Origin of the sequence: Streptomyces alfalfae (assembly GCF_004127445.1) — a bacterium.
In the GTDB taxonomy this organism is placed as follows: Bacteria; Actinomycetota; Actinomycetes; order Streptomycetales; family Streptomycetaceae; genus Streptomyces; species Streptomyces alfalfae.
Genome location: NZ_QEXM01000025.1, coordinates 115,344 through 342,550, shown reverse-complemented (window position 1 = coordinate 342,550; position 227,207 = coordinate 115,344). Strand labels below are relative to the sequence as shown.

At 71.7% G+C, this 227,207-nt stretch carries 203 protein-coding genes, 4 tRNA genes and 1 pseudogene (2 of these 208 cut by a window edge); 116 read left to right on the top strand and 92 right to left on the bottom strand.

Going from position 1 to position 227,207, the window contains the following annotated elements; all coding sequences use genetic code 11:
• The 6 genes from murJ (DCW30_RS11080) to trxA all read left to right on the top strand — a co-directional run.
• On the top strand, positions 1-1,969 hold the 3' portion of the coding sequence (gene murJ / locus DCW30_RS11080) for a murein biosynthesis integral membrane protein MurJ (RefSeq protein WP_076685340.1). Its footprint begins 467 nt before the window's first position; the window shows 1,969 of its 2,436 coding nt (coding positions 468-2,436); the start codon falls outside the window, past its left edge; the stop codon is at positions 1,967-1,969.
• 118 nt (positions 1,970-2,087) lie between these two features.
• Positions 2,088-3,803, top strand: a complete 1,716-nt coding sequence (locus DCW30_RS11075; protein ID WP_076685339.1) for a protein kinase family protein — start codon at positions 2,088-2,090, stop codon at positions 3,801-3,803.
• Between the two features lie 44 nt (positions 3,804-3,847).
• A complete protein-coding gene (gene sigM / locus DCW30_RS11070) occupies positions 3,848-4,582 on the top strand; it encodes an RNA polymerase sigma factor SigM (protein WP_076685338.1) in 735 nt (244 codons plus the stop codon).
• Positions 4,579-5,541 carry an anti-sigma factor family protein gene (locus tag DCW30_RS11065; RefSeq protein ID WP_076685337.1) on the top strand — a complete coding sequence of 321 codons (963 nt, stop codon included), beginning with the start codon at positions 4,579-4,581 and terminating at the stop codon, positions 5,539-5,541. The genes sigM and DCW30_RS11065 overlap by 4 nt, the downstream gene beginning before the upstream one ends.
• Positions 5,542-5,756: 215 nt before the next feature.
• A complete protein-coding gene (gene trxB / locus DCW30_RS11060; protein ID WP_062771423.1) occupies positions 5,757-6,719 on the top strand; it encodes a thioredoxin-disulfide reductase in 963 nt (320 codons plus the stop codon).
• Positions 6,720-6,756: 37 nt separating this feature from the next.
• Complete coding sequence (trxA, locus tag DCW30_RS11055) at positions 6,757-7,089, top strand: thioredoxin (protein ID WP_062771426.1); 333 nt, start codon at positions 6,757-6,759, stop codon at positions 7,087-7,089.
• Positions 7,090-7,178: 89 nt separating this feature from the next.
• Here trxA and DCW30_RS11050 read toward each other — a convergent pair whose 3' ends face one another.
• The 9 genes from DCW30_RS11050 to rpmH all read right to left on the bottom strand — a co-directional run bounded on the left by DCW30_RS11050 (position 7,179) and on the right by rpmH (position 14,119).
• Entirely contained in the window at positions 7,179-7,796 is a 618-nt protein-coding gene (locus DCW30_RS11050; protein WP_062771428.1) for a GNAT family N-acetyltransferase, read from the bottom strand.
• A 307-nt stretch (positions 7,797-8,103) separates the two neighbouring features.
• Complete coding sequence (locus tag DCW30_RS11045) at positions 8,104-9,219, bottom strand: ParB/RepB/Spo0J family partition protein (RefSeq protein ID WP_076685336.1); 1,116 nt, start codon at positions 9,217-9,219, stop codon at positions 8,104-8,106.
• The gene (locus tag DCW30_RS11040) at positions 9,216-10,295 is read right to left on the bottom strand and encodes a ParA family protein (protein WP_076689083.1); all 1,080 of its coding nucleotides are present in this window, start codon (positions 10,293-10,295) and stop codon (positions 9,216-9,218) included. The genes DCW30_RS11045 and DCW30_RS11040 overlap by 4 nt, the downstream gene beginning before the upstream one ends.
• Positions 10,296-10,584: 289 nt before the next feature.
• A complete protein-coding gene (gene rsmG / locus DCW30_RS11035) occupies positions 10,585-11,301 on the bottom strand; it encodes a 16S rRNA (guanine(527)-N(7))-methyltransferase RsmG (protein WP_076685335.1) in 717 nt (238 codons plus the stop codon).
• A gap of 102 nt (positions 11,302-11,403) precedes the next feature.
• Positions 11,404-11,919, bottom strand: a complete 516-nt coding sequence (locus DCW30_RS11030; RefSeq protein WP_076685334.1) for a Jag family protein — start codon at positions 11,917-11,919, stop codon at positions 11,404-11,406.
• A gap of 14 nt (positions 11,920-11,933) precedes the next feature.
• On the bottom strand, positions 11,934-13,235 hold the full coding sequence (yidC, locus tag DCW30_RS11025) for a membrane protein insertase YidC (protein WP_076685333.1): 1,302 nt from the start codon (positions 13,233-13,235) through the stop codon (positions 11,934-11,936).
• A gap of 3 nt (positions 13,236-13,238) precedes the next feature.
• Positions 13,239-13,595 (bottom strand): membrane protein insertion efficiency factor YidD, encoded by a 357-nt coding sequence (yidD, locus tag DCW30_RS11020; RefSeq protein ID WP_062771441.1) that lies wholly within the window; start codon positions 13,593-13,595, stop codon positions 13,239-13,241.
• Positions 13,592-13,960 carry a ribonuclease P protein component gene (rnpA, locus tag DCW30_RS11015; RefSeq protein WP_076685332.1) on the bottom strand — a complete coding sequence of 123 codons (369 nt, stop codon included), beginning with the start codon at positions 13,958-13,960 and terminating at the stop codon, positions 13,592-13,594. Before rnpA ends, yidD begins: the two co-directional genes overlap by 4 nt.
• Before the next feature lie 21 nt (positions 13,961-13,981).
• Positions 13,982-14,119 carry a 50S ribosomal protein L34 gene (gene rpmH, locus DCW30_RS11010; protein ID WP_006381191.1) on the bottom strand — a complete coding sequence of 46 codons (138 nt, stop codon included), beginning with the start codon at positions 14,117-14,119 and terminating at the stop codon, positions 13,982-13,984.
• A gap of 366 nt (positions 14,120-14,485) precedes the next feature.
• Between rpmH and dnaA the strand changes: the two genes are divergently transcribed.
• The 9 genes from dnaA to DCW30_RS10960 all read left to right on the top strand — a co-directional run bounded on the left by dnaA (position 14,486) and on the right by DCW30_RS10960 (position 27,226).
• The gene (gene dnaA, locus DCW30_RS11005) at positions 14,486-16,366 is read left to right on the top strand and encodes a chromosomal replication initiator protein DnaA (RefSeq protein ID WP_076685331.1); all 1,881 of its coding nucleotides are present in this window, start codon (positions 14,486-14,488) and stop codon (positions 16,364-16,366) included.
• Positions 16,367-17,411: 1,045 nt separating this feature from the next.
• The gene (dnaN, locus tag DCW30_RS10995) at positions 17,412-18,542 is read left to right on the top strand and encodes a DNA polymerase III subunit beta (RefSeq protein ID WP_062771445.1); all 1,131 of its coding nucleotides are present in this window, start codon (positions 17,412-17,414) and stop codon (positions 18,540-18,542) included.
• A gap of 90 nt (positions 18,543-18,632) precedes the next feature.
• Complete coding sequence (gene gnd, locus DCW30_RS10990; RefSeq protein WP_076685329.1) at positions 18,633-19,517, top strand: phosphogluconate dehydrogenase (NAD(+)-dependent, decarboxylating); 885 nt, start codon at positions 18,633-18,635, stop codon at positions 19,515-19,517.
• An 82-nt stretch (positions 19,518-19,599) separates the two neighbouring features.
• Positions 19,600-20,721, top strand: coding sequence for a DNA replication/repair protein RecF (gene recF, locus DCW30_RS10985; RefSeq protein ID WP_076685328.1), 1,122 nt, complete (start codon positions 19,600-19,602; stop codon positions 20,719-20,721).
• Positions 20,718-21,275, top strand: coding sequence for a DciA family protein (locus tag DCW30_RS10980; protein ID WP_062771452.1), 558 nt, complete (start codon positions 20,718-20,720; stop codon positions 21,273-21,275). The genes recF and DCW30_RS10980 overlap by 4 nt, the downstream gene beginning before the upstream one ends.
• 265 nt (positions 21,276-21,540) lie before the next feature.
• On the top strand, positions 21,541-23,610 hold the full coding sequence (gene gyrB, locus DCW30_RS10975) for a DNA topoisomerase (ATP-hydrolyzing) subunit B (RefSeq protein ID WP_076685327.1): 2,070 nt from the start codon (positions 21,541-21,543) through the stop codon (positions 23,608-23,610).
• A gap of 43 nt (positions 23,611-23,653) precedes the next feature.
• Entirely contained in the window at positions 23,654-26,257 is a 2,604-nt protein-coding gene (gene gyrA / locus DCW30_RS10970; protein ID WP_062771456.1) for a DNA gyrase subunit A, read from the top strand.
• 18 nt (positions 26,258-26,275) lie between these two features.
• The gene (locus tag DCW30_RS10965) at positions 26,276-26,938 is read left to right on the top strand and encodes a DUF3566 domain-containing protein (RefSeq protein ID WP_076685326.1); all 663 of its coding nucleotides are present in this window, start codon (positions 26,276-26,278) and stop codon (positions 26,936-26,938) included.
• Positions 26,939-27,152: 214 nt separating this feature from the next.
• Positions 27,153-27,226: transfer RNA gene (locus tag DCW30_RS10960), tRNA-Ile, on the top strand.
• A 258-nt stretch (positions 27,227-27,484) separates the two neighbouring features.
• Here the strand turns inward: DCW30_RS10960 and DCW30_RS10955 are convergent.
• Complete coding sequence (locus tag DCW30_RS10955) at positions 27,485-27,817, bottom strand: DUF6344 domain-containing protein (RefSeq protein WP_062771460.1); 333 nt, start codon at positions 27,815-27,817, stop codon at positions 27,485-27,487.
• 314 nt (positions 27,818-28,131) lie between these two features.
• Here DCW30_RS10955 and DCW30_RS37420 point away from each other — a divergent pair, with 314 nt between their 5' ends.
• Positions 28,132-28,260: a DLW-39 family protein gene (locus DCW30_RS37420; RefSeq protein ID WP_003999697.1), complete on the top strand. Its 129-nt coding sequence runs from the start codon at positions 28,132-28,134 to the stop codon at positions 28,258-28,260.
• 411 nt (positions 28,261-28,671) lie between these two features.
• The gene (locus tag DCW30_RS10945; RefSeq protein ID WP_205576603.1) at positions 28,672-30,000 is read left to right on the top strand and encodes a hypothetical protein; all 1,329 of its coding nucleotides are present in this window, start codon (positions 28,672-28,674) and stop codon (positions 29,998-30,000) included.
• On the opposite strand, the gene DCW30_RS10940 is transcribed toward DCW30_RS10945, so the two are convergent.
• Together DCW30_RS10940 and DCW30_RS10935 are read right to left on the bottom strand one after the other, a co-directional pair.
• On the bottom strand, positions 29,966-31,333 hold the full coding sequence (locus DCW30_RS10940; RefSeq protein ID WP_076685323.1) for a serine/threonine-protein kinase: 1,368 nt from the start codon (positions 31,331-31,333) through the stop codon (positions 29,966-29,968). The genes DCW30_RS10945 and DCW30_RS10940 overlap by 35 nt on opposite strands.
• A 49-nt stretch (positions 31,334-31,382) precedes the next feature.
• The gene (locus DCW30_RS10935; protein ID WP_062774381.1) at positions 31,383-31,931 is read right to left on the bottom strand and encodes a helix-turn-helix domain-containing protein; all 549 of its coding nucleotides are present in this window, start codon (positions 31,929-31,931) and stop codon (positions 31,383-31,385) included.
• A 181-nt stretch (positions 31,932-32,112) separates the two neighbouring features.
• On the opposite strand from DCW30_RS10935, the gene DCW30_RS10930 reads away from it, so the two are divergent.
• A tRNA-Ala gene (locus tag DCW30_RS10930) sits at positions 32,113-32,185 on the top strand.
• A 174-nt stretch (positions 32,186-32,359) separates the two neighbouring features.
• Here the strand turns inward: DCW30_RS10930 and DCW30_RS10925 are convergent.
• Positions 32,360-33,070 carry a DUF5324 family protein gene (locus DCW30_RS10925; protein ID WP_076685322.1) on the bottom strand — a complete coding sequence of 237 codons (711 nt, stop codon included), beginning with the start codon at positions 33,068-33,070 and terminating at the stop codon, positions 32,360-32,362.
• A 300-nt stretch (positions 33,071-33,370) separates the two neighbouring features.
• On the opposite strand from DCW30_RS10925, the gene DCW30_RS10920 reads away from it, so the two are divergent.
• Both DCW30_RS10920 and DCW30_RS10915 read left to right on the top strand, forming a co-directional pair.
• Positions 33,371-33,904, top strand: coding sequence for a peptidylprolyl isomerase (locus DCW30_RS10920; RefSeq protein WP_062774386.1), 534 nt, complete (start codon positions 33,371-33,373; stop codon positions 33,902-33,904).
• Between the two features lie 136 nt (positions 33,905-34,040).
• On the top strand, positions 34,041-34,937 hold the full coding sequence (locus tag DCW30_RS10915; RefSeq protein WP_076685321.1) for a rhomboid family intramembrane serine protease: 897 nt from the start codon (positions 34,041-34,043) through the stop codon (positions 34,935-34,937).
• A 261-nt stretch (positions 34,938-35,198) separates the two neighbouring features.
• Here the strand turns inward: DCW30_RS10915 and crgA are convergent, their stop codons facing one another.
• On the bottom strand, positions 35,199-35,456 hold the full coding sequence (crgA, locus tag DCW30_RS10910) for a cell division protein CrgA (RefSeq protein WP_062774390.1): 258 nt from the start codon (positions 35,454-35,456) through the stop codon (positions 35,199-35,201).
• Positions 35,457-35,599: 143 nt separating this feature from the next.
• Between crgA and DCW30_RS10905 the strand changes: the two genes are divergently transcribed.
• From DCW30_RS10905 to DCW30_RS10880, 5 genes are all read left to right on the top strand, one after another.
• Entirely contained in the window at positions 35,600-36,370 is a 771-nt protein-coding gene (locus DCW30_RS10905) for a DUF881 domain-containing protein (protein ID WP_062774393.1), read from the top strand.
• A gap of 24 nt (positions 36,371-36,394) precedes the next feature.
• On the top strand, positions 36,395-37,075 hold the full coding sequence (locus DCW30_RS10900; RefSeq protein WP_076689082.1) for a class E sortase: 681 nt from the start codon (positions 36,395-36,397) through the stop codon (positions 37,073-37,075).
• A gap of 212 nt (positions 37,076-37,287) precedes the next feature.
• Positions 37,288-37,944, top strand: coding sequence for an aminodeoxychorismate/anthranilate synthase component II (locus DCW30_RS10890; RefSeq protein ID WP_076685320.1), 657 nt, complete (start codon positions 37,288-37,290; stop codon positions 37,942-37,944).
• A gap of 212 nt (positions 37,945-38,156) precedes the next feature.
• A complete protein-coding gene (locus DCW30_RS10885; protein WP_237283558.1) occupies positions 38,157-39,392 on the top strand; it encodes a class E sortase in 1,236 nt (411 codons plus the stop codon).
• Positions 39,393-39,416: 24 nt separating this feature from the next.
• Positions 39,417-40,238: a class E sortase gene (locus DCW30_RS10880; protein ID WP_076685318.1), complete on the top strand. Its 822-nt coding sequence runs from the start codon at positions 39,417-39,419 to the stop codon at positions 40,236-40,238.
• Positions 40,239-40,433: 195 nt separating this feature from the next.
• On the opposite strand, the gene pknB is transcribed toward DCW30_RS10880, so the two are convergent.
• The 6 genes from pknB to DCW30_RS10845 form a co-directional block, all read right to left on the bottom strand.
• Positions 40,434-42,479: a Stk1 family PASTA domain-containing Ser/Thr kinase gene (gene pknB, locus DCW30_RS10875; protein WP_062774401.1), complete on the bottom strand. Its 2,046-nt coding sequence runs from the start codon at positions 42,477-42,479 to the stop codon at positions 40,434-40,436.
• Positions 42,480-42,647: 168 nt separating this feature from the next.
• The gene (locus DCW30_RS10865; RefSeq protein WP_076685317.1) at positions 42,648-44,111 is read right to left on the bottom strand and encodes a peptidoglycan D,D-transpeptidase FtsI family protein; all 1,464 of its coding nucleotides are present in this window, start codon (positions 44,109-44,111) and stop codon (positions 42,648-42,650) included.
• Positions 44,108-45,526, bottom strand: coding sequence for an FtsW/RodA/SpoVE family cell cycle protein (locus tag DCW30_RS10860; RefSeq protein ID WP_076685316.1), 1,419 nt, complete (start codon positions 45,524-45,526; stop codon positions 44,108-44,110). The genes DCW30_RS10865 and DCW30_RS10860 overlap by 4 nt, the downstream gene beginning before the upstream one ends.
• Before the next feature lie 26 nt (positions 45,527-45,552).
• Positions 45,553-47,100 (bottom strand): Stp1/IreP family PP2C-type Ser/Thr phosphatase, encoded by a 1,548-nt coding sequence (locus DCW30_RS10855; protein WP_232626764.1) that lies wholly within the window; start codon positions 47,098-47,100, stop codon positions 45,553-45,555.
• 123 nt (positions 47,101-47,223) lie between these two features.
• Entirely contained in the window at positions 47,224-47,742 is a 519-nt protein-coding gene (locus DCW30_RS10850; protein WP_062774409.1) for an FHA domain-containing protein FhaB/FipA, read from the bottom strand.
• A 10-nt stretch (positions 47,743-47,752) separates the two neighbouring features.
• Complete coding sequence (locus DCW30_RS10845) at positions 47,753-48,658, bottom strand: FhaA domain-containing protein (protein ID WP_076685315.1); 906 nt, start codon at positions 48,656-48,658, stop codon at positions 47,753-47,755.
• Positions 48,659-49,368: 710 nt separating this feature from the next.
• Here DCW30_RS10845 and DCW30_RS10840 point away from each other — a divergent pair.
• The 4 genes from DCW30_RS10840 (at position 49,369) to DCW30_RS10825 (ending at position 52,714) form a co-directional block, all read left to right on the top strand.
• Positions 49,369-49,455 (top strand) — tRNA-Leu (locus DCW30_RS10840).
• A gap of 370 nt (positions 49,456-49,825) precedes the next feature.
• A complete protein-coding gene (locus tag DCW30_RS10835) occupies positions 49,826-51,280 on the top strand; it encodes a DUF2252 domain-containing protein (protein WP_076689080.1) in 1,455 nt (484 codons plus the stop codon).
• Between the two features lie 42 nt (positions 51,281-51,322).
• Positions 51,323-52,267, top strand: coding sequence for a hypothetical protein (locus DCW30_RS10830; RefSeq protein ID WP_076685314.1), 945 nt, complete (start codon positions 51,323-51,325; stop codon positions 52,265-52,267).
• A 99-nt stretch (positions 52,268-52,366) separates the two neighbouring features.
• The gene (locus DCW30_RS10825; RefSeq protein ID WP_076685313.1) at positions 52,367-52,714 is read left to right on the top strand and encodes a rhodanese-like domain-containing protein; all 348 of its coding nucleotides are present in this window, start codon (positions 52,367-52,369) and stop codon (positions 52,712-52,714) included.
• Positions 52,715-52,758: 44 nt separating this feature from the next.
• Here DCW30_RS10825 and DCW30_RS10820 read toward each other — a convergent pair whose 3' ends face one another.
• From DCW30_RS10820 to paaA, 6 genes are all read right to left on the bottom strand, one after another.
• The gene (locus DCW30_RS10820) at positions 52,759-53,892 is read right to left on the bottom strand and encodes an acyl-CoA dehydrogenase family protein (protein ID WP_076685312.1); all 1,134 of its coding nucleotides are present in this window, start codon (positions 53,890-53,892) and stop codon (positions 52,759-52,761) included.
• A 156-nt stretch (positions 53,893-54,048) separates the two neighbouring features.
• A complete protein-coding gene (locus DCW30_RS10815) occupies positions 54,049-55,128 on the bottom strand; it encodes a 2Fe-2S iron-sulfur cluster-binding protein (RefSeq protein WP_076685311.1) in 1,080 nt (359 codons plus the stop codon).
• Positions 55,128-55,628, bottom strand: coding sequence for a 1,2-phenylacetyl-CoA epoxidase subunit PaaD (gene paaD / locus DCW30_RS10810; protein WP_076685310.1), 501 nt, complete (start codon positions 55,626-55,628; stop codon positions 55,128-55,130). The genes DCW30_RS10815 and paaD overlap by 1 nt, the downstream gene beginning before the upstream one ends.
• Positions 55,622-56,356, bottom strand: a complete 735-nt coding sequence (gene paaC, locus DCW30_RS10805) for a 1,2-phenylacetyl-CoA epoxidase subunit PaaC (RefSeq protein WP_076685309.1) — start codon at positions 56,354-56,356, stop codon at positions 55,622-55,624. Before paaC ends, paaD begins: the two co-directional genes overlap by 7 nt.
• Complete coding sequence (paaB, locus tag DCW30_RS10800) at positions 56,353-56,643, bottom strand: 1,2-phenylacetyl-CoA epoxidase subunit PaaB (RefSeq protein WP_076685308.1); 291 nt, start codon at positions 56,641-56,643, stop codon at positions 56,353-56,355. Before paaB ends, paaC begins: the two co-directional genes overlap by 4 nt.
• Positions 56,640-57,677: a 1,2-phenylacetyl-CoA epoxidase subunit PaaA gene (paaA, locus tag DCW30_RS10795; RefSeq protein ID WP_076685307.1), complete on the bottom strand. Its 1,038-nt coding sequence runs from the start codon at positions 57,675-57,677 to the stop codon at positions 56,640-56,642. The genes paaB and paaA overlap by 4 nt, the downstream gene beginning before the upstream one ends.
• A gap of 183 nt (positions 57,678-57,860) precedes the next feature.
• Here paaA and DCW30_RS10790 point away from each other — a divergent pair, with 183 nt between their 5' ends.
• Genes DCW30_RS10790 through DCW30_RS10780 form a run of 3 tightly spaced genes read left to right on the top strand, consistent with a single transcriptional unit; the run spans position 57,861 to position 60,717 of the window.
• The gene (locus DCW30_RS10790; RefSeq protein WP_076685306.1) at positions 57,861-58,652 is read left to right on the top strand and encodes a DUF5819 family protein; all 792 of its coding nucleotides are present in this window, start codon (positions 57,861-57,863) and stop codon (positions 58,650-58,652) included.
• Complete coding sequence (locus tag DCW30_RS10785; RefSeq protein ID WP_076689078.1) at positions 58,652-59,923, top strand: HTTM domain-containing protein; 1,272 nt, start codon at positions 58,652-58,654, stop codon at positions 59,921-59,923. The genes DCW30_RS10790 and DCW30_RS10785 overlap by 1 nt, the downstream gene beginning before the upstream one ends.
• A complete protein-coding gene (locus DCW30_RS10780; RefSeq protein WP_062774431.1) occupies positions 59,920-60,717 on the top strand; it encodes a TrmH family RNA methyltransferase in 798 nt (265 codons plus the stop codon). Before DCW30_RS10785 ends, DCW30_RS10780 begins: the two co-directional genes overlap by 4 nt.
• A gap of 64 nt (positions 60,718-60,781) precedes the next feature.
• On the opposite strand, the gene paaN is transcribed toward DCW30_RS10780, so the two are convergent.
• Positions 60,782-62,473, bottom strand: a complete 1,692-nt coding sequence (paaN, locus tag DCW30_RS10775) for a phenylacetic acid degradation protein PaaN (RefSeq protein ID WP_076685305.1) — start codon at positions 62,471-62,473, stop codon at positions 60,782-60,784.
• Between the two features lie 195 nt (positions 62,474-62,668).
• Between paaN and DCW30_RS10770 the strand changes: the two genes are divergently transcribed.
• Positions 62,669-64,180, top strand: coding sequence for a 3-hydroxyacyl-CoA dehydrogenase (locus DCW30_RS10770; protein ID WP_076685304.1), 1,512 nt, complete (start codon positions 62,669-62,671; stop codon positions 64,178-64,180).
• Positions 64,177-64,770, top strand: coding sequence for a TetR/AcrR family transcriptional regulator (locus tag DCW30_RS10765; RefSeq protein ID WP_076685303.1), 594 nt, complete (start codon positions 64,177-64,179; stop codon positions 64,768-64,770). Before DCW30_RS10770 ends, DCW30_RS10765 begins: the two co-directional genes overlap by 4 nt.
• Before the next feature lie 102 nt (positions 64,771-64,872).
• Here DCW30_RS10765 and DCW30_RS10760 read toward each other — a convergent pair whose 3' ends face one another.
• Positions 64,873-65,382 (bottom strand): Lrp/AsnC family transcriptional regulator, encoded by a 510-nt coding sequence (locus DCW30_RS10760; RefSeq protein ID WP_373568993.1) that lies wholly within the window; start codon positions 65,380-65,382, stop codon positions 64,873-64,875.
• 190 nt (positions 65,383-65,572) lie between these two features.
• Between DCW30_RS10760 and pdhA (DCW30_RS10755) the strand changes: the two genes are divergently transcribed.
• The 9 genes from pdhA (DCW30_RS10755) (at position 65,573) to DCW30_RS10715 (ending at position 75,539) form a co-directional block, all read left to right on the top strand.
• A complete protein-coding gene (pdhA, locus tag DCW30_RS10755) occupies positions 65,573-66,718 on the top strand; it encodes a pyruvate dehydrogenase (acetyl-transferring) E1 component subunit alpha (RefSeq protein WP_076685302.1) in 1,146 nt (381 codons plus the stop codon).
• Positions 66,715-67,731, top strand: coding sequence for an alpha-ketoacid dehydrogenase subunit beta (locus DCW30_RS10750; protein ID WP_062774443.1), 1,017 nt, complete (start codon positions 66,715-66,717; stop codon positions 67,729-67,731). The genes pdhA (DCW30_RS10755) and DCW30_RS10750 overlap by 4 nt, the downstream gene beginning before the upstream one ends.
• Positions 67,731-69,290, top strand: a complete 1,560-nt coding sequence (locus DCW30_RS10745; protein WP_079250054.1) for a dihydrolipoamide acetyltransferase family protein — start codon at positions 67,731-67,733, stop codon at positions 69,288-69,290. Before DCW30_RS10750 ends, DCW30_RS10745 begins: the two co-directional genes overlap by 1 nt.
• 83 nt (positions 69,291-69,373) lie before the next feature.
• A complete protein-coding gene (locus DCW30_RS10740; protein WP_237283404.1) occupies positions 69,374-70,654 on the top strand; it encodes an NTP transferase domain-containing protein in 1,281 nt (426 codons plus the stop codon).
• Positions 70,651-72,114: a molybdopterin molybdotransferase MoeA gene (locus DCW30_RS10735; protein ID WP_076685300.1), complete on the top strand. Its 1,464-nt coding sequence runs from the start codon at positions 70,651-70,653 to the stop codon at positions 72,112-72,114. Before DCW30_RS10740 ends, DCW30_RS10735 begins: the two co-directional genes overlap by 4 nt.
• Entirely contained in the window at positions 72,102-73,208 is a 1,107-nt protein-coding gene (locus DCW30_RS10730; protein ID WP_205576672.1) for a potassium channel family protein, read from the top strand. Before DCW30_RS10735 ends, DCW30_RS10730 begins: the two co-directional genes overlap by 13 nt.
• Before the next feature lie 180 nt (positions 73,209-73,388).
• Positions 73,389-74,366 carry an NAD(P)H-quinone oxidoreductase gene (locus tag DCW30_RS10725; RefSeq protein ID WP_076685298.1) on the top strand — a complete coding sequence of 326 codons (978 nt, stop codon included), beginning with the start codon at positions 73,389-73,391 and terminating at the stop codon, positions 74,364-74,366.
• 151 nt (positions 74,367-74,517) lie between these two features.
• The gene (locus DCW30_RS10720; protein ID WP_076685297.1) at positions 74,518-74,931 is read left to right on the top strand and encodes a hypothetical protein; all 414 of its coding nucleotides are present in this window, start codon (positions 74,518-74,520) and stop codon (positions 74,929-74,931) included.
• Positions 74,932-74,996: 65 nt separating this feature from the next.
• On the top strand, positions 74,997-75,539 hold the full coding sequence (locus tag DCW30_RS10715; RefSeq protein ID WP_076685296.1) for a bacterial proteasome activator family protein: 543 nt from the start codon (positions 74,997-74,999) through the stop codon (positions 75,537-75,539).
• 65 nt (positions 75,540-75,604) lie between these two features.
• Here DCW30_RS10715 and DCW30_RS10710 read toward each other — a convergent pair whose 3' ends face one another.
• Positions 75,605-77,251 carry a protein kinase domain-containing protein gene (locus tag DCW30_RS10710; RefSeq protein ID WP_076685295.1) on the bottom strand — a complete coding sequence of 549 codons (1,647 nt, stop codon included), beginning with the start codon at positions 77,249-77,251 and terminating at the stop codon, positions 75,605-75,607.
• 306 nt (positions 77,252-77,557) lie between these two features.
• On the opposite strand from DCW30_RS10710, the gene DCW30_RS10705 reads away from it, so the two are divergent.
• The gene (locus DCW30_RS10705; RefSeq protein ID WP_129299890.1) at positions 77,558-79,114 is read left to right on the top strand and encodes a protein kinase domain-containing protein; all 1,557 of its coding nucleotides are present in this window, start codon (positions 77,558-77,560) and stop codon (positions 79,112-79,114) included.
• Positions 79,115-79,302: 188 nt separating this feature from the next.
• Here DCW30_RS10705 and DCW30_RS10700 read toward each other — a convergent pair whose 3' ends face one another.
• The gene (locus DCW30_RS10700; RefSeq protein ID WP_076685293.1) at positions 79,303-79,725 is read right to left on the bottom strand and encodes a pyridoxamine 5'-phosphate oxidase family protein; all 423 of its coding nucleotides are present in this window, start codon (positions 79,723-79,725) and stop codon (positions 79,303-79,305) included.
• Between the two features lie 73 nt (positions 79,726-79,798).
• On the bottom strand, positions 79,799-80,458 hold the full coding sequence (locus DCW30_RS10695) for a response regulator (protein ID WP_062774461.1): 660 nt from the start codon (positions 80,456-80,458) through the stop codon (positions 79,799-79,801).
• Between the two features lie 393 nt (positions 80,459-80,851).
• On the opposite strand from DCW30_RS10695, the gene pdhA (DCW30_RS10690) reads away from it, so the two are divergent.
• From pdhA (DCW30_RS10690) to DCW30_RS10680, 3 genes are read left to right on the top strand one after another with little or no spacing between them, the layout of a single operon-like run.
• Positions 80,852-82,051 (top strand): pyruvate dehydrogenase (acetyl-transferring) E1 component subunit alpha, encoded by a 1,200-nt coding sequence (pdhA, locus tag DCW30_RS10690; protein ID WP_062774463.1) that lies wholly within the window; start codon positions 80,852-80,854, stop codon positions 82,049-82,051.
• Between the two features lie 2 nt (positions 82,052-82,053).
• A complete protein-coding gene (locus DCW30_RS10685; RefSeq protein WP_076685292.1) occupies positions 82,054-83,073 on the top strand; it encodes an alpha-ketoacid dehydrogenase subunit beta in 1,020 nt (339 codons plus the stop codon).
• Positions 83,074-83,084: 11 nt separating this feature from the next.
• On the top strand, positions 83,085-84,587 hold the full coding sequence (locus DCW30_RS10680) for a dihydrolipoamide acetyltransferase family protein (RefSeq protein WP_076685291.1): 1,503 nt from the start codon (positions 83,085-83,087) through the stop codon (positions 84,585-84,587).
• Positions 84,588-84,662: 75 nt separating this feature from the next.
• Here DCW30_RS10680 and DCW30_RS10675 read toward each other — a convergent pair whose 3' ends face one another.
• Complete coding sequence (locus DCW30_RS10675; RefSeq protein ID WP_076685290.1) at positions 84,663-85,499, bottom strand: D-alanyl-D-alanine carboxypeptidase family protein; 837 nt, start codon at positions 85,497-85,499, stop codon at positions 84,663-84,665.
• 265 nt (positions 85,500-85,764) lie between these two features.
• Here DCW30_RS10675 and DCW30_RS10670 point away from each other — a divergent pair, with 265 nt between their 5' ends.
• On the top strand, positions 85,765-86,484 hold the full coding sequence (locus DCW30_RS10670; protein ID WP_237283403.1) for a GntR family transcriptional regulator: 720 nt from the start codon (positions 85,765-85,767) through the stop codon (positions 86,482-86,484).
• A complete protein-coding gene (locus tag DCW30_RS10665) occupies positions 86,481-87,815 on the top strand; it encodes an MFS transporter (protein WP_079250053.1) in 1,335 nt (444 codons plus the stop codon). Before DCW30_RS10670 ends, DCW30_RS10665 begins: the two co-directional genes overlap by 4 nt.
• Positions 87,816-87,858: 43 nt before the next feature.
• Here the strand turns inward: DCW30_RS10665 and DCW30_RS10660 are convergent, their stop codons facing one another.
• Positions 87,859-88,683 carry a maleylpyruvate isomerase family mycothiol-dependent enzyme gene (locus tag DCW30_RS10660; protein WP_076685288.1) on the bottom strand — a complete coding sequence of 275 codons (825 nt, stop codon included), beginning with the start codon at positions 88,681-88,683 and terminating at the stop codon, positions 87,859-87,861.
• Between the two features lie 179 nt (positions 88,684-88,862).
• Between DCW30_RS10660 and DCW30_RS10655 the strand changes: the two genes are divergently transcribed.
• Complete coding sequence (locus DCW30_RS10655; RefSeq protein WP_076685287.1) at positions 88,863-89,666, top strand: carbon-nitrogen family hydrolase; 804 nt, start codon at positions 88,863-88,865, stop codon at positions 89,664-89,666.
• A gap of 19 nt (positions 89,667-89,685) precedes the next feature.
• Here DCW30_RS10655 and DCW30_RS10650 read toward each other — a convergent pair whose 3' ends face one another.
• The 4 genes from DCW30_RS10650 to DCW30_RS10635 all read right to left on the bottom strand — a co-directional run bounded on the left by DCW30_RS10650 (position 89,686) and on the right by DCW30_RS10635 (position 93,973).
• The gene (locus DCW30_RS10650; RefSeq protein WP_062774477.1) at positions 89,686-89,916 is read right to left on the bottom strand and encodes a hypothetical protein; all 231 of its coding nucleotides are present in this window, start codon (positions 89,914-89,916) and stop codon (positions 89,686-89,688) included.
• Between the two features lie 144 nt (positions 89,917-90,060).
• Positions 90,061-91,359, bottom strand: coding sequence for a M18 family aminopeptidase (locus DCW30_RS10645; protein WP_076685286.1), 1,299 nt, complete (start codon positions 91,357-91,359; stop codon positions 90,061-90,063).
• Positions 91,360-91,401: 42 nt separating this feature from the next.
• The gene (locus DCW30_RS10640; RefSeq protein WP_232626770.1) at positions 91,402-92,013 is read right to left on the bottom strand and encodes a Uma2 family endonuclease; all 612 of its coding nucleotides are present in this window, start codon (positions 92,011-92,013) and stop codon (positions 91,402-91,404) included.
• A gap of 133 nt (positions 92,014-92,146) precedes the next feature.
• Complete coding sequence (locus tag DCW30_RS10635) at positions 92,147-93,973, bottom strand: acyl-CoA dehydrogenase (RefSeq protein ID WP_076685284.1); 1,827 nt, start codon at positions 93,971-93,973, stop codon at positions 92,147-92,149.
• Positions 93,974-94,092: 119 nt separating this feature from the next.
• Here DCW30_RS10635 and DCW30_RS10630 point away from each other — a divergent pair, with 119 nt between their 5' ends.
• The 3 genes from DCW30_RS10630 (at position 94,093) to DCW30_RS10620 (ending at position 96,918) form a co-directional block, all read left to right on the top strand.
• Complete coding sequence (locus DCW30_RS10630) at positions 94,093-94,581, top strand: SseB family protein (RefSeq protein WP_062774485.1); 489 nt, start codon at positions 94,093-94,095, stop codon at positions 94,579-94,581.
• A 192-nt stretch (positions 94,582-94,773) separates the two neighbouring features.
• A complete protein-coding gene (locus tag DCW30_RS10625; protein WP_076685283.1) occupies positions 94,774-95,730 on the top strand; it encodes a pirin family protein in 957 nt (318 codons plus the stop codon).
• A gap of 72 nt (positions 95,731-95,802) precedes the next feature.
• Positions 95,803-96,918: an AI-2E family transporter gene (locus tag DCW30_RS10620; protein WP_076685282.1), complete on the top strand. Its 1,116-nt coding sequence runs from the start codon at positions 95,803-95,805 to the stop codon at positions 96,916-96,918.
• Here the strand turns inward: DCW30_RS10620 and DCW30_RS10615 are convergent.
• Complete coding sequence (locus DCW30_RS10615; RefSeq protein WP_076685281.1) at positions 96,822-99,068, bottom strand: ATP-binding SpoIIE family protein phosphatase; 2,247 nt, start codon at positions 99,066-99,068, stop codon at positions 96,822-96,824. The genes DCW30_RS10620 and DCW30_RS10615 overlap by 97 nt on opposite strands.
• Before the next feature lie 197 nt (positions 99,069-99,265).
• On the opposite strand from DCW30_RS10615, the gene aspS reads away from it, so the two are divergent.
• The gene (gene aspS / locus DCW30_RS10610; protein WP_062774493.1) at positions 99,266-101,029 is read left to right on the top strand and encodes an aspartate--tRNA ligase; all 1,764 of its coding nucleotides are present in this window, start codon (positions 99,266-99,268) and stop codon (positions 101,027-101,029) included.
• A 154-nt stretch (positions 101,030-101,183) separates the two neighbouring features.
• Here aspS and DCW30_RS10605 read toward each other — a convergent pair whose 3' ends face one another.
• Positions 101,184-101,396: a hypothetical protein gene (locus DCW30_RS10605; protein WP_076685280.1), complete on the bottom strand. Its 213-nt coding sequence runs from the start codon at positions 101,394-101,396 to the stop codon at positions 101,184-101,186.
• A 282-nt stretch (positions 101,397-101,678) separates the two neighbouring features.
• A complete protein-coding gene (locus DCW30_RS10600; protein ID WP_076685279.1) occupies positions 101,679-102,551 on the bottom strand; it encodes an NAD(P)-dependent oxidoreductase in 873 nt (290 codons plus the stop codon).
• 115 nt (positions 102,552-102,666) lie between these two features.
• Here DCW30_RS10600 and DCW30_RS10595 point away from each other — a divergent pair, with 115 nt between their 5' ends.
• Positions 102,667-103,272 (top strand): TetR/AcrR family transcriptional regulator, encoded by a 606-nt coding sequence (locus tag DCW30_RS10595; protein WP_076685278.1) that lies wholly within the window; start codon positions 102,667-102,669, stop codon positions 103,270-103,272.
• A gap of 150 nt (positions 103,273-103,422) precedes the next feature.
• Here the strand turns inward: DCW30_RS10595 and metG are convergent, their stop codons facing one another.
• Together metG and DCW30_RS10585 are read right to left on the bottom strand one after the other, a co-directional pair.
• On the bottom strand, positions 103,423-105,051 hold the full coding sequence (gene metG / locus DCW30_RS10590; RefSeq protein ID WP_076685277.1) for a methionine--tRNA ligase: 1,629 nt from the start codon (positions 105,049-105,051) through the stop codon (positions 103,423-103,425).
• 149 nt (positions 105,052-105,200) lie between these two features.
• Positions 105,201-106,868, bottom strand: coding sequence for a VWA domain-containing protein (locus tag DCW30_RS10585; protein WP_119271257.1), 1,668 nt, complete (start codon positions 106,866-106,868; stop codon positions 105,201-105,203).
• A 267-nt stretch (positions 106,869-107,135) separates the two neighbouring features.
• Between DCW30_RS10585 and DCW30_RS10580 the strand changes: the two genes are divergently transcribed.
• Positions 107,136-109,229: a PhoX family protein gene (locus DCW30_RS10580; RefSeq protein ID WP_076685275.1), complete on the top strand. Its 2,094-nt coding sequence runs from the start codon at positions 107,136-107,138 to the stop codon at positions 109,227-109,229.
• 32 nt (positions 109,230-109,261) lie between these two features.
• On the opposite strand, the gene DCW30_RS10575 is transcribed toward DCW30_RS10580, so the two are convergent.
• Positions 109,262-110,236: a LysR family transcriptional regulator gene (locus DCW30_RS10575; protein WP_062774507.1), complete on the bottom strand. Its 975-nt coding sequence runs from the start codon at positions 110,234-110,236 to the stop codon at positions 109,262-109,264.
• Positions 110,237-110,454: 218 nt separating this feature from the next.
• On the opposite strand from DCW30_RS10575, the gene snpA reads away from it, so the two are divergent.
• Positions 110,455-111,123 (top strand): snapalysin, encoded by a 669-nt coding sequence (gene snpA / locus DCW30_RS10570; RefSeq protein WP_076685274.1) that lies wholly within the window; start codon positions 110,455-110,457, stop codon positions 111,121-111,123.
• 64 nt (positions 111,124-111,187) lie between these two features.
• Here the strand turns inward: snpA and DCW30_RS10565 are convergent, their stop codons facing one another.
• The 3 genes from DCW30_RS10565 to DCW30_RS10555 all read right to left on the bottom strand — a co-directional run bounded on the left by DCW30_RS10565 (position 111,188) and on the right by DCW30_RS10555 (position 115,418).
• Positions 111,188-113,212, bottom strand: coding sequence for an FUSC family protein (locus DCW30_RS10565; protein WP_079250052.1), 2,025 nt, complete (start codon positions 113,210-113,212; stop codon positions 111,188-111,190).
• A gap of 34 nt (positions 113,213-113,246) precedes the next feature.
• Complete coding sequence (locus DCW30_RS10560) at positions 113,247-114,272, bottom strand: endonuclease/exonuclease/phosphatase family protein (protein ID WP_076685273.1); 1,026 nt, start codon at positions 114,270-114,272, stop codon at positions 113,247-113,249.
• 285 nt (positions 114,273-114,557) lie between these two features.
• Positions 114,558-115,418 carry a hypothetical protein gene (locus DCW30_RS10555; protein WP_076685272.1) on the bottom strand — a complete coding sequence of 287 codons (861 nt, stop codon included), beginning with the start codon at positions 115,416-115,418 and terminating at the stop codon, positions 114,558-114,560.
• Positions 115,419-115,591: 173 nt separating this feature from the next.
• Between DCW30_RS10555 and DCW30_RS10550 the strand changes: the two genes are divergently transcribed.
• Both DCW30_RS10550 and DCW30_RS10545 read left to right on the top strand, forming a co-directional pair.
• Positions 115,592-116,005: an SH3 domain-containing protein gene (locus DCW30_RS10550; protein WP_076685271.1), complete on the top strand. Its 414-nt coding sequence runs from the start codon at positions 115,592-115,594 to the stop codon at positions 116,003-116,005.
• A 371-nt stretch (positions 116,006-116,376) separates the two neighbouring features.
• On the top strand, positions 116,377-116,766 hold the full coding sequence (locus DCW30_RS10545; RefSeq protein WP_076685270.1) for a hypothetical protein: 390 nt from the start codon (positions 116,377-116,379) through the stop codon (positions 116,764-116,766).
• 31 nt (positions 116,767-116,797) lie between these two features.
• Here DCW30_RS10545 and DCW30_RS10540 read toward each other — a convergent pair whose 3' ends face one another.
• Positions 116,798-118,066 carry an SGNH/GDSL hydrolase family protein gene (locus DCW30_RS10540; protein ID WP_076685269.1) on the bottom strand — a complete coding sequence of 423 codons (1,269 nt, stop codon included), beginning with the start codon at positions 118,064-118,066 and terminating at the stop codon, positions 116,798-116,800.
• Between the two features lie 153 nt (positions 118,067-118,219).
• Between DCW30_RS10540 and DCW30_RS10535 the strand changes: the two genes are divergently transcribed.
• The gene (locus DCW30_RS10535; protein ID WP_232626771.1) at positions 118,220-119,131 is read left to right on the top strand and encodes a LysR family transcriptional regulator; all 912 of its coding nucleotides are present in this window, start codon (positions 118,220-118,222) and stop codon (positions 119,129-119,131) included.
• 188 nt (positions 119,132-119,319) lie between these two features.
• Here the strand turns inward: DCW30_RS10535 and DCW30_RS10525 are convergent, their stop codons facing one another.
• Positions 119,320-119,778, bottom strand: a complete 459-nt coding sequence (locus DCW30_RS10525) for a DUF7144 family membrane protein (RefSeq protein ID WP_076685268.1) — start codon at positions 119,776-119,778, stop codon at positions 119,320-119,322.
• A gap of 202 nt (positions 119,779-119,980) precedes the next feature.
• Here DCW30_RS10525 and DCW30_RS10520 point away from each other — a divergent pair, with 202 nt between their 5' ends.
• Complete coding sequence (locus DCW30_RS10520) at positions 119,981-120,241, top strand: hypothetical protein (RefSeq protein ID WP_076685267.1); 261 nt, start codon at positions 119,981-119,983, stop codon at positions 120,239-120,241.
• 37 nt (positions 120,242-120,278) lie between these two features.
• On the opposite strand, the gene DCW30_RS10515 is transcribed toward DCW30_RS10520, so the two are convergent.
• On the bottom strand, positions 120,279-121,229 hold the full coding sequence (locus DCW30_RS10515) for an SGNH/GDSL hydrolase family protein (protein WP_076685266.1): 951 nt from the start codon (positions 121,227-121,229) through the stop codon (positions 120,279-120,281).
• 163 nt (positions 121,230-121,392) lie between these two features.
• Positions 121,393-121,758: a PH domain-containing protein gene (locus DCW30_RS10510; protein WP_076685265.1), complete on the bottom strand. Its 366-nt coding sequence runs from the start codon at positions 121,756-121,758 to the stop codon at positions 121,393-121,395.
• 191 nt (positions 121,759-121,949) lie between these two features.
• Here DCW30_RS10510 and DCW30_RS10505 point away from each other — a divergent pair, with 191 nt between their 5' ends.
• The gene (locus DCW30_RS10505) at positions 121,950-122,165 is read left to right on the top strand and encodes a hypothetical protein (protein ID WP_234381531.1); all 216 of its coding nucleotides are present in this window, start codon (positions 121,950-121,952) and stop codon (positions 122,163-122,165) included.
• Positions 122,166-122,334: 169 nt separating this feature from the next.
• Here DCW30_RS10505 and DCW30_RS10500 read toward each other — a convergent pair whose 3' ends face one another.
• Positions 122,335-123,018 (bottom strand): DUF4232 domain-containing protein, encoded by a 684-nt coding sequence (locus DCW30_RS10500; protein WP_076685264.1) that lies wholly within the window; start codon positions 123,016-123,018, stop codon positions 122,335-122,337.
• A gap of 206 nt (positions 123,019-123,224) precedes the next feature.
• Positions 123,225-123,797: a TetR/AcrR family transcriptional regulator gene (locus DCW30_RS10495; protein ID WP_062774530.1), complete on the bottom strand. Its 573-nt coding sequence runs from the start codon at positions 123,795-123,797 to the stop codon at positions 123,225-123,227.
• A gap of 97 nt (positions 123,798-123,894) precedes the next feature.
• Here DCW30_RS10495 and DCW30_RS10490 point away from each other — a divergent pair, with 97 nt between their 5' ends.
• Complete coding sequence (locus DCW30_RS10490) at positions 123,895-125,463, top strand: carboxylesterase/lipase family protein (RefSeq protein ID WP_076685263.1); 1,569 nt, start codon at positions 123,895-123,897, stop codon at positions 125,461-125,463.
• 117 nt (positions 125,464-125,580) lie between these two features.
• On the opposite strand, the gene DCW30_RS10485 is transcribed toward DCW30_RS10490, so the two are convergent.
• Complete coding sequence (locus DCW30_RS10485) at positions 125,581-126,132, bottom strand: DUF5707 domain-containing protein (protein ID WP_335755780.1); 552 nt, start codon at positions 126,130-126,132, stop codon at positions 125,581-125,583.
• A 278-nt stretch (positions 126,133-126,410) separates the two neighbouring features.
• On the opposite strand from DCW30_RS10485, the gene DCW30_RS10480 reads away from it, so the two are divergent.
• The 4 genes from DCW30_RS10480 (at position 126,411) to DCW30_RS10465 (ending at position 131,967) form a co-directional block, all read left to right on the top strand.
• On the top strand, positions 126,411-128,714 hold the full coding sequence (locus tag DCW30_RS10480; RefSeq protein ID WP_076685262.1) for a sensor histidine kinase: 2,304 nt from the start codon (positions 126,411-126,413) through the stop codon (positions 128,712-128,714).
• Positions 128,711-129,394: a response regulator gene (locus DCW30_RS10475; RefSeq protein ID WP_076685261.1), complete on the top strand. Its 684-nt coding sequence runs from the start codon at positions 128,711-128,713 to the stop codon at positions 129,392-129,394. The genes DCW30_RS10480 and DCW30_RS10475 overlap by 4 nt, the downstream gene beginning before the upstream one ends.
• A 32-nt stretch (positions 129,395-129,426) precedes the next feature.
• Entirely contained in the window at positions 129,427-129,732 is a 306-nt protein-coding gene (locus DCW30_RS10470; protein WP_076685260.1) for an SCO4225 family membrane protein, read from the top strand.
• A gap of 162 nt (positions 129,733-129,894) precedes the next feature.
• The gene (locus DCW30_RS10465; RefSeq protein ID WP_076685259.1) at positions 129,895-131,967 is read left to right on the top strand and encodes a TerD family protein; all 2,073 of its coding nucleotides are present in this window, start codon (positions 129,895-129,897) and stop codon (positions 131,965-131,967) included.
• A 138-nt stretch (positions 131,968-132,105) separates the two neighbouring features.
• On the opposite strand, the gene DCW30_RS10460 is transcribed toward DCW30_RS10465, so the two are convergent.
• From DCW30_RS10460 to DCW30_RS10440, 5 genes and pseudogenes are all read right to left on the bottom strand, one after another.
• Positions 132,106-132,837 carry a hypothetical protein gene (locus DCW30_RS10460; protein ID WP_237283402.1) on the bottom strand — a complete coding sequence of 244 codons (732 nt, stop codon included), beginning with the start codon at positions 132,835-132,837 and terminating at the stop codon, positions 132,106-132,108.
• A 56-nt stretch (positions 132,838-132,893) separates the two neighbouring features.
• Complete coding sequence (locus tag DCW30_RS10455) at positions 132,894-134,273, bottom strand: PE-PGRS family protein (RefSeq protein WP_076685258.1); 1,380 nt, start codon at positions 134,271-134,273, stop codon at positions 132,894-132,896.
• Positions 134,274-134,719: 446 nt separating this feature from the next.
• Entirely contained in the window at positions 134,720-135,082 is a 363-nt protein-coding gene (locus DCW30_RS10450; RefSeq protein ID WP_123985607.1) for a hypothetical protein, read from the bottom strand.
• Positions 135,079-135,450 carry a hypothetical protein gene (locus DCW30_RS10445; RefSeq protein WP_123985606.1) on the bottom strand — a complete coding sequence of 124 codons (372 nt, stop codon included), beginning with the start codon at positions 135,448-135,450 and terminating at the stop codon, positions 135,079-135,081. Before DCW30_RS10445 ends, DCW30_RS10450 begins: the two co-directional genes overlap by 4 nt.
• A gap of 533 nt (positions 135,451-135,983) precedes the next feature.
• Positions 135,984-136,202 (bottom strand): annotated as a pseudogene (locus tag DCW30_RS10440) (DNA-binding protein); the annotation flags it as partial.
• Between the two features lie 18 nt (positions 136,203-136,220).
• Here DCW30_RS10440 and DCW30_RS10435 point away from each other — a divergent pair.
• Positions 136,221-136,433 carry a hypothetical protein gene (locus tag DCW30_RS10435; protein ID WP_198505337.1) on the top strand — a complete coding sequence of 71 codons (213 nt, stop codon included), beginning with the start codon at positions 136,221-136,223 and terminating at the stop codon, positions 136,431-136,433.
• Between the two features lie 126 nt (positions 136,434-136,559).
• Here the strand turns inward: DCW30_RS10435 and DCW30_RS10430 are convergent.
• Positions 136,560-136,630: transfer RNA gene (locus DCW30_RS10430), tRNA-Gly, on the bottom strand.
• Positions 136,631-137,382: 752 nt separating this feature from the next.
• On the opposite strand from DCW30_RS10430, the gene dcd reads away from it, so the two are divergent.
• The gene (dcd, locus tag DCW30_RS10425) at positions 137,383-137,958 is read left to right on the top strand and encodes a dCTP deaminase (RefSeq protein WP_062774546.1); all 576 of its coding nucleotides are present in this window, start codon (positions 137,383-137,385) and stop codon (positions 137,956-137,958) included.
• A gap of 8 nt (positions 137,959-137,966) precedes the next feature.
• Positions 137,967-138,476 (top strand): phosphoribosyltransferase, encoded by a 510-nt coding sequence (locus DCW30_RS10420; protein ID WP_076685255.1) that lies wholly within the window; start codon positions 137,967-137,969, stop codon positions 138,474-138,476.
• A 1,020-nt stretch (positions 138,477-139,496) separates the two neighbouring features.
• On the opposite strand, the gene DCW30_RS10415 is transcribed toward DCW30_RS10420, so the two are convergent.
• The 6 genes from DCW30_RS10415 to DCW30_RS10390 all read right to left on the bottom strand — a co-directional run bounded on the left by DCW30_RS10415 (position 139,497) and on the right by DCW30_RS10390 (position 148,799).
• A complete protein-coding gene (locus DCW30_RS10415; RefSeq protein WP_076685254.1) occupies positions 139,497-140,930 on the bottom strand; it encodes a recombinase family protein in 1,434 nt (477 codons plus the stop codon).
• A 247-nt stretch (positions 140,931-141,177) separates the two neighbouring features.
• The gene (locus DCW30_RS10410; RefSeq protein WP_076685253.1) at positions 141,178-142,152 is read right to left on the bottom strand and encodes a Yip1 family protein; all 975 of its coding nucleotides are present in this window, start codon (positions 142,150-142,152) and stop codon (positions 141,178-141,180) included.
• Positions 142,153-142,303: 151 nt separating this feature from the next.
• Positions 142,304-143,755, bottom strand: coding sequence for an FG-GAP and VCBS repeat-containing protein (locus tag DCW30_RS10405; protein WP_076685252.1), 1,452 nt, complete (start codon positions 143,753-143,755; stop codon positions 142,304-142,306).
• A gap of 238 nt (positions 143,756-143,993) precedes the next feature.
• Entirely contained in the window at positions 143,994-145,472 is a 1,479-nt protein-coding gene (locus DCW30_RS10400; RefSeq protein WP_079250051.1) for an FG-GAP and VCBS repeat-containing protein, read from the bottom strand.
• Between the two features lie 278 nt (positions 145,473-145,750).
• Positions 145,751-147,145, bottom strand: a complete 1,395-nt coding sequence (locus tag DCW30_RS10395) for an FG-GAP-like repeat-containing protein (protein WP_076689067.1) — start codon at positions 147,143-147,145, stop codon at positions 145,751-145,753.
• Between the two features lie 298 nt (positions 147,146-147,443).
• Positions 147,444-148,799, bottom strand: coding sequence for an FG-GAP repeat domain-containing protein (locus DCW30_RS10390; protein WP_237283401.1), 1,356 nt, complete (start codon positions 148,797-148,799; stop codon positions 147,444-147,446).
• A gap of 480 nt (positions 148,800-149,279) precedes the next feature.
• On the opposite strand from DCW30_RS10390, the gene DCW30_RS10385 reads away from it, so the two are divergent.
• Positions 149,280-150,722 (top strand): VCBS repeat-containing protein, encoded by a 1,443-nt coding sequence (locus DCW30_RS10385; RefSeq protein ID WP_076685250.1) that lies wholly within the window; start codon positions 149,280-149,282, stop codon positions 150,720-150,722.
• Between the two features lie 100 nt (positions 150,723-150,822).
• On the opposite strand, the gene DCW30_RS10380 is transcribed toward DCW30_RS10385, so the two are convergent.
• Entirely contained in the window at positions 150,823-153,105 is a 2,283-nt protein-coding gene (locus DCW30_RS10380; protein WP_076685249.1) for a (Fe-S)-binding protein, read from the bottom strand.
• A 369-nt stretch (positions 153,106-153,474) separates the two neighbouring features.
• On the opposite strand from DCW30_RS10380, the gene dnaK reads away from it, so the two are divergent.
• The 5 genes from dnaK to DCW30_RS10355 all read left to right on the top strand — a co-directional run bounded on the left by dnaK (position 153,475) and on the right by DCW30_RS10355 (position 158,377).
• A complete protein-coding gene (gene dnaK, locus DCW30_RS10375) occupies positions 153,475-155,334 on the top strand; it encodes a molecular chaperone DnaK (protein ID WP_062774562.1) in 1,860 nt (619 codons plus the stop codon).
• Positions 155,334-156,041: a nucleotide exchange factor GrpE gene (gene grpE, locus DCW30_RS10370; protein ID WP_062774565.1), complete on the top strand. Its 708-nt coding sequence runs from the start codon at positions 155,334-155,336 to the stop codon at positions 156,039-156,041. The genes dnaK and grpE overlap by 1 nt, the downstream gene beginning before the upstream one ends.
• 33 nt (positions 156,042-156,074) lie before the next feature.
• Positions 156,075-157,271 (top strand): molecular chaperone DnaJ, encoded by a 1,197-nt coding sequence (gene dnaJ / locus DCW30_RS10365; RefSeq protein WP_076685248.1) that lies wholly within the window; start codon positions 156,075-156,077, stop codon positions 157,269-157,271.
• 1 nt (position 157,272) lies between these two features.
• Entirely contained in the window at positions 157,273-157,734 is a 462-nt protein-coding gene (locus tag DCW30_RS10360) for a heat shock protein transcriptional repressor HspR (protein WP_062774569.1), read from the top strand.
• 139 nt (positions 157,735-157,873) lie between these two features.
• Complete coding sequence (locus DCW30_RS10355) at positions 157,874-158,377, top strand: hypothetical protein (protein ID WP_076685247.1); 504 nt, start codon at positions 157,874-157,876, stop codon at positions 158,375-158,377.
• A gap of 7 nt (positions 158,378-158,384) precedes the next feature.
• Here DCW30_RS10355 and DCW30_RS10350 read toward each other — a convergent pair whose 3' ends face one another.
• Positions 158,385-159,374: a helix-turn-helix transcriptional regulator gene (locus DCW30_RS10350; RefSeq protein ID WP_076685246.1), complete on the bottom strand. Its 990-nt coding sequence runs from the start codon at positions 159,372-159,374 to the stop codon at positions 158,385-158,387.
• 131 nt (positions 159,375-159,505) lie between these two features.
• Here DCW30_RS10350 and DCW30_RS36655 point away from each other — a divergent pair, with 131 nt between their 5' ends.
• Positions 159,506-159,682: a hypothetical protein gene (locus DCW30_RS36655; protein ID WP_162933571.1), complete on the top strand. Its 177-nt coding sequence runs from the start codon at positions 159,506-159,508 to the stop codon at positions 159,680-159,682.
• Positions 159,679-160,026: a Rieske (2Fe-2S) protein gene (locus tag DCW30_RS10345; protein WP_062774579.1), complete on the top strand. Its 348-nt coding sequence runs from the start codon at positions 159,679-159,681 to the stop codon at positions 160,024-160,026. The genes DCW30_RS36655 and DCW30_RS10345 overlap by 4 nt, the downstream gene beginning before the upstream one ends.
• A gap of 124 nt (positions 160,027-160,150) precedes the next feature.
• On the opposite strand, the gene DCW30_RS10340 is transcribed toward DCW30_RS10345, so the two are convergent.
• Positions 160,151-160,588: a pyridoxamine 5'-phosphate oxidase family protein gene (locus DCW30_RS10340; protein ID WP_076689065.1), complete on the bottom strand. Its 438-nt coding sequence runs from the start codon at positions 160,586-160,588 to the stop codon at positions 160,151-160,153.
• A 149-nt stretch (positions 160,589-160,737) separates the two neighbouring features.
• On the opposite strand from DCW30_RS10340, the gene clpB reads away from it, so the two are divergent.
• The gene (clpB, locus tag DCW30_RS10335; protein ID WP_076685245.1) at positions 160,738-163,380 is read left to right on the top strand and encodes an ATP-dependent chaperone ClpB; all 2,643 of its coding nucleotides are present in this window, start codon (positions 160,738-160,740) and stop codon (positions 163,378-163,380) included.
• Positions 163,381-163,455: 75 nt separating this feature from the next.
• Entirely contained in the window at positions 163,456-163,995 is a 540-nt protein-coding gene (locus DCW30_RS10330) for a type III secretion system chaperone family protein (protein ID WP_062774584.1), read from the top strand.
• A gap of 81 nt (positions 163,996-164,076) precedes the next feature.
• Here DCW30_RS10330 and DCW30_RS10325 read toward each other — a convergent pair whose 3' ends face one another.
• The gene (locus DCW30_RS10325) at positions 164,077-165,276 is read right to left on the bottom strand and encodes a pyridoxal phosphate-dependent aminotransferase (protein WP_373569058.1); all 1,200 of its coding nucleotides are present in this window, start codon (positions 165,274-165,276) and stop codon (positions 164,077-164,079) included.
• 794 nt (positions 165,277-166,070) lie between these two features.
• Between DCW30_RS10325 and DCW30_RS10315 the strand changes: the two genes are divergently transcribed.
• From DCW30_RS10315 to DCW30_RS10290, 6 genes are all read left to right on the top strand, one after another.
• The gene (locus tag DCW30_RS10315) at positions 166,071-166,595 is read left to right on the top strand and encodes a DUF2617 family protein (protein ID WP_076685242.1); all 525 of its coding nucleotides are present in this window, start codon (positions 166,071-166,073) and stop codon (positions 166,593-166,595) included.
• Positions 166,596-166,877: 282 nt separating this feature from the next.
• Positions 166,878-167,738: an SRPBCC family protein gene (locus tag DCW30_RS10310; protein WP_079250380.1), complete on the top strand. Its 861-nt coding sequence runs from the start codon at positions 166,878-166,880 to the stop codon at positions 167,736-167,738.
• A 25-nt stretch (positions 167,739-167,763) separates the two neighbouring features.
• Complete coding sequence (locus tag DCW30_RS10305) at positions 167,764-168,558, top strand: aldose epimerase family protein (protein WP_076685240.1); 795 nt, start codon at positions 167,764-167,766, stop codon at positions 168,556-168,558.
• A gap of 10 nt (positions 168,559-168,568) precedes the next feature.
• Complete coding sequence (gene pyrE, locus DCW30_RS10300) at positions 168,569-169,117, top strand: orotate phosphoribosyltransferase (protein WP_062774598.1); 549 nt, start codon at positions 168,569-168,571, stop codon at positions 169,115-169,117.
• Between the two features lie 114 nt (positions 169,118-169,231).
• Positions 169,232-170,254 (top strand): class II fructose-bisphosphate aldolase, encoded by a 1,023-nt coding sequence (gene fbaA / locus DCW30_RS10295; RefSeq protein WP_062774600.1) that lies wholly within the window; start codon positions 169,232-169,234, stop codon positions 170,252-170,254.
• 80 nt (positions 170,255-170,334) lie between these two features.
• Positions 170,335-170,748 (top strand): DUF3151 domain-containing protein, encoded by a 414-nt coding sequence (locus tag DCW30_RS10290; RefSeq protein WP_062774602.1) that lies wholly within the window; start codon positions 170,335-170,337, stop codon positions 170,746-170,748.
• A 57-nt stretch (positions 170,749-170,805) separates the two neighbouring features.
• Here DCW30_RS10290 and DCW30_RS10285 read toward each other — a convergent pair whose 3' ends face one another.
• Positions 170,806-171,945, bottom strand: coding sequence for an NADH:flavin oxidoreductase (locus DCW30_RS10285; protein WP_076689063.1), 1,140 nt, complete (start codon positions 171,943-171,945; stop codon positions 170,806-170,808).
• A gap of 133 nt (positions 171,946-172,078) precedes the next feature.
• Between DCW30_RS10285 and DCW30_RS10280 the strand changes: the two genes are divergently transcribed.
• The 8 genes from DCW30_RS10280 to DCW30_RS10245 all read left to right on the top strand — a co-directional run bounded on the left by DCW30_RS10280 (position 172,079) and on the right by DCW30_RS10245 (position 179,731).
• On the top strand, positions 172,079-172,675 hold the full coding sequence (locus DCW30_RS10280) for a CGNR zinc finger domain-containing protein (RefSeq protein ID WP_076689061.1): 597 nt from the start codon (positions 172,079-172,081) through the stop codon (positions 172,673-172,675).
• A 168-nt stretch (positions 172,676-172,843) separates the two neighbouring features.
• Entirely contained in the window at positions 172,844-173,779 is a 936-nt protein-coding gene (locus DCW30_RS10275) for a tryptophan 2,3-dioxygenase family protein (RefSeq protein WP_079250050.1), read from the top strand.
• Positions 173,772-175,031: a kynureninase gene (gene kynU / locus DCW30_RS10270; RefSeq protein WP_076685239.1), complete on the top strand. Its 1,260-nt coding sequence runs from the start codon at positions 173,772-173,774 to the stop codon at positions 175,029-175,031. The genes DCW30_RS10275 and kynU overlap by 8 nt, the downstream gene beginning before the upstream one ends.
• Before the next feature lie 129 nt (positions 175,032-175,160).
• Entirely contained in the window at positions 175,161-176,039 is an 879-nt protein-coding gene (locus DCW30_RS10265; RefSeq protein WP_076685238.1) for an alpha/beta hydrolase, read from the top strand.
• Complete coding sequence (locus DCW30_RS38215) at positions 175,997-176,278, top strand: LuxR C-terminal-related transcriptional regulator (protein ID WP_107419630.1); 282 nt, start codon at positions 175,997-175,999, stop codon at positions 176,276-176,278. The genes DCW30_RS10265 and DCW30_RS38215 overlap by 43 nt, the downstream gene beginning before the upstream one ends.
• Positions 176,279-176,397: 119 nt before the next feature.
• Positions 176,398-177,726, top strand: a complete 1,329-nt coding sequence (locus DCW30_RS10255; RefSeq protein ID WP_076689057.1) for a sensor histidine kinase — start codon at positions 176,398-176,400, stop codon at positions 177,724-177,726.
• Entirely contained in the window at positions 177,723-178,391 is a 669-nt protein-coding gene (locus tag DCW30_RS10250; RefSeq protein ID WP_076685237.1) for a response regulator, read from the top strand. Before DCW30_RS10255 ends, DCW30_RS10250 begins: the two co-directional genes overlap by 4 nt.
• Positions 178,392-178,483: 92 nt before the next feature.
• Entirely contained in the window at positions 178,484-179,731 is a 1,248-nt protein-coding gene (locus DCW30_RS10245; protein ID WP_076685236.1) for a cytochrome P450, read from the top strand.
• Between the two features lie 10 nt (positions 179,732-179,741).
• Here the strand turns inward: DCW30_RS10245 and DCW30_RS10240 are convergent, their stop codons facing one another.
• Positions 179,742-181,364 carry an ABC transporter permease gene (locus DCW30_RS10240; protein ID WP_076685235.1) on the bottom strand — a complete coding sequence of 541 codons (1,623 nt, stop codon included), beginning with the start codon at positions 181,362-181,364 and terminating at the stop codon, positions 179,742-179,744.
• On the bottom strand, positions 181,361-182,350 hold the full coding sequence (locus DCW30_RS10235) for an ABC transporter ATP-binding protein (RefSeq protein ID WP_076685234.1): 990 nt from the start codon (positions 182,348-182,350) through the stop codon (positions 181,361-181,363). The genes DCW30_RS10240 and DCW30_RS10235 overlap by 4 nt, the downstream gene beginning before the upstream one ends.
• Before the next feature lie 137 nt (positions 182,351-182,487).
• Between DCW30_RS10235 and DCW30_RS10230 the strand changes: the two genes are divergently transcribed.
• A complete protein-coding gene (locus DCW30_RS10230) occupies positions 182,488-183,084 on the top strand; it encodes a GbsR/MarR family transcriptional regulator (protein ID WP_162933570.1) in 597 nt (198 codons plus the stop codon).
• A 100-nt stretch (positions 183,085-183,184) separates the two neighbouring features.
• Here DCW30_RS10230 and DCW30_RS10225 read toward each other — a convergent pair whose 3' ends face one another.
• A complete protein-coding gene (locus DCW30_RS10225) occupies positions 183,185-184,066 on the bottom strand; it encodes a diacylglycerol kinase family protein (RefSeq protein WP_076685233.1) in 882 nt (293 codons plus the stop codon).
• A gap of 132 nt (positions 184,067-184,198) precedes the next feature.
• Between DCW30_RS10225 and DCW30_RS10220 the strand changes: the two genes are divergently transcribed.
• The gene (locus DCW30_RS10220; protein ID WP_062774629.1) at positions 184,199-185,482 is read left to right on the top strand and encodes an adenylosuccinate synthase; all 1,284 of its coding nucleotides are present in this window, start codon (positions 184,199-184,201) and stop codon (positions 185,480-185,482) included.
• A gap of 98 nt (positions 185,483-185,580) precedes the next feature.
• Here DCW30_RS10220 and DCW30_RS10215 read toward each other — a convergent pair whose 3' ends face one another.
• From DCW30_RS10215 to DCW30_RS10200, 4 genes are all read right to left on the bottom strand, one after another.
• Positions 185,581-187,170, bottom strand: coding sequence for a substrate-binding domain-containing protein (locus DCW30_RS10215; RefSeq protein WP_076685232.1), 1,590 nt, complete (start codon positions 187,168-187,170; stop codon positions 185,581-185,583).
• A gap of 131 nt (positions 187,171-187,301) precedes the next feature.
• Positions 187,302-189,236, bottom strand: coding sequence for a serine/threonine-protein kinase (locus tag DCW30_RS10210; RefSeq protein ID WP_076685231.1), 1,935 nt, complete (start codon positions 189,234-189,236; stop codon positions 187,302-187,304).
• Positions 189,237-189,315: 79 nt separating this feature from the next.
• Positions 189,316-189,798: a MarR family winged helix-turn-helix transcriptional regulator gene (locus DCW30_RS10205; RefSeq protein WP_076685230.1), complete on the bottom strand. Its 483-nt coding sequence runs from the start codon at positions 189,796-189,798 to the stop codon at positions 189,316-189,318.
• 14 nt (positions 189,799-189,812) lie between these two features.
• Positions 189,813-190,409 (bottom strand): DJ-1/PfpI family protein, encoded by a 597-nt coding sequence (locus tag DCW30_RS10200; protein WP_076689053.1) that lies wholly within the window; start codon positions 190,407-190,409, stop codon positions 189,813-189,815.
• Between the two features lie 172 nt (positions 190,410-190,581).
• On the opposite strand from DCW30_RS10200, the gene DCW30_RS10195 reads away from it, so the two are divergent.
• Entirely contained in the window at positions 190,582-191,262 is a 681-nt protein-coding gene (locus DCW30_RS10195; RefSeq protein ID WP_076685229.1) for a DUF4956 domain-containing protein, read from the top strand.
• Positions 191,259-192,071, top strand: a complete 813-nt coding sequence (locus DCW30_RS10190; protein ID WP_076685228.1) for a VTC domain-containing protein — start codon at positions 191,259-191,261, stop codon at positions 192,069-192,071. Before DCW30_RS10195 ends, DCW30_RS10190 begins: the two co-directional genes overlap by 4 nt.
• Here DCW30_RS10190 and DCW30_RS10185 read toward each other — a convergent pair.
• Both DCW30_RS10185 and DCW30_RS10180 read right to left on the bottom strand, forming a co-directional pair.
• A complete protein-coding gene (locus DCW30_RS10185) occupies positions 192,004-193,341 on the bottom strand; it encodes a sensor histidine kinase (protein WP_076685227.1) in 1,338 nt (445 codons plus the stop codon). The genes DCW30_RS10190 and DCW30_RS10185 overlap by 68 nt on opposite strands.
• Positions 193,341-194,132 (bottom strand): response regulator transcription factor, encoded by a 792-nt coding sequence (locus tag DCW30_RS10180; RefSeq protein ID WP_079250049.1) that lies wholly within the window; start codon positions 194,130-194,132, stop codon positions 193,341-193,343. Before DCW30_RS10180 ends, DCW30_RS10185 begins: the two co-directional genes overlap by 1 nt.
• 81 nt (positions 194,133-194,213) lie before the next feature.
• Here DCW30_RS10180 and DCW30_RS10175 point away from each other — a divergent pair, with 81 nt between their 5' ends.
• From DCW30_RS10175 to DCW30_RS10155, 5 genes are all read left to right on the top strand, one after another.
• A complete protein-coding gene (locus DCW30_RS10175) occupies positions 194,214-194,792 on the top strand; it encodes a hypothetical protein (RefSeq protein WP_123985605.1) in 579 nt (192 codons plus the stop codon).
• Between the two features lie 108 nt (positions 194,793-194,900).
• Positions 194,901-196,259, top strand: a complete 1,359-nt coding sequence (locus DCW30_RS10170) for an aspartate aminotransferase family protein (RefSeq protein WP_076685224.1) — start codon at positions 194,901-194,903, stop codon at positions 196,257-196,259.
• A 176-nt stretch (positions 196,260-196,435) separates the two neighbouring features.
• On the top strand, positions 196,436-197,134 hold the full coding sequence (locus DCW30_RS10165; RefSeq protein ID WP_076685223.1) for a GntR family transcriptional regulator: 699 nt from the start codon (positions 196,436-196,438) through the stop codon (positions 197,132-197,134).
• A complete protein-coding gene (locus DCW30_RS10160) occupies positions 197,131-199,536 on the top strand; it encodes a dolichyl-phosphate beta-glucosyltransferase (RefSeq protein WP_076685222.1) in 2,406 nt (801 codons plus the stop codon). Before DCW30_RS10165 ends, DCW30_RS10160 begins: the two co-directional genes overlap by 4 nt.
• Positions 199,537-199,652: 116 nt before the next feature.
• Positions 199,653-200,303, top strand: a complete 651-nt coding sequence (locus tag DCW30_RS10155; RefSeq protein ID WP_062774658.1) for a hypothetical protein — start codon at positions 199,653-199,655, stop codon at positions 200,301-200,303.
• A gap of 17 nt (positions 200,304-200,320) precedes the next feature.
• On the opposite strand, the gene DCW30_RS10150 is transcribed toward DCW30_RS10155, so the two are convergent.
• The gene (locus tag DCW30_RS10150) at positions 200,321-201,082 is read right to left on the bottom strand and encodes an SLATT domain-containing protein (protein ID WP_076685221.1); all 762 of its coding nucleotides are present in this window, start codon (positions 201,080-201,082) and stop codon (positions 200,321-200,323) included.
• A 285-nt stretch (positions 201,083-201,367) separates the two neighbouring features.
• On the opposite strand from DCW30_RS10150, the gene DCW30_RS10145 reads away from it, so the two are divergent.
• The 7 genes from DCW30_RS10145 to DCW30_RS10115 all read left to right on the top strand — a co-directional run bounded on the left by DCW30_RS10145 (position 201,368) and on the right by DCW30_RS10115 (position 207,892).
• Positions 201,368-201,709 carry a YbaB/EbfC family nucleoid-associated protein gene (locus DCW30_RS10145; RefSeq protein WP_076685220.1) on the top strand — a complete coding sequence of 114 codons (342 nt, stop codon included), beginning with the start codon at positions 201,368-201,370 and terminating at the stop codon, positions 201,707-201,709.
• Positions 201,710-201,775: 66 nt separating this feature from the next.
• Positions 201,776-202,375, top strand: coding sequence for a recombination mediator RecR (recR, locus tag DCW30_RS10140; RefSeq protein ID WP_062774664.1), 600 nt, complete (start codon positions 201,776-201,778; stop codon positions 202,373-202,375).
• Positions 202,368-203,027: a DUF5063 domain-containing protein gene (locus DCW30_RS10135; protein ID WP_062774666.1), complete on the top strand. Its 660-nt coding sequence runs from the start codon at positions 202,368-202,370 to the stop codon at positions 203,025-203,027. Before recR ends, DCW30_RS10135 begins: the two co-directional genes overlap by 8 nt.
• 252 nt (positions 203,028-203,279) lie before the next feature.
• Entirely contained in the window at positions 203,280-204,551 is a 1,272-nt protein-coding gene (locus tag DCW30_RS10130; RefSeq protein ID WP_076685219.1) for an aspartate kinase, read from the top strand.
• Positions 204,548-205,603 carry an aspartate-semialdehyde dehydrogenase gene (locus tag DCW30_RS10125; RefSeq protein WP_076685218.1) on the top strand — a complete coding sequence of 352 codons (1,056 nt, stop codon included), beginning with the start codon at positions 204,548-204,550 and terminating at the stop codon, positions 205,601-205,603. The genes DCW30_RS10130 and DCW30_RS10125 overlap by 4 nt, the downstream gene beginning before the upstream one ends.
• A gap of 346 nt (positions 205,604-205,949) precedes the next feature.
• On the top strand, positions 205,950-206,612 hold the full coding sequence (locus DCW30_RS10120; RefSeq protein WP_198503251.1) for a SigE family RNA polymerase sigma factor: 663 nt from the start codon (positions 205,950-205,952) through the stop codon (positions 206,610-206,612).
• The gene (locus DCW30_RS10115; RefSeq protein WP_237283399.1) at positions 206,609-207,892 is read left to right on the top strand and encodes a hypothetical protein; all 1,284 of its coding nucleotides are present in this window, start codon (positions 206,609-206,611) and stop codon (positions 207,890-207,892) included. Before DCW30_RS10120 ends, DCW30_RS10115 begins: the two co-directional genes overlap by 4 nt.
• 61 nt (positions 207,893-207,953) lie before the next feature.
• Here DCW30_RS10115 and DCW30_RS10110 read toward each other — a convergent pair whose 3' ends face one another.
• Positions 207,954-208,730: an SURF1 family protein gene (locus tag DCW30_RS10110; protein WP_076685217.1), complete on the bottom strand. Its 777-nt coding sequence runs from the start codon at positions 208,728-208,730 to the stop codon at positions 207,954-207,956.
• 78 nt (positions 208,731-208,808) lie between these two features.
• Positions 208,809-210,641 (bottom strand): S9 family peptidase, encoded by a 1,833-nt coding sequence (locus DCW30_RS10105; protein WP_076689049.1) that lies wholly within the window; start codon positions 210,639-210,641, stop codon positions 208,809-208,811.
• A 71-nt stretch (positions 210,642-210,712) separates the two neighbouring features.
• On the opposite strand from DCW30_RS10105, the gene DCW30_RS10100 reads away from it, so the two are divergent.
• Positions 210,713-211,540 (top strand): class I SAM-dependent methyltransferase, encoded by an 828-nt coding sequence (locus DCW30_RS10100; RefSeq protein WP_076685216.1) that lies wholly within the window; start codon positions 210,713-210,715, stop codon positions 211,538-211,540.
• Here the strand turns inward: DCW30_RS10100 and DCW30_RS10095 are convergent.
• Positions 211,526-212,059 (bottom strand): hypothetical protein, encoded by a 534-nt coding sequence (locus DCW30_RS10095; RefSeq protein WP_062774680.1) that lies wholly within the window; start codon positions 212,057-212,059, stop codon positions 211,526-211,528. The genes DCW30_RS10100 and DCW30_RS10095 overlap by 15 nt on opposite strands.
• 216 nt (positions 212,060-212,275) lie before the next feature.
• Between DCW30_RS10095 and DCW30_RS10090 the strand changes: the two genes are divergently transcribed.
• The 4 genes from DCW30_RS10090 (at position 212,276) to DCW30_RS10075 (ending at position 214,892) form a co-directional block, all read left to right on the top strand.
• A complete protein-coding gene (locus tag DCW30_RS10090; RefSeq protein ID WP_103557449.1) occupies positions 212,276-212,476 on the top strand; it encodes a hypothetical protein in 201 nt (66 codons plus the stop codon).
• Between the two features lie 166 nt (positions 212,477-212,642).
• Positions 212,643-212,888, top strand: a complete 246-nt coding sequence (locus DCW30_RS10085) for a hypothetical protein (protein WP_076685215.1) — start codon at positions 212,643-212,645, stop codon at positions 212,886-212,888.
• A 212-nt stretch (positions 212,889-213,100) separates the two neighbouring features.
• Complete coding sequence (locus DCW30_RS10080) at positions 213,101-213,400, top strand: hypothetical protein (protein WP_062774685.1); 300 nt, start codon at positions 213,101-213,103, stop codon at positions 213,398-213,400.
• Positions 213,401-214,025: 625 nt separating this feature from the next.
• Entirely contained in the window at positions 214,026-214,892 is an 867-nt protein-coding gene (locus DCW30_RS10075; protein WP_237283398.1) for a chaplin, read from the top strand.
• A gap of 222 nt (positions 214,893-215,114) precedes the next feature.
• On the opposite strand, the gene DCW30_RS10070 is transcribed toward DCW30_RS10075, so the two are convergent.
• Together DCW30_RS10070 and DCW30_RS10065 are read right to left on the bottom strand one after the other, a co-directional pair.
• Entirely contained in the window at positions 215,115-216,377 is a 1,263-nt protein-coding gene (locus tag DCW30_RS10070; RefSeq protein ID WP_076689048.1) for an NAD(P)-binding domain-containing protein, read from the bottom strand.
• Between the two features lies 1 nt (position 216,378).
• A complete protein-coding gene (locus DCW30_RS10065) occupies positions 216,379-217,689 on the bottom strand; it encodes a carboxylate--amine ligase (protein ID WP_076685213.1) in 1,311 nt (436 codons plus the stop codon).
• Between the two features lie 130 nt (positions 217,690-217,819).
• Between DCW30_RS10065 and DCW30_RS10060 the strand changes: the two genes are divergently transcribed.
• Positions 217,820-219,133: a glycoside hydrolase family 26 protein gene (locus DCW30_RS10060; protein WP_076685212.1), complete on the top strand. Its 1,314-nt coding sequence runs from the start codon at positions 217,820-217,822 to the stop codon at positions 219,131-219,133.
• Here the strand turns inward: DCW30_RS10060 and DCW30_RS10055 are convergent.
• The 7 genes in view from DCW30_RS10055 to DCW30_RS10025 are tightly spaced (at most 5 nt apart) and all read right to left on the bottom strand, a layout consistent with a single transcriptional unit that may run on beyond the window.
• On the bottom strand, positions 219,127-220,230 hold the full coding sequence (locus DCW30_RS10055) for a GNAT family N-acetyltransferase (RefSeq protein WP_076685211.1): 1,104 nt from the start codon (positions 220,228-220,230) through the stop codon (positions 219,127-219,129). The genes DCW30_RS10060 and DCW30_RS10055 overlap by 7 nt on opposite strands.
• Entirely contained in the window at positions 220,227-220,898 is a 672-nt protein-coding gene (locus DCW30_RS10050; protein ID WP_076685210.1) for a YveK family protein, read from the bottom strand. The genes DCW30_RS10055 and DCW30_RS10050 overlap by 4 nt, the downstream gene beginning before the upstream one ends.
• Positions 220,895-222,046 (bottom strand): glycosyltransferase, encoded by a 1,152-nt coding sequence (locus DCW30_RS10045; RefSeq protein WP_103557447.1) that lies wholly within the window; start codon positions 222,044-222,046, stop codon positions 220,895-220,897. The genes DCW30_RS10050 and DCW30_RS10045 overlap by 4 nt, the downstream gene beginning before the upstream one ends.
• Positions 222,043-222,831: a polysaccharide deacetylase family protein gene (locus DCW30_RS10040; protein WP_079250048.1), complete on the bottom strand. Its 789-nt coding sequence runs from the start codon at positions 222,829-222,831 to the stop codon at positions 222,043-222,045. The genes DCW30_RS10045 and DCW30_RS10040 overlap by 4 nt, the downstream gene beginning before the upstream one ends.
• Positions 222,821-224,485, bottom strand: a complete 1,665-nt coding sequence (gene murJ, locus DCW30_RS10035; RefSeq protein WP_076685209.1) for a murein biosynthesis integral membrane protein MurJ — start codon at positions 224,483-224,485, stop codon at positions 222,821-222,823. Before murJ (DCW30_RS10035) ends, DCW30_RS10040 begins: the two co-directional genes overlap by 11 nt.
• Complete coding sequence (locus DCW30_RS10030; RefSeq protein ID WP_076685208.1) at positions 224,482-225,840, bottom strand: O-antigen ligase family protein; 1,359 nt, start codon at positions 225,838-225,840, stop codon at positions 224,482-224,484. Before DCW30_RS10030 ends, murJ (DCW30_RS10035) begins: the two co-directional genes overlap by 4 nt.
• 5 nt (positions 225,841-225,845) lie before the next feature.
• Positions 225,846-227,207 carry the 3' portion of an exopolysaccharide biosynthesis polyprenyl glycosylphosphotransferase gene (locus tag DCW30_RS10025; protein ID WP_076685207.1) on the bottom strand. The gene runs 132 nt beyond the window's last position, so 1,362 of the gene's 1,494 nt are visible here — the last part of the coding sequence; its start codon lies off the right edge, out of view; its stop codon occupies positions 225,846-225,848.

Sequence of the window (227,207 nt, the reverse complement as noted above, 5' to 3'; positions counted from 1 at the left end):
GGCCGGCGGATACGGCGGCCGGCAGGCCGAGTACCAGCAGGGCGTTCAGCAGGGCGGTTATCAACAGGACGGCTACCAGCAAGGCGGTTATCAGCAGGGCGGCGGCTACCCGCAGGGCCACGGGCACCCGCAGAACCAGGGCCAGGGCTCCCCCCAGGGGAGCGGTTACCCGCAGGGCGGCGGCTACCAGGGCCAGGGCTACCCCGAGGGCAACGGCTACCAGCAGCCCGTCGACGGCGGCTACGCACCCGCCGACCAGCCGATCGTCCCGGCCCCGGCCCCCGAACCGGCTCCGGCGCCCGCCTCCGCGCCGGCGCCCGCGGCGAAGTCGGGCGGCCGCGCCTCCAGCCTGCTGAAGTCGAGCGCCCTGATGGCGGCGGGCACGATCGTCTCCCGCCTCACCGGCTTCCTGCGCACGCTCGTCATGGCGGCCGCGATCGGCGTCGCCACGCTCAACGACTCGTACCAGGTCGCGAACACCCTGCCGACGATGATCTACGTCCTGGTCGGCGGCGGCGCCCTGAACGCGGTGTTCATCCCGCAGCTCGTGCGCGCCATGAAGAAGGACGAGGACGGCGGCGAGGGCTACGCCAACCGGCTCCTCACCCTGGTCATGGTGCTGCTCGCGGGCGTCACCGTGATCTGCGTGGTGGCGGCTCCGATGTTCGTGCGGCTGATGTCGCCGACGATCGCGAGCGACCCCGTCCGCATGGAGGTCACCGTCACCTTCGCGCGCTTCTGCATCCCGACCATGTTCTTCATGGGCGTGCACGTCGTGCTCGGGCAGATCCTCAACGCCCGCGGCCGTTTCGGCGCGATGATGTGGACCCCGGTCCTCAACAACATCGTGGTCATCGCCACCTTCGGCGCCTTCATCTGGGCCTTCGGAAGCTTCACCGACTCCGGTGTCGCCCCCGCCAACATCACGCCGGACGGCGTACGCCTGCTCGGCCTCGGCACGCTGCTCGGCCTCGTCGTGCAGTCGCTGGCCATGCTTCCGTACCTGCGCGAGGCCGGGTTCAAGATCCGCCTCCGCTTCGACTGGCGCGGACACGGTCTCGGCAAGGCCGCGCGGCTGGCGAAGTGGACCTTCTTCTTCGTCCTCGCCAACCAGCTCGGCATGGTCGTCGTCACCCAGCTGGCCACCAGCGCCGGTACGACGGCCTCCGGCCAGGGCCACTCCGGCACGGGCATCACCGCGTACAACTACGCGCTGCTCCTGTGGCAGATGCCGCAGGCCATCATCACGGTCTCCGTGATGACCGCGGTCCTGCCGCGCATCTCCCGGTCCGCGAACGACGACGACCCCGCCGCCGTCCGTGACGACATCTCGTACGGTCTGCGCACCTCGGCGGTGGCGATCGTGCCGTGCGCCTTCGCCTTCCTCGCCCTCGGCGTCCCGATGGCGACGCTGCTGTACGCGGGCTCCGGCTCGGGCGCGCAGAACATCGGCTACATCCTGATGGCCTTCGGGCTCGGCCTGATCCCGTACTCGGTCCAGTACGTCGTCCTGCGCGGGTTCTACGCCTACGAGGACACGCGCACGCCGTTCTACAACACCCTCATCGTGGCCGCGGTCAACGCGGCGGCCTCGGCGCTCTGCTTCTTCGTCCTGCCCGCCCGGTGGGCCGTCGTCGGCATGGGAGCCTCCTACGGCCTCGCGTACGCGGTCGGAGTGGGTGTGGCCTGGCGGCGCCTGCGCACGCGGCTGGGCGGCGATCTGGACGGCGCACAGGTGGCACGTACGTACACCCGGCTCTTCGGGGCGTCGATCCCGGCGGCCCTGGTGGGCGGCGCCGTCGGCTTCGCCATCCTGCGGGCCCTGGGCACGGGGGCGCTGCCCTCTCTGGTCGCGCTGGTCGCGGGTGGCGTCGCGCTCATCGCCGTGTTCTTCGTGGCCGCCCGAAAAATGCGGATCGCGGAGCTCAATTCGATGGTCGGCATGGTCCGCGGCCGTCTCGGACGCTGAGATGAGCGCTACCGCACAACCATCGTTCGCTACCGCGTGTCGTGCATAGCACCGGACTGTGGGCACAATTGGCTTTGGCGTCTGACGAAGCGCAACGGATGGGGAGGCAGGAACGACGGTGGCGGAACGGAGCACGGCTGCCGTCGACGTGGCAGACAACAGTGGTGACGAGCCGCTGACCGCCAAGGCGGAGAAGGCCACGGCCGACGGGGCGGCCCAGACCCGGGAGCGGGACACGGCAGCTGACGAAGACGGGGCGGAGACCGACAAGCCCGAGAGCCGAGGGACGACCTCACCCCCAGAGCTGCACAGCGGTCACAAGCTCGCCAGACGCTACCGCCTCGAAGAGTGCGTCACCCGTCTGGACGGCTTCAGCAGTTGGCGCGCGGTGGACGAGAAACTCCGCCGTGCCGTCGGCGTGCACCTGCTGCCCGCGGACCATCCGCGGGCCCGCTCGGTGCTGGCCGCGGCGCGTTCCTCGGCCCTTCTGGGAGACCCGCGTTTCGTGCAGGTCCTGGACGCCGTCGAGGAGAACGACCTCGTCTACGTCGTCCACGAGTGGCTTCCGGACGCCACGGAACTGACCGCGGTCCTCGCCGCGGGCCCGCTGGAGGCACACGAGGCGTATCAACTCGTCAGCCAGGTGTCCCAGGCCATGGCCGCCGCGCACCGGGAGGGCCTCGCCCACCTGCGGCTGACCCCGGGGGCCGTCCTGCGCACCTCCACCGGTCAGTACCGCATCCGCGGTCTCGCGGTGAACGCCGCGCTGCGCGGCATCGAGTCCGATACCCCGCAGCGCACGGACACCGAGGCGATCGGCGCCCTCCTGTACGCGGCCCTGACCCAGCGCTGGCCCTACGAGGACGACGCCTACGGCCTCTCGGGCCTGCCCAAGGACGTGGGCCTCATCGCCCCCGACCAGGTACGCGCCGGAGTCCACCGCGGCCTCTCCGAGCTGGCCATGCGGGCGCTCGTCAACGACGGGGCGACGGCCTCCCGCCAGGACCCGCCGTGCACGACGCCCGAGGAGCTGGTCAAGGCGATCGGCGAGATGCCCCGCATCCGTCCGCCGGAGCCCGCCTTCACCGCGCCCCCCGAGTACCAGCGCACCTCGTACCAGCAGGGCGCGTACAACCGCCCCGCGGCCCACCTCGGCGCCACCCAGCCCGTCGTGCCCCCGCCGCCCCCGCTGCAGAGCCGTACGGGCAGGGCCCTCAAGTGGGCCGTGTCCGCGCTGCTCATCGCCGCGCTCGGCCTCGGCAGCTGGCAGCTCGCGGATGCCCTGATGGACCGCGAGAATTCCGGGGACTCCGACGGCACGACGCAGACCAATGGCGGCGGCGACAAGAACCAGCCCAGGCCCAAGAAGCCGATCAGCATCGAGGACGCGCGGGAGTACGTCGTCAAGGGCCCCGCCCAGTCCCCGGAGAGCGTGGGGAACACCTACGACAAGGACAGCTCCTCGCTGTGGCGCACCAAGACGTTCAACGACGGCCCTGAGATCGCCCCGTACAAGCCCGGCGTCGGTATCGTCTACGACCTCGGATCGGCACAGGACGTCTCGGACGCGTCGATAGCGCTCAAATACGGCGGTTCTCACACCACGGCCACCCTGTATGTCGCGGACTCCTTGACGCCCTCGACAGGGATCGATTCGATGAAGAAGATCGGCGGCGTCACCACCTCGGACACCACCGCGAAGATCTCGGCCAAGAAGCCGGTGAAGTCGCGGTACGTGCTCCTCTGGCTGACGGCTCTGCCGAACTCCGGTCCCGACGGCTACTACCGGGCCGGTTACAAGCAGGCCATCACGGACGTGCGGTTCAAGGGCTGAGGAATCGGCTCGCCGAGGCTCACTGGGGGGGAGGGGGTTCGACGGTGGACGACACCGCGCGCGGCGACATCAGCGACAAGGACCTCCTCGCCCGCCACGTCGCCGGCGACAAGGACGCCTTCGGTGAGATCGTCCGGCGCCACCGCGACCGGCTGTGGGCCGTGGCCCTGCGGACCCTCGGGGACCGCGAGGAGGCGGCCGACGCGGTGCAGGACGCCCTCGTCTCCGCCTACCGCGCCGCCCACACCTTCCGGGGCCAGTCCGCCGTGACGACGTGGCTGCACCGCATCACCGTGAACGCCTGCCTCGACCGCGCCCGCAAGGCCGCCTCGCGCAAGACATCGCCGATCGACGACACCGAGCGCCTCGACCAGCTCCTGGAGCCCGAGGAGTCCGCGGCCGAGCCGGTCGAGCGCGGCGACCTCCACCGCGAGCTGGTGGAGGCCCTGGGCACCCTCCCGCACGATCAACGCGCCGCTCTCGTCCTGGTCGACATGCAGGGTTATCCGGTGGCGGAGGCGGCACGGGTGCTCGACGTGCCGAGCGGCACCGTCAAGAGCCGCTGCGCCCGGGGCAGAGCCAGACTTCTGCCGCTCCTCACCCACCTGCGTACGGGCACGAGTGCGCGGGGGACCAAGAGCGGCGACGCCGGGGGGAGCGAGAAGTCTGCCCCGGAAAGGAACCGGACGCAGGGGGCATCCGTCCCACCGGCAGCGGGACCACGAGACGCAGGACCAAGCGATTCAGCTGCCGTGAAGGGCGGAGGTGGGCGAGCGTGACAGCCACGACCGACTCGGCCGGGCACCCGGAGGTCACCGAGATCTCCGACCTGACCGAGGGTCTCCTCTCCCCGTCGCGCACCAGCGCCGTGCGGCGGCATCTGGACGGCTGTGAGCTCTGCGCCGACGTCTATGCCTCGCTCGAAGAGATCCGCGACACCCTCGGCACGCTGCCGGAGCCGCCCCGCATGCCCGCCGACATCGCGGGCCGCATCGACGCGGCGCTGGCCGCCGAGGCACTGCTGGACTCCCTCGCACCCGACGGCCATGCGCTGAGCAGTCCGGACACAGGGACCCTCGAACACGCCTCGGACGCCTCCGGAGCGCCCTCGGCCGTCGATGTTTCACGTGAAACATCGACGCCCTCCACCCCGGGCATACCCGCCGACCGCCCCGCCGGGCGTCCGCGCGCCGCCACCGGCCCCGGACGCGCAAAGCCGTCCCGGCGCCCGCGCCGTCGTACGGCCGTGCTCGGAGCCGTCTTCACCGCGGCCGCCATCGGCCTCGGTTCCCTGCTCATCCAGGCGGTCGGCGACGACGAAGGCACGACCCCCAGCGCCGGGCGGCATGACTCGGCGGAGTCCTTCTCCGGGGAGAGGCTCAAGGGACGGGTCGCCGATCTCCTCACCGAGAACGCCGGCAAGGAGTCGGGCCATGAGAAGTCCGAGGGCGGGAAGCAGTCCTTCGGCCCGCGCTCCAGCCCTGAGTCCCCGGAAGACGCCCCGATGCGCGCGACCGCGGCCCAAGTGCCGGAGTGCATCCAGCGCGGCATCGGTGACCGCACCCCCCTCGCCGCCGAAGAGGGGTCGTACGAAGGCAAGCGCGCCTATCTCGTCGTGGTGCCGCACGACTCCGATGCCGCCCAGGTGTCCGCGTACGTCGTCGACGCCGCCTGCGTGGGCAAGTCCTCGCCCCGGGCCGGCAAGGTCCTGCTGACGCACTCCTACCCCCAGGGCTGACGGACCGACGTCTTTTCACACCTTCTCTTCATGGGTACTCGCGTCCGCTGCCAGGGGTGTTGTGGCCGACCGCACTCTCCGGCCCCGACATGCTTCCGTACACGCGGACCCGACCGGGAATGCACGCCCCGTAGGATCCGTTGGGTGGGGTGAGAGCCCTGAGACAGGCCCCCACCAGCAGTACGCAGCAGTCCCCAGAGACGAGGAATCAAGCCGTGACCGACGTCCGTAACGTGATCATCATCGGCTCCGGGCCCGCCGGCTACACGGCGGCGCTCTACACCGCGCGCGCGTCGCTGAAGCCGCTGGTGTTCGAGGGCGCCGTCACCGCCGGCGGTGCGCTGATGAACACCACCGAGGTGGAGAACTTCCCCGGCTTCCAGGACGGGGTCATGGGTCCTGAGCTCATGGACAATATGCGCGCCCAGGCCGAGCGCTTCGGCGCCGAGCTCATCCCCGACGACGTCGTCGCCGTCGACCTCAGCGGTGAGATCAAGACCGTGACGGACACCGCGGGCACCGTGCACCGCGCCAAGGCCGTCATCGTCACGACCGGCTCCCAGCACCGCAAGCTCGGCCTGCCGAACGAGGACGCGCTCTCCGGACGCGGCGTCTCCTGGTGCGCGACCTGCGACGGCTTCTTCTTCAAGGACCAGGACATCGCCGTGATCGGCGGCGGTGACACCGCGATGGAGGAGGCCACCTTCCTCTCCCGCTTCGCCAAGTCCGTCACGATCGTGCACCGTCGCGACAGCCTGCGCGCCTCCAAGGCGATGCAGGAGCGTGCCTTCGCCGACCCAAAGATCAAGTTCATCTGGGACAGCGAGGTCGCCGAGATCAAGGGCGAGCAGAAGCTCTCCGGTCTGACGCTCCGCAACCTCAAGACCGGCGAGACGGCCGAGCTGCCGGTGACCGGCCTCTTCATCGCCATCGGCCACGACCCGCGCACCGAGCTCTTCAAGGGCCAGCTCGACCTGGACGACGAGGGCTACCTCCGGGTCGCGGCCCCCTCGACCCGGACGAACCTCACCGGTGTCTTCGGCGCCGGTGACGTCGTCGACCACACCTACCGCCAGGCGATCACGGCCGCCGGCACCGGCTGCTCCGCCGCCCTGGACGCCGAGCGCTACCTCGCTGCCCTCGCCGACAGCGAGTCGGCCACGGCCGCCACCGTCTGACCCCCTCTTTCCCCCGCAACAAGTTAAGGAGACTGCCGTGGCCGGCACCCTCAAGAACGTGACCGACGCCTCCTTCGAAGAGGACGTCCTCAAGAGCGACAAGCCCGTACTGGTGGACTTCTGGGCCGCCTGGTGCGGTCCGTGCCGCCAGATCGCCCCGTCGCTCGAGGCGATCGCGGCCGAGCACGGCGATAAGATCGAGATCGTGAAGCTCAACATCGACGAGAACCCCGGTACCGCTGCCAAGTACGGCGTCATGTCCATCCCGACGCTGAACGTGTACCAGGATGGCGAGGTCGCCAAGACCATCGTCGGCGCCAAGCCGAAGGCCGCGATCGTGCGTGACCTCGAAGCCTTCATCGCGGAGTAACTCAAGGGCTTAGTCACCGCGCCATCGGTGGCGATGTTTCACGTGAAACACGAATGGACCAGTCCCCCGGGGGCTGGTCCATTCGTCGTTCAGAGCGGCCGGAGCGCGGGTTCCTTCTGTACCGCGCCCAACAGCCGGTCCAGCGCCAGCTCGACGTCCTCTTTCCACGACAGTGTCGTCCGCAGCTCCAGCCGCAGCCGCGGATGGCTGGGGTGCGGGCGGACCGTCTTGAACCCCACCGCCAGCAGATGGTCCGCGGGCAGCATGCAGGCCGGCCCCTCCCACCGCGCGTCCCCGAAGGCCTCGATGGCCTTGAACCCCCGGCGCAGCAGATCCTTCGCCACCGTCTGGACGATCACCCGACCGAGCCCCTGGCCCTGGTAACCGGGCATGATCCAGGCCGTTATCAACTGCACGGCATCCGGGGAGACGGGGCTCGTGGGAAACGCGGTCGAGCGCGGGACGTACGCGGGAGGTGCGTAGAGCACGAACCCCACCGGGACGTCATCGACGTAGACGATGCGGCCGCAGGAGCCCCACTCCAACAGGACGGCGGAGATCCAGGACTCCTTCTCCAGCTCCGCGGTCCCGGCCTTTACCGCGGCCTGCCCGCTGACCGGGTCGAGCTCCCAGAAGACGCAGGTGCGGCAGCGCTGGGGGAGGTCCGGGAGGTTGTCCAGCGTGAGCGGTACGAGCCGACGCCCCATGAAGGCGAATCCTCACTTTCCTCGCCCGCTGCGCCGCGGGCGGCTGTCAGAGCACCGCGTTCCCTGAGCAGGCTGCCGACGAACCCGCCAACTGCTCCCAGCCCAAGGCCCGCGGTCATCAGTCCGGTGCGGCTCACCGATCGCATGGCCCCCGCCTCCCCAAAGAGGTGCCGTCAGGTGGATGTGCCATACCTGTACGCATCGTATCCACGATGAGATTGCATCTATACCGTAAGAAAGCAAAGAGCGGGCGGTGTTCCGGTACAGACCGGACACCGCCCGCTCTCGCGGTGACTACCCTGCTGGCTCAGTCCTTGTCGTCCTCGGACTGCTCCTCCGAGTCGTCGTCCGACCCGTTCTGCAGGACGGGGCCCTCGCCCGGGGCCAGCGTGCTCAGGATGCGCTCCAGATCCTCGAGAGAGGCGAAATCGACGACGATCTTGCCCTTCTTCTGGCCCAGGTCCACGCGCACCCGCGTCTCGAAGCGGTCGGAGAGGCGGTCTGCCAGCTTGCTGAGGGCGGGCGAGACGCGGGCGCCGGCCCGCGGCCCCTTGGCCTTCGGAGCGCTCTGCGGCCGTGAACCCATGAGGGTCACGATCTCCTCCACGGCACGGACCGAGAGCCCCTCGGCCACGATGCGGTGGGCGAGGCGGTCCTGTTCCTCCGAGTCCTCCACCGAGAGCAGCGCCCTGGCGTGGCCCGCGGAGAGAACACCGGCCGCCACCCTGCGCTGCACCGCCGGCGAGAGCTTCAGCAGCCGCAGCGTGTTGGACACCTGCGGGCGGGACCGGCCGATGCGGTCCGCCAGCTGATCATGCGTGCAGTTGAAGTCCTTGAGCAGCTGGTCGTACGCAGCGGCCTCTTCCAGCGGATTGAGCTGCGCCCGGTGCAGGTTCTCCAGGAGCGCGTCGAGAAGGAGCTTCTCATCGTCCGTGGCGCGCACGATCGCCGGGATGCGCTCCAGACCCGCCTCGCGGCAGGCCCGCCAGCGCCGCTCGCCCATGATCAGCTCGTAGCGCCCGGCGCCGAGCTGGCGCACGACGACCGGCTGGAGGAGCCCGACCTCCTTGATGGAGGTGACGAGCTCGGCGAGCGCGTCCTCGTCGAAGACCTCGCGCGGCTGGCGGGGGTTCGGCGAGATCAAGTCGAGCGGCAGCTCGGCGAAGTACGCGCCGGCGACGGGCTGCGTCTCCGGTGCGGGCTCCGGCACCTGCTGGTGCTGCTCCGGTGTTTCACGTGAAACAGGACTCTGCGGGAGCGCGGTCACCTTCGCGGCCGCCACACCGCGCTCGGCGGTGAGCACCGGAACGGCCGTGGGTGAGGCCGAGGCCCCCGTCGTGCTCTGCGGTACCTGCTTCTCCGTAGGGGCTGCGGGGATCAGGGCCCCCAGGCCCCGACCCAGTCCTCTCCGTCGATCGCTCACTGCATCCCCTCCGTCATGCTGTGCTGGTCGTTCTGAGCGCCCATCTGCGGGGCGTGCTGGACCTCGTAGCGAACCCCGACTCCGCGCAGTGCGATCTCGCGTGCCGCTTCGAAGTAGGAGAGGGCGCCACTCGATCCCGGATCGTAGGTGAGCACCGTTTGGCCGTAGCTCGGCGCCTCGGAGATACGGACCGACCGCGGAATGCTCGTCCTCAGAACCTCTTCGCCGAAGTGGCTCCGGACCTCCTCGGCCACCTGTGAGGCGAGGCGGGTCCTGCCGTCGTACATGGTCAGCAGGATCGTCGACACATGCAGATTCGGGTTGAGGTGTCCGCGCACCAGGTCGACGTTGCGCAGGAGCTGGCCGAGGCCCTCCAGCGCGTAATACTCGCACTGGATGGGGATGAGGACTTCCGCGCCCGCCACCAGAGCGTTGACGGTCAGGAGCCCCAGGGACGGCGGACAGTCGATGAGGATGTAGTCCAGCGGCTGCTCATACGCCTGGATCGCCCGCTGAAGCCGGCTCTCGCGGGCCACCAGCGACACCAGCTCGATCTCCGCACCGGCGAGATCGATGGTGGCCGGGGCGCAGAAGAGCCCTTCGACGTCCAGCACCGGCTGGACGATATCGGAGAGCGGCTTGCTCTCGACGAGCACGTCGTAGATGGAAGGCACCTCGGCGTGGTGATCGATGCCGAGAGCCGTGGAGGCGTTGCCCTGTGGGTCGAGGTCCACGACCAGGACGCGCGCGCCGTGCAGGGCGAGCGAGGCGGCGAGATTGACGGTCGTGGTGGTCTTGCCCACCCCGCCCTTCTGGTTGGCGACCACCATGATGCGGGTCTGCTCGGGACGCGGCAGGCCCTCGCCCGCGCGGCCGAGCGCTTCTACCGCCAGTTGGGCAGCACGACCGATGGGTGTGTCGTCCATCGGGGTCGGTGTTTCACGTGAAACATCCTCCCCCGCCGATTCGGTACGGGGGCCGGGGACCGGATCGGTCATCGGTCCCGCGATGTTGGCGTCGGACCGCAAGGATTCACTCTCCTCGACATCAGGCTCGCAATGAACAGAGCCTCCCATGCTTTCAGGGGCATGAACCAGCGAGGCCCGGTCTTCTGTGGACGAATCCACCTCTGTGGACAACTCCGTTCCCCTATCGAGGGAACCGAGTGGCCGACGGTCGCGAGGTTCCGCGGCGCGGCCGCGATTGATGATGCCATGCAGCAGTGAGCGACGTTTCACGTGAAACACGATGCACGGCAGCCGGGGTGCCGCTGGTGCGACACCCCGGTATGTGTACGTATGGCAGCTTGTGTGGCGTATGGCTCGTCGTCAGGACGGATCAGCGCCGCGGCGCCGACCGATGCCGTCAGCGGCGTCGCCGTGCGCGGCCCGCCCTGGCCGCCTTGGCGCGCTTCGCGGCGAAACGCACACCACCCGGGCTTTCCCCGACCTCGACGCGCACGACGGTGGACCGGGGGTCCACCACGCCGTCGCCGACGTGGAGGACCGAGGTGTCCACGGCCCCGAGCTTGCTCAGGGCGGCCCCTGCCGCCTTGACCTCCTCCTCGGCGGTGTCGCCCTTGAGGAGCAACATCTCGCCGTAGGGGCGCAGCAGGGGCACGCCCCAGGCCGCGAGGCGGTCCAGGGGAGCCACGGCCCGGGCCGTCACTACATGCACCGGAGGCAGCTTGCCGAGGACTTCCTCGGCGCGGCCCCGCACGACCGTGACGTGGTCCAGGCCGAGCAGCTCGACGACCTCGGTGAGGAAGTTCGTGCGCCGCAGCAGGGGCTCAAGGAGCGTGATCTTCAGGTCCGGGCGGACGAGGGCGAGCGGGATGCCGGGCAGTCCGGCACCGGAGCCCACGTCGCACACGGTCACCCCCTCGGGCACGACCTCCGACAGCACGGCGCAGTTGAGCAGGTGCCGCTCCCAGAGCCGGGGAACCTCGCGAGGGCCGATCAGGCCACGCTGCACCCCCGCTTCGGCGAGCAGCTCCGCATACCGGACCGCGTCCGAGAAGCGATCGCCGAATACCGTCCGGGCCTCTTCAGGCGCCGGGGGGAGCTCCGCTGCCTCCGTCACGGGGAACCATCCTTCCGTACCGCACTGGGGTGGCTGACTATCAGGCTGACAAAGACCGGCCCCGCCTGCGAACAGACGGGGCCGGAGGGTACGCGGTGCCGCTCAGGCGGGGAGCACGACGACGAAGCGCTGCGGCTCCTCGCCCTCGGACTCGCTGCGCAGGCCGGCGGCCTTGACCGCGTCATGCACGACCTTGCGCTCGAACGGCGTCATGGGCTTGAGCTTGACCGACTCACCGGAGCTCTTCACCTCGGCGGCGGCCTGGGCACCGAGCCCGGAGAGCTCCTCACGCTTCTTGGCGCGGTATCCCGCGATGTCCAGCATGAGGCGGCTGCGGTCACCGGTCTCGCGGTGCACGGCGAGCCGCGTGAGCTCCTGGAGCGCCTCCAGGACCTCGCCATCCCGGCCGACCAGCTTCTGCAGGTCGCGGCTGGCGGTGTCGCTGATGATCGAGACAGCGGCCCGGTCGGCCTCGACGTCCATGTCGATGTCGCCGTCCAGGTCGGCGATGTCGAGCAGACCCTCGAGGTAGTCCGCCGCGATCTCCCCCTCCTGCTCGAGGCGGGTGAGGGTGTCGCCGGCCTCGACTTCGGTGGAGGTGGTGGTGCCTTCCGTCACGGGAGGGGCTCCTTCTACTTCTTGGAGGACGGGTGCTTGGGCCGCTGCTGGCCCTTGCGCTGCTGTCCCGACTTGGCTTTGCTGCGGGTACCGGAGCCGGGCTTGTCGCCCGTCGTGCTACTGCCCGCGGGCTTCGCCTTCGGGGCGGCGTCCTCGGGCTGGTCCTGAGCCTTCTCCAGCGACGTCTTGGCTTCGGCCTCGTCGTCCACCTTGGCGGCCCCCTGCGTCACCGCGGACTGGCGCTTGGCCTTGCTCTGGCGCTTGGGCTGCTGGCGCTTGGGGGCTCCCGCGGGGGTGCCTTCCTCGCCGTCGGCGACGACCGTGTTCTCGCTCTCCACCACGGTGCCGTCGGCCTGGGCCGCGAGGCCCGCCTTGGTCAGACCGTTGATGAACTTCCGCTCGAACTCATTGCGGTCCCGGCCCTTGGCGACGATCGCCTTGATGACGTTCGTGTTGCCGCGCCCGCGCACCTTCTTGTTGTGCGTGACCTGCTTCTGCAGGCGCTCCAGGAAGGCGGCCTGGGCCTTGGAGCCCGGGGTGGGGTTCCTGCGGATGACGAACATCTGCTGGCCCATGGTCCACACGTTGGTGGTCAGCCAGTAGACGAGGACACCGACGGGGAAGTTGATGCCGAAGATGGCGAACATGATCGGGAAGACGTACATCAGCATCTTCTGCTGCTGCATGAACGGCGTCTTGACCGTGGTGTCGACGTTCTTCGTCATCAGCTGGCGCTGGGTGAAGAACTGCGAGGCCGACATCAGGATGATCATGAGGGCGGTGATCACGCGGACGTCGGTCAGCGAGGCGCCGAGCGAGGCGACCTTGTCGGCGCTGTCCATGAACTTCGCGGCCAGCGGAGCGCCGAAGATGTGCGCCTTACGCGCGCTCTCCAGGAGATCGCCGTCGATGACGCCGATCTCCTTGCCCGTCGCGATGCCGTTGAGCACGTGGTACAGGGCGAAGAAGAACGGCGACTGCGCCAGGATGGGAAGGCACGAGGAGAGCGGGTTGGTGCCCGACTCCTTGTACAGCTTCATCATCTCTTCGGACTGGCGCTGCTTGTCGCTCTTGTAGCGCTCCTGGATCTTCTTCATCTCGGGCTGCAGCGTCTGCATCGCCCGGGTCGCCTTGATCTGCTTCACGAAGAGCGGGATCAGACAGATGCGGATCAGGATCACCAGGGACACGATGGACAGGCCCCAGGCCCAGCCCGTGTCGGGACCGAAGATCTTCCCGTACACCGAGTGGAACTGGACGATGACCCACGAAACTGGTGTCGTGATAAAGCTGAAGAGACTGGCAATCGTGTCCACTAATCAGGCTCCTTGAGCATGGGACGGGGTCTCGGTCTCGGCGGCCGTCCCCGGGGGGATCTCCCCGGTCGGCGCGCCTGCGGCGGAGGTCCCGCCCTTGCGCCCGCGCCAGGAGGCGCGGAGCATCTCGTGCCACCGCGGGCGCTTGCGCGGCGGCACATGGTCGACACCACCGAGCGACCACGGGTTGCACCGCAGGATGCGCCAGGCGGTGAGCGCCGATCCCTTGATCGCACCGTGCCGGTCGATGGCCAGGTAGCCGTAGCGGGAACACGACGGGTAGTACTTGCACACCGGGCCGAGAAGAGGACTGATCGTCCACTGGTACAGCTTGATCAGGGCCAGCAGCGGGTACTTCATCGCGCGCCCCCTCCCAGCCGCCGCAAGGCGGTGTCCAGGTCTCGGGCCAGCTGTGCATGGTCGGCGTCGCCCGCTCCGGGCAGCGCTCGTACGACTACCAGGCTACCGGGGGGCACGGAGGCCAGCCGGTCGCGCATGAGATGGCGAAGCCTGCGCTTCACCGTGTTCCGTACGACCGCGTTGCCCACGGCCTTGCTGACGACGAAACCCGCACGCGTCGGGGGAAGGGTCTCCCCAGGCACGTGCGGGTCCGTTGCGCCGCTACTTAGATGGACGACGAGAAGCGGGCGTCCGGCCCGGCGTCCTCGGCGTACCGCGGTCGCGAAGTCTTCGCGCCGCCTCAGCCGATGCTCGGTAGGCAGCACGACGTCATGACCTGACTGAGATCAGGCGGAAAGGCTGGCGCGACCCTTGCCACGACGGTTCGCGAGAATCGCGCGGCCGGCACGGGTGCGCATCCGCAGGCGGAAGCCGTGGGTCTTGGCGCGACGACGGTTGTTCGGCTGGAAGGTGCGCTTGCTCACTCGGGGGCTCCAGAAATGATCGTGTGGTGGCGGGACATCGCCTGGCTGTCACCGTGCGCCCACGAGAAGCTCGCGAATACGCACCGAGTGCACCGCTTCACAATCACAGATCGTGATCTTTGCCCATCGGAGGCAGGCGGCAGCAGCCATCGACAACTCGACCTGGTCACGGTACGCGGGGCTACGCCATCCGGTCAAACCGGCCTCCAGGGGGAGACACTGTGCACAGCCTGTGGACAACAACTTGAACCGCAGCCGTCGCCCTGACTACCTTGGCTGAACTCCGATTCGTTCCCTTCCCCCTCCCCATCCCGATTTCCGTCCCAGGAACCACACCTTCGTGGGACCCGTGAGAGAGCGTGCCCTGTGGCTGACGTACCTGCCGATCTTGCCGCAGTGTGGCCACGAGTTCTGGAACATCTGCTGGGTGAGGGCCGCGGGCAGGGCGTCGAGGCGAAGGACGAGCGGTGGTTGCGCAGCTGCCAGCCGCTGGCCCTGGTCGCCGACACCGCCCTCCTGGCCGTCCCGAACGAATTCGCCAAGGGCGTACTCGAAGGCCGGCTCGCGCCCGTGGTCAGCGAGACCCTGACCCGCGAGTGCGGCCGTCCGATCCGCATCGCGATCACTGTCGACGACTCGGTCGGCGAACCGGCGGGCCCCTCGGCGCCCCCGATGCAGCAGCCCGGCCAGCACCAGCAGCCGCACCACCACCACCAGCAGCATTACGAGGAGCCCGAGCTCCCGTCCTCCGGCCAGGGCCGCGACGCGTACGACGGCTACGGGCGCCGGTCCTCGGACGAGCACCAGAACGGTTCCCGCTCCGACCAGCAGATGCCGACCGCCCGCCCCGCCTACCCGGACTACCAGCGTCCGGCCCCCGGAGCGTGGCCGCAGCACCAGCAGCAGAACGACTACGGCTGGCAGCAGCCCCGCCTCGGCTTCCCCGAGCGCGATCCGTACGCGAACCCGGTGCAGCAGCCGCAGCGCGACTACCGCGGCCAGCCGTCGCACGAGCGCTCCCCCTACGACCAGCAGCGCGAGCCGCAGGACCGGCGTGAGCGCCACGACATGTCCGATCCGTCCGGCGACCACCGCGGCGGCGGGCACGGCGGCCACGGCGTGCACAGGGGCGGCCCCGTCGGCCCCACCTCCTCCAGCGGCGCTCCCGGCCCGCTGGCCGCGCAGCCGGCGCCCGCGACGGGCCCCGGCGAGCCGACCGCGCGGCTGAACCCCAAGTACCTCTTCGACACCTTCGTCATCGGGGCGTCGAACCGTTTCGCGCACGCCGCCGCGGTGGCCGTCGCCGAGGCGCCCGCCAAGGCCTACAACCCCCTCTTCATCTACGGGGAGTCAGGGCTCGGCAAGACGCACCTGCTGCACGCCATCGGGCACTACGCCCGCAGCCTCTACCCCGGCACGCGCGTGCGCTACGTGAGCTCGGAGGAGTTCACCAACGAGTTCATCAACTCCATCCGCGACGGCAAGGGCGACAGCTTCCGCAAGCGCTACCGCGAGATGGACATCCTGCTCGTCGACGACATCCAGTTCCTCGCGGACAAGGAGTCGACGCAGGAGGAGTTCTTCCACACGTTCAACACGCTCCACAACGCGAACAAGCAGATCGTGCTCTCCAGCGACCGGCCGCCCAAGCAGCTGGTCACCCTGGAGGACCGGCTGCGCAACCGCTTCGAGTGGGGTCTGATCACCGACGTCCAGCCGCCCGAGCTGGAGACGCGTATCGCGATCCTCCGCAAGAAGGCGGTGCAGGAGCAGCTCAACGCGCCCCCGGAGGTGCTCGAGTTCATCGCGTCCCGGATCTCGCGGAACATCCGTGAGCTGGAGGGCGCGCTGATCCGCGTCACGGCGTTCGCCTCGCTCAACCGCCAGCCGGTGGACCTGGGGCTCACCGAGATCGTCCTCAAGGACCTGATCCCCGGCGGCGAGGACGCGGCCCCGGAGATCACGGCGACGGCCATCATGGCGGCGACCGCCGACTACTTCGGGCTGACGGTGGACGATCTGTGCGGCTCCTCGCGCAGCCGCGTCCTGGTGACGGCACGCCAGATCGCCATGTACCTGTGCCGGGAGCTGACCGACCTGTCCCTGCCGAAGATTGGCGCACAGTTCGGCGGCCGCGACCACACGACGGTCATGCACGCGGACCGCAAGATCCGCGCGCTGATGGCCGAGCGGCGCTCGATCTACAACCAGGTCACCGAGCTGACCAACCGCATCAAGAACGGCTGACGCACGCGGCGGCAGGCCGCGGAGCAGCGCCCCGGGACAACGGCTCCCGGGGCGCTTTTCGTTGCCCACGCACGCGTGGAGCCCGTTCTTCCCGCGGGCCGAGTTCTCTCAGGAGTTCTCTCAGGAGCCCCCGACGCTCCCCTGCGGCATCCCTCCGGTACCCCTCCGGGAGCCATCCGACGCCGCTCCGGAGACGTTGCGGAGCCGTTCCGGAGCGCTTCCGACCGCACAGCGCCCTCGCACGGACCGCTCTCGCTGTTCGATTTCCCCAGCTCAGGGCCGGGTTCTCCACAGATGTGCGAACTTTCTCGCTTCCACACCCTGGGGACTGAAAAGTTGTCCAGACGCTGTCCACAGGCAGCACGGCTGAGAGATCATCAGACCAGGTCAAGTGGTTGGGGATTCGTGGACAAAAGATCTCCACAGGCTGTGGATGAACTTTTCCTCCACAGGGTGTGCACGACGTTGTCCACCGGCGGCCCACAGGTTCTGGCCGGTTGTCCCCAGCTTTACCCGGCTTCTCCACACGGCTGTCCACTGTTCGGCAACGCGACGCGCCTCCTCACCGGGTCGAGTGAAAGGCGTCACACCAAGGTGCCGGGTTGGCCTGTGGGGAAGCGGGGTAAAGCTGGGGACGACGCTGGGGAGAAGTGGCCCTTCCCTGTGCACGGGGTGTGCAGAACTTTCGCCCGTCCACAGAAACACCCGGTTGTCCACGGGTGCCGCCCACAGGCGCGGTGGATAAAAAACCGGGTCTGACCAGCGATTTCGCGGTTATCCACGGTTTCCACAGCCCCTACTACTACTCCCGACTAGAGAGTCCGGGGAAATCGTTTGGAAGGGGGGCCTGTGCACAACTCGCGCTTCGGGGCCCCGACGCCGCTCGGTACGACTTGACCCCGACAGGCACCGACTGTCAGTGCGGTGCGTCAGACTGTTCCCCGGTGTCCTTCCCACGGCATGGCTGAGAGACACCGAGTCAGACGACGAGGGCCACAGGCCCAGCGGGCGAGAGCAGCCAGCAACAGCAGGAGGGCGGCTAACGGTGAAGATCCGGGTTGAACGCGACGTACTCGCGGAGGCGGTGGCCTGGGCGGCACGCAGCCTCCCGGCCCGGCCGCCAGCGCCTGTCCTCGCGGGCCTGCTGCTGAAGGCCGAGGAAGGCGCACTGAGCCTGTCGAGCTTCGACTACGAGGTCTCGGCGCGCGTCTCGGTGGACGCGGAGATCGACGAGGAGGGCACCGTTCTCGTCTCCGGCCGGCTGCTCGCGGATATCTGCCGCGCGCTCCCCAACCGCCCAGTGGAGATCTCCACGGACGGCGTGCGGGCGACGGTGGTCTGCGGCTCCTCGCGATTCACACTCCACACGCTTCCTGTGGAGGAGTACCCCGCGCTGCCGCAGATGCCGACCGCCACGGGCACCGTCCCCGGTGAGGTCTTCGCCTCCGCCGCCGCGCAGGTGGCCATCGCCGCGGGCCGCGACGACACGCTTCCGGTGCTGACCGGCGTACGCATCGAGATCGAGGGCGACACGGTCACCCTGGCCTCCACCGACCGCTACCGCTTCGCGGTCCGCGAGTTCCTGTGGAAGCCGGAGAACCCCGAGGCGTCCGCTGTGGCGCTCGTGCCCGCCAAGACGCTCCTGGACACCGCCAAGGCCCTCACGAGCGGTGACACGGTCACCCTGGCGCTCTCCGGGTCCGGCGCGGGCGAGGGCCTGATCGGCTTCGAGGGCGCGGGTCGGCGTACGACGACGCGTCTGCTCGAAGGCGATCTGCCGAAGTACCGCACGCTGTTCCCCACCGAGTTCAACTCCGTGGCCGTGATCGAGACCGCCCCCTTCGTGGAGGCCGTCAAGCGCGTGGCCCTGGTCGCCGAGCGGAACACCCCGGTGCGGCTCAGCTTCGAGCAGGGCGTGCTGATCCTGGAGGCGGGTTCCAGCGACGACGCACAGGCTGTGGAAAGGGTCGACGCCCAGCTCGACGGCGACGACATCTCCATCGCGTTCAACCCGACGTTCCTGCTCGACGGCCTGAGCGCGATCGACTCCCCGGTCGCCCAGCTGTCCTTCACGACCTCCACGAAGCCCGCGCTGCTCAGCGGCAGGCCGGCCGTGGACGCCGAGGCGGACGACGCCTACAAGTACCTGATCATGCCCGTACGTCTGAGCGGCTGAGCCCACAGGTGTGAGCGTGCGTCCGGGCGTAGGCTCGGACGCGGGTACGAAAGTGCCCGGAACGCCACGTCGCTAGTGAAGGAACCTCTGATGGAGCTCGGTCTCGTCGGCCTTGGCAAGATGGGCGGCAACATGCGCGAGCGCATCCGCCGCGCAGGTCACACCGTCATCGGATACGACCGCAATCCGGATCTCGCGGATGTCCACAGCCTGGAAGAGCTTGTGGGCGAACTGAAGGGCCCCCGAGTGGTGTGGGTGATGGTCCCGGCCGGGGCCGCGACCCAGGCCACCATCGACGAGCTCGCCGAGCTCCTGCAGCCCGGAGACGTCGTCGTGGACGGCGGCAACAGCCGCTGGACGGATGACGAGAAGCACGCCGAGGAGCTGAAGGCCAAGGGCATCGGCTTCGTCGACTGCGGCGTCTCCGGCGGCGTCTGGGGCCTGCAGAACGGCTACGCGCTGATGTACGGCGGTGACACCGAGGACATCACGAAGGTCCAGCCGATCTTCGACGCCCTCAAGCCCGAGGGCGACTTCGGCTCCGTGCATGCCGGCAAGGTCGGCGCGGGCCACTTCTCGAAGATGGTCCACAACGGCATCGAGTACGCCATGATGCAGGCCTACGCCGAGGGCTGGGAGCTGCTGGAGAAGGTCGACTCCGTCACGGACGTGCGCGAGGTCTTCCGCTCCTGGCAGGAGGGCACGGTCATCCGTTCCTGGCTGCTCGACCTCGCGGTCAACGCCCTGGACGACGACGAGCACCTGGAGAAGCTGCGCGGCTTCGCGCAGGACTCCGGTGAGGGCCGGTGGACGGTCGAGGCCGCGATCGACAACGCCGTGCCGCTGCCCGCGATCACGGCCTCGCTCTTCGCCCGTTTCGCCTCGCGCCAGGACGACTCCCCGCAGATGAAGATGATCGCCGCGCTGCGCAACCAGTTCGGCGGCCACGCGGTGGAGTCCAAGAGCGAGAACTGATCCACAGCCTGTGGGGAACCCCCGCGGTTTCCCACAGGCCTCGAAGCAAGCGAAGCAAGGCCGGGGGAGGTCGGCGAACACCATGCACGTCACGCATCTCTCGCTGGCCGACTTCCGCTCGTACGCCCGGGTCGAGGTCCCTCTCGATCCGGGCGTCACCGCGTTCGTGGGGCCCAACGGCCAGGGCAAGACCAACCTCGTCGAGGCCGTCGGCTATCTCGCCACCCTCGGCAGCCATCGCGTCTCCTCGGACGCCCCCCTGGTCCGCATGGGCGCGGAGCGGGCCGTCATCAGGGCCAACGTCCGCCAGGGCGAGCGGCAGCAGCTGATCGAGCTCGAACTGAACCCGGGCAAGGCCAACCGCGCCCGCGTCAACCGTTCCTCGCAGGTCAGACCGCGGGACGTGCTGGGGATCGTCCGTACGGTGCTGTTCGCGCCCGAGGACCTCGCGCTGATCAAGGGCGACCCCGGTGAGCGGCGGCGCTTCCTGGACGAGCTGATCACCGCGCGCTCCCCGCGCATGGCCGGCGTCCGCTCCGACTACGACCGGGTGCTCAAGCAGCGCAACACCCTCCTGAAGTCGGCCGCCCTCGCGCGACGCCACGGCGGGCGGTCCATGGACCTGTCCACGCTCGACGTCTGGGACCAGCACCTCGCACGCGCGGGCGCCGAGCTGCTCGCCCAGCGGCTCGACCTCATCTCCACGCTCCAGCCCCTCGCCGACAAGGCGTACGAGCAGCTCGCGCCCGGCGGCGGCCCCGTCTCCCTGGAGTACAAGCCGTCCGCGCCCGGTGACGGCCTCACCCGCGAGGCGCTGTACGAGCAGCTCATCGCCGCCTTCGAAGAGGTCCGCAAGCAGGAGATCGAGCGCGGCGTGACCCTGGCGGGCCCGCACCGCGACGACCTCCTGCTCAAACTGGGCCAGCTCCCCGCCAAGGGATACGCGAGCCACGGCGAGTCCTGGTCGTACGCCCTGGCGCTGCGCCTGGCCTCGTACGACCTGCTCAGGGCCGAGGGCAACGAACCGGTGCTCGTCCTCGACGACGTCTTCGCGGAGCTGGACTCCCGCCGCAGGGAGCGGCTCGCCGAGCTGGTGGCGCCGGGCGAGCAGGTCCTGGTCACCGCCGCCGTGGACGACGACGTCCCCGGCGTCCTCACCGGCACGCGGTACGCGGTGTCGGACGGCGCGGTGGACCGCGTATGAGCACCGAAGAGCCGGCCAAGGGCGACCCCGCGAACCCGGGGGCGCCCAAGCCGCCCGAGCCCTCCGGCGTCGACCTCGCCCGGGTCGCCCTGCGGGCGGCGAAGGAACAGGCGCGCGCGCGTGGGGACGCCGCCCAGCAGAAGAAGCAGGCGCGCCGCGGCGGGCTGCGCTCCGGGGCGCGCTCCGACGGACGTGACCCGCTGCCGCTCGGCTCCGCCATCAACCGGCTGATCACCGAGCGCGGCTGGGAGACCCCGGCCGCTGTCGGCGGGGTCATGGGCCGCTGGCCGCAGATCGTCGGCGACGACCTGGCCAAGCACTGCGTGCCCCAGAAGTACGACGAGGACGAGCGCGTCCTGACCGTGCAGTGCGACTCGACGGCCTGGGCGACGCAGCTCCGCCTCATGGCCCCGCAGCTCGTCGCGCGCCTGAACGAAGACCTGGGCCACGGCACCGTACGCCTCATCAAGGTGCTCGGTCCCCAGGGCCCCACCACCCGCTTCGGACCCTTGCGCGCACCGGGAAGCACGGGCCCCGGGGACACCTACGGCTGAGGCCGCCGGGGGCGATAGCTGGGGGTTGACGGCTCAAAGCGCTGAGTGCCGCTGTGAGCCCTTTGGAGCCCCGTTCCGCATATGGGGAGTCGGCCGAGTCCCGTTCAGGACGGCACATGCGGACTCAGGTACCGGCAAACCCCCATCACTGTCAGCGCTACCGGTAGACTGGGAGCTAATCCCGCCCCACTTGTGGGACGCACCGAGCAACGCTGACTATCGCTGAACGACGCAGCCGCTCCGGCCACCGCCGGGAGCTTGGCTTGTGCTGTGCCAGAAAGGGCGCTTCGTGGCCGATTCCGGCAACCCCAACGAGAACATCCCGTCCACCGCCGCCGGCGAGACCGTCGAGGCCCCACCCTCGTACGACGCCAGCGCGATCACCGTCCTCGAGGGTCTGGACGCGGTCCGCAAGCGACCCGGCATGTACATCGGCTCGACCGGTGAGCGCGGTCTGCACCACCTCGTGCAGGAAGTCGTCGACAACTCCGTGGACGAGGCGCTGGCCGGTCACGCGGACACGATCGACGTGACGATTCTCGCCGACGGCGGCGTCCGCGTGATCGACAACGGCCGTGGCATCCCGGTGGGCATCCACCCCGTCGAGAAGAAGCCGGCCGTCGAGGTCGTGCTCACCGTGCTGCACGCGGGCGGCAAGTTCGGCGGCGGCGGGTACGCCGTCTCCGGTGGTCTGCACGGCGTCGGTGTCTCCGTCGTGAACGCGCTGTCCACCAGGCTCTCCGTGGACATCAAGACGGACGGCTACCGCTGGACGCAGGACTACAAGACGGGTGCCCCGACCGCGCCCCTGGAGCGGCACGAGGCCACCGACGAGACCGGCACCACGGTCACCTTCTGGGCCGACCCGGACGTCTTCGAGACGACGGAGTACTCCTTCGAGACGCTCGCGCGGCGCTTCCAGGAGATGGCCTTCCTCAACAAGGGCCTGACGATCAAGCTCACCGACGAGCGCGAGTCCGCCAAGGCCACGGCGGGCGCCGACTCGGCGGAGGCGACCGACGACGAGGCCGCCGAGGCCCGCACGGTGACGTACCACTACGAAGGCGGCATCGTCGACTTCGTGAAGTACCTCAACTCCCGCAAGGGCGAGGTCGTCCACCCCACCGTCATCGACGTCGAGGCCGAGGACCCGGAGCGCCTGCTCTCGGCCGAGATCGCCATGCAGTGGAACTCCCAGTACACCGAGGGCGTCTACTCCTTCGCGAACACCATCCACACGCATGAGGGCGGCACGCACGAGGAGGGCTTCAGGGCCGCGCTGACGGGCCTGGTCAACCGCTACGCGCGCGAGAAGAAGCTGCTCCGCGAGAAGGACGACAACCTCACGGGCGAGGACATCCGCGAGGGTCTGACAGCGATCATCTCGGTGAAGCTGGGCGAGCCCCAGTTCGAGGGCCAGACGAAGACCAAGCTGGGCAACACCGAGGCGAAGACCTTCGTCCAGAAGGTCGTCCACGAGCACCTCACGGACTGGTTCGACCGCAATCCGAACGAGGCCGCGGACATCATCCGCAAGGGCATCCAGGCCGCCACTGCCCGCGTCGCCGCCCGCAAGGCGCGCGACCTGACCCGCCGCAAGGGCCTCCTGGAGACGGCGTCCCTGCCGGGCAAGCTGAGCGACTGCCAGTCGAACGACCCGACGAAGTGCGAGATCTTCATCGTCGAGGGTGACTCCGCCGGTGGTTCGGCGAAGTCCGGCCGCGACCCGATGTACCAGGCGATCCTGCCCATCCGAGGCAAGATCCTGAACGTCGAGAAGGCGCGCGTCGACAAGATCCTGCACAACCAGGAGGTCCAGGCGCTGATCTCGGCGTTCGGCACCGGTGTGCACGAGGACTTCGACATCGAGAAGCTCCGCTATCACAAGATCATCCTGATGGCGGACGCCGACGTCGACGGTCAGCACATCAACACGCTGCTCCTGACGTTCCTCTTCCGCTTCATGCGTCCCCTCGTCGAGGCCGGCCACGTCTACCTCTCGCGCCCGCCGCTGTACAAGATCAAGTGGTCGCGGGACGACTTCCAGTACGCGTACTCCGACCGCGAGCGCGACGCCCTGGTGGAGATCGGCCGCCAGGCCGGCAAGCGCATCAAGGACGACTCGGTCCAGCGGTTCAAGGGCCTCGGCGAGATGAACGCCGAGGAGCTCCGCATCACGACGATGGACCAGGAACACCGCGTGCTCGGCCAGGTCACCCTGGACGACGCGGCACAGGCCGACGACCTCTTCTCGGTGCTGATGGGAGAGGACGTCGAGGCACGGCGCTCGTTCATCCAGCGCAACGCCAAGGACGTCCGCTTCCTCGACATCTGAGTCGGCCCGTACGAGCCGCACCTCGAAAGGACTTTGACCAGTAATGGCCGACGAGAACACCCCTGTGACGCCCGAAGAGGAACCCGCCGTGCCCGGTGTGGGCATGCGCGTCGAGCCCGTCGGGCTCGAGACGGAGATGCAGCGTTCCTACCTCGACTACGCGATGTCCGTCATCGTGTCGCGCGCGCTGCCCGACGTGCGGGACGGCCTGAAGCCCGTGCACCGACGCGTCCTGTACGCGATGTACGACGGCGGCTACCGCCCCGAGAAGGGCTTCTACAAGTGCGCCCGCGTCGTCGGCGACGTCATGGGCACCTACCACCCGCACGGCGACTCCTCCATCTACGACGCCCTGGTGCGCCTCGCCCAGCCGTGGTCGATGCGGATGCCGCTGGTGGACTCCAACGGCAACTTCGGCTCCCCGGGCAACGACCCGGCGGCGGCCATGCGGTACACCGAGTGCAAGATGGCGCCGCTGGCCATGGAGATGGTCCGTGACATCGACGAGGAGACCGTCGATTTCACCGACAACTACGACGGCCGCAACCAGGAGCCGACGGTCCTGCCGGCGCGCTTCCCGAACCTGCTGATCAACGGCTCGGCGGGCATCGCGGTCGGCATGGCCACCAACATCCCGCCGCACAACCTCCGCGAGGTCGCGGCGGGCGCCCAGTGGGCCCTTGAGCACCCCGAGGCCTCGCACGAGGAGCTGCTCGACGCCCTGATCGAGCGCATCAAGGGCCCCGATTTCCCGACCGGCGCCCTGGTCGTGGGCCGCAAGGGCATCGAGGAGGCCTACCGCACGGGCCGCGGCTCCATCACGATGCGCGCGGTCGTCGCGGTCGAGGAGATCCAGAACCGCCAGTGCCTGGTCGTCACCGAACTGCCGTACCAGACCAACCCGGACAACCTCGCGCAGAAGATCGCCGACCTGGTCAAGGACGGCAAGGTCGGCGGCATCGCCGACGTCCGCGACGAGTCGTCCTCGCGCACCGGCCAGCGCCTCGTCATCGTCCTGAAGCGTGACGCGGTCGCCAAGGTCGTCCTGAACAACCTCTACAAGCACACCGACCTCCAGTCGAACTTCAGCGCCAACATGCTGGCCCTGGTCGACGGCGTGCCGCGCACCCTGTCGCTGGACGCGTTCATCCGGCACTGGGTCACGCACCAGGTCGAGGTCATCGTCCGGCGCACGAAGTACCGGCTGCGCAAGGCCGAGGAGCGGGCGCACATCCTGCGCGGCCTCCTCAAGGCCCTGGACGCCATCGACGAGGTCATCGCGCTCATCCGCGGCAGCCAGACCGTCGACATCGCGCGCGAGGGCCTGATGGGCCTGCTCTCGATCGACGAGATCCAGGCCAACGCCATCCTCGAGATGCAGCTGCGCCGGCTCGCCGCCCTGGAGCGCCAGAAGATCGTCGCCGAGCACGACGAGCTCCAGGCGAAGATCAACGAGTACAACTCGATCCTGGCGTCGCCCGAGAAGCAGCGCCGGATCATCAGCGAGGAGCTCGCGGCGATCGTCGACAAGTTCGGCGAGGACCGGCGCTCGGCGCTGGTGCCCTTCGACGGCGACATGTCCATGGAGGACCTGATCGCCGAAGAGGACATCGTCGTCACCATCACGCGCGGCGGCTACATCAAGCGCACCAAGACCGAGGACTACCGCTCGCAGAAGCGCGGCGGCAAGGGCGTGCGCGGCACGAAGCTGAAGCAGGACGACATCGTCGACCACTTCTTCGTGTCGACGACGCACAACTGGCTGCTGTTCTTCACCAACAAGGGCCGCGTTTACCGCGCCAAGGCGTACGAACTGCCCGACGCCGGCCGCGACGCGCGCGGCCAGCACGTGGCCAACCTCCTCGCCTTCCAGCCGGACGAGCAGATCGCCGAGATCCTCGCGATCCGTGACTACGAGGCGGTGCCCTACCTGGTGCTCGCCACCAAGGGCGGCCTCGTTAAGAAGACGCCGCTCAAGGACTACGACTCGCCCCGCTCGGGCGGCGTCATCGCCATCAACCTCCGGGAGACGGCGGACGGTTCGGACGACGAGCTGATCGGCGCCGAGCTGGTCTCCTCCGAGGACGACATTTTGCTCATCAGCAAGAAGGCGCAGTCGATCAGGTTCACCGCAACGGACGACGCGCTCCGCCCGATGGGCCGCGCCACTTCGGGCGTCAAGGGCATGAGTTTCCGCGACGGGGACGAACTGCTCTCGATGAATGTCGTTCGTCCAGGTACGTTCGTCTTCACCGCCACCGACGGCGGGTACGCGAAGCGGACCAACGTCGACGAGTACCGCGTCCAGGGTCGCGGTGGCCTCGGTATCAAGGCCGCCAAGATCGTGGAGGACCGCGGAGAGCTCGTGGGCGCCCTGGTGGTCGAGGAAACGGACGAGATCCTCGCCATCACGCTGGGCGGCGGTGTGATTCGTACGCGAGTCAACGAGGTCAGGGAGACGGGCCGTGACACCATGGGCGTCCAACTGATCAACCTGGGCAAGCGCGATGCCGTGGTCGGCATCGCTCGTAACGCCGAGGCCGGGCGCGAGGCCGAGGAAGTCGACGGGGACATCGTCGTCGACGAATCGGACGGCGGCGAGCCGGTTGCCGGTACGGACGAGGGCACGGATTCCTCGGCCGAGTAGCGCGAGGAGTGAGTCATCGTGAGTGGAGCCACGGGCGCCGGGGCGAAGAGAACCGGCAAAGCCGGCACAAAGGGTGCCCGTGGCTCCGCCACAGATGCACAAGGCTCCCATGAGTCTCATGGATCCCAGGGGGGAACTGTGACGGATACCCGAGGCTCTGCCAAGGGCGTGAAGGGCGGCGGGGGAACGCTGCCCGGGGAACGCCAGCCGCAGCAGGCCTCCCAGCCGTACCACCCGCCGCAGGCGTACCAGCAGGACGCCAAGGCCGGCGCGGTGCGCAAGCCGCGGACGGGGGCGCGGACGGTGCCCCGCACCCGCAAGGCGCGGCTGCGGGTGGCCAAGGCCGACCCTTGGTCGGTGATGAAGGTCAGCTTCCTGCTCTCCATCGCGCTCGGCATCTGCACGATCGTCGCTGCGGCCGTCCTGTGGATGGTCATGGACGCGATGGGCGTCTTCTCGACGGTGGGCGGCACGATCTCCGAGGCGACGGGCTCGAACGAGTCCAACGGCTTCGACCTGCAGTCCTTCCTGTCGCTGCCGCGCGTCCTGATGTTCACCTCGATCATCGCCGTCATCGACGTCATCCTCGCGACGGCCCTGGCGACGCTCGGCGCGTTCATCTACAACCTCTCCGCGGGCTTTGTCGGCGGCGTCGAACTGACGCTGGCCGAGGACGAGTAGCGCGGGGCCGACGCGTCGACGAGCCGCAGAGGACTCGTCACGTGACAGAGGCTCCGGAAAGGCCGTGCGCGGCGGTGGCGACCACCCCGCGCACGGCCTTTCCGTCTGTCCGGGCCCCCGGCGGCGCCCCCGCGCGGGTATCGATTTTGGGACTGGCCCGGACGTGCGCTAATCTTCAGAGGTCAGCGCGCGGGACACACACCGCAGGCGCGGCGGGGCTATAGCTCAGTTGGTTAGAGCGCATCCCTGATAAGGATGAGGCCACAGGTTCAAATCCTGTTAGCCCCACAGAACGAGAACCCCCGGCCTTTCGAGGCCGGGGGTTCTCGCGTTGCGCGTCCGCTCGGTCGGCTCGGGGGATCGGCTCGGGTGGGTACGGGGATGGGGGCCCGCGGGTTCGGTGAGTAGAGGTGGCGGCTTCCTGGGCCTGCGGGGACTGCCGCCGTAGGCCGCAGGGCGGGCGTGGATGCCGCACGGGAGCCGCAGAAGGCCCCCAGCCGGTGGCTGGGGGCCTTCTGGAGTCTTGTGGTGCCGCTTGCCGCGTGATTACGGCTCCGAGGCCAGTCGTGGCTCGTGTGCGGTGGAGTCAGCCTCGGCTTCCGTGTCCGTGGCGGGCAGGTGCCGGCAGCTGGGGGACGCGCCGTGCGCCTCGGCGCGGATGCGCTGCTTCATCGTCGGGGGCAGTGACCGTTCGTACGCCGCCTTCCAGATGGCGGCCATCGCCGGAGTGGGCGCACACACCGTCGCGTTGCGCTCGTTCGTGGTCTCCTGTGCCGGCGTCGCGGCCGTGGCCGTCGTGCCGAGCCCCAGCGCGGCGAAGAGCGCGAGGAAGGCGGTGACGATCGTGGTCCACAGCTTCATGGCCTTGTTTCCGGTCATGGCCCCTCATTTCGGGTTGGGCGATTTGCGTACTTTCCTCATGATGTGTATGTGGGGTCGACAACGGTGGACCGACGCTCGTGGCGCGTGGATGTTCCGATGAACACCACCCGTATGGCCCCAAAGGGCCCGAAAAGGGGCCAAGGGCGGCGAAGGTCGCGACGTGTGGGCCCTGTGCGGAGCCCGGAGGTCCACTTGGATCGCTGCCCGCGATGCGGAAGTTGGGGGCGGATCCAGGTCACCGATCGATATCGATCGGTGTGTATAGTCGGGCGGCAGAAGTCCCCTACGTCAAGGAAAGACGAGGTCGCGCGGTGAAGAAGCTTCTCCTGGTCGCACTGGCCGCCATCGGCGGGCTCCTCGTGTACCGCCAGATCCAGGCGGATCGCGCCGAGCAGGATCTGTGGACGGAGGCGACTGACTCCGTGCCCACGGGTTCTTGAGTCAGCAACAACCGTTACTTCACAAACCCCGGTCGCTGCCGCGGCCGGGGTTTTGTGTTGCCCATGGCCGTCTTGCGACTCCGGAACTCGTGCGGTATTCGGATCGCTGTGCGGTGCGTTCACCGATGCGAACAGTGCGGTTGCTTGAGCGAATGACCGGATGGCGCCGGACGCCGCACGGATGGCGCAGCCGCGGTGCCGAAGGGCCCGCGGGGGTGTCCGCGCCCGGTCGGACGGGCAGGACGGGACGGACGGGACGGCTGTTCTCGCGACGAGGGGTGACGCGTGATGGGGCGGGGCCGAGGGCCGGGCGGGGCACGGGGAGTGGCGGGACGGCCTCGGCGGCGGGCGGCGTCAGCCATGGCCGCGGCCGCCTTGGTGGGTACGGGGGCGATATGCCCGGGACAGGCCGTGGCCACGGGGGAGCCAGGTCCCTACGCCTTCGCGGAGGGGGCGGAGACGGTCGACGGCGCGAGGAGCAACGTCGAGGGGCACCGGTTGATTCCGGGCGAGACCTATAAAAGCTCCCTCCCGCGCGGGGGACGGCTCTACTACCGCCTGGACCTCAAGGCCAAGGAGAGCGCGTACGTCTCGGCGACCGCGGTGCCACGGCTCGGCACCCGCGTCTCGTACGCCGATGGCCTAGAAGTGTCCGTACAGGACGCCGACGGCAACAACTGCAGCCCCATGGAGGCGCAGGAGGCGCGTTTCGGGGCCTCGGAGAGCCCGCGGCCCATCACGGCCACCGCGGCGCGCCGGACAGGACCCGCCGAGCCGAGCTGCGCGGGCGCCGGCACGTACTACGTGCTCGTCGAGCGGACCAGCGATCCGGAGTCGTCCCGGGGGGCGTGGGCCCTGGAGCTGCGGGTCGCGTCGGAACCCGCGGTGCGGATGACGGGCGCGACGGAGCCGCCGCGGACCTGGGACTCCGCGACCCCCGCACCGCCGACCGGCGAGCGGAAGCGGCGCGCGGGCGGCACGAGTTACCACACGGCGCGTGCGCTGGGGAACGGAGTGTGGGGAGACAGCGTTACTCCGGGTGAGACCCGCTACTACCGCGTGCCGGTCGACTGGGGGCAGCAGCTCGCCGTCAGCGCGGAGCTGGGCACGTCGGACGGCCTCCGACGGGGCACGGCGGACCCCGCCACGCGCGGTACGGGGTACGTCTCGCCGGGCCTGGTCATGACGCTGGCCAACCCGGTGCGCGCCGAGGTCGAGGACGCGGACACGGCGTACAACGGCGAGCAGAAGTCGGCCGCCCTCGAGCCGCTGCCGCCGGTCGCCTACGAGAACCGGTTCGCCACGGCGGACGCGGTGTCCGCGATGCGGTTCGCCGGCTGGTACTACGTGTCGGTCCACCTCAATCCCGAGGTGGCCGAGAAGTTCGGCGAGGCCCCGCTGGAGCTCATGCTGCGTGTGGACGTCGACGGAGACCCGCTGCCGGGCCCTTCCTACGCCGGTTCGCCGCGGCCCGCCGAGGAGTTCGGCGTCACGGAGCGGGACGCGGAGGCCGCGCGGCGGGGGGAGTCGGCCGCGCGGGGTGAGGGGGGCTCGGACGACGATCCGGTGCTCGCGGCCGTCGCGGTCGGAGGGATCGGGACGGGCGTGTTGCTGCTCGGCATACTCGGCGTGTGGACGCTGACGGCCCGCCGCAGGGCCGCGGGGGCGTCGGCCGCGGCGTCGGCCCCCACGTCGGACGCGCCCGTCAGAGCCGCGTCAGGGCCCAGACACCGACGGTGAGGCACACCAGCGCGACGAGCAGCATCGGGACGGCGACCTTCGCCGGCGGCCCCGGTCGGTGTTGGGTCGTGACGGGGGCGAGGGGCGCGCTCGCGCGGGGGACCGGGAGGTGGGGGGCGGCTCCGGGGGCGTATACGTGTTCGAATTGGTCTGAAGCTCGGGGCGTGTATGTGGGGCCTGAGCCGTACGCGGGACCTGAGCCGTACGCGGGGCCGGGATCGTGAGTGGGTTCGCGTCCGTACGCGGCTCCGGGCGCCGGCACTGGCAGGGGCGCCGGCGCGGGTGCCGGGAGAGGCAGGGGCAGCGGGGTCGGCGGAGTGGCGGGCCGGGGTGGCTGCTGCTGCGGGGCCTGCGGAGGGCGTTGGAGCGGCGGAGGCAGCCGAAAGCTGCCTGTCTCGGAGCCGGGACCACGCCCCTGATCGGCGGCCGTGATGTCGCCCCGTGGCGGAGGAGCGAGCGGCCCGTCAGGGCCGAACCCCGTGGGCAGCGGTCCGAGCTGATCGAAGATCTCCACCAGTTCGTCGTCCGGGCCGGGCTCCGGCAGCATCTCGGCGGCCGATGCCAAGGCCTTGCGGGCCCCGGTGGCGGTGCGGAAGCGCGCCTGCGGGTCCGGCTGGAGCAGCGTGGCGAGAACCTGCCAGAGCGGCTCAGGAACGCCTTGCGGGGCACTCGGAGTGCCTTGCTCGGCAAAGCGTTCGATGAGCGTCTTGGCGTCGGGCTTGGCCCCCTCCAGGAGGTACAGGGCGACGAGGCCCACGGCGAAGAGGTCCGCCGTGAAGTCCGGCTCGGCGCCCAGCATTTGCTCGGGGGCGAAGTAGCCGGGCGTCCCCACGACGTAATCGGTCTCGGTCAGCCGGGGCTCACCCTTGCGCATGGATATGCCGAAGTCCGACAGGCGCAGATGAGGACGCCCGGTGCCGGTGGCTTCGAGCAGGATGTTGGCCGGCTTGATGTCGCGGTGCACGACCCCCTCGGCGTGGACGGCCGCGAGCCCCGAGAGGAGCTGGTCGAGCAGCGTGCAGGCGAAGCGGAGCGGCAGCGGGCCGTAGTCGCCGATGACGTGCGCCAGCGAACCGCCGGCGACCAGGTCCATGGTGAACAGGACCTGGTCGTCGTCGGCGGCCCAACTGGCGGGGGCGAGCACATGCGGATGGTCGATCCGCAGGGCCTGCTCCCGGACGAACCGCAACAGGGAGTGCGCGTCGCTCTGCCGGAGCACCTTGGCGGCCACATAGCGGTGGCGCCGGTGGTCCCAGGCACGCCAGACCGCTCCGACTCCCCCGTGCCCGATCGGATCGACCAGTTCGTACCGGCCGGCGAAGACCTCACCCATGGTCGCGTTCCGCTCCCCTTCCGGGCCGTGCGACGGCCCGGCCGACGGATCAGCTCTGGTGCGCCTCGTAGTGGGCGACCGCGTCCGCGGTGCGCCCGGCGCCGTACACCCGGAGGAACTCTGCCAGCTCCGGGTGGGTGGGGGCGAGGGAATCGGCGGCATCGATGATGTCGCCGGCGGCGGACACCGAGCGCAGCAGTGACTGGATCTCGCGCACCACCCGCTTCACCGTGGGCGCGCCCGAACTGGTCGCGGTCTGCGAGGTGTTGGTCAGCACGGAACCGCCCTGGGACTTCTTGATCTCGTCCATGCGGTCGGTGGCCTCGGCGGCGCTCACACTGCCGTCCGCGACCTGGCCCGCCAGCTCCTGGAGCAGCTGCACGCGCTGGACGACCGCGGGGTTGCCGATCTTCGCCCGCTGACCGCTCATCAGCTGCGACAGCATGGGTGCGGAGAGTCCGAGTACTCCGGCGAGACGCGCCTGGTTGAGGCCCAGATCATCGATGAGGCGACGGAAGAGCGCCCCCAGCGGCTCCCCGTACCAGTTCCGCTGGAGCTCCCGTGCTCTCGCGGTGGTGTCCTGCTGTGCGGCGTCCATTGCGTCTCCCCATCGCTTCCCCTAAGACCGTGCTTCGCTGCCGCGAACCACGTCGTGCATCTTACGGAGCGTGGTCGTCGACCGGGAGCCCCAATCCTTTTGCGGGATCAGGGGGGAGACCCGGTACTCTGGTCCCCGGTGCACGCCGGGAAGTGGTTCTTCCGGCGGCCGTGCCGTCAGCGGGGCCTTAGCTCAGTTGGTAGAGCGCTGTCTTTGCATGGCAGATGTCAGGGGTTCGACTCCCCTAGGCTCCACAGCGCAAAGCCCCTCTGAACTGCGGAAACGCAGTCCAGAGGGGCTTTTTCGTTGTCTGTGCCCTTACAGCGTGCCCTTACAGGGCGCCCTCACAGCGGCACGTCTGTCTGTGCTCTCACGTCGGCGCGCGGGCCGGGCCGCGATGTTTCACGTGAAACCGAGAGCCGAAACCGTCAGCCCCGCTTGTCGCGGTCCGCCGCCTCGGCCTCGGCTTCCGCCTGCTTGGCCTGGACCTCGGGGTCGAGGGCGGTCTGTGCGCTGCCGTCGACCGAGGTCAGCGGTGTGGTGGTGGCGGGGACCTCGGTGGCCTCCGGCGGCTCGACGAGCCAGTCGGGGTTGGCCTGCTTGTCCCACCACTTCCAGGCGGCGACGGCACCGCCCGCGAGCAGGCCGAACAGGACGAGCTTCTTGGCGACGCGTCCGTTCCTGGCCCGGCGCTCGTGCTTGCGGATGAGTCGCTGGACCTCCTTGGGCGAGACCTGTCCGCGCAGCGCGGCCAGGGCCGCACTGCTCCGGGCGGCGGCCTCTTCCCGTACGGGCTGGGCGACGGCCACCGCGTGCTCGATGCGGGGCTTCGAATAGTCCGCGGCCTGGCGCGCGGCCTTGCGGGTGCGGGCGGCGGCCTCCTGGGCGGCCTGGTCGACCTTCGGCGGCACGTGCGTGCGCGCCTGTTCGACGCGGGGGGCGACGTGGGCGCCGTACTGGACACGGGCCTGCTCGGCCGCTTGTGACACCTTGGGTGCGAGCCGTACGCGTGCCTCATGGGCGTACTGCGCGGCTCGGTCCTTGGCCGTGTCGGCGTATGGCGCCACCGCGTCCGCGGCGTGCCGCACGCTGTCCTTGGCCGAGCCGGTCGCGGCGCGCACGCTCTCGATGCGGGTCACGTGATCCTCCTCCTCGGTGGCGTATACGTATGTCACCTTTCCACCCTTTCAAGGATCATGCCTTCTGGAACGGCATCGGGCATGAGAGGGCGGGCATCCGGGTCATCACTGACTCCGGCCAATCGGTTTTCCCGGGTCAGCTGTGATCAATTCGCTCGAATGCTGCGTGATTCGGTGCAAGAAGAGCTCTTCGCCGACAATGCCACGGATCGCTGCGACGCGCGCCCACTCGGCGGCTACTCGTCCCAATCCGGTCCGTGGCAGGATCGGGGTGTCACAGAAGACAACGGAAGGCAGATCGTGGCTGAGCAGCTTTACGCCACCCTGAAGACCAACAACGGCGACATCGAGGTGCGGCTGCTGCCGAATCACGCGCCGAAGACGGTCAAGAACTTTGTGGAGCTCGCCCAGGGCGAGCGTGAGTGGACCCACCCGCAGACCGGTCAGAAGACCAAGGACCGTCTGTACGACGGCACGGTCTTCCACCGCGTCATCAGCGGCTTCATGATCCAGGGCGGCGACCCGCTGGGCAACGGCACGGGCGGTCCGGGCTACGAGTTCGAGGACGAGTTCCACCCGGACCTCGCCTTCGACAAGCCCTACCTCCTGGCCATGGCCAACGCCGGCCCGGGCACCAACGGCTCGCAGTTCTTCGTGACTGTGTCGCCGACCGCGTGGCTGACCCGCAAGCACACGATCTTCGGCGAGGTCACCGACGAGGCCAGCAAGAAGGTCGTGGACGCCATCGCGGCCACTCAGACCAACCCGCGCACCGACCGCCCGGTCAACGACGTGGTCATCGAGTCCGTGGTCATCGAGACCCGCGACGCCTGACCGACGCGTTCACGCGCGTCCCGCGCGCAGGTCCGCGAGGGAACCGAACCGCCCCGCCCATCCGTAAAGGAAGGGCGGGGCGGTGCGTTGCCACGTGTGCCGTCACAGTGCCTTCGTACGGAGAATGAGGGAACCCATGGACCAGGCGCCAGGCAGCCCGCAGGAGCCGCAGGGGGCGTCGGGCCTCCCCGGCTGCTACCGGCATCCCGATCGCGAGACCGGCATAACCTGCACTCGCTGCGAGCGGCCCATCTGCCCCGAGTGCATGATCAGTGCCTCGGTCGGCTTCCAGTGCCCGGACTGCGTCCGCGGCGGCTCGGGCACGGGCCACGCGCCGCAGGCCAACCAGCCGCGTACGGTCGCGGGCGGCACGATCGCCGCCGACCCCCGGCTGATCACCAAGATCCTGGTCGGTCTCAACCTCGCGCTGTTCCTGGTGCAGACGACGGTCGGGGACCGCTTCACCGATCGGTACGACCTGATCGGGCTGGCCTACGTACCGGATCTCGGCTCGATCGAGGGCGTGGCCGAGGGGCAGTGGTACCGCCTGGTCACCTCGATGTTCCTGCACAGCAGCGTCATGCACATCGCCTTCAACATGCTGAGCCTGTGGTGGATCGGCGGCCCGCTCGAAGCGGCGCTCGGCCGGGTCCGCTTTGTGGCGCTGTACCTGGCGTCGGGCCTCGCGGGCAGCGCGCTGACCTATCTGCTCGCCGCGCAGAACCAGCCCTCACTCGGGGCGTCCGGCGCCATCTTCGGTCTGTTCGGTGCCACCGCCATCCTGATGCGGCGGCTGAACTACGACATGCGGCCGGTCCTCGTCCTGCTGGCGATCAACCTGCTCATCACGGCCTTCTGGCCGAACATCGCCTGGCAGGCGCACGTGGGCGGACTCGTCGGCGGCCTGATCGTCGGCTACGCGATGGTGCACGCGCCGCGCGGGCGCCGGAACCTCGTGCAGTACGGGAGCTGTGCGCTGGTGCTGGTCGTGGCTGTGGTCATGGTCCTCGTCCGGACCGGTCAGCTCACCTGAAGTGACCCCGTTGTCCACAGCGGGTGGTGGATCCTGTGCAAGCTGTGGGGAACAACAGTGCCCCTTGTCGCTGACCTGGGTTTCCCCAGCAAGGACAAGGGGCGTGCGGCGGGGAGGGGAGCCGGTGGGCCAGTCACACCGGCGTCAACCGGCCGAGAGTTATCCACAGATCTTCAGACCTTTTCCCCATGTGGATAGCGCTGTGGATAACTAAGGCCATGCCTTGTGTGTGAGGCACCGACGTGCCTCACACCCGGCGGCCTACTTCCACTGCGTGGAGACGCCGAATCCCGCGGCGATGAAGCCGAAGCCGACCACGATGTTCCAGTTGCCGAGCGGATCGATCGGCAGCTTGCCGTCCGTGACATAGAAAACGACGATCCAGGCGAGGCCGATGAGGAACAGCGCCAGCATCACCGGAGCCACCCAGCTGCGATTCGTCAGCTTGATGTTCGTCGCCTGCTTCGCCGGCGGCGGCGTGTAGTCGTCTGCCTTCTTGCGGATACGTGACTTCGGCACGAGGGTCTCTCCTGTCGATGCGCTGCGTGGCCGCGCAGGTAACTGTCATGTGGCGCCGGGGCGGGGCTCCACGGGGAGCTGAGGCCTCCCCCAGGCGTCCGTTAGCGTAGTGCTTCCGCGGCGCTGAAGGAGATAAGGGTACGTTGAGCAATTCTGCCGACCCCCATGACGGTGCCGGTCGTCGCCCTCGGTGGCGCCCGGTTCGGGTGCTTACGGGTGCTGTTTTCGCCCTCGCCGGGCTGATCTTCTTCACCAGTTTCAACACGGCCAAGGGCACCAACATCCGTACCGACGCCTCCCTGCTGAAACTCTCCGACCTCATCCAGGAGCGCAGCCACAAGAACGGCGCCCTCGACGAGTCCAACGCCTCCCTGCGCGACGACGTCGAGGCCCTGGCCCAGCGCGACAACGGCGGCACCAAGGCCGACGACGCCCGGCTCAAGGCCCTGGAGGAGAACGCGGGCACCAAGAAGCTCAGCGGCCCGGCGGTCACCGTCACCCTCGCCGACGCCCCGCCCGACGCAGGCCCGAAACTGCCCGGCTACCCCGAGCCCCAGCCGAACGACCTGGTCATCCACCAGCAGGACCTGCAAGCCGTGGTCAACGCCCTGTGGCAGGGCGGCGCCAAGGGCATCAAGGTCATGGACCAGCGGCTGATCTCCACGAGCGCCGTGCGCTGCGTGGGCAACACGCTGATCCTCCAGGGCCGCGTCTACTCCCCGCCCTACAAGGTGACCGCGGTGGGCGACCCCGACAAGCTCAAGAGCGCCCTCACCGCCTCCCCCGAGATCCAGAACTACATGCTGTACGTCAACGCCTACGGGCTCGGCTGGAAAGTCGACGACGACGCGGCGGTGACTCTTCCCGGCTACTCGGGCACAGTGGATCTCCACTACGCGAAGCCCGTGGAGTAGCCGCCCCTGGGGGAGCCCGTGTCCGTGCGCGTGCTGGTCAGGACGTTCAGCGAACTGTGCATCACCGTCGGCGCCCTCATCGTGCTCTTCGTGGTCTACGTCCTCTACTGGACCGGCGTGCGGGCCGACAGCGCCATGGACGGCCAGCTCGACGAGCTGCGGGACCGCTGGGCGCGGGACTCCGTGGACGACGCCCCGACCACCGATGGCCCGCCCGATGAACCGCTCCCCTACAAGGACGGCAAGGCCTTCGCCGTCATGTACATCCCGCGGTTCGGTTTCACGTGGAACAAGCCCGTGCTCCAGGGCACCGGCACCGACGTGCTCAAGAAGGGCCTCGGCCACTACGCTTCCACCGCCCGGCTCGGGCAGAAGGGCAACTTCGCCGTGGCCGGCCACCGCCGCACCTACGGCGACCCCTTCAAGGACGTCCCTGAGCTGCGGCCGAACGACCCCGTCATCCTCACCGACGGCACGACGTGGTTCACGTACCGCGTCGACAGGAGGCCCTACAGGACGCTCCCCGACGACGTCGGGGTCATCGATCCCGTGCCGCGCGGATCGGGCTTCGACGGCCCGGGCCGCTACCTGACCCTCACGACCTGCGAACCGGAGTGGGGCCACAGCCACCGGCTGATCGTCTGGGCGCGGCTGGACGCCACCCAGCCCGTGGAGGCCGGGAAACCGGCGGCACTGCGCCGCTAGTCTGGTGCCGTACGGCAGGGGAGGACCGGCGCCGTACGCGACGGAAGGGACGGCATGTACGGCTGGATCTGGCGGCATCTGCCGGGAAACGCATGGGTGAGGGCAGTGATTTCACTGGTGCTCGTCTTGGCCGTGGTCTATGTGCTGTTCCAGTACGTCTTCCCGTGGGCCGAGCCGCTGCTGCCCTTCAACGACGTCACCGTGGACGGCCAGTGAGCGCCGCCGGCGGCGACCGCAGCCGCGTCCTGGTCGTCGACAACTACGACAGCTTCGTCTTCAACCTCGTCCAGTATCTGTACCAGCTCGGCGCCGAGTGCGAGGTCCGCCGCAACGACGAGGTCGTGCCGGAGCACGCGCAGGACGGCTTCGACGGCGTCCTGCTCTCGCCCGGCCCCGGCACCCCGGAGCAGGCGGGTGTCTGCGTGGAGATGGTGCGGCACTGCGCCGCCACCGGCGTGCCCGTCTTCGGCGTCTGCCTCGGCATGCAGTCGATGGCCGTGGCATACGGCGGCGTCGTCGGCCGCGCCCCCGAGCTGCTGCACGGCAAGACCTCGCTCGTACGCCACGAGGGCAAGGGCGTCTTCGCGGGCCTGCCGTCGCCGTTCACCGCGACCCGCTACCACTCGCTCGCCGCCGAGCCCGCCACCGTCCCGGCCGAGCTGGAGGTCACGGCCCGCACCGAGGACGGCATCATCATGGGCGTGCGCCACCGGGAACTCCCCGTCGAGGGCGTGCAGTTCCACCCGGAGTCCGTGCTGACCGAGCACGGCCACCTCATGCTGGCCAACTGGCTCGTGGAGTGCGGCGACACCGGCGCCGTCGGACGTTCGAGCGGGCTCGCCCCGGTGGTGGGCAGGGCCACGGCGTGACCGCCCTGCGCCCCGGGCGCGACCCTTCCGGAGCCCCGCACGACGCGAACGCCGCGTACGGGGACGCCGGGGGTGCGCGCGGGGGCGCCGGGAGCGCCGAGAGTGCCGGGGGCGTCGAGAGTGCTGGGGGTGCCGGGGGTGTCGACGGCGCCGGGGACGTCGCGCGGGGCGACGCGGAGCTCGAAGCCGCCGTCGACGACCTCACCGATCCGCTGACGGACCCGCTGCCGGGCCAGCACCCCTCGCCGTGGTTCCGCAGCGGCCCGGCCTCGGAGCCCCAGCCGAAGCCCCGGCCCGAGATCCGGACCGAGTCCCGGCCCGAGCCCCCGTCCGAGCCTCATCAGGGGCAGCGCCCGCGGGTGCCCCGGGCCTCCCGGGAACCGCAGGCCACGCCCGAACCCACGTATGAGCAGCTCTACGGCGCCTACTCCCCGCAGCAGGCGGCCGCTGCCGCCACCCCGCCCTCGCCCAGGTCCGCGACGCCGCCGTACGAACCGATACGCCGGGACGACGAGACGGTCGGTCTGCGCACCGTCGACACGCGCCGGGCGGCGGCCGGGCCGGAGAGCCACGGCCTCACGGAGACCACCCGCCCCCTCAAGCCCGTCCGTTCCACGGAGCCCGTCCGTCCCCCCGAGCCCGTCCGTCCCGCGGAAGGCCGGGCGGCGCGGCGCAAGGCCGCCAAGAAGGGCGGCAGACGCCCCGTACAGGCGAGTCCGGCCCTCGGCGCCCCTCTGTCCCGGGTGGAGGCCCGCCGCGCCGAGCGGGCCCGCAGGCCGTCGGCGGGCACGGTGATCAGCAGGGGGCTCGGCGAGGTCTTCATCACCCTGGGCGTGCTGATGCTGCTCTTCGTCACGTACCAGCTGTGGTGGACGAACATCAGGGCCCAGCAGCAGGCCGACGGCGCCGCGCACGACCTGCAGAGCGAGTGGGCCAAGGGCAAGGGCAAACCGGGCACGTTCGAACCGGGCCAGGGCTTCGCCCTGCTGCACATCCCGAAGCTGGACGTCGTCGTGCCGGTGGCCGAGGGCATCGACAAGCACAAGGTCCTCGACCGCGGCATGGTCGGCCACTACAACGAGGGCGTCACGAAGACGGCGATGCCGGACGCCGATCCGGGCAACTTCGCGGTGGCGGGCCACCGCAACACCCATGGCGAACCGTTCCGCTACATCAACCGTCTCGAACCGGGCGACCCCATCGTCGTCGAGACGCAGGACACGTACTTCGTCTACAAGATGGCGAACATCCTGCCGCAGACGAATCCGAGCAACACGAGTGTGATCGGTCCCGTGCCGCCCGGTTCGGGCTTCACGAAACCCGGCCGCTACATCACACTGACCACTTGCACCCCGGAGTTCACGAGTAAGTACCGGATGATCGTCTGGGGCAAGATGGCCGAGGAACGGCCGCGCAGCAAGGGCAAGCCGAGCGCGCTCGTCAACTAGAAGTGTGAGAACGGGGCAGAACCAGTGGCAGCCACGACCGACGACGACGAGCAGCAGGCCGAGGCGCCCGCAACGGACTCCACGCCCGATCCCACCCCGGATTCCTCGACGGCTTCCGGGACGGATTCCACGACGGGGCCCGCTCCGGATTCCGCGCCGGCCCCCGCGCCGCGGCGTCGGGGCCGTGGGCCCGTCGCCATGGCGGTCAGCGTCTTCGGTGAACTCCTCATCACCGCGGGCCTCGTCCTCGGTCTCTTCGTCGTCTACTCCCTGTGGTGGACCAACGTCATCGCCGACCGCGAGGCGAACAAGCAGGGCGACCGCGTCCGCGACCGCTGGGCGGGCGGGCCGGGGAACATCGACACCAAGGACGGCATCGGCTTCCTCCACGTGCCCGCGATGGGCGGCGGCGAGGTGCTGGTCAAGGAGGGCACCAGCCACAAGGTGCTCAACGACGGCGTCGCGGGCTACTACAAGGACCCGATCAAGTCGGCCCTCCCCGAGGACAAGGAAGGAAACTTCACGCTGGCCGCGCACCGCGACGGGCACGGCGCGAAGTTCCACAAGATCGACAAGATCAAGAAGGGCGACGCGATCATCTACGAGTCGCGTGACAAGTGGTACGTGTACAAGGTGTACGCGACGCTGCCCGAGACCTCGAAGTACAACGTGAAGGTCCTCAAGCCCATCCCGAAGGAATCGGGCGCGAAGAAGCCGGGCCGCTACATCACGCTGACGACGTGCACGCCGGTCTACACCTCCAACTACCGCTACGTCGTCTGGGGCGAGCTGGAGCGGATCGAGAAGGTCGACAACAAGCGCACGCCGCCGGCGGAGCTGCGGTGACCGACCGGCCGAGCCTCGCGTGCGACAGGCCGGTACGACCGACCTAGCGTACGACCGACCTCGCGTACGACAGACCCTCGCGTACGACAGACCCTCGCGTACGACAGACCCTCGCGTACGACAGGCCCCGCGTACGACGGAGCCCCGGTGACCGTTCCATGGTCACCGGGGCTCCGTCGTGCTCACGGGGCTCGGTCAGTCGTCGTCCCAGCCGTGCCCGTCGCGGTTGTCGCGGTGCGACATGCCGCCGATGAAGCCGCCGCCTCCGTCGTCTCCACCGCCGCCGTTGTCGCCGTTGTCGCCGCCGCTGCCGCCCGCGGTGGTCAGGTTGACCGCGGTGCCCGGCTCGACCTTCTCGCCCGCGTTGGGCTGCGGCAGGACCACGATGGCGTCGTCATCCTGCGGCCCGGTGATGTTGCCGACGGTCAGACCGGCGTCCTCGATGGCCTTCCGGGCGTCCTTGAGCTTCTGCCCGGCGAGGGAGGGGACAGTGGTCTCCTCCGGCTTCTTCGCGACCTGGACGGTCACGGTGGAGTCGGGGTCGACGGACGTGCCGGCCGCGGGCGTGGTCTGGATGACCTTGCCCTCCTCGACGTCGCCGCTGGCCACGTCCTGGCGGCTGGCCACCAGGTCGTTCGCCTCGATCTGCTGCTTGGCCTCTTCCCACGTCTTGCCGTTGACACTGGGAACGACGGACTGCTGCTTCTTCTTGGCGATCTCCAGGGTGATCGTGCTGCCCTTCTGCACCTCGGAGCCGGACGCCGGGTCCTGGTCGAGGACCTGGTTCGGCGTGACAGTGGACTCCACGGGCTTGGGCTTGACGACGAGCTGGTACTTGTCGGCCTCCAGCTTCTCCGTGGCCTCCTCGATGTCCAGGCCGATCACGTTCGGCACCGCCACCTTGGGCGCACCGGTCGACACCGTCACCGTGACGGTGTCGCCCTTCTCGACCTTCGCGTCCGCTCCCGGGTCCTGCTCGCAGATCTCGCCCTTCGGGTACTTCTCGCAGGGCTCGCGCTTGCCGACCTCGATCTCCAGACCGACGTTGTTCGCCGACTCCCGGGCTTCCTTCACCGTCTCACCGACGAAGTTGGGGGCCTCCAGCGAATCGTCACCCCCGCCGTTCCCCGTGAACGCCCACTTGCCGATCAGGATCGCGCCGACCAGGACGAGGATGCCCGCGATGATCAGCAGCCACGTCGACATGTTGGATTTCTTCTGGCGGCGGCCACGGCCGTTCTCGTCGTAGCCGTAACCTCCGTCGTCCGGGTTGACCGGCGGCAGCATGGACGTCGGGGCGCCGCCGCCCTGCGGGCGCAGCATCGCCGTCTGCTGGTCGGCCCCATAGCCGTCGGCCCCGCCGTAGCCGACCGCGCCCATGGCGGCGGTGGCCGCGACCGGCTGGCCGTCGAGGCAGGCCTCGATGTCGGCGCGCATCTCGTCGGCCGACTGGTAGCGGTAGTCGGGGTCCTTGGTGAGGGCCTTCAGCACGATGGCGTCCATCTCCGGAGTGATCTCTCCGTCGAAGACGCTGGGAGCCTGGGGCTCCTCACGCACGTGCTGGTAGGCGACCGCGACCGGGGAGTCCCCGACGAACGGCGGCCGGACGGTGAGCAGTTCGTAGAGCAGGCAGCCCGTGGAGTAGAGGTCGGAGCGGGCGTCGACCTGCTCGCCCTTGGCCTGCTCGGGCGAGAGGTACTGCGCCGTGCCGATGACCGCCGCCGTCTGCGTCATGGTCATGCCGGACTCGCCCATGGCGCGGGCGATGCCGAAGTCCATGACCTTGACCTGGCCGTTGCGCGTCAGCATGACGTTCGCCGGCTTGATGTCACGGTGGACGATGCCGCTGCGGTGGGAGTACTCCAGGGCCTGGAGGATGCCGATCGTCATCTCCATGGCCCGCTCGGGCAGCAGCTTGCGACCGGAGTGCAGCAGCTCACGCAGGGTCGAGCCGTCGACGTACTCCATCACGATGTACGGGATGGAGACCCCGTCCACGTAGTCCTCGCCGGTGTCGTAGACCGCGACGATGGCCGGGTGGTTGAGTGAGGCGGCAGACTGGGCCTCACGGCGGAACCGGGCCTGGAACGACGGGTCGCGGGCGAGGTCGACTCGCAGCGTCTTCACCGCCACGGTGCGACCGAGGCGGGTGTCGTGCGCGAGGTAGACCTCCGCCATCCCACCACGGCCGAGCACCTGGCCCAGCTCGTACCGGCCGCCGAGGCGACGCGGCTCTTCCATAGCTAATCCAGCCCTCTCCGTCGGTCCCGACCGCACCGTTGTGTGGTCCGGCGGTGTGCTGTCCGGGCATACGGTACCCGGCTCGACTTACGTGACCCGGACACCACCGTCAGCCGATACCGGACCGGTACCGCAACGTGCACCGATGGGGAGTCGCCGTGACAGGGGTCACTTCTTGCTGTTGATGACTGCCTTCATCACGTCTCTGGCGATGGGCGCGGCGAGGCCACCACCGGAGATGTCGTCACGGCTGGCCTTGCTGTCCTCGACCACTACGGCGACGGCGACCGGCGAACCGGAATCCGTCTTGGCGTACGAGATGAACCAGGCGTAGGGGTTCTTGCTGTTGGCGACGCCGTGCTGCGCCGTACCGGTCTTGCCTCCGACAGTGACGCCGGGGATCTTGGCGTTGGTTCCCGTGCCCTCTTCGACGACCGTCTCCATCATCTCCTGGAGCTTCTGGGCGTTCTCCTTCGACAGCGGCTCGCTCATCTCCTTGGGCGAGTGCTTCTCGACGGTGTCCAGGTTCCGAGCCTGCAGCTCGTCGACCATGTACGGCTCCATGAGCGTGCCGTCGTTGGCGATCGCGGAGGCGACCATGGCCATCTGCAGCGGCGTCGCGGCCGTCTCGAACTGGCCGATGGAGGACAGCGCCGTCTGCGGCTTGTCCATGTCCTCGGGGAAGTTCGACGCGTTGGAGCGGACCGGCACGAACTGCTCGGAGTTGAACCCGAACTTCTTCGCCGTCTCCAGCATCTTGTCCTTGCCGAGATCGGAACCGATCTTGCCGAAGACGGTGTTGCAGGACACCCGCAGCGCCTCACGCAGCGAGGCGTTCTTGCAGGGGATGTCGCCCTCGTTCTTCAGCGGGGTCGTGGTGTTCGGCATCGTCCAGGGCAGCGGCGAGTCCGTCTTGCCGTCGATGTCGTCGTACAGACCGTTCTCCAGGGCGGCCGCCGCCGTTACCACCTTGAAGGTGGAGCCGGGCGGGTAGGTCTCGCGCAGCGCGCGGTTGACCAGCGGCTTGTCCTTGTCCTTGTCGAGGTCGAGGAACTTCTGCGCCTCGTCATTGGTGTTGCCGGCGAAGTCCCCCGGGTCGTACGAGGGCGTGGAGGCCAGCGCCAGGATCGCGCCCGTGGACGGGTCGATCGCGGCGACGGCACCCTTGCCGCGGCCCTTCAGACCCTCGTACGCGGCCTTCTGCGCGGCGCCGTTGAGAGTGGTGACGACATTGCCGCCCTCCTTCTTCTCGCCGGTCAGCATGTCGAGGGTGCGACGGAAGAACAGCCGGTCGTCGTTGCCGGTGAGGATGCCGTCGTCGATGTACTCCAGCTGGTTGGCGCCGATGCGCTGCGAGGAGTACCCGGTGACGGGGGCCCACATGGGCCCGTTCTTCCAGGTGCGCTTGTACTTCAGGTCGCTGCCCGGGGTGGCCTTGGAGCCGGTGATGGGCTTGCCGTCGACGATGATGTCGCCGCGCGGCTGGGAGTAGCGCTCGATGGTGACGCGGCGGTTCTTCTCGTGCTTGGCCAGGCTGTCGGCCTGGACGTACTGGAGCCAGTTGTCCCGGGCGAGCAGGGCGAAGACGAGCAGCCCGCAGAAGATCGCGATCCGGCGCAGGGGCTTGTTCACGGTCGGACCACCTGGGTCATCTCAGCATCGGGGTTCGGGGCGGGGGACGGGGCGGGACGGCGCGCGGTGTCGCTGATCCGGATCAGGATGCCGATCAGGGCCCAGTTGGCGATCACGGAGGAACCGCCGTACGCCAGGAAGGGCATGGTCATACCGGTCAGCGGGATGAGGCCCATGACGCCGCCGGAGACGACGAAGACCTGGATGGCGAAGGCTCCGGAGAGGCCGATCGCGAGAAGCTTGCCGAACGGGTCGCGGGCGGCGAGCGCCGTGCGGACACCGCGCTCGACGATCAGCCCGTAGATCAGCAGGATCGCCATGACGCCGGCCAGACCCATCTCCTCGCCGAAGGTGGCGAGGATGAAGTCGGAGTTGGCGGCGAAGCCGATGAGGTCGGAGTTGCCCTGGCCGAGGCCGGTGCCGAGGACACCGCCGGAGCCGAAGGCCATGAGGGACTGGGCGATCTGGTCCGTCTGCTGGAGGGTCGCGTCGGAGAACGGGTTCAGCCAGGCGTCCACGCGCTGCTGTACGTGGGGCTCGAACGAGGCCACGCCGACGGCGCCGACGGCGGACATCAGCAGACCGAAGACGATCCAGCTCGTGCGCTCCGTGGCGACGTACAGCATCACGACGAACATGCCGAAGAACAGCAGCGACGTACCGAGGTCGGTCTCGAACACCAGGATGAGGATCGAGGTCGCCCAGACGACGATGATCGGGCCGAGGTCGCGGCCGCGTGGCAGGTACAGGCCCATGAAACGGCGGCTGGCGAGAGCGAGCGCGTCGCGTTTCACCATCAGGTATCCGGCGAAGAAGATCGCGATGACGATCTTCGCGAACTCACCGGGCTGGATGGTGAACCCGCCGACCCGGATCCAGATCTTCGCGCCGAAGATGTTCTCGCCGAGGCCCGGCACGAGCGGCAGCAGCAGCAGGACGATCGCGCCGACCATGGAGATGTACGTGTAGCGCTGAAGGACGCGGTGGTCCTTCAGGAAGATCAGCACGCCCACGAACAGCGCGATGCCGATCGCCGAGTACATGAGCTGGTTCGGCGCGGATGGGCTGAAGGCGCCGAACTGTGCTTCTGCGCGGGCCTGCAGCTTCTCCGACTGGTCGAGCCGCCAGATCACCACGAGGCCGAGACCGTTGAGCACGGTGGCCAACGGCAGCAGCAACGGGTCCGCATACGCGGCGAACTTGCGTACGACGATGTGGCCGACGCCTGCGAGCAGGCCGAGCCCCATCCCGTACCCGAGCATGCCGGTGGGTACCTCACCGGTGAGGGCGAGACCCACGTTCATGTAGGCGAACAGCGGGATGACGACCGCGAACGCGAGCAGCGCGAGCTCGGTGTTGCGCCGACTCGGCGCTCCGATCGCGCCGATCGTCGACGTGTGTGTAGTACTGCTCATGGCGTGCAGAGGCCCCCAACGGCTGCTTACTGCTTACCGCACAGCGGGACCAGCTTCTGCTCATCCTCGGAGAGGCTGGGGCCGGGTGTGGGAGTCGGTGCGGTCTTGGACTTGTTCTTGTCGGTCGTGCTGTTCTTGCCGTCCTCGGTGGTGCCGGACGGGTCGGTCGGGTCCGGGGTCGGCGCCGTGCGCAGCCCGGTCGAGCCGCCCGCCTCTCCCTCGCCGGTCTTGGCGTTGTTCTCGCGCTCGACCTCGCGGCGCTCGGCGTCCTTCTTGCACGCGGACGCCTGCAGGCCCAGCTCGTCGATCTTGCCCTGGGCCTCGCCCCGGTCGCCCCCGGGGATGGTGGCCTCGACCTGCTTGCGCTGGTAGGGCGGCAGGTACTTGAGTTCGATCTCGGGGTGGTCCTTCTCGACCTTCGACAGACTGACCCAGGCCAGGTCCTGGTCGATGCCCCGGTAGAGCGCGATGTGCTCGCCCTTCGTCCCCACGTAGTACTGCGTCTGCGTCCAGCGATAGCCGCCGTAGAGACCACCGCCGATGACGGCGAGGGCGAGCACCACATAGAACGATCTCTTGAGCCACTTGCGGCCGCCGCGCGGCTTCTCGAAGTCGTCGTCGTCATACGGGCCGAAGCTGCCCTCGGGCACATAGCCCACGGAGTCGCCGCTGCCGGGAGGCCCGAAGCCGCCCCCGCCGGAAGGCTGCGGCGGCACCGGGCGGCCGAGCCCCGACGCACGGCCGGCGGGCGTCTGCATGGCGCCGTCGTCCTGCGACTGGAGCTGGTTCTCGGCGACCGCGCCGACCACCACCGGGGTGTCGGAGAGCTGGCCCGCGAGGGTGTCGCCGCTGTCGATGTCCAGGACGTCGGCGACGATCACCGTGATGTTGTCGGGGCCGCCACCGCGCAGCGCGAGCTGGATCAGCTCCTGCACGGTCTCCTGCGGGCCCTGGTAGGACGCGAGGGTGTCTTCCATGGTCTGGTGCGAGACGACCCCGGAGAGGCCGTCCGAACAGATCAAATAGCGGTCACCGGCGCGGACTTCGCGGATCGACAGATCGGGCTCGACGTGATCACCACTGCCCAGCGCGCGCATCAGCAGGGAGCGCTGCGGATGGGTCGTGGCCTCTTCCTCGGTGATGCGGCCCTCGTCGACGAGCCGCTGCACCCAGGTGTGGTCCTGGGTGATCTGCGTGAGCACCCCGTCCCGCAGCAGGTACGCCCGCGAGTCACCGACGTGTACGAGGCCCAGGCGCTGCCCCGTCCACAGGAGGGCGGTCAGGGTCGTCCCCATGCCCTCCAGCTGGGGGTCCTCCTCGACCATCAGCCGCAGCTGGTCGTTGGCCCGCTGCACCGCGGTGCCGAGGGACGTCAGGATGTCCGAGCCCGGCACGTCGTCGTCGAGCGTGACGAGCGTCGAGATGACCTCGGAGCTCGCCACCTCACCCGCGGCCTGGCCCCCCATGCCGTCGGCGATGGCGAGGAGGCGCGGACCGGCGTAACCGGAGTCCTCGTTCCCCTCCCGGATCATGCCTTTGTGCGATCCGGCGGCGAAGCGCAAAGACAGACTCATGCGCACCTCGCCCGTCGGCTCCGGGTACATCCGCACGGTGCCCACCCTCCGGTCGGGAGCGCGCCGGCGTCCAGTGCCTGGACAGCCGCTTCGGCTCGCTCGCTCCGCTCGCTCATTGTCGTACTACTTCCGCAGCTCGATGACGGTCTTGCCGATGCGGATCGGCGCGCCCAGCGGAACGGGCGTCGGGGTGGTGAGTCGGGTCCGGTCCAGATACGTGCCGTTGGTGGACCCGAGATCCTCGACGATCCACTGGCCGTCACGGTCCGGGTAGATCCTGGCATGCCTGCTGGAGGCGTAGTCGTCGTCCAGCACGATCGTGGAATCGTGCGCACGGCCCAGCGTGATGGTCTGGCCCTGCAGTGCGACCGTCGTCCCGGCGAGGATGCCCTCGGAGACGACGAGCTTGCTGGGGGCGCCGCGGCGCTGACGTCCGCCACCGCCCTGCTGCTGGCGCTGCGGCGGTGGTGCCGCCTGCTGTTGTTGGCGGGCGGCCTGCTGCGGCCGCTCGCGGCGCGAACCGCGCTGCGTGACGCGCGTTCCGAACAGGTCGCTGCGGATGACCTGGACGGCCACGATCACGAACAGCCACAGAACGGCCAGGAAACCTAGCCGCATGACCGTCAGGGTCAGCTCTGACATTGCCCCCGCTTCACCCTTCGGCTTGCCGGTAAACGATGGTGGTTTGGCCCACGACGATCCGCGAGCCGTCGCGGAGCGTAGCGCGGGTGGTGTGCTGCCCGTCTACCACGATGCCGTTGGTAGACCCGAGATCCTGGATCGTCGAGGGCGTTCCGGTCCGGATCTCACAGTGCCGGCGCGATACGCCGGGGTCGTCGATCCGCACATCGGCGTCGGTGCTGCGTCCCAGCACCAGCGTCGGGCGGGAGATCTGATGGCGATTGCCGTTGATCTCGATCCAGCGCCGCACCTGGGCGCCCGGGAGTGGTCCGGCTCCGGGGCCCGCGGGCCTGCTCGGAACCGGGGGCTGGCCGCCGGGGCGGCCCCCGCCGGGCGGCGGCGCCGCCGGCATCGGAGGAGCACCGGCGCCGGGAGAACCAGGAGCGCCGGAGGCCGGCTGCGGATAGCCATAACCGCCGCCCGCGCCACCGCCGGCACCGCGACCGGGGGCCGCGGGGCCGCCGGGCACCGGGCCCGCGGGGCTCTCGGGACCCTGGGAGGTGCTGGAGGCGAGCGTCCGGCTCCGCACGCGGTACAGACCGGTGTCGAGGTCCTCGGCCTTCTCCAGGTGGACCTTGATGGGGCCCATGAAGCTGTAGCGCTGCTGCTTGGCGTAGTCGCGCACCATGCCGGAGAGCTCGTCGCCGAGCTGCCCGGAGTAGGGGCTGAGACGCTCGAAGTCGGGTGCGCTGAGCTCCACGATGAAATCATTCGGGACGACGGTCCGCTCGCGGTTCCAGATCGTGGCGTTGTTGTCGCACTCCCGCTGGAGGGCGCCGGCGATCTCGACAGGCTGGACCTCGGACTTGAACACCTTGGCGAAGGTGCCGTTGACCAGACCTTCAAGTCGCTGTTCGAACTTCTTCAGGACTCCCATGGGGCACCTCCTCCGTCGTAGTCATCCTGGTACTGCTTACTGATCGTATCCACGCGCCGGGAAATCGGCTGGTTCCCCCTGTCCGCACGGTCGGCGAGTGTCGCCTCTCACAAGAACTCCCAGCACCTGCCCGGAAGATCCTCCCAGGACCCTGACGAAACCCTGATCTTCGGCCCCGGAACCCTTCCGGGCAGCTGCTCGGTACGCCTGCTCGAGCTTTCTCTTACCCGGGATCGTAGAGGGGGCTCAGAGTCAGTGTCCCGCACCTGGCCGCGGAGCAGGTCCCGCGCCCTTCCGCGGGCCTCCGCTTGCGGGTTTCCGGAGGGCTTGGGGGCGGGGAGCGGAGTGGGGAGGGCGGGGGCGGTGCGTGTGTAGATGAGGGGCGGGAGCGGGAAGGCCCAGGGGGGGCAGGGGGCAGGCAGAGGGAGAGGGTGCTGCTGTGGCTGTGGCTGTGGCTGTGGCTGTGGCTGGGGCGTGGTCGTGGTCGTGGTCGGGCGGGCGGATCTCACGCTGATCTTTCGGCGGGCGTGGCGAGGACGGCGCGTGCCGCCGGGCGTGGTGCGAGCCGGATCTCCGCTGCGTGCCGGCCTGATCCTTGCCGCGGGTGCCCGCCCGGAACGGATGTGAATCCACCCGGATCAGCGTGCTAATCTTCTGGATGTCGGCAGGCGCTCGCAGCAAACGGCGAGAGACCCAAAGACAGCACCCATGCGCGGGTGGCGGAATAGGCAGACGCGCTGGATTCAGGTTCCAGTGCCCGAAAGGGCGTGGGGGTTCAACTCCCCCCTCGCGCACCATGAGGAAGCGGCCCTCCTCCGGATGAAGATCCGGAAGGGGGCCGCTTCTTTTTGTGCCCGCAGGTGGCATTCGACTGCCTTCCGCGCTGCCCCCTCTACGGTGCCGTGATGTATGTCACCCGAGTTATCCACAGGCTCTGACGGCCTTCCGCGCTCGGCGGTACCTTCGAGCCAGGTCGACGGACGATCGGCGGGGGCGGTTGGCATGGCGAAGCAGGGCGGGTCCGAGGGCAGGGCCGAGACGACGAGTAGGGGCGAGTCGGGCAGGCCGGAGTCGGGCCCCGAGGTGGGCGGGCCCGAGTCGGACCCCGGGTCGGGCAGGCCCGGGGCGAGCGGGAGCGCGGCGGTTGCGAACGCTCCGGGGAAGGCGATCCCTGGTCAGCGGGGTCAGCGGGGTCAGCGGGGCCGGCGGGTGGGGCGGTTGCCGAGCGTGCCGGGGTTCGCGGAGTGGCCCGTGCGGTCGGCGCCCGGAGCCCGGTCGCCCAAGGGCGAGGGCAAGGCGATACGAGGCCGGGTGCCTCGCGGCGCGCACGCGGAGTTCACCGTGCGCGACGGGCGGCCCGACCCGGTGACCGCCGTGCGGAAGACGAACCACGGCAGGCTTCCGGAGCTCACGCCGATCAGGACGGGCAGGATGGCGGCTTCTCCGTTCGCCTTCCTGCGCGGCTCGGCCGGACTCATGGCGTACGACCTGGCGGCCGGGCCGGTCACCGGCATAGGCGCGCAGATTTGCGGCGACGCTCACGCCGGGAACTTCGGGCTCTACGGAGACGCGCGCGGCGGCCTCATCATCGACCTGAACGACTTCGACGAGACGGCCCACGGCCCCTGGGAATGGGACGTCAAGCGCCTCGCCGCCTCCCTGGTGCTGGCGGGCCGGGAGGCCGGGGTGAGCGACGACGTCTGCGAGGCAGCCGCACGGGACGCCGTCGGCGCCTACCGCCGCACCATGCGCCTGCTGGCCAAGCTGCCGGCCCTGGACGCGTGGAACGCCATCGCCGACGAGGAGTTGGTCTCGCACACCGACGCTCGCGACCTCCTCGGCACCCTGGAGAAGGTCGCCGAGAAGGCCCGGCAGAACACGAGCGCCCGCTTCGCCGCCAAAGCGACCGAGCGGGTCGACGGCGCCGACGGCTCCGAGGGGCGGCGTTTCCTCGACGCCCCGCCGGTGCTGCGGCGCATACCGGACGCGGAGGCCGCCGCCGTGGCGGGCTCGCTGGGGGAGTATCTGCGCACGCTGACGGAGGACCGGCTTCCGCTGCTCGCGCGGTACGCGATACAGGACGTGGCGTTCCGCGTCGTGGGCACCGGCAGCGTCGGCCTGCGGTCCTATGTGGTGCTGCTGCTCGACCACCGGGGCGAGCCGCTGGTGCTCCAGGTCAAGGAGGCGAGGAGTTCCGCGCTGGCCCCGCATCTGCCCGAGGCCGGCTTCAAGGTGCCCGAGGTGGCACACGAGGGGCATCGCGTGGTGCTCGGCCAGAAGCGGATGCAGGTCGTCAGTGACTTCTTGCTCGGCTGGACGACGGTGGACGGACTGCCTTACCAGGTGCGGCAGTTCAGGAACCGCAAGGGCAGCGTGGATCCGGTGGCCCTGTCCGCCGACCAACTGGACGACTACGGCCGCATGACAGGCGCCCTGCTGGCCCGCGCGCACGCGCACAGCGCGGACCCCCGGCTCATCGCCGGCTACTGCGGCAAGAACGACGAGCTCGACGAGGCGATGACCCGCTTCGCGAAGGCCTACGCGGACCGCACGGAGCAGGACCACACGCTGCTCGTGCGGGCGATCAAGGAGGGGCGGGTGGCGGCCGAGACGGGGGTCTGAGGGTGTGAGGGGCCGGGTCGCCGCGTGGCCTAGGCTGGACGGGTGACGACGCCGGAAGCCGAGCCCACGCAGCCCGAGACGCCCGAGACCCCCGCTGGGGGCGCGCGGCAGCTGGGTGCCGACGGGCGGCTCAAGGACCAGCTCAAGGAACGGCTCAGGGCACGGTCCCAGGAGCGCGGGGAGCAGACCGGTGAGACTGCGCAGGAGCCGGTCGAGCGGCCCGAGGCGCGGCTTGAGCGGGCTGTGCACGCCGCTGAGCAGGCGTTGATCGAGTATGAGATCGCGTTGGAGACCTTCCGGGTGGAGGTCGAGAACTTCTCTCGTCTGCACCACCAGAAGCTCGGCCCGATGTACGCCCGTCTCGACGAGCTGGACGCACGGATCGCCGAGGCGACCGCCGAGCGCACCGGCGATCCCGAGGACGTGCGCAAGGCGGAGGAGGCCCGGGCGCGGGTGATGCCCATGCCGGGCGTCGAGGAGCTCTTCCACGGCTGGATGGACAGCGAGGGGCTCTACCCCGAGGCCGCCGCGATGCTCACCGACCAGTCAGTGCGGCCGCCGCAGCGCGTGCGCCCCGGCGAGGAGGCCCGCAAGCTCTACCGCGAGCTGGCCCGCAAGGCGCATCCCGACCTGGCGCAGGAGGAGAGCGAGCGGCAGCGGCGCGAGGAGTTCATCACCCGGGTCAACGCCGCGTACGCCCGAGGTGACGAGGCGTTGCTGCGGGAGCTGTCCGAGGAATGGGCGGCGGGGCCCGTTCCGGAGGAGCTGCGGCTCACGCGCAGCGAGGAGCTGTACGCGCGCCTCGAATGGCTCGCCCAGCGCAAGGAACTGCTCACGGTGCTCGCCAAGGAGCTGGAGGAGAGCGCGATCGGCGGGATGTTGCGGCTGGCTCCGGACGACCCGGACGCGCTGCTCGACGAGATCGCCGAACAGCTGCTCGCCCAGGTCGCCGAGCGCGAGGCCGAGCTGGAGCGGCTGACCGCGTAGCGCGTGGTGCCCGTGTGGGCCCCCTGTGCCCCTGTGCTCCCGTGTGTGCGTTCGGCCAGCGCTGTCCGATGCCCGGCGTCGGTCGGGTAGCGTCGGGGCATGGCTTTCGGATCACATGTGCCCACGGTCGGTGTCGACGACCTCGCGAGCGGCGACTTTCTGCTGGACGTCCGTGAGGACGACGAATGGCGTGCGGGCCACGCCGAGGGCGCGCTGCACATTCCGATGAGCGAGTTCGTGTCCCGTTACGGCGAGCTGACGGAGGCCGCGCCGCAGGATGGCCGGGTCAACGTGATCTGCCGTTCCGGTGGCCGCTCCGCCCAGGTCACGATGTACCTCGCGCAGCAGGGCATCGACGCCGCGAACGTCGCGGGCGGCATGGAGGCCTGGGCCGCCGCGGGCCGTCCGGTCGTCGACGCAAAGGGCGAGCCGGGCGCGGTCATCTGATTCGGCACCGTCCTCCGGGCACGCCCTGTCCGGCTCCCCCGCCCTCAGCTGAGTGCGTGGGCGGCGAGCAGGTCGCCCAGGGCCTCCTCGTGGGCCGCTGCGGGGCCGAGGGACAGCTCCAGCTGTTTGGCCCAGGCGTGGTAGCGGTGCAGGGGGTAGTCGGTGTCGGCGCCGAAGCCTCCGTGCAGGTGCTGCGCCGTCTGCACGACCCTTCGTACGCCCTCCGAGGCCCAGATCTTGGCGACCGCCACGTCCCCGGCGGTGGGCAGGGCGCTGTCCGCCGCTGTGCTGATGCGCCAGGCGGCCTGCCAGAGGGTGGCTTCCATGGCGCGTAGGTCGATGTAGCGGTCGGCGGTCTGTACCGCTACGGCCTGGAACGTGGCGATGGGGTGGCCGAACTGTTCGCGCTTGCTGGTGTAGGCGCTGGTCATGCCGAGCACGCCTTCGCCGAGGCCCAGGGCGAGCGCGCAGGTGCCGGTGGCGAGGAGGTCGCGGAGCCGGTCCCAGGCGCCTTGCGCCTCGATGACGTCGTCCGGGGTGAGGCGCACCGCCTCCAGACGGAGCTCAGCGAGGCGCTCGCCGCTGGTGGAGATCTGTTCGCCGAGGGTGAGGCCCTCGGTCCCGCGGGGGGCGACGGCGATGACGGTGCGGCCGTCGGGTGTGTGGGCCGGGACGAGGACGAGGTCTGCGTTGTGCGCCCAGGGGACGCCTGTCTGCACTCCGTCCAGGATCCAGTCGTCGCCGTCGCGCTGTGCGGTGACGGCGAGTTCGGCCGGATCGTGGCCGGTCCTGCCGTTGGCCGCGACGGTCAGGACGGTTTCTCCGCGGGCCGCCCGCGGCAGTGTCCGCTGCCGCAGTTCGGCGCCGCCGTGTGTCTGTATGGCCGCCGCGGCGGCGCTGCTCTCCAGGAGCGGAAGCCGTGCCAGTACCTTCGCCGACTCGCGCAGAACCAGGCACAGAGCGATGGCGTCGAGGCCCACGCCGCCGTGCTCCGAGCCGATGAGCAGGCCGAGCAGGTCGGCGTCGGCGAGTTTGGACCACAGGGCGCGGTCGAAGTCCTCGGCGACGGCGCCGGGGGTGAGTGCCGGGCTGGGCACCCCGTCCGGCGCGACGTCGGCGAAGATCGCTTCGGCCGCTTCGACCACGGCCTGCTGTTCCTCGGTGAAGGTGAAGTCCACAGCCTGTCCTCCGGTACGCCGACCGTTGCCCGGCGGGTCATCCGACGCGTCATCTGACGGCCCGTCAAGATAGAACAGGTTCTAGGAGAAGGGAACAAGAAGGGAACAGGGGAGAGAGCGGGAAAGCGAACGGAAACCGGCGCCGCCGCCGGACGTTCAGCGGTCGAAGTCCAGCTCCACGGTGTCCGTGGTCGGTCGGGACTGGCAGGCCAGGACATACCCCGCCTCCGTCTCCTCCGGTTCCAGCGCGTAGTTGTGGTCCATCCTGACCTCGCCCGAGACCCGGAAGGCGCGACAGGTTCCACAGACTCCGCCCTTGCAGGCGTAGGGCGCGTCGGCGCGGTTGCGCAGCACCGTCTCCAGCAGGGTCTCGCTGCCCTGGACGGGCCAGGTGCCCGAGCGTCCGTCGAGGGTCACGGTCACCGTGCTGTGCGCGGGTGCGGGCACCGACGACGTGGCGGGGGGCGTGGTGTCCACAGCGCCGTCCACGTGGAATATCTCCTCGTGGATGCGCCGACGGGCCACACCGAGGTCACGCAGGGCACGCTCCGCGCCCTGCACCAGGCCGAACGGCCCGCACAGGAACCAGCCGTCGACCTCTGCCACGGGCAGCAGCGCCGGCAGCAGCCGTGCGAGGCGCTGCTCGTCGAGCCGGCCGGAATCGAGGCCCGCCTGCTGTTCCTCCCGGGAGAGCACGGTCACCAGCTGGAACCGTCCCGGCCAGCGGTCCTTGAGGTCGGCCACCTCTTCCAGGAACATCGTCGACGCGGTGGTGCGGTCGCTGCGTAGGAGGCAGAACTGGGCCTGCGGCTCGCGCTCCAGGAGCGTCGTGACGATGGAGAGCACCGGTGTGATGCCGCTGCCGCCGACGATCGCCGCGTACCGGCCGGGTGCCGGGTCGAGGGTGAAGCGGCCCGCGGGGGTCATCACCTCCAGCTCGTCGCCGACGCAGAGCTCCTTGAAGGCGTACGTGGAGAAGGCGCCGTCCTCGACGAGCCGCACCCCCACCCTGAGCGTCTCGGGGCCGCCGGGGGCGTCGGCGTGGGGCGCGGGGGAGCAGATCGAGTACGTGCGCCGGATCTCGGCGCCGTCGGCGAAGCGGCGCAGCGCGAGGTGCTGGCCGGGGGTGAAGCGGAACTCCTCGCGCAGCGGCGGCGGTACGTCGAAGGTCAGCGTCACGGAGTCGTCGGTGAGCCGGTCGACGGCCGCTACCCGCAGCGGGTGGAAGCGGGCCATCACAGCTCCTTGAAGTGGTCGAAGGGTTCGCGGCAGGACGCGCAGCGGCGCAGCGCCTTGCAGGCGGTGGAGGAGAAGCGGCTGAGCAGCTCGGTGTCGGTGGAGCCGCAGTGCGGGCAGCGGATCGACAGACTGAGCGGCACGGGTCCGTCCACCGCGTGGGCGCGAGGGGGCGCTATGCCGAACTCGGTGAGTTTGCGGCGGCCTTCGGCGCTGATGTCGTCCGTCGACCAGGCGGGGGAGAGCACGGTGCGCACGGAGACCTCGGCCACGCCGTGTTCGTGCAGCACCTGCTCGATGTCGGCGGTCATGGCTTCTATGGCCGGGCAACCGGTGTACGTGGGGGTCAGTTCGACGTCGACCTTGCCGGGCGCGAGGACGCGTACTCCGCGGACCACGCCGAGGTCGGCGAGGGACAGCACGGGCAGCTCCGGGTCCGGTACTGATCCGGCGAGGGCCAGGAGTTCCGTCTCCAGGGCGGTGGGCGCGGTCGTCACCATGACGCCCCCGGGTGGCTGCGGTGCAGATGCTGCATCTCGGCGAGCATCCGCCCGAACGGTTCGGTGTGCAGGCCCTGGCGTCCGGCGCCGGCCGTCCATGCTCCGCTCTGCGGTCCGGAGGGCACGGTGAGCGTGGCGCGCTCGATGACCGCCGTCACCGAGGCCGTCCAGCTCTCCCGGAGCGCCGTACGGTCGATGTCCAGGCCGACCACGGGCTGGAACATCTCCCCCGTGAAGCGCCACAGGGCGTCGAGGCCGCGCTGTATCCGTGCGTGACTCTCGGCGGTGCCGTCGCCGAGGCGCAGGGTCCACTGCTCGGCGTGGTCCTGGTGGTAGGCGACCTCCTTGACGGCCTTCGCGGCCAGGGGGGCCAGCTCGCCGTCCGCGGCTGCCAACTGCCCGTACAGCAGGGTCTGGTAGGTGGAGAAGTAGAGCTGGCGGGCGATGGTGTGGGCGAAGTCGCCGTTCGGCTGCTCGACGAGCTGGAGGTTGCGGAAGGCGCGCTCCTCGCGGAGGTAGGCCAGTTCGTCCTCGTCGCCGACCGAGGAGAGCAGGACACGGGCCTGGCCCAGGAGGTCCAGGGCGATGTTCGCCAGGGCGACCTCTTCTTCGAGGACGGGGGCGTGCCCCGCCCACTCCCCCAGGCGGTGGGAGAGCACCAGGGCGTCGTCGCCGAGGGCGAGGGCGGCCTCGGTCCGGCTGTCCGGCGGAGTCGATGTGGTGGTCACAGGTGCTTCACTCCCTCCGGGATGTCGTAGAACGTCGGGTGGCGGTAGGGCTTGTCGCCCGCCGGCTCGAAGAAGGAGTCCTTCTCGTCGGGCGAGGAGGCGGTGATCGCGGCGGCCGGCACGACCCACAGCGAGACGCCTTCGCTCCTGCGTGTGTACAGGTCCCGCGCGTTGCGGAGGGCCATCTCGGCGTCCGGCGCGTGCAGGCTGCCCGCGTGGGTGTGGGAGAGCCCGCGGCGGGAGCGGACGAAGATCTCCCACAGCGGCCATTCGGTCGAGCTGCTCATGCTGTCGCCTCTCCGTGTGCGGTGGCCGCGGTGTCAGCTCGCGGGGCGCCGGCTTGCTTGGTGGCGTACGCCGCCGCGGCCTCCCTGACCCAGGCGCCCTCTTCGTGGGCCCGCCTGCGCTGGGTGATGCGCTGGTCGTTGCAGGGGCCGTTGCCCTTGAGGACGTCCCAGAACTCGGTCCAGTCGATGGGGCCGAAGTCGTGGTGGCCCCGCGCTTCGTTCCACTTCAGGTCCGGGTCGGGGAGGGTCAGGCCGAGCGACTCGGCCTGGGGGACGCAGATGTCCACGAAGCGCTGGCGCAACTCGTCGTTCGAATGGCGCTTGATCTTCCACGTCATCGACTGCTCGGAGTGCGACGACTCCTCGTCGGGCGGGCCGAACATCATCAGCGAGGGCCACCACCAGCGGTTCACCGCGTCCTGCGCCATCTCGTGCTGGGCCTGGGTGCCCCGGCTGAGGGCGAGCAGCGATTCGTAGCCCTGGCGCTGGTGGAAGGACTCCTCCTTGCAGACGCGGATCATCGCGCGTGCGTAGGGGCCGTACGAGCAGCGGCACAGGGGGACCTGGTTGGTGATCGCGGCGCCGTCCACGAGCCAGCCGATCGCGCCCACGTCCGCCCAGGTCAGCGTCGGGTAGTTGAAGATCGAGGAGTACTTCTGGCGGCCCGAGTGCAGTTTGTCGAGCAGCTCGTCGCGGCTGACGCCGAGGGTCTCGGCCGCGCTGTAGAGATACAGGCCGTGTCCGGCCTCGTCCTGCGCCTTGGCCATGAGGATCGCCTTGCGCCGCAGGGAGGGGGCGCGCGTGATCCAGTTCGCCTCGGGCTGCATGCCGATGATCTCCGAGTGCGCGTGCTGCGCGATCTGCCTGATCAGGGACGTGCGATAGGCATCGGGCATCCAGTCGCGCGGCTCGATGCGCTCGTCGGCGGCGACCGCCTCGTCGAAGGCGGCTTGCTGCTCCGCCGCGCGCGCGGCTGTCGACCCGGCGCCGCCGGGCTCCGTCTCCGCCGCCTTCTGTGCGGCTGCTGTGGCCATCTCGGTCCCCCTCGACCTGAGCGAACCGCCCGACCGATCGTTCGGTTCGTTGGATTCAATGGTGCGGCGCGTCGCCATAAGGTGTCAACCCTGTGGATAACTTCACGGACGCTGCGTGCGGTGGGCAGGCCTGAGTACCGTTCCGGCGGCAGGGTGTGGAGCGGATTCGGGGAACGGGGCGGAATGAGCGGGTACGACAAGGATTCCGGCGGTGGGTCAGCCGGGCCTGACGGGCCCGTTCCGACGCGGGCGCCGGAGCATGCCCCGCCGCCCATCGGCATCGCCGGCCTGAAGCTCGGTCACCAGATCGCCGCGGCCTGCGCCCTCGCCGTGATCGCCGTGGCCGCGTGCGCCCACGTGGCGATGCTCTTCTTCCACGTAGCCCCCTCGAACACGGCGACGAAGCAGCACGGCGACGTGATCGACGAGTGGATCTATCCGGAGTTCGAGCAGAACTGGAAGCTGTTCGCCCCCAACCCGCTCCAGCAGAACGTCGGCGTGCAGGCCAGGGCGGAGCTCGACACGGCGCAGGGGACGGTGCGGACCACCGACTGGTACGACCTGTCCGCGCAGGACGGCGCCCGCATCGACGGCAACCCGCTGCCCAGCCACACGCAGCAGAACGAGCTGCGCCGCGCCTGGGACTTCTACGTCGGCTCGCACGACAACAAGAACCGTCCCATAGGCCTGCGCGGGCAGCTCTCGGAGAACTACGTCCGCCGTATCGCGTACATGCGGCTCGACCGGGAGAGTCCGGGCGGCGAGGGGGACGAGATCGTGCGCATACAGGTGCGCTCCAGGACGACGAACGTGCGGCCTCCGAAGTGGAGCGAGGAGAAGGTCTCCACCAAGCCGGTCTACCGGCAGCTCCCGTGGTGGACGGTGACGCCGGACGACCTGCCGCTCACCGGAGGCGCAGCCGGCGACGACGCTGCCGACGGCGGGCGCGCGGGCGCGAAGGGAGCCGGCCGGTGATCCGTGTCGAACGCCCCCTCACGCGCGGACTGGGCAAGGTCACCGGCTTCGCCCTCGGCCCGTACCAGACGGCGATCATCCGCATCGGCTTCGCCGCCACCTGGCTCTTCTTCCTGCTGCGCGAACTCCCCCACCGCCATGAGATGTACGGGCCCGACAGCCCCTGGAACTGGGACATGGCGCAGCAGCTCATCGCGGGCAACGGCGCCTTCACCGCGCTGATGTGGTCGGACGGGCACGTCTGGTTCGAGATCGTCTACACCCTCGCGGTGCTGAGCAGCGCGCTGCTGATGCTCGGCTGGCACACGCGCGCCATGTCCGTGCTCTTCATGATCGGTGTGCTGTCGCTGCAGAACCGCAGCATCTTCATCGGCGACGGCGGCGACAACGTCATCCACCTCATGTCCACCTACCTGGTGCTGACCAGGTGCGGGCAGGTCTGGTCACTGGATGCCCGACGCCGGGCACGCGCGCGTGGAGGCGTCCGGGACGAGGCGGTCGGCGAAGCCGGGGCTCTGCGGCCGGACGCCGGAGAGCCGGTCGACCGGGTGGGGCCCGTCCTGTGGTGGGTGCTCGGCCTGACGCTGGCGGCCGTGACGTTCACGGGGGAGCTGAACCGCGGCTGGCTGGTGATCTTCTGGGGGCTCCTCGCGGTGCACGGCCTGTGGTGGGCCGTGGGGCGGCGCGCCCCGCACAGCGAGCTCCGCAAACTCCTCGACGTCGTCGCCAACCTCGTCCACAACGCGGGGCTGCTCATCATCATGGTCGAGGCCTGCCTCATCTACGCGACGGCCGGCTGGTACAAGGTCCAGGGCAGCCGCTGGCAGGACGGCACGGCCGTCTACTATCCGCTGAACCTCGACTACTTCTCCCCCTGGCCCGCCCTCTCCGAGCTGCTGGCCTCCCATGGCCTGGTGCTGCTCGCCGTCACGTACGGGACGGTCGTCATGCAGGTGGCCTTCCCCTTCACCCTCTTCAACCGCCGGGTCAAGAACGTCCTGCTCGCGGCGATGATGTGCGAACACGCCGTCATCGCGGTCGTCCTCGGACTGCCGTTCTTCTCGCTCGCGATGATCACCGCCGACGCGGTGTTCCTGCCGACGTCGTTCCTGCGGCGTCTGGGCGGCTGGGCGGCACGCGCGCGTGACGGGGCACGGGCCCGTGTCCTGTCCCGCCTTTCCCGCCGTGAGACCCTGCCCGAGCAGCGGGTCGGGAGCCGGTCGCAGGACGCGGAGGCCGCTGAGCACGCGCGCGTAGGCTTCACTCCATGAACAGCACTTCCGGGGCGGACCCGGCCGACGCCGTGCGTGTCTGGCGCGGCCTCGCGGACACCTGTGTGCTGCTCGACGGCTTCCACGCGATCAAGCACGCCCTGCGCTTCGGCGCGCGCGTCCCGGCCGCGCTGACCAGCGACAGGGCCGGTGTGCTGGCCCTCGCGGACGAGCTGGCTCCGGATGTGCGCCAAGCGCTGGAGGCCCTGCTGGCGCCGGTCGACGACGAGCGGCTGCGGGCTTTGGTGCCGCGTCTGCACCCCACGGCGGTCGCCGCGCTCGCCGAGCGTCCGTCGCGCGACGGCAATCTGGAGGCCCTGGGGCGCCTGCCGCGGGCCGCGCCGGTCATCGTGCTCGACGACCCCCGTAACCTCGGCAACGCGGGCGCCGTGATCCGGCTGGCCGCCGGGTTCGGGGCGACCGGTGTCGTCACCACCGGCACGCTGGACCCCTGGCACCCGACCGTCGTGCGCGGTGGCGCGGGCCTGCACTTCGCGACGGCCGTGGAGCGGATGGAGGTCGCCGCGCTGCCGCCGGGGCCGGTGTTCGCGCTGGACGCCGAGGGCGAGGACATCCGGGGGCTGAAGCTCCCCGACGACGCCGTGCTCGCCTTCGGATCCGAACGCAGCGGCCTGTCGGCGGCGCTGCGCGAGCGCGCGGACCACCTGGTGTCGCTGCCGATGCGTCCGCAGGTCTCCAGCTACAACCTGGCGACGAGCGTGGGCATGACGCTGTTCCACTGGTCGGCGGGCAGCCCTCCCGGCGCTGGCGGGCCTCCCGGCCCACAGGCCTGAACCCGCCCGCCACCGGGCCTCACGGAGTCCGGGGCCCCTCAAGGAGGCCCGGACCCCGCCGGCGTCACGCGTCCTTGCGGATCTCCACCACACGGAAGCGGTTGGCCACGAACGCGCCGTCGCACAGCGCGGCGTTCGCCGCCGGGTTGCCGCCCGAGCCGTGGAAGTCCGAGAACGCCGCTGTCTGGTTCACATAGACGCCGCCCGTGAGGTTCAGCGACAGCTGGGCGCACTCCTCCAGGCAGGTCTCCTCGACGGCCGCGGCGACCTCCTCCGACGTGGTGTACGCGCCCACGGTCATCGCTCCCTTGGCGCGCACCGTCCGGCCGAGCAGCCGCACCGCGTCCGCCGCCGAGTCGACGGCGACCGCGAAGGAGACCGGGCCGAAGCACTCGCTGAGATAGGCCGCCTCGGCGTCGGGCTTCGCGCCGTCCAGCTTGACGATCACCGGGGTGCGGACCACGGCGTCCGGGAAGTCGGGGTTGGTGATCTCCTTGGAGGAGAGGGCCACCTCGCCGAGTCCGGAGGCCGCATCGAGGCGGGCCTTCACGTCCGGGTTGACCAGGGCGCCCAGGATGCCGTTCGCCCGGGCGTCGTCGCCCAGCAGGCCGCTGACGGAGGCCGCCAGGTCGGAGACCACCTCGTCGTAGGACTTGGCCCCCGCGTCGGTCCGGATGCCGTCGCGCGGGATCAGGAGGTTCTGCGGGGTGGTGCACATCTGGCCGCTGTAGAGCGACAGGGAGAAGGCGAGGTTCGCCAGCATTCCCTTGTAGTCGTCGGTCGACTCGACGACGACCGTGTTGACCCCGGCCTTCTCGGTGTAGACCTGCGCCTGGCGGGCGTTGGCCTCCAGCCAGTCGCCGAACTCCGACGATCCGGTGTAGTCGATGATCTTGATCTCGGGGCGGGTGGCGAGCGTCTTGGCGATGCCCTCGTCCCGCCGCTCGGCGGCCAGGCACACGAGGTTCGCGTCGAAACCGGCCTCGGTGAGGACGTCGCGGGCGATCCGCACCGTCAGGGCGAGCGGCAGCACCGCGCGCGGGTGCGGCTTCACCAGGACGGGGTTGCCGGTCGCGAGCGAGGCGAAGAGGCCCGGATAGCCGTTCCACGTCGGGAAGGTGTTGCAGCCGATCAGGAGCGAGACGCCACGCCCCACGGGCGTGAACCGCTTGGTCATGGCGAGGGGGTCCCGCTTGCCCTGCGGCTTGTTCCAGTCGGCGGTGTCGGGTGTGCGGGTCTGCTCCGCGAACGCGTACGCGACCGCTTCGAGGCCTCGGTCCTGGGCGTGCGGGCCGCCCGCCTGGAAGGCCATCATGAAGGCCTGGCCGCTGGTGTGCATGACCGCGTGCGCGAACTCGTGGGTGCGGGCGCTGATCCGGGCCAGGATCTCCAGGCAGACCACCGCGCGCGTCTCCGCGCCCGCGTCCCGCCAGGCGCGCATTCCGGCGCGCATCGCCGGCAGCAGGGTGTCGATGTCCGGGTGGGGATAGGTGATGCCCAGCTCCGGTCCGTACGGCGAGACTTCGCCGCCCACCCAGTCGTCGGTGCCGGGCTGGTCGAGCTCGAAGCGCGTGCCCTGGAGGGCGTCGAAGGCGGCCTTGCCCTCGGGCAGGCTCAGGCTGCCGTCCTCGCCATAGGCCTTGGGGTGCTCGGGGTGCGGGGACCAGTACGCGCGCGTGCGGATGGTCTGAAGCGCCTGATCGAGCGTGGGCCGGTGCTTCGCGATCAGCTGTTGCGCGGTGACTTCGGCGGCCATGGCAGGACCAACTCCTCGTCGGTCAGCTCTCCATCGAGCTGGCGAGCTGGGCAGGAACAGTGGGCAGGGACTGTCTGACACAGCTAGAGTAACCGAACGATCGGTCGGGACAAGAGGGTCCGTCGAACCTGTGGACAACTTCTTCACGCCACCCCAGGACCGCCGGCCGGCGGACCGTGCGGGAGGATCGCGAGCATGACAGCACTCAGGCTCAGCAGCGCCGTTGCCGTGGTCGGCACCGGAACCATGGGGCAGGGCATCGCACAGGTCGCCCTGGTGGCGGGCCACCCCGTGCGGCTGTACGACGCCGCGCCCGGCCGCGCCCGGGCCGCCGCCGACGCGATCGGGGCCCGCCTCGACCGCCTCGTGGAGAAGGGCAGGCTCACGGCCGGGGACCGCGCCGCCGCGGGCGCCCGGCTCACCCCGGCCGACGACCTCTCGGAGCTCGCCGGCTGCGGCTTGGTCATCGAGGCGGTACTGGAGCGACTGGACGTCAAGCAGCAGCTGTTCCGGCAGCTCGAAGACATCGTCGCCGAGGACTGCCTGCTGGCCACCAACACCTCCTCCCTCTCCGTGACCGCCATCGCGGGCGCCCTGCGGGAGCCGGGCCGCTTCGTGGGACTGCACTTCTTCAACCCGGCGCCCCTGCTGCCCCTCGTCGAGGTCGTCAGCGGCTTCGCGACCGAGGAGCGGTCGGCCACGCGCGCGTACGCGACGGCGAAGGCCTGGGGCAAGACACCGGTGCGCAGCGCGGACACCCCCGGCTTCATCGTGAACCGCGTCGCCAGGCCCTTCTACGCCGAGGCCCTGCGCCTGTACGAGGAGCGGGTCGCGGACCCCGCCACGATCGACGCGGTCCTGCGCGAGTGCGGCGGCTTCACGATGGGCCCCTTCGAGCTCACCGACCTCATCGGCCAGGACGTCAACGAAGCCGTCACGCGGTCGGTGTGGGAGTCGTTCTTCCAGGACCCCAAGTTCACCCCCTCCCTCGCCCAGCGGCGGCTGGTCGAGTCACAACGCCTGGGACGCAAGTCGGGCCGGGGCTGGTACGCCTACGGGGACGACGTCCCGCGCCCGCAGCCGCACACCGCGGAGCCCGCCGACGCCCCGCGCTCTGTCACCCTGCACGGCGACCTCTTCCCCGCCGAGGCGCTGGTCGGCCTCATCCAGAAGGCGGATATCGAGATCCGGCACGCGCAGGGCGCGCCCAGCCACCCCGGCGGCATCGAGCTGCCCAGTGGCGCGTGGCTGGCCCTGACCGACGGTTCGGGCATGGCGGCGGCGGTGGAGCCGACCATCCACTTCGACCTCGCGCTCGACTACGGAGCAGCGACCCGTATCGCGCTCTCCCCGTCGAGCAGGGTGGATGAGAAGGGCCTGCGGGAGGCGATCGGCCTGTTCCAGGCGCTCGGCAAGAAGGTCAGCGTCATCGGGTCCGCCCCGGGGATGATCGTGGCGCGCACCGTATGGATGCTCGTGGACTTCGCCCTGGACGCCGTCGGGCGCGGGGTGGCGGACGCCGAGGACGTCGACACCGCCATGCGCCTCGGCGTGAACTACCCGCTCGGCCCGGTCGAATGGGGCCGCAGGCTGACCGCGTACCGCGTGGCCGAGTCGCTGGAGACGCTGCACGAGGAGTACCCCACGGGGCGCTACGCCCCGTCCCAGGCCCTGCGGCGCCAGGCCGTGCGAGAGGAACACTCATGACCACCGCCCGGCGGGACACCTACACCCCGGAGACGCTGCTGAGCGTGGCCGTCCGGGTCTTCAACGAGCGGGGCTACGACGGCACCTCCATGGAGCACCTCTCCAAGGCGGCCGGTATCTCCAAGTCCTCCATCTACCACCACGTGACGGGCAAGGAGGAGCTGCTGCGCCGCGCGGTGAGCCGGGCGATCGACGGCCTCTTCGGCATCCTCGCCGAGGAGCACGCGCGCGTGGGCAGTGCGGTCGAGCGCCTGGAGTACGTCACGCGCCGCACGGTGGAGGTCCTGGTCGCCGAACTGCCGTACGTGACGCTGCTGCTGCGGGTGCGCGGCAACACCGACACCGAGCGGTGGGCCCTGGAGCGGCGTCGGGAGTTCGACCAGCAGGTGGCCGAGCTGCTGAAGGAGGCCGTCGCGGACGGGGACCTGCGGTCCGACGTCGAGCTGCGCCTGGCCACCAGGCTGCTCTTCGGGATGATCAACTCCATCGTGGAGTGGTACCGGCCGGAGAGCCGGGGCGCGGCGAACGGCGAGCAGATCGCCGACGTCGTAGTGCAGCTGGCCTTCGCGGGCCTGCGCACCACGCGCTGACCACGCGCCGACCACACGGGCCGCTCGCCGGCGTCAGCTCGCCGGCTGCCCGTGCCTTCCGGATTCGGGTCGGCCGTCGGCTCTCCGGCCCTGGGCCGTCCGTCAGCTCTCCGGCTCCAGGTCGTCCTCCTCGAAGACCAGCAACGTACGCGTGCTGAGGACTTCGGGGATGGACTGCAGCCGGGTGAGCACCAGCTCCCGCAGCGCGCGGTTGTCCGGCGTGTGCACCAGGAGCAGTACGTCGAAATCGCCGCTGACCAGTGCGATGTGTGACGCGCCGGGGAGCGCGCGCAACTGTTCGCGGACCGTGCGCCAGGTGTTCTGGACGATCTTGAGCGTGATGTAGGCGGACGCCCCCTGCCCGGCGCGTTCGTGGTTGATGCGCGCCCCGAAACCCCTGATGACGCCGTCGTCGATGAGGCGGTTGATGCGCGCGTAGGCGTTGGCGCGGGAGACGTGGACGCGCTCGGCCACGGAACGTATCGACGCGCGACCGTCCGTGTGCAGGATCTGAAGGATGTCCCGGTCGATGGCGTCCAGGGGGCGGGGTTCGGGCGGCTGGGGCTCCGGACGATCACTCTCGGGCCGGTCGGCCATTCGTTCAGATGCCATGTCCCCCCGCCTCCCTACCATGGACGTACTGCGTTCATCCCAGGCTGTGGAGAACCGTTTGTCCACAGCCTGGAGGTGCCTGTAGCCAAAATGTGCTGGCGACCGAACAATCGGTAGGTGAGGCGCGTCACAGCTCTGCGCCTCCTTGCCGCTCCCACGAGGAGACCGCTTCCCTTCAGGAGGTGCCGTCATGACGGTCATGGAGCAGCGGGGCGCCTACCGGCCGACCCCGCCCCCAGCCTGGCAGCACAGGACCGACCCCGCGCCGCTGCTGCCGGACCCGGAGCCGTACCGCGTCCTGGGCACCGAGGCCGCCGCGAAGGCCGATCCCGGGCTGCTGCGCCGGCTGTACGCGGAACTGGTGCGCGGCCGTCGGTACAACACTCAGGCCACGGCCCTGACGAAGCAGGGCAGGCTCGCGGTCTACCCCTCCAGCACCGGTCAGGAGGCCTGCGAGGTGGCCGCCGCGCTGGCCCTTGAGGAGCGGGACTGGCTCTTTCCCAGCTACCGGGACACGCTCGCCGTGGTCGCCCGCGGCCTGGACCCGGCGCACGCCCTGACGCTGCTCCGAGGCGACTGGCACACCGGCTACGACCCGCGGGAACACCGCATAGCGCCGCTGAGCACGCCTCTCGCGACCCAGCTCCCGCACGCCGTGGGCCTCGCGCACGCCGCGCGCCTCAAGGGCGACGGCGTGGTGGCGCTGGCCATGGTCGGCGACGGCGGCACCAGCGAGGGCGACTTCCACGAGGCGCTGAATTTCGCCGCCGTGTGGCAGGCGCCCGTGGTCTTCCTCGTGCAGAACAACGGCTTCGCGATCTCCGTGCCGCTCGCCAAGCAGACCGCGGCCCCGTCCCTGGCCCACAAGGCCGTCGGCTACGGCATGCCGGGACGCCTCGTGGACGGGAACGACGCGGCGGCGATGCACGAGGTGCTGAGCGAAGCGGTGTCCCGCGCGCGGCGTGGCGGCGGCCCGACCCTCGTCGAGGCGGTCACCTACCGCATGGAGGCGCACACGAACGCCGACGACGCCACGCGCTACCGCCACGACGCGGAGGTCGACGCCTGGCGCGACCACGACCCGATCCTGCTCCTGGAGCGGGAGATGGCGGAGCGGGGGCTCCTGGACGACGACGAGAAGAGGCGGGTGGGCGAGGACGCGGAGGCCATGGCCGCCGACCTGCGCACCCGCATGAACCAGGACCCGGTGCTCGACCCCATGGACCTCTTCTCGCACGTGTACGCCGAGCAGACCACGCAACTGCGCGAGCAGGCGGCGCAGTTGCGGGCCGAGCTGGAAGCGGCCTCCGAAGAGGCCGGGGAGGAAGCCCGATGACCACGGTCGCGGCGAAGCCGGCCACCAAACCGGCCACCATGGCCCAGGCGCTGGGACGCGCCCTGCGCGACTCCATGGCCGAGGACCCCTCCGTCCACGTCCTGGGAGAGGACGTCGGCGCGCTCGGCGGGGTCTTCCGCGTCACCGACGGACTCACGGCGGAGTTCGGCGAGGACCGCTGTACGGACACGCCGCTGGCCGAGGCGGGCATCCTCGGGACGGCCGTGGGCATGGCGATGTACGGTCTGCGGCCCGTCGTCGAGATGCAGTTCGACGCGTTCGCCTACCCGGCCTTCGAGCAACTGCTCTCGCACGTGGCGAAGATGCGCAACCGCACCCGCGGCACCATGCCGTTGCCCATCACCGTCCGCGTGCCCTACGGCGGCGGGATCGGCGGCGTCGAGCACCACAGCGACTCCTCCGAGGCGTACTACATGGCGACCCCGGGACTGCACGTCGTCACACCGGCCACGGTCGCCGACGCCTACGGCCTGCTGCGCGCGTCCATCGCCTCCGACGACCCGGTCGTCTTCCTCGAACCGAAGCGGCTGTACTGGTCCAAGGCCGACTGGAACCCCGAAGCGCCCTCGCCCGTTGAACCGATAGGACGCGCCGTGGTGCGGCGCCCGGGACGCAGCGCCACGCTCATCACGTACGGCCCCTCCGTGCCCGTCTGCCTCGAAGCCGCCGAGGCGGCGCGTGCCGAGGGCTGGGACCTCGAAGTGGTCGACCTGCGCTCCCTGGTGCCTTTCGACGACGAGACGGTCGCCGCGTCCGTCCGCCGCACGGGCCGGGCGGTGGTCGTGCACGAGTCGAACGGCTTCGGCGGTCCCGGGGGAGAGATCGCCGCACGGGTCACCGAGCGGTGCTTCCACCATCTGGAGGCGCCGGTGCTGCGGGTCGCGGGCTTCGACATCCCGTATCCGCCGCCGATGCTGGAAAAGCACCACCTGCCGGGCGTCGACCGGATCCTCGACGCGGTGGCGCGGTTGCAGTGGGAGGCGGAGAGCTGATGGCGCAGGTCCTTGAGTTCAAGCTGCCCGACCTCGGTGAGGGGCTGACCGAGGCCGAGATCGTCCGCTGGCTCGTCCGGGTCGGGGACGTCGTGGCGGTGGACCAGCCGGTCGTCGAGGTCGAGACGGCCAAGGCGATGGTCGAGGTGCCCTGCCCGTACGGGGGCGTGGTGACCGCCCGGTTCGGCGAGGAGGGCAGCGAGATGCCCGTCGGGGCCCCGCTGCTGACCGTCGCCGTGGGCGCTCCCGCGACCGTGGGCGCGCCCGCCGAGGCGCCTGCCCCGCAGGAGCCCGCCGAGCGCGCGCTGCGGACGGCGGCGGAGGAATCCTCCGGCAACGTCCTGGTCGGGTACGGCACGGCAGCCGCCCCGGCCCGCCGCAGGAGGCTGCGGCCCACCCGGGCCGCCGTTCAGGGGCAGCAGCCGACTCCCCCGGCGTCCGCATCCTCCGCCGACATGGCACGGGCGACCGGCCACGTCCGCGAGGCCGCCGCCCCGGCCCGCGCGGACGGACCGGTTCCGGTGATCTCCCCGCTGGTGCGCAAGCTGGCGCGGGAGCACGGCGTGGAGCTGCGCGGACTTGTGGGCTCCGGGCCGGACGGGCTGATCACGCGGGCCGACGTGGAGTCCGCCATCGCGGCGGGGCCGGCACCCGTGGCGGGGAGCGGTCCGGTCACACACGAGATGGGCGCCGCGCCGCGCCGGACGAGCGATGCGGCGGCCGAGACGCGTGGGGCGTCTCCGCTCGGCGCCGCGCCGCTCGGTGCGGCGGCCCGCGAGGACGACGAGCTGATCCGCCTGGGGGCGGCCGAGGCGCGCCGCCAGGTGGCGGCCGGTCAGGAGCCGACGCGTGCGGGCATCGAGTCCCGGCATTCGCTGACCGGTATCCGGGGCCTCGTCGCGGACAAGATGTCCCGCAGCAGGCGCGAGATACCCGAGGCCACCTGCTGGGTCGACGCCGACGCCACCGAACTGCTCGCGGCGCGCACCGCCATGAACGCGGCGACGACGGAGCGCGACGGCCAGAAGGTGTCGCTGCTCGCGCTGTTCGCCCGCATCACGGCGGCGGCCCTCGCACGGTTCCCCGAGCTGAACTCCAGCGTGGACATGGAGAAGCGGGAGGTGCGGCGCTTCGCCGACATCCACATCGGGTTCGCCGCGCAGACCGACCGGGGGCTCGTCGTGCCCGTGGTGCGGCACGTGCAGGCGCGGACGACCGCCTCGATCAACGCCGAGCTGATACGGCTCACGGAACAGGCGCGCGCCGGGACGCTCACGCCCGGCGAGCTGACCGGGGGCACCTTCACGCTGAACAACTACGGGGTGTTCGGGGTCGACGGCTCCACGCCGATCATCAACCACCCCGAGGCCGCCATGCTCGGCGTGGGCCGGATCGTGCCCAAGCCATGGGTGCACCAGGGCGAGTTGGCGGTGCGGCACGTGGTCCAGCTGTCGCTCACCTTCGACCACCGGGTCTGCGACGGCGGCACGGCGGGCGGCTTCCTGCGCCACGTGGCGGACTGCGTCGAACAGCCGGCGGTGCTCCTGCGATCGGTGTGAAGAGTCGACCCGTGACGTAAGTCCCTGGTGCGAAGGACCCTCCGCGGGGTGGCAATGATCCCGAGTACGCCCATACTCGGGGGGTGACCGCGAACGAGGGTGCCGCGTACGACGTCGTCGTGCTCGCCGGGGGCGGTGCCGCGCGACTCGGCGGCGCCGACAAGCCCGGCGTGCGCGTGGGCGGGCGCGCGCTGCTCGACCGGGTCCTCGCCGCCTGTTCCGGCGCCGGGACCACGGTCGTGGTGGCCGAACCGAGACCGACCGCGCGGCCCGTGGTGTGGGCCCGCGAGGACCCGCCGGGAGGCGGGCCGCTGGCCGCGCTGGACGCGGGGCTGCGGTGTACGGCGGCGGAGCACGTGGTGGTGCTCTCCGCCGACCTGCCGTTCCTCGGAGAGCGGACGGTGCGTCAACTGCTGGCTGCCCTGCGGCAGAGCGCCACGGACGGAGCCGTGCTCGTCGACGCCGAGGGGCGCGAGCAGCCGCTGGTGGCGGCGTATCGAAGCGGGGTGCTGCGCCGGGAGATCGCGGCGCTCGCGGACGAGGGCGCCGGCGACGGTGGGGCCGGGCGCGGTCCTGGCGGGACGAATCCTGGGCCTGGTGGGCCTGGTGGGCCTGGTGGGCCTGGTGGGCCTGGTGGGCCCGGCGGGGCGGGTCATGGGTCCCGTGGTGCCGTTGTGGCAGGTGGAGGCGAGGGGCGTGGCCTCTTCGGGCTGCCGCTTCGGTCGCTCACCGCGCGGCTGGACCTGGCCAGGGTCGCGGACCCCGTCGCGGGCTTCGACTGCGACACCTGGGACGACATCGCCGCCGCTCGGGCGCGCATCAGGGAGCATGGGCACGTGTTGGATGAATGGATTTCCGCAGTCAAGGACGAACTGGGCATCGATCTCGACGTCGATACCGGCACCCTCCTCGACCTCGCTCGCGACGCCGCGCACGGCGTGGCCCGGCCCGCGGCACCGCTGACCACCTTCCTCGTCGGCTACGCGGCGGCGCAGGCGGCCACGCGGGGCGGGCCCGCCGCCGGTCCCGAAGCCGTGGCCGAGGCGGCGCGCAAGGCCGCGGCGCTCGCGGCCCGCTGGGCGGACGAGGACCGGCAGGACGCGACGCCGGGCTCCGCCACGCCGCAGACTCCCCGAGACCCTCAGCCGCAGGCCCCGCAGACGCCCCAGGCCCCCCTGGCACAGCGGGACCCTCAATCGCCACGGAGCCCCCAAGCGTCGCAGGGCGCCGAGGCGCCACAGAGCACCCGAGCGCCGCGGGACCCTGAAGCACCACCGGCCCCCCAGCCTTCCCAGGCACCGCGGGCCACCCACCAAGCTCCCCGGAGCCCCCAGTCCCCCCGAACCCCTTCGGATCCCCGATGACCGGCCCGTCGGCATCCGATGCCGAGGTCGATGAAGCCCTCGCCCTGGTGAACGAGGGGCGGAAGGGACGCGGGAGCATTCCGCACGCCACGGCGGCGGCCGGAACGGCGGCCGGGTGGATGGCCGGGACGGCGGCGGGTCCCACGACCAGCCCCGCGACAGGGCCCACGGCAGGTCACGCGGCAGGGCCCCTGTCGGCCCCGCAGGGAGCCGGGCCCAACGCCCCCGGCGAGAAGAGGCACAGGGACAGCACCCCCTGGGACGTGGCCCGCGCGCGGGCCACGCGAGCCGCGCGGACGCCCGAGGGGGCGACTGCCTCCGTGCCGCTCGCCCAGGCGCTCGGGAAGGTCCTCGCGGCCCCGCTCACCGCCCTCACCGATCTGCCCTCCTTCGACACCTCCGCCATGGACGGCTGGGCCGTCGCGGGCCCGGGCCCCTGGGACGTACGGGCCGAAGGGGTGCTCGCCGGGGACGGTGAGCCCGCGCCGCTCGGGGACGGCGAGGCGGTGCGCATCGCGACGGGTGCCGGTATCCCGAGGGACGCCACCGCGGTCCTGCGCAGCGAGCACGGCCGCACGGACGACAAGGGCAGGCTGTACGCGCTGCGCGACCTGGTGCAGGGCCAGGACGTCCGCCCGCGCGGCCAGGAGTGCCGTACCGGCGACCATCTGCTGCCGGCCGGTTCCCTGGTCACGCCCGCCGTGCTCGGCCTGGCGGCGGCCGCCGGGTACGACACGCTCGCCACCGTCCGCAGGCCCCGCGTCGACGTACTCGTACTCGGAGACGAGTTGCTGACCGAGGGGCTGCCGCGCGAGGGACTCATCCGTGACGCGCTCGGACCGATGCTGCCGTCGTGGCTGCGTGCGCTCGGCGCCGAGGTCACGAAGGTGCGGCGGCTCGGCGATGACGCCAAGGCGTTGCGCGAGGCGATCAGGAAGTCCTCGGCCGACGTCATCGTCACGACGGGCGGCACCGCGTCGGGACCCGTCGACCACGTCCACCCCACGCTGAGCCGGATCGGTGCCGAGCTGCTCGTGGACGGTGTCGCGGTACGCCCCGGGCACCCCATGCTGCTCGCCCGGGTCAAGGAGGACCAGCACCTCGTCGGGCTGCCGGGCAATCCGCTCGCCGCGGTCTCCGGCCTGCTCACCCTGGCCGAACCCCTGTTGCGTACGCTCTCCGGGCGCGCGTCGGGACAGGGCGGGCCCCCGATGTACACCGCGCCGGTGTGTGAAGCCGTGCACGGGCACCCGTACGACACCCGGCTCGTGCCCGTCACGCTGCGGGGCGAGGTCGCCGTACCGCTGCGTTTCCACGGTCCCGCCATGCTGCGCGGCATCGCGGCGGCCGACGGGCTCGCGGTCGTCCCCTCCGGCGGGGCGCGGCAGGGGCAGGAGCTGGAGATCCTGGATCTGCCGTGGGCGGTGTCCGGGGATCTCGGCGGGGAGTGTTTCACGTGAAACTTCCCGGACACGACGCCATCGCCCGCGACCCCGCGGAGCACCACACAACGCATCGGATCAAGCTGCCGCAGCGGGTGGTCGAGCGACCGTTGCGGCAGGTCACGCGGCGTCTGGCGATGGCTTTGCTGGTGCTCGCCCTGACGACGTTCATCGTGTGGGTCGACCGCAGCGGGTACCACGACAACTCGGACAGCCGTGTCGACTTCCTCGACGCGACGTACTACGCGACGGTCACGCTCTCGACCACGGGATACGGCGACATCGTCCCGTACAGCGACAGCGCGCGGCTCACCAACATCCTGCTGATCACGCCACTGCGCGTGCTCTTCCTGATCATCTTGGTCGGCACCACCCTCGAAGTGCTGACGGAACGGACGCGTGAGGAATGGCGTCTGTCCCGCTGGAGGTCCAACTTGCGTGAACACACTGTCGTCGTCGGCTTCGGCACGAAGGGCCGGTCGGCGATCCAGACGGTCCGCGCGACCGGCCTGAAGCCGGAGCAGATCGTGGTGGTCGACCCCAGCGCGAAGGTCATCGACGCGGCCACGGCGGAGGGATTCGCCGGGGTCGTCGGCGACGCGACGCGCAGCGATGTGCTGCTCCGGGCCGAGGTGCAGCGGGCCCGGCAGATCATCATCGCGACGCAGCGCGATGACACGGCGGTGCTCGTCGCGCTGACCGCGCGGCAGTTGAACCGCGGGGCGAAGATCGTGGCGGCGGTGCGCGAGGAGGAGAACGCGCCGCTTCTCCGGCAGAGCGGGGCCGACGCCGTCATCACCAGTGCGAGTGCGGCCGGGCGACTGCTCGGGCTCTCCGTGCTCAGCCCCAGTGCGGGCATGGTCATGGAGGACCTGATCCAGCAGGGCACGGGGCTCGACCTCGTCGAGCGGCCGGTCATAAAGGCCGAGGTCGGCCGGGGGGTCCGGGAGACGGACGACCTCGTGGTGAGTGTGGTGCGAGGGCATCGCGTACTGGGGTACGACGATCCGGCCGTCGGGAAGCTGCAGTTGACCGATCGGCTGATCACGATCGTCCGGGCGACGCCCACAGCCGTGGTCGCGCCCGACGTGAAGCCCCTGCGGAGAGACTGAGGGACGTCCGGCTCCGGCGCGGCAGGGCTCGGCCGTGTCCGGGCGGCGGCCCGGGGCCGTCCCTCCAGAGGGTCGCCCGGAGCCCTGGCCCGGTGTGCGGTTCCGCGCACCCTCGCCGGCGGCTTCGGGGGCCGTTTCTCGACACCGTCCGGCCGGGGGCGCCGGAGTAGCCTCGGAGTCATGTATGCGATCACGATTCCGGAACCCGGTGGGCCCGAAGCGCTGGTGTGGGCGGAGGTGCCCGATCCCGTGCCCGGTGAGGGCGAGGTGCTGGTCGAGGTGGTGGCCGGCGCCGTGAACCGCGCCGACCTGCTGCAGAGGCAGGGTTTCTACAACCCGCCACCCGGCGCGTCCCCCTACCCCGGCCTCGAATGCTCCGGCCGGATCACCGCGCTCGGCCCCGGTGTCTCCGGCTGGGCGGTGGGCGACGAGGTGTGCGCGCTGCTCTCCGGCGGCGGCTACGCCGAGCGGGTCGCCGTGCCGGCGGGCCAGTTGCTGCCGGTGCCCGAGGGTGTCGATCTCGTGACGGCGGCCGCGCTGCCCGAGGTCACGTCGACCGTATGGTCCAACGTCTTCATGATTTCCCACCTGCGGCCCGGCGAGACGCTGCTCGCGCACGGCGGCTCCAGCGGCATCGGCACCATGGCGATCCAGCTCGCCAAGGCCGTCGGCGCGAAGGTCGCCGTCACGGCGGGCAGCAAGGAGAAGCTGGACTTCTGCGGGGAACTGGGCGCCGACGTCCTGATCAACTACCGCGAGCAGGACTTCGTCGGGGAGATCGAGCGGGCCACGGACGGGGCGGGCGCGGACGTCATCCTCGACAACATGGGCGCCAAGTACCTGGACCGCAACGTGCAGGCCCTCGCCGTCAACGGCCGCCTCGCCATCATCGGCATGCAGGGCGGCGCCAAGGGCGAGCTGGACATCGGCGCGCTGCTCGGCAAGCGCGCCGCCGTCACCGCCACGTCCCTGCGCGCCCGCCCCACCGCCGAGAAGGCGTCGATCATCTCGGCGGTGCGGGAACACGTCTGGCCGCTGATCGCCGAGGGGCACGTGCGGCCGATCGTCGACCGTACGGTGCCGATGCGCGACGCGGCGGCGGCGCACCGGATCCTGGAGGAGAGCAGCCATATCGGCAAGGTGCTGCTCCAGCACTAGGGCCCGACGCACGCCCACTCCCCCTCCCGCCCGGCCCCGTATGGACGCATCGAGATGCCGGGTTTGTCCCGGCATGTGACGTTTGGTCGAGATACAGGTGTTCGGTGCGGTTGTCGGCCATGCGATCTGCCGGCGGGAGGGGGTCGGCCCGATGTGCCACGTCAGGGGATCGTCCGCGACGGCAGCCGTGCTGCTCGCCGTCCTCGTCTCCGCCGCGCCGCCGCCTCCGGTCGCGCACGCGGTCGCGCCCACGCCGATCGGCCCGCTCACCTTCGACGACGAGACGGCCCGCGCGGGCAGCCGCGCCGGTGAGGGCCGCGAACGGCCGGGCGGCGTGAACCCGCGGCTCCCGGACCCACCGCCACCACCCCCCGAGCCGTCCCCGTACGTGCCGGCGCACGAGATGCCGCCGGCCGCCGCGGCGCACCGGGACGCCGTCCCCGGCGCGGAACGGGAGCCCGCGGGGCCCGTACTGCCCGGTCTCCGCGTCCTGCCGCTCGGCGGCGGCCTGCTGCTCATCGGCCTAGGCCTCGGCTTCCTCGGGCTGCGGCTGCGGCGCGGCTGAGGGTGGATCACCTCCGGTTGGGGGCACCACCGGTAAGTGAGGGACGGGTACGAGAGAATGGCGGCATGGAGATGCCGAGGAGCGAACGGTCGTCGGAGAGCCCCCAGGTCCTGGTCGTGGGCCAGGACGGGATGGCGCTCGGTGGCGGCGGAGACGACGAATCCCGCGAGGTTCCGGTGACAGAGATGGTCGAACAGCCGGCCAAGGTCATGCGCATCGGAAGCATGATCAAGCAGCTTCTCGAGGAGGTGCGGGCGGCTCCTCTCGACGAGGCGAGCAGGGTCCGCCTGAAGGAGATCCACGCCAGCTCGGTGAAGGAGCTGGAGGACGGCCTCGCCCCCGAGCTCGTCGAGGAGCTGGAGCGGCTCTCGCTGCCCTTCACCGACGACTCGACGCCGAGCGACGCGGAGCTGCGCATCGCGCAGGCCCAGCTGGTCGGCTGGCTGGAGGGCCTCTTCCACGGAATCCAGACGACGCTGTTCGCCCAGCAGATGGCCGCGCGGGCCCAGCTGGAGTCGATGCGGCGGGCGCTGCCGCCCGGCGTGGGCGGCGGCGATGACGACGACGAGGGCGGCCTCGCGGGCCGCACGGGCGGGCCCTACCTGTAGGCCGTGGGCACGTGGAGGGGCCCGGCACGCGTCGCGCGTGCCGGGCCCCTGTGACGTCGGACGCCCTAGGCCGGGTTGCCCGTGGAGACGTCGAACTGGATGTCCAGACCCTTGGGGTCGACCTCCGTGCCTTCCTTCGGGGTCTGCCGCATCACGGTGTCCTTGCCGTAGGCGTTCTCGTCGATTTCGCGCTTGTCGTAGCTCCACCCGGCGACCTGCAGGCAGGACAGGACCGACTTCCAGTCCTTGAAGGTGAAGTCAGGGACCTTGATCTTGTTCTCGTCGTTGTAGCCCACCTCGGGCTCGGTGCACTTTTCCTTCTCGATGGTGTTGTTGCGGTCGGGGCCCTTGTAGCCCGCCACCGGCTGCTTCGACTTGTCGTCGGAGGCTTCTTTTCCGTCGTCGCCGCCGTTCAGGGAGATCGCCGTGATCAGGCCGCCGATCGCCAGGAGGGCGACGACGATCGAGCCGATGACCACCGGCATGTTCTTCTTGCCCGAGCCGGACGGGCCGGACGCGCCGCCCGAGGGGGACGCGGCCGTCGCCGGCTGGGGGGAGAGGTTGTACGGCGGCGGGGTGTGCGCGCCGTGCTGAGGGGCGTACGCGTTGGCCTGCGCCGGGGTCTGGTAGCCGCTCTGCTGCGGGTAGCCGTAGCCCGGCGTGGGCGCCGGAGCGGGGGTGGAGGGGCCGTACGGGTTCGGCTGGTACGGCGTCTGGACCGAGCCGGGCTGCTGCGGGAGCGAGGAGTCGACCGGCGGGAAGACCGCGGAGCCGACGCCCGCGCCGCTCGCCGTCGGCGCGCCGGGCACGATGCTGGGAGCCGCCGCCTGGAAGGACTGGGCGACCCGCAGGCACTCGTCGCGCATGGCCTCGGCGGTCGGGAAGCGCTCGTTCGGGTTCTTCTTCAGCGCGCGGGCGACGACGGCGTCGACGGCCGGCGGCAGCGAACGGTTGATCGAGGAGGGAGCGACCGGCTCCTCCTGGACGTGCGCGTACGCTATGGCCAGCGGCGAGTCCGCCTCGAACGGCAGCCGCCCGGTGACCAGTTGGAAGAGCATGATGCCGACCGAGTAGAGGTCGGAGCGCGCGTCGACACCGCGGCCGAGCGCCTGCTCGGGCGAGAGGTACTGCGGGGTGCCGACGACCATGCCGGTCTGCGTCATCGACGTGACGCCGGACTGCATGGCGCGGGCGATGCCGAAGTCCATGACCTTGACGACATTGCGCTTGGTCATCATGACGTTGCCGGGCTTGATGTCGCGGTGGACCAGGCCCATCTCGTGGCTGATCTCCAGCGCGGCGAGCACGTCGGCGGTGATCTTCAGCGCCTGGTCGGTCGGCATCGCGCCCTGCCGGCGCACCGCCGCGTCGAGCACGGAGCCGAGCGGCTGGCCCTCGACGTACTCCATGACGATGTACGGCATCGTCGCGCCGTCCAGCTCGTCCTCGCCGGTGTCGAAGACCGACACGATGTTCGTGTGAGTGAGCTTCGCCACCGACTGGGCCTCGCGGCGGAAGCGCTCACGGAAGGACTGTTCGCGGCCGAGTTCGGTGTGAAGTGTCTTGATCGCGACTTGGCGATCGAGGACCGCGTCGTACGCCAGGTGCACCGAGGCCATGCCGCCCTCGCCGAGCAGATCGCGCAGTTGGTAGCGGCCACCGGCCAGCGAACGCCCCGCGTACCGCCCCTGTGCGCCGTCCTGGCTGCTCATCTCGTGCGTCCCCCATCGTCGCGGGCGCCCGGACGGCTCCGCGGCTGGTGATCGATTACCGCTATTCCAGGCCAAGTCTGCCCGAGGGGGATGCCACGTCAAGCTCGGTGCCCGTTCCGTGACCGTACGCGCAAGAAGCGTCTCGGAAGCGTTACAAGTTTGCGCATGCGCCCCCGGGAAGGCTTTGATGTCCGGTCCACCTCGAACCAGGGGGTGGTGAGAAGGCTGTAGCGTGGCCGACGGAGTACCCCGTATCGCGATGTACCCGGTACCTAGTACCACGACCAGAAACGACGGCGAGGACTGATGGCACAGACGCAGCGCGCTCAGGGCCCGTCCGACCCCGAGGCGACTGGCGGCGGTATGTCTGACGCGCCCGAGTTGTGGGGCAATGGCGGGCTCGTCGGCGACGGCCGGTACCGGCTGACGCACCGCCTCGGCCGGGGCGGCATGGCGGAGGTGTTCGCGGCCGAGGACGTACGTCTGGGACGTACGGTCGCGGTCAAACTGCTCCGCTCCGACCTCGCCGAGGACCCGGTCTCCAAGGCCCGGTTCACGCGTGAGGCGCAGTCCGTCGCCGGTCTCAACCACCACGCCGTGGTCGCCGTGTACGACTCCGGTGAAGACGTCGTCGGGCCGAGCGTCGTCCCGTACATCGTCATGGAGATCGTCGAGGGCCGGACGATCCGCGACCTGCTGATCAACGCGGAGGCGCCGGGCCCCGAGCAGGCCCTGATCATCGTGTCGGGCGTGCTCGAAGCGCTCGCCTACTCGCACCAGCACGGCATCGTGCACCGCGACATCAAGCCGGCGAACGTCATCATCACGCACACCGGCGCGGTGAAGGTGATGGACTTCGGCATCGCGCGCGCCCTGCACGGCGCGCAGTCGACGATGACGCAGACCGGCATGGTCATGGGCACGCCCCAGTACCTCTCGCCCGAGCAGGCGCTCGGCAAGGCCGTCGACCACCGGTCCGACCTGTACGCGACCGGCTGTCTGCTCTACGAACTGCTGGCCCTGCGGCCGCCGTTCACCGGTGAGACGCCGCTCTCGGTGGTCTACCAGCACGTCCAGGACCAGGCGGTCCCGCCCTCCGAGGTCTCGGACGCGGCGCCGCCGGAGCTGGACGGGCTCGTCATGCGCTCCCTGGCCAAGGACCCGGACGACCGGTTCCAGACGGCCGAGGAGATGCGCGGCCTCGTCCAGTACGCGCTCCAGATGCTGCACGAGCAGGGCAGCCACACGGGCACCTGGAACACCGGGCCCGTCGACATGCACGAGCGCGGCAGCACTCCGGCGATGGGTGTCGCCGGGGCGGGCGCCATGGCGCACCCCGACTCGGGAACCGCCCAGATCCCCGGCCCCATGCTGCGTCCGCCGGGCGGCGACGACGGCGGCTTCGACGGCTCGCACCACGGGGGCAGGGGCGGTGGCCGCGGCAAGGTCTGGATCGTCGTCGCCCTCGCGGTCATCGCGATCGCCGTGGGTGTCGCGTTCGCGCTGAGCGCGGCCGACGACAAGGGCGGGAAGGACACGCCGACCACTCCCACGACCAAGCAGTCGCAGGAGAAGAAGCCCAGCAAGAGCGCGGACGACGAGACGACGGACGAGGAGACGGAGCCGGAGGAGGGGTCCGGGGAGCAGACGGACTATCCGCCGCGGACGAATCAGCCGACGGGGCCGTCGCGGCCCACGGTGAATCCGACGCAGCCGACTCAGCCGACTCAGGAGCCGACCGCCACCGATCCGACCGATGATCCGACCACCGAGCCGACGGATGATCCGCCGGACACCTCCGACCCCACGGGCGGCGGGGGCGAGGACCCCGTCGGCGGTGGCGGGGGCGAGCCCCAGGAGTGACCCCTGGCCCGGCTTCGGTGCCTTTCGGCCTTCGGCCGTGACCCGGCGTCCGCGCTGACGTAGGGGCGGAGGCGGCACCCGGCGGTATGCCGCTGTGCCCACCCGTGCCGCCCCAGCGGCACGAATGCCCACAGCGGGGGCCTAGGCGCGGCACGCTGCCCACCACGGGGCAGGGCCCCGCGGAGGTGTCAGCGGAGGTGTTGGAGGGGACGGGTCCGGGTGGGGCCGAATCTGTGGATCTTGGTCACCTGCGGCTCTATCCGCAGGTACACCGGGTCGAAGAGGTCGCCGTCGGCGCAGCCGGGCGGAGGGCCGAAGAGCTCCAGGGCGGCGTCGGCCGGCTCGACCGCCGTGCACAGGCCGATGAGCTGGACGGTCCACCGGCCGTCGCGCGCGGGGGCGGCGTTCAGGTTGTCGGCGCCGTACGCGACGACGCTGCCGGCGCACGCCTGGTGATAGCCGTGTCCGCGGTGCATCCGAAGGAGCAGCCTGCCGTCGGCGACGACGTGCCGGGCCGCCGCCATGAAGGGCAGCGCGCGCATGCTGGTCGCCACCCGGCCGTAGTCGGTGCGGCCGAGCAGGTCGAGGGCGAGCTGTTCGTCGGTGGGCATGGCACCACCTTCACGCACGCGAAGGCGGCCTCAAAAGGGGCTCCGGCCCTCTGACGAAGGGACGTAGGTCCCGTCAGCGCCGCTCCGCCTGCAGGCGGGCCACGTACGCCGCCGCCTGGGAGCGCCGCTCCATGCCCAGCTTCGACAGCAGGCTGGAGACGTAGTTCTTGATGGTCTTCTCGGCGAGGTGCAGCCGCTCGCCGATGACGCGGTTGGTCAGGCCCTCGCCGATCAGGTCGAGGATCTTCCGCTCCTGGTCGGTGAGGCTCGCGAGGCGGTCGTCGCCCTTCGTGCGGTTGCCGTCGCGCAGCCGCTCCAGGACGCGGGCGGTGGCGACGGGGTCCAGGAGGGACTTCCCCGCGGCGACGTCGCGTACGGCGGTCAGGAGTTCGTTGCCGCGGATCGCCTTGAGGACATAGCCGGACGCACCGGCCATGATCGCGTCGAAGAGGGCCTCGTCGTCGGCGAACGACGTGAGCATGAGGCACTTGATGTCCTCGTCCCGCGAGCGGATCTCGCGGCACACCTCGACACCGCTGCCGTCCGGCAGGCGCACATCGAGAACGGCCACGTCAGGGCGGGTCGCGGGGATCCTGACCAGGGCGTCCGCCGCGGTGCCCGCCTCGCCGACGACCTCGATGTCGGCTTCCACGGAGAGCAGCTCATGGACTCCACGGCGCACCACTTCATGGTCGTCGAGGAGAAAAACCGTAATTTTTCCGTCTTCGCGCACGGGCCCAGTCTCACACACGATCTCTTTCGGTGCCCGGGCCCAACCCTTCCCGTTCCCGGGGTGGGCGGGATAACGTGCCGGTGTTCCGGCCCCCTGCCAGGCTGTGATCAGTGCTGTGACCAGGCAGTGTTCCCCATTCTCTGCGTTTACTCGGAAATCCAAGCAGTCGGCCGGTGGTCATTTACTTGGAAATCCAAGCAAATTCGCAGGTCAGATGGGGTTTCACAGAATTGGTGAGCACTGGGTAACGTGCATTGTGCAGGGCGCTCGCCGGGGCACCTGTCACGCCTGTTCCCGGCCGAGTCGCACCCACCCCGTGCGCGGGCACGGAGCAGGCGAGCCCCACTGGCCTACCCGGTAACCCCCGGGGGCCGGACCGACGGAGGAGCACACGTGACCGTGGAGAGCACCGCCGCGCGCAAACCGCGCCGCAGCAGCACAGGCGGCAGCAAGCGCGCCGGCGCGAAGAAGGCCGCGCCGCAGAAGAGCACGGAACCCGAGCTCGTACAGCTGCTGACCCCCGAGGGCAAGCGGGTCAAGAGCGCGAAGACGGCCGAGTACGAGGCCTACGTCGCCGACATCACCGCCGAGGAGCTGCGCGGCCTGTACCGCGACATGGTCCTCACCCGCCGCTTCGACGCCGAGGCCACCGCCCTGCAGCGCCAGGGCGAGCTGGGCCTGTGGGCGTCGCTGCTCGGCCAGGAGGCCGCCCAGATCGGCTCGGGCCGGGCCACCCGCGACGACGACTACGTGTTCCCCACGTACCGCGAGCACGGCGTCGCCTGGTGCCGCGGGGTCGACCCGACGAACCTGCTCGGCATGTTCCGCGGCGTGAACAACGGCGGCTGGGACCCGAACTCCAACAACTTCCACCTGTACACGATCGTCATCGGCTCGCAGACGCTGCACGCCACGGGCTACGCCATGGGCGTCGCCAAGGACGGCGCCGACTCGGCCGTGATCGCGTACTTCGGCGACGGCGCCTCCAGCCAGGGTGACGTCGCCGAATCGTTCACCTTCTCCGCGGTCTACAACGCGCCGGTCGTGTTCTTCTGCCAGAACAACCAGTGGGCGATCTCCGAGCCCACCGAGAAGCAGACCCGCGTGCCGCTCTACCAGCGCGCGCAGGGCTACGGCTTCCCCGGCGTGCGGGTCGACGGCAACGACGTCCTCGCCGTCCTCGCGGTGACGAAGTGGGCCCTTGAGCGGGCCCGCGACGGCGAGGGCCCGGCGCTGATCGAGGCGTTCACGTACCGCATGGGCGCGCACACGACCTCCGACGACCCGAGCAAGTACCGCAGCGACGACGAGCGGGTCGCCTGGGAGGCCAAGGACCCGATCCTGCGGCTGCGGGCGTACCTGGAGTCCGAAGGTCACGCGAACGAGTCGTTCTTCTCGGAACTCGACGACGAGAGCGAAGCGTTGGGCAAGCGAGTGCGAGAGGTGGTGCGGGCGATGCCGGACCCTGACCTGATGGCGATCTTCGAGAACGCGTACGCCGACGGGCACGCCCTCGTCGACGAGGAGCGCGCCCAGTTCGCCGCCTACCAGGCGTCGTTCGCGGACGCCCCCGCGGCCGGGGAGGTCAAGTAACCATGGCTGTCCAGAAACTGCCCATCGCCCGCGCGATCAACGAATCGCTCCGCACGGCGCTGGAGAACGACCCCAAGGTCCTCATCATGGGCGAGGACGTCGGCAAGCTCGGCGGCGTCTTCCGCGTGACGGACGGGCTGCAGAAGGACTTCGGCGAGGACCGGGTCATCGACACCCCGCTCGCCGAGTCCGGCATCGTCGGCACCGCCATCGGCCTGGCCCTGCGGGGGTACCGCCCGGTGGTGGAGATCCAGTTCGACGGCTTCGTCTTCCCGGCGTACGACCAGATCGTCACCCAGCTCGCGAAGATGCACGCCCGCGCGCTCGGCAAGATCAAGATGCCGGTCGTCGTCCGCATTCCCTACGGCGGCGGCATCGGCGCCGTCGAGCACCACAGCGAGTCGCCCGAGGCGCTGTTCGCGCACGTCGCGGGCCTGAAGGTGGTCTCCCCCTCGAACTCCGCGGACGCCTACTGGATGATGCAGCAGGCCATCCAGAGCGACGACCCGGTGATCTTCTTCGAGCCGAAGAGGCGGTACTGGGACAAGGGCGAGGTCGACAAGGAAGCGTTCCCCGAGCTCTCGGCTTCGCTCGAGCAGGGGAGATCCCGATCGGCCCTCTTGCACAAGGCCGCCGTCGCCCGCGAGGGCAGCGATCTCACGCTCGTGGCGTACGGCCCGATGGTGAAGGTGTGCCTGGAGGCGGCAGCGGCGGCCGAGGAGGAGGGCAAGTCCCTGGAGGTCCTCGACCTGCGCTCCATGTCGCCGATCGACTTCGACGCCGTGCAGGCCTCGGTGGAGAAGACGGGCCGGCTCGTCGTCGTCCACGAGGCGCCGGTCTTCCTCGGCACGGGCGCGGAGATCGCGGCGCGGATCACGGAGCGGTGTTTCTACCACTTGGAGGCCCCGGTGCTCCGGGTCGGCGGCTATCACGCCCCGTACCCGCCGGCGCGCCTCGAAGAGGAGTACCTGCCGGGTCTCGACCGGGTGCTCGACGCCGTCGACCGCTCGCTGGCGTACTGAGGGAGAGGGTCGTGACGACGATGACAGACACCGCTCTTGCAGAGTTCAAGATGCCGGACGTGGGCGAGGGGCTCACCGAGGCGGAGATCCTCAAGTGGTACGTGGCACCCGGTGACACCGTCACCGACGGCCAGGTCGTGTGCGAGGTCGAGACGGCGAAGGCGGCCGTCGAGCTGCCCATCCCGTTCAACGGCGTGGTGCGTGAGCTGCGCTTCCCCGAGGGCACGACGGTCGACGTCGGCCAGGTGATCATCGCGGTGGACGTGTCGGGCGGGGTGACCGCTCCGGCCCCCGCCGCGGCGCCCGCCCCGGAGACCGCCGCCCCGGCCGAGGCGAGCGCCCCCGCCCAGGCCACCGCGCCCGCGGAGGAGGCCGCCCCCGAGGGACGGCAGCCCGTCCTCGTGGGGTACGGGGTGGCCGCGTCCTCGACCAAGCGGCGCGCCCGCAAGACCGACGCGACCGGGGTGAACGGCACGGCCGAGGCCGCGCCCGCCGCCCCCGCGGCGGAGCCCGCCCCCGCGCCGTCACCGGCGGCTCGGCCCGACCTGAACGGCCACGCCCCGCGTCCGCTCGCCAAGCCCCCGGTGCGCAAGCTCGCCAAGGACCTCGGCGTCGACCTCGCGACGGTCACGCCGTCCGGTCCCGACGGGATCATCACCCGGGAGGACGTCCACGCGGCGGTCGCCCCGGCGCGGCCCGAGGCCCCGGCCCCGCAGGCCGCACCCGCCGCCCCTGCCGCACCCGCGCAGGCCGCCCCGGCCCGGGAACCGGCCCCGGCGACGGGCACGGCGGTGGCCACGGACGCCCGGGAGACCCGTATCCCGGTCAAGGGCGTGCGCAAGGCCACCGCGCAGGCGATGGTCGACTCGGCGTTCAGCGCCCCGCACGTCACGGAGTTCGTGACGGTCGACGTGACGCGGACGATGAAGCTGATCGAGGAGATCAAGCGGGACCCCGCCGAGCACGGGTTCGAGGGCCTGCGGGTCAATCCGCTGCTGCTGATCTCCAAGGCCCTGCTGGTCGCGATCAAGCGGAACCCGGCGGTGAACGCCACATGGGACGAGGCCAACCAGGAGATCGTCCAGAAGCACTACGTGAACCTGGGCATCGCCGCGGCCACCCCGCGCGGTCTGATCGTGCCGAACATCAAGGACGCGCACGCCAAGACCCTGCCGGAGCTCGCCGAGTCCCTGGGTGAGCTGGTCACCACGGCCCGCGCGGGCAAGACCTCGCCCGGCGCCATGCAGGGCGGCACGGTCACGATCACGAACGTCGGCGTCTTCGGCGTCGACACGGGCACCCCGATCCTGAACCCGGGCGAGTCCGCGATCCTCGCGGTCGGCTCGATCAAGCTCCAGCCGTGGGTGCACAAGGGCAAGGTCAAGCCGCGCCAGGTGACCACCCTGGCGCTCTCCTTCGACCACCGCCTGGTGGACGGGGAGCTCGGTTCCAAGGTGCTCGCCGACGTGGCGGCCATCCTGGAGCAGCCGAAGCGGCTCATGACCTGGTCGTAGGCGCGAGAGAAGCAGAGGGCCCCGCCGCGTCGTCCGCGGCGGGGCCCTCTGCGCTGTGGGCGCTCTACGCGAGCGTCACGCCACCTTGAAGCCGTAGTCGAGCAGCTTCTTCGCGTCCGAGATGCGGGCGCTCGATGAGGAAGAGGTCAGGACCGTGCCGATGACCGTCTTGCCGTTGCGGGTCGCGGCGAAGACGAGGCAGTACTTCGCCTCCGGGCCGGAGCCCGTCTTCACGCCGATGGCGCCGCGGTAGGAGCCGAGGAGGTTGTTGGTGTTCTTCCACGACATGTAGCGGTAGCCGCCGGACTTCGTGGTGACCTTCTGCTTCGTCGACTTGGTCTTCACGATCGTGCGGAACGTGGAGTACTTCATCGCGCTGCGCGCGAGCTTCGTCAGGTCGCGCGGCGTCGAGTAGTTCTTGCCGTGGCCGATGCCGTCGAACGAGTCGAAGTGCGTGTTCTTCAGGTCCAGGTTCTTGGCCGTGGTGTTCATCTGGCCGATGAAGTTCTTCACGCGGGCCTTGCGCGTCGAGCCCTTGCCGAACTTGTCGGCGAGCGCGTACGCGGCGTCACAGCCCGAGGGCAGCATCAGCCCGTAGAGGAGCTGGCGGACCGTGACCTTGTCGCCGACGATCAGGCGGGCCGAGGAGGCGTAGTTGTTGTCGACGATGTAGTCGCCGTACGCCTTCTCCACCTTGACCTTGGAATCCAGGTTGAGGTTCCGCTGGCCGAGCACCACGCGCGCCGTCATGATCTTCGTCGTGGAGCCGGTGGAACGGCGGGTGTCGGCGGTCTTGGTGAAGAGCGTCTTGCCGTTGCCGCTGTTCATCACATAGCCGCCCTTGGCGACGATCGACGGCTTCGGGGGTGCGGCCGCGTGGGCCGGGACGGTGAGGGCGCCGCCGGCCAGCATCGCGCTCGCGGTGATGGTAACGGCCGATACGCGACGTACGCCCTTGATGCCGGTTTTCAAGATCTTCGCTCCAAATGCCCCTGGATTACGGCCACATGAGGGGGCCGCTCACCTCTAAGACGAGTGAGAGGGCGGAATGGATGTACGGAAATCGCCGCCAGTTGCCGGTGCTTCCGCGCTCCCGGATTCCGGTCACCGGGCCTCCCGGATTCCGGCATATGGACCGGGACTCCTCGCGTATACGTGTTGTATCTATGCTGTGCGCATGCCAGCCAGAGCCATGACGCCCCCCGCCACCAGCACCACCATCAGCACCGGAGGCCCCGCCGGCGCCGGCGCGCACCCCGCCAAGCAGCCGCCCGCCGCGGAACGCGTCTACGCCCACGTCAAGCGGGCCGTGCTGGACCGCCGCTACGAGGGCGGCACGCTCCTCACCGAGGGCGAGCTCGCCGAGGCCGTGGGCGTCTCCCGCACCCCGGTGCGCGAGGCGCTGCTGAAGCTGGAGGTCGAGGGGCTGCTGCGGCTCTACCCGAAGAAGGGCGCCCTCGTCCTGCCCGTCTCCGCCCAGGAGATCGCGGACGTCGTCGAGACCCGGCTGCTGGTGGAGAGGCACTCGGTGCGCAAGGCCGTGCCCGCGCCCGCCGCTCTCCTCGCCCGACTGCGGGAACTCCTCGACCAGCAGCGGGTGCAGGCCGCCGCAGGGGACTTCGCCGCCGCGGCCGTCACCGACCGCTGCTTCCACGCGGAGATCGTGCGCAGCGGCGGCAACGAGATCCTCTCCCGGCTCTACGACCAGCTGCGCGACCGGCAGCTCAGGATGGGCGTCGCCGTGATGCACTCCCACCCCGACCGGATCGCCAAGACGCTGGCGGAGCACGAGGAGATCCTCGCCGCCCTGGTGGCGGGCGACGCCGACGCGGCGGTCGCGGTCGTCACGCGGCACGTCGGCTGGTTCCGGGACCTGGCGCGGGGCGAGGTCCGATGAGCGCGACCCCCGCCCCCGCGCCCGGCGATCCTTCCCCCGGCTCCGAAGGGGCCGGGAAGGACCCCTTGGGCGGCGGGAAGGCCGTCCTCGTCTGGTCGATCGGCGTCGCCGTCTACTTCGTCGCCGTCATCTTCCGGACCTCGCTCGGCGTCGCCGGACTCGACGCCGCCGACCGCTTCCACGTCAACGCCTCGGCCCTGTCGACCTTCTCCATCCTCCAGCTCCTGGTCTACGCGGGCATGCAGATACCCGTCGGCCTGATGGTCGACCGGCTCGGCACCAAGAAGGTGCTGACCATCGGCGTGGTCCTGTTCACGGTGGGGCAGCTCGGCTTCGCGTTCTCGCCCTCGTACGGGATGGCGCTGGCCTCGCGCGCCCTGCTCGGCTGCGGTGACGCGCTGACCTTCATCAGCGTGCTGCGGCTCGGCACCCGCTGGTTCCCCGCCCGGCGCGGGCCGCTCGTCGCCCAGCTCGCGGGCCTCGTCGGCATGGCGGGCAACCTGGTCTCCACGCTGGTCCTCGCCCGGATGCTGCACTCCCTCGGCTGGACCACGGCCTTCGCGGGCAGCGCGCTCTGCGGCGTCGTCGTCCTCGTCCTGACCGTGCTGTTCCTCAAGGACCACCCCGAGGGCCACGCGCCGGAGCCGGTGTCCCACACCGGGGGCGCCTACGTCCGCCGCCAGATAGCCCTGTCCTGGCGCGAGCCCGGCACCCGGCTCGGCCTCTGGGTGCACTTCACCACGCAGTTCCCCGCGATGGTCTTCCTGCTGCTCTGGGGCCTGCCGTTCCTCGTCGAGGCGCAGGGCCTCTCCCGGGCGACCGCCGGCGAGCTGCTGACCCTCGTCGTCCTGTCCAACATGGTCATCGGCCTCGTCTACGGGCAGATCGTCGCCCGGAACCACGCGGCGCGGCTCGTGCTGGCGCTCGGCACCATCGGGGCCACGGCGACGGTCTGGGCGGCCACGCTGGCCTACCCCGGGGACCACGCCCCGATGTGGCTCCTGATCGTGCTGTGCGCCGTGCTCGGCGCCTGCGGGCCCGCCTCGATGATCGGCTTCGACTTCGCGCGGCCCGCGAATCCCCCGGAGCGGCAGGGCACGGCCTCCGGCATCACGAACATGGGCGGCTTCATCGCCTCCATGACGACGCTGCTCGCGATCGGCGTGCTGCTCGACGCCACCGGGGACGACTATCGCGTGGCGTTCTCCGCGGTGTTCGTCCTCGAGGCGGTGGGGCTGAGCCAGATCCTGCGGCTCCGGCGACGGGCGGTGCGCCGGGAGCGGGAGCAGCTGGTGGCCAGCCGCGTGGAGGCCGTGCACGTACCGGCGTGAGGCGCCGGGGCCGTGGAGCGGCGGGGCCGCGGGGGCGACGGGGCTACGGGGTCACCGCGAAGTTGCGCAGGATCGCCTCCGCGAGCTCCTGGTCGCCCTCGGCCTTGACCTGGTCGGCCACGGCCGCGTACGTCACGCGTCCGCAGGCGAGTCTGAAGTAGGTCTCCCAGTCGAGACCGATGGTGACGAGCGGGCCGAGGGAGGGCGAGCTGTCCACCGCGCCCTTGCCGTCGGCGTCCACGCGGACCGTGCGCAGGAACTCGACGGGGCCGCTCACGTCGAAGACCACCGCCGAGTTCGCGGGCGCGCCCGCCAGCTTGGCGACGACCTTCGGGAGGCCCTGGAGGAGGAGGTCCCGGGCGACGTAGGCGCCGGGGGAGTCGAGGTTGCCCGGCTGGCGCAGCGTCGTCCGCAGGTCCTGCTCGTGCACCCACACGTCGAACGCCCGCATCCGCATGGCCAGTTCGAGGGTCTGCTCGGAGCCGAGGGGGCCGCGGATCTTCGTCGAGGGGTCCCGGGACTCGTTCCGCAGCTGACGCGAGCGGCGGATGATCGTGTACTCCAGCTCGGAGGTCATCTCCGGCGCGGTGTGGTGACGCCGCACGTCGACCTGCATCTCCATGTACCGCTGGCCCTCGGTCTGCACGTGGTACAGGTCGCGGGGGAGGGTGTGGATGGGGCGCGGGTCGCCCAGCATCTCGCAGTCGAGGCCTATGACGTGGGAGACGATGTCCCGCACGGACCAGCCGGGGCAGGGCGTGGCCCAGTTCCACTCCCCCTCGGCGAGCGGCGACACCAGCTGGGATATCGCTTCCACGGAGTGGGTCCAGGCTTCGGCGTAGTTTTGCAGGCTGGGATGGAGACTCACGGGACCCCTCGGCGGTCGTACGCGGGCGGTGGGTGTCTGGGTGGCGTCGTGGGGGTCCGGGGGTTCCCCCGGAAATTCACAGTACGCTGCCCACAGGCACCCCGGCAGTGCTTTCGTGTGACGATCGTAGGCTGTGCTTGACGGTGATGACGGATCCCGAACGGCAGGACGGTGGTACTGTGCGCGCCTCTCTCATCCAGATCGCCGTAGACGAGGGCGAACCGGTCAATTCCCGCCGCGCGCGGGTCTCTTCACTGGTGCGCGAGGTCGCGGCGAGGGAGCGTCCGGATCTCGTGGTGCTCCCCGAGCTGTGGACCACCGGCGCCTTCGCCTACGAAGCCTTCGCGGCCGAGGCCGAGCCCCTGGAAGGGCCCACGTACGAAGCGATGGCGAAGGCGGCGAGCGATGCGGGCGTGTGGCTGCACGCCGGGTCCATCCCCGAGCGTGACCCAAAGGGGCCCCTCTACAACACGTCCCTGGTGTTCTCCCCCACCGGTGAGCCGGCCGCCGCGTACCGGAAGATCCACCGCTTCGGCTTCGACAAGGGCGAGGCGGTGCTGATGGGCGCGGGCTCGGAGCTGGTGACGGTACGGACGCCGGGCGCGACGCTCGGCCTCGCCACCTGCTACGACCTGCGCTTCCCCGAGCTGTTCCGGGGGCTCGTCGACGCCGGGGCCGAGATGTTCGTCGTCCCGGCCGGCTGGCCCGCGCGGCGGCGCGAGCACTGGACGCTGCTGGCCAGGGCGCGGGCGGTCGAGGACCAGGTGTACGTCCTGGCGTGCGGCACCGGCGGCACGCACGCGGGCGTGGACCAGGCCGGGCACAGCGTCGTGGTGGACCCGTGGGGTGAGGTGCTCGCGGAGGCGGGCGACGGCGAGGAGGTCCTGACCGTGGACCTGGACCCCGCCAGGGTCGCCGCCACCCGGGAGCAGTTCCCCGCGTTGAAGGACCGCGTCCTCGGCTCACCGGCGCCCCGCCGCTGAGCCGCCCCGCCGTCGCGGGTCAGTAGCCCCTGCGCTCCTGGTCGGGGTCGACGACCGTGGTCTGCGCGACCGGTGGCACGACCGCGCGCCTGCGCCGCGCGATGCTGGTGAACGCGGCGACGCCGATGATCCCGACCGCCATCATGACGAGACCGGCGACGGTGACGTTGAAGCCTTCCATCTTCCAGTCGGTCGCGAACGTGAGAATGGCGCCCACGGCGATGAGAATGATGCATCCGCCCAGGCCCATATGGACCGCCTCCCTGTGTCGTGGCTGCGCCGACCGTGTACCCGGCTGAGCCGACCCCACACGGAAAGCGGAGCCCCCGCCGTCGGGCAACGGCCGGGGCTCCGCCGCGAACAGACGACGCGTCAGGGTCCGCGCCGGCCCGTGTCAGCCCTCCAGGAACGCCACGAGCGCGTTGGCGAGCAGGTACGGGTCGTCCGCGCCGCACAGCTCGCGCACGCTGTGCATGGACAGGATCGCCACACCGATGTCGACGGTCTTGATGCCGTGCCGGGCCGCCGTGATGGGGCCGATCGTCGTGCCGCAGGGCATCGCGTTGTTCGAGACGAACGACTGGAACGGCACGCCCGCCTTCTCGCACGCGGCGGCGAACACCGAGCGCCCCGCGCCGTCCGTGGCGTAGCGGTTGTTGACGTTCACCTTGAGGATGGGGCCGCCGTTGGCGCGCGGGTGGTGCGTGGGGTCGTGCCGCTCGGCGTAGTTGGGGTGGACGGCGTGACCGGTGTCGGAGGAGAGGCAGACGGTCCCGGCGAAGGCCCGCGCCCGGTCCTCGTAGGTGCCGCCGCGCGCGAACACCGACCGTTCGAGGACCGATCCGAGGAGCGGGCCGTCGGCGCCGGTGTCGGACTGCGAGCCGTTCTCCTCGTGGTCGAAGGCGGCGAGCACGGGGATGTACGGCAGGGTCTCGGCGCTCGCGGCGGCGGCGAGGGCGGCCGTCGCGGCGTGCACGGACAGGAGGTTGTCCATGCGGGGGCCGGCGACGAGCTCGCGGTCACGGCCGAGGAAGGCGGGTGGCTCGACGGAGTACGTCATGAGGTCCCAGCCCGTGACGTCGCCCTCGCCGAGGCCGCTCTCGTCCTCCAGGAAGCGGATGAGGTCGCCCTCGTGGACGTCGTCGCCGAGGCCCCAGACGGGCTGCATGTGCCGCTGCTTGTCGAGCTTGAGGCCGTCGGTGTGGACGGAGCGGTCCATGTGGATGGCGAGCTGCGGCACGCGGAGCAACGGCCGGTCGATGTTCACGAGCCGGGTGGTTCCGTCGCGCAGCGAGAGGCGGCCGGCGAGGCCGAGGTCCCGGTCCAGCCAGGAGTTGAGCAGCGGCCCGCCGTAGATCTCCACGGCGACCTGGCGCCAGCCGTGGCCGCCCGCGTCGGGCCGCGGCTTCACGCGGAGGTTGGGGGAGTCGGTGTGGGCGCCGACGATGCGGAAGGGCGTGTGGGCCGCGACGCCCTCGGGGACGTACCAGGCGACGATGGCGCCGCCGCGGAGCACGTACTTGCCGCCGGTCGTACCGTCCCAGGCCTCGGTCTCCTCGACCTGCCGGAAACCGGCCTTCTCCAGGCGCTCGGCGGCGCTCGCCACCGCGTGGTACGGCGTGGGGCTCGCGGCGAGGAAGGTCATGAGGTCTTCGGTGTGGCCGCGGTCGAAGGGGCCGGAGGGTGTACGCATGGCTGTCAGCCTAATGGGGGCACCGCCCGTACGACGTGGAGCTCAGAGGCGGTCGATCTCGGTGAGGTCGATGTCGATGGTGAACGGCACCGCGAGCTTCAGCCGGTCGTGGTGGATGCCCGTGGGCGCGTAGCCGCCGGTGTGCGGGTCGAGTTCGAAGGTGTGGACGGCGGGCCGCTTGTTCTCGTCCATCCTGACCAGCCAGTAGTGCCGGATTCCGGCGGCCGCGTACTTGCGGGGCTTGGTGTCCTGGTCGCGCTCCTCGGAGTCGGGCGAGACGACCTCCACGGCGAGCAGGACGTCCTCCGCGCGGTATCGCGTCTGTGTCTGGTCGGCGTCGGCCTCCGCGGTCACGACCACGAGATCCGGCTCGGGCGCCTGCCTGCGGCCGAGGACGACGGCCATCTCGCGGCGGACCCGCAGGTGCTCGGGGACGGTGGTGCGCAGCCCCTGTTCGAAGAGGTACATGGCGAGCGTGTGGAACTTGCGCTGCGGACTCACGAAGATCAGGCTCCCGTCGATCAGCTCTGTGTGCGGCGGGAGGTCGAGGCTGAAGAATTCGTCCGTCGTGTAGCCGTCCTGGGGCGGCATCGGCCACGCCGAGCCGTCGGGCTGGAGTGCGTGCAGCGCTTCGGTGCGGGCTTCGGCGGTCATGGTTCCTCCCATGGACGGGATTCTCGGCCGTTGGTTCAGCCTACCCAGCGCGTACGACGATGCCGCCACCCGAAATGATCAGATGACGGCATCGTGCTGACGTGCGAGAGGAATCCGGTCGAACCAGGTCGAACTAGAACGCCGCCTCGTCCAGCTCCATGAGGCCCAGCTCCACGTTCTCGGCGAGCTTCCGCTCGGCAGTGACGCCCGGCAGGACGTTCGCGGCGAAGAACTTGGCCGCGGCGATCTTGCCCTCGTAGAAGGGCTTGTCCTTCGCGGAGGCCGTCTCCAGCTTCTCGGCCGCGACGGCGGCGCCGCGCAGCAGCAGGTAGCCGACGACGACGTCGCCCGAGGCCATCAGCAGGCGCGTGGTGTTCAGGCCCACCTTGTAGATGGACTTCACGTCCTGCTCGGTGGCCGCGAGGTCGGTCAGCATGACGCCGACGATGGCCTCCAGCTCGACGGCGGCCTTGGCCAGCTCCTCGCGGGCGCCGGCCAGCGTCTCGCCGCCGGTGCCGACCGCGAGGAACTTCTTGATCTCCTCGGCCAGGCCGTTGAGCGCCGCGCCCTGGTTGCGGACGATCTTCCGGAAGAAGAAGTCCTGGCCCTGGATCGCGGTGGTGCCCTCGTAGAGGGTGTCGATCTTGGCGTCCCGGATGTACTGCTCGATCGGGTACTCCTGGAGGTACCCGGAGCCGCCGAACGTCTGGAGCGACTGCGCCAGCTGCTCGTAGGACTTCTCCGAGCCGTAGCCCTTGACGATCGGCAGGAGCAGGTCGTTCAGGGCGTGCAGCGCGGAGGCGTCCTCGCCCGCGGCCTCCTTGACCTGGATCTCGTCCTGGACGGCCGCGGTGTGCAGCACCAGGGCGCGCATGCCCTCCGCGTACGCCTTCTGCGTCATGAGGGCGCGGCGCACGTCCGGGTGGTGCGTGATCGTCACCTTGGGCGCGGTCTTGTCCATGAACTGCGCGAGGTCGGGGCCCTGCACGCGCTCCTTGGCGTACTCCAGGGCGTTGAGGTAGCCCGTGGAGAGCGTCGCGATGGCCTTCGTGCCGACCATCATCCGGGCGAACTCGATGATGCGGAACATCTGGCGGATGCCGTCGTGCTTGTCGCCGATCAGCCAGCCCTTGGCGGGGTGGCGGTCGCCGAACGTCATCTCGCAGGTGTTGGAGGCCTTCAGGCCCATCTTGTGCTCGACGTTGGTGGCGTACACGCCGTTGCGCTCGCCCAGCTCGCCGGTCTCCCAGTCGAACTCGTACTTCGGCACGAGGAAGAGCGAGAGGCCCTTGGTGCCGGGGCCGTGGCCCTCGGGGCGGGCGAGGACGTAGTGGAGGATGTTCTCCGACATGTCGTGCTCACCGGACGTGATGAAGCGCTTCACGCCCTCGATGTGCCAGGAGCCGTCCTCCTGCTGCACGGCCTTCGTGCGGCCCGCGCCCACGTCCGAGCCCGCGTCGGGCTCGGTGAGGACCATCGTCGAGCCCCACTGCTTCTCGACGGCGATGGAGGCGACCTTCTTCTGCGCCTCGTTGCCCTCCTCGAAGAGGATGCCGGCGAAGGCGGGGCCCGAGGAGTACATCCACACGGCCGGGTTGGCGCCGAGCAGCAGCTCCGCGTAGGCCCAGATGAGGGAGCGGGGCGAGGTGGTGCCGCCGATCTCCTCGGGCAGGCCGAGGCGCCAGTACTCGGAGTCCATGAAGGCCTGGTAGCTCTTCTTGAAGGAGGCCGGGACGGGCGCGGTGTTGGTCTCCGGGTCGAAGACCGGCGGGTTGCGGTCGGCGTCGGTGAAGGACTCGGCCAGCTCGTTCTCGGCGAGGCGGCGCAGCTCGTCGAGGATGCTCTTGGCGGTGTCGACGTCCATCTCCGCGAACGGGCCGGCGCCGTACAGCTGGTCGCGGCCGAGCACCTCGAAGAGGTTGAACTCGATGTCGCGGAGATTCGACTTGTAGTGGCCCATGGCGAAGGCTCCGTAAGCAGGAAAGGGATGAATACCAGTAAGTAGCTACGATGATGCTACCCGTCGGTAATAAGAATCAACCCCTCACGGTCCATCTGTGACTCAGTACGCTTACGCGCATGTACGGCTACGACCAGAATCCCGGCGCCCAGCAGCAGTACGCCCCGCCGGGCGCGCAGCCGCCGCCGCAGCAGCAGGGCATGCCCGGCGGTGGCTACGGCCAGCAGCCTCCGCTCTACCCCGAGCCCTCGCCGCCCTCCCTCGCGGACGCGGTGCGCGCCTTCACCACGGGCTCGATGTCCGCCGAGGACTTCCAGCAGGCCTTCGCCACGTCGAAGGTCTACTGCCCGCGCGGTGACAACCCCGGCTTCCTCGCGCTGCACAACACCCAGCAGCCGGTCATCCCGATGTTCACCTCCCTCAAGGAGCTGCGGAGGTACGCGGGCAAGGACTCCAAGTACTTCGTGATCACCGGCGCGGAGGTCATCGACCTGCTGCCGACGGGGTACGGCTTCGTCCTCGACATGGAGGGGGAGCACCGCATGGTCTTCGACGCGAAGGCCGTGGAGCAGATGGTCGACTTCGCGATGCGCCGTATGTACGGCTGAGGGTCCGCCTCGGCCGCGGGTTCGCCGTGGTTCGTCGCGCGGGACCCCGCGCCCCTGGCGGGGCGCTCCTCGTGTCGTAGATCGTTTCCAGCCGCCCCGGAGCCCGGAGGGAATTCCCTCCGGGCTCCGTTCGTTCTGAGTGGCAGAAAGTTCTACGTTCAACTAAAGTGTGATCACGAGGAGGTACCGACCATGCCTGCAGTGACCGTCGAGAACCCGCTGACCCTGCCCCGAGTGGTGGCGCCCGCCGAGGCGAAGGCGCGGCCCGTGCTCGCCGTGACGACCGCTCCGAGCGGCTTCGAGGGCGAGGGGTTCCCGGTGCGCCGGGCCTTCGCGGGAATCAACTACAAGCACCTCGACCCGTTCATCATGATGGACCAGATGGGAGAGGTGGAGTACGAGGCCGGCGAGCCGAAAGGCACGCCCTGGCACCCCCACCGCGGCTTCGAGACGGTCACGTACCTGATCGACGGCAGCTTCATCCACCAGGACTCCAACGGCGGCGGCGGGACGATCCAGGACGGCGACACGCAGTGGATGACGGCGGGCTCCGGCCTGCTGCACATCGAGGCGCCGCCGGAGTCCCTCGTCATGTCCGGCGGCCTCTTCCACGGCCTCCAGCTGTGGGTGAACCTCCCCGCCAAGGACAAGATGATGAACCCCCGCTACCAGGACATCCGCGGCGGCCAGGTCCAGCTCCTCTCCACCCCCGACGGCGGCGCGCTGCTCCGCGTCATCGCCGGTGAGCTCGACGGCCACCAGGGCCCCGGCATCACGCACACGCCGATCACGATGATCCACGCGACCGTGCGCCCCGGCGCCGAGGTCACGCTGCCCTGGCGCGAGGACTTCAACGGCCTGGCGTACGTGCTCGCCGGGCACGGCGCCGTCGGGGCCGAGCGCCGCCCCGTGCGCCTGGGGCAGACCGCGGTCTTCGGCGCCGGGTCCTCGCTGACCGTCCGCGCGGACGAGAAGCAGGACGGCAACGCCCCCGACCTGGAGGTCGTGCTGCTCGGCGGACAGCCGATCAGGGAGCCCATGGCGCACTACGGCCCGTTCGTGATGAACAGCCGCGCCGAGCTCCAGCAGGCCTTCGAGGACTTCCAGAAGGGCCTGCTCGGCACCGTGCCCGCGGTGCACGGCATGTAGGCGCCGCCACGGCGCGCTGCGGGCAGGCGTACATAACGTGCGCGGCCCGGGGGAGCGTGCTCGGGTGGGAGGGTGCACACCCTTCTCCCCGAGCCCGCCCGCCGACTCGCCGCGTGGTGCGTGGTCGTCCTGCTCGTCGTCGGCGTGGCCGCCGTCGGCGTCTGGCTCTGCGTCCACCTGCGGACCGCCGTGACACCGGTCCTGCTCGCGCTCCTCGGCACCGCCCTGCTCGGGCCGCTCTACCGCCGCCTGCTCGCGATGAAGGTGCAGCGCTCGCTCGCCGCCGGCCTCACCTGCGCGGCCGTCGTCGCCGTCGTCGGCGGCGTCACGTACATCGTGGTCACCGCCCTGATCGACACGGGCGACCAGATCATCGCGTCCCTGAAGACCGCGGCGACCGACCTCTCGAAGCACTTCGGGGCCGCGGGCACCTCACTCGACGACATGGCGTCCAACGCCAAGGAACTGCTCGGCAAGTTCGGCGGCACCGCGGCGTCGGGCGTGCTCAGCGGGCTGAGCGTCGTCGGCGAGGTGGCCGCCATGGCCGTGCTCGCCCTGCTGCTCGTCTTCTTCTTCCTGCGCGACTCCGGCCGCGCGATGGCCGCCATGCGCTCCTTCTCGCCCGGCGGCTCCGCCGACGCCGTCGAGGCCATGGCGCGGCGGGCCTTCGGGGCCATCGAGGGCTTCATGCGGGGCACGACGATCATCGCGTTCATCGACGCCCTCTGCATCACCGTCGGGCTGCTGATCCTCCAGGTGCCCGGGGCGGTCGGCCTCGGCGCGCTCGTCTTCGTGGGCGCCTACATCCCGTACCTCGGCGCCTTCCTGTCCGGCGCCATCGCCGTCCTCGTCGCCCTCGCCGACCGCGGCTTCGTCATCGCCCTGTGGGTGCTCGGCGTGGTCCTCGCCGTGCAGCTCCTGGAGGGCCACATCCTCCAGCCGGTCATCCAGAGCCGCACGGTGCAGATGCACCCGGCGGTGGTCATGCTGGCGATCACCGCGGGGGCGTCCGTCGCGGGCATCATCGGGATGCTGCTCGCGGTGCCGCTGACCGCGGCGGCCTTCGGCGTCCTGGCCGAGCTGCGCGCCCGCTACTCCGAGGGGACGACGGGGCCCTCCGGTTCCTCACCCGGACCGCCCGGCGCCTCGCCCGGTCCGTCCGGCTCCGGGGAGCCCGCGTCCTCGTAGAGCTCGAACCAGATGCTCTTGCCGTCGCCGCGGGGGTCCACGCCCCACGCCCCGGCCAGCAGCTCCATCAGGACCAGGCCGCGCCCGGAGGAGGCCAGCTCCCCGGGACGCCGCTTGTGCGGCAGGTCGTCGCTCCCGTCCGCCACCTCGGCCCGCAGCCTGCGCCTGCCGGGCTCGCCGCTGACCTGCGCGACCAGGAGGGCGTCGCCGTCGGTGTGCACCAGGACGTTCGTGAGCATCTCGGAGACCATCAGGACCGCCGAGTCGACCTGGTCGTCGTCCGCCCAGTCGTGCAGCAGCTCCCGCAGATGGCGGCGGGCGCCGCCGATGCGCTCCGGCTCGGCCTGCGCGATGGTCAGGACGGTGCGCCGGGCGTCCACGTGCTGCTCGGGGCGGCTCGTACGGCTCAGGAGCAGTACCGCTATGTCGTCCTCGCGGCGGTCCGCGAGCGGTCCCGTCGTGTGGTGCGAGGAGGGGCCGTGCACGGCCTGCACGAGCCGGTCGGCGAGGAGTTCGAGGTTGTCCTGCTCGTCGTCGTCACCCAGGTACTCCTCCAGGGCCGCCCTGATCCGCGACCAGCCGGTCTCCAGGTCGTGGCCGCCGGTCTCGATGAGCCCGTCGGTGCAGATCAGCATGGTCTGGCCGGGTTCGAGGACCAGACGGGTGGTGGGGTAGTCCGCGTCCGGGTCGATGCCCAGGGGCAGACCGCCCGCGACGGGCCGCTGGAGCACCGTTCCGTCGGCCATCCGTATCGCCGGCTCCGGATGCCCCGCGCGGGCGATCTCCAGGACGCCCGTCGCCGGGTCGGCCTCGACGTACAGACACGTCGCGAAGCGCGGGTCGTACTCGGTCGCCTCGTCGGTGCCCGAGCCGCTCGACCCGTAGGTGGCGGACTCCGTGATCCCCGAGAGGAAGCGGGTCGCGCGTGAGAGCACCGCGTCGGGGCGGTGCCCCTCGGACGCGTACGCCCGCAGGGCGATGCGGAGCTGCCCCATCAGGCCCGCCGCGCGCACGTCGTGCCCCTGGACGTCGCCGATGGCGAAGGCGATGCGGCCGCTGGGCAGCGGGATCATGTCGTACCAGTCGCCGCCGACCTGGAGGCCGCCGCCGGTCGGCACATAGCGGGCGGCCACGCTCATCCCGTCGATCTTCGGGCCGAGCATCGGCAGCATCGAGCGCTGCAGGCCGTCCGTCAGCTCCCGCTCGGAGTCCGTGACCCCGGCCCGCGAGAGCGCCTGCGCCAGCATCCGCGCGACCGTCGTCAGGACCGAGCGCTCGTCGGGCGTGAACGTCACGGGATACGTGAAGGCCGCCATCCACGCGCCCATCGTGCGGCCCGCCACCGTCAGCGGCAGGAACGCCCACGACTGCCGCTCGAAGCGCCGCGCCAGCGGCCAGGCCGCCGGGTAGCGGCGGCGGTAGTCGTCCGGCGACGAGAGATAGACGGCGCGGCCGGTGCGGACCACCTCGGCCGCCGGGTAGTCGGTGTCCAGCTGCATCGCCGAGAAGGGGCCTTCGTCGCCCGGCTCGTGGCCGTGGTGCCCGATGATCGTCAGCCGGTCGCCCGCCACGCCGAAGACCGCGAGCCCGTCCGGCGAGAAACCCGGCATGGAGAGCCCCGCGGCGACCCGCAGGACCTCCTCCGTGGAGCGCGCCTCGGCGAGCGCGCGGCCCGCGTCCAGCAGGAACGCCTCGCGGGAGCGGCGCCAGTCGCCGGTGACCGGGGTGCGGGCGGCCGTGCCCGGCGGGGGCTCCGTGACCTCCTGGAGGGTGCCGATCAGCTCGTACGCCTCGGTGGAGTCGTGCGTCACCGGCTTGGAGCGGCTGCGCACGGTGCGCAGGACCCGCCGCCCCGTCTCGTCCATGATCCGCAGCCGGGCCTCGGCGAGGGTGCCCTCGGCGACGGCGAGCTGGACGATCCCGTAGATCTCGTTCCAGTCGACCGGGTGGAAACGGGAGCGCACGCCCGCCTCCGAGAGCGTCTGGGCGCGCTCGGGCAGCCCGAGGAGCCTGGCGGCCTCGGCGTCGAGGGTGACGGTCCCCGAGGCGTTGTCCCAGCGCCACAGCCCGGTGGCGATCGCGGCGAGGACGTCCCGCACGGGAGGCAGGGATTCGTCCCCCACCTGCGCGAGGGGATCGTCGGTGCGCATTGACCCACTTTAGGAATAGGTAGGGGCCCACCGCCACCGAACCTCTGCCCGCGAGGGGCACGGAAGTGGCCCTCGGGGCCCCTGTGACGCTCGTCGGAGTGGCCCGGCGGCGAATATCCGGAAAGCGATCTTCGCCCGGACGGTAGCCTGGGGAGCGTCTGCTCTCTCCCCTATTCGCGAAGACTGGATGAACGACGATGCATCGGTACAGGTCCCACACCTGCGGCGAGCTCCGCGCCTCTGACGTCGGCACCGACGTCCGGCTGAGCGGCTGGCTGCACAATCGCCGAGACCTGGGCGGCATTCTCTTCATCGATCTCCGCGATCACTACGGCATCACGCAGCTCGTGGCCCGCCCCGGCACCAAGGCCGCCGAGGTCCTGGACAAGCTGTCCAAGGAGACGGTCGTCCGCGTCGACGGCAAGGTCGTCTCGCGCGGCACGGACAACGTCAACCCGGAGCTGCCGACCGGCGAGGTCGAGATCGAGGCGAGCGAGGTCGAGGTGCTGGGCGCCGCCGCCCCCCTCCCCTTCACGATCAACGCCGAGGACGGCGTGAACGAGGAGCGCCGCCTGGAGTACCGCTTCCTGGACCTGCGCCGCGAGCGCATGCACCGGAACATCATGCTGCGCTCGGCCGTCATCGCCTCCATCCGCTCCAAGATGGTCGCGCTCGGCTTCAACGAGATGGCGACGCCGATCCTCACGGCGACCTCCCCCGAGGGCGCGCGCGACTTCGTCGTCCCCTCCCGCCTGAACCCCGGCAAGTTCTACGCCCTGCCGCAGGCCCCGCAGCAGTTCAAGCAGCTCCTGATGATCTCGGGCTTCGACCGCTACTTCCAGATCGCGCCCTGCTTCCGCGACGAGGACGCGCGCGCGGACCGCTCGCCGGGCGAGTTCTACCAGCTCGACGTCGAGATGAGCTTCGTGGAGCAGGAAGACGTCTTCCGCCCCATCGAGAAGCTGATGACGGAGATCTTCACGGAGTTCGGCAACGGCCGCGAGGTCACGTCGCCGTTCCCGCGCATCCCGTTCCGCGAGTCGATGCTGAAGTACGGCAACGACAAGCCCGACCTGCGCGCGAAGCTCGAACTGCACGACATCACGGACATCTTCGCGGACTCCGGGTTCAAGGCGTTCGCCGGCAAGCACGTCCGGGCCCTCCCCGTCCCCGACACGGCCTCGCAGTCCCGCAAGTTCTTCGACGGCCTCGGTGACTACGCCGTCGAGCAGGGCGCCAAGGGCCTGGCCTGGGTGCGCGTCGCCGAGGACGGCTCGCTGACGGGCCCGATCGCCAAGTTCCTCACCGAGGCGGACGTCGAGGAGCTCACGAAGCGCCTCGGCCTTGAGGCGGGCCACGCGGTCTTCTTCGGCGCGGGCGAGTTCGACGAGGTCTCGAAGATCATGTCCGCCGTCCGCGTCGAGGCCGCCAAGCGCGCCGGCCACTTCGAGGAGGGCGTCTTCCGCTTCTGCTGGATCGTCGACTTCCCGATGTACGAGAAGGACGAGGAGACGGGGAAGATCGACTTCTCCCACAACCCCTTCTCGATGCCGCAGGGCGGCATGAAGGACCTGGAGGAGAAGGACCCGCTCGACATCCTCGCCTGGCAGTACGACATCGTCTGCAACGGCATCGAGCTGTCCTCCGGCGCCATCCGGAACCACGAGCCCGAGGTCATGCTCAAGGCCTTCGAGATCGCGGGTTACGACGCGGAGACCGTCGAGCACGAGTTCGCGGGCATGCTGCGCGCGTTCCGCCTCGGCGCCCCGCCGCACGGCGGCATCGCGCCGGGCGTCGACCGCATGGTCATGCTCCTCGCGGACGAGCCGAACATCCGCGAGACCATCGCCTTCCCGCTGAACGGCAACGCGCAGGACCTGATGATGGGCGCCCCGACGGTCCTCGACGAGGCGCGGCTGCGGGAACTGAACATCTCGCTCCGCAAGCCCGCGGCGCAGTAGCGGTCGCCACGGCGCTGCCGTGGCCCCGGCCATGCGAAAGGCCCCCGGAACCAGTGGTTCCGGGGGCCTTCGGTTTTTCTCTCGTCGTCTTCGGGTGCGGTGCGGCTGATCGCGCGGTTCCTCGCGCCCCCGCGAGGAGGGGGCGCTTCATCGGTCAGGCGGCGTGGGTCGGCGAGGAGGAGTCGGCCGCGGCCTTGGTGTCGCGCTCGGCCTCTGCTTCGGCCTCCGCCCACTCGGTCACGAGCTGCTCGTACACGAGGCGCTCGTCGGGCCGGAGCCGGCCTCCCGCGCTCAGCCACAGCGCACGGATCTCCTGGTTGACCTCGTCGGCGCTGCGTCGCCGGTCGGGGGAGGGAGTCGTGGCCATGCGGTGAAGCTTACGTAGGGAGGTGTGAAGACGGCGTCAGAATAAGCCGACTTCGAACATGAGTTAGCTCACCGTGACCCACGACACACCATCCCAACGGCCCCCGGACCGGGGCGCCGTGGCCCGGCGGCCCTCGTCGGCGGACGGCCTTTGCGCGGAACTGGCGGCGCGGACACGGTCGAACCAGCGGTCGCGTGTTTGGCTGAAACGTTCCTGCGCCACTGGAGCCCCCGTGGCCACTCCTCTTCACTCCATTCGCCGGAGGTCCGGTCCCCAGGCGTGTCAGGAGCGCATCAGTTCCACCGCGCGGCTGTAGCTGTCCGCGCCGTGGCCCGCCTCCGCGAGGCGGCGGAAGATGTCGTGGACCGCCTCGGGGAACGCCGTGTCGACGCCCGCGTCAGCCGTCGTGTGGACGACGTGTTCCATGCTGGCCAGCCCCATCGACGTGCGGTCCACGTCGCCCGCGTGGTTGCCCGCGTCGATGCGGGTCGCGTAGAAGTCGATGAAGTGGCCCATGCCCGCGAAGTTCTCGGACGCGTACGGGGCGATCTCCGTGGCCTTGATGCCGTGGGCGGCGGCGAGGGCCACGGTGTGCCAGTACGCGGTGATCGCCGGCCAGAAGATCGCCATGTTCAGCTGGTACATCAGCGCGGCCAGCCCCGGGTCCTCCCCCCGGTAGTCCGTCCTGCCGGTGATCACTTCGAGCGCCGCCCGGTGCTCGTCGTACGCCTCGCGCGGTCCGCTGTAGAACGTCGACGCGTCGGCGGTGCCGATCAGCGGCGGCGGGCAGAGGACGCCGCCGGTCAGGTGTGTGCCGCCGAGCTCCGTCACCCAGCCGGCGCCGGCCCGCGCCTTCTCCGGGGTGTCGGAGCTGAGGTTCACCAGGGTGCGGCCGGCGACGGCGGCCTTGGCCGGCTCCAGGATCGCGTACATCGCGTCGTAGCCGGTGAGGCTGAGGACCACCAACTCGTTCGCCCGCAGCGCCTCCTCGGCGGTGGCCGCCAGGGTCGCGCCGCGCTCGACCAGGGCGTCGGCACGGGACGGGGTGCGGTTCCAGAGGGTGACGCGGTAGCCGCGGTCGAGGTAGGCGGCGGCCATGGCCTGGCCCATGGGGCCGAGGCCGATGACGGTGACGGACTGCGATGCGGAAGACATGCGTGACTCCACTCCGTGACGTGATGGCTAGAACGATCGCTCTATCCAGTGCTCGGAGAAAACGTAGCACGTCTCTAGAACGAACGCTCTACTCAATGGGAGATAGGCTGGGGCCATGGCCCAGAACAGCGCGGCCCCCGCCGCGGCCCCCAGCACCCGCGACCGGATCGTCGCCGTCTCCGCCCGCCTGATCCAGCGGCAGGGCTACGTGGGCACCGGCATCAAACAGATCGCCACAGAGGCGGAAGCCACCCTCGGCTCCGTCTACCACTTCTTCCCCGGCGGCAAGGAAGCCGTCGCGGTGGCCGCGCTCACGTACAGCGCCGAGGAGTTCGCGGACATGCTGCGCGAACTCCTCGGCCCGGCCGGGGCGGACGACCCGGCGGCGGCGATCGCGCACTGCGCCGACGAACTCGCCGTGGCGCTGCGGGAGTCCGGCTGGACCGACGGCTGTCCGGTCACGGCGGCGGCCCTGGAGACCCTCGGCTCGGATTCGGCGATCCAGCGGGTGTGCGCGGATGCGCTGCGCGGCTGGGAGCGGATCGTCGAGGAGCGGCTGCTGGGCGCCGGCTTCGACGCCGGGGACGCGCGTGAGGTGGCGACCACGGTGATCAGCACCCTGGAGGGCGCCGAGGTGACCGCCCAGGTGGCCCGGAGCGAGGAGCCGCTGCGGGCGGCGGGCCGGCAGCTGGCCCGCCTGGTGGCGTCGTACGGGCGGTGAGGCGGGCCCGCACCCGGCCGGGTGTGTCGTCGGATACGGGAAAGCCCCGGCGACACGCCGTGCTGCTTGGCGTGCCGCCGGGACTTCCCTGCGCTTCCCGTCGTCGTACCGGCGCGTGCGGCGTACCGCGTACGCGTGCCGGCCGGCACGTCACGCGGTCGGCTTCTCCTCCAGGCGGGGGAAGAGGACCGCGCCCTTGGTGATCGTCGTCCCCGCGGGCAGCCGGCCCCACGTCGACGCCGTCTGGACCCGCTGGTCGGCCAGGGGGCCGAGGGCGGGCTCCGCGCCCAGGGAGTCCCAGAGCTTCTGCGACGTCTCCGGCATGAGCGGGTTCAGGAGGACCGCCATGGCGCGCAGCGACTCGGCGGCCGTGTACAGGATCGTCGCCAGGCGGGCCTTGCCCTCGGGCGAGTCGTCCTTGGCCACCTTCCACGGCTCCTGCTCCGTGATGTAGCCGTTGACCTGCTTCACGAAGTCGAAGATCGCCAGGATGCCGCCCTGGAAGTCCAGCTCCTCGCCGATCTTCCGGTCGGCCTCGGCGACCGCCTTCGTCAGGCCGTCCCGCACCGCCCGCTCGGCGTCGCCGGGGGCCGTCGCCTCGGGGAGCGCGCCGCCGAAGTACTTGCCGACCATGGCGGCCACGCGCGAGGCGAGGTTGCCGTAGTCGTTGGCCAGCTCGGACGTGTAGCGGGCGGAGAAGTCCTCCCACGAGAACGAGCCGTCGCTGCCGAAGGCGATCGCGCGCAGGAAGTACCAGCGGTACGCGTCCACGCCGAAGTGCGAGGTCAGGTCCTGCGGCTTGATGCCGGTCAGGTTCGACTTCGACATCTTCTCGCCGCCGACCATCAGCCAGCCGTTGGCCGCGATCTTGCCGGGCAGCGGCAGGCCCTGGGCCAGCAGCATCGCGGGCCAGATCACCGCGTGGAAGCGGAGGATGTCCTTGCCCACCAGGTGGACGTCGGCCGGGAAGGTCGAGGCGAACTTCTCCTCGTCCGCGCCGTAGCCCACGGCCGTCGCGTAGTTCAGGAGGGCGTCGATCCACACGTAGATGACGTGCTTGTCGTCCCAGGGGACCTTGACGCCCCAGTCGAACGTCGAGCGGGAGATGGAGAGGTCCTGAAGACCCTGCTTGACGAAGTTCACGACCTCGTTGCGGGCCGACTCCGGCTGGATGAAGCCGGGGTTCGCCTCGTAGTGGGCGAGGAGCTTGTCGCCGTACTCGCTGAGCTTGAAGAAGTAGTTCTCCTCCTTGAGGAGCTCCACCGGCTTCTTGTGGATCGGGCACAGCTTCGTGCCGTCCTCGGCCTCGATGAGGTCGCCGGGGAGCTTGTACTCCTCGCAGCCCACGCAGTACGGGCCCTCATAGCCGCCCTTGTAGATCTCGCCCTTGTCGTGGAGATCCTGGACGAACTCCTGCACACGGTCGGTGTGACGCTTCTCCGTCGTACGGATGAAGTCGTCGTTCGCGATGTCCAGGTGCTCCCAGAGGGGCTTCCAGGCCTCGGTGACGAGCTTGTCGCACCACTCCTGGGGGGTGACGTCGTTCGCCTCGGCCGTGCGCATGATCTTCTGACCGTGCTCGTCCGTGCCGGTGAGGTACCACACCTTCTCGCCGCGCTGACGGTGCCAGCGCGTGAGCACGTCCCCTGCAACGGTCGTGTAGGCGTGGCCCAGGTGAGGAGCGTCGTTTACGTAGTAGATGGGGGTCGAGACGTAGTACGCCTTCGCGTCCGCGCTGTCCGCGCTCTTCCCCTGCTTCTCGGATCCAGTGGCCGCCATGGTCGAAATCCTAACGGCCCCGTGAAGATCCACTCACCTCGATTCCCGGGGGTGGACCGGGGGCTTCCGGTATGCCGGTACGCCTCCGGCACGTGGCCCCCGGTCTCGGTGTCCGTCTGGTGGTGGGGTCGGGCGGCGCGGGGCGCGTCCTACGGGCGCCAGTTCGCCAGCAGGCCCTCGTACAGTTCCTTGTCCGTGAGCTCGCGCGGGGCCGGGCCCGCGTGGAAGAAGCCGGCGTTGTCCGCGGTGAGCTTGCGGAGGTAGTCGAAGGCCTTCGCGTCGTGCTCGCCGAAGGCGACGAACTGGAAGAACAGCGGGTGCTTCGCGGCGTCCGCCAGCGCCTGGGTGGCCGGGCCCCTGGTGTCGGGGGCGCCGTCCGTCTGGAAGACCACGAGGGCGGGCGTGTTGTTGCGGGCGTGGTCGGACTTCTCGTAGTGGGTCACGACCTCTTCGATGGCGCGGTGGTAGCTCGTGCGGCCCATGCGGCCCGCCGCCGCGTGCATCTCGTCGACGCGGTTCTCGTGGTCGGTGAGGGTGAGCTCGCCGGTGCCGTCGATGTCCGTCGAGAAGAAGACGACGTGGACGGTGGCCTCGGGGTCCGTGTGGGCGGCCAGGGCGAGGACCTGCTCGCCGAGGCTCTGGGCGGAGCCGTCCTTGTAGTACGGGCGCATGCTGCCGCTGCGGTCCAGGACGAGGTACACGGGGGCTCGGACTCCGGTGAGGCCGCGCTTTCGCAGCGTGGCGCCGGCTGCCTTGTACGGGGCCGACAGGGCCGGGGCCTTGGCGCGCACCTTGGCCGCGGAGAGGGCGGGCTTCGCCTCGGGGACACCGGTGGCTTCCGGCTCCGCCGGGGCCTCGGGCTGTGCCGCCGCTTCCGGCTCCGCCGGGGTGCTGGTGGCTTCCGGCTCGGCCGCTTCGGGCTCCGCCGGGGCCTCGGGCTGTGCCGCCGCTTCCGGCTCCGCCGGGGTGCTGGTGGCTTCCGGCTCGGCCGCCGCTTCGGGCTTCGCGGCTTCGGGCTCAGCGGCTTCCGGTTCGGCGGGGATCTCCGGCTGTGCCGCCGCTTCCGGCTCGGCCGGGGTGGACGTCGCTGCTTCGCTCGCCGCGGCTTCGGGCTGTGCCCACCCGTCCCGCCCTGCGGGACGATTGCCCACAGCGGCGGCGGTGTCGGGGGCGGTCTGCTCGGCCTCGGTCTCGGCTTCGGGCTTGCCTTCTGCCTCGGGCTCACCCGCGGTCTCGGCTGTGGGCTCGGGCCCACCCGCAGGCTCGGCTCCGGGCTCGGTCCGCTCCTGTTGTGGGCAGGCGTCCCGCACGGCGGGACGGGTGGGCGCAACGTCCGGCGCGGGCTCTGGCTCGGGCTCCGCTTCCGCCGCCGGGGCGGGCTCCGGTGCGGCCTCCGGGGTGGGCTTCGGCTCGGGCTCCGCTTCCGCCGCCGGGGTCACCTCGGTCTCCGGCTCCGCGGAAGGCTTCGGCTCGGGCTCCGGCTCCGCCGCCGGGGTCACCTCGGTCTCCGGCTCCGCGGAAGGCTTCGGCTCCGCGGAAGGTGGGGTGGTGTCCGCGCGGCGGGCCGGGGGGACCGTCACGTTGTCGAAGGCCGCTGCCACCAGGTCGTCCGCGGCGGACGCGGCCGGGGCCGGCTCCGGGCTCGGCGCGGGGACCGAGGCCTTGGCGGCCGGGGACGGCTCCGGGGACGGTGAAGGGATGCTCGCCGGCTGCTGCGGGGCCTCCGCGGGCTGCGTGGGCTCCGACGCGCCCTCGGACACCGGTTCCATCTTGCGTGACCGACCGAACGCGTTCCGCAGGCGGTTCAGAATGCCCATGTGCGCAACCCTTCGCGTGAGTTGATTCCCGTAATCCCTGGCCAGGGCGGACACGTAAGGTTAGCCGCCGCCCGTGGCGATCTTGGGCAGGGTCGGCCCCCGTTCCCGCCCGCCCGTGCCGCCCCGCGACACCCCCGTGCCAACTCCTCCTCGTGCGTCACGGATTCACCCGCCGTTCACCCGCAGGCCGCCGCCTTGCCGATCTCCGCCCATACCGTCACGGCGGAAACAAGCCAAAGACTTGAGTAACACCACGACGGAGGACCCGTGCCGAAGCTGCTGCCGATCGTCACCTCGCATCAGGGGAGCGGCGGCCGTTCCGCCCTGACCTGTCGTTTCCGCTGCGGTGACGCCTGCTTCCAAGAGGTGCCCAACACCAGCGACAACGAGTACGTCGGCGATGTCATCGCCGGTGCCCTCAGCCGCCGTTCGATGATGCGCGCCGCCGCCGTCGTGACGGTCGCCGCCGCGGCGGGCGGCGCGGTCATAGCCGACCCGGCCGCGAGCGAGGCCGCCGCGGCCGTGCCGGAGGGTCGCAAGGGCAGCAGCAGGTCCAAGGCGGCGCGCGGCCTCCGCTTCACGCCCGTCGCGCCGAACACCGCCGACACCGTCACCGTCCCCGGCGGCTACGAGCAGAACGTCGTCATCCGCTGGGGCGAGCCGATCCTGCGCGGCGCCCCGGCCTTCGACCCCGACCGGCAGAGCGCCAAGGCGCAGGCCGGGCAGTTCGGCTACAACAACGACTTCCTGAGCCTGCTGCCGCTGCGCCGTGAGCACAACCGCCAGCTCCTCGTGGCCAACCACGAGTACACGGACGAGGTGCTGATGTTCAAGGGGTACGACCCCGAGAACCCCACCCGTGAGCAGGTCGAGATCGCCTGGGCGGCCCACGGCCTCTCCGTCGTCGTGGTCGAGGGCGAGCGGCGCAAGGGCAGGCTGACCGCCGTTCCGCGCCACCACCTCAACCGGCGGCTCACCGCCACCAGCCGGTTCCGGCTCACCGGGCCCGTCGCCGGCAGCCCGCTCGTGCGCACCAAGGCCGACCCGCGCGGCACCACCGTGCTCGGCACCCTGAACAACTGCGCCGGCGGCACCACCCCGTGGGGCACCACGCTGCACGGCGAGGAGAACTTCAACCAGTACTTCGCCAACGCGGAGAAGGTCACCGACCCGACCACCGCCGCGCGCCTCAAGCGCTACGGCGTCGTCGGCGGCGCCTCCGAGCGCAAGTGGGAGCGGTTCGACGACCGCTTCGACCTCGCCAAGGAGCCCAACGAGGCCAACCGCTTCGGCTGGGTCGTCGAGCTCGACCCGTACGACCCGGACTCGACCCCGCGCAAGCGCACCGCGCTCGGCCGCTTCAAGCACGAGGCCGCGCAGCCGCGGCTCACCCACGACGGCCGCCCGGTCGTCTACATGGGCGACGACGAGAAGTTCGACTACTTCTACAAGTTCGTCAGCAGCAAGCGGGTCGCCAAGGGCACCTCGCGCGCCGCCCACGAGCACAACCTCAGCCTGCTCGACGAGGGCACGCTGTACGTCGCCAAGCTGACCGGTGACTCGCCCGCCGACGAGATCGACGGGAAGGGCGCCCTGCCCGAGGACGGCGAGTTCGACGGCGGCGGCAGGTGGATCCCGCTGGCCACCGCGGGCCCCGGCGGCAAGGCCGTCAGCCACGTCAAGGGCATGACGGCCGACGAGGTGTACCTCTTCACGCGCCAGGCCGGCGACAAGGTCGGGGCGACGAAGATGGACCGCCCCGAGGACATCGAGCCGTCGCCGCACACCGGCAAGGTCTACGTGGCGCTCACGAACAACTCCGACCGCGGCAAGCCGGGCAAGGCCGGCGCCGACGAGGCCAACCCGCGCAACCTGAACAAGCACGGCCAGATCCTGGAGCTGACCGAGCGCCACAACCGCGCGGACGCGCTGACCTTCGGCTGGTCGCTGTTCCTCGTCGCCGGTGACCCGGAGGACCCCGCGACGTACTTCGCGGGCTACCCCAAGGAGCGGGTCTCCCCGATCTCCTGCCCGGACAACGTCACCTTCGACCCGCACGGCAACCTGTGGATCTCCACCGACGGCAACAACCTCGGCTCCCACGACGGCCTCTTCGGCGTCGCGACGCGCGGCAGCCGGCGCGGTGAGCTCAAGCAGTTCCTGACCATGCCGAACGGCGCGGAGACCTGCGGGCCGATCGTCCAGGACCGGCGCGTGCTCGTCTCCGTGCAGCATCCGGGCGAGGTCGACGGGGCGTCCGTCGAGAAGCCCGCGAGCGCCTGGCCCGACGGACCCGGCAAGATCGTCCGTCCGTCGGTCGTCTCCGTCTGGCGCGAGGACGGCCGCGACATCGGCGTCTGACCCCGCGCGGGAGCATCCAGCCGCTTCGGCGGCTACCGGGACGCGGGAACCAGCGTCCCGGTGGCCGCCGCGCGCGTCTCGCCGGCGCGCAGCAGCCACTCGGCGTAGGCGGGGGACTGCTGGGCGGCCTCCCAGTACGCGGCCTCCAGCTCGCCGTAGACCGCGTCCAGCTCGTCGTCGGTGCGCGCCGCCGCCAGGAGGCGGACGCCCAGGGGGTCGCCGTCGAGGGGGCGTACGGCCATGTCGGCGCGGCCCCGTGAGGTGGGCTGGCACAGGGTGACGACCTCGCCGGAGGCGACGAGGGAGGCGGCGGTGAGGTAGTCGCCGTGCAGCACAGGGGGGTTCAGGCCGGCCGAGGTCAGGACGCGGCGCAGGCCGTCCCACTCGCCGTCCACCGTGGGGTCCACCATCCAGCGGTCGGCCGCGAGGTCACGGAGGCTGACGACCGGGTGCTCCGCCGCCGGGTGGTCCGCGGCGAGGGAGACGAACTGCGGCTCGCGGTCGAGGAGCACGCGTCTTCGGAGCGTCTCCGGCAGCCGCAGCGGGCTGCCCTCCACCTCGTGCACGAAGGCGACGTCGAGCTGGCCGTCGGCGACCATGCGCAGCAGGGCGTTGGCCGAGACGTCCATCTGGAGCGAGATCTCCGTGCCCGGCAGCCGCACGCGCAGCCTGCGCAGCCAGCCCGGTATGGCGCGGCTCGCCGTGGAACCGACGCGCAGCCGCGGCCCTTCGGTGGCCCGTGCGGCGGCGGCCATGGTCTCCGTGACCAGCGCCCTCATCTCCGTGACCAGGGGGCGGGCGCGGCTGAGGACCACGCGGCCGAGCGGCGTCGGGCGACAGCCGGTGCGCTCGCGGGCGAAGAGCTGGCCGCCGAGCGCGTGCTCGATGCGGCGCAACTGGGTCGTCAACGACGGCTGGCTCATCCCGAGCTGGCGGGCGGCCTTGTGCAGGCTGCCGCTGTCGGCGATGGCGCACAGCGCACGGAGGTGCCGGACCTCGAGCTCCATGGTCGATGAGCGTAGAGCCGCTACGGCCGCCGCACCAGATACCCAAACCCCATGAGAACGATCCGTTCCGGACAGGTGTGCGCGGGGTGATAGCTCCGGGCTATCGGGTGTTGCCATCATCCCCGGGCGTCACATGCTCCCCGAGACTCACCCCTACCGATCCGTTCACCTTTCATCGACCCCCCACGGTCGTGGAACGAATAGGGAGCCCCCCACACATGAGCAAGCGTTACCTCTCCGTCGCCGCCGCCATCGGTCTCGCCGTCGCCGGTCTCGGCGCGACCTCGGCGACCGCCGCGACCGCCGCCCCCACGGCCTCCGCGCACTCCGCCACCTCCTCCTGGGCCGCCTACGAGGGCTCGAAGGCGGAGGCCAAGAACAACAAGGCATTCTTCGAGGCCGTGGTGAAGGCGGTCGCCGAGAAGCGCGCGGCCAACCCCGGCGCGAAGTCCGTGACCGTCGTCTACGACGCCTCCGGAGCGCCCACCTTCGCCTCGCAGATAGCCAGCAGCACGTCGATCTGGAACAGCTCCGTCTCCAACGTCAAGCTCCAGGCGGGCACCTCCGGAGCCAGCTTCGAGTACCGCGAGGGCAACGACCCGCGCGGCTCGTACGCGAGCAGCGACGGCCACGGCAACGGCTACGTCTTCCTCGACTACGCGCAGAACGAGGAGTACGACTCGACGCGCGTCACCACCCACGAGACCGGCCACGTGCTCGGCCTGCCCGACACCTACGACGGCCCGTGCAGCCAGCTGATGTCGGGCGGCGGCCCCGGCCCGTCCTGCACCAACGCGCAGCCGGACGCCACCGAGCGCGCGAAGGTCGACCAGCTCTGGGCGAACGGGTTCGCCAAGGCGCTGCAGAAGGTCGACGCCGACCGCTGAGTGACCGGTCGGAGGGGCCCACGTCCCTGACGCGGGCCCACGGGGGCCGCGCGGGCCGCCACCGTCACGTCGTCTTCGGCGACGCGATGGCCCGCGCGGCCCCCACCTCTTGCCGCAGGGGTTCGAGGACGCTGTCCTTGGGGCCCACGGTGAAATCGGCCCGCACCTCCCTGAGATGCGACGAGGCGCGCAGACCGGCCGCGAGCCCCCGCAGCTCCGCGACGACCTCGGCGATCTCCTCCGGCGCGGGCTCCTCGGCGCCGTGCCGGATGCGGACGCGCGCGGCGGTCGTGGCGTCCAGGACGCGTTCCACCGCGACGACCAGCGGCCACCAGGCTGCGGCCCGCGAACCGGTGGGCGGCGGCTCGGTCAGGGCGCGCTGGAACTCGGAGCGGATGGCGGACAGGTCGCGGTAGAGGCGGCGGCGCATCCGGGCCCTGGCCGCCGGGTCCTCGTGGGCGCCGAAGACGCACTCCACGTACCGGGCGGTGTCGGCGACGGTGTCCGCGAGCCGGTCGCCGATCCGGGTCCCCCAGCTCTCCGGCCACAGCAGATAGCCCGCGACGAGCGCGATGGCGCAGCCGAGCAGGCTGTCGACGAGCCGCGGCGCCACGAGCCCGAGGCCCTGGTGGTTGAGGATGTCGGAGAGCAGCAGGATGACGGGGGTGATGGCCGCCGTCTGGTGGCCGTAGCCGCGGGTGGTCAGGGCCGGGATGAGCGGGGCGAGCAGCATCATCACGGGCACGTCCCACCAGCCGTGCGGCACCTCGCTGAGCACGACGGCGGCGACGACCAGGCCCGCCGCCGTGCCGAGGGCCCGCAGGACCGCGCGCGAGAACACCGAGCCGAAGTCGGGCTTGAGGACGAACGTGACGGTGAGCGCCACCCAGTACGACCTGGGCACGTCGATCAACGACACCAGGGACTGCGCGATGCCGATGCAGAGCGCGAGCCGCAGTCCGTAGCGCCAGGACGCTCCGGAGAGGATGACGTTGCGGGCGGCGCGGCGGGCGCGGACCCGCAGCGCGGCGGGCCGGCCGAGGCGGTCGTCGGTCTCGATGACGCCGAGGGGGTCGGGGTCGCCGAGCGTCTCCGCCGCGTGCCGCACGGCGTGGTCGATGGCCCGGGACGCGTGGTCCCGCGGCTCGGCCAGCTCCGGCAGGGCGGGCGCGCCGCCCCTGTCCGGCCCCTCGCCGCCGCGCCACACCGCCTGGGCGAGGGCGCGGACGGCCGCGGGGACCTCGGCGGGCAGGCGTACGCGGGCGTGGCGGGCCCACTGGTGGGCGGCGGGGGCGGCTTCGACGATCGGGGTGAGGGCGTTCAACTGGGCGACGAGCCGCACCAGTTCCGCGTTGCGGCCGTGGTCGAGGGCGCGGCGGGCGAGAACGAGGTCGTAGCTCTGGTTGAGGGAGACGGTGACGGCGCCGCGGGCGTCGTCGTAGGCGTCGGTGCCCGCGGCTTCGAGGAGCGCGGCCACGGAGAGGTAGGAGTCGGCGACGGCGGCGCGCTCGGGGACGCCGGACCGCAGCGGCCAGGCGAGCAGGGCGAGGGCCAGCACGAGGAGGCCGCCGCCGGTCATCAGGGCCGGGGCGAGCCACCACTGGCCCGGCATCGGGAGACCGGCGCCGACCACGCAGTTGAGGAGCAGGAGCAGCCCGGACACGGAGGCGACGGCGCCGATCGTCGACATCATCCCGGAGACGAGCGCGACGAGGGTGACGGCGCCGACGGCCACCCAGCCGTGGCCGAAGGCGAGCGAGCCGAGGGTGACGCCGATGGCGCCGAACAGCTGCGGCACGGCGATGTTGAGGATGCGCATGCGGTAGGCGTCGGCGGTGTCGCCGATGACGCCCGAGAGCGCGCCCATGGAGGCGAGCGCCCCGTACGTGGGGTGCCCCGCGAGGATGCCGATGGCCAGCGGCAGCGCCATCGCCACGGAGGCGCGGGCAACGGCCGCCCAGGGGATGGGCGCGGACTGCGGCTTGAGCGACCTGACCAGCCAGGCGGGCGGGGCGAGGGGGCGCTGGGGGCCGCGTGATGCGCGTGACTCGCGGGATTCCGGAGGGGTGGGAGGGGTCTCACGAGGCATGCGTCCAGTATTGCCGGTATGCGGGGCTTTCCGGTCAGTCCGCGGGCTCCGCGCGATGCAGGGTCAGGGTCACGGCCAGGGCCCGGTGGTCCGTGTCGCCGATCTCCAGGAAGCGGGCGTCACGGGCCGAGAAGTCCGGGGTCGCCAGGACGTGGTCGATCTGGGCGCCCAGCGGCGCGGGCGCGGCGGCGGGCCAGCTCGGGGCGCGTGAGGTCCCGTCGAGGCGGGCGGCGTCGCGCAGCCCGGCGTCCAGGACGGAGCGGAAGGCGGCGTGGTCCTGGGTGGCGTTGAAGTCGCCCGCCACGATGGTGGGGCGGCCCTCGCCCGCGGCTGCGTAGTCCCTGATTCTGCCCAGCTCCTCGCGCCACAGGCCCACACCGTCGGGCAGCGGTGGCATCGGGTGGACGAGCTGGACCCGTATCTCATGGCCCTTCACCTCGGCCACGGCCCCCGGCATGCCGAGGGTGCCGGATATGCCCTTCGCCGGTTTCAGCGGGACCTTGGCGAGGATGGCGGAACCCTCCGCGCCGTACGCCTCCACCGCCTCACGGTAGGGGTAGTCGCCGCGGGGCAGCTCCTTGCGGAGCAGGGCCGAGCAGGCCGGGTCGCACTCCTCCACGAAGAGGAGGTCGGGGTCCTCTTCGCGGACCGCCTCCACCAGGCCCTGGGCGCCCCTGCCGAACTCCACGTTCGACGTCATGACGCGCAGTTCGGCCACGGCGGGGCCCTCGGGGGCGTCCGTGTTGCCGTACGGCTCCAGGTACCAGGCGACTCCGCCGAGCGCCGCCACCGCCCACACCATGCCGGTCCGCCATCTCGCGAGGACCGTCAGGAGCAGGGCCGTGGCCGCGGGGACCAGCAGCCAGGGCAGGAAGGCGAGGGCCTGGGTGACCGGGGTGAAGCCGTCGGAGTCCGCCGCGCGGAAGGCGAGGATCGCGGTGACCGCGGTCAGCAGCAGGGCGGCGAGGGCGGCCTTGCCTCTGCCTCTGCCCCTTGGCCTCCGGCCCGGTTCGTCGGCCTCGTCCCGCTGGGTGTCGCGGGTGACGGTCTCGCTGTTCAAGGCCGGCCTTTCGGTTGGCTGGTGCTGCCGGGGTCCTCTCCCCGTAACGGTTGCTCGCCGGGGGGCGGTTCCTTCCTCGGGGGCGGCGTTTCTTCTCGGGTGGGTCGTTGTCTGCGGGTTGGTGGGGGCTTGTCGCGCAGTCCTCGCGCCCCTTGCGGGGCTGGTCTCGTTTGTCGTTTGCGGGTGGGTCGTGGCTTGGCGCGCAGTTCCTCGCGCCCCCTGGGGGGCTGGTCGTGTTCGTCGTCCGCGGGGCGGTGGGGGGTTGGCGTGCCGTTCCCCGTGGTCCTAGCGGGGGGTCTCGTTTCGGCGCTTCTCGCGGGGGCGGCGGGTTGTCAGCCACGTCGTCAGGGCCACCGCCGCGCCCGCCGCCATGATGATCCACGCGGCTGCCCGGAGGGATTCCGTCAGGGCGTCGTAGACCGCGGCCGCCGCGTCGTGGGAGACGTCCGGGGGGAGGTCCCGCAGCGTGAGCGTGCGGGTGAGGGCGACCGCCGCGGCCAGGGCCGCCGCCGCCAGAGCCGCGCCCACGGACGTGGCGATGACCGCCCTGCGGCGGCGGAGGGACAGGAAGATGCCCGCCGCCGCGAGGACCACCGCCGCCACCGGGAGCCAGGGGCCGGCCGTCTGGAGCACGTGGAAGCCCTTCCGTAGCGGGCCCAGGTCCCCGGAGTCGAGGACCGTGACCTCGGTGTGCCGGACCGGGATCTTCGAGGCGAAGGGCACGCCGTCGTCGGACAGTTGCTGCTTGACCCGCTGGACGATGGGCGCGAGGTCGATGGAGACCTCGCCGCCCGAGTCGTCGTCGAGGGCCCGCTCCACGGCGGCGTGCGCCGCGCGGTTCGCCGCCTTCCAGGCGGTCTCGTACGCCGCCGTACCGGTGAACGAAGCCACCGCGTCGCGTACGAAGGCCTTGACCGTGCCCTGGAGCGGGCCCACGTCGATCTCCTTCATCACCGCGTCGGTGACCGCGTCCCCCACGGCCGTGCGCACCGCCGGGTCGGCGGAGAGCGGCGCCATGGCCGCCACGTAGCTGTCCTCGTCCCCGATCTCGTACCTCGCCCAGGCCGAGAGCGCACCGAGCGGCACGAGGAGGCAGGCCACGACGAGGAGGACTGCGGACAGGCTGCTGCGGACGCTGCGGGGCACGCATCCAGGCAAGGCCCAGCTCACGGGCGGCGCGAGCGGGGCGACTGCATATGGGGCAAGCGAGGGGCGCGTGCGGGGGGCCGACCGCCGGGGCGGGGACGGGCCGAAGCGGCTTCCGGTGGAGGGCTCGGCCGAACGGGTGTTACCTGGATGAGGGGACGAGGAGGCCGATCATGAGCATCGCATCGACTCTGGGGGCGGCGGGCGTCACGGCCCTGCTGACCGTGGGTTCCGCCGCCTCCGCCACCGCCGCGAGTCCCGCGCACGGCGACGACGGCGTCATCTGGGGCACCGTCGTCTCCACCCCGGACCTGAAGGTCAGGGACCAGCCGAGCACCGCGGGCGGCATCGTCGCGAAGCTGCCGAAGGGCAGTGAGGACCGCGTCGACTGCGCCACGCGCGGCACCGCCGTCCACGGGAACTCCGTCTGGTACTGGCTGACCGGCGTCGGCGGCTGGGTGAGCGCGGCGTACATCGACACCCACGGGTGGCACGTGCCGAGCTGCGCCGAGGAGGACCCGTGCCCGAAGTGGAAGGAATCGAAGGACCGGGACTGCCACGAACCGTGCGCCTACAGCAGGCGCTGACCCCCGGCAACCGGAACCCCCGGCTCCCGGGCGGCCATTGGCCCGGCAGCACCCGGAACCCCGCCCCCGGGCGCTCGCCGGCCCGGCAGCGACCGGAGTCACCACCTCCGGGGTGACCAATGGCCCGGCAGCGACCGGGACCACCGGCCCCCCCGGGGCACGACCGCTGACCCAGCTGCCCCGGGACCAGCAGCCCCGGGGCAGCCGCTGACCCCGGCAGCAACCGGAACCACCATTCCCGGGGCACCCGCTGACCCGGCAGCGACCGGTCCCCCGGGGACGACCGCTGACCCGGCAGCAACCGGAACCACCCCCGGCAACCGCTGAGGCCCCGTCCGCTTCGCGTCGGCGAGGCCGAGAAGGGAACCGTCATGGCACATGCCGCCCCCCTCCGTCACGCGCCCGCCTCGCGGTCCGGTTCGACCGCGGCCCGGGCCCTGCCGCTGCTCCTCGGCCTCGCCTACGGCTTCTGGGTCGCGACCAACGCCATCCACGGCGGGCCGGTCACCGCCGGGAAGGTGCTGCTCGGCGTCCTGTCGGGCCTCGTGCTGACCGCCCTGGTCACCGCCCTGCACCGGGTGGGCGGGAAACTCCCCCCGGGGCCGCGCGCCCTGTCGTGGGCGGTGCTCACGGGGACGGCGCTGGGCTTCCTGTACAACCAGAGCGGCAGGAGCGTGCTGGCCTGCGCCGTGGTGTCGCTCGCGGTCGCGGCCGGGACGTTCGTGATGACCTACTACCACTACTGCACGGCCAGAACCTGAGCCGGGCCGCCGACGGCCGCGCCGAGCGTGCTCACAGCGCGTTCGGCGCGACCGCGTGGGCCATCGCCCGGTACCCGGCGTCGTTCGGGTGCAGGTGGTCGCCGCTGTCGTACTCCGGGGCGAGCCGCTGCGGGTCGTCGGGGTCGGCGAGGGCCTTGTCGAAGTCGACGTAGGCGTCGTACTCGCCCGAGGTGCGGACCCAGTCGTTGAACGCGTCGCTGACGGCCGCCGCGCGCTTCCCGTCGTGGTCGGAGCCGCCGAACGGCAGCAGCGTGGCCCCGACGATCCTGACGCCCTTGGCGCGGGCCTGGCGGATCAACTCCCGGTGGCCTTCGATGAGGTCACGGGCGGACACCACGGGGGCGGGCTTGTAGGTCGGAGTGTCGCTCTCGCTGAAACCGATGTCGTTGACGCCCTGGAGGACGACGACCGTGCCGACGCCGGGCAGGTCGAGCGCGTCCCGCGCGAACCGGTTGGCGCTCCGCTCCCCGTACCAGGCGGAGTCGTTGAGGACCAGGTTGCCGCCGATGCCGGCGTTGAGCACGGGCCGCGCGGTGCCCGCCGCCGCGAGGCGTTCGGCGAGCGCGTCGGACCAGCGGCGGTCACGGTCGGCGGTGGAGGCGAAGCCGTCGGTCGTGGAGTCCCCGAAGAGGACGACGCCGTCCCGCTTGGCCGGCCTCGAACCGCTGACGTCGACACCGGAGAGGTAGTACCAGGACTCCGTGGACTCGCCGAAGGCCTCGGCGCCGGTGTCGGCGGTGTGCTCGCCGTCCGCCCGGTAGCTGGTGGCGAAGGACTGGGCGTGGAAGGTGGCGGGCCCGGTCGTCCCCGCCAGGTGCAGGGTGACCGTGACCGACTCGAAGGGGGCGAGCCGCAGCCCGGCCTCGTCGCTGGAGAGCTGCTCGTGCGCCGGGACGCTCACCGACCGCTTGCCGCCGAAGGTGAGCCGCCGGACCGAGCCCTTCTGCACCGACGCCCCCTTCTCCGTACGGGCGACGGTGGCGCCCTCGATCCTGAGCGGCGAGGACCCGTAGGCGTTGGAGAGGCGGATGCGGGCTCTGTCACCGCCCTCCGTGACGCGTATGACCTGGCGCAGAGTCTGGCCGCTGAAACCGTCCTCCGACCAGTTGGGCTCGAACCCGGTGCTCGGCCGCTGCGGCGACGCGGCCCAGGCGGCGGTCCAGGCGGGACCCTTGCCCGCGCGGTCGGGGGCGGCGTGGGCGCCGGTGAGGGCGAGCCCGGCGGTCAGGGCGAGGGCGGAGGCGGCGGCGAGGACGGTGGTGCGGGCACGGGAAAGCATCGTGGGCTCCGGGGAGTTGGGAGGAGGGAGGCTGGTGCGGCGGCTGCCGTCCGGCCGGTGATCCCAAGATCCGCCCGCCGTGCGGGAGCATCAAGGGCGAACCATGCAACGATCGACGCACTCACGCTTATCGACGCAGGTCACGGGGGGTACGTGGTGGAACGCCAGGAGCTGGAGACCTTCTTGACGCTGGCCGAGGAGCTGCATTTCGGCCGTACGGCGGAGCGGCTCCTGCTCTCCCAGGCACGGGTCAGCCAGACCGTGAAGAAACTGGAGCGCAAGATCGGCGCCCCGCTCTTCGAACGCACCAGCCGGGTCGTCCGCCTCTCACCGCTGGGGCGGCGGCTGTACGAGGACATCGCGCCGCTGCACAAGGAGATGGAGGCGGTGGTGGCCCGCGCCAAGGACGCCGCGCGGGGCGTCGAGGGGGAGCTGTCCGTCGGCTTTCTCGGCTCGGGCGCGGGGTCGCTGACCGGGGCGGTCCTCTCGGCCTTCCGCGAGCGGCGCCCCGGCTGCGAGGTGCGGATGCGCGAGACGCAGTTCCAGGACCCGCTGGGGGCCCTGCGCGGCGGCGAGGTCGACGTGCTCTTCACGTGCCTGCCGGTCGAGGAGCCGGACCTGACGGTCGGGCCCGTCGTCATCAACGAACCCCGCCTGCTCGCCCTGCCGGTGGGCCACCCCCTCGCCGGGCGGGCGTCGGTCTCCTTGGAGGAGCTGGCGGGCGAGACGTTCTTCGGCGTGGTGAACGGCGCCCCCGCGTACTGGTGGGACTTCCACGTGCCGCCGCGCACGCCGAGCGGCCGGGTGATCCGCCGCGGGCAGGCGGTGGCGAGCTTCCAGGAACTGATGACGCTGGTCGCGGCGGGCCAGGGGGTCTCTCCGGTGGTGGCCTCGGTGGAGCACTACTACGCCCGCCCCGACGTCACGTTCGTGCCGCTGCGGGACGTGGCGTCCGCCGACGTGGCCCTGGTCTGGCGCACGGCGGGCGCGAACGCCCGGACGGAGGCGTTCGCGGCGGCCGTCCGCGACGCGGTGGAGGCGAACGGGGGACCGGCGGCGTTCTGACGCACGCACCGGACCACCGGACCGCCGGACGGCCGCCGGGCCGCCGGGCCGCCGGGCCGCCGGGCCGTCGGGCCGTCGGATGGCCGCCGGGCCGCTGTGACCGCCGGATGGCCGCCGTGCCGTCGGACCGTCGGATGGCCGCCGGAGCGCCGTCAGGGCCCGGAGCGCCGTCAGGGGCCGGTGCGCCGTCAGGGGCCGGTGCGCTGCTCCGAGGTGTCCGTGCAGAGCGCCCAGATGACGAAGAGGCCGATCGCGACGGAGATGACCGCCCAGACCGGCGTGTACGGCAGCCACAGGAACTGCGTCACGATGCCGAGCGCGGCCAGCGCGACGCCGACCGCCTTCGCCCAGCCCGCGCCCTTGAGGATGCCCCAGCCGGTGGCGGCGATGACCAGGCCGAGGATCAGATGGATCCAGCCCCAGGTGGCGAGGTCGAACTTGTAGACGTAGTCGCCGACGCGTTCGTAGACGTCGTCCTTGGCGATGCCCGCGATGCCCGCGAACACGCCGAGCAGGCCGTTCACCAGCATCAGGACCCCGGCGAACAGGGTGCCGCCCCCGGCCCAGGCACTGGGGTCGCTCCCGTGGTCGTGCCGGTGCGCGTGGCCGTGGCCCGGCTCGCCCTCGTGTGCCGTGGCGCTGCTCATGGCCGGTCCTCGCTCTCTGTCGGGGGTTCACAGCGTGTGACGGCCGTACGGGGTGCGGCGAGCGGACCTGGTCCGAACGGGTGAGGGAGGACGACCACCGCCGCTCCGGGCCGGAACCCGGGGTTCGCGCTTCCTCCCCACGGGGGGATGGCGATGCTCGGACAACGACCGCAGGGCCACGCGTCCCTACGCCGGCGGAGCCGTGGTGCTCGCGGTGGCCGCCGCGTTCCCGTGGCGGTCGGGGCGGACGGGCGGTCGGTCCGGCGGCGTGCCGTGGTGGGCGCGCGCCCTGCTGCTCGGGGCCGCCCGGGGCCTTCTCACCGACACGGCGGCGGCCAGTGCCCTGGTGCTCTGCCGGGAGGGCGAGGAACGGACGCGGGTGGCGGCGGTGGCCGACGGCGAGGGCGGGCTTCACGCCCCGCTCCTGAGACCCGTCCTGGACCCGGCCTCGACCCGTCCTTGACCCGTCCCGAGACCCGGCCTGGGGGACGGAGGCGGTGTCAGGACGCCTTCGCCAGCGCGTCGGCGACCGCCATGGTGATGCGCCGTATCCCCGGCGAACGCACCGGGCAGGGGCGGGACTTGGCCGTGGTCGGGGCCAGGCAGAAGTGCAGCGGGTCGTCACCGCGGTGGAGCGCGGTGCGGCCCTGCCCCCGGTCCGTGCAGAACTCCGGGTTCCGCTTCTCGTGCGGCGTGCACGGCAGTTTCTCGGCCCAGGTGTAGCGGGCCGACGCGGGGGCGACCGCCCGGCCGGCGTCGGCGGTGAGGTCGTCCGAGGCGCGCGCCCTGGCCTCGTAGACGCCGTTGACGCGGCGGACGCGGTCCGGGGTCATGGGGTCGGGGCCCTGGAGGACCCACACCACGCGCGTACGGCCGCTTCCGGCGGCCCCCTCGATCTGCGCGGCCAGCCTCGCCGCGTCGGCGCGGTAGCGGGCGAGGTACTCCGTGCGCCGCTCGTCGTACGTGATGCCGTCCATGCACGGCGTGTAGCCCCACGCGTTGCCCCAGAACTGGAGCACCACGAAGTCCGGCCGCTCCGCGCGCACCAGCGCCGCGGCCTTGTGCTTCTCCGGCACCAGGGAGTCCTCGCCGGCGCCTTCGAGGTAGTCGCACAGGGTGGTGCCGGAGTAGGGCGCGCTGCGGTAGCGGGCCCCGAGGCGGCTCTTGAGCCGGTCGCCCAGGTCGTCCTGGTTCTCCATCGCGAGGGAGTCCCCGAGGTAGAGCACCTTCGGGGCCCGTGTCCCGGCCTTCCGCGCGTGCCGCTGCCGCTTCGCGGCCGACGGGGCCGGGCGCGAGGCCTCGGGGCGTGGCGTGGGGGCGGCCATCGGGGTGTCGGCGACCGGAGCGTCCGGGGCGCGAGGCGGCGGGGCGCCGCTCCCCGACCCCGGGTCCCCGCACCCCGCCAGCAACAGCGCACCGACCAGCGCCCCCGCGCTCCACAGCTTCCGCATGCGGCAACTCCCGCCCCAGTCCGCCGAAACGGCCCCAAGGCAAGCACAGGGACGCGGACGGCGGAAGGCATGCGCCTGCCAGAGACGCCGGCCGTGGCCGAATGGCCGAAGGGCGCGCCCGAGGTCGACAGGCTCCCGGTCGACAGGCTCCCGGCCGACAGGCCTAGCGGGCGACGAACTGGGTCAGGATCGCCTGCACCTCATAGATGTCGACGCCCTTGGTGAAGGTCTTCTGGAGCGGCGTCGCGTTGCCGGAGATCCAGATCTTCAGCTCGGCGTCGAGGTCGAAGTGCCCGGCCGTCTCCACCGAGAAGTGCGTGATGCTGCGGTAGGGGACGGAGTGGTACTCGACCTTCTTGCCGGTGATGCCCTGCTTGTCGACCATGATGAGCCGCCGGTCGGTGAAGAGCATCGTGTCGCGTATCAGCAGGTACGCGGCGTGCACCTGCTCGCCGTGTCCGAGCAGCCTCGCGTACTCCTGCTGGGCGCCGGCGGGGTTGATGGTGTGGGCGTTGCCGAAGAGTGCCATGCGGGTCCCCCTGGGACGACGGTGTCGCGTAAGTCGTACGACCCTAGCCGGACGGGCGTCCGACCGGACCGTGCGGCGGGCGTCGCGGCGGCAGCGGGCGCCCGCACGACGCGTGAAGCCCTGCCCATGGGTCTGCAAGAATCGGGGGCCCGTACGAAGGGCCCTCAAGGGCCCTGTACCAGTGGGGTGGGATGACGATGATGGTGCTGCTGCTCAGCATCGCGGTGCTGATCGCTGCTGCGGGCCTGGGCGCCGTCATATGGGCGGCACGGGGCGGCCCGCGCTGGGTCAGGGGCGTGGCCAAGGCCACCACGGCCGCCGCCGAGATCGCCGCGTCGGCCGCGAAGCCGAGCGGCCGCAGGGGCAGCGGCTCGAACGCCGCCGACGCCGGGGACGCGAACGCCTGAGCCACCGCTGCCGGTTGTCGTCCATCCGCCGCGGCCCGCAGCCCGTCGCCCGCCGCACCGTCGTGGGCGCCGACGGCCCGCACCGTCCGGGCCCCGTCCGTCAGGCGCCCGGCGTGGCCGAGGGGACGGGGGCGTCGAACGCCTGCGCCCGCCTGGCCCGCCTCGCCGTTCAGAAGTCGTCGGCGCCGTTGCGCAGCTCGTACGTCCAGTAGCCGGTCCGCCAGGCCGCCGGGTCCACGGCGATGCCGCCCCGGCCCGGAGCCGTCACGGCCGCCGTGCCGCCGCCGCCCTTGAGGGTGACGGAGAAACCGCTGACCGGCTCGGTGGGCTCGTCCACGCCGCCGTCCGAGAGGCGGACCATGGCGTACGCGGGCGCGCCGGCCTTGAGGACGACGGGCGCGGCGGGCCTGCTCTTGGCGACCGGCGGGACGTGTCCGCGGTGGCTCTCCAGGAACTGGATCTCCGGGTGGCCGGTCATCCGGCAGGAGTGGCCCGAGGTGTTCTTCGCGGTGAGGACGATGTGCGTGTGGGGCGGGCCGCCGTGCCGCGCGGCGCTGATCTTCAGGTCCTCGGTGGTGCAGACGGGCGCGGCGGCGACGGTGGCCCCGGGGGACTTGGCCGACCGTGCGGTCTCGGCGCGCTCGGCACGCCCGGCGCGGGAGACGGTGGCCGCCTCGGCGTCGGCGTTCTTCTCCCCGGCCTCGTTCTTGGCGGGGTCCACCGCGACGGTCGCCTCCGCGGGTGCGGCCGCCTTCGGGCCGGAGCCGTTCCCGCCGCAGGCGGTCAGGGACAGGGCGAGCGCGGCGGCGCCCGCGGCGGCGAGGACGGTGGCGCGGCTGCGGGACGTGGGCATGGGAGTTCCCCCGGGAGTGGCGGGCCGTGAGGCCGGAGAGACGTGGGCCGAAGAGGCAGCGGAGGACGGAGAGGTGAGGTGGCGCGCGACGGCCCGGTCACGTGCCGGCCGCGCCGCGGCGTCCCGCTGACACCCCCGAGTCTTCCGCTCCCCGCTCACGTACCGCTGCCTCCCCGCTCACGTCCGGCTGCCGCCCGCGGGGCCCCTCAGCGCGCCAGGTCCGCCAAACCCCGCAGCCCCTCCAGGACTTCGGCCGCCGTGGGCGCCGCGGCCGGGTCGCTCAGGTGCTGGATCATCACGCCCGACATCAGGGCGAGCTGCACGCTGCCGACCGAGCGCAGGGTGGCCTCGGGCACCTCGTCCTCGGGGACGCCCGCCAGCATCGCCGCCATGCCGCGCCGGCCCTCGGCCGTGCCGCCGGCGAGCGCGTCCCGCAGTTCGGGGTTGCGGCGGGCCTGCATGAACAGCTCCATCGACGCGAGCCACAGGTCGGGGTGGGCGGTGAACTCCGCGATCAGGCTCTCCCACATCGCCTCGAAGTGGCGCTTCGACGAGCCGTCCGCATCGGGCCGGAGCGCCCGGCCCACCGAGTCGCCCCAGGCGTCGAGGAGTTCGAACAGGGCTTTGTTGAGCAGCGCTTCCCTGGAGCCGTAGTGGTAGCCGATGGCGGCCATGCTCACGCCGGCCGCGGTGGCGATGTCCCGGACGCTGGTGCGGTCGTACCCGTTCTCGCGCAGGCACGTCTTCGCGGCGTCGAGGAGGGCTTCACGGTTCCCCATGCCCGGCAGCGTACCAAGTGCGTGGACGACTGTATGAGGCGTCCGATCTATACATATGTATTGCGCGAACGCCCAACCGTGGCCTACGGTCCTCGCCATGAGACACACACGGAGCGTTTCCCGGTGGTCCGTCACCGCCCTCGCGCTGGCCGCCCTGGCGTTCGGCACGGCCGCCGCACCGTCCTCGGCCCCTCCCGCGTCCGCCACGGCGGCGCACGAACGGCCCGCCGGCGGCGGCACGGTCGTCACCACCACCGGCGGCGCCGTGCGGGGCGCCGCCGAGGCGGGCGTGCGCGCCTTCCAGGGCATCCCGTACGCGGCCCCACCCGTCGGAAAGCGCCGCTGGGCGCCGCCGAAGCCCGCCGCGCGCTGGCCGGGGGTGCGCGACGCGACCCGGCCCGGCGCGCCCTGCGCCCAGCCGAAGGGCCTGCCGATCGGCGTGCCGAGCGAGAGCGAGGACTGCCTCTACCTCAACGTCACCGCGCCCGCCGCGTCCGACGGCGAGCGCCCGGTGATCGTCTGGATCCACGGCGGCAGCCTGATGTACGGCACCGGCGACATGTACGGACCGCGGCGGCTGGCCGCCGAGGGAGCGGTCGTCGTGTCGATGAACTACCGGCTCGGCATCATGGGCTTCCAGGGCTCGCCCGCCGTCGAGGGCGCGGAGGGCCTTGGCCTGGAGGACCAGCAGGCGGCCCTGCGCTGGGTCCGCGCGAACGCCGCCTCCTTCGGCGGCGACGCGGGCAACGTGACGCTCATGGGCCAGTCGGGCGGCGGATACAGCGTCTGCGGCCACCTCGCCTCACCGGGGTCCGCGGGCCTCTTCGACCGCGCCGTCCTGCAGAGCGCGCCCTGCGCCACGGGCGGCTCCCGCACCAGGGCCGAGGCACGGGCGGAGGCGGAGCGGGTCACGGAGAAGGTCGGTTGCGAGCGGCACACCGCGGTCTGCCTGCGTCGCAAGCCGGTGGCCGAACTCCTCGACGCGTACGGGGCGTTCAACGAGCCCCGGCCTGTCGCCGGCACCGACCTGATGCCGCTCGCGCCCGCCGAGGCCCTGCGCACCGGGCGGTTCAACCGCGTGCCGGTGCTCATCGGGGTCAACCGCGACGAGGAGCGCGGCAGGGTCCTCGGCCGCGAACTGGCGCCCGGGGGCGCGCCGATGAGGCCCGAGGAGTACGAACCCGCCGTACGCGCGGAGTTCGGCCCCGACGCCGACGCCGTGCTGGAGCGCTACCCCCTGAGCGCCCACGGCTCGGCGGGCGAGGCCCTGGCGGCGGCCCTGACCGACGCCGAGTGGGCGACGCCGACGCTGGACACCGCGCGGCTCCTGGCGAGGTGGACGCCGACGCGGATGTACGAGTTCGCCGAGGACGACACGCCCTGGTTCAACGGCTACCCCGGGCCCAGCTTCGCCCCGCGCGCCCAACACATGGCGGAGCTGGCCTACTTCTTCGACCTGGCGCTCTTCGAGGACGTGCGGCCGGAGCAGGAGCCGTTCCGCGACCGGCTGCTGCGCACCTGGGTCGGTTTCGCCGGATCGGGCCGCACGGACTGGCCGAGGTTCCGCGAGGGCGACCGGCACGTGCAGTCGCTGTCGGCGGAGCGCTGGGACCGCGCGGACTTCGCGCGCGACCACCGGTACGCGTTCTGGAAGAGCGTCGGCTGACGGACGCGACGCGCGCGGCGGTCTCTCGCGTTCCGCCGGCGCACGGTAGGCCTCCGCCGTCCGTCGGAGCCCCCGCCGGTCACGGCGGGCAGGCCGAGGAGCGCCCCGGCCAGGGGTTCAGCGGGTGACGTCGAAGGCCGCGGCACGGGGGACGTGGACGCTGCCGCCGTCCTGGGCCTCCGCGCGCACCGCGACGTACCACCGGCCCGGCGCCGACTGCGCCGCGTCCTTCTCCGTGACCTTCAGCGTGTACGTGCAACGGGACGTGCCCTCAGCCGTGCCGCGGCACGTGGCGCGCTCCGCGTGCCGCAGCTCCGCCTCCGTCGGGTCCAGCTTCGAGCTCGCGGGCCAGGGCAGGACGCGTACGCCCCGGACCCCCGAGTCGTCCTGGACGTCGACGGTGAACGTGAGCGAGCCGGCGCCGTGCCCGGACGGCGCGGTGTGTCGGGCCGAGGCGTGGGCCAGGGACGGCTCGCCGCCGTCGCTCCCGGCGGCCATGGCGAGGCCGCCCGCGGTCAGGGAGCCGAGGGCGGCGACGCCGACGAAGGACGACAGGAGAACGCGCCGGGACACGCGCCCACGGCCGCGTCCAAGGCCGCTCTGGGGCGTGCGGTCGGGCAGGCGGTCGGTCGGACGGTCGGTCACGTGCTCGGTCATACGCTCGGCCATGGGAGACCCCCAGAGTTCGGCTGAACAGGCAAGCCCGCCTCCGGAACGGAAACGGACCTCCGGAACGGAAACGGAATGGTGCCTCGAATCTATGGCCGCCCCGCCCCGGAACACCTCGGGCGGCCGGATGACCGGCCCGTCCAACCGGAGGTGGAGAAGCGTCCGGCCCTCTCCACCCCCGGCCCGGCGGGCGGCGCGTCTGCACCCCAGGTAAGAGAGGCGAATCCCCCCTGGGCCGGAGACGGACGGCCCGGCGCCGCCCATAGCCTGGTCAGGACATGACGCGAACCGACGACCGGCTGCTCCCGGTCCTGCTGATCTGCGCCCAGGCCCTGGTGTGGCCGGGGGCGTGGCTCGTGCGCGGGACCGTGCCGTCCGGGGTGTCCCTCCTCGTCTGGGCGCTGGTCGCGGGCGTGGTGACGGCCGCCCTCGCGCTGCGCAGGACCCGGCCGGTGCTCGCCCTGGTCGTGACCGCCGCCGCCTGCGCGCTCGGCGCGGGCCCCCTGCCCGCGGGGGCGATGGCGGTCCTCGGCACGGCGGGCGTCGCGCTCGCCCTCTTCGCCGTGGCGGTCGCGCGGGACACGTTCACCACCGTGCTCTGCGGCGCGGCGCTCGCCGGCTGGCAGCTGTTGCAGGACATCAGCCTGCACGGGCTCAGCGACCGCGACGGCCTCGACCTCGTCCTCACCGCCCTGCTGTACGCCGCCGCGTGCGGCGCCGGCATCCGCGTGCGGCGGGCCCGCGCCACGCGCCGGGCGGCCGAGCGGCGGCTGCGGCGTGCCGAGGCCGAACGCCACCGGCTGCCGGCCGCCGAACGCCGCCGCATGGAGCGGGAGCTGCACGACGTCAGCGCCCACCACCTGACGGCCGTGGTGGTGACGGCGGGCGCGGCGCTCGGGCTGCGCGAGCGCCGCCCGGAGATGGCCGACGAGGCGCTGGCATTCGCGGCGGAGACCGGCCGCGAGGTCACCCGGGCGCTCGGCGCGGTACGGGGCCCCGCGCCCTCGCGGGAGGGCCGGCCGTCCCCCGACGAGCGGCTGCTCGACCTGGTCGCGGGCTTCCGCCGCCTCGGCCAGGAGGTGGACTGCGAGATCGATCCGCTGCCGGAGGGCACGCTCGCGGACGCGGCGTACGGCATCGTGCGCGAGGCGCTGACCAATGTGGCGCGGCACGCTCCCGGCGCCCGTACGCGGGTGGTGTGCCGGCACGCGGACACCCGTACCGACATCGTCGTGACCAGCGCCGCGCCACCCGCCGGCGCGGCGGCGCACGGCACCGGTCTCGGCGGCGGGCGCGGCACGGGCTTCCTGCGCTCCCGGGCGCGGGAGGCGGGCGGCACGCTGTCCAGCGGTCCCACACAGGCGGGCGGCTGGGAGGTGCGCGCGGTCCTGCCCGGCAGGACGGCGTCCGCGGCCGAGGGGCCCGAGACGCGCGGCTACCGCGCGGCGCAGCTGGTGGCCGCCGCCGGTCTGGTCCTCCAGCCGCTGCTGCCCGCCCTGATCATCCGGGCGGACGCCACGTCGAGCGGCACGGACGTCTCGGCGGGCGTGCTGTTCGCGCTCCTCGCGGCGGCCCAGGCCGTGGCGCTGCTCTGGCTGCGCCGCTCGCCGCTCGCCGCGCGGGGCGCGCTGCTCGGCCTCGCCCTGCTCTGGCCGGTGGCGATGGCCGCGGGCGACTACACGGGCCCCGCGGCCCTGCCGCCCGCGCTCAGCCTGATGGCCACGTGCGCGGCTGCCGCCGCCGCGCACACCCCCGCACGGCTGCCGCTCGCCTTCTGCCTCGCGGCGGTGGCGGCGCACGCGGGGGCCGCCACCGCCGCCGTCCTCGGCCGGGGCACGGCGGCTCCCGCCTGGGCGGTGGCCGCCTGCGCCGTCGCGGGGGCGGCCGCCGCGGTCGGCGCGGCCGGGTGGTGCGGGGCCTTGCGCGGCAGGCGGGAGAAGGCCGACCGGGGTGAGCGGGAGCAGCGCGTCGCCGCCTGGACGGAGGAGGCGGTACGGGACGCGTGGGCCGAGCGGCGCCGGATCGCGGCAGGCCTGGAGACCACCGTGCTCGCCCGTACCGCCGACGTGGTCGCGGAGGCGGAGGCGGGCAGGCTCGAAGCCACGGCGGAGCGCGCCCGCGAGGCCCTGGCCGCGATGCGTGCCCTGCTCGACACCGTCAGGGAGGGCGAGGCGGAGCCGCGCCTGCGCCCGCAGCCGACGCTCCAGGCCCTCGACCTGCTGGCCCAGCAGTGCGGGGCGACGGGGCGTGACGTGGAGATCCACCTGACCGACCGCGTGCCGGAACGCCTGCCCGCCGCCGTGGACCTGGCCGCGTACAGCGCTGCCGAGACCCTGCTCGCCCCGGAGGACGAGACCCCGGCGCGGCTCCGCCTGGACGCCTCGGGGACCGACTTGCTGCTCTCCGCCACGGGGGTGGCACGGGCGGCCCGCTCCGCAGCGGTGCGCGAACGCCTGTCGGCGCGGGTCGAGGCGCTGGGCGGCACGGTGACGACGGACCCGCAGGGCACGGTCCTGCTCAGCCTGCCCCTGCGCCGGCCGGGCACGGACGACGCCGCCGACGAGACGGTGGAGGAGCGATGACCCTCAAGGTGCTGGTGGCCGACGACCAGGGAGTGGTCCGCGCGGGGTTCGTGGTCGTGATCGACGCCGAGGCGGACATGACGGTCGTGGGGCAGGCGGCGGACGGCGCCACGGCGGTGCGCCTCGCCGAGGAGCTGGCGCCGGACGTGGTCGTCATGGACGTCCGGATGCCCGAACCGGACGGCATCGCCGCCACCCGCGTCATCACCGGCCGCCCGGACGCGCCGCGCGTCCTGGTCCTGACCACCTTCGACCTGGACGCGTACGTGTTCGACGCCCTGCGCGCCGGAGCCTCCGGCTTCCTCCTCAAGGACGTACGGGTCCCCGAACTCCTGGACGGCATCCGGGTGGTGGCGACGGGCGAGAGCGTCCTCTCCCCGTCCGCGACGAGGCGCCTGATCACCCACTACGCGTCGGCGCCCGCCGGACCCACCGCGGGCACACCCTCCGGCGACGTCCTCAAGGCCCTGACGGCCCGCGAACGCCACGTACTGGCCCTGGTCGCGCAGGGCCTGAACAACGCGGAGATCGCCGAGGAGTCGCGCATCACGGTGGGGACGGTGAAGTCCCACGTGAACGCGCTCCTGCGAAAGCTGGGCCTACGGGACCGGGTCCAGGCCACGATCCTCGCCTACGACCTGGGCCTGACCCACCCGAACCCACCGGGCCCGCACCCATGACGCCCCCCACCGCCCCCAGCAAGGAGCCCCCTGTGACCACCGGCCCCGGCCGCCGCTTCTCCCCCGCCGACCTCACCGCCCTGGCCTACGCGGTGCTCTGCGTGGCCCTGCTGATCTGGGCCGTGGTGGTGACCGCCATGGACTCCACGGACGAGTCGATGGCGGGCGTGATCCCCCTCCTGGCCACGGCCCCCACGAGCCTGCTGTTCCTGGCCCTGCCGGAGGGCCCGGCCTACTTCGTCGCCGCGATCCTCATCGGCGCCCTGACCAACGCCGCGATCATCAGGTGGTGCGGCCGGGCGCTGAGCCGGGGCCTGAAGCGGGGGACGGGGGAGTGACGCCGCTTTTCCAAGAGTTGGGGCAGACGGGAGCGGGCTGCCCGCCCGAGTACTAAGGTGCCGGTGTGCACTGCATGTGGTGCACGTCACAACGGTTCGACCGGCGCCACCGTGAGGGGACGGCCATCGCACGTTTGAGGTGTGCGCCAGGGGGTGGGGGCTATGTACGAGTTGAGCAAGGGCGCCAACGTGAGCCTGGCGGCCTTGAGCGAGAACGCCGGGGACGTCGAGGGCACCGAGGGCGCCGGGAACGCCGACGGCATCGACTCCGTGATCGTGAGTCTGGACTGGACGAGCCCGACGGGTGAGGGCGACGCCGACGTCTCCGTCCTGCTGCTCGACGCCGACGGAAAGGTCCGCAGCGACGCGGACTTCTACTTCTACAACAACCCGGTCGCCGCCGACGGCAGCGTGCGGCTCCTGGGCAAGACGCCCACCGGGAGCGGCAGCAAGGACCGGATCAGCTTCGACCTGACGGCGGTCCCGGACCCCGTGGACCGGATCGTGGTGGCGGCGAGCCGTTACGACGGAGGGCACTTCGGGGAGCTGGACGACCTGCGGCTGACCGTCGCCGACGGCACGGGCGAGGACCTGCTGCGGTTCGCGATCGACGAGGCCGACTCGGTGAGCGCGTTCATCTTCGGGGAGATCTACCGCCGCGCCGGGCGGTGGAAGATCCGGGCCGTCGGACAGGGCTACGACACCGGCCTTGCGGGCCTGGCCAAGGACTTCGGCGTGGACATCGACGACGACGCGGCCGCCGAGCCCGCCGCGGCGCCCGCCGACCCCGAGCCGTCGCCGCCGCCGGTGCCGGCACCGGCGGCGGGGCCGACGTCACCGGCCACCGTCCCGGCGCCGCGGCGGGCCGATGAGCAGGCGGCGCCGGTGAAGTCGTCGTCGCGCCCCCGGACGGCGAAGAAGAAGGTCACCCTGCCCAAGGTGGCCAGGAAATCGCTGGCGGAGAACGAGTCGTGGAAAGAGGCGAGGCTCTTCCCGGTGTCCTCGCTCAAGAGCGACCGGGACCGCGAGATGCGGGCCACCTCGGTGCTCCTGTCGGTGATGGCGAACATCCCGGAGTTCGGCAGGAGGCTCACCGCGGCCTTCGGAGCACCCGCGGGCCGTATGGAGACGTTCACCGAGGTCTCCCTCCCGCACGGGGACACCCCGCGGCGGCCCGACGGAGTGATCCGGGTGGAGCGGGCGGGCAAGCTCTGGACGGCGCTGGTCGAGACCAAGACCAACGGGAACGGGCTGAAGGCCGAACAGGTGCAGGCGTACATGGACATCGCCGCCCGCCGTGGCTACGAGGCCGTGATCACGCTGTCGAACGACGTCGCGCTGGAGGGCAGCCCCCTGGTGGACGTCAAGACCGACGGCAGGCGCAAGCACAAGGTGGCCCTGTGGCACCTGTCCTGGGCCGAGGTCGCGCACCAGGCCCAGATGCTGCTCCGCCACGAGGGCGTGGGCACCATGGCGCACGCCTGGCTCCTCCAGGAACTGCTGCACTACGTCCAGCACGAGAACTCCGGCTGCCACGGCTTCCAGAACATGGGCTCGGCCTGGGTGCCCGTGCGCAACGGCATCGACGACGAGACCCTGTGCCAGGGGGACCCGCGCGCCGTGGAGGTGGTGGAGAGCTGGGAACGGCTCATCCGCCAGGTCTGTCTCCGGCTCGGCGGCGAACTCGGCCAGAAGGTCCTGCCCGTCCAGCGCTCCAAGCGGGGCGTCGACCCGGCGGCCCGGCGCTCGCTCCTGGCGGACGACCTGTGCTCCGAGGGAAGGCTGCGCTCCGAGCTGCGCATCGAGGGCACGCCCGGCGTCCTCGCGGTCACCGCGGACCTGCGCACGGGCCGCCTCCGTACATCCGTCGAGATTCCCGCCCCAGCCCAGGGCTACCCGCTGACCTGGGCCAAACGGCTCGTCAAACGCCTCACCGACGCGCCCGCCGACCTGCACATCGAGACCCTGGTGGAGGACGGGTCGGGCGGCCCGCGGGGCACCTTGGAGCGGCTGCGCCCGGAGCCGGCGGACCTCCTGCCGAAGAACGGCGCGCGGATCACGGGGTTCCGGCTGTCCCTGTTCAAGGGCATGGGCAACGGCCGGGGCAACGCCGAGACCGGCTTCATCCGCAGCGTGGACGACGCCGTGCACAAGTTCTACGCCACGGTGGCGGTCCACCTGGACACCCCCGCACCCCGCCGCACGGCCCCGGCGGAGCCGTCCCTCGCCAGGTGAGACGGCACCGCCGACGGCATCAGACGCGACGCCCGGCCTCCGGCCACCGCACAGCGGCGACCGGAGGCCGCACGCTGGCACGCCCGCAGGTCCGCCTCGACCCCGGCCTTGGTCACCCCTGCGGTCGGTGACCCCGTGTCACTCGGCGCGATCCGAGAAGTGGTGCAGCAGGGCGAACGGGGACGACAACGCGGTGCCGCTCAGGGTCAGGACATCGGTGTCCACCGCTTCGAGCACGATGGCGACCGCGAGATCCACGGCGTCGACGGGCCCGGTGGCCGTGCCCGTCCTCTTCGTCCCCGCCCCCGCGGGAACATACTGACCGGGCTCCATCGTGACCCGGACGTCCGCACGGGTGAGGACCTTCGCCTTGCCCAGTCCCTCGGCGGAGTAGACGTACTCCCGGCCGTCGTACGAGATGCGCAGCGCCCGGTCCTCCTTCCGCAGGGCACGGGCGTTGAACCGCAGCTCCGCGGCCCGGCCGGCGAGGGTGAGCTCGGCCTTGGACAGTGAGGGCTGCCCCGACCTGCGCTTCCCGCGGAACGTCGTCTCCGGGAAGCCGGGACCGCTCAACCGAACGGTGTCCATGCCCTTCTCGGTCGGCCGGTAGAGCGGACACCGCTCCACGGTGACGCTCCCGAAACGCCCCACGTCGCCGGTGAGCCCCGCCGTGGGAAGCTCGTTCTTGGCGGGGGAGCCCTCGGTCCCGGAGCTCTTGGTCCCGGAACCCTTGGCAGCGGGGCCCTTGGTACGGGAGTTTTCGGCACGCGAGCTTTCAGTACGGGAGCATTCAGCACGGGAGCTCTCGGTGCCGGAGCCGGAGCTGAACGGAATCAGCTCGAACTCCAGGGATGCGCTGCTCGTCTCCATGGCGTCGGCGGCTCCTTCATCGCGTACGTCGCTCTTCGCGCTTCCCATTCTTGCCGCTAGTCGAACGGGTTGAGGGCGCCGCCCAGCTTCTTGGCGCCGCCCGCGAGGTCGCCCGCCTTGTCACCGACCCAGTCGGCCGCCTCACCGGCGCCCTTCTCGATGTCGTCCCAGTGCTCGACGACCTTCAGCCCTCCGTAGACGATGCCGGTTCCCACGGCGGCGCCGACGGTGAACGGAGTGGGCGCGACCATCGCCGCGGTCAGGGAGGCGTTGAAGCCGACCTCCGCGTAGTTGGCCAGGTAGCCGGCCTTGTTCTTCTTCCACTCCTTGCCGTGGTCCATGGTGGCGATGTTCGCCACGGAGAACGCCGTGGCGCCCGCCGAACCGACGATGCCCGCTCCCCGCCACAGGCCCGCGGTCTTCGCCGCCGCACCGAACCCGCCGGCCTTGCCGACCGTCAGGAGGTTGGCGTGCCCGGCGCGCGTGACGGCCTGCCCGGAATGGGTCAGCCCGCCATAGGCGCGGGCCATGTCGTCCGACCCGGCGAAGAAGTTGATGGCCTGATTGGGGGTGAAGCCGAGCACCTTGGCGTTCATGAAGCCGCGCGCACGGAGCCTGTCCCAGCCGCCGCCCCATCGGTCACCCAGGAACCCGGAACTCAAGGGCACGTTGGCGACGCGCTGGTAGGACGGGCTCCGGGAGGCCATGTTGCCGAGCTGCCCGGGGAACCAGCTGCCGGGGGCCGCCAGCGAACGGATCGGCGGGTTGTAGTTGCCGAGCTTCGTACCCGCCCAACGGAGGACGGGGCTGCTGCCGGGCGCGGTCCACCGTGTCGCGAGGGCGTCCTTCAGCGGCCCGAGCTTTCCGGTCTTCACCGCATTGCCCAGCAGCACCTTGGTCCCCGAGAGACCGCTCGCCGCCACGACCTGGGTGGCGGCGGCGACGTTGAACGCGTCGGAGCCGAACTTGATCATCTCCGTGAGGGACTGCTCGTGCGGCTCCAGACCGGGGATCTTCGCGAGCGCATGCGCTTCGAGCCGTGCGACGTAGTCACCGAGCTTCTCCCCGGGCCGCCGCGACAGGTCCTGGGCGTTGGGATCGTCGCTCGCCGCCACCGAATTGGCCAGCAGCAGCGTCTCCGGCTTGATCCCCTTGCCGTCGTACTGCTCCAGGTCCTTGGCCGTGAACCCCGCCCACAGCAGCCCCGCCAGCGGATCACCGTTCTCAAGGCGCAGGAGGGCGGCGCGTTTACGCAGATCAGCGCCCTGACTCTGGCTCCAGGTCCGCAGCGGTTTCAGCGGCGAGAGATGGCCGGCCACCCCGAGCTGCGCGGCCCGGGTGAAGGCCTCACCGAGGCGTTCCTCCAGACCACCGCGCCCGTCCACGAGCTTCGCCAACTGCTCCAGATCCTCGGCGTTCGCCCCCCGGTACGACATCCCTGCCCCCGCCTCTCACCCCGCGACCGGCCTCCGCTGCTCGACGCATCAGGGTAAGCCGCAAGGGCGGACAGAGGCGTCCCAGAGGGAACGACTTCCCCGACAACGACTTCCCGGACCACGACTTCCCCGACCACACACCCGCAGAAGCCCCGGGGCACACCACCGCAGGCTGAGGGCCCTCTCTGACGTCAACGCGGCGTACGAGCTGTAGCAGGCATGGGAGCCGCGGTCTCTGGCGATAGTTCACTGAGTTCGATAGTTCACTGAGCGCCCTTCCGCGGTCCGACGACGGCCCGGGAGGGCGCTCACACTCCGGTTTGCTATCCCGTGGACTTACTCGTCCTGTTGGCTGCCCTTGGATGGTGGGACTACTTCGCTCAGCCAGTCCCGGTTGGCGTGGGCGGTTGGGGTGGGCCACGCTTGTGCGAGGCGTGTTACGCCGCTTACGCCGCAACATCCTCGAAGTTCGAGAACGAGAGCGCTGGCTCTCCCCTGGAGTTATCGATCGTCACAGTCACTTTCTTCCATCCCAATCCGGGAGGCAAGTATTTTGTGACGCAGAAGAGAGTCGGCCGGTTGTCCCGGAAGGCCGACCGCTGAATGATGACTCCGCTGGGAACGTCGACCTTACGCCTTTCGAGCTCGCCTGGGTTCAGGAGAACGTCAAGAACGTATTGAGGTCGCTGTTCTTCTGGAAGGCTGAAGAACTCCTGCATGACGTCCTGCATTGCCGGAGAACAGACAAAGGACGTCACCTCGGACAGGGCAGCCTCGATTTCTTTCGCGAGAACTTCTTGGGTAGTCAAATCTGCACCTCTCCGCCCACGGAGGCACACACGATGTATCCCACGGAGGCGCAAACAGTGGCCCTGGCCAGATCCTCTTCAGGTGGTTCCGGCAGCGAGGTCGCCACGTCACCGCGAGTCACCGATGCGGGATTCTCGAAGTACCGCGTAGTGAGACGGAATCCTTCGGGAACCGGTATCCCTCTCGCGGTCAGTTCATCCACGCTGGCAAGGCGGGTGGCCGTGGCGAGACGCTCAGAGTCGGGAGATTCTTCGATTTCCCTGAGCATTTGCGTGAACTCAGGGTGCGATGCCACTTCGGCGAGTCTCGCGCTGAGCTCTTTGATTTGCTCTGGTGTCGGCGATTCCTGCGTCGCTTGCTGAGACATTTGTTCACCCACCGTGTTGACGCCGCAGCCCTTTCGCAGGGCTTTCCTGCCTCCTCTCATGGTAGCTTTGCTCTTCCCGATGTGCATCACGGAATGGCTTGGCTTTGAGGTTGGTCAAGTGGCCGCCTGCCCCGGGTTCGCCAGGGTGGCATTTCCCTGTCGAATAGTGTCCGATTCAATTTCTGAAAGACTTGGGAGATAACATGGCGACTACTTGGCCGGCCTGTCTGAGACCCGTCACGCCTGCGGCGACGTGGCTCGGGATCGGACCCGGACGTGGAGCCCTCGACGCGCCGCACCATGGCTCGCGAAGCGTTCGGGCCATGCATCGGCTTGAGGTACGAGATAACCATCAGTGCGCCTGGTCGCGAGTCTGATCTGCGCTTTCCCGCGAGGAAACTTGGATTGCCATGGTCTCTGGAAGCTGTACCTGACCGCTGTTGTCCGCTCCGCTGGGCACGGATGGGGCACGAGGCTAGCGGGGCGGCGGGCCTTGCCAGGAGGTGTGCTCGGGGTCGGAGTGGGGCGGCGCGTCAGAGAGGGATGATGCGAACCTGGTCTCCGCAGAGTTTGGTCATCTCGTCGCTGTCGGAGGTCAGAAGGGCGACAGGTTTCGGCTGACGCAGGGCGACTTCGGCGACCGTGGCGTCAATGGCGTACGTGTGCCCGTGCAGCCCGGCGCCCTTGAGGAGTTCCGCTGCTGCTTTCGCCGCCTGTTCGGTGACCGGCTCCACCTTGACGCGTGAGAGAGCCGGCCTCCGGTCTCCGGGATGCCTGCACCCGTGTTGCCGGGCAGTACTGCCGAGTCCACCCACGAGGTCGTCGGTGTGCTCGGTGAGGTCGAGGTCGGCATGCGGTGGCTGGTGAAGATGAGCCGGGAGCTGCGAGTCCCCGGCCGGGACCTCACGGCCACGGTCGAGCAGGTGAGCGGCGTGATGACCCGGGTTGCGGACTGGGAGCGCAGGGCCCGCGCGCTGATCTGACCGCGTACGGCTCCCCCGGCTCCACCGTGGTCCAGCGGCTGAAGCGGGCGACGCGATCGCGGCGGGCCGCGAGCTTTTCCCGACACCGAAAAAGCCCCAGGTCTCCGACCTGGGGCTTTAGTGCGGAGCGGGTGACGAGAATCGAACTCGCACTCTCAGCTTGGGAAGCTGATGTTCTACCACTAAACTACACCCGCGAAAGACGCCGCTCGAAGCGGTGTCGCAACGTCGCACAGTGTACCCCATACCGGGCCCCGGGCGCTCTCGCCGTGGGGTCCGTGTGCTGTCCGGACGGTGGATGCGCCGTGCGGGGCGGGGGAGTTGGGGCGTAGCGTGAGCGGTGGTCGTGGCGCCTGGAGAGGTGCACCTTTCGTACCGTAATGTGGGGTTTCGGCGCCGGCCCGGGAACGGGTCCGAGACGCATGAGTACCGCGTGAGAAGCAGCAGCGGTACGGGTCCGAATACGGTTTTGGGGAAGGGACTCGAGGACTTGATGGAGCGCACCGTCGTCCGATGTGCCGAAGGGCACGTGTTCAGCACCGCGTCGTTCCCGATGCAGCAGGCGGGCCGGCTCGGTCCCGGCCGGCTCATCCGATGTCCGCGCTGCGCCCGCCTCCGGCACTCCGTGCCGATCACCGGCCAGAAGCGGTAGCGGCGAGAGGCGGTATCCCCCCGGAGGGCCGTAGCCGCCGAAAGCGGTGACCCGAGAGACGCAGCCGCCGGAAGCGGTGACCCGAGGGCCGTAGCCCCCGGAAGCGGTGACCCGAGAGGCGGCCGCCAGAATCGGTGGTCCAGAGGCGGGAGCCGGAAGCGGTGCCGGAGAGACGTAGCCGGCCAGAAGCGGTGGGAGCCGTCGGGAGCGGTGGTGGGAGCCGAGCGGTAAGGGCGGAGCGTGCGGCTCGGCGGGCGTGATTGTGGTCGGCCCGCGCGCTCTGCGTATCCTCGGTGCGTGCTTCTCTCAGACAAGGACATCCGGGCCGAGATCGACTCCGGACGCGTGCGGATCGAGCCGTACGACGAATCCATGGTGCAGCCCTCGAGCATCGACGTGCGGCTGGACCGCTACTTCCGGGTGTTCGAGAATCACCGCTACCCCCACATCGACCCCTCCGTCGAGCAGGCCGACCTGACGCGGCTCGTGGAGCCCGAGGGCGACGAGCCGTTCATCCTGCACCCGGGCGAGTTCGTGCTCGCGTCGACGTACGAGGTCATCAGCCTCCCCGACGACCTCGCGAGCCGGCTCGAAGGGAAGTCCAGCCTCGGGCGGCTCGGGCTCGTCACCCACTCCACCGCCGGGTTCATCGACCCCGGCTTCTCCGGCCACGTGACCCTGGAGCTCTCCAATCTCGCCACGCTGCCGATCAAGCTCTGGCCAGGCATGAAGATCGGCCAGCTCTGCATGTTCCGGCTGACCTCGCCCGCCGAGGCGCCGTACGGCTCGGAGCGGTACGGGTCGCGTTACCAGGGGCAGCGCGGGCCGACCGCCTCGCGGTCCTTCCTCAATTTCCATCGGACACAGGTGTGAGCAGCGGTATGAGTGACGTGCGCGAGAACCTTACGTACGAGAAGTTCGGCAGCGCGGTGCGTGAGCTGGCGCAGACCATCGCCGACGACGGGTACCAGCCCGACGTCGTCCTCTCCATCGCCCGGGGCGGTGTCTTCGTCGCGGGCGGCCTCGCCTACGCGCTCGACTGCAAGAACATCCACCTGGTGAACGTGGAGTTCTACACGGGCGTCGGCACCACCCTCGAGATGCCCGTCATGCTCGCGCCCGTGCCCAACGCCATCGACTTCACCGACAAGAAGGTGCTCATCGCCGACGATGTCGCCGACACCGGGAAGACGCTGAAGCTCGTCCACGACTTCTGCCTCGACCACGTCGCCGAGGTGCGGTCCGCCGTGATCTATGAGAAGTCGCACTCGCTCGTGAAGTGCGAGTACGTGTGGAAGCGGACCGACGAGTGGATCAATTTCCCCTGGAGTGTCTTGCCTCCAGTACATAAGTCTGGTGAGGCAGCCAAGGAGAACAAGGAAGCCCTCTAACTGGCCGATAAGGGGAGTGCCGGGTCGTGTCTGCGCGTCACTACGTGGAGAACGACCCATCCTCATGACGGCGAGCAGGCGCTGGTGAGCAGTTCTACTGGCCAGTGATGATCGAAGCCGACGCTGGCCGCTTCGTCTGCGGAGGTTGATGTTCAGCACCCGTGGAACCGCACAGTCCCACTGAAAGTCTGTCGGACGGTGGGCAGGTTGACCTCCCAGGTGGCAAGATGATTGCCAGGTACGGTGCCCTTTAGCTTGCGAAGCTCGAGCAGCGCGAGATCCGTAATCAAAATACCAAGGCTATTGCGACTATTGAGGCGGAGATCAATAGCGCCGATTGCTCCATAATGCGCAAGCAGGAGCTTCAGGTGATCCTCAAGGCGCTCCGGGACGAGAGAATTGCCTACCGGCTCTGACCGACCCTCTCTCCTCAGCCCACCACTCTCCCCAGCTCCCATCCCGTCCGCCGTCGACCCACACAACGTGGAGCGGGCGTGGTTCAGGGTGTCCAGGTGGAGCGCGCCACTGCACGAACGACCTGGACGCCATCGGCCGCGTCTGCTCGGCTCTGACTGGGTCGACGGTGGACGGGATGGGAGCACCTCCACGCACGCCACCTACGGGTCCGCGGTCGGCGACGACGGTGCCCCCTCCACTCCGGTGCCGGCCGATCCCCCGCCGGAGGCATCGCTTTTAACTGCGGGCCGCTCTATGCGGTGATCGACTCATGGCTTCCGGCCCTATCCACATGTGGGCGCGCGTCGGCGCAGCGCGGGCGGGCGGAGCGAGCCGAAGGCGGGAGCGTCGCCCGGAGCGGAGCCGGGAAGCGCGCCCGGCGGAGCGGAGCGCAGTGGGGGCTTGATGAGTACGAACGTTAAGGAGCGGCGGCCCCAGAAGGACGCCACGGAGGGAAAGGTCATGACGACGGAGGAGTGGATACAGATGCACCTCCGCCGGGCACCTGAGCGGGACGAGGAGTGGGTGCGCCGGGCACTCGTGTTGCAGGGGCGAGTTTGATCGTCAGTGCCAGACCGGCTCGATCAAGCTGGGATCGAACTTGCGACGCCCCCGGCCGGCCGGGTGGATGAGCACAGCCGAGAGGCAGTGCAGCACGATCTCCTGCTGGCGCTCGATCGGTAGTCCGAAGAACTCCTCAACCGTCAGGTTCGTAGTCTGGCCCTTGGCCTCGGCCTGCTTCTGCTCCTTGTAGAAGCGGGCTCTCTCCAACTTCAGCTCGTCCCGCGCTCGCTCCTTCGACGGCAGGAGCTGCAAGAGCGTGGCCACGGTGATCTGTTTGGTCCGCTCGGCCTCGACCAGTTGGGCAATGTCCTGGGTGATCTGCTCCAACTCGTCCTCCTTCGGCCAACGCTGGTCGATTGGCACGACCGTCACCGAGGCTCGCGCGCGCTGCTCCTCCAACACGAGTTGAGCTATCAGCCGGTCGACAGGTTCTCCGGTACGGCTGACCTTGCCGCAGCCGCCGTTCACCACAGAGCACTGGTACGTGAACCTGGTGGCCTTTGACTCCGGTGTCCAGCGCTGGTTGATCTGCCCTCGGATCTTGGTCTTGCACAGTCCGCAGCGGGCAATCCCTGACAGCAGGTACTTACGGGCGAACGACGCTCCGGGACGCTTCTGCTTCCGCTCTTCGACCGCTGCGCGCACGGCTTCCCATTCTTCGAGCGTGTTGATCGGTTCCCATTCGCCGATGATCGGCTGGCCGTCCTCCCCGTGAAGGATTTCACCGTGGTAGGTCCGGTAGCCGACCAACCTGGGAGTGGTCAGGATGTGCTCGACGTGGTGGTGGGCCATGCGCTTGGTGCCCTCGCGGGGGTTGCCCAAGCCCTGTTCCTGCCACCTCGTGCGGATGGTGCCGATGCGGACGCCGGCCAGGATCTCGCGCTGTGCCTCGTGAATCGCCTTCGCCGCATCCGGGTCGACCTTGGTCCGGTCATCCTTCCGCCATCCGTAGGGCGCCGGTCCGCCGCTGTCCTTACCCTGCTGGGCCAGCTCCAGGTGCTTCCTCTTGATGCGGCGCGATGCGTCGTGCGAAGACTTGTTGGCGAAGGCGACCATGATGCGTGCCATGGTGCGCCCGTCCGGCGTCCCGATGTTGATGTCATCCGTGACGGTGGCGAACTCGAGCCGCGGGCGCTCGTCGTAGATCTCGATGAGGCGTTCCAGGTCCCTCGGCTGTCGGGCGAGCCGGTCGAGGTCGTAGGCCACGATGCCGTCGATCAGGCCGGCGCGGAGGTCCTTCAGCATCAGCTCGAACTCGTCGCGCACGACGTTGCGCTTGAACGCCGACACGTCGTTGTCCTCGTAGACCTTCACGGCCTGCCACGAGCGCAGGTCCGCCAGGCGCTCGCAGTCCTGTTGCTGCCGGGCGACGCCGAGAGCGTCACCTTCGTCGTCCCGCGAGATGCGGGAGTAGATCCCCACGCTGCGTGCCAAGATCGGGCCTCCCCTGCCTTCCGAAGCAGGGTCAGGCTACTACCGTCATATAGTCAAGTCAGCCTGAAGCGTCGAGCCGCCCGTCGTCAAGCGCGCCGGTCAGGTCCTCGACGCCTGAGCAGTGGCAGCGCCGAACGGCAAGAGCGGTAGCAGTAGCGGTACGCGGGTGTGAGAAGGGCCCGGGGGACTTTGTCCGCCGGGCCCTTCTCACTGCTCGTTCACGGGCGGTACGCCGCCCCCACGTCCGCTAGAACGTGCCCAGCTTGATGATCGACAGGATCGCCAGGAGCTGGATCGAGGCAGCTCCCAGGGCCTTCGGCCACGGGAGGTCGTGGGACTTGCTCACCATCAGGGTGAGCAGTGCGCCCGCCGCTATCCAGGTCGCCCAGCCGAGGAGCTGGACGAACGTCTGGCCGCCGCCGAGGAACAGGGCCACGATCACGCGGGGCGCGTCCGTGAGGGACATGATCAGCATGGAGAGGCCGACCGTCGGCTGCCAGGCGCCGTCGCCGCCGAGCTGGCGGGCCAGGGTGTGCGTCACCACGCCGAGGACGAACGCGCTGATGGTGATCGCGATGCCGGTGGTCAGGACGTACGGCACCACCGCCGACAGCGTGGCGTTGATCGCGTCCGAGCGGGCGTCGTCGAATCCGAAGATCGCCAGCAGACCGTAGAGGAACGTGACGACGGCCGCCGGGCCCCACATCGCGTAGTCCCGCATCTGCAGGAACGTCGGCGACGGGCGCAGCACGATGCCGCGCAGCAGGTCCTTCCAGTGCAGGCGCGGCCCCATGGGCGCCGCGGCGGCTTGACCGGCGCGGTAGGTGTCGCCCTGGGTGTAGGGGTCCTCGCCGATGGAGAAGGCCTGGGTGTGACCCGGGTTGTTGGCCGCGTACGGGTCGAAGCCGCCCTGGGGGCCGTGGCCCTGGTCGCCGCCGAAGTACTCGGGCTCGCCGTGGCCGCCGTCGGCCTGGGGCCACTGCTGGCCCCCGCCGTACTGCGGACCGCCCCCGCCGTACTGCGGGCCGCCCCCGCCGTACTGCGGGCCGCCCCCGTACCTGGGGCCACCGCCCTGCTGCGGGTTCGGCGGCACGGGTGGGTAGCCGTACGGCTGCCGGCCCTGGGGGGCCTGCTGTCCGTACGGCTGCTGCCGCGGTTGTTGTTGCGGTCGCGATTGCGGGGCGCGGTCGTCCCGGCCGCGTCCGATCCTGAATCCAGCCACGAATCGAACGTACCTGGTCTTGGCGGGCGGGGTCGCCCCTCCTCGGGAGGAGACGGGGTTTGCGGCCGACCTGTGACAACCCCTAGGGGAACCCTGAAGGGTTTGCCACAGGTCCAGCCCCATCCGCCCCGGGAGTCCGCGGGCCGAGGGCCTAGCGGCCGATCACCGCTCCATACGCGTACGGGTGCGAAGACGCGGGCAGCCCGATCGACTTGGGCGTGACGTTCGTGCCGCCGGTGGACGCGCCGCCGGGCAGGTTCCAGACGCCGCCCGCGGAGGCGTTCTCGCCGGGGGCCGCCACGGAGACGTCGGGGCGGCCGTCGCCGTCGTAGTCCGTGGTGGCGAGGGTCGTGCCGAAGGCGTCGCCCTTCTCGGCCGTGCCCGGGACACCGGCGGAGTCCTGCTGGTACGCGACCGCGTCCGCCGCGCCCGAGGTGTCGAGGACGCCGTTCTCGCCGCCCTTGAGGACGGTGACGGCGCCCGCGCCCGCCGCGCTGCCGATCGCCTCGCCGGGGGCACCCGCGATCAGGTCGTCCTTGCCGTCGCCGTCGAGGTCGGCGGCGGTCAGGGCGTTGCCGAAGTCGTCGCCCGTCTCGGCGACGCCGGGGACGCCCGGGGTGTCCTGGTTGAGGGTCTGGCCCTCCCAGATCAGGCCGTCGGCGCCGCCGTAGTGGAGGTGGACGCCACCACCCTCGGCCAGCTCCTCGGGGCCGCACGGGTCGTCGATGTTCTCGTCGGCGATCTCACGGCAGTTGCCGAGGGCGAGGTCGTCGCGGCCGTCGCCGTTGAAGTCGCCGGCGGCGAGGGCGTTCGCGGCGCCGTTGGAGCTGCTCCAGGTCAGGTGGAAGGCGCCCTCGGCCTTGTCGTAGGAGCGGACCTGCACGTGGGACTGCGTGTAGGGCTGGTTCCGCGTGTGGAAGGCGACGGCCAGGTCGTCGCGGCCGTCGGAGTCGAAGTCGCCGGTGGCCATGACGGGGGCCCGGCCGCCCATGCGGTCGCCCATGAGGGGCTCCGTGCGGGCGGTGAGGGGGTTGAGGTTGGCGACGACCCTGTCCTTGCCGCCGACCGCCAGGTCCACGTCGCCGTCACCGGTGAAGTCGGCGGCGGCCAGCGCGTTGCCGTACGCGTCGCCGGTCTTCGTGCCGCGGGCCGCGGTGTTGGCCACGGCGAAGCCGTCGCCGGTGCCGTACAGGACGGTGACGGACCCGGCGTCCGTCTTGGCGTCGATGTCCTCCCCCGGGGCGCCGACGATGAGGTCGGCGTACGGGTCGTCGTCCACGTACGCCGTGGTCAGCGCCCCGCCGAAGCGGTCGCCCGGCTCCGGGGTGCCGGGCACCTCGACGGTGGCCTGGGTGATGCGGCGCACGCCGTTCGGCCCGGGGCCGCCGGGGCCGCCGAAGACGACGCTCACGTAGCCGGCCTTGGCCTTGCCGTCGACGGTGCCGCTGGGCACGCCGACGGCGAGGTCGGCGTAGCCGTCACCGTCGAAGTCGCTCCGCACGGGTTTGTCGGGGGCGGCGGTCGCCGCGGCGGCGGGGGGCAGGGTGAGTCCGCCGGCGGCCAGCGCGGTGGCCGCGACGAGGGCGAGTGTGCGTGCGCGCACAGGTGGCTCCAACTCTGGAGAGGGGGTGGGGAGTTGCTTCACCTCTGAGACACCTGGGGTTGGCGCAGGGTTGTGCGCGGCTTCGCCGCCCCGTCCCCCTCCCTCGCCGGGAGTGCCCTCAAGCGCCCCCCCTCGCAGGGGCGCCCGAAGCACCGCCCCCTCGCCGGGAGCGCCCCCGAAGGGACCGGGCCCGCGCTGGGGGCGCGGGCCCGGGGACTGGAGTGGGGCGGCGTCGCCGTCAGTCGGCGAAGTTCGCGCCGAGGCTCGGCGAGCCCGCGTCGGACATGCCCAGCGTGGAGGGGTAGACGCCGCTGGTGCCGGAGAGCGAGCCGCTCTGCTTGGCGTCCAGGACGTACAGCGCGCCGTTGCCGCTGTTCTCGCCGGAGGCGCCGACGGCGACGTCGCCGCGGCCGTCGCCGTTCAGGTCGTCGACGTGGACGTCCAGGCCGAAGAAGTCGTGCTTCTCGTTGGTGTTCGGGACGCCGGGGGAGTTCTGGCTGTACAGCTTCGAGCCCGCCGTGGAGAGGCCGGAGCCGTCCGCCGCGCCGTAGATGACGGTGATCGAGCCCGCGTCGGTGACGCCGTCCAGGTTCTCGCCGGGGGAGCCGACGACCAGGTCGAGGTGGCCGTCGCCGTTGATGTCGCCGAGGTCGAGTTCGGCGCCGAAGGAGTCGCCGTTCTCCCCGCTGCCCGGCACGCCGGAGCTGTCCTGCGTGATGACGTCGCTGCCGCCGTACGGGCCGTTGGCATTGCCCTTCACCACGTGCACGCTGCCGCCCTTGCGGGCGCCCGAGATGCCTTCGTCCCAGGTGAGACCGATGATGATGTCGCCGTAGCCGTCGCTGTCCGTGTCACCCACGTCGGTGATGTGGCCGCCGGGGAGCCGCTGGACGCCGTCGGTCGTGACGCCGCTCGCGCTGCCGGGCAGCCAGAGGTTGGCGTTGTAGCCGTCGCCGGTGGAGAAGCCGTCGACGATGAGGTCGTCCCTGCCGTCGCCGTCGATGTCACCGGAGTGCAGGTTGATGGGGCCCGCGTCCTCGCCGCTGATGATGGGCGGCAGGACGGTGTACCGGCCGCCGGTGCCGCCGCCGCGGGTGAAGCCGCCCTTGTAGACGTCGATGGTGGCGGCGCCCGAGGACGAGCCGATGGCGAGGTCGTCCTTGCCGTCGCCGTTGAAGTCGCCGGCCTGGATGGGTCCGCCGAAGAAGTCGTGCTTGGTGGGGCGCGGGTCCTTCAGCGTGGTGCCGCCGGACAGGCCGTTCTTCGAGCCCCACAGGATCTGCACGGTGCCGCCGTCGACGTCGGAACCGACGTCCTCGCCGATCGCGGCCACCGCGAGGTCGTCGTACCCGTCGCGGTCGAAGTCGCCGTACGCGGTGTCGGCGCCGAAGAAGTCGCCCTTCTCCGCGCTGCCGGGCACACCGGAGCTGTTCTGGCTGTACGTGACGTGGCGGCGCTGTGTGCCGCCGTACGTCACGACGACCTGGCCCGCGCTGTCCTTGCCGTTGACGTGGGCGTGGGAGGCGGAGGTGGCGAGGTCGGCGTCGCCGTCTCCGTTGAAGTCGGCGTCGGGCCGGGTGGCGGTGGGCGGCTCCGCGGCCGACGCGGTGGTCGCCGTGACAGTGAGCAGCCCGCCGGTCAGCGCCGCCGCGGCGGCCGTCGCGGCGGCGAGGCGCATGCGTCTGCGGGTGGTGGCGGTGCGCTGGTGCTGGGCCATGCGGGTCTCCTGCGGCGTGCGGGGATGCCTGGCGGGCATCCGCGGCGGGTGTGGTCGGCGGACGTGCGCTGCCGGGCGCGTTCACCGGGAGTTCTCCGTGATCTCGCGCCGTGGTCGGCGCAAGAAAGACCTCTGATGGGGGCCGAGGGTTGTAGGGGAATGCGGAGAACTTCTGGGAGGGAAGTGAAGGCCCGGACAAACGCCAACCAACCGCCCCCGCGCGGGTGTTCACGTGCCGGGGCGGTGAGGGGGCGGGGGCCGCGAGCAGTGGGCCGATGTCAGCGAACGGTGTGGCCGAAGCCCGCGCCGACCCCGCCGACGCCGAAGTCCGTGCCGTTGAAGGAGGCGACGGAGGACGAGGTCAGGCCGTTCGCCGTGCCGCGCAGGACCCAGACGGCGCCGACCTCCTGGGTGGCGCCGATGTCCTCGCCCGTGGCGCCCGTGGACAGGTCGGCCCTGCCGTTCTTGTTGATGTCCTTGAGCCGTACGGAGGTGCCGAAGTGGTCACCCGCCTCCGCGACGCCGGGCACACCCGCGGTCTCCTGGTGCCAGGCCTTGCCCGAGGTGAAAGCGCCGCCGCCGGACGTCAGGAGGACGACGCTGCCGGCGCCCCCGACCGTGTCGACGGTCTCGCCGGGCACGCCCACCGCGAGGTCGGCGAGGCCGTCACCGGTGACGTCGCCCGCGGAGACGGCCGAGCCGAAGGCGTCGTCCGCCTCGTCGGCGCCGGGCACCCCCGCACTCGCCTGGCTGTACGTGACGGGGGCGCCGAACTTCCCCTCGCCGCCGAACCGCACGGTGACCGAGCCGCCCTTGCCGCCCCGTCCGTTGCGGGAGTTGCCGGTGATCAGGTCGGCGCGGCCGTCGCCGTTCACGTCACCGGCGGTGGCCGCGTCGCGGGTGGCGGTCGGGTCGTCGCCCTCGCCGAGCACTTCGGCCAGGTAGCCGTAGTCGCCGACGCCGCCGTTCATGTGCGCGGTCCAGGCGCCGCCGTCGGCGCGCTCGCCGTACAGGACGAAGCCGACCCCGTCCTCGACCTTGAAGTTGCCCGCGACCATGCCCTCCAGGCGGATGCCCTCGGGGATGAAGTCGACCTCCAGGCCGTGGGCGCGCCCGTCCTCGCCGGCTCCGGAGTAGTACCACCAGTTGTCGCCGCTGACCACGGCGAGCTGCGCGGAGCCGTCGTCGTCGAGGTCGGTCCAGGCGGTGGCCTCGCCGAAGCGGCCCCCGGTGTCGGCCGGGGCGTTCAGGACGTGACCGCCGGACGTGAAGCCGTTCTTGCCGCCCTTGACGACGGTGACGGAACCGGAGGGCTTGCCGCCGACCCGCTCACCGGGGGCGCCGACGATGAGGTCGGCGTAGCCGTCGTGGTCGACGTCGCCACTGCTGACGTTCTCCCCGAACTCGTCCTCGGCCTCCGTGACCCCGGGCACCCCCGCGGTGTCCTGCGTGACGGTGACCGCGCGTCCCTCGGAGACCCCGCCCGCCGAACCGAAGGTCACGGTCACGGAGTTGCTGTGGGGCGACCCGACCGCGAGGTCCCGGTACCCGTCCCCGTTGAAGTCGTCCTTCAGGGCCGTGGCCGCGCTCGCGACACCGGCGAGCGGCAGCGTGAGCCCCGCTGCCGCGAGGACGGCGACGGAGGCGGTGACGGCCAGGTTTCGTACGCGCACGGGGAACTCCCGGAAGTGGACGATGGGGCGGGCTTCCGCTTGTGTGACGGGCGAGGTGTACGAAGGGTTGTGCGACGGCAACGCCCCGGTGAAGGAGCCTCCTTGGCCCGGCACTCCCGCGGGCCTTGCACGCCACCGGTCCTCGCGGTCCCCTGCGGGTCTCGCATGCCACCGGTCCTCGTGGCTCCCTGCGGGTCTCGCGGCCCTTGCATGCCGCCGGTCCTCGTGGCTTCCTGTGGGCCTTGCACGCCACCGGCCCCCGCAGCCCCCCGCGGACCTCGCGCCCCATCGGCCCCCGTCACCCCATGGTCAGGAACTCCTCGGTGGAGAAGCTGACGGACGGCTCGCGCGCGACGAGGTCGCCCCCCGCTCGGCCCGGATAGACGCCCACGGTGTCCTCGCTGTCCCCCCGGTAGGTCCGCAGAACCAGGTCGGCGCGCTTGTCACCGTCGAAGTCGGCGACCTGGAGCACCTGGGTCGTGCCCTTGCCGCGCGGCCCGACGAGGGCGGTGGCGTTGGACGCGATCCCGCCCGCACGGCCACGGAAGACCCGTACGTCCCCGGCCCCGCCCCCGGACCCGCTGCCGGCCCCGCTCATCACCAGTTCGGCGATCCCGTCCCCGTCGAGGTCACCCGCGTCCACGGCCACGTCCTTGGCCTCCAGCGACCCCCGCAGAGCGCCCGGCACCTCATACCGCAGGGCGACCCCCTTCGGCGTGGCGATGGCCGCGTCCATGCCCTTGCCCCTGCCGAAGCGGCCGAACGTGACGTCGGTGCCCGCAGGAAGGAGCACCCCGGTCTCGCCGGGTCCTTCGGCGCCGCCGAGTACGACGGCACTGGCGGCGGCGCCCGACGGGCCCGCGGCCTTGCGGACGAGCACGTCGTCGTAGCCGTCGCCGTCGACGTCCGTGGCGCGGCCGGACACGAGGTTGTTGCCGGGCGCGGTGGTCGGGGCGTCCGCCGCGCGCGGTGCGCCCGTCCGCTTGAACGGACCGCGCAGGAAGGAGATCCGGGCCCCGCTGGCGTGCAGCACGAGGTCGTTCGCGCCGTCGCCGTCGAAGTCGCCGCAGACCGGCTGGTCGGGCCAGTCGTTGCCGAAGCGCGCCCGGTCCGGGACCCGCAGCTTCACGGCCTTGCCGGCCAGGCCCTTGGGCGAGCCGAAGAGGATCTGCAGCGGCACGGGCGGGCGGCCCTGCCCGTCGTAGGGCGGGTCGGTGGACACGAGGAGATCGCTGAAGCCGTCCCCGTCCAGGTCGCAGGAGGCCTCCGACTCGAAGGCGGCCGGCAGTTCGCCGCTGGTCCGGGCCCCGTTGGCGTGCGCGCTGAGCAGTTGCCGGGCGCCCGGCACGAGGCCGTCCTCGCCGCCGTAGACGATGCCGATGCCCGCGTCGTCGCCGTGGTCGCGGTGGACGAGGTCGTCGAGTACGAGGTCACGGGCGCCGTCACCGTTGAAGTCGTCGTCAACCTTGCTGCCGTCACCGCGCGGGACCGGCTGCCGCGGGGTGCCCTTGCCCGCCGCCAGACCGAGGGCCCGGTCGCCGGAGCCCTTGTCGCCGTCGTCGTCGTGGCCGCCGCCGCAGCCGGTGAGCAGCAGGACACAGCTCAGGGCGGCGGCCGCCCCCGCGACCGTACGGCGTCTCGCGCGGCGTCCCACACCGCCGTGTCTCGCCCCTCGTACCCCGGCACCGCGCATGCCCCTCACCAACCCCGAAAGCCTCGGCGGACAACAACCCGCCCATGATGCTCTCGCTCCGCGTGCGGGATAAGGGCCGCGGGGTGCTTTCTGCGTCACGTCGCCGCCGACGGCCGGGCACCCCGTGACCCCACGACCCGACGGCCCGGCGACTCCCGTGACCCGGCGACCCCATGATCCGACGGCCCGGCGATCCCCACGGCCTGGCGGCCCCCACGACCCGACGGCCCGGCGACCCCCGCGACCCCACGACCCGACGGCCCGGCGGCCCGACGGCCCGGCGATGGCGCGGGCAAGGGCGTGGTCGCGGGCAGGGAGGCGGGCGTGCTCGCGGGCAGGAAGGCGGGCGTGGTCGCGGGCGGGAAGATCCGCACAACCGTTCCAGCGCACCGAAGGTCTTGAAGGCGTATCTCTGATCGACTTCCTAGGGGGAAACCGGACGTGCGACGCCACATCCGTCACGCCATCGCGGTCGCCGCGGCGGCCACCACGCTCGCCGGAGGCCTGCTGGCCGCCACCGGCACCCGGGCTGAGGCCGCCCCCGCGGGCCCCGCGGCCACCCGGTACTCCGACGACTTCGACGGCGACGGCTACCACGACCTGGCCCTCGGCGCTCCGGACGCCGCGGTGGACGTCACCGGCACGGACGGGTCCACCACGAAGGTGGGGGCCGCGGGGTACGTCACCGTCTCGTACGGCGGCAGGAACGGCGCGCAGAAGACCGGCCTGCGCGCCATCACGCAGGACAGCCCCGGCGTGCCGGGCGACCCGACCGGGAACGCGCGGTTCGGGCAGGTCCTCACCAGCGGCGACTTCAACGCCGACGGCTACGCGGACCTCGCCGTGGGCACGGGGGACGAACAGGTCGGCCTGCTCTGGGGCAGCGCCACCGGCCTCAAGGACGGCACGCGGATGGCCGACCCCCTGAACCGGCCCGGCTTCGGCTCGGTCCTGAAGGCCGGTGACTTCACCGGCGACGGGAAGACCGACCTGGTCGTCGGCTACTCCACCTCGCTGCGCCTCTTCAAGGGCCCCTTCACGGCGGACGGCACGCCCGCCGCGATGCGGAAGATCGATATCGGCCGCAACTACCCCGTCTACGACGAGGCGGCACAGGACAAGATCGCCGTGGGCCGCGTCAACAAGGGGTCCATCGACGACCTCGTCGTCCTCGGCGAGAGGCACACGCGGGGCAGGGTCCTCCTCGGCGGGGCCTCCGGCCTGCGCTTCACCCCGGTCACCGTGCGCGGCGGGACCAGCGTGGCCGTCGCGGACCTCGACAAGGACGGCTACGGCGACATCGCGGTGGGCGACGGGGAGTCCGTGCTCGACACGGAGAAGGACGCGGGCGTGGTCCGGGTCAACTACGGCTCGGCCACGGGCGTGGACGCGAACCGCGGCATGCGGATGTTCACCCAGGACAGCCCCGGCATCCAGGGCGGCGTGCGGCGGGGTGACCGCTTCGGCCAGTCCGTCACCGCGGCCGACCTGGACCGGGACGGTTACGCCGACCTGGTCGTCGGCGCCCCCGGTGAGGGCAGGCCCGACTGCGAGGAGTGCCGGAACACCGGCGGGGGCCTGTACGTCCTGAAGGGCTCGTCCAGGGGCCTGACCGGCACCGGTTCCGCGTTCTACGCCCACGACGCGCGCGGCCTGCCGACCCCGGCCGGCGCCTACCGCGTCCCCACGCAGCTCAAGGCCACCGACCTGAACAACGACAAGCAGCCCGAGATCGCCGTCCCGGTCCGGGCGGCCTCCCCGCAGGTCTGGTCGGTCGGCACGAAGTCCGGCAGGCTCGCCGGTTCCTCCCCCACGCGCGTCGTGCGACCGCCGGCCGGCTCCGGGGTCGGCACGGCCACCGAGTTCGGCGTCCTCGCGCGCTGACGGAGCCGGCGGCGGGCGTGGCCCGACGAAGCACGACGGGCCGGTCCCACCCGAGAGGGGGGGGACCGGCCCGTCACGGCCGAACGGCGGCGCTACGGCGTCACTTCACCGGCTCCGGCTCCGGTGCGTCCGTCGCCTCCTCGTCGCCCGCCGGGTCGAGCGGCGTCTTCACCGAGTCGAGCAGGAGCTGTGCGACGTCCACCACCTGGACGGACTCCTTGGCCTTGCCGTCGTTCTTCTTGCCGTTGACCGAGTCGGTCAGCATGACCAGGCAGAACGGGCAGGCGGTCGACACGATGTCGGGGTTCAGCGACAGCGCCTCGTCGACCCGCTCGGTGTTGACGCGCTTGCCGATGCGCTCTTCCATCCACATCCGGGCGCCACCGGCGCCGCAGCAGAAGCCGCGCTCCTTGTGGCGGTGCATCTCTTCGTTGCGCAGCCCGGGGACCTTGCCGATGATCTCGCGCGGCGGCGTGTAGATCTTGTTGTGACGGCCCAGGTAGCACGGGTCGTGGTACGTGATGATGCCCTCGACCGGGGTCACCGGGACCAGCCTGCCCTCGTCCACCAGGTGCTGGAGGAGCTGCGTGTGGTGGATGACCTCGTAGTCGCCGCCGAGCTGCGGGTACTCGTTGCCGATCGTGTTGAGGCAGTGCGGGCAGGTCGCGACGATCTTCTTCGCCGACTTCGGCTTCGCCGTCTCCGGCGTCACCTTGCCGTCGTCGTCCAGCTCCTCGCCGAACGCCATGTTCAGCGCCATGACGTTCTCCTGGCCGAGCTGCTGGAACAGCGGCTCGTTGCCCAGGCGGCGGGCGGAGTCACCGGTGCACTTCTCGTCGCCGCCCATGATCGCGAACTTGACGCCCGCGATGTTCAGCAGCTCCGCGAAGGCCTTCGTCGTCTTCTTGGCGCGGTCTTCGAGGGCTCCCGCGCAGCCGACCCAGTACAGGTACTCGACCTCGGTGAGGTCCTCGATGTCCTTGCCGACGACCGGGACCTCGAAGTCCAGCTCCTTGAGCCATTCAAGGCGCTGCTTCTTGGCGAGGCCCCAGGGGTTGCCCTTCTTCTCCAGGTTCTTGAGCATCGTGCCCGCCTCGGACGGGAACGCGCTCTCGATCATCACCTGGTAGCGGCGCATGTCGACGATGTGGTCGATGTGCTCGATGTCGACCGGGCACTGCTCGACGCAGGCGCCGCACGTGGTGCAGGACCACAGGACGTCCGGGTCGATGACGCCGTTCTCCTCGACGGTGCCGATCAGCGGGCGCTCGGCCTCGGCCAGGGCCGCGGCGGGCACATCGGCCAGCTGCTCGGCCGTGGCCTTCTCGTCGCCCTCCATCGTCTTGCCGCCGCCCGCGAGCAGGTACGGGGCCTTGGCGTGCGCGTGGTCGCGCAGCGACATGATCAGGAGCTTGGGGGAGAGGGGCTTGCCCGTGTTCCAGGCGGGGCACTGCGACTGGCAGCGGCCGCACTCGGTGCAGGTGGAGAAGTCCAGCAGGCCCTTCCAGGAGAACTGCTCGACCTGGGAGACGCCGAAGACGGCGTCCTCGGCCGGGTCCTCCCAGTCGATCGGCTTGCCGCCGGACGTCATCGGCTGGAGCTCGCCGAGGGCGGTCCCGCCGTTCGCCTCGCGCTTGAACCAGATGTTCGGGAAGGCCAGGAAGCGGTGCCAGGCCACGCCCATGTTGGTGTTCAGGGCGACGACGATCATCCAGGTGAAGGAGGTCGCGATCTTCAGGCCGGCGAAGAAGTACGTGAGGTTCTGGAGGGTGGCGGTGTCCATGCCCTCGAACCAGGAGACCACCGGGTACGAGATGAAGAACGACGCCTCGTAGGAGTCCACGTGGTGCTGGGCGCCCTCCAGGGCGTGCAGCGTGAAGATGCAGACGCCGACGATGAGGATGACGGTCTCGACGAAGTACGCCTGGCCGGTCTTGGAGCCCGCGAAGCGCGACTTGCGCCCCGGCTTGTCGGGGCGGTTCAGCTGCCGGATGACGATCAGCGTGAGGATGCCGAGCACGGTCATCGTGCCGATGAACTCGACGAAGACGTTGTACGGCGCCCAGTCGCCGATGACCGGCAGGATCCAGTCGGCCTGGAAGAGCTGGCCGAAGGCGTTCACGATCGTCAGCAGCAGCGAGAAGAAGCCCACCGCCACGAACCAGTGCGCGAAGCCGACGATGCCCCACTTGTTCATACGCGTATGGCCGAGGAACTCCTTGACCACGGTGACGGTGCGCTGCCAGGGATTGTCGGTCCGCAGCCCGGCCGGCACGGGCTGGCCGAGCCGCACGAACCGGTAGATCTGCACGATGGCACGGCCGAACAGCGCGACGCCGACCGCGATTAGGACCAGCGACACGATGATCGCGGCGAGTTGCATTTGGGGGCTCCTCGGGCCTGCGAGGCGAACTATTACGCGGACTATTACTAAGCGGTAACTTATGCAGTCCGTCTGAGACTACCCATTTAAGCGGCCCCGCCGCACCCGGCAACGCGGTGATCTGCGTCGCTCAGGCCACCCTTGCCGCGTCGCGCCCAGGGCCGAGGTGCGCCCCGTCGGGGTCGCGGGGGACCGCGCTACCAGCCGCGACGCGCCCGCAGCCCGATGCGGGCCCCGGAAGGGGGCCCAGGTTGCGCGTAAGCAAGGGATAAGAGTTGAGCCTCCAAGACTCACTTCTGTTGACGCGGGCGCGGCGACCATGCATGCTTGAGTCAGATCCACTCAAGAAGTACATCTGGAGGAACCGAAATGGCACGTGCGGTCGGCATCGACCTGGGCACGACTAACTCCGTCGTCAGCGTTCTGGAAGGCGGCGAGCCCACCGTCATCACCAACGCCGAGGGCGCCAGGACCACGCCGTCCGTCGTCGCCTTCGCGAAGAACGGCGAGGTGCTGGTCGGCGAGGTGGCCAAGCGCCAGGCGGTCACCAACGTCGACAGGACCATCCGGTCGGTCAAGCGCCACATGGGCACCGACTGGAAGGTGGACATCGACGACAAGGGGTTCAACCCCCAGCAGATCTCGGCGTTCATCCTGCAGAAGCTGAAGCGCGACGCCGAGGCGTACCTGGGCGAGAAGGTCGCCGACGCGGTCATCACCGTCCCGGCGTACTTCAACGACTCGGAGCGCCAGGCCACCAAGGAGGCCGGTGAGATCGCGGGCCTGAACGTCCTGCGCATCGTCAACGAGCCGACCGCCGCCGCTCTTGCCTACGGCCTCGACAAGGACGACCAGACCATTCTGGTCTTCGACCTCGGTGGCGGCACCTTCGACGTCTCGCTCCTCGAGATCGGCGACGGCGTCGTCGAGGTGAAGGCCACGAACGGCGACAACCACCTCGGTGGTGACGACTGGGACCAGCGCGTCGTCGACTACCTGGTCAAGCAGTTCAACAACGGCCACGGCGTGGACCTCTCCAAGGACAAGATGGCGCTCCAGCGCCTGCGCGAGGCGGCCGAGAAGGCCAAGATCGAGCTGTCCTCCTCCACGGAGACCACGATCAACCTGCCCTACATCACGGCGTCCGCCGAGGGCCCGCTGCACCTGGACGAGAAGCTCACGCGCGCCCAGTTCCAGCAGCTCACGTCCGACCTCCTGGAGCGCTGCAAGACGCCGTTCCACAACGTCATCAAGGACGCGGGCATCCAGCTCTCCGAGATCGACCACGTCGTTCTCGTCGGCGGCTCCACCCGCATGCCCGCCGTCGCCGAGCTCGTCAAGGAGCTCACCGGCGGCAAGGACGCCAACAAGGGTGTGAACCCGGACGAGGTCGTCGCCATCGGCGCCTCGCTCCAGGCCGGTGTCCTCAAGGGCGAGGTCAAGGACGTCCTGCTCCTCGACGTGACCCCGCTGTCCCTCGGCATCGAGACCAAGGGCGGCATCATGACCAAGCTCATCGAGCGGAACACCACGATTCCGACGAAGCGCTCCGAGATCTTCACGACGGCCGAGGACAACCAGCCGTCCGTCCAGATCCAGGTCTACCAGGGCGAGCGCGAGATCGCGGCGTACAACAAGAAGCTCGGCATGTTCGAGCTGACCGGCCTTCCGCCGGCCCCGCGCGGCGTCCCGCAGATCGAGGTCTCCTTCGACATCGACGCCAACGGCATCATGCACGTGACCGCGAAGGACCTGGGCACGGGCAAGGAGCAGAAGATGACCGTCACCGGTGGCTCCTCGCTGCCGAAGGACGAGGTCGACCGCATGCGCCAGGAGGCCGAGAAGTACGCGGACGAGGACCACGCCCGCCGCGAGGCCGCCGAGTCGCGCAACCAGGGCGAGCAGCTCGTCTACCAGACGGAGAAGTTCCTCACGGACAACGCGGACAAGGTTCCCGCCGAGGTCAAGACCGAGGTCGAGGAAGCCGTCGGCGAGCTGAAGGAGAAGCTCAAGGGCGAGGACACGGCCGAGATCCGCACCGCCACGGAGAAGGTCGCCGCCGTCTCGCAGAAGCTGGGCCAGGCGATGTACGCCGACGCCCAGGGAGCGCAGGCCGCGGGTGGCGCCGAGGGCGCGGCCCCCGGCGGCGAGCAGGCCAAGGACGATGACGGCGTCGTCGACGCCGAGATCGTCGACGACGAGAAGGACCAGAAGGGTGGCGCCGCCTGATGACCGAGGAGACCCCGGGCTTCGGCGAGAACGCCGACAAGTCTGACGTCCCCTCCGGCGCCACCTCTGACGACGCGGCGCCGAAGGCCGCCGAGCCCTCCAGCGAGGAGGGCCCGGCGGCCCCGGCCGGGGACACGGAGAGCAAGACGTCCGCGCAGGACTCGGGCGTGACCGGCCTGACCGCCCAGCTGGACCAGGTGCGCACCGCGCTCAACGAGCGCACCGCGGACCTCCAGCGGCTGCAGGCCGAGTACCAGAACTACCGCCGTCGGGTGGAGCGCGACAAGGTGGCGGTGAAGGAGATCGCCTCGGCGAACCTCCTGTCCGAGCTGCTGCCGACCCTCGACGACATCGGCCGCGCCCGTGAGCACGGCGAGCTGGTCGGCGGCTTCAAGTCGGTCGCCGAGTCGCTCGAAACGGTCGTCGCCAAGCTGGGCCTCCAGCAGTTCGGCAAGGAGGGCGAGCCCTTCGACCCGACGATCCACGAGGCCCTGATGCACAGCTACGCACCGGACGTCACGGAGACGACGTGCGTCGCGATCCTGCAGCCGGGGTATCGCATCGGCGAGCGCACCATCCGCCCCGCGCGGGTGGCCGTCGCCGAGCCGCAGCCCGGCGCGCAGACCGTCAAGGGCGAGGAGTCCGAGGGTTCCGCGGCCGCGGAGAAGGCGGACGAGAAGGAGACCGGTGGCCCGGACGAGGGCTGACGGTCACGACATGAGTGAGGAGGGACGTCGGGGATGAGCACCAAGGACTTCATCGAGAAGGACTACTACAAGGTCCTCGGCGTCCCCAAGGACGCCACCGAGGCCGAGATCAAGAAGGCGTACCGGAAGCTCGCACGCGAGAACCACCCGGACGCCAACAAGGGAAACGTCAAGGCGGAGGAGCGCTTCAAGGAGATCTCCGAGGCGAACGACGTCCTCGGTGACCCCAAGAAGCGCAAGGAGTACGACGACGCGCGTGCTCTCTTCGGCAACGGCGGGTTCCGGCAGGGCCCCGGGGCCGGCGGCGGATCGTTCAACTTCGACCTGGGCGACCTCTTCGGAGGCGGCGCCCCGGGCGGAGGAGGCGGCGGTGCGGCCGGCGGCTTCGGGGGCGGCCTCGGTGACGTCTTCGGGGGCCTGTTCAACCGCGGCGGCGCGGGTGCCGGAGCCGGCACGCGTACGCAGCCGAGGCGCGGCCAGGACATCGAGTCCGAGGTCACGCTGAGTTTCACGGAGGCGGTGGACGGCGCGACGGTGCCGCTCCGCATGTCCTCCCAGGCGGCCTGCAAGGCCTGTTCCGGCACCGGCGACAAGAACGGCACGCCCCGCGTGTGCCCGACCTGCGTCGGCACGGGCCAGGTGTCGCGGGGCGGCGGCGGCGGTTTCTCGCTGACCGACCCGTGCGTGGACTGCAAGGGCCGGGGCCTGATCGCCCAGGACCCCTGCGACGTCTGCGGCGGCTCGGGACGCGCCAAGTCGTCCCGCACCATGCAGGTGCGCATCCCCGCGGGCGTCTCCGACGGCCAGCGGATCAGGCTGCGCGGCAAGGGTGCTCCGGGTGAGCGCGGTGGCCCCGCCGGTGACCTGTATGTCGTGGTCCACGTCGACAGTCACCCGGTCTTCGGCCGCAAGGGCGACAACCTGACGGTCACGGTGCCGGTGACGTACCCGGAGGCGGCCCTCGGCGGCGAGGTGAAGGTGCCGACGCTCGGCGGTCCGCCGGTCACGCTGAAGCTGCCGTCCGGCACGCCCAACGGACGTACGATGCGGGCCCGCGGCAAGGGCGCGGTCCGCAAGGACGGCACCCGGGGCGATCTGCTCGTGACGGTGGAGGTGTCGGTCCCGACCGACCTGTCCGACTCCGCGAAGGAAGCCCTGGAGTCCTACCGCGAGGCGACCGCGGGCGACGACCCGCGGGCAGACCTGTTCAAGGCCGCGAAGGGAGCATGAGATGGACGGCCGTCGTCGACAGTCCGGATTCAGTAGCGCGTATCAACTCACCGACGAGACGCCGGTGTACGTCATCTCGGTGGCCGCCCAGCTCAGCGGCCTCCACCCGCAGACCCTGCGCCAGTACGACCGCCTGGGTCTGGTCTCCCCGGACCGCACGGCGGGCCGCGGCCGGCGGTACTCCGCCCGTGACATCGAGCTGCTCCGCACGGTGCAGCAGCTGTCGCAGGAGGAGGGCATCAACCTCGCCGGCATCAAGCGGATCATCGAGCTGGAGAACCAGGTCGCCGCGCTCCAGTCACGTGTCGCGGAGCTGTCCGCGGCCGTGGAGGGGGCGGCCGCCGCCATGCAGCAGCGCGAGGCGGCGGTGCACGCGTCGTACCGCCGCGACCTCGTCCCGTACCAGGACGTGCAGCAGGCGAGCGCGCTGGTGGTCTGGCGGCCCAAGCGGGCGACGGACTGAGGCGGGCGGGTAGTTCCGCGGACGCGCCGGGGCCGGGAGGTGGGAACCTCCCGGCCCCGGCGCGCGTTGCGTACTGTCGACCTGAAGTGATCATTGGCGCCGGGGGAAGCGGCGCCGGGGGAAGCGGGGGTGGAGCGTCATGGCCATGGTGGGACTGTTCTGGATCGCCGAGGGCGACGTGTACGTGGGCGCGAAGCCGTCGGGCCTCGCCGACGGGGTGCGGCTGACGACGGACGGGGTGCTCGCCCTCGGAGAGGAGCAGTCCGGGCTGCTGCTCTGGGAGGACGTGCGGTCGCTGACCGTCGACGACGTCCCCGTCAAGACGCTGAAGCGCCATGTCGGCGCGGCGGTCGACATGGTCCTGACGCTGGGCCTCGGCGGCCACGACGAGGCGCCGCTGATGACGCTGCGGGTCGGCGGGCCCGGCGGTGAGACGGAGCTGACGGCGTACACCGCGGCGGCGATCGGCTACTCCCAGCGGGAGTACGACCTCTCCCGCGCGCTCCTGGCCCGCCTGACGGAGGGCGCGGCCACCCTGCACACGACGCTGGCGGCGATGTCGGAGTGGGGCCGCCGCCACGAGGGCGGAACCCCGCGCACGGCCGAGCGTGAGGCGCTGCTCACGGAGTGGGTGACGGGCTGAGGGCCCGTCACCTGGGGCGGCCCTGGTCGAGGATGCCCGACTGCGCGATGAGGTAGCCGAGCTGGGCCCTGCTGCCGCTGCCGAGGGCCGCGGCGATCTTGGCTATGTGGGCGCGGCAGGTGCGGACGTTCATGCCGAGCCTGCGCGCGATGGCCTCGTCGACGTGGCCCTCGATGAGGAGCTTGGCGATGGAGCGCTGGACGCCGGTGATCCCGTCGGTGGAGGGGGCGTACGGCACCTCGTCGAGCAGCGGCGTCGCCTTGCTCCACTGGTGTTCGAACACCTTGGCCAGGTACTCGACGAGGCCGGGGTGGCGCAGTTCCAGGGCGACCTGGCGGTCCTCGCGGGCGGGGATGAGCGCCACCGTGCGGTCGAAGATCATCAGCCGGTCGATCAGCTCTTCCAGGGTCCTGATGTGGACGTTGCCGCTGGCCATGCGCGCCGCGTACGCCAGGGTGCCCTGGCTGTGCCTGACCGTGTGCTGGTAGAGGGTGCGCATGGTGATGCCCCGGTCGAGCACGGTCTGGCCGCGTTGCAGCGCCACCGTGAGCGAGTCCTCGCTGCGGCCGCCGCCGGGCTGGGCCGTGAGGATCTCGTAGCGGCATTCGGCCGTGGCCCGTTCGATGGCGGCGTCGATGTGCCCGTCGTTCTCCAGCACGGTTATCGAGTGACCTGTCGGTTCCGTGCGCGCGGTGATGGCCATGAATGGCTCGAACAGATCGGTCAGCTGTACGGCGAGCCGTCGGCGGTCCTGTATTTCCCGTTCGATCGGATTGAGGCGTTGTGCGAGGGCCGCCGACGCGGGGATGGGGCGCAACCAGTCGCCGTCGTCCGGATCCGGGTGCAGCAGGTTGGATTCGAGCAGGCAGGGCGCGTTCTCGGCCTCCCGCCGCGCCAGGCGGCCACTGCTCAACGCGCTGGCGTAAAGCTTCGCACCCTCACCGCAGAGCGGGGTCGAGGGGTGGGGATGTGCCGGTTTAGTGCTTGTTGTAATCAAATCTCCACCCCCCAGGGTCCTGAACGTGCAGGAACATGATGCATCGACCCTGTGGCTTTGACGTGCTCAATTGAGACATCGTCTTCTTGTGCCGGGGGAGAGGAACCTACCAAGTGAGGACGAAGCCGATCATGTTTAAGCGCATGCTTCGCTCGGTGCTTGTCACCACCTTCTCCGCAGGGCTGGCCTTGGGCGGGGTAACCATTCTCGATCTCTCCTGGAACAGCCAGCCGGCGGATGTGGCGACAGTGGCCGTGCCGAAGTCGGATCTGTCGTGGAATGTGCTCCCGAAGGGCGGCCGGGCGTGAGCACTCCCCCCGACGACCGCACCTTCCGCCGCGAGATGGCCACGGCCTACCGCTCCGGTTGGCACTTCATCGACCTGGTGACCGCGATCCCCCACCGCGGTGACTCGTTGATGGTGACCCTGCTCGGTGAACCGATCGTCGTCACCCGTGACGACGAGGAGGAGATCCGCGCCTACCGCTGCCTCCGGCGGCCGCGCGGGGCGCCCCAGCCCGTGCGGTGTGCCATCAGGTACGGCATGGTCTTCGTCAATCTCGACCGGCGCGACCACCGGATCGTCGGCGGTCAGGGCCCGGAGGAGATCGACGTGTCCGACAGCATCACAGCCACCCCCCGCAGTGCCTGACGCGATTCCCCCGTCGTTGTAAATCGCGCAGGCACTTCCCCCAGCAGCGGCGCCACCGTGGACCTGAACACGGTGGCGCCGCTGTGGTGTGTGCGCTCCTTCGCGCCGGCGTCACCGGGTCGTCTCAGGCCTTGCCCATGGCCCGCGTCACCCGGATCTCGATCAGGACGCGCTCGGGGTTCGGGGACGGCCTGCGCCCGTACCGCTCCTCGTAGCGCAGCTCCGCCGCCTCGATCAGCGCGGGCTCCGTCCTGACCGTCGCGACGCCCTCCAGCGTGGCCCAGCGACGCCCCTCGAACTGGCACACCGCCACCCGCGCCCCGGGGCCGGCCCCGTTGTCCGCCGCCGCGAGGACGTGCGCGACCTTCCGGCTCGTCCTGCGCGCGAGCACCCGTGCCACGCCCTCCGCCGGGTCGTACGTGACGCCGACGGGCACCACGTGCGGGGAGCCGTCCGGGCGCGGGGTCGTCAAGGTGCACAGGTGGCGTTCGCGCCAGAAGCTGAGGTAGGGCTCGGGCGGGTCGCGCGGGTCGACCTGTCTGCTCGGTGGGTTCGGGCTCATGGTCCGGAACATAGCCGCCCGGCCTTACCCGTCCTGCCTTGAGTGGAATAGACTCAACTTTATGCACGTTGACGTAGTCAGTGTGGACGGGCGGTACGGGGTACTCGTAGGCCCGGGTGAGTGGCCGGACGTAAGGAGGAGAGGCGCACGTGGACGCAGAGCTGACCAACAGGAGCCGGGAAGCGATCAACGCGGCCGGTGACCGCGCCGTGCACGACGGGCACGCGGACCTGACGCCCGCGCACCTGCTGCTGGCGCTGCTGGAAGGGCGAGACCGCCGAGACAACGAGAACATCACCGACCTGCTCGCGGCGGTCGAAGCCGACCAGGCGGCCGTGCGCGCCGAGACCGAGCGGATCCTCGCCGCGCTGCCCAGCGTGACCGGGTCCACCGTGGCCCCGCCGCAGCCCAACCGGGAACTCCTCGCCGTCATCGCCGACGCCTCGCGGCGCGCCAAGGAGCTCGGGGACGAGTACCTCTCGACCGAGCACCTGCTGATCGGCATCGCCGCCAAGGGCGGACAGGCCGGTGAGGTGCTGGCGAAGCACGGGGCCACCGACAAGAAGCTGCTGGACGCGTTCGAGACGACAAGGGGAGGGCGCCGGGTGACCACACCCGACCCCGAGGGCCAGTACAAGGCCTTGGAGAAGTTCGGCGCCGATTTCACCGCCGCGGCCCGCGAGGGCCGGCTCGACCCGGTCATCGGGCGGGACCAGGAGATCCGGCGGGTGGTCCAGGTGCTGTCCCGCCGTACGAAGAACAACCCCGTGCTCATCGGCGAGCCCGGTGTCGGCAAGACCGCCGTCGTCGAGGGCCTCGCCCAGCGGATCGTGAAGGGGGACGTCCCGGAGTCGCTGAAGAACAAGCGGCTCGTCTCCCTCGACCTGGGCGCGATGGTCGCGGGCGCCAAGTACCGCGGCGAGTTCGAGGAGCGGCTCAAGACCGTCCTCTCCGAGATCAAGGAGAGCGACGGGCAGATCATCACGTTCATCGACGAGCTGCACACCGTCGTCGGCGCGGGCGCGGGCGGCGACTCCGCGATGGACGCGGGCAACATGCTCAAGCCCATGCTGGCCCGCGGCGAGCTGCGCATGGTCGGCGCCACGACGCTCGACGAGTACCGCGAGCGGATCGAGAAGGACCCCGCCCTGGAGCGCCGCTTCCAGCAGGTGCTCGTGGCCGAGCCGTCCGTCGAGGACTCCATCGCCATCCTGCGCGGGCTCAAGGGGCGGTACGAGGCGCACCACAAGGTGCAGATCGCCGACAGCGCCCTGGTGGCCGCGGCGACGCTCTCCGACCGGTACATCACCTCCCGCTTCCTGCCCGACAAGGCCATCGACCTCGTCGACGAGGCCGCGTCCCGCCTGCGCATGGAGATCGACTCCTCCCCGGTGGAGATCGACGAGCTCCAGCGCGCCGTCGACCGGCTGCGCATGGAGGAGCTGGCGCTCAGCAAGGAGACCGACCCGGCGAGCAAGCAGCGCCTGGAGAAGCTGCGGCGCGACCTCGCCGACAAGGAAGAGGAGCTGCGCGGCCTCACCGCACGCTGGGAGAAGGAGAAGCAGTCCCTCAACCGCGTCGGCGCCCTGAAGGAGAAGCTGGACGAGCTGCGCGGCCAGGCCGAGCGCGCCCAGCGCGACGGCGACTTCGACACCGCCTCCAAGCTGCTCTACGGAGAGATCCCGGCCCTGGAGCGCGACCTCGAAGCCGCCTCGGAGGCCGAGGAGGAGGCCGCGCAGGCCAAGGACACCATGGTCAAGGAGGAGGTCGGCCCCGACGACATCGCCGACGTGGTGGGCGCCTGGACCGGCATCCCCGCAGGACGCCTCCTCGAAGGGGAGACGCAGAAGCTCCTGCGCATGGAGGACGAGCTCGGCAAGCGGCTCATCGGGCAGACCGAGGCCGTGCGGGCCGTCTCCGACGCGGTGCGGCGCACCCGCGCGGGCATCGCCGACCCCGACAGGCCCACCGGCTCCTTCCTCTTCCTCGGCCCGACCGGCGTCGGCAAGACGGAGCTGGCCAAGGCCCTCGCGGACTTCCTCTTCGACGACGAGCGGGCCATGGTCCGCATCGACATGAGCGAGTACGGCGAGAAGCACAGCGTGGCCAGGCTGGTCGGCGCGCCCCCCGGCTACGTCGGCTACGAGGAGGGCGGCCAGCTCACCGAGGCGGTGCGGCGGCGTCCGTACAGCGTCGTGCTGCTCGACGAGGTGGAGAAGGCGCACCCCGAGGTCTTCGACGTGCTGCTCCAGGTGCTCGACGACGGGCGCCTCACCGACGGGCAGGGGCGGACGGTGGACTTCCGGAACACCATCCTGGTCCTGACGTCCAACCTGGGCAGCCAGTACCTGATGGAGCCGCTGTCCTCGGAGGAGGAGAAGCGCCAGCAGGTGCTCGAAGTGGTGCGGGCCTCCTTCAAGCCGGAGTTCCTCAACCGGCTCGACGACCTGGTGGTCTTCTCGGCGCTCAGCAAGGACGAGCTGGCGCACATCGCCCGGCTCCAGATCGACCGCCTCGCCAGGCGCCTCGCCGAGCGGCGCCTCACCCTGGAGGTCACCCCCGAGGCGCTGGCCTGGCTCGCGGACGAGGGCAACGACCCGGCGTACGGGGCGCGCCCGCTGCGCCGCCTCATCCAGACGTCGATCGGCGACCGCCTCGCGAAGGAGATCCTCGCGGGCGAGGTCAGGGACGGCGACACCGTGCGGGTGGACAGGTTCGAGGACGGGCTGATCGTGGGCCCGGCGTCCGGTTCACCTACGGTGACTGGTTCACCCACGGGCAAGTCCCTGTAACACGGGAGTCGGGCTTGCCCCCGGGGGCCCATCCTGGGAGAGGATGGGCCCCATCCATACGAAGGGACACAGCACGTGAGCATCGACCCGTCCTCGATTCCGAATTTCGGGGGCCAGCCCGAACCGCAGCAGGGAGCAGGACCGGCGGGCCCCGTCGTCCCCGACCAGGACCTGGTCAAGCAGCTCCTGGACCAGATGGAGCTCAAGCACGTCGTCGACGACGAGGGTGACCTCGCGGCGCCGTGGGAGGAGTTCCGCACGTACTTCATGTTCCGCGGCGAGGACGACCAGCAGGTCTTCTCGGTGCGGACGTTCTACGACCGGCCCCACCAGATCGAGCAGAAGCAGCAGCTCCTGGAGTCGATCGACGACTGGAACCGCCGGACGCTGTGGCCGAAGGTCTACAGCCACACGCACGACGACGGCACGGTCCGCCTGATCGGCGAGGCCCAGATGCTGATCGGCACCGGAGTCTCCCTGGAGCACTTCGTGTCCTCGACGGTCAGCTGGGTGCGTGCCGCGATCGAGTTCGACCGCTGGCTCGTCGAGCAGCTCGGCCTGGAGTCCGAGGTGGACTCCGCCGAGGGCGAGAAGCCGGGCGACGACGAGGCCTAGGGCCCGTAATGCGCGAGAGCCCGGCCCGGGGCGGTCACACCGCCCCGGGCCGGGCTCTCGTCGTGCCGTGGCCGTGCCGTCTCAGGCCGCGAGCGCCTTGAGGCGGGAGACCGCCTCCTGGAGGACGGAGGTCCGCTTGCAGAAGGCGAAGCGGACGAAGGGGGCGCCCTCCTCGCGGTGGTCGTAGAAGACGGCGTTCGGGATGGCCACGACGCCGGCGCGCTCCGGCAGGGCGCGGCAGAAGGCGAAGCCGTCGCTCTCGCCCAGCGGGCGGATGTCGGTCGTCACGAAGTACGTGCCCGCCGGGCGGTAGACCTCGAAGCCCGCGGCCGCCAGGCCCTCGCTGAGCAGGTCCCGCTTGGCCCGCATGTCCGCACGGAAGTCCTCGAAGAAGGAGCCGGGCAGCGCGAGCGCCTCGGCGACCGCGTACTGGAAGGGCCCCGAAGCCACGTAGGTGAGGAACTGCTTCGCCGAGCGGACCGCCGCGACGAGCTCCGGCGACGACGTCACCCAGCCCACCTTCCAGCCGGTGAACGAGAACGTCTTGCCCGCGGACCCGATGGTGACCGTGCGCTCGCGCATGCCGGGGAAGGAGGCGAGCGGGATGTGCTCGGCGTCGTCGAAGACGAGGTGCTCGTAGACCTCGTCGGTGACGACGAGCAGGTCGCGCTCGACGGCGAGCCGCGCGATCTCCGCCAGCTCGGCCCGGGTGAGGACCGTGCCGGTCGGGTTGTGCGGGGTGTTGAGCAGCAGCAGCCGGGTGCGCGGCGTGACGGCGTCGCGCAGCTCGTCCAGGTCGAGGCGGAAGCGGCCTTCGCGGGGCCGCAGGGTGACGGGCACACGCGTGCCGCCCGCGAGCGCGATGGACGCGGCGTACGAGTCGTAGTAGGGCTCCAGGGCGATGACCTCGTCGCCCGGCTCGACCAGGGCCAGCAGGGACGCCGCGATGGCCTCGGTCGCGCCCGCCGTCACGAGGACCTCGCGGTCGGGGTCGTACGTCAGGGAGTACCGGGACAGCTGGTGCCCGGTGATGGCCGTGCGCAGCTCGGGGACGCCGGGGCCCGGCGGGTACTGGTTGCCGCGGCCGTCGCGCAGCGCCCGCACCGCCGCCTCCCGGACGGCCTCGGGGCCGTCGGTGTCCGGAAAGCCCTGGCCCAGGTTGATCGCGCCCGTGGACACCGCGAGGGCGGACATCTCGGCGAAGATCGTCGTACCGAACTCGGTCAGGCGGCGGTTGAGCAACGGGCGCCCGCTCCCGGAAGTGGAGGTCATGGCCGCCATCCTGCTCCGAACCTCTGGACTTGCTCAACTCTGCTTTGGGGGCCGACCGGCCCGGGCATCCCCCTGTCACGCGAGGAGCGAGGCCCACGGGGGGACCAGCTTCGCGGGGGCGAGAAGGAGCGTGGTGGCCATGACCGGGACCTTCCTCTTCATCGGGGTGCTCATCGCGGCGCTGGCCGTGGTGGCCGGGCGCCGGAGGGGCGGCGGCGGGAAGCGCGCGGGCGCGCGCGCGGGCGGTGCGTCGAGCGGTGCGGCGGGGGGCAGCTGGTGGGCCGGCGACACCAGCGCCGGGCACTCCGTGGGTTCCTCGTGCGGCGGCGGATCCTCGTGCGGGGGCGGGTCCTCGTGCGGGGGTGGCGGGGGAGGGTGCGGCGGAGGCAGCTGACACGGGGCAGCTGGTCCACCGATCCCGAGGAGTGCCCGGCGGGGACGTCAACTTCCGCCGGGCGCTTCGATGACCGGGGTGGCGGGCGCCGGGGCGGTGGCCGCGGTGCCGTACCGGCCCGGCGGGGCGCGTTCGAGGTCCCGTGGGGAACGAGGGGCATTGAACAGATGAACTGCGTGGTCCCCCATGGGATGGAAAGGCCACGAAGTTGGGTAAAAGTGCTGTGGCAGTGTCGTCGACCATGATTCCCTCGTCCAGCACCGCCCTCAGAGGTCCGTCACACGTTTCAGGGTCCGCACCCGGGACACCCGTAGGTGACGTGCTCGTGGGCACGAGCCGGTATTTCGGTGTCCCGGGTCCGATCCGGTGCGCCGGTCCCACTTCCCTTGCGTGTCAGCGGAGCCGACCCATGCTCACGACCTTGAAGACTGTCTATTCCGACACGCGCGCCGAGGACCTCGCATGGGCTCTCGGCCGCGAGCCCTTGCCCGCGCTCGCCACCCTCGCACTCGAACTGGCGGACGCCCAGGTGGAGTTAAGGCTCCTCGGCGCCTCGCACCAGGTCCTCCTGGAACAGGAGCACGGCAGTTGCTCCGAGACCGTGGCCTGCATCCCCGGCAGCAGCACCCCGCTGCCGCTGGGCGTCTCCAAGCGCGTGGGCGAGTGGGAGTACGAGTTCGCCGCGCGCGTCGAGCAGCTCTCGCGCGGCCAGTTCGCGGGCCGCGCCCAGGAGTTGCTGGCCCTCGTCGCCGAGCACCCGCACGGCCTCGCCGGAGTGTTCCCCGGCAGCCCGCACGCCTTCACCGCCCTGCTCGCGCAGCGGCAGGAGGGGTCCGTGATGTGGCGGACCTGGCACGCGTATCCGCAGGAGGGCCAGCTGGTGGCCACGCGGACCCGGGTGGGCGTCCGGATGCCGCTGCCCGCCATGCTCTGAGACCGGTGAGTCCGCGCCTGCGCCGCGGCGGGCGGCGTCCTCGTCCTCACCCCGCTCGAACCGCCGCCGTCCTCGTCGACGACACGGGCGTGCCGGAGCCCGCCCTCACCACCGGTGAGCGGCACTCCCTCGGCGGCCACGCGGGCGCCGAGGGCGGCGCTTCGGACGCATGCGTCGGGGCTCGCGGCGTCCACCCCGGCGCGTCCGCGTTACGCGAACCGACGTACACGCTCCGCCGAACCGCCGCACATGGCGGCGGGCGCATGGGTAGGCTCGATCGTCATGGAGCATGAGGTGTTCGTTCCGGTTCCGGCGGCGCGGCTGAGGCAGGCCCTCGCGGACCCCGAGAGGGTCGCAGGGGCGGTGCCGGGCCTGCAGCGTGACGCGGAGGCGACGGCGGGTCCGCTCGCCGGGCGCCTGAAGGTGCGCGTCGGCGGGCACTCGATCACGTACCGCGGGTCCGCCGCGGCCGACGCCCGCGGCGACGGGACGTACGCCATCGAGGGCGAGGGGAGCGAGGCGCGCGGCTCCGGCTCCGTCCGGTTCTCGCTGACCGTGCGGATCGAGCCGGCCGCGGCGGGGGCGAGCCTCGTCTTCGGCGGGACGGCCACCGCGGACGGGCGCATCACCGAGGAGAACACCCCCCAGGCGGTCGAGTCGGCGGTGCTGCGGCTCCTGGACCGGTTCGCCGAGGGGCTCGCGGCGGCGGCGCCCGCGGACTCCGGCCCTGCGGAGGACACCACGGCAGCCGGGGCCGACGCGGGCGAGGACGCGGACGACGGCGTGGACGGCGACGGCCTCGGCGACGCGCTCGACCTCGACGACCTCGATGAACTGGGCGAGCTGGACGAGCTGGACGAGCTGACGGAGCTCGACGACGCGGACGGGCCCGAGCGGCTCGACGAGATGGACGACGTCGAGGACATCGACGCGCCGCCCGCCGAGGCCGCGCACGCCCGCCGCACCATGATCGGCCGCAGCGCCGAGGAGGTCGACCACGCCCCGCCCCGCGGCCGGTACGCCCCCGCCCCCGCCCCCGAGGCCCTCGTCGCCGGCGCCACGCTGCGCTGGGCCGCGCCCGCGGCGGCCCTCGCGGTGGCCTCGGCCATCGTGGTCGGCAGGGCCCTGCGCCGCCGCCGCTGACCTTGGACGCCGTAGGGTCGGATCCGTGAGCAACGAAGACGTGATCCTCACCGCGGGCGACGCGGAAGTGACGGTGCAGCCGGGCAACGGCTGCCGCATCGGAAGTCTGCGCGTCGGCGGCGTCGAGCTGCTGCGGCAGGGGCAGAAGTACGGCTGCTTCCCCATGGCGCCCTGGTGCGGCCGGATCAGGGACGGCCGGTTCCGCGACGGCGCCGCGGTCCACCAGATGCCGCTGAACTCCCCGCCGCACGCCATCCACGGCTTCGCGCGGAACGCCGAATGGCGTACGGCCCGCACCTCGGACACCGAGGCCGTCTTCACCTACGACCTCGCCGACCCCTGGCCCTACCCCGGGCGCGTCACACAGATCGTGGAGCTGACCGAGGACACGCTGACGCTGCGCCTGGGCATCGAGACGTACGGCGCCTCCTTCCCCGCCCAGGCGGGCTGGCACCCGTGGTTCAACCGCTCCCTGGAGGGCGGCGGCGACCCCGTGCGCGTCGACTTCACCCCGGCCTGGCAGGAGGAGCGCGGCGAGGACCACCTGCCGACCGGCCGCCGGATCGACCCGAGGCCCGGACCGTGGGACGACTGCTTCGGCATGCCCGACGGCGTCGACGTCACGCTGACCTGGCCCGGGCGGTTCGAGGTCGACGTCACGAGCCGTGAGCGGTGGGTCGTCGTCTACGACGAGCAGGAGGCCGCGGTGTGCGTGGAGCCGCAGACCGGGCCGCCCGACGGACTCAACACCGATCCGCGCCTCGTCACCCCCATCGAGCCCCTGGAGACGTCGACGACCTGGAGCTGGCGTCGGCTTTAAGCTTCTGTGCATGACTGACGTACGCGGCGAGCTGCTGCAGCAGATCAAGGACAAGGCCGTCGTGCACGGCAAGGTGACGCTCTCCTCCGGCCTGGAGGCCGACTACTACATCGACCTCCGCCGGATCACCCTCGACGGTGAAGCCGCCCCGCTGGTCGGACAGGTCCTGCTGGACCTCACCGCGGACCTCGACTTCGACGCCGTGGGCGGTCTGACCATGGGCGCCGACCCCGTCGCGGGCGCGATGCTGCACGCGTCCGCCGCGCGCGGCAAGCGCCTGGACGCCTTCGTGGTCCGCAAGGCCGCCAAGGCGCACGGCATGCAGCGCCGCGTCGAGGGCCCCGACATCAAGGGCCGCCGCGTCCTGGTCGTCGAGGACACCTCCACCACCGGCGGCTCGCCGCTGACCGCCGTCGAGGCCGTCCGCGAGGCGGGTGCCGAGGTCGTCGGCGTCGCCACCATCGTGGACCGCGCCACGGGCGCCGGCGAGAAGATCACCGAGGGCGCGGGCGTGCCGTACCTCTTCGCGTACTCCAAGGACGACCTCGGCCTGGACTGACGGTCGCGTCCGCGAGGACCGTCGCGTCTGGAAGGATGGGGGCGACAATGTCGTCGCCCCCAGGTCAGGGTCAAGCAGCACAGCACCCACCCGCACATCACAAGGAGCGGACACATGCCCATCGCAACTCCCGAGGTCTACAACGAGATGCTCGACCGGGCGAAGGCAGGCAAGTTCGCCTACCCGGCCATCAACGTGACGTCCTCGCAGACCCTGCACGCCGCGCTGCGCGGGTTCGCGGAGGCCGAGAGCGACGGCATCATCCAGATCTCCACGGGTGGTGCGGAGTTCCTGGGCGGCCAGCACAGCAAGGACATGGTGACCGGCGCGGTCGCGCTCGCCGAGTTCGCGCACATCGTCGCCGCGAAGTACGACGTGACGGTCGCGCTGCACACCGACCACTGCCCCAAGGACAAGCTGGACACCTACGTCCGTCCGCTGATCGACGTCTCCGCCGAGCGCGTCGCGCAGGGCCGCGACCCGCTCTTCCAGTCGCACATGTGGGACGGCTCCGCCGAGACCCTGGCCGACAACCTGGCCATCGGCCAGGAGCTGCTCGCCAAGGCCGCCGCCGCGAAGATCATCCTTGAGGTGGAGATCACGCCGACCGGCGGCGAGGAGGACGGCGTCACCCACGAGATCAACGACGAGCTGTACACCACCGTCGACGACGCGATCCGCACCGCCGAGGCCCTGGGCCTGGGCGAGAAGGGCCGCTACCTCCTGGCCGCCTCCTTCGGCAACGTGCACGGCGTCTACAAGCCGGGCAACGTCGTCCTGCGCCCCGAGCTCCTGAAGGACCTCCAGGAGGGCGTCGGCTCGAAGTACGGCAAGCAGTCGCCGTTCGACTTCGTCTTCCACGGCGGCTCGGGCTCGACCGCCGAGGAGATCTCGACCGCGCTCGAGAACGGCGTCGTCAAGATGAACCTCGACACCGACACCCAGTACGCCTTCACGCGGCCCGTCGCGGACCACATGTTCCGCAACTACGACGGCGTCCTGAAGGTCGACGGCGAGGTCGGCTCGAAGAAGACGTACGACCCGCGCACCTGGGGCAAGCTGGCCGAGGCCGGCATGGCCAAGCGCGTCACCGAGGCCTGCGCGAACCTGCGCTCCACGGGCACGAAGCTGAAGTAGCCCCTCTCGTCCCGCGTGCGAAGGCCCCGGATCACCGACCCGGGGCCTTCGTCGTGCCGGGATGCCGCAGACTTGGTCCCATGGCCATTCACCAGGATCTGCTCGGGGGACCGCCCCCGACCCATCTGCCCGACGACCCCGAGCCGCGCGAGCTCCTCGCGAACGGCGCGGACCCCTCCGACGTCGCCGCGAAGTACCCGACGTCCTCGCTCGCCTGGGCGCAGCTCGCCGACGCGGCGTTCGAACGCGGCAGTGTCGTCGAGTCGTACGCGTACGCCCGTACGGGCTACCACCGCGGCCTCGACGCCCTGCGCCGCAGCGGCTGGAAGGGCCACGGCCCCGTGCCGTGGGAGCACGAGCCCAACCGCGGCTTCCTGCGGGCCCTGCACGCCCTCGCGCGGGCCGCGCGGTCGATCGGCGAGCAGGAGGAGTACGAGCGCTGCGCGGGCTTCCTGCGGGACTCCTCGGAGACCGCGGCGGAGACGCTGGGCTGAGTAGTCGAAAGCCCCCGCGTCCCGGAGAGGGCGCGGGGGCTTTCGCGACGCCGGTGCTCAGCGCAGAGAGCCGAGCAGCCCCGCGTCGTAGGGCGCCGCGTCGGCCAGGCGGCCGGAGACCGCCTTGTCGGCCCACTCGGGGTCGGCGATCAACGCGCGGCCCACCGCGATGACGTCGAACTCCTCCCGCTCCATGCGGTCGAGGAGCAGGTCGATGCCGGTGGACGCGGACTCCTTGGAGAAGCCCTGCGGGCCCACGAACTCCTTGTCGAGGCCGACTGAGCCGACGGAGAGCGTGGCCTTGCCGGTGAGCTTCTTGACCCAGCCGGCGAGGTTGAGGTCGTCGCCGGGGAACTCGGGGAGCCAGTAGCGGCGCGTGGACGCGTGGAAGGCGTCGACGCCCGCGGCGGCCAGCGGGGCGAGCAGGGCGTCGAGCTGGGCCGGGTCCTCCGCCAGCTTCGCGTCGAAGTCGTTCGCCTTCCACTGGGAGAGCCGGAAGATCACCGGGAACGCCGGTGAGACCGCCGCGCGCACCGCCTCGACGATCTCCCGGGCGAAACGGGTGCGGGAGGCGAGGTCGCCGCCATAGCCGTCGGTGCGGCGGTTGGTGACGCCCCAGAGGAACTGGTCGATCAGGTAGCCGTGGGCGCCGTGCAGTTCGACGCCGTCGAAGCCGATGCGCTCGGCGGCCGCCGCGCTGTCGGCGAAGGCGCCGATCACCGCGTCGAGGTCGTCGCCCGTCATCGCGTGGCCCTTGGCCTCGCCGTCGAGGCCGAGGCCGGAGGGGCCCGCCGGGGGCGCGGAGGGGACGGGGCCCTGGCCCGCGTCGCGGGTGGCGCCCACGTGCCAGAGCTGCGGGACGATCCGGCCGCCGGCCGCGTGCACGGCTTCGGCGACCTTCTGCCAGCCCGCGAGCGCCGCGTCGCCGTAGAAGTGCGGGACGCGGTGGCTGCTGCCGGCCGACGCGTGGTCGACGTACGTGCCCTCGGTGACGATCAGGCCGACGCCGCCGGCCGCGCGGCGGGCGTAGTACTGGGCGACGTCCTCGCCGGGCACGCCGTCCGGCGAGAACTCGCGGGTCATGGGCGCCATGGCGATGCGGTTGCGCAGGGTGAGGCCGTTGATGTCGAAGGGGCGGCCGAGCACGCGGGCGGCCCGCTCGCCGGTTCCGGTCGTCGCTTCCGTGGTCGCTTCCATGGCTTCCATGCGGCCCTCCAGGGCTCTCGGTACGAAGGTCTTCGCGGGTCCTCCGACAGCGTCTTCGTGAGCCCGCTGACAGCACCGTAACGCGTTTGGTCATGTTGATGCGAAGGCGGGTACCGTGAAGGGCATGAACCGGCCCGCGTCCGAGCGTTACTGCCTGACCCCCGCGCCCGGCGGCCTCGCCCTCGTCCAGGAGCTCCTGAACACCGCGCCCGCAGGCCGCCCCACCCCCGCCGAGCTGCCCGACCTGCTGGCCGACGGCTCGCTCGGCGTCGCCCAGGAGTGGGCCGACCTGGCGGTGCGCGACTGGGCGAGGGAGACGGGCAGGGCCGACGTGCGGCTCGCGCTGACCGATGACGACCTGCCCCGGCTGCGGTGCCTGCGGGACCAGGTGCGGCGCGCGCTCGCCGCGGGCGACCGCGGCGGGGACGCGGTGCGCTTCACCTCCGCGCCGGTCGTCGTCGGGCTCGCGGGCGACGGCACCCTCACCGTGGAGCCGGAGGGCGCGGGCGCCCGCTGGCTGGCCTCCGCGGTCCTCGCCGAGGGGCTGCTCGCCCAGGCCTCCGGCGTCTGGCGCCGGCTGAAGATCTGCCGCAACGAGCCCTGCTCCGCCGCGTTCTACGACCGCTCCCGCAACAACAGCGGCGTCTGGCACTCGGTCCGGGGCTGCGGCAACGCCGCCCACTTGCGCGCCTGCCGCGAGCGGCGCCGCGTCCAGGCGTGAGTGAGCCCGGAATGCGGTGAAAGCGGCGTCGTGCGGTGGGTGCTGTCCGTCTGGCCGTCCCTTGCCGATTCCGGGAAAGTTACGGAGGATTCCGGTGGGGACCGGGGCCCCCGTGCCGGTAACGGCAGGGGCGGACCGCTACCCGGAGTACGTATCGAGGAGACAGCGATGTCCCCAGAGGCGCATGAGACGTCCGTAGAGACGCGTGAGACGTCCGCCGAGACGCCCGAGACGTCCACCGAGACACGGGCGAGCACCGGCACGCAGGTGTCCGCAGCGGCGCGGGCGCACGAGGACGAGAGCCCGAATCTCGACTTCGCGGGCACCACCCCGTACGAGGACTACGTCCAGGCGGACGTCCTCACCCACCTCCAGCACCTGCGCTCGGACGACCCCGGCGAGATGGTCTTCCTGGTCACGACCCAGGTCATGGAGCTGTGGTTCACCGTGATCGTCCACGAGTGGGAGACCGCCGCGCAGGCGCTGCGCCGGGACGACATCCCGGTCGCCGTCGCCGCGCTGAAGCGCAGCATCCGCGAGCTGGAGGCCCTGAACCACTCCTGGACCCCGCTCGCCCAGCTCACCCCCGCGCAGTTCAACTCCTACCGCGGCGCGCTCGGCGAGGGCTCGGGCTTCCAGTCCGCGATGTACCGCCGCATGGAGTTCCTGCTCGGCGACAAGTCGGCGTCCATGCTGGTGCCGCACCGGGGCGCGCCGCGCGTCCACGCGGAGCTGGAGAAGGCCCTGCACGAGCCGAGCCTGTACGACGAGGTGCTCAGGCTGCTCGCCCGCCGCGGCCACGCGATCCCGGCCTCGGTGCTCGAGCGGGACCTCGCCAGGAAGTACGAGCCGTCGCCCGAGGTGGAGGCGGTGTGGACCGAGCTCTACTCCGGCGACGAGAGCGGTGACCTCGCCCGGCTGGGCGAGACGCTGACGGACGTCGCGGAGCTGGTCTGGCGCTGGCGCAACGACCACCTGGTCGCCACCCGCCGCGCGATGGGCTCCAAGACGGGCACGGGCGGCTCCGCCGGCGTGGCCTGGCTGGAGAAGCGCGCCACGAAGAACGTTTTCCCCGAGCTGTGGACGGCGAGGAGCCATGTCTGAACCGCGGAACCAGTCCCCGGGCCCGACCGATCTGCCCGGCCAGGCCGATCTGCGGAGCCGGGCCGGGGCCCTGGACGCCGAGGACCCGCTGGCCGAGAAGCGGAAGGCGTTCGTCCTTGACGACACGGTCTACCTGGACGGCAACTCGCTGGGCGCCCTGCCCGCGCACGTCCCGGCCCGCGTCGCCGACGTCATCGAGCGGCAGTGGGGCGAGCTGCGCATCCGCTCCTGGGACGAGAGCGGCTGGTGGAGCGCGCCCGAGCGCATCGGCGACCGCGTCGCCCCGCTGGTCGGCGCCGCCCCCGGACAGATCGTGGTCGGCGACTCCACCAGCGTGAACGTCTTCAAGGCGCTGGTCGCCGCGGTGCGCATGGCGCGCGACACGGACGGGGGCGCGCCGGACGAGCGGCGCGACGAGATCCTCGTCGACGCCACGACGTTCCCCACCGACGGCTACATCGCGCAGTCGGCGGCCCGCCTCACCGGCTGCCGGGTGATCCCGCTCGCTCCGGCGGAGGCGCCCGCGGCGCTCGGCCCGCGCACCGCCGCCGTGCTGCTCAACCACGCCGACTACCGCACCGGGCGGCTGCACGACCTGCCCGGCCTCACGGCGGCGGCGCACGCGGCGGGCGCCCTCGCCGTCTGGGACCTGTGCCACACGGCGGGCGCGCTGCCGGTCGGTCTCGACGAGCACGGCGTGGACCTCGCCGTGGGCTGCACCTACAAGTACCTGAACGGCGGCCCGGGTTCGCCCGCGTACCTCTACGTGCGCCGGGAACTCCAGGAACGCTTCGACTCGCCGCTGCCCGGCTGGAACTCGCACGCCGAGCCCTTCGGGATGCGGCCCGGCTTCGAGGCGGCGGACGGGGTGACGCGCGGGCGCGTCGGCACCCCCGACATCCTGTCGATGCTCGCCCTCGACGCGGCCCTCGACGTCTGGGACGGCGTGTCGGTCGACGCGGTGCGGGCCAAGTCGCTGGCCCTGACCGACTTCTTCCTGCGGTGCGTCGAGGCGTACGTGCCCGAAGGGCTCGTGGAGTCGCTCACGCCAAAGGCGCACGCCGAGCGCGGCAGTCAGGTCGCGCTGCGCTGCGACGGCGCCGGGGACGTCATGAAGCGCCTGATCGAGCAGGGCGTGGTCGGTGACTTCCGCGCGCCGGACGTGCTGCGCTTCGGCTTCACCCCGCTGTACGTCTCCTTCGCCGACGCCGAGCAGGCGGCCCGGGTCCTCGCGCGGACCCTGGGGGCGTGACACCCGGGCTCATGACACCGGGGCGGGCGCCGGGCTGATAACGTCCGGCCGATCTTGCTCCCGTTCCTCCGCACCCCGGAGGGACGGGGGCGCCCCCGCAAGACGTACTGCTGTGGAGAGGTTGCCGCCATGCCGGACGACGCCGCCGTGGCCCGCGATGCCGCCGAGACCGAAGCCGCCTTCTCGCATCCCGCCGTGGAGCCGGACGCCACCGCCGCGTACGGCGAACACCCGGACCAGGTCGTCGACTTCTACGCGCCGAGGGGCGACATGCCCCGCCCCGCACCGCTCGTCGTCGTCCTGCACGGCGGCGCCTGGCGCTCGCCCTACGACCGCCGGCACCTCACGCCGTTCGCGGACTTCCTGGCGCGCCGGGGCTTCGCCGTCGCCAACGTCGAGTACCGCAGGGGCAGCCCCATCCCCGCCCAGGGCGGCGCGGGGCCCGTGGCCGGGCGCTGGCCGGAGACCTTCGACGACGTGGCCGCCGCCTTCGACGCGCTGCCCGCGCTCGTCCGCGAGGCGCTGCCGTCGGCCGACCCGCGCCGCACGGTCGTCACCGGGCACTCCGCGGGCGGCCACCTGGCGCTCTGGGCCGCCGCGCGGCACGTGCTGCCCGCCGACGCGCGGTGGCGCACCGACCGCCCCGCCCCGCTGCGCGGCGTCGTGGCGCTCGCCCCGATCGCGGACTTCCGCGCGGCCGAGGAGCTGGGCGTCTGCGGCGGCGCGTCCGCCCAACTCCTGGGCGGCGAGGCGAGGTTCGCGTCCCGCCTGCCCTACGCCGATCCGGCGGCGCTGCTGCCGACCGGCATCGCCACCACCATCGTGCAGGGCCGCTCCGACATCACGGTGCCGCACACGGTGGCCGAGGCGTACGCCGACGCGGCGGCCAAGGCGGGCGAGGTCGTGGGCCTGACCCTGCTGGAGGAGGTCGGGCACTTCCCGCTGATCGACCCGGCGGCGGACGCGTGCGCGGTGGTGGCGGAGGAGATCGCGCAACTGGCGTTCTGAGAGCGCGCGCAGCGTTCCGAGCGCGGGTGACCCGCGGTCTTCCAGCGTCTCCCGGCGTCCCCCGGCGACTGATCGCGCAGGGCCTGTCGAACGCGACAGACAGCGGGCGCCTCGTGGTCGCCGAGCAGACCGTGCAGGCGCACGTCGGCCGCGTCCCGGTGAAGCTGGGCCCGCGGGACCGCACGCGGGCGGCGGTGTGCGCGTACGCGTCGGGTGCCGTCAGACCCCCGGGGTGCTGAGCGGCGCACCGGCCCCGCCGCGGTGTCCCCGCGTAGTACCTGCGACGGACCCCGCGGAACCCCTCTTGCTGTGGACGACCCCGAGACCCCGCCCCCGTACCTTCGTAGACGTGACCGAGATGACTGATCCGCTCAAGGCCAGAGGCCGCCGCAGCCCCGAGTTCCGCCTCGTGATGGAGGCCGTCGGCGGCATGCGTCAGGCGTTGATCCACGATGCCTTCGACTACCGCCCGCTGCCGCAGAGGGAGACGCTGGGCCTGCTGGGCAGCCGCCTGCCGGAGCGGATGCGCGCGTACGCGTACTGGAGCCGCCACGCCCTGGTGGGGGCCGCGGCGGCGATCACCGTGTTCATCGCCTACCAGCTGAGTCTGGGCGGCAACGGCGCGATGTACCTGCTCAGCGGTCTCGTCCCCGCGGCCGCCGTGCTGATGACCCTGGTCAGGCCGGTCGGCGCGTTCTGGGTGTCGCTGGTCTCCACGCCCTTCACGGGCGCGCTCGGCAACAGCTGGGACGGCCTGCCGTGGACGCCGCCCGCCCTGTTCGCGCACATCGTGGTGATGGTCGTGGTGGCGGCGCGGACCGGCCCGCGCACCGCCCTGTGGATGTGGATCGCCACGGCGGCGTACGCGCTGGGGGCCGAGGTGCTCCTGGGCATGGACAGCTCCAACTCCGTGCCGATGCTGTTCTTCTCCGCCATCGCGCTGCTGATCACCACGGTGATACACGTGCGCAAGGAGGCGCAGCGCGAGGTCACGGTGCAGCGCACCGCCACCGCCCTGGAGCGCGGCAAGCGCACGCTCCTGGAGGAGCGCACCACCATCGCCCGCGAGCTGCACGACGTGGTCGCGCACCACATGTCGGTGGTCGCCATCCAGGCCGAGGCCGCGCCCTACCGCGTGGAGAACCCGCCGCCCGAGCTGGAGCAGGCGTTCGTGACCATCCGTGAGAACGCGGTGTCGGCGCTGACCGAACTGCGCCGGGTCCTCGGCGTCGTCCGCGCCGAGGACTACGAGGCCCCGGACGCCCCGCAGCCCACCCTCGCCGACCTCGACCGCCTCCTGGACAACGTCAGGGACGCGGGCCTGGAGGTCGACAAGGTGGTCACCGGGGCGGTGCGCGAGCTGCCGCAGGGCGTCGAGCTGTCGGCGTACCGGATCGTGCAGGAGGCGCTGAGCAACAGCCTGCGCCACGCGCCCGGCGCCGCGGCGCGCGTGGAGGTCGGCTATGTGCTGGGCGGCCTGGGCCTGCGCATCGTCAACGGCCCGGCGAAGGGCCTGGTCAAGCCGTCCCCCGGGGCGGGCCACGGTCTCACCGGCATGCGGGAGCGTGTCACGATGCTGGACGGCGAGATGACGGCCGAGGTGACGGCGGACGGTGGCTATGAGGTCACGGTCTTCCTGCCGGTCGCGCTCGCCGACCGTACGGACCCGGCGGGAGCGGACGCGTGACGATCAAGGTGCTCATCGCCGACGACCAGATGATGGTGCGTGAGGGGTTCTCCGTCCTCCTCAACGCGATGCCCGACATCGAGGTCATCGGCGAGGCGGTCAACGGCCGGGAGGCGGTCGACCGGGTCCGCGAGCTGGCCCCCGACGTGGTCCTGATGGACATCCGCATGCCCGAGCTGAACGGCATCGAGGCGACCCGCGAGGTCGTCGCCTCCGAGGGCACGTCGAAGGTGCTGGTCCTGACCACGTTCGACCTCGACGAGTACGTGTACCAGGCGCTGCGCGCGGGAGCCTCCGGATTCCTGCTCAAGGACGCATCGGCCCGCCAGCTCGCCGACGGGGTGCGGGTGGTGGCGTCCGGCGAGGCGCTGCTTGCGCCGACGGTGACCCGCCGCCTCATCACGGAGTTCTCGAAGCTGGCGGACACGCCGCGGCTCTCCGCCTCGGTCCAGGCCCAGCAGTACGGCGAACTGACCGAGCGCGAGACGGAGGTCCTCGTGCTGATCGCGCAGGGCCTGTCGAACGCGGAGATCGCCTCCCGCCTGGTGGTCGCGGAGTCCACCATCAAGACGCACGTCAGCCGCGTCCTGGTGAAGCTCGGGCTGCGGGACCGCACGCAGGCGGCGGTGTTCGCGTACGAGGCGCGGCTGGTCACGCCGGGCTGAGGCCCGGGCCTTGTGGGGGCGCGGCCGTTCGCGCCCGCGGTCGGCCGGCCCGACCCCTGGCCGTCCGCCCCGGGCGCGGCTAGCGTCGCGCCATGGACGCAGCCTTCGAGGCCTCCGCGGTCTTCGCCCCCTCGTCGCCGGAGTTCGTCGCCGACCCGTATCCGGCCTACGCCCGGCTGCGCGAGGCCGGGCGGGTGCACCACTACGCGCCCACCGACCAGTGGCTGGTCCCGCACCACGCGGACGTCGCGGCACTGCTGCGGGACCGGCGGCTCGGCCGGACGTATCTCCACCGGTTCACGCACGAGGAGTTCGGCCGCGCGGCGCCGCCGCCCGAGCACGAGCCGTTCCACACGCTCAACGACCACGGCATGCTCGACCTGGAGGCGCCCGCGCACACCCGTGTCCGCCGCCTGGTGACCAAGGCGTTCACGCCGCGCACGGTCGAACGGCTGCGGCCCTACGTCGAGGAGCTGGCGGACGGCCTGGTGCGCGACCTGGTGGCGGACGGCGGCGGCGACCTCGCCGCGCGGGTCGCCGAACCGCTCCCGGTGGCCGTGATCGCCGAGATGCTGGGGATCCCCGAGGCCGACCGGCCTCTGCTCCGGCCCTGGTCGGCGGCGATCTGCGGGATGTACGAGCTGAACCCGGGCGAGGACACCGCGGCCCGCGCGGTCCGGGCGTCGGAGGAGTTCTCCGCGTATCTGCGCACGGTGATCGCGGCCCGCCGCGAGAAGCCGGGGGACGACCTGGTGTCGGGCCTGATCGCGGCCCATTCCGAGGAGGGGGCCGGCGAGGGCGGCGGGAAGCGGCTCAGCGAGCAGGAGATGGTGTCGACCTGCGCGCTGCTGCTCAACGCGGGGCACGAGGCGACCGTGAACGCCACGGTCAACGGCTGGCACGCGCTGTTCCGCCACCCGGACCAGCTGGCCGCCCTGCGCGCGGACCCCGGGCGCCTGATCCCCACGGCGGTGGAGGAGCTGATGCGCTTCGACACCCCGCTCCAGCTCTTCGAACGCTGGGTGCTCGACGACATCGAGATCGACGGCACGACGATTCCGCGCGGCTCCGAACTGGCGCTCCTCTTCGGGTCCGCCAACCACGACCCGGCGGTCTTCACCCGTCCCGCCGAGCTGGACGTCGCCCGCCGCGACAACCCCCACATCTCCTTCAGCGCGGGCATCCACTACTGCGTCGGCGCGCCATTGGCCCGCATCGAACTGGCGGCGTCGCTGGGCGCGCTCCTCCGCAGGGCCCCGAAGCTGCGGCTCGCGGCGGAACCCCGCCGCGGGCCGAACTTCGTGATCCGGGGGCTGCGGGAACTCCTGGTCGAGGTGTGACGGGCGGGCCCTAACCGGTCGTCATGTCCCGCCGCCGCAGCCCCGCGAGCCCCGCGGCGACGAGGGCCGCCGCGATCAGGGTGAGGAGCAGCAGCGGGGACCAGTCCATCGCCGCCCCCGGCAGCTTCGGCAGATGCCCGAAGGGGGAGAGGTCCATGACCCCCTGGGGGAGGTCGAGCGCCGGGCCGACCCAGCCGATCGCCAGGCAGGTCCCGACGACGGCCCAGGCGGCGACGGCCCCCTTGGGGCAGGCCCCGACGAGCAGGACCGCGAGGCCGCCGAGCACCCAGATCGCGGGGAGCCGCGACAGGCTCGCGCCGACCACGGCCGCCGTGTCCTCGCCGTGGCCGACGGCCATGCCGAGGCCGCAGGCCGCCATCAGGAGCACCGTCCCGCCGAAGGCGATCACCAGGTGCCCGGCGGCCCACCGCAGCCGCCCCACCGCGCCCGCGAGCACCGGCTCGGCGCGCTGCGAGGTCTCCTCGCCGTGCAGCCGCAGCACGGACGCCACCACGTAGAGGGCGGCGACCATGCCGAAGAGCCCGGTCACCGTGGCGAGGAAGGCGTCCGTCAGCCCTCCGGAGCCGCCCATGCGCTCGATGATGTCGCGGGTGTTCCGGTTCTCCCCCACGAGATCGGCCGCGCCCGACGCCATCCCGCCGAACACGATCCCCGCCAGCAGGAACCCGGCCGTCCAGCCGAGCACACTGCCCCGCTGGAGACGCAGGGCGAGGGCGCCCGCGGTGGCGATCCGGCCCCGCGCGGGCCCCGGCCGCGTCGGCAGGAAGCTCATGCCGACGTCACGCCGCCCCGCGAGCGCGTACGCGAGAAGGCCCTGGGCCGCGATCGCGCCGCCGATGAGCGCGCACACCCACCAGCGTTCGCCCGCGTAGGGCCGCAGGTTCACCTGCCAGCCGAGCGGCGAGAGCCAGGTCAGCGGCGAGGAGCCGTCCGCCGTGCCCGCGTCGCCCGCGGCCCGCAGGACGAACGCCGTGCCGAGGACGGCCGCCGTGATCCCCTTGGCGAGCCGCGCGCTCTCGGTGAGCTGCGCGGCGATGGCCGCCACCCCGGCGAACAGCATGCCGGTGCCCGCGACCCCGATGCCGAGGGCGAACGCCCCCGCGGCGCCCCGCCCCGCCATGCCGAGGGCGATCAGCAGCCCGGCGCCCGCGTCGGCCGCGAACGCCGCGAGGAGCGCGGCGCTGAGCGGCGCCCGCCGCCCCACCACGGCCGCGGAGAGCATCTCCTGCCGCCCGGTCTCCTCCTCGTCACGGGTGTGCCGTACGACGATGACGAGGCTCATGACGGCGGCGAGCACCCCGGCGTAGCAGCCGATGCGCCAGGCGGTCAGGGCGCCGACCGAGTCGCCGAAGACGGGGCCGTACATGGCCCGCATCGAGGAGTTGGCGTTCATCGACTCCATGGCGTCGGACCGCTCGGCGGCGGTCGCGTACACGCTCTCCAGGGAGCCCGGCATGGCGAGGACGATCCCGGAGACGACCAGCATCCAGACCGGCGCCATCACCCGGTCGCGCCGCAGGGCGAGCCGCAACAGGGCGCCCGTGCCGGCGAGTTGGCGGGCTCCGGCGGCACGGGTCACGGGGGCGGCGGCGAGTCCCGCGGCGGCGGTCATCGCGCCATCGCCCCCTCCCGCGCGCCGGCGTCGTCCCGCACGTCGTCCTGGTAGTGCCGCAGGAACAGCTCCTCCAGCGTGGGCGGGGTGCTGGTCAGCGACCGGATGCCCGCCCCCGCGAGCGAGGTGAGCACCGCGCCCAGCTTGTCGGTGTCGACCTGGAACCTCACCCGGTGGCCGGGCCCGCCCTCGCCCCGCCGCTCGGCGACGGCGGGATCGACGACGGCGAGGTCGGTGACGGCGAGGTCGTGGACGCCGGGCAGGGCCGACAGGTCGCCCGGCGGTTCGGTGAGTTCGGCGGTGACGCTGGTCCGCGTCAGATGGCGCAGCTCGGCCAGGGAGCCGCTCTCCACGGTCCGCCCCTTCCTGATGATGCTGACGCGGTCGCAGAGCGTCTCGACCTCGCTGAGGATGTGCGAGGAGAGCAGGATGGTCCGCCCGCGTCCGCGCGCCTCCGTCACACAGCTCTGGAAGACCTCTTCCATGAGCGGATCGAGCCCGGAGGTCGGCTCGTCGAGGATCAGCAGGTCGACGTCGGACGCGAAGGCGGCGACGAGGGCCACCTTCTGCCGGTTGCCCTTGGAGTACGTGCGGCCCTTCTTGGTCGGGTCGAGTTCGAACCGCTCGACGAGTTCGTCGCGCCGGGCCCGGTCGAGCCCGCCGCGCAGCCTTCCGTAGAGGTCGATGACCTCGCCGCCGGAGAGGTTGCGCCACAGGGTGACGTCGCCGGGGACGTAGGCGATGCGGCGGTGCAGGGCCACCGCGTCGGCCCACGGGTCGCCGCCGAGCAGGCGCGCGGTGCCGGAGTCGGCGCGGAGCAGCCCGAGCAGGACCCGGATGGCGGTGGACTTCCCGGCTCCGTTGGGCCCGAGGAAGCCGTGCACCTCGCCGGACCCGACGTGCAGGTCGAGACCGTCGAGCGCGTGGGTGGGGCCGAACGACTTGTGCAGACCGGCTACGTCGACGGCCTCGATTGCCTTCGTCATGTTGATGAAAGTACGCGGGATTCACAAATTTGTGAAGTTAAGGAAGCATATAAACTCACGCGTGAGGGTGACGGTGGTGGTGCGCGGCGGCAGCGGGCGGGCGCGGCGGCCGGGGAAGCACGGGAGATGATCGACGCATGACCAGGGACGACGCCGGAAACCAGGCGGAGACGCAGTCCGGGACGCGGACGGAGAACCAGGCCGGCAGTCCGGCCGAGGCGCGGGACGGGCAGGTGCGGGGCCCGGAGGCGGAGGTGGTGTCGCGCTTCGTGGAGCAGTTCGCCGCGCAGCTCGTCGAGGCGGGGATGGCCCGGATGCCGGCCCGTGTCTTCGCCGCTCTGCTCGCCTCCCACTCCGGCGCGCTCACCTCGGCCGAGCTGGGGACACGGCTGCGGGTGAGCCCCGCCGCCGTGTCGGGCGCCGTGCGCTACCTCACCCAGCAGCACATGGTCACGCGCGAACGCGAGCCCGGCACCCGGCGCGACATCTTCCGGGTGCACGACAACCAGTGGTACGAGGCGCTGGCCAACCGCGACGGGGTGCTCAAGCGCTGGGAGAACGCCCTGCGGGACGGCGTCACCCACCTCGGCCCCGACACCCCGGCGGGTCGCCGCCTCGCCGAGACGCTGGCCTTCTTCGAGTTCATCGACGGCGAGCTGGCGGGCATGATGGCCCGCTGGCGGGCCCACCGCGAGACGCTCTTCGGCAAGGCCGGCGGCCCGACGCCCGGGTGACGGGCCCAGGGTGACCACCGCAGGTGACGGACCCGGGGTGACCGCCCCCGGAGTGACAGCCCCAGACGGTGATCCCGGGTGACCGCCCGCCCCGGCGGTCTCACCGAGGCAGCGTCAGCCCCCAGGCCTCCGGTCGGACCGTCCACGTGCGGCTGCGCACGGGCCCCGTCAGCACCGTGTCCGCGCGGTAGCGGAAGTCGCTCCCCGACACCGTCACCGTCCGTGCGCGCACCCGCACCGGCGCCGCCTCCGCGCCCACCGAGGACGGCCGCACCTCCACCTCGGCGACTCCGCCGCCCCCTGCGGTGACCCGGATGTCCGCGACCGGCTGGTCCAGGTCGACCAGGGTCACGCCGTCCGCCTCCACCCGCAGCCGCGCGGGCCCCGGCCCCGGCGCCGCCGCCACCCGGGAGGGCCGCGCGGCCAGGGTGCGCACGAAGGACTGGCAGGTCCGCAGCCAGGCGTGGCCGTCGGCGCCGGCCGCGGCTCCGGCGGGCCCCCGCGCCGCGGCGCCCACCGCCCCCGCCGGAGGAATCCGCAGGTCGCCCAGGACGACCCCGTCGCTCTCGTCCACCAGCAGGTCCAGCCGCCGCTCGGCCCCCTCGAGGACGGCGCGGGCCGCTGCGACCGCACCCGCGGGCACGCCGAACACCCGCGCCAGCGACTGCGAGGCCCCGACCGGCACCAGCGAGAGCGCGGCGCCGCCGAGCCCCCGCTCCCGGTGCAGGACGCCCACCGCCCGCAGCAGCGTCCGGTCGTCACCGATCACCACGAGCCGCCGTGTACCCCGTCTGGCCAGGGCTTTCGTGAAGTCCTCCGGCCCCTCGGGCAGGCAGGTGCGGATCGACGCGCCCGCGCCGAGCACATCCTTCGCGATCCGTACCGACTCACCGTCCGTACGGCGGGCGACCGGGTCGATGACGACTAGCAGGTGGTCGCGAGCCGACAACGTGCGCCCCTTTTCTGAGTCCTCGGGTAGCATCTTTGTGCAAGAGCCCCTTGCGCTATTGCGCCAGGGGCTTCGTCTATTCCGGGGCAGCATCCAAGGCACACCCATACGGCGGCTACGGCCCCCAGACCTTGGACATGCCCCGCCCGGAAGGGGTGTACGCCTGTGCCCGCACTTGTGCTGCTCGGTGCTCAGTGGGGTGACGAAGGCAAGGGAAAGGCCACTGACCTGCTCGGTGGCTCCGTGGACTATGTAGTGCGCTACCAGGGCGGCAACAACGCCGGCCACACGGTCGTCGTGGGCGACCAGAAGTACGCGCTGCATCTCCTCCCTTCCGGGATCCTCTCCCCGGACTGTGTGCCCGTCATCGGCAATGGTGTCGTCGTCGACCCGTCGGTCCTGCTCTCCGAGCTGAGCGGTCTGAACGAGCGCGGCGTCGACACGTCGAAGCTGCTGATCAGCGGAAACGCTCACATCATCACGCCGTACAACGTGACCGTCGACAAGGTGACGGAACGGTTCCTCGGCAAGCGCAAGATCGGCACGACGGGCCGCGGCATCGGCCCGACCTACGCCGACAAGATCAACCGCACCGGCATCCGCGTGCAGGACCTCTACGACGAGTCGATCCTGCAGCAGAAGGTCGAAGCGGCGCTGGAGATCAAGAACCAGCTCCTCACCAAGCTCTACAACCGCCGCGCGATCGAGGCGGAGCAGATCGTCGAGCAGCTCCTGGAGCACGGCGAGAACATCAAGCAGTACGTCGCCGACACGACCCTGATCCTCAACAACGCGCTCGACGAGGACAAGGTCGTCCTCTTCGAGGGCGGCCAGGGCACGCTCCTGGACGTGGACCACGGCACGTACCCGTTCGTCACCTCGTCGAACCCGACCGCCGGCGGCGCCTGCACCGGCACCGGCGTGGGCCCGACGAAGATCACCCGCGTCATCGGCATCCTCAAGGCGTACACCACGCGCGTCGGCGCGGGCCCGTTCCCGACCGAGCTGTTCGACCAGGACGGCGAGGACCTGCGCCGCATCGGCGGCGAGCGCGGCGTGACCACCGGCCGTGACCGCCGCTGCGGCTGGTTCGACGCCCCGATCGCCCGCTACGCGACCCGCGTGAACGGCCTGACGGACTTCTTCCTCACCAAGCTGGACGTCCTGACCGGCTGGGAGCAGATTCCGGTCTGCGTCGCGTACGAGATCGACGGCAAGCGCGTCGAGGAGCTGCCGTACAACCAGACCGACTTCCACCACGCGAAGCCGATCTACGAAATGCTCCCCGGCTGGTCCGAGGACATCACCAAGGCCCAGACCTTCTCCGACCTGCCGAAGAACGCGCAGGGCTACGTGAAGGCCCTGGAGGAGATGTCCGGCGCCCCGATCTCCGCGATCGGCGTGGGCCCGGGCCGCACGGAGACGATCGAGATCAACTCCTTCGTGTAGCGGTAGCGGCAGCGGATTGCGGGAAAGTCCCACAGCGTCCCTCAGCACTCGGCCCTGACCTCGGGGTCTCGTGCGGACGCGGTGGGACTTTCCCGCGTTCAGCCCTCCGGGTCGGCGCAGATGCGCAGGCCCTCGGGGGTGGCGCAGGGGAGGTGGCCGTGGGTGCGGATGACGTCCAGGCCGTTGCCCCGGGCGTACGCGAGGAAGCTGGACGCCAGCGAGTCGGCGGGCGGGCGGCCGTAGGTGTACGCGTACTCGATCTCGCGGTACGGGTAGCCGCTGCGCTCCAGGTCCTCGGCGGTGGGCGCGTGGCCGTCCAGGTTCAGGCGGTGCAGGCCGTCGAGGCCCTCGGCCGAGCGGAGTTCGCTGTAGCCGATGGCGCCGGGGATGCGGGCGACGGCGTCCAGCACCTGCTCCGTGGAGTCCAGCTCGCAGCGGGTCACCGGCACCGAGCGGTCGTCCCTGCTCAGGCAGTCGTTGGACGAGGCCTTGATCTCGAAGGCGCCGTCGAGGACGCGGCGCTGGAGGGTGTCGCGGGTGCCCGAGCTGGAGCCGCGGCTGACGAGGACCACCGGCAGGTCGGGGCCGCCGAGCTCCTCCCAGTTGCGGACGTCGCCCCGGTACAGGCGGCGGACCTGCGGCAGCGTCAGGTTCGTCAGGCGTACGCGGTCGTTGACGACCAGGGCGAAGACGGAGACCGCCACGCGGGTCTCCGCCAGGTGCGGGAAGCCGTCGGACTTGGGCCCGTCGGAGAAGGTGAGCAGCGGTGGTGAGCCCTTGACCCGGGCGCCGTCGCCGCCGGGGCCCGCCTCGCCCGAGTCGTCGTCACCGCCGCCGGAGAATCGTTTCCCCTCGTCGTCCAGTTCGCGTACGCCCGCCGCGCTGCCGTGGGCGGAGACCGTGATGGCGGAGCCGGGGCAGTCGGCCTCGTACTTCTCCTCCAGCTCCTCGGCGACCGGCGCGAACGCCGTCGAGCCGAGCACCGTCAGCTCCCCCGTCGCGCACTCGATCGGCGGCGGGTCGTCGTCGCGCAGCACGATGATCGTGGCCAGCGTGATGACGGAGAGGGTGAGCAGGACGGTCAGGAGGCGGGCGGGCCGGGAGAGGACGGGCGGTTTGTCGTCCAGGGTGGTGGAGCGGTTGGGCTGCACCTCGCCCGCCTGGAGACCGCCGGAGACGATGACCTCGCCGCCTACCGGGCCGCCGGTGAGCAGGACCAGGAGCTTGTAGTGCTGGCCCCGGTTGAGCGGGACGCGCGGGATGTGCAGGGTGCTGCCCTCGTAGCGCAGGCCCGCGCCCTGCGTGAAGTGCTCCATGAGGTGGTCGGCGCCGGCCGGCGCGGTCACCGCGAGGCCCCGGACGGTGCGCCCGGTGAAGACGGCGGTGAGGCCGTGCAGCGCGCGGCCGGTGTAGTCGGCGTCGGAGACGGACTGCGAGCCGTCGTTCTCGACGCGGAGCAGGACGAGCGTGGCGTCGGACATCTCGGGCGTCTCGTCGAACAGTCCGAGGCGCGCGTTGGCGCCGCCGGTGCGGACGTTGTCGCCTATGGCGGTGTCCATCTGCACCCGGTAGCCGATGCGCTTGCGCCGGGGCACCCGCCGCTCGTACCAGAGCGCCCCGACGGTGGCGAGCAGGCCGAGGACCGCCGTCAGGACGGCGATGGTGTTCTCGGTGCTCAACCACTCCATGAGCGGTGACCGTAGGGGGCCGGCGGCCACGCGCGGACCGCCTTCGCCGTCCCGTCGGCGACTGTTCGCCTGCGGTTCAGCTCCCCCGCCGCACGACGCGCGGCCCGCTCGGTCTTCGCGTCCGGGTCCGGTCAGCCGTCCTTGTCGTACGTCAGCTCACCCGTGCCGTCGGTGTTGGCGCGGCGGAGTTTGCCGTTGCCGAGGAGGGTCACCACGCTCGGCTTGCCGGGGGTGCAGGCCGACATGGGCTCGCCGACCGTGATCTCGGTGCCGCTGAAGTGCAGCCGCTCGCCGGAGGCGGACCGGAGCTTGCCCTGGAAGACGCAGCGGTAGCTGCTGCCGTTCTTCATCGGGCCCTCCGCGACCAGGGACAGCGTGGTGTCCCCGGGCTCGCCCTGCTGGAGGGTGAGGCGGCGGGTGTGGTGGCCGAAGTCGTTGTCGAGGCCGCCGGCCCAGGTGCCGAGGTACTTGTCCGGCACCGTCCCCTCGTCGTCGTCCTCGGTGGTGGGCGAGGGGTCCGGAGTGCTCGGGCCGGGGGTGGGCGAGGTGGGCCCCGGTGTCGTCGGGGCGCTGCTCGCGGAGGCCTTGGCGCCGTCGTCCTTCGTGCCGGAGCCCTCGCCGTTCATCACGGCGTACACCGTGCCGCCCGCCCCGATGGCCACCACCAGCGCCACGGCGATCAGCGCCACCGACGAGCGGCCGCTGCGGCGCGGCGGCTCGGACGGGCCGATGGGCACGTACGGGCCGGGGCCGTAGGGCGGCGTCGAGCCCTGGCCCGGCGGCTGCTGGGGATAGCCGTACGGCTGCGGCTGCGGCTGCGGCTGCTGCGGATGGCCGTACCCGGGCTGCGGGTGCTGGTTCGGGTAGCCGTACGCCGGGGCGCCGGGCGGCGGTGTGGGCGGCGGGGCCTGGCCCGACACCATGGTGGGCAGGTGGTCGAGGGGCGTGGCGCCGGGCGTGCCGGGCGGCGGGGGCGTGTGCCCGTCGGCGGCGGGCGCCTCGGGGGCGCTGCCGCCCGCGCCGTTTCGCGAGGCGGCCCCCGCAGCGGCCCCGGCGACCGCTCCCCGGGGAGTCGCGGGCGCCTGCGGCGCACCGTTCGTGCCGCCGGCGCCACCCGCGCCGCCCACCCCCGCCCCCGGCTCGTCCGGGTCCTCGGTGTCGAGCAACTGCACGGCGTGCCGCCCCAGTTGGGCGACGAGGGCGCCCGGGAGCCATGGGTCGAGGGTGCGGCCGCCCTCGCTCAGCGTGTCCTGCGCGCCCGTGCGCTCCAGGATGTCGTCGAGGGACGGCCGGGACGCGGGCTCCTTGCGCAGACAGTCGCCGATCAGCTCGGCGAGGTTCTCGGGGAGCCCGGCCAGGTCGGGTTCCTCCTGCGCGATGCGGAACATCAGCGCGTGCACACCGCTGTTGGCCGTGCCGAAGGGCAGCGCGCCCGACGCCGCGTACGCGAGGACGGAGCCGAGGCAGAAGACGTCGCACGCCGGGGTGATCCGGTCGCCGCGCACCTGCTCGGGCGCCATGAAGCCGGGCGAGCCGACGAGCGCCCCGGTGCGGGTCAGGCCGCCGTCGGTGACCGTCTCCAGGGCGCGCGCGATGCCGAAGTCGATGACGCGCGGGCCGTCGATGGTGACGAGCACGTTGGACGGCTTGAGGTCACGGTGGACGATGCCCGCCGCGTGGATGTCCTTGAGGGCGTTGGCGAGTCCGGCCGCGAGGATGCTCACCGACCGCTCGGGCAGCGGCCCGTGGCCGTGCGAGACGACGCTCTGCAAGGAGGGCCCCGCCACATAGCCCGTCGCCACCCAGGGGATGGCCGCCTCGGTGTCGGCGTCGAGGACGGGTGCCGTCCACGCCCCGCCGACCTGCCGCGCGGCCTGCACCTCCTGCCGGAAGCGGTTCCTGAACTCGTCCTGTTCGGCCAGCTCCTGGCGGACCAGTTTGACCGCGACCGTGCGGCCCCTGTCCGACCGTGCCAGGTACACCTGCCCCATGCCGCCGGCGCCGAGCCGCGCCAGCAGCCGATACGCCCCGATGCGCTGCGGATCTCCGGGACCGAGCTTCTCCATCGCCGCACCGACCTCCCCCATTGGTGTGCAACAGGGTGAGGATAGTGCGCGGGTGCGACTGGGTGGACCTCCTCACCCTCTACGGTTCCGTAACGGGTTCCGCATCCGGGCCGGAGAGCGTGTCCAGCGCCTCGGCAAGACGCTCCAACACCCGTACCGTTTCCGCGAGTTCGTGCTCTCCCAGGGCGACCGAGAGCCGCCCCGCGAGGGCCGCGTGGCCCGGGTCGATCCTCGCCACGGCGGCCCGGCCCGCGTCCGTCGGGCGGAGCAGTTTGGCGCGGCGGTGCGCCGGGTTCGGCAGGTACTCCGCGAGGCCTTCGCGCACCAGCAGATCCGCCACGCGCTGCACGCTCTGCCGGGTGATGCCCATGGCGCGGGCGATGCCCGCCACCGGCAGCGGCTCGCGCAGCACGGCGCCGAGCACCTGCCACCAGGCGGCGGTGAGCCCCGCCGGCTCGGCCAGTTCCTCGGCGCGGGCGAGGAACTGGCCGTTGAGACGGAAGACGGTGAGGGCGGCGCGGCTGAGCAGGTCCTGCCGCGCGCGCTGTGCCTCGTCGGTCATGCGCCGGTCCCCGCTCACGCGTCGAGCGTCTCGTAGGCCGCCGGGTCCGAGTCGTGGAAGAGGCGGTACCAGGCGTCCAGCTTCTCGCCCTCGAAGACGTCGCCGAGCCGTCCGAAGACCTCCCGCGCGAACGCGACCGGCTCGGTCGGGCCCGCCGTGACCAGGTCGCCGTCGGTGACCGCGTCCCGCTCCACGTACCGCTCGCCGCCCCGGTAGCCGGTCGCCGCCAGGTACATCGCCGCCGCGCTCGTGTGCGCCCGGTCGTCGAGCAGCCCCTCCCGGGCGATGCCCGCCGTGGCCCCGCAGATCGCGGCCACCGGCACTCCGGCGTCGAGGAAGGCGCGGGCGGTGCGGGCGAAGGGCGCGAGGTCGTCGCCCGTGTCCCAGAGGTCGGCGCCCGGCAGGATCAGCAGCGAGCTGTCCTCGGGGCGCAGCTCGGCGAGCGACAGGCCGGGCTGTACGCGCAGGCCCCCGATGGAGGTGACGGGTGCGGCCGTCGCGGCGACCGTGCGGATCTCGTACCCGACGCGGGCCAGCCACGCCGTGGTGTGGCCGGTCTCCCAGTCGGCGAAGGTGTCGTAGACGGCCAGATGCACGGGCTTGCGGGACATGGGGCCCTCCGTGAGGCGGATGTCGCTGCGGCTCAGAACGTCGTACGTGAGCATGCTGTCGTATTGACAGCATGCTGTCAATAACTTCCCCTCGTGCGGCGGCGTCCGCCGTGCGCTTCGTTAACGTCCGCCAGGGGCGCCCTTAACCCGACCCTCCCTAGCGTCCGTGGACATGGACAGCACACTGACCCTCAGCGCCCACCTGGCCGTCGACCTGGCCGCCGTCACGCTGCTGACCTTCGGCGTCTTCTATCCACGGCACCGCAGGCGGGAGCTGGTGCCGGCGTATCTCGCGCTGAACGTCGCCCTGTTCGCGGTCGTCGCGGGGCTCGGGACCGTCGGCGGCGACGGCGGCCTCGCGCTCGGCTTCGGGCTCTTCGGGGTGCTCTCGATCGTGCGGCTGCGCTCCGACGCCCTCCAGCACCAGGAGGTCGCGTACTACTTCATCACCCTGGTGCTCGGCCTGCTCTGCGGTCTGCCCGCCCTCGACCTGCCCGTGGCCTCCGGTCTCGCGGCCGTGCTGCTCCTGGTCATGTACGGCGCCGACCACCCGCGCCTCTTCGCGCACGACCGGCGGACCGTCATCACCCTGGACGCCGTGTACCGCGAGGAGACCGCCCTCCGCGCCGAACTGGCCCGGCGCCTCGGGGAACCGCTCGGCTGGACCGTGCGGGAGGTCGACTACGTACGCGATCTCATGGTGCTGGAAGTCCGCTACCGGCAGCCGGAACCTTCGGCGAGGGCAGAGGAGTTCTCAAGGAGGACGGCCTCCCGACGCACCCCCGAGGAAGCACGACGCCGCACGACCCGGTCCCGCACGCTCGCCCCCAGCCACCCGAAGGAGACCGTGTGAATCCCGCCGTACGCGCCATCGGCCGCGCCGCGCTCGCCGCCCGCCCCGTCGCGCTCGACGAGGTGAACGCGCGGGCGGAACTGCTCGCCCGCTTCGACCGCAGCTACCTCGTGCCCGTCGACGTCTTCGAGGACCTGGCGGCCCTGCTGACCGACCCCCGGCGGCCCGGCGGCCCCTACCGAGCGCTCAGCATGGGCGGGAAGCGCTGGTTCCGGTACCACTCGACGTACTACGACACCCCGGACCTGCTCACCTTCCACGATCACCGCCAGGGCCGCCGCCTGCGCTACCGCATCAGGGAGCGGGTCTACCGGGACAGCGGGGAGCGGCAGTTCGAGATCAAGCTCAAGAGCGGCCGCGGCGAGACCGTCAAGCACCGCCGGCGGCTCGAAGGCGACGACCACGCCCTGGACGCGGTCCGGCAGGGATTCCTCGCCGGGGTGCTGCGCGGTTCGTACGGCGTCGAGGCGCCGGCCGGGCTCACCCCCTCCCTGGTCACCGACTACCAGCGGGCGACGTTCGTCGCCGACGGCCGGCGCATCACGTGCGACGCCGGTCTCGTCGTGCGGGACACCGCGACCGGCAGGACCGCCGAGGCGGACCCCGGCCTGGTGCTCGTCGAGACGAAGACCAAGGGGCATCTGACGGAGGCCGACCGGGTGCTGCACCGGTTCGGGGTGCGCGCGGCCGACTTCACCAAGTACTGCGGGGGGTACGCGGCGGTCCGTCCGGAGCTGGGCGTCAACAAGTGGGCGCGGGCGGTGCGGACGGCCTTCCCGCGCCCGGCGCGGGCGGGAACGCCAGGGTGACCTCGGCGCCGCCGTCCGTGCTCGCCGCCCCGAAGCGGCCGTGCGCCTCCTCGGCGGTGCGGCGGGCGATGTCCAGGCCGAGGCCCGTGGAACCGGCTCCGCTGGCGCCCCGGCCGGGGGAGGCGTGGCCGGGGAAGCCGGGGCCCTCGTCGCGGACGGTCAGCACCGCCTCGCCGCCGGGGGCGACGCGCACGGCGACGTGGAAGGCGGTGCCCTGGGGAGTGTGGTCGAGGACATTGCCGATGAGGGCGTCGAGCGCCGCCGCGAGCTCGTCGGCGGGCACGGGCACGGGGACCTCGTGCTCCGGGGCGGTGACCTCGCAGTCCCGGCCCTGATCCTCGGCCAACGGCGCCCAGAACGCGGCCCGTTCGCGGGCCACCGCCGCCAGGTCCGCGCGCGGCGCCTCGCGCAGGGGCCGCCTGGCCCGGCGGATCACGTCGTCGACGCTGCGCTCCAGGGCGGTGACGTCGGCCGCGATGCGCCGCGCCTCGTCGGTGTCGCGGAGCGTCTCGGCGTCCAGGCGCAGGGCGGCCACCGGGGTGCGCAGGCGGTGGGCGAGGTCGGCGGCGTTCTCGCGCTCCGCGGTGAGCAGTTCGTCGATGCGGCCCGCGAGGCGGTTCAGCTCGCCCGCGATCAGGCGCAGCTCGGGCGGGCCCTCCGGGGTGGCGCGGGCGGTCAGGTCGCCCGCGGCCAGCCGGTCGGCGGTACGGGCCAGGCGCCGGGTCGCGCCGACGAGCCGGGCGCCGAGCCGGTCGGCGAGCAGCAGCCCGAGGAGCACGAGGCCCACGCCGATGCCCGCGAGGACGAGCCAGGAGGCGAGCGTGCCCGCGTACAACTGCCGCTCGCTGAGGGTGACCTGCACGACCGCCGTGCCGTCCTTCGCGCCCTGTACGGGGACCAGGACCAGGCGCCCGCCGGACGCGGGCTCGTAGGTGAAGGCGCGGCCGGTCCGCGCGAGCCGGACGGGGGCGGTGGCCGCGGGGTCCTCGGCGTCGCGCGGGCCGATGACCGAACCGTCCGCGAGCACGAGGGACGTCGCGGGCAGGTCGACCCCGTTGACGCTCTCCACGGTCTGCTCGGCGGTCTCCCGCTCGTCGGCGGTGGCCAGGGAGGGCCCGATGGCGTGGGCGACCCACTGGGCGCGGGCGGTCGCCTCGGCGGTCGCGCGGTCGGCGGCGTGGCTGCGGGTCAGCAGGGTGAGGGGGACGAGCAGGGCCGTCAGGACGAGGGCGGTCGTCGCGGCGGTGAGCAGCAGGAGACTGCGGCGCATCAGCCGTGCTCCGGGGTCGTGGTGTCCGGGGCGGAGGCGTCGGCCGCCGTGGTGTCCGGAGGCGTCGGGTGCGGAGTCGTGGTGTCCGGAGCCGGCCGGTGGGGGGTCGTGGTGTCCGGGGCGGTCAGCTTGACGCCGACCGTCCGCACCGTGTGCAGATAGCGCGGTCGCTGGGCCGTCTCGCCCAGCTTGCGGCGGAGCCACGACAGGTGGACGTCCACGGTCTTGTCGGCGCCGCCCAGCGGCTGCTGCCAGACCTCGGCGAGCAGTTCGCGCCGGGAGACGACCTGCCCCGGCCTGCGGGCGAGATGGGCGAGCAGGTCGAACTCACGGGGGGTGAGGTCGACGGCGGCGCCGTCCAGGGTGACCTCGCGGGAAGCCGTGTCGACGGTCAACGCCCCCACGCGCAGCGGCTCCTCGGTCCCGGTCGCGCCGAGCCGCCGCAGCACCGCCTTGACGCGGGCGTCGAGCTGGGCGGCGCCGAACGGCTTGACGATGTAGTCGTCCGCCCCGTCCTCCAGGACCGCGACCATCTCCGGCTCGTCGTCGCGCGCCGTCGCCACGATCACCGGCACGTCGCTGACCGCCCGCAGCATCCGCAGCACCTGCGCGCCGTCCACGTCGGGCAGCCCCAGGTCGAGGACGACCAGGTCGGGCCCGCTGGTCACCGCCGCGTCGAGTCCCGCCATGCCGCTGGGCGCGGTCGCCACGGCGTGTCCCCTGTCGCGCAGGGCCCGTACCAGCGCGCCGCGGAGCTGGGGGTCGTCCTCGACGACGAGAAGATGTGCCATACAACCACCGTAGTCGGGCGGGCCCCGCCCCTTGGCGGGGTTTTAACCGGGCGTTAGGAAACGATGCTGCACAGTGGCGTCATGAGGAAGTGGCGGAGCGCCGCGGCGACGGCGGCGTGGGTGGCCGTGGGCACGGCGGCGGGCGCGCTGGGCGCCTGGCAGCTCGCCGGCGCGGACGGCGGGGCCGGCGCCGCGCACAGCAGACCGCTGGACGAGGCCGCGGTGCGCGAGGCGCTGGCGAAGGCGTCGGACTCGGCCACGCCGTCGGGCGCGGGGGGCACGGGCGGCACGAGGACACCGCCCTCGCGGCGGCCGTCCGGCACGGCGTCGCGGGAGCCGGTGGGGAAGCCGTCGCGGTCACCGGAGCCGGCCCCGGAGCCCAGGCCGGCGCGGACGCAGGCCCCGGAGCGGTCCACCGTCCGCTTCACGGGCGGGACGGCGACGGTGGAGTGCCGTACCGGCGGCACGGTCTTCCTCGTCTCCTGGAGTCCGGCCGACGGCTTCCACATCGACGACGACGTGACCCGCGGCCCGGCGGCGGTGGCCCGCCTGGAGGCCGAGCCGGGCGACGACGACGAACAGGACGACCTGCGGTACGAGATCCGCTGCGCGGCGGACGGCCCGCGGGCACGGGTGGTGGCCGACACGGACGACGACTGAGGCACGGCGACCGGGCGGGGGCCGTACGACACTGTGTCGGGTTCCGCCCGTTCCGTCAGACAGGACGCCCATGTCGTGTCCCCGATGCGGACCTCTACCCTCGGCCCCATGACCCCTCAGCCGAATCCCCAGGTCGGCGCCGCCGTGAAGGCCGCGGACCGCGCACACGTCTTCCACTCCTGGTCCGCACAGGAGCTCATAGACCCGCCGGCCATCGCCGGCGCCGAGGGCTCCCGCTTCTGGGACTACGAAGGAAACCGCTACCTCGACTTCACCAGCGGCCTCGTCTACACCAACATCGGGTACCAGCACCCGAAGGTCGTCGCCGCGATCCAGGAGCAGGCCGCGACGATGACGACGTTCGCGCCCGCCTACGCCGTCGAGGCCCGCTCGGAGGCCGCACGCCTCATCGCCGAGCGGACCCCCGGCGACCTGGACAAGATCTTCTTCACCAACGGCGGCGCCGACGCCGTCGAGCACGCCGTCCGCATGGCCCGGCTGCACACGGGCCGCCCCAAGGTCCTCTCCGCGTACCGCTCGTACCACGGCGGCACCGAGCAGGCCGTCAACATCACCGGCGACCCGCGCCGCTGGGCCTCCGACAGCGGCTCGGCGGGCGTGGTCCGCTTCTGGGCGCCGTTCCTGTACCGCTCCCGCTTCTACGCGGAGAACGAGCGGCAGGAGTGCGAGCGGGCCCTGCGGCACCTGGAGGACACGATCGCCTTCGAGGGCCCGCAGACCGTGGCGGCGATCATCCTGGAGACCATCCCCGGCACCGCGGGCATCATGGTCCCGCCGCCCGGCTACCTCGCCGGGGTCCGCGAGATCTGCGACCGCCACGGCATCGTCTTCATCCTGGACGAGGTCATGGCGGGCTTCGGGCGGACCGGCGAGTGGTTCGCCGTGGACCACTTCGAGGGCGTCGTGCCGGACCTGATGACCTTCGCCAAGGGCGTCAACTCCGGTTACGTGCCGCTGGGCGGCGTCGCGATCTCCGCGGCCGTGGCGGAGACGTTCGCCCGGCGGCCCTACCCCGGCGGTCTGACCTACTCGGGGCACCCGCTGGCCTGCGGGGCGGCGGTCGCCACGATCCGGGTGATGGAGGAGGAGGGCATCGTCGAGCAGGCGGCCCGCCTCGGCGCGGAGGTCATCGGCCCCGGCCTCGCCGAGCTGGCCGAGCGCCACCCGAGCGTGGGCGAGGTGCGGGGCGTGGGCATGTTCTGGGCGCTGGAACTGGTCAGGAACAAGGAGACCAGGGAGCCGCTGGTCCCCTACAACGCCACGGGTGAGGCGAACGCCCCGATGGCCGCGTTCGGCGCGGCGGCCAAGAAGCGCGGGCTGTGGCCCTTCATCAACATGAACCGCACGCACGTGGTCCCGCCGTGCAACATCACGGACGCCGAGGCGAAGGAGGGCCTCGCGGCCCTGGACGAGGCACTGACGGAAGCGGACGCGTACGTGTCGTGACCCGAGGCGGAGCCGGGGCGCCCCCACGGGCCCCCGGCACCGCGAAACCGCCCCCAGGCGAGCCACCGCGTAGGGTGACGTGCTCGAAAGCAATCCGAAGCTGTCCGAGCGCGCCAGAAAACGACCACGTCGGCACGACCGGCCAGGCGCCCACGCCCAGGGGGAGGCTCCCACCCATGCCCGGAAGCGACGGCCCCGCCGTCATCCGCAGCACGCTGCGCCAGCAGATCGCCGACGCCCTCCGTGACGAGGTGCTCGGCGGCCGGCTGGAGCCGGGCCAGGAGTTCACGGTCAAGGAGATCGCGGAGCAGTACGGCGTCTCCGCGACCCCCGTCCGCGAGGCCCTGGTGAACCTCACGGCCCAGGGCCTCCTGGACGCCGACCAGCACCGCGGCTACCGCGTCCACGAGCACACCCTCGCCGACTACCGGTCCATGCTGGAGGCCCGCGGCCTCATCGCGGACGGCATCTTCCGCGAGGTCGCGGAGCACGGCCCGCCCCGCGAGGACATGCGCGACGCCCTGGTCTCCGTGCGCCGCCGCGGCGAGGAGGCGTCCCGCGCGGCCTGCGCCGGCGACCTGAACGTCCTGATCGGCTACGACCTCCGCTTCTGGCGCGAGCTGAGCGCCCTCTTCGGCAACGCCCACCTCTCCGAGTTCCTGCACCGCATGCGCGTGAAGTCCTGGGCGTGCGCCGTCACGCACCTGCGCCGGTGGAGCGAGAGCGACGGCGGCGACCTGCGCGGCGCCCTCTGGTCGCGGCACACCGAGCTCGTCGACGCCCTGGTCCGCCACGACCCCTGCGGTGCCCACGCGATCGTCGCGGAGTACAACGCGCACTCCCTCTCCCTCATCGAGCGGCTGGCCACCGCATGAGCGTCGACCTGACGGTCGTGATCCCCGCGTACAACGAGGAACAACGGCTCGGCCCCACCCTGGACGCGATCCGGGACCACCTGGAGAAGACGTACCGCGGCGAGTGGGAGCTGATCGTCGTCGACGACGGCTCCACCGACCGCACCGCGGAGATCGCCGCCGACGCCGCCGCGGCCGACCCCCGCGTCCAGCTCCTGAGCGGTGACCGCAACCGCGGCAAGGGCCACGCCCTGCGCGAGGGCGTCCTCGCCTCCTACGGCCGCCGCGTCCTGGTCACCGACGCCGACCTCGCCGCGCCGATAGAGGAGCTCGACCACCTCGACAAGGCGCTGGCCGACGGCCACACGGCCGCGATCGGCTCCCGCGCACGCCCCGGCGCCACCATCGGCGCCCACCAGCACCGCCTGCGCGAGCTCCTCGGGCGCAGCGGCAACTTCCTCATACGCTCGGTCGCCGTCCCCGGCATCCGCGACACCCAGTGCGGATTCAAGCTCTTCGACGGTGACCGGGCCCGGGAGGCCTTCGCCGCGTCACGGCTGCGCGGCTGGGGCATAGACGTCGAGATACTGGAGTACTTCCGCCGCGCGGGCTGGCCCGTCGCCGAGGTGCCGGTGCGCTGGTCCCACCAGGAGGGCTCGAAGGTCCGCCCGCTGGACTACGTACGGGTCCTCGCCGAGCTGACCGCACTCAAGATCCGTGCGATCCGCGGCGCGGACGTCCGCGCCGCCCTGTTCTTCCTGGTCTTCGCGGTCGTCCTGTACGCGGAGCGCTGGGTGGCGCCCGGCCACCGCTACATCCCGGACGCGCTCCAGGACCAGAACCAGTGGGAGTGGTTCTTCGCGGTGACGGCCGACAACGTCCGCCACCTGCACAACCCGCTCTTCACGACCCTGCAGAACTTCCCCGACGGCGTGAACCTCATGGCCAACACGGTCATGCTCGGCCTCTCCGTCCCCCTGGCCCCCGTGACCTGGCTCCTCGGCCCCGCGGTCGCCCTGAACGTGGCGATGACGGGCGGTCTGGCCGCCACCGCGTTCGCCTGGTACCGGCTCATCGTGAAGCGGCTCGTCGCGCACCGGGGCGCCGCGACCGTCGGCGCGGCCCTCGCCGCGTTCGCGCCCCCGATGATCAGCCACGCCAACGCCCACCCGAACTTCATCGTCCTGTTCATGATCCCGCCGATCATCGACAGGGCGCTGCGGCTCTGCGAGGGCACCCGTGTCGTACGGGACGGGGTCGTCCTCGGGCTCTTCGCGGCGTACCAGATCTTCCTGGGCGAGGAGCCGCTGCTGCTCGCCGCGCTCGGCATGCTGATCTTCGCCGCCGCGTACGCGGTCGTCCGCCGTGACGTGGCACGGACCGCCTGGCGCCCGCTCGCCCGCGGCCTCGGGATCGCCCTCGCGGTCACGCTCCCGCTGGTCGCCTTCCCCCTCTACTGGCAGTTCTTCGGGCCGCAGAGCTACAAGAGCGTGCTGCACGGCGACAACGCGGGCAACAGCCCGCTGGCGTTCCTCTCCTTCGCCGAGCGCTCCCTCGCGGGCAGCGAGCGGAGCGTGGACGGCCTGGCCATGAACCCCACCGAGCACAACGCCTTCTACGGCTGGCCGCTGCTCCTGCTGGCCTTCGCGATCGTCGTACGGCTGTGGGACCGCGCGGTGGTCAAGGCGCTGGCGTGCACGGTGGCCGGGGCGGCGCTCCTGTCGCTGGGGCCGAAGTTCCGCATCCCGCTGACGGACATCGTGCTGCCGGGCCCCTGGGCGGCGCTCGCGGACCGCCCGCTCTTCGAGTCCGTCATCGAGTCGCGCGTGGCGATGGTGTGCGCCCCCGCCCTCGGCATGCTCCTCGCCCTGGCCCTCGCCCGCCTGTCCGGGTCGCCGGGCCGGCGCGTCTTCGCGGGCGTGGGCGCCGTGGGCCTCGCGCTGGCGCCGATCGTTCCGGCGCCGCTCGACGCCGTGGACCGGATCGACGTGCCGCGGTTCGTCGCGGACGGCACCTGGCGGACGTACCTGGGCGAGGACGAGACCCTCGTGCCGATCCCGGTGCCCGACCCCGGCAACGCCGAGGGCCTGCACTGGCAGACCACCGCGGGCCTGGGCTTCCGCCTCCCCGGCGGCTACTTCAACGGGCCCTGGGGCCCGGACCGCGTCGGCATCTACGGGCCTTCGCCCCGCAACACCTCCAACCTCCTGCGCGACGTGCGCGACAAGGGCCGCATCCCGCGGATCACCCCGGCCTGGCGCGCGGCGGCCCGCGAGGACCTGCGGTTCTGGAAGGCGGGCGTCCTCGTCCTGGCCCCGCAGCAGCACGACGGGCAGTTGCGCACCACCGTGGACAAGCTCGTCGGCCGCCCGGGGAAGTGGGTCGGCGGAGCCTGGGTATGGGATCTGCACGAGGGCAGCTAGCGGACCCGGGCCCGACTACGCTGCCTGCACGCACGAACGCGCCTGCGCACGCACGCGCCTGCGCACGCACGCGAGGCACCGCGCCCTGACCCGACTCTCGATCCGAGGAGACCTACTTGGCCTGCGACCTGTGGCTGGTCCCGCTCGTCGACGTGTTGTGCCACAGCCCCGACAACCCCTTCGCGGAAGAGCTCGCCGTCTACGACAAGGCGCTGAACGGGGCCGGGCACCCGTCCGTCCCCGTCTTCTCGTACATGCCGGGCCTCTCCGGCGACGTGGCGCCGGTCGCCGGGTTCGACTACGACGCGCTGCACTTCCTGCGCCGCGCGTACCTGCTGCGGATCTGCGGTCTGGAGGTCACGCCGGTGGACGAGCTGGGCGGCGACTACGAACAGCTCCTGGAGATGTTCGACGCCACGGCCCAGCAGTCGCACCTGGTCTGGCATTACGACCACGCGGGCGCGTACGTCCCCGTGGACTTCCCCGCCCCGCTCTCCAACGACGAGCTGCTCGCGGGCGGCGGCCCGCTGGGCTCCTCCCAGGCACTCCTGCGCGAGCTGGAGTTCGTGGCGCCGGCCATCGGCATCGACCCCGCGAACCCCCCGCCGGCCCCGAGGCCCCCCGCGGCCCCGACCTCCCTGGAGGAACCGGCGGCCCCGCCCCCGCTGGACGAGAGCCCCTTCGCCCGTGAGCGCCACGTCTGGCTGGGCCTGCACGCGGCGACGACCCGGAGCCTGGCGCAGGGCTCGATGATCGTCTACAGCTGAGCCGCGGCGCCGGAGCCCTACCTGGGCTCCGGCGGACGCTGCCGGGGCATGTTCGGCCGGGCCCCCGGCGGCAGCGGGACGCGCCCCGGCGCGGCGGGGGCCTCCCGGGCCGGGCCGGGGATCACGGCCTGCATGCCCAGCGGCACGGGCCCCGCCCGGAACTCCACCATCCAGTCGGACGTCTCCGTGCGCACCAGCTCGGTCACGTCCTCGCAGAACCTCCGCAGCACTAGCAGACACCGCTCGGCGGCCTCGGCCGCGGTCCCCTCCGTGGGCCCGAGCACCTCGCGCACGCTCTCCGCCGCCCAGTCGAACTGCAGCGCCTGAAGGCGCCGCTGCACGGCCTGCGCCGTCGCGACGTCCCGCATCCACCCGGAGGTGAGCCCGAAGAACCGGTCGCACCCCACACAGGCCGCCCCGCCGAGGAGCGCCACGAACCCCCAGGGGGCCACCCCGGTCACCGCCCCGGCCAGGTCGAGCAGCGGGAGCACCCCCGCGCCCACCGCGCCGAGCGCCGCCCCGCCCCGCAGCAGCCGGGCCCCGCGCCGCTTCCGCCCCCGGTCGGTGAGGTACCACTCGGCGGTGTCGAGGGCGCCGCGCTCCACCCACCGGTACAGCTCGTCGAGCCGCGCGGCGGGCTCGCCCCAGTCGCCGAGGGGGAGCGCCCGGCCGGTCAGATCCCCGAGGCGCCGGGCACCGGCCCCGGCGCCCGTGCCCGCCTCCTGCCCGCCCTGGCCTTCGGGGGGCACCCCCTCGGGATGCATCTCCGGCTGGCTCACCCGGCACTCCTCTACGAGATCCCTGCCTGTTCGCCGCGGCGTGACGATCGGTGCTGCGGCGCAGGCTGACGCGGAGCATCAGTACTACCGCCCAATGGGTGGCCATCAGCACGCTTTCCCGGCTTTTCCGCCCGGATGGGGCTCTTGGTCAGGTATAGGAAGACGCTCCGTCTCACTCGAAAGAGTGCTGGGGCGTTGCCTCCTTCGACCACGTAGGCTCGTTCCCAGCGGAAAATCCCGCTCTGAGACCCGTTGACCGAACGTCGAGAACTCAAGGAGCCGATCGTGATCCCCGGTGGTGGCCAGCCCAACATGCAGCAGCTGCTCCAGCAGGCCCAGAAGATGCAGCAGGACCTCGCGACCGCGCAGGAGGAGCTCGGCCGCACGGAGGTCGAGGGCCAGGCGGGCGGCGGCCTCGTCAAGGCGACGGTCACCGGCTCCGGCGAGCTGCGCGGCCTGGTGATCGACCCCAAGGCGGTCGACCCGGAGGACACCGAGACGCTGGCGGACCTCGTGGTCGCGGCGGTCCAGGCGGCCAACGAGAACGCGCAGGCGCTCCAGCAGGAGAAGCTGGGCCCGCTGGCGCAGGGCCTGGGCGGCGGCGGCATCCCGGGGCTTCCCTTCTAAGAATCCCCCCGGCCAACTACCGTACGTATCAGGCAGGACCCAGCAGCACCCCCAGAGAGGCGTTCCGTGTACGAAGGCGTGGTCCAGGACCTCATCGACGAATTGGGCAGGCTGCCCGGCGTCGGTCCCAAGAGCGCGCAGCGGATCGCCTTCCACATCCTTCAGGCGGAGCCCACGGACGTCCGGCGGCTCGCGCACGCCCTCCTTGAGGTGAAGGACAAGGTCCGCTTCTGCGCGACCTGTGGGAACGTCGCGCAGGAAGAGCTCTGCGCCATCTGCCGCGACCCGCGCCGCGACCCCTCCGTCATCTGTGTGGTGGAGGAGCCGAAGGACGTGGTGGCGATCGAGCGTACGCGCGAGTTCCGGGGGAAGTACCACGTCCTGGGCGGCGCGATCAGCCCGATCGAGGGCGTGGGCCCGGACGACCTGCGCATACGGGAACTCCTCGCGCGCCTGGCCGACGGCACGGTCACGGAGCTGATCCTCGCCACGGACCCGAACCTGGAGGGCGAGGCGACGGCGACGTATCTGGCGCGCATGATCAAGCCCATGGGCCTGAAGGTCACCCGCCTGGCCAGCGGCCTCCCTGTCGGGGGAGATCTGGAATACGCGGACGAGGTCACCCTCGGCCGCGCTTTCGAGGGGAGACGACTCCTAGATGTCTGACGCCACGCTGAACACAGTGACCGACAGCCCCGACGACTTCGCGGTGCAGATCTCCGACCAGGTCGAGAGCTTCATCGTCTCGGTCAGGGAGGTCGCCAAGGGCGACGAGCCGGAATCGGCGGTCCCCTTCCTCCTCCTGGAGGTCTCCCAGCTGCTCCTGGCCGGCGGCCGCCTCGGGGCGCACGAGGACATCCTCCCCGAGGAGCGGTACGAACCGGATCTCGGCCCGGAGCAGGACGTCGACGACCTCCGCCAGCGCCTGGCCGCGCTGCTCGACCCGATCGACGTCTACTCCGAGGTCTTCGACCCGTACGAGCCCCGCAAGGCCCCGGTGCCCTGCCGCATCTCGGACGACCTCGCGGACGTCGTCGCCGACCTCACCCACGGCCTGGCCCACTACCGCGCGGGCCGCACCACCGAGGCCCTGTGGTGGTGGCAGTTCTCCTACTTCTCCAACTGGGGCTCCACGGCCTCGGGCGCCCTGCGGGCCCTCCAGTCGCTGGTGGCCCACGTCCGCCTGAACCAGCCCCTGGAGGACCTCGACGGCCTGGACACGGACGAGGACCTCACGGAGGAGACCCTCGAAGAGGCCGCGGGCCGGGTCATGGCGGAGGAGATCGCCGGGCCGCTGGGCCTGCGTACGGTCAAGTAGCGCACAGCTCGCCCCCCGGGTGCCCCGGGCCCCCGGGGCGGATGCTGTGACCCGCCCCACTTTCCGGAGTGCGCTGCCCCGAAGCGGGCATGAGCCCAGCCGAGCGGCCGGGACGTACGACCCGACCAGCGGGACGTATGCCTGGTTGATCAGGACGTGAGCGGGACATCTCACCTCCTGATATGGGCGAGGCGAATTTCGGCCGCTCGTTAGACTGAGCCGACCGCACAACGGATTGAGCGAGGAGCGCACGTGGGCCTTGTCGTGCAGAAGTACGGAGGCTCCTCCGTAGCCGATGCCGAGGGCATCAAGCGGGTCGCCAAGAGGATCGTCGACGCCAAGAAGAACGGCCATCAGGTCGTTGTCGTGGTGTCGGCGATGGGCGACACGACGGATGAGTTGATCGATCTTGCCGGGCAGGTATCCCCGATCCCTGCCGGGCGTGAATTCGACATGCTGCTGACCGCCGGGGAGCGTATCTCCATGGCGCTGCTCGCCATGGCGATCAAAAACCTGGGCCACGAGGCCCAGTCGTTCACGGGCAGCCAGGCCGGCGTCATCACCGACTCCGTCCACAACAAGGCGCGGATCATCGATGTCACCCCCGGGCGCATCAGGACCTCGATCGACGAGGGCAACATCGCCATCGTCGCCGGGTTCCAGGGCGTCAGCCAGGAGGGGAAGAACATCACCACCCTCGGGCGCGGTGGTTCGGACACGACGGCCGTCGCCCTCGCCGCCGCACTCGACGCCGAGGTCTGCGAGATCTACACGGACGTGGACGGCGTCTTCACCGCCGACCCGCGTGTGGTGAAGAAGGCCCGGAAGATCGACTGGATCTCGTTCGAGGACATGCTGGAGCTCGCGAGCTCCGGGTCCAAGGTGCTGCTCCACCGCTGCGTGGAGTACGCCCGCCGCTACAACATCCCGATCCACGTGCGCTCGTCCTTCAGCGGACTGCAGGGCACCTGGGTCAGCAACGAATCGCAAGGGGATTCCAAGGTGGAGCAGGCCATCATCTCCGGTGTCGCGCACGACACCTCCGAGGCCAAGGTCACGGTCGTCGGCGTGCCCGACAAGCCGGGCGAGGCCGCCGCGATCTTCCGCGCCATCGCGGACGCCGAGGTCAACATCGACATGGTCGTGCAGAACGTGTCGGCCGCCTCGACGGGCCTGACCGACATCTCCTTCACCCTGCCCAAGGCCGAGGGCCGCAAGGCCATCGACGCCCTGGAGAAGACGCGGTCGGCCATCGGCTTCGACTCTCTCCGCTACGACGACCAGATCGCCAAGATCTCGCTCGTCGGGGCCGGCATGAAGACCAACCCCGGCGTCACCGCGACCTTCTTCGAGGCGCTCAGCGACGCGGGCGTGAACATCGAGCTGATCTCGACCTCCGAGATCCGCATCTCGGTCGTCACCCGCGCCGACGACGTGAACGAAGCCGTGCGCGCCGTGCACACCGCCTTCGGACTCGACTCCGACACGGACGAGGCCGTGGTCTATGGAGGCACCGGCCGATGAGCCGTAAGCCGACGCTCGCGGTCGTCGGAGCGACCGGGGCCGTCGGCACGGTGATGCTCCAGATCCTGTCGCAGCACGCCGACATCTGGGGCGAGATCCGCCTCGTCGCCTCACCGCGCTCGGCCGGCCGCAAGCTGGCCGTGCGCGGTGAGCAGGTCGAGGTCCACGCCCTGTCGGAGGACGTCTTCGACGGGGTCGACGTCGCCATGTTCGACGTACCCGACGAGGTGGCCGCCCAGTGGGCTCCGGTCGCCGCGTCCAAGGGCGTGGTCGTGGTCGACAACTCCGCGGCCTTCCGGATGGACCCGGACGTGCCGCTCGTCGTGCCCGAGGTCAACCCGCACGCCGCGCGCGTGCGGCCGCGCGGCATCGTCGCCAACCCCAACTGCACGACGCTCTCGATGATCGTGGCCGTCGGCGCGCTGCACGCCGAGTTCGGCCTGCGCGAGCTGATCGTCTCCTCGTACCAGGCCGTGAGCGGGGCCGGGCGGGACGGCGTGGACACCCTGCGCCGGCAGATCCAGCTGGTCGCGGGCAGTGAGCTCGGCACCAGCCCCGGGGACGTGCGCCGGGCCGTCGGCGACGACACGGGCCCTTTCCCCGAGCCGGTGGCGCTGAACGTCGTGCCGTGGGCCGGGTCCCTGAAGGACGACGGCTGGTCGTCGGAGGAGATGAAGGTACGGGACGAGTCGCGGAAGATCCTCGGGCTCCCCGGGCTCCGCGTCGCCGCCACCTGTGTCCGCGTGCCCGTGATCACCACGCACTCCCTGACCGTCCACGCCCGTTTCGAGGACGAGGTCACGGTCGACCGCGCGCGCGAGATCCTCGCCACCGCGCCGGGCGTCGTCCTGTTCGACAACCCGGCCGCGGGGGAGTTCCCGACGCCCGCCGACGTGGTCGGGACCGATCCGACCTGGGTCGGCCGAGTGCGGCGCTCCCTGGACGACCCGACGGCGCTCGAACTCTTCGTGTGCGGGGACAACCTGCGCAAGGGCGCCGCCCTGAACACCGCCCAGATCGCGGAGCTGGTGGCCAAGGAGTTCACGGCCTGACCGGGTGGCCGGCCGGCTGACCGGCCGGGCGGGTGCCCCAGCGCGTGGACCTTTGTGGGATCTGTGTAAGTTCTGTGTCCAACTCGGTGCCGCGGCGCCTTGAACTGGATCGGCCCGGCGTTCGAAGATTCGCGTGCGATCACTGCAACCGGCAGCGGGGCGGGGGGCGTCTTTAGCGATCGCCTTCGAGGTGTGTCGTGGACGCCGCAGGTAAATGGGGCATAGGGGAAGAGCTGGTACGCATGGGGGCATTCAATGCATCGTCACGAGCGATGCCCGCGCGACTCGCCGCAAACGCGACGCCGGATGCGTACAACCCTGACTGGGGGAAGCGTGTCCAACAAGCGTGGCAGAGGTACTCGACTTCACAGCGGTACAGGCGAGAGGCGCGGCAGCGCTGCGTCCCCCTCGTCGTGCCCGCGCGGCCGGCGGCATGCCGGTGATCGCGCCCATGCCCGCAGCGCGGCCCGCCCGCATCCCGGCGCAGCGCGAGGGCGATGACTTGCGCGTGACCGCGGGCACCACCGTCGACCACCTCACCGAGACCTACCGCGCCCACTACCGGTCGCTGCTCGGCCTCGCCGCGCTGCTCCTGGACGACACGGCGTCCTGCGAGGACGTGGTGCAGGAGGCGTTCATCAGGGTCCACTCCGCACGCAAGCGCGTGCGGGACCCCGAGAAGACGCTCGCCTATCTGCGGCAGACCGTCGTGAACCTCTCGCGGTCCGCGCTGCGGCGCCGCATCCTCGGGCTGAAGCTGCTCTCCAAGCCGATGCCGGACATGGCGAGCGCCGAGGAGGGCGCGTACGACCAGCTGGAGCGCGACGAGCTGATCAAGGCGATGCGGGGCCTCCAGCGGCGTCAGCGCGAGGTCCTCGTCCTGCGCTACTTCGCCGACATGACCGAGGCGCAGGTCGCCGAGACCCTGGGCATATCGCTCGGTTCGGTGAAGGCGTACGGCTCGCGGGGCATCGCGGCGCTGAGGGTCGCCATGGAGGCGCCGGCATGAGCGAGTGCGAGCGGGACGAGCAAGGCGGATCCGAGCGGCATGGCAGGAACGGCAACGTGAACCACGGCCCCGACGAGACATCCGGCGGGACCGCCTCCGGGGGCGTGCCCGAGACCGAGCGGTCACCGGCCGCGCCCGACGAGGAGGCCGCCCCCGAGGACGCTCGGTCAGAGGAGGCCGCTCCCGAGCAGGAGACCGGCCCCGTCGGGCCGGTCCGGTCCCTGGAGAAGCTGATCGCCGCACAGGGAGCCGGTTCGGGCCCCGCGCCCCGGGACGAGGACTTCGGCGCCGACGAGCTCGCCCTGCGGCGGATGATGCGGCAGGCAGTCCAGGAGATCGAGCCGAGCGAGCGCTCCCTCGACCACCTGCGGCAGGCCGTACCGGCCCGCAGGGCCCGCAAGCGCCAGGCCGTCGTGGGCCTCGCGGCGGCCGCGCTCTTCATCGGCACCGCCGTCCCCGCGCTGGTGCACGTCACGAACGCGCGGGGCGAGGCGGACGACCGCCCCGCCATCGCGGGCAGCAGTCAGGAGTCGCAGGGGGGCTCCGGCAAGAGCAAGGGCGCCGAAGGCGCCGCGAAGGACCCGGGCAAGCGGCCCGACAAGTCCAAGAGCAAGGACAAGAAGGACAAGAAGGGCAAGAAGGAGGGCAAGGGCAAGGACGGCTCGGGCGGCGGAGGCACGGGTTCGCCCGACCCCGCCACCTCCGAGGCCGCCACCTCGCCCGCCTGCTCCGCCGCCCAGCTCGCCGCCACCGGCGGCGCGGGCACGGGCGACGGCAAGAGTCCGGTGTACGGCAGCTTCCGGGTCTCCAACATCTCCGACAGCAGCTGCACGGTCGAGTCCGCGGGCGCGGTCGCCGTGACGGCGCAGGGCGCGGCCGACCCGGCCAGGGTCACCGTCGTCGACCACACGGCCGGCGACGCCGCGAGCGAGCTGCCCGACCCGTCCACGGAGGCGAGCCCGCTCGTGCTGCGGCCCGGCTCCGCGTACGAGGTGCGGTTCGCCTGGGTGCCCTCGGACTCGTGCCCCACCGACGGGGGCGGCGGCGAGCCCACGCCCGACCCGACGCCCTCCGAGGGCGGCGGCGGCGCCACCGGCAGCCCGGACAGCGGCACGCCCGAGGGGACGGAGCCCCAGCTGGTCCGCTCGGACGGCGGCGTGAAGGACGGCAGCGTCGTGGTCTCCCTGACCGCGGAGGCGGGCGCGCCCTCGGCGGGCACGACGGTCGCCAACGCGTGCGCGGGCACGGTCTACCGGACCGGCATCCTCCCCGCGTCCTGAGCCCCCGGGCCCCGGGCTCCCGGAGCCCCTGCTTCCCGGGCTTCTCGGCTTCCCGGGCTTCCTAGGCCTCGGCGGCGAGCCCGAGGCGGGTGTCGCGGGCGACCTCCGCCTCGCGGCGGAACAGCCGGAACCACATGAAGAGCACGAAGCCCGCGAAGACGAACCACTCGCCGGTGTAGCCCAGGTTCTGGAAGGCCTTGAGGTCCAGGCCGGTGTCGTTCGGCGCGGTCGCGGGCACGGCCCTCATCCCGGGGTCAGCGTCGGCGAGGGTGACCCACGCGTCGTACACGTCGTCGCGGACGAGGTTCACGAGCGAGGCCGAGCTGATCGCGCCGAGCTGCCCCTGCGGCAGGCCGCCCGCGGCGCTGACCCCGTTGGAACCGGGGCTCTCGGAAGCCTGGAGGGCGCCCCGCACGGTGACCTCGCCCTTGGGGGCCGCGGGCGCCTTGGCGGTGCTCGCGTCGCCGGGGAGCCAGCCGCGGACCACGGGGAGCGACTTCCCGCTGTCCGTGCGCAGCAGGGTGAGCACGTAGAACCCGCGCTTGTCGTTCAACTCCCGGTCGGGGACGAGGAGTTGCTCGCCGTACCGCCCGGTGGCCGTGGCCTGCTCGCCCGAGGTGTCCTTGTCGACGGGCAGCAGCGAGTCGAGGGGGCGGGCCCGGTCGTCGGCGCCCGGCTTCTCCCGCGCCTCGGCTTGGCGCTCGGCGGACTCGTGGTCCTGTACGCGGTCCTCGAAGCGGCCGAGCTGCCAGGAGCCCATGAAGATGCAGAAGGGGATGGCCAGCACGACGAAGACGTTGATCCCCCACCAGCGGGGCGTCAGCAGAAACCGGTACACACCCCCACGGTACGGGGCCGCACGGGGCCCTCGGCCGTGGGGGTGGCCGTCGCTCCCCGCACCCCCGCGGGGGACCGCTCAGCCGGCCGCGGGCGGCAGGTGACGGGCGGCGAAGTCCAGCTCCAGGGAGACCTGCTTGATGCGCTCGTCCACGACCAGCGACCCGTGGCCCGCGTCGTACCGGTAGACCTCGTGGACCGCGCCCCGCGCGGCGAGCCGGTCCACGTAGTTGTCGATCTGGCGGATCGGGCAGCGGGGGTCGTTGACGCCCGCCGAGATGTACACCGGGGCCTTGACCTGGTCCACGTACGTCAGCGGTGAGGAGGCCGCGAAGCGCTCGGGGACCTCTTCCGGGGTGCCGCCGAGGAGCGTGCGGTCCATGGCCTTCAAAGCCTCCATCTCGTCGTGGTACGCCGTCACGTAGTCCGCGACGGGGACCGCGGCGAGGCCGAGGGCCCAGACGTCGGGCTGGGTGCCGAGGCCGAGCAGCGTGAGATAGCCGCCCCAGGAGCCGCCCGCGAGGACCAGGCGGTCCGGGTCGGCGAGGCCGGAGGTGACGGCCCACTCGCGGACGGCCGCGATGTCCTCCAGCTCGATGAGGCCCACGCGGTGCTTCAGGGCGTCGGTCCACTCCCTGCCGTACCCCGTCGAGCCGCGGTAGTTCACCCGCACCACCGCGTACCCGTGGTCGACCCAGGCCGCCGGGCCGGCCGCGAAGGAGTCGCTGTCGTGCCAGGTGGGCCCGCCGTGCACCTCGAAGACGGTCGGCAGGGGGCCCGTGGCGCCCGCGGGCCGCTGGACGAGGGCGTGGACGCGCCCGCCGGGCCCCTCCACCCACACGTCCTCCACCGGCACGGACCCCGGGGCCTTCATGCCGGGCGGGTCGAGGACCACGTCGCCGGAGGTCGAGCGCACGACCGGCGGTTCGGCCGCCGACGACCACATGTACTCCACGGCGCCGTCGGGCCGGGCCGTGGCGCCCGAGACCGAGCCCGGGGGCGTGTCGATGCGCGTCAGCTCCCGCGAGGCGAGGTCGTAGCGGAACAGCTCGCCGCGTGCCTCGAAGCCGTGCGCGATCAGCAGCGCGGAGCCGTCGGGATACCACTCGGCGCTCACGTCGCCCGGCAGCCCGAGCACGAGGTCGCTCTCCTCACCCGAGGCGATGTCCCAGATCATCGGCTCCCAGCGGCCGCGCCGCTGGTGCCCGACGAGGAGCCGCGTGTCCCCCTCGACCGGAGCGAAGCCGAGGACCTCAAGGCCCAGCTCGACCGTGCCGCCCCCGGTGTCGTCCAGCTCGGCGACGGTGGAGCCGTCGAGCCTGATCACGCGCAGCGCGGAGTGCATCGCGTCGCCGTGCTCCGTGTGCTCGACGGCGATCAGGGAGCCGTCGTGGGAGAGGTCGCCCACGCCCGCCGACTCCCGGTGGCGGTACACCTCGGCCGGGCCCGCGTCCGGCGCGTCGGGGCGCACGACGTGGATCGTCGACCCGTCCTCGTCCGTGGAGCGGCCGACGACCACGGTCCCGCCGTCCCTGCCGAGGGCGAGGCCCGCGGGGTACGAGGCGTCGAGGCCGGGGACAGCGGGCTCGTCGGGGCCGCCGGCGAAGGGCTGGCGCCGCCAGACGCCGAACTCGTCGCCGTCCTTGTCGTCGAACCACCAGATCCACTCGCCGTCGGGCGAGAGCACGCCGTCCGTCGTGCCGTTCGGCCGGTCGGTCACCTGGCGCTGGGCGCCGGTCTCCCTGTCCCACGCGTACAGCTCGTACGTCCCCGTCGCGTTCGACACGAACAGCGAGCGCCGCGGCGCGTCCTCCGCCCAGTCCGGCAGCGACACCCGCGGCGCCCTGAACCGCTTCTCCCAGTCCGGCATGGCTTGCTTCCCCGTGGCCTTCTCGGCACCCGTCTCGCTCATGCCCCCCATACTGCCTGGCGCCGCCCGCAATCCGCTGGCGAGGTTCCCCAGCCTGTGGATAACTTTCCGGCATGTACTCCCCGCCGCCCCACGACTGGCGCGACACCAACAGGAAGCGCTGGGACGAGCGCGTCCCCATCCACCTGGCAGGCGACTTCTACGACCTCGACGCCTTCCGGGCGGGCGAGGACACCCTGCGCGACTTCGAGCTCGCCGAGGTCGGCGACGTCCGCGGGAAGTCGCTGCTGCACCTGCAGTGCCACATAGGCCTGGACACGCTGTCCTGGGCGCGGCACGGGGCGGCCCGCGTCGTCGGTCTCGACTTCTCCGAGCCGGCCGTGGAGGCGGCCCGCGAGCTCGCCGCCGAGCTCGGGTTCACGGCGGAGCGGGCCGCGTTCGTCGCCGCCGACGTGTACGACGCGGCGCAGGCGGTGCCCGACTCCTCGTACGACATCGTGTACACCGGCGTCGGTGCGCTCGGCTGGCTGCCCGACGTCGGGCGCTGGGCCGAGACGGCCGCCTCGCTGGTCGCGCCCGGCGGCTTCCTCTACCTCGCGGAGTGCCATCCGCTCACCGACATCCTCGACGACGCCACGGGCACGCGCGTGGAGCACGACTACTTCGCGCGCGACGCCTGGGTGGACGAGCGGCCCGGCGGATACGCGGACGACGGCACGCCGACCGTCCACAACCGCAGCGTCGAGTGGCAGCACCCGCTCGGCGACGTGGTCTCCGCGCTCGCCGCCGCCGGTCTGCGCGTCGACTTCCTGCGCGAGCGCGACACGACCCTCTTCGCGCGCTTCGGGACACTCGAACGGCGGGACGGCGTCTACCGGTTCCCCGCGGACCGGCCGCGCGTCCCGCTCATGTACTCCCTGAAGGCGTCACGGCAGCGGTGACGGCGGGCGCAGCCAGCCCTCGCGGCCGGGGTCGAACTCGCCGAGCTTCGTCCAGTCCCAGGCCCGCAGCACCTCCCGCCCCAGGTCGTCGCCGCGCCGGATGACGGTGACGACGACATCGGCGGTGTGCCGGGTCATCAGCAGCGTCCGCAGCCGTGTCGCGATGCCCGACCCGCGCCGGGCGGGTCCCACCATCAGCTCACCGAGCAGGAACACACGCCCCGACGCGGTCTGCTCCTGGATGCCGGCGGGCAGGATGCCGCGGAAACCCTCCCACCACTCGCCGGTGCGGGCCGCCCGGTAGCCGTACAGGCAGCCGACCAGGCCCCCGGCATCGGCGACCACCATGTCGAAGTCGGGCTGCTGGACGTCGTGTTCGAAGCGCCGCAGAAAGCCCTGCCGGTCGAGGCCGCCGGCGTCGGCCGGCGTTCCGTAGGCCTCCGCGTGGAGATCGGCCACCGCCTCGCGCTGCTGCTCGGCCTGCCAGCGGCTGAGCCGCCGCAGAAACACCTCGCCCATGCTGTCCTCCCGCCCCGCCCCACTGAGGGCCTCTCCCCCTGCGCCCGGACTCCGCATGGTGGCAGGGCGGAACGGCGAGGAGTAGGGGGCGGCGGGGGAGGCGGCCCGCGCACCCGGCACGGGCGGCAACCCTTTTGCCCTAATGGCACCGTTTCGTTCTTAGCCGCGGCAGGAACGAAGACGGAGACCCGACCCCCCCACTCCCGACGAGGCACGATGGCTGACCGCACATCACCATGGCAGCGGCTGGGCGGCATTCCGGCGAGCAGACAGCCGGCGGAGAACCGCACCGACCCCATCTACGACGCCCTGCGCAGGCGCTGGAACGCCCAGGGGCGGACCATTCCCGGCAGGCCCGATCCCGAGTGGAGACGGCTGGTGGAGCGTGACCCCTGGAGCCGGAACCGCGACGAATAGCGGTGTCGGTCCGACGGCTTCCCGAGTGAACTCCACCCTTCCGGCGGAGTGGCTTCTGTTCTTCTCCATCGTTTTCCAGATGCTGACATCTGTGGCGGACTATTCGTAGCCGGTCACGGCATCAATCGTCTGTTTCGACTGAATGCACCAACAGTGGAGGTCCACCTTGCGTCGCAAAGCAGCTGCCGTTCTGACCCTGTCGGCCGCATCCCTCCTGATGGCAGGAGCGGGCACCGCCCACGCGGACGACGAGGCGAAGTTCCAGAACAACACGCAGATCCTGTCCTGCCTGACCCTCGAAGTCCTGGACATCCCGATCGCGTCCTCGGCCAACAATAATATCGACTGCTCGAAGAACGACTACTCCCGTACGTACGAGCGCCTGTCGAGTGAGACGCGCCTCCAGCACTGACCCCGAATGGAGCAAAACCTCCCGGGAAGTCACTTCGTTGACTGATTGGTGACGCCGGAGGTCCGACCGCCATTCTGATGACTGAATGGTGTACGCCGGTGGCGCCGGTGTTAGTACTGGGTGAAGACGTGTGATAGCCCAGTAGTAGGGACTTTCCGCTTCCGCCAAGGTTCGGAAAGACGAACAAAAGCACACGCCTCATAGGAGAAATCGTGAAGCTCAGCAAGGCCCTCATCATCACCGCCGCTGCGATGGCCGTTGTCGGCGCCGGCGCCGGAGCCGCCCAGGCCGCAGACGACGACACCTCGAAGTTCGAGAACAACAACCAGGTCCTCAGCTGCGACGTGGTCGAGGTCATCGACATCCCGATCCTGTCGTCCGCCAACAACAACCTGGACTGCTCGAAGAACTCGAAGGAGGAGGAGGAGGAGAACACCAAGATCGTGCACGTCGAGGACAACGACAGCTCCAAGGCGGCCGTCATTCTCCCCCGGAAGTCGCACCACCGCTGACCTGGCCGCCCGTCGGCCACCGTGCACGGCCGGGCGAACCAGAACGGTTTCGTGTCGCTCCGGGGCTACCCGGAGCGACGCATGCATGTGGTGAAAACTCCCGTCACCTCCTGGGACTTTCATCATGCGCCACCAGGCATGTCCCGGTGCCGTCCGCCGAACGGCGGGACGATGATTCGATGAAGCAATAACTCGGTCATTCGTCTGCCGCACCGAAATGCCCGACCGGGCCGTCCGCTCTCCAGCGGGCGGCCCGTTCGCGTTCATAGGAAACCCGTATGATCCGCCGCCGCGCCGCATTCGGGTGAATTTCCGTGGACCGTATCAACGCTCCGGTTTCCTTCTTCCTCTTCACTCGTTGGGCAGTCGCGGTGCGGGAACGGGATTCTTTCGCCCGGCTCCTGCCGCCGTACCGGCGTGGCCCGTAAGAAGGGGAAGGCTGTGGATCTGAACCCGGCGTCCGTCAGCTCCCGCGTGGATGACTGACGTCCGCGGCCCAGCTGTTCCCGCCGTGTCCCGGCCGGCCGCGGAAGCGATCCGGCTCGGGGCCGGCTCCTCCATCGCACAGAGAAAGATCAATAGATTGCGACAGGCCCTCAGCAAAGGCATGCTCTCCGCCGCGGCCGTGACGAGCATTCTGTCCCTGTCCGGCGCCCACGCGTTCGCCGACTCCGAGGCGGACGGACACGCCCAGGACTCGCCCGGCGTCGTGTCGGGCAACGCCGTCCAGGCGCCGCTGGACGTACCGGTGAACGTCTGCGGGAACACCGCCGACGTCATCGCGGGGCTCAACCCCGCCTACGGCAATGAGTGCGAGAACGTCTCGGACCACCGTGAGTCCCGCCCGCACCACGGAAAGCCCTCGCGCGAGGGGAAGCCCCCGCGGCACCACGAGGAGCAGCAGCACCACGCGAAGCCCGAGGCGGAGCGCGAGGCGAAGCCCGAGCAGCACGCTCCGCAGCGTCCGCACCAGGAGCCCCGCCCGCACCACGAGGGGTCCTCGGACAGCAGTGCCGTCATCGCCGAGGGCGACGCGGTCGGCTCGCCGGGCGTCGCATCGGGCAACAACGCCAAGGCCCCGGTCGACGCCCCGATCCAGGCCTGCGGCAACCACCTGGGGATCGTCTCCCTGCTCTCGTCCGTCTTCGGCAACGGCTGCGACGCCCCGGCCTCCGAGCCGGGCAAGGGGTACGGGGAGGACGAGGGGGAGTCGCCGCACGAGCCCGAGCCGCACGAGGCCGAGCCGCACGGCCCCGGCACCGGGCACAAGACCGTGCCCGACGGCCCCGTCGAGGTGTCGTCGCCCACGCCGTGGGCGCCGAAGCACACGCCGCAGACGACCCGCGAGGACGAGCCGGTCGACACGCGGGCGCAGCTGGCCGAGACGGGTGCGGACGAGGTGCTCTACGGGGTCTCGGCCCTGAGCGCCGCGCTGCTGCTCGGGGGAGCGGTCCTCTACCGGCGCCGCGCCGTGTCCTCCGCCGCCGAGTAGTTCCGTCCGCGCCACCGGGAACCGCCCACGGGAACCGCGTGAGCCCCGCTGCCGGCCGGGCAGCGGGGCTCCGTCACGTTGGAGGCCCGGCCCCCGCGGACCATCGCGAACACGGGAGCCGGGCCGGGTGCCGTCTCCGCGTCACCTGACCAGAGACTAGGGGTGGGGCGTGGCACGCGCGCGTGGCTCGCCCGGCCGCGCCCGGCGAGCCACCCGATCCGATCAGCGCGCGGACACCTCGGCCCGGTACGGGGCCGTCTCACGGCTCTGCGCGGGCAGCAGGGCGAGCGGCCTGCGCCGTACGTGGCGCCGGACGCCCCGCACCAGGGTTGCCGCGGTGAACGAGGCCCCGTACACGAACCGCATGGCGGGGCCGAAGCTCGACGCGGTGGTCAGGCCCGCCGTGAAGAGGCCGGGGGAGGACGTCTCGAAGCGGTCGCCGACGTACGGCGAGCCGTCCCCGAGGCGGAGCAGGCGTGCGCGCAGGCCCGGGGCGAGGACGTCGAGCCTGTCCGCCGTCGCCCGGAAGCCGGTGGCCGCGATGACGTGGTCCGTCACGACGAGACCCGCGGCGCCCTCGCCGTTGCGGGTCCGCAGCCGCACCCGGCGGCCCACGCGCCCCGCGGCCTCCACGCGGACCCCCGCCCGCAGCCGGACGCCGGCCGCGACACGCTCCCTGACCCACCAGGCGCCGGCCGGGCCGAGGGCGGTGGCGGCGGTCCGCGTGCGGGTCTCCTCCGGCAGGCGGTGGAACAGGCCAGGGGCGCGCGCGTAGAAGACGTTGCGCCACCCGCAGCCGAGGCCGGTGTGCGGCGCGCGCAGCGACTCCCACCAGGGCCGCTGCCGGGGCGGTGGCGGCGCGTTCCAGGCCACGCGCGGCGCACGGGCCAGGACCCGTACCCGGGCGCCCTGTTCGGCGAGGAGCGCCGCGGTCTCCAGGGCCGCCTGGCCCGCGCCGAGCACGGTCACGTCTTTGCCGCGGAAGCGCCCGAGGTCGGCGTGGTCGCTGCTGTGCGAGGCGTGCTCGGGGCCCAGGCCCCGCAGGACGTCGGGGATCTCGGCGAAGGGCAGCACGCCGACCGCGAGGGCCACGGCCCTGGCGTGCAGGAGTTCGCCGTCCTCGGTGCGGACCGCGTAGCCGTGGGCGGTGGTGTCGACGGAGGTGACGAGGCGTTCGTCGACGGGCGGCGCCGCGCGTTCGGCGAACCACAGGCCGTAGGAGGCGAACTGCTCGACGGGCAGGGGGCGGCCGTGCTCGGCGGGCAGGCCGTGCCGGGCGCAGTACGTCTCCAGGCCGTACCGCCCCGCCGGGTCGGAGAGGTCGCAGGCCCAGGGCTCGGACTTGAGGAACATGCCGCGCGGCATGTGCTCCCGCCACGAGGCCATGGTCCTGCCGAAGATCCGTACGTCGAGGCCGGCTTCGGCCGCGTGCGCGGCGATCGAGAGGCCGTAGGGGCCCGCTCCGACAATCAGCAGGTCATGCACGTCATGCATCGGTGACAGCTCGCTCTCTGTTCGTCGTGCCGGACAGGTCCGTGGGGTCGGCGGGGGCGGCCGGGCCGGGAAGCGCCGCGGGGAGGGGCGGGGCCGCGCGGCGCGGTCCCGGGACGAGGCGCCGCAGCACGTGGCGGCACCACATCCGGCGCATGGCCGCCCCCGGGGCGGGGTCGTCGCCGCAGTGCCAGGCCAGTTCGCGCGGCGGCGAAGGGGCGCGCCGGCCCGGGAGGGGGAGGGCGCGCAGGGCGCTGAGCGGCGCGTAGTTCTCCACCAGGAAGGTGCGGCCGACGAGGGGCCGCGGGGCGGGCGCCGGCCGGTGGGTGAGATCCAGGTGCAGGGCGCGCACCACGTCCGTCCCGGCGCCGTCGGCGAAGAGGCGGAACTGGGCCCCGGGGCGCGGGTTGAAGTCGATGAGGTGGAAGTCGCCGGTACGGGCGTCCCTGCGGAAGTCCAGGTCGAAGATCCCCCGGTAGCCGAGGGCCGCGACCAGCCGGGCGGCTGCGGACCACAGTTCGGGGTTCGCGGTCCACTCGCCGTTGACCGTGAGCCCCGCCGAGCGCGGCCAGGAGCGGTGCTTGCGGCCCGTGCCGCCGCCGCGTACGACGCCATCGCTCCCGGCGCAGCCCTGGACGAACCAGTCAACGCCTCCGGCGTCTCCGGCTCCCGGCACGAACGCCTGGAGCAGCAGGGGGCTGCCGGCCTCGTCGCGGCGTTCGAACAGGGCCGCGGCCTCCCGCGGGGAGCCGATCACGGTGGTGCTGCGCAGGCCCGCCCCCTGGGGGAGAAGCCAGGGGCGGCTCCACTTGGCCACGGCGGGCAGCCCGAGGCGGCGTACGGCGCGGGCGGCCTCGGCGGCCGACTCCGGGGCGAGGGTGAGCGGGTGCGCCACACCGGCCTGTTCGCACACCTGGGCGAGGGTGGCCTTGTCCGCGACGCGCTCGGCCGTGTTCCCCGCCGGGCGCGGCAGCAGATAGACGTCGCACAGCTCCGCGTGCAGCGCGCTGACCGCGAGGGCGCCCGCGTCGTCCATGGGGATCAGCACGGCGGGCCCGGAGAGGTCCGGCGCGACCCGCCGCAGGGCGCGCGCCACCTCGGCGGGCGGCGCCCCGGGCGGGGGCGGCGGGTGCATCCGGTGCAGATGCCGCGAGTGCCGTACGGGACTTTCGTGGTCGTCGGCCACCAGATGGACCTCCACTCCCGCGCGTCCCAGGGAACGTACGGCGCCCAACGTCCCGTGGTGGAAAGGATTGCGGTCGATCCGCAGCAGGACCGCGGGGGTCCTCGTGTCCAGGGACGGCAAATTCGCCCTCCTTGCTCGGTCGCCCTTGTGGGCGAGGTGGCGTAACCCAGGATTAGAAGCTCGATTGGCGCAAAAGAAATACATATGACGGAACGTCAGTACGTGAGCGCGAAAAGATTAAGGAGCGGTCATGGCCCCACGGCGCACGCGACGCGGAGAACGGTTTTCCTCCCTTGCCGGAGGAATTGCCGTGTCGATGGTCATCGCCGCCGCGCCGGCCTGCGCGGCGGGCGTCCCGCGGGACGGCGGACCGCCGCCCGGCCCCTCGGCCTCGCCGGGCGCGGCCTCGGCGTCACCCTCGCCCGCACCCGTGCCCGCGCTCCCGCTGTCGCCGGGGGACGCCTCGGCGGCGCCCTCGGCCCCCGACCCCGCCCCGCCGTTCCTCCCCGAACCGCCGAAGGAGGCCCCCGAGCCCCCGAAGGAGGCCCCCGGGCCGGTCAAGGCGCCCGCCTTCGGCGCCTATCTCGACTACGGGACGGCCGGGGTCGCGCGCATGGACGAACTGAGCGAGTGGCTCGGCGGCATGGAGCTGCGGGTCGGGCACACGTATCTGCCCGGCGACCGCTGGAGCAACATCGCGGGCGCGCCGAAGTTCCTCGAAGGATGGGCCGACTGGCGCAAGAAGCAGGACGACCGGCTCTTCGTGCTCAACGTGCCCATGCTGGAGCGGAACGAGGAGGGCGTCGAGGACGCCGAGGTCGCGGCGCTGCTGCGCAGGGGCGCCGCCGGCCACTTCGACGAGCACTTCCGGGTGCTCGCCCAGCGCCTGGTCGACCTGGGCGTGCCCGAGACGGTGATCGTGCTCGGCTGGGAGATGAACGGCACGACCTACACGCATCGGTGCGGCCCGGACCCGGAGTCCTGGAAGAGGTACTGGAACAGGATCGTCACCACAATGCGGTCGGTGCATGGACAGAAGTTTCAGTTCGACTTCACGCCCAACAGGGGGCGTGACGCCATTCCGTGGACGCAGTGCTATCCCGGCGACGAGGTTGTCGACATCATCGGCATGGATTCGTACGACCAGCCGCGCGGAATGCCGTTCGACGAGCAGGTCAAGGAACCCTATGGGCTCCAGGACCACGTCGACTTCGCGGCGGCCCACAACAAGCCCATCTCGTATCCCGAATGGGGTCTTTTCCGCAACGGTGACAACGAAGAATACATGCGCGGCATGCTGGAATGGATGAAGGAAAAGAAGCCGTTGTACAACACCCTCACCGACTACTGCCCCCACGGCGTATGGCAGTGCACCACCAATCCCAGTGCCTCGGCGGTGTACCGGGACCTGCTGTCCGCGGGGATCGGGGGCGCCGCCGAGCCGGCCGGAGCGGCGAAGCCGCCCGCGTGTTCCCCGACCCGCGCCGGCCAGTGGGCCGGACGCTGGCTCGGCGGCAGGTTCTGCGTCCGGTTCGACACGGGGAACGGGGCGGGCCGCTACTGACCGCGCCGCTCCCGCAGCTCCCGCAGCTTCGGCTTCGCCCACTCGCGGGCCGCCGTGTACCCGGCCGCGGCGGCCAGCAGCGGGGCCGTCCGGTGGCGGGCGAGCAGGAAGCGCTGGTTGGTGACCGGGTCGGGGCGCCAGTGGTGCTTGTACGGCTCGTTGCCGCGCAGCAGGCTCAGCGCGCGGCGCTGCTCGCCGCCGGTATGCCGGGTGGCCGCGTCCAGGAGCATCGTGGCCACGTCGACCTTGCGCTCCCTGAGCCTGGGGTGGGCGCCGTAGAGGTAGCCGCCGGCCAGCGTGCCGGAGAGCAGGGTCAGATCGGCGGCGAGGACCTCGCCGTCCAGGCGGAACTCGGTCACCACCGCCTCGCCGGCCGCGACCATCGGCCGCATCGAGCGCAGCAGGTGCTCGCGGAAGCGCGGCTGGAGGTGCTCGGAGGTCACCTTCCTGCCCTCCCACTGGAGTCTGTGCAGGTGCAGCAGGGTGTGCAGGGAGGTCTCGACCTCGTCGGCGGGCACGACGCGGCTCTCCACGCCGAGCGCGGACAGCTTGCGGATCTTGGCCCGGGTGCGCTGTGCGCGCGGCGTCGGCAGACGCGTGAGCAGCTCGTCCATGGGCAGCGGGGGCAGTTCGAGGCAGGGCGAGTCGGCGAGCGCCCGCTTCGGTCCCTCCCAGAGCCCGTAGACGCTCTCCAGGCAGGCGCCGGGCCGCACTTCGCCGAAGTCGATCAGCGCGGTCCCGGCGAGCCGGCGCAGCCCCGCCACCAGCGCCCGCGCCCCCTCCTCGCGCTCGGCGTCGTCGATGAGCACGTCCGTGAAGTCGGAGATCGCACCGCCGAGCGGTCTCAGGACCGGGCCGCGCGTCCGCGTCAGCGGGGCCGCGGCGATCAGCCGGTCACCGTCGCCGACCAGCACCACCCGCAGCCGCCCCGGCCGCCCGTAGGACCGCCACCAGGAGGAGAGCCAGGCGTGGCTCTGGAACGGGGTGGCCGCCGCACAGGACAGGTACAGCCGCCGCCAGGCCCCCGCGAGCGCCTCGAACTCCGCCTCGTCCACGCACACCCGGACCGCCGGGGCGCGGTGCCGCGCGGCCGTCACGGGGCGCTCCTCGCCAGGACGGACGCGGGGCCTGGCACGGAGGCGCCGGGAGCCGGTTCCGTGCGGGCGCGCGGGCGTACGAGGAGGGCGAGGCCGCCGAGCAGGCCGCCCGCGCAGCCGCCGACCAGGGCGGTCACCCCGGGGGAGAGCGAGGAGGGCTCGGCCGGGTCGAGGGCGCGGGAGAACGGCAGCAGCTTGACCTGGGTGCTGTCCTTGGAGTGGTTGGCGCCCGTGGACAGGGCGCGGGCCACCGCGTTGGCCGTGATCGCGGCGGTCGACGGCCTGGCCGCCGACGCGGAGATCGCGATCATCGGCGCGTCGGGCGAGGTGGCCACCTGGATGCTGTCCCGCAGCCCCGTCGGCGACATGCCCGCCGCCACCTGGGCGTCACCGATCACGGCGAGCTGCTTCGCCACCCGGCCGTACGCCTGGGCGTAGCCCAGCGCCGTGGCCGGGTCGGACTTGCCCTGCGGCACGGCGAGCACGTAACTCGTGGCCGTGTACCGCGGTGTCTTCAGCACGCCGTACCCGGTGCCCGCGAGGAGGCCGACGAGGGCGCAGGCCGGCAGGGCGGTCCAGCGGGGCAGCCGGGCGGCGCGGGCGCGCAGGGGGTCGAGGCGGGCGCGCAGGGCGTCGAGCCGCGGGCGCTTGGTCACGGGGTCGCTCATCGAGGGGTCACCTCCAGGGTCGGGCCGGAGACGACCGACGTGTAGACACGCATCAGTTGTCCGGCGCTGCGGGTGATGCTGTAGTGCTCCGCCGCGGCCGGCGCCCGGCGGCGCGCGGGGACGCGGACGCCGCCGCGCAGGCCGTGCAGGGCCCCGGCGTAGGCGTCCGGATCGCTCGGGCAGCGGGTGGCGTCGGCCGTGACGCCCTCGGGGAGGCCGTCGACGGCGGGGCACGACGAGTACAGGACGGGCAGACCGCTGGCCAGGCCCTCCACGAGCGCGAGTCCGAAGGCCTCCTCGGGGGACGGCGAGGCCAGCGCGTCCATGGCGGCGAGCAGCGAGGGCAGGTCGGGCACGCCGTCGGCGGCGGTGCCCTCCTCGTGGCCCGCCTCACCGGCGAACCGCACCCGGTCGGTGAGGCCGAGCCGCTGGGCGAGGCGCCGCAGCTCCGGCTCCTCGGGCCCGCTGCCCACCAGCAGGACGGCCACGTCGGGCGGCAGTTGGGCCACCGCGCGCAGCAGCACGTCGAACCGCTTGCCGGGGGAGAGCCGGCCCACGCCCCCGACGACGAACGCCGACTCGGGGAGGCCGAAGCGCTTGCGGACCAGGACGCGGGCGGCCGGGTCGAAGCGGAAGCGCTCCACGTCGATGCCGTTCGGCACCACCTGGATGCGCTGGCGCGGCACCCCCCAGCTGCTGAGGCGCTGCCCGACGGCGGGGGAGACCGCCACGGTCATCCGCCCGAGCCGTTCCCCCGCGAGGTACAGCGCGCGGACCCCTCGGGTCAGCGGCCTGCCCTCCATCTGCGAGTCGCCCAGGGAGTGTTCCGTGGCGACCACCGCGCGCACCCCGGCCAGGCGGGCGGCGACGCGTCCGTAGAGGCAGGCGCGGTAGAGGTGGGTGTGGACGACGTCGTAGCCGCCCGCCTTGATGAGGCCGCTGAGCCGGGGCAGCACCGTGACGTCGCGGTTGCCCGCCATGCCGAGGTCGGTGACGCGGGCGCCGTCGGCCACGATGCCGCGCGCGACGGCGCCCGCGTTGGTCAGCGTGACGACGTCGCACTCCGTCGGCAGATGGCGCAGCAGCAGCCGCAGTTGCTGTTCCGCGCCGCCCACCCCGAGCCCGGTGATGATGTGCAGGGCCTTCACGCCGTCACCGCCGATCCGGCGAGCGCACGGTGCCTGAGCCGGTTCGTGCGCAGCTTCAGGCGCAGCCGCCAGGCGGTGTCGCCCTGGCCGATGTGCACGCGGGGCAGCGCGAGGGGCCCGGCGAGCGGCCCGGGGGCGATGGCGCAGGCGTAGCGGTAGCCGGCGTCGCGCACGGCCAGGAGCACCCGCTCGTCCACGTGCCCGTACGGGTAGCAGAACCCGGCGGGTTCCTCCCCCGTCACGTCGGCGAGCGCCACCCGGCTCCCGGCGACCTCGCGGCGCAGCGTCGCGTCGTCGGCGGCGGTCAGGTCGGTGTGGGTCAGGCCGTGCGAGGCGACCTCCATGCCCTCGGCGGCGGCGTGCCGGATGCCGTCGGCGTCCAGGAGCGGCTTGCGGGGGCCGAGCGGGTCCCAGGCGTTCTCCCCGGCGATGCGGCCGGGCAGCGCGAACACGGTGGCCGTGCACGCGTGGCGGCGCAGCAGCGGCAGCGCGTGGTCGACGAAGTCGCGGTAGCCGTCGTCGAAGGTGAGGCCGACGAGGTTGTGCTGCCGCCCCCGGGCGCACGCCTCCGTGAGCTGCCGCATCGAGACGCCGCGCAGGCCCTGGCGCCGCATCCAGCGCAGCTGGGCGTCGAGGCGGTCGGGAGAGACGGTGATCTCGTACGGGTCGTCGGTGGGGTCGGCCACGGAGTGGTACATCGCCACCCATGCCGGGGTGCGGGGGGTCCGCAGCCGCAGGAAGGGTTCCGTGTCCGACGGGGTGGGCGGGGTGAGGTCAACGGACATGACGCGGCTCTCCTGTCACTGAGCGGGTCACTGAACGGGTCACTGAGTGGAGTGCGGACGGCCAGGGCTGTGCCTTGAGCAGCAGGCCGAGGAGGGCGAAGGAGACGGTGACCACCACGCCGCTCGCCAGGACGGCGAGGGCGGGCCGCCCGACGGCCCCCTCGGTGAGGGCGCCGAGCACCGTCGCGCCGGCGGCGGCCGCGGTGAGCCGGGCGAGGCGCGCGAGCACCGCCTTCGTCCTGACGGGCACGGTGTGCGGGCCGAGGCCGCGGAACAGGAGCAGGGCGGTGACGCAGATCCCGGCGGCGTTGGCCGCGGCGATGGCGTGGACGCCCCAGGCGCCGACGGTCAGGAAGCCGAGGCCCGCGGTGGTGACCAGGCCGACGAACATCGCGTAGAGCGGGACCCAGGTCTTCCTCGCGGCGGAGAAGTGGGCCCTGGCGAGCGCGCCGACCATGGTGTGGCCGAGGAGGCCGAGGGCGTAGACGCGCATCACGGAGGCCGTGATCCCGGTGTCCCGCGCGGTGAAGTGGCCGCGGTGGAAGAGCAGGTCGATGAGGGCGGGTGCACTCGCGATGACCGCCGCCGCGCCCAGGAGCACCATGCAGCCCGCGAGGACGAGGTCGCGCTCCACGCGGTCCCTGGCCCGCTCGGTCTCCCCGGCCGCGAGCGCGCGGGCGACGACGGGGAAGGTGACGGTGCAGAGCATGAGGGACAGCGCCATCGGCATCTGCGCGACCTTCTGCGCGTAGTTCAGGTGCGAGATGGCGCCCGCGGGCAGCGACGAGGCGAGGAACCGCTCGACGAGGACCTGCGACTGACGGCACAGCGCGAAGAAGAGGACGCTCCAGATGAGCGCGGTCTGGAGCGTCGTCTCCGCGGCCTGCGCCGGGCCCTTCGCCGGGTCCGCGGGCCGCCGCAGCTGCCGCCAGAGCGAGGGCGCCTGGACGAGCACCATGAGCGCGCCGCCCACCGCGACCCCGGTCGCCGCCGCCCGTACGCCGAAGGGGGCGGCCAGCAGGAACAGGGCGGCGATGATGGCGGTGTTGTAGGCGACGTACACCGTCGCCGGGGCCACGAACCGCTGGTGCGCGCGCAGGGCGGCGCTGCAGTAGCCGGTGAGCCCGAAGGTGAAGGCGCAGGTGGCGGTGAGCCGTGTGCAGTCCACGGCGAGCCCGGGATCGGGCAGCCCCGGCGCGAGCAGCTCCACCACGACGGGCGCCGCCGCGACGAGCAGCAGCGCGGCGCCGGCGAACCACAGGGACATCCGCGGCAGCGACGCCCGCACGAGATCGCGTACGGGGTCGGCGTCCGGTTCCGCCGCGCGGCGGGCCAGCGCGAGGCTGAACGCCGGCACGAGGAAGAAGGCGAGCCCGTCCTCGATGAGCAGCGTCGCGGCCAGCTCGGGCAGGGTCCACGCCACGAGGAAGGCGTCGGTGTCCGTACCCGCGCCGAAGAAGTGCGCGAGCGCCTGGTCCCGCACGAGCCCGAGCAGCGAACCGGCCACGGACAGCGCGGCGGTCACCAGCGCGGCTCTGGCGAGGAAGGAGCCGCCGGTCCTCGGGGAGCGGCCGTCGGGCGGGGCCGTCACCGGTCCGGCCGGGCGCGCCGCGTCGTCCGCCGGCTCCGCCGCCACCCGCGGGGCGGTCGTCATCCCCTGGCCGCCTCTTCGCGCGGGCCCACCGACCACCACGCCACCATCCCGAGCATGACCGCCGTGAGGACGGTGGAGGGGCCGCCGATGTCCGCGTAGACGAAGTCGACGAGCTGCCAGACCAGCAGGCCGCAGGCGAGCAGCGCGCAGTCCGGGCGGGAGCCGCCGCGTCCGGCGCGCTCGCCGTGCCACGCGCGCAGGCCGAGGACCAGGAGCGCGGCCCAGCCCCCGGCGAGCGCGGCCAGGCCGAGCAGGCCCTGTTCGGCGAGGACGAGCAGGTACATGTTGTGCGGGGAGAGCAGCGGCTGGCGGACGAAGCCGCTGCCCGCGCCCGCGGTGTCGCTCGCGGAGGACAGGGCCAGCGAGGCGTGGCCGTCACGGTGGTCGGGGAAGCCCTTGAGCCCCACGCCGGTCACCGGGTGCTCGCGCCACATGTCGGCCGACGCCGCCCACATCGTGTACCGGTCGACGACCGACTGGTCGGGCGCGCCGGTGACCTGGGTGATGCTGCCGAGCCGCTCCTGGAGCAGCGCCGAGCCGACGCCGAGCCCGGCCACCAGGACCACGGCCGCCGCGCCCCCGGCGAGCAGGACGCGGCCCGCGCGGCGCGCCCCGGCGAGGAACAGCACCGCGGTGCAGGCCGCCGCCGTGGCGATCCACGCGCCGCGGCTGAACGACAGGGCGAGCGGCACGGTCAGCAGGACGGCGCAGGTCACGGCCGCCGACCGCTGGCGCGGCGCGTGCGGGCGGAAGGCGAGCGCGAGGGCGCAGACGAGCCCGTAGGAGACGACCGTGGCCATCCCCATGACGTCCGTGGAGCCGAAGGTCCCGACGGCACGGATGTCCTCGCCCGCGTACGAGGCGCCGGTGCCCGTGAGGTTCTGGCGCACGCCGATCGCGCCCTGCCAGAGGGCGAGCGCCACCAGCGCCCAGGCGACGATCCGGAACTGACGGGCGTCACGGACCAGCATGAGCACGGCCGCGGGTACGAGGACGAAGATCTGGAGGTAGCGCGCGGCGCCCGCGACGCCGGTCGCGGCCGAGGAGGCGCCGAAGGCGGCGACGGTGACACCGATGACCGGCAGCCCGAGGAGCACCGCGGCGGTCCTGGTCAGCGGGCGCCTGCCGGTGCGGGCGAGGTGGACGGCGCAGCCGCCGACCACCAGGGCGGAGACGGCGTCGGCGAGGGTGCCCGTGCCGCCGCCCCCGGCAGGCTCGCCGCCGGCGGGGGCCGGCAGCGCGAGCAGCGCGACGAGCAGCACCACCGGCAGGACCGGGGCGTCGCGCCGCAGCGCGCGCAGGGCGGCGTCGGCCGGCCGGGCGCGGGCGAGGGCGGGGGAGGGGGCGTGCGTCACGGGCCTCAGCTCCCCGTACGGCGCACGAGGCAGCCGAGGGTGCGCAGCAGGATGCAGAGGTCCTGCCAGAAGGACCAGCTGTCGATGTAGGCGTTGTCGAAGCGGCAGCGGTCCTCGATGGAGGTGTCCCCGCGCAGACCGTGGATCTGGGCGAGCCCGGTGATGCCGGTCGGCATCCGGTGGCGCTGCGCGTAGTGCGGGTAGGACTGGCTGAACTGCGCCACGAAAAAGGGCCGTTCGGGGCGCGGCCCGACCAGGCTCATGTCGCCGCGCAGCACGTTCCACAGCTGCGGCAGCTCGTCGAGGGAGCTGCTGCGCAGGAAGCGGCAGAACGCGCTCATCCGGCGCTCGTCCGCGACGCTCCACCGCGTGGCCGCCTCCTGCGGGTCGGCGGGCCGGTGGGTGCGGAACTTCAGCAGGGTGAAGAGGCGTCCGTCCTTGCCGACGCGTTCCTGCCGGAAGATGACGCCGGGCCCCTCCGTGGTCCGCAGGATCAGCGCGCAGGCGAGCAGCGCGGGCGCGGCGAGGAGCAGCAGGACGCCGGAGACCGCGAAGTCGAGGAGCCGCTTGCCGAGGCCGGTCCCCCGGCCCCCGGCGGGCAGCAGCGGCCGGCAGCGGAACCCCGCCACGTAGGCGCGGGCGCTCTCCCCGGGCGAGGCGAGGCCGGGGCCGCGCGGGTCGATCTCCCAGAGGTCGCAGCCGAGGCCGCGCAGGGCGGACAGCCGGTCGGCGGGTCCGCCGTGGCCCGCGAGCAGCAGGACGGCGCGCACGTCGTTCTGGATGACGGCCCGGTGCAGTTCGTCCTCCGTGCGCAGCACCGGCAGTCCGGGCGCGGCGGACGGCTCGGCGCCGTCCTCGTCGGCGGGCCGCTGCTCCGCCGCCTCGTCCACGACGCCGACGGGGCGCAGCCCGCAGCGGGGCCGCCGCAGCAGGGCCGCGGCCACGGCCTGGGCCTGCCCGCCGGAGCCGAGCACCAGGACCGGCCGTGGTCTTCGCAGGGCGCGGGCCCGCAGCCACCGGTGGACCAGGGCGCGTCCGCAGACGCCGATCAGGCACTGCGTGGCGGCCATCATGAGCAGCGTGCGTGGGGCGAGCTGCGGCATGTGCGCGGGCAGGGCGGGCGCGAGCGCCGCGACGAGGGCCCAGCCGAGCGCGACCCGGCCGCAGAGCGAGGGCACCTCGTCCAGCGTGGCGGGCACGGCGGTGTACGCGTACAGGCGGCCCCGGGCGTTCAGGGCGAGGACGCCGACGACGAGCAGGGGGGCGAGCACGGCGATGCGGCGGGGATCGGCCAGCAGGAACATGCCGAGCAGCGCGGCGGCGGCGTCCACGGTGACCAGGGCGGCGGCCGTGCGCCGCCCCCGCGC

Bases quoted from the DNA above. Each gene is read 5' to 3' on its own strand.
- DCW30_RS11050 (WP_062771428.1), bottom strand. From the start codon at position 7,796: ATGGGGCGTCGGCTCGTACCGCTCACGCTGGACAACCTCCCGGACCTC.
- DCW30_RS11040 (WP_076689083.1), bottom strand. From the start codon at position 10,295: ATGGGAGGCTCTGTTCATTGCGAGCCTGATGTCGAGGAGAGTGAATCC.
- yidD (WP_062771441.1), bottom strand. From the start codon at position 13,595: ATGAAGTACCCGCTGCTGGCCCTGATCAAGCTGTACCAGTGGACGATC.
- gnd (WP_076685329.1), top strand. From the start codon at position 18,633: ATGGAGCTCGGTCTCGTCGGCCTTGGCAAGATGGGCGGCAACATGCGC.
- recF (WP_076685328.1), top strand. From the start codon at position 19,600: ATGCACGTCACGCATCTCTCGCTGGCCGACTTCCGCTCGTACGCCCGG.
- DCW30_RS10980 (WP_062771452.1), top strand. From the start codon at position 20,718: ATGAGCACCGAAGAGCCGGCCAAGGGCGACCCCGCGAACCCGGGGGCG.
- gyrA (WP_062771456.1), top strand. From the start codon at position 23,654: ATGGCCGACGAGAACACCCCTGTGACGCCCGAAGAGGAACCCGCCGTG.
- DCW30_RS10955 (WP_062771460.1), bottom strand. From the start codon at position 27,817: ATGACCGGAAACAAGGCCATGAAGCTGTGGACCACGATCGTCACCGCC.
- DCW30_RS10940 (WP_076685323.1), bottom strand. From the start codon at position 31,333: ATGGGTGAGGTCTTCGCCGGCCGGTACGAACTGGTCGATCCGATCGGG.
- DCW30_RS10935 (WP_062774381.1), bottom strand. From the start codon at position 31,931: ATGGACGCCGCACAGCAGGACACCACCGCGAGAGCACGGGAGCTCCAG.
- DCW30_RS10915 (WP_076685321.1), top strand. From the start codon at position 34,041: ATGGACCAGGCGCCAGGCAGCCCGCAGGAGCCGCAGGGGGCGTCGGGC.
- pknB (WP_062774401.1), bottom strand. From the start codon at position 42,479: ATGGAAGAGCCGCGTCGCCTCGGCGGCCGGTACGAGCTGGGCCAGGTG.
- DCW30_RS10860 (WP_076685316.1), bottom strand. From the start codon at position 45,526: ATGAGCAGTACTACACACACGTCGACGATCGGCGCGATCGGAGCGCCG.
- DCW30_RS10855 (WP_232626764.1), bottom strand. From the start codon at position 47,100: ATGAGTCTGTCTTTGCGCTTCGCCGCCGGATCGCACAAAGGCATGATC.
- DCW30_RS10850 (WP_062774409.1), bottom strand. From the start codon at position 47,742: ATGTCAGAGCTGACCCTGACGGTCATGCGGCTAGGTTTCCTGGCCGTT.
- DCW30_RS10845 (WP_076685315.1), bottom strand. From the start codon at position 48,658: ATGGGAGTCCTGAAGAAGTTCGAACAGCGACTTGAAGGTCTGGTCAAC.
- DCW30_RS10825 (WP_076685313.1), top strand. From the start codon at position 52,367: ATGGCTTTCGGATCACATGTGCCCACGGTCGGTGTCGACGACCTCGCG.
- DCW30_RS10815 (WP_076685311.1), bottom strand. From the start codon at position 55,128: ATGGCCCGCTTCCACCCGCTGCGGGTAGCGGCCGTCGACCGGCTCACC.
- paaD (WP_076685310.1), bottom strand. From the start codon at position 55,628: ATGGTGACGACCGCGCCCACCGCCCTGGAGACGGAACTCCTGGCCCTC.
- paaB (WP_076685308.1), bottom strand. From the start codon at position 56,643: ATGAGCAGCTCGACCGAATGGCCGCTGTGGGAGATCTTCGTCCGCTCC.
- paaA (WP_076685307.1), bottom strand. From the start codon at position 57,677: ATGGCCACAGCAGCCGCACAGAAGGCGGCGGAGACGGAGCCCGGCGGC.
- DCW30_RS10790 (WP_076685306.1), top strand. From the start codon at position 57,861: ATGAGCGGGTACGACAAGGATTCCGGCGGTGGGTCAGCCGGGCCTGAC.
- DCW30_RS10780 (WP_062774431.1), top strand. From the start codon at position 59,920: ATGAACAGCACTTCCGGGGCGGACCCGGCCGACGCCGTGCGTGTCTGG.
- paaN (WP_076685305.1), bottom strand. From the start codon at position 62,473: ATGGCCGCCGAAGTCACCGCGCAACAGCTGATCGCGAAGCACCGGCCC.
- DCW30_RS10770 (WP_076685304.1), top strand. From the start codon at position 62,669: ATGACAGCACTCAGGCTCAGCAGCGCCGTTGCCGTGGTCGGCACCGGA.
- DCW30_RS10765 (WP_076685303.1), top strand. From the start codon at position 64,177: ATGACCACCGCCCGGCGGGACACCTACACCCCGGAGACGCTGCTGAGC.
- DCW30_RS10760 (WP_373568993.1), bottom strand. From the start codon at position 65,382: ATGGCATCTGAACGAATGGCCGACCGGCCCGAGAGTGATCGTCCGGAG.
- pdhA (WP_076685302.1), top strand. From the start codon at position 65,573: ATGACGGTCATGGAGCAGCGGGGCGCCTACCGGCCGACCCCGCCCCCA.
- DCW30_RS10750 (WP_062774443.1), top strand. From the start codon at position 66,715: ATGACCACGGTCGCGGCGAAGCCGGCCACCAAACCGGCCACCATGGCC.
- DCW30_RS10745 (WP_079250054.1), top strand. From the start codon at position 67,731: ATGGCGCAGGTCCTTGAGTTCAAGCTGCCCGACCTCGGTGAGGGGCTG.
- DCW30_RS10735 (WP_076685300.1), top strand. From the start codon at position 70,651: ATGACCGGCCCGTCGGCATCCGATGCCGAGGTCGATGAAGCCCTCGCC.
- DCW30_RS10725 (WP_076685298.1), top strand. From the start codon at position 73,389: ATGTATGCGATCACGATTCCGGAACCCGGTGGGCCCGAAGCGCTGGTG.
- DCW30_RS10720 (WP_076685297.1), top strand. From the start codon at position 74,518: ATGTGCCACGTCAGGGGATCGTCCGCGACGGCAGCCGTGCTGCTCGCC.
- DCW30_RS10715 (WP_076685296.1), top strand. From the start codon at position 74,997: ATGGAGATGCCGAGGAGCGAACGGTCGTCGGAGAGCCCCCAGGTCCTG.
- DCW30_RS10710 (WP_076685295.1), bottom strand. From the start codon at position 77,251: ATGAGCAGCCAGGACGGCGCACAGGGGCGGTACGCGGGGCGTTCGCTG.
- DCW30_RS10705 (WP_129299890.1), top strand. From the start codon at position 77,558: ATGGCACAGACGCAGCGCGCTCAGGGCCCGTCCGACCCCGAGGCGACT.
- DCW30_RS10700 (WP_076685293.1), bottom strand. From the start codon at position 79,725: ATGCCCACCGACGAACAGCTCGCCCTCGACCTGCTCGGCCGCACCGAC.
- DCW30_RS10685 (WP_076685292.1), top strand. From the start codon at position 82,054: ATGGCTGTCCAGAAACTGCCCATCGCCCGCGCGATCAACGAATCGCTC.
- DCW30_RS10675 (WP_076685290.1), bottom strand. From the start codon at position 85,499: ATGCTGGCCGGCGGCGCCCTCACCGTCCCGGCCCACGCGGCCGCACCC.
- DCW30_RS10670 (WP_237283403.1), top strand. From the start codon at position 85,765: ATGCCAGCCAGAGCCATGACGCCCCCCGCCACCAGCACCACCATCAGC.
- DCW30_RS10665 (WP_079250053.1), top strand. From the start codon at position 86,481: ATGAGCGCGACCCCCGCCCCCGCGCCCGGCGATCCTTCCCCCGGCTCC.
- DCW30_RS10650 (WP_062774477.1), bottom strand. From the start codon at position 89,916: ATGGGCCTGGGCGGATGCATCATTCTCATCGCCGTGGGCGCCATTCTC.
- DCW30_RS10645 (WP_076685286.1), bottom strand. From the start codon at position 91,359: ATGCGTACACCCTCCGGCCCCTTCGACCGCGGCCACACCGAAGACCTC.
- DCW30_RS10640 (WP_232626770.1), bottom strand. From the start codon at position 92,013: ATGACCGCCGAAGCCCGCACCGAAGCGCTGCACGCACTCCAGCCCGAC.
- DCW30_RS10635 (WP_076685284.1), bottom strand. From the start codon at position 93,973: ATGGGCCACTACAAGTCGAATCTCCGCGACATCGAGTTCAACCTCTTC.
- DCW30_RS10630 (WP_062774485.1), top strand. From the start codon at position 94,093: ATGTACGGCTACGACCAGAATCCCGGCGCCCAGCAGCAGTACGCCCCG.
- DCW30_RS10625 (WP_076685283.1), top strand. From the start codon at position 94,774: ATGCCTGCAGTGACCGTCGAGAACCCGCTGACCCTGCCCCGAGTGGTG.
- DCW30_RS10615 (WP_076685281.1), bottom strand. From the start codon at position 99,068: ATGCGCACCGACGATCCCCTCGCGCAGGTGGGGGACGAATCCCTGCCT.
- aspS (WP_062774493.1), top strand. From the start codon at position 99,266: ATGCATCGGTACAGGTCCCACACCTGCGGCGAGCTCCGCGCCTCTGAC.
- DCW30_RS10605 (WP_076685280.1), bottom strand. From the start codon at position 101,396: ATGGCCACGACTCCCTCCCCCGACCGGCGACGCAGCGCCGACGAGGTC.
- DCW30_RS10600 (WP_076685279.1), bottom strand. From the start codon at position 102,551: ATGTCTTCCGCATCGCAGTCCGTCACCGTCATCGGCCTCGGCCCCATG.
- DCW30_RS10595 (WP_076685278.1), top strand. From the start codon at position 102,667: ATGGCCCAGAACAGCGCGGCCCCCGCCGCGGCCCCCAGCACCCGCGAC.
- metG (WP_076685277.1), bottom strand. From the start codon at position 105,051: ATGGCGGCCACTGGATCCGAGAAGCAGGGGAAGAGCGCGGACAGCGCG.
- DCW30_RS10585 (WP_119271257.1), bottom strand. From the start codon at position 106,868: ATGGGCATTCTGAACCGCCTGCGGAACGCGTTCGGTCGGTCACGCAAG.
- DCW30_RS10575 (WP_062774507.1), bottom strand. From the start codon at position 110,236: ATGGAGCTCGAGGTCCGGCACCTCCGTGCGCTGTGCGCCATCGCCGAC.
- snpA (WP_076685274.1), top strand. From the start codon at position 110,455: ATGAGCAAGCGTTACCTCTCCGTCGCCGCCGCCATCGGTCTCGCCGTC.
- DCW30_RS10565 (WP_079250052.1), bottom strand. From the start codon at position 113,212: ATGCCTCGTGAGACCCCTCCCACCCCTCCGGAATCCCGCGAGTCACGC.
- DCW30_RS10550 (WP_076685271.1), top strand. From the start codon at position 115,592: ATGAGCATCGCATCGACTCTGGGGGCGGCGGGCGTCACGGCCCTGCTG.
- DCW30_RS10545 (WP_076685270.1), top strand. From the start codon at position 116,377: ATGGCACATGCCGCCCCCCTCCGTCACGCGCCCGCCTCGCGGTCCGGT.
- DCW30_RS10540 (WP_076685269.1), bottom strand. From the start codon at position 118,066: ATGCTTTCCCGTGCCCGCACCACCGTCCTCGCCGCCGCCTCCGCCCTC.
- DCW30_RS10525 (WP_076685268.1), bottom strand. From the start codon at position 119,778: ATGAGCAGCGCCACGGCACACGAGGGCGAGCCGGGCCACGGCCACGCG.
- DCW30_RS10515 (WP_076685266.1), bottom strand. From the start codon at position 121,229: ATGCGGAAGCTGTGGAGCGCGGGGGCGCTGGTCGGTGCGCTGTTGCTG.
- DCW30_RS10510 (WP_076685265.1), bottom strand. From the start codon at position 121,758: ATGGCACTCTTCGGCAACGCCCACACCATCAACCCCGCCGGCGCCCAG.
- DCW30_RS10505 (WP_234381531.1), top strand. From the start codon at position 121,950: ATGACGATGATGGTGCTGCTGCTCAGCATCGCGGTGCTGATCGCTGCT.
- DCW30_RS10500 (WP_076685264.1), bottom strand. From the start codon at position 123,018: ATGCCCACGTCCCGCAGCCGCGCCACCGTCCTCGCCGCCGCGGGCGCC.
- DCW30_RS10495 (WP_062774530.1), bottom strand. From the start codon at position 123,797: ATGGGGAACCGTGAAGCCCTCCTCGACGCCGCGAAGACGTGCCTGCGC.
- DCW30_RS10490 (WP_076685263.1), top strand. From the start codon at position 123,895: ATGAGACACACACGGAGCGTTTCCCGGTGGTCCGTCACCGCCCTCGCG.
- DCW30_RS10485 (WP_335755780.1), bottom strand. From the start codon at position 126,132: ATGGCCGAGCGTATGACCGAGCACGTGACCGACCGTCCGACCGACCGC.
- DCW30_RS10480 (WP_076685262.1), top strand. From the start codon at position 126,411: ATGACGCGAACCGACGACCGGCTGCTCCCGGTCCTGCTGATCTGCGCC.
- DCW30_RS10475 (WP_076685261.1), top strand. From the start codon at position 128,711: ATGACCCTCAAGGTGCTGGTGGCCGACGACCAGGGAGTGGTCCGCGCG.
- DCW30_RS10465 (WP_076685259.1), top strand. From the start codon at position 129,895: ATGTACGAGTTGAGCAAGGGCGCCAACGTGAGCCTGGCGGCCTTGAGC.
- DCW30_RS10460 (WP_237283402.1), bottom strand. From the start codon at position 132,837: ATGGAGACGAGCAGCGCATCCCTGGAGTTCGAGCTGATTCCGTTCAGC.
- DCW30_RS10455 (WP_076685258.1), bottom strand. From the start codon at position 134,273: ATGTCGTACCGGGGGGCGAACGCCGAGGATCTGGAGCAGTTGGCGAAG.
- DCW30_RS10445 (WP_123985606.1), bottom strand. From the start codon at position 135,450: ATGTCTCAGCAAGCGACGCAGGAATCGCCGACACCAGAGCAAATCAAA.
- DCW30_RS10435 (WP_198505337.1), top strand. From the start codon at position 136,221: ATGCCTGCACCCGTGTTGCCGGGCAGTACTGCCGAGTCCACCCACGAG.
- DCW30_RS10420 (WP_076685255.1), top strand. From the start codon at position 137,967: ATGAGTGACGTGCGCGAGAACCTTACGTACGAGAAGTTCGGCAGCGCG.
- DCW30_RS10400 (WP_079250051.1), bottom strand. From the start codon at position 145,472: ATGGCCCAGCACCAGCGCACCGCCACCACCCGCAGACGCATGCGCCTC.
- DCW30_RS10380 (WP_076685249.1), bottom strand. From the start codon at position 153,105: ATGCAACTCGCCGCGATCATCGTGTCGCTGGTCCTAATCGCGGTCGGC.
- dnaK (WP_062774562.1), top strand. From the start codon at position 153,475: ATGGCACGTGCGGTCGGCATCGACCTGGGCACGACTAACTCCGTCGTC.
- grpE (WP_062774565.1), top strand. From the start codon at position 155,334: ATGACCGAGGAGACCCCGGGCTTCGGCGAGAACGCCGACAAGTCTGAC.
- dnaJ (WP_076685248.1), top strand. From the start codon at position 156,075: ATGAGCACCAAGGACTTCATCGAGAAGGACTACTACAAGGTCCTCGGC.
- DCW30_RS10360 (WP_062774569.1), top strand. From the start codon at position 157,273: ATGGACGGCCGTCGTCGACAGTCCGGATTCAGTAGCGCGTATCAACTC.
- DCW30_RS10355 (WP_076685247.1), top strand. From the start codon at position 157,874: ATGGCCATGGTGGGACTGTTCTGGATCGCCGAGGGCGACGTGTACGTG.
- DCW30_RS36655 (WP_162933571.1), top strand. From the start codon at position 159,506: ATGTTTAAGCGCATGCTTCGCTCGGTGCTTGTCACCACCTTCTCCGCA.
- DCW30_RS10340 (WP_076689065.1), bottom strand. From the start codon at position 160,588: ATGAGCCCGAACCCACCGAGCAGACAGGTCGACCCGCGCGACCCGCCC.
- DCW30_RS10325 (WP_373569058.1), bottom strand. From the start codon at position 165,276: ATGGCGGCCATGACCTCCACTTCCGGGAGCGGGCGCCCGTTGCTCAAC.
- DCW30_RS10315 (WP_076685242.1), top strand. From the start codon at position 166,071: ATGCTCACGACCTTGAAGACTGTCTATTCCGACACGCGCGCCGAGGAC.
- DCW30_RS10310 (WP_079250380.1), top strand. From the start codon at position 166,878: ATGGAGCATGAGGTGTTCGTTCCGGTTCCGGCGGCGCGGCTGAGGCAG.
- pyrE (WP_062774598.1), top strand. From the start codon at position 168,569: ATGACTGACGTACGCGGCGAGCTGCTGCAGCAGATCAAGGACAAGGCC.
- fbaA (WP_062774600.1), top strand. From the start codon at position 169,232: ATGCCCATCGCAACTCCCGAGGTCTACAACGAGATGCTCGACCGGGCG.
- DCW30_RS10290 (WP_062774602.1), top strand. From the start codon at position 170,335: ATGGCCATTCACCAGGATCTGCTCGGGGGACCGCCCCCGACCCATCTG.
- DCW30_RS10285 (WP_076689063.1), bottom strand. From the start codon at position 171,945: ATGGAAGCGACCACGGAAGCGACGACCGGAACCGGCGAGCGGGCCGCC.
- DCW30_RS10280 (WP_076689061.1), top strand. From the start codon at position 172,079: ATGAACCGGCCCGCGTCCGAGCGTTACTGCCTGACCCCCGCGCCCGGC.
- DCW30_RS10275 (WP_079250050.1), top strand. From the start codon at position 172,844: ATGTCCCCAGAGGCGCATGAGACGTCCGTAGAGACGCGTGAGACGTCC.
- kynU (WP_076685239.1), top strand. From the start codon at position 173,772: ATGTCTGAACCGCGGAACCAGTCCCCGGGCCCGACCGATCTGCCCGGC.
- DCW30_RS10265 (WP_076685238.1), top strand. From the start codon at position 175,161: ATGCCGGACGACGCCGCCGTGGCCCGCGATGCCGCCGAGACCGAAGCC.
- DCW30_RS10255 (WP_076689057.1), top strand. From the start codon at position 176,398: ATGACTGATCCGCTCAAGGCCAGAGGCCGCCGCAGCCCCGAGTTCCGC.
- DCW30_RS10245 (WP_076685236.1), top strand. From the start codon at position 178,484: ATGGACGCAGCCTTCGAGGCCTCCGCGGTCTTCGCCCCCTCGTCGCCG.
- DCW30_RS10240 (WP_076685235.1), bottom strand. From the start codon at position 181,364: ATGACCGCCGCCGCGGGACTCGCCGCCGCCCCCGTGACCCGTGCCGCC.
- DCW30_RS10235 (WP_076685234.1), bottom strand. From the start codon at position 182,350: ATGACGAAGGCAATCGAGGCCGTCGACGTAGCCGGTCTGCACAAGTCG.
- DCW30_RS10230 (WP_162933570.1), top strand. From the start codon at position 182,488: ATGACCAGGGACGACGCCGGAAACCAGGCGGAGACGCAGTCCGGGACG.
- DCW30_RS10225 (WP_076685233.1), bottom strand. From the start codon at position 184,066: ATGCTACCCGAGGACTCAGAAAAGGGGCGCACGTTGTCGGCTCGCGAC.
- DCW30_RS10215 (WP_076685232.1), bottom strand. From the start codon at position 187,170: ATGGAGTGGTTGAGCACCGAGAACACCATCGCCGTCCTGACGGCGGTC.
- DCW30_RS10210 (WP_076685231.1), bottom strand. From the start codon at position 189,236: ATGGAGAAGCTCGGTCCCGGAGATCCGCAGCGCATCGGGGCGTATCGG.
- DCW30_RS10205 (WP_076685230.1), bottom strand. From the start codon at position 189,798: ATGACCGACGAGGCACAGCGCGCGCGGCAGGACCTGCTCAGCCGCGCC.
- DCW30_RS10200 (WP_076689053.1), bottom strand. From the start codon at position 190,409: ATGTCCCGCAAGCCCGTGCATCTGGCCGTCTACGACACCTTCGCCGAC.
- DCW30_RS10195 (WP_076685229.1), top strand. From the start codon at position 190,582: ATGGACAGCACACTGACCCTCAGCGCCCACCTGGCCGTCGACCTGGCC.
- DCW30_RS10185 (WP_076685227.1), bottom strand. From the start codon at position 193,341: ATGCGCCGCAGTCTCCTGCTGCTCACCGCCGCGACGACCGCCCTCGTC.
- DCW30_RS10180 (WP_079250049.1), bottom strand. From the start codon at position 194,132: ATGGCACATCTTCTCGTCGTCGAGGACGACCCCCAGCTCCGCGGCGCG.
- DCW30_RS10175 (WP_123985605.1), top strand. From the start codon at position 194,214: ATGAGGAAGTGGCGGAGCGCCGCGGCGACGGCGGCGTGGGTGGCCGTG.
- DCW30_RS10170 (WP_076685224.1), top strand. From the start codon at position 194,901: ATGACCCCTCAGCCGAATCCCCAGGTCGGCGCCGCCGTGAAGGCCGCG.
- DCW30_RS10165 (WP_076685223.1), top strand. From the start codon at position 196,436: ATGCCCGGAAGCGACGGCCCCGCCGTCATCCGCAGCACGCTGCGCCAG.
- DCW30_RS10160 (WP_076685222.1), top strand. From the start codon at position 197,131: ATGAGCGTCGACCTGACGGTCGTGATCCCCGCGTACAACGAGGAACAA.
- DCW30_RS10135 (WP_062774666.1), top strand. From the start codon at position 202,368: ATGTCTGACGCCACGCTGAACACAGTGACCGACAGCCCCGACGACTTC.
- DCW30_RS10125 (WP_076685218.1), top strand. From the start codon at position 204,548: ATGAGCCGTAAGCCGACGCTCGCGGTCGTCGGAGCGACCGGGGCCGTC.
- DCW30_RS10115 (WP_237283399.1), top strand. From the start codon at position 206,609: ATGAGCGAGTGCGAGCGGGACGAGCAAGGCGGATCCGAGCGGCATGGC.
- DCW30_RS10105 (WP_076689049.1), bottom strand. From the start codon at position 210,641: ATGAGCGAGACGGGTGCCGAGAAGGCCACGGGGAAGCAAGCCATGCCG.
- DCW30_RS10100 (WP_076685216.1), top strand. From the start codon at position 210,713: ATGTACTCCCCGCCGCCCCACGACTGGCGCGACACCAACAGGAAGCGC.
- DCW30_RS10095 (WP_062774680.1), bottom strand. From the start codon at position 212,059: ATGGGCGAGGTGTTTCTGCGGCGGCTCAGCCGCTGGCAGGCCGAGCAG.
- DCW30_RS10090 (WP_103557449.1), top strand. From the start codon at position 212,276: ATGGCTGACCGCACATCACCATGGCAGCGGCTGGGCGGCATTCCGGCG.
- DCW30_RS10060 (WP_076685212.1), top strand. From the start codon at position 217,820: ATGGCCCCACGGCGCACGCGACGCGGAGAACGGTTTTCCTCCCTTGCC.
- DCW30_RS10050 (WP_076685210.1), bottom strand. From the start codon at position 220,898: ATGAGCGACCCCGTGACCAAGCGCCCGCGGCTCGACGCCCTGCGCGCC.
- DCW30_RS10040 (WP_079250048.1), bottom strand. From the start codon at position 222,831: ATGTCCGTTGACCTCACCCCGCCCACCCCGTCGGACACGGAACCCTTC.
- murJ (WP_076685209.1), bottom strand. From the start codon at position 224,485: ATGACGACCGCCCCGCGGGTGGCGGCGGAGCCGGCGGACGACGCGGCG.